The organism is Streptomyces sp. YPW6, assembly GCF_018866325.1.
Lineage (GTDB): Bacteria > Actinomycetota > Actinomycetes > Streptomycetales > Streptomycetaceae > Streptomyces.
Genome location: NZ_CP076457.1, coordinates 1,258,258 through 1,488,943, shown reverse-complemented (window position 1 = coordinate 1,488,943; position 230,686 = coordinate 1,258,258). Strand labels below are relative to the sequence as shown.

Annotated in this window: 197 protein-coding genes, 5 pseudogenes and 1 riboswitch (2 of these 203 running past the window's edge); of the genes and pseudogenes, 120 read left to right on the top strand and 82 right to left on the bottom strand. The window is 72.1% G+C overall.

Going from position 1 to position 230,686, the window contains the following annotated elements; genetic code table 11:
• The 3 genes from KME66_RS06490 to KME66_RS06480 form a co-directional block, all read left to right on the top strand.
• Positions 1-473 carry the 3' portion of a FadR/GntR family transcriptional regulator gene (locus tag KME66_RS06490; RefSeq protein WP_178379141.1) on the top strand. The gene continues 415 nt to the left of window position 1, outside the view, so 473 of the gene's 888 nt are visible here — the last part of the coding sequence; its start codon lies beyond the left edge, outside the window; its stop codon occupies positions 471-473.
• A 318-nt stretch (positions 474-791) separates the two neighbouring features.
• On the top strand, positions 792-2,339 hold the full coding sequence (locus tag KME66_RS06485; RefSeq protein WP_073228321.1) for an RNA polymerase sigma factor: 1,548 nt from the start codon (positions 792-794) through the stop codon (positions 2,337-2,339).
• A gap of 164 nt (positions 2,340-2,503) precedes the next feature.
• Complete coding sequence (locus KME66_RS06480) at positions 2,504-3,334, top strand: trypsin-like serine protease (protein WP_216319992.1); 831 nt, start codon at positions 2,504-2,506, stop codon at positions 3,332-3,334.
• A 287-nt stretch (positions 3,335-3,621) separates the two neighbouring features.
• Here the strand turns inward: KME66_RS06480 and KME66_RS06475 are convergent, their stop codons facing one another.
• Positions 3,622-3,852: a hypothetical protein gene (locus KME66_RS06475; protein ID WP_073220510.1), complete on the bottom strand. Its 231-nt coding sequence runs from the start codon at positions 3,850-3,852 to the stop codon at positions 3,622-3,624.
• 447 nt (positions 3,853-4,299) lie between these two features.
• On the opposite strand from KME66_RS06475, the gene KME66_RS06470 reads away from it, so the two are divergent.
• From KME66_RS06470 to KME66_RS06460, 3 genes are all read left to right on the top strand, one after another.
• Entirely contained in the window at positions 4,300-6,426 is a 2,127-nt protein-coding gene (locus KME66_RS06470) for a type IIA DNA topoisomerase subunit B (protein WP_073220513.1), read from the top strand.
• 209 nt (positions 6,427-6,635) lie between these two features.
• Complete coding sequence (locus KME66_RS06465) at positions 6,636-7,112, top strand: DUF485 domain-containing protein (protein WP_253208247.1); 477 nt, start codon at positions 6,636-6,638, stop codon at positions 7,110-7,112.
• Positions 7,109-8,701 (top strand): cation acetate symporter, encoded by a 1,593-nt coding sequence (locus KME66_RS06460; RefSeq protein ID WP_216319990.1) that lies wholly within the window; start codon positions 7,109-7,111, stop codon positions 8,699-8,701. Before KME66_RS06465 ends, KME66_RS06460 begins: the two co-directional genes overlap by 4 nt.
• 28 nt (positions 8,702-8,729) lie before the next feature.
• Here KME66_RS06460 and KME66_RS06455 read toward each other — a convergent pair whose 3' ends face one another.
• Positions 8,730-9,404, bottom strand: coding sequence for a response regulator (locus tag KME66_RS06455; protein ID WP_216319988.1), 675 nt, complete (start codon positions 9,402-9,404; stop codon positions 8,730-8,732).
• Positions 9,401-11,086, bottom strand: a complete 1,686-nt coding sequence (locus tag KME66_RS06450; RefSeq protein WP_216319985.1) for a sensor histidine kinase — start codon at positions 11,084-11,086, stop codon at positions 9,401-9,403. Before KME66_RS06450 ends, KME66_RS06455 begins: the two co-directional genes overlap by 4 nt.
• A gap of 245 nt (positions 11,087-11,331) precedes the next feature.
• On the opposite strand from KME66_RS06450, the gene KME66_RS06445 reads away from it, so the two are divergent.
• A complete protein-coding gene (locus KME66_RS06445) occupies positions 11,332-12,351 on the top strand; it encodes a LacI family DNA-binding transcriptional regulator (protein WP_073220522.1) in 1,020 nt (339 codons plus the stop codon).
• Between the two features lie 71 nt (positions 12,352-12,422).
• Here KME66_RS06445 and KME66_RS06440 read toward each other — a convergent pair whose 3' ends face one another.
• The gene (locus KME66_RS06440) at positions 12,423-13,676 is read right to left on the bottom strand and encodes a citrate synthase (protein ID WP_216319983.1); all 1,254 of its coding nucleotides are present in this window, start codon (positions 13,674-13,676) and stop codon (positions 12,423-12,425) included.
• A 111-nt stretch (positions 13,677-13,787) separates the two neighbouring features.
• On the opposite strand from KME66_RS06440, the gene KME66_RS06435 reads away from it, so the two are divergent.
• Together KME66_RS06435 and KME66_RS06430 are read left to right on the top strand one after the other, a co-directional pair.
• On the top strand, positions 13,788-14,942 hold the full coding sequence (locus tag KME66_RS06435) for a citrate synthase/methylcitrate synthase (protein WP_216319981.1): 1,155 nt from the start codon (positions 13,788-13,790) through the stop codon (positions 14,940-14,942).
• 23 nt (positions 14,943-14,965) lie between these two features.
• Positions 14,966-16,087: a GTP-binding protein gene (locus KME66_RS06430; protein WP_216319978.1), complete on the top strand. Its 1,122-nt coding sequence runs from the start codon at positions 14,966-14,968 to the stop codon at positions 16,085-16,087.
• A 123-nt stretch (positions 16,088-16,210) separates the two neighbouring features.
• Here KME66_RS06430 and KME66_RS06425 read toward each other — a convergent pair whose 3' ends face one another.
• Positions 16,211-18,667 carry a DNA topoisomerase (ATP-hydrolyzing) subunit A gene (locus KME66_RS06425; protein ID WP_216319974.1) on the bottom strand — a complete coding sequence of 819 codons (2,457 nt, stop codon included), beginning with the start codon at positions 18,665-18,667 and terminating at the stop codon, positions 16,211-16,213.
• Between the two features lie 303 nt (positions 18,668-18,970).
• On the opposite strand from KME66_RS06425, the gene KME66_RS06420 reads away from it, so the two are divergent.
• From KME66_RS06420 to KME66_RS06405, 4 genes are all read left to right on the top strand, one after another.
• Positions 18,971-20,335, top strand: a complete 1,365-nt coding sequence (locus tag KME66_RS06420; protein ID WP_216319971.1) for a pitrilysin family protein — start codon at positions 18,971-18,973, stop codon at positions 20,333-20,335.
• 26 nt (positions 20,336-20,361) lie between these two features.
• Positions 20,362-21,732, top strand: coding sequence for a pitrilysin family protein (locus tag KME66_RS06415; protein WP_216329119.1), 1,371 nt, complete (start codon positions 20,362-20,364; stop codon positions 21,730-21,732).
• Positions 21,733-22,049: 317 nt separating this feature from the next.
• Positions 22,050-22,217: riboswitch (cyclic di-AMP (ydaO/yuaA leader) on the top strand.
• A gap of 14 nt (positions 22,218-22,231) precedes the next feature.
• Positions 22,232-23,047 (top strand): M23 family metallopeptidase, encoded by an 816-nt coding sequence (locus tag KME66_RS06410; protein ID WP_216319968.1) that lies wholly within the window; start codon positions 22,232-22,234, stop codon positions 23,045-23,047.
• Positions 23,048-23,227: 180 nt separating this feature from the next.
• A complete protein-coding gene (locus KME66_RS06405) occupies positions 23,228-23,935 on the top strand; it encodes a GntR family transcriptional regulator (protein ID WP_216319964.1) in 708 nt (235 codons plus the stop codon).
• Positions 23,936-24,095: 160 nt separating this feature from the next.
• Here KME66_RS06405 and KME66_RS06400 read toward each other — a convergent pair whose 3' ends face one another.
• Positions 24,096-24,377, bottom strand: a complete 282-nt coding sequence (locus tag KME66_RS06400; RefSeq protein WP_007449776.1) for an HPr family phosphocarrier protein — start codon at positions 24,375-24,377, stop codon at positions 24,096-24,098.
• A gap of 96 nt (positions 24,378-24,473) precedes the next feature.
• Here KME66_RS06400 and KME66_RS06395 point away from each other — a divergent pair, with 96 nt between their 5' ends.
• The 5 genes from KME66_RS06395 (at position 24,474) to KME66_RS06375 (ending at position 30,681) form a co-directional block, all read left to right on the top strand.
• Complete coding sequence (locus KME66_RS06395; protein ID WP_216319961.1) at positions 24,474-27,578, top strand: bifunctional GNAT family N-acetyltransferase/acetate--CoA ligase family protein; 3,105 nt, start codon at positions 24,474-24,476, stop codon at positions 27,576-27,578.
• A 57-nt stretch (positions 27,579-27,635) separates the two neighbouring features.
• A complete protein-coding gene (locus KME66_RS06390) occupies positions 27,636-28,232 on the top strand; it encodes a DUF5998 family protein (RefSeq protein ID WP_073220550.1) in 597 nt (198 codons plus the stop codon).
• A complete protein-coding gene (locus KME66_RS06385; RefSeq protein ID WP_216319958.1) occupies positions 28,232-29,419 on the top strand; it encodes an alkaline phosphatase family protein in 1,188 nt (395 codons plus the stop codon). The genes KME66_RS06390 and KME66_RS06385 overlap by 1 nt, the downstream gene beginning before the upstream one ends.
• A gap of 46 nt (positions 29,420-29,465) precedes the next feature.
• Positions 29,466-30,116 carry a thymidine kinase gene (locus tag KME66_RS06380; protein WP_073220556.1) on the top strand — a complete coding sequence of 217 codons (651 nt, stop codon included), beginning with the start codon at positions 29,466-29,468 and terminating at the stop codon, positions 30,114-30,116.
• Positions 30,117-30,255: 139 nt separating this feature from the next.
• Positions 30,256-30,681 (top strand): cold shock domain-containing protein, encoded by a 426-nt coding sequence (locus tag KME66_RS06375; protein ID WP_216319953.1) that lies wholly within the window; start codon positions 30,256-30,258, stop codon positions 30,679-30,681.
• Positions 30,682-30,754: 73 nt separating this feature from the next.
• Here KME66_RS06375 and KME66_RS06370 read toward each other — a convergent pair whose 3' ends face one another.
• A complete protein-coding gene (locus KME66_RS06370) occupies positions 30,755-31,531 on the bottom strand; it encodes a VOC family protein (RefSeq protein ID WP_216319951.1) in 777 nt (258 codons plus the stop codon).
• A gap of 235 nt (positions 31,532-31,766) precedes the next feature.
• Between KME66_RS06370 and KME66_RS06365 the strand changes: the two genes are divergently transcribed.
• Positions 31,767-32,597, top strand: a complete 831-nt coding sequence (locus KME66_RS06365; RefSeq protein ID WP_216319948.1) for a sulfurtransferase — start codon at positions 31,767-31,769, stop codon at positions 32,595-32,597.
• A gap of 84 nt (positions 32,598-32,681) precedes the next feature.
• On the opposite strand, the gene sepH is transcribed toward KME66_RS06365, so the two are convergent.
• Positions 32,682-33,770 (bottom strand): septation protein SepH, encoded by a 1,089-nt coding sequence (gene sepH / locus KME66_RS06360; RefSeq protein ID WP_073221627.1) that lies wholly within the window; start codon positions 33,768-33,770, stop codon positions 32,682-32,684.
• Between the two features lie 408 nt (positions 33,771-34,178).
• On the opposite strand from sepH, the gene KME66_RS06355 reads away from it, so the two are divergent.
• Positions 34,179-35,330, top strand: a complete 1,152-nt coding sequence (locus KME66_RS06355; protein WP_253208246.1) for a hypothetical protein — start codon at positions 34,179-34,181, stop codon at positions 35,328-35,330.
• A gap of 88 nt (positions 35,331-35,418) precedes the next feature.
• On the opposite strand, the gene KME66_RS06350 is transcribed toward KME66_RS06355, so the two are convergent.
• A complete protein-coding gene (locus KME66_RS06350; protein ID WP_216319946.1) occupies positions 35,419-36,741 on the bottom strand; it encodes a D-arabinono-1,4-lactone oxidase in 1,323 nt (440 codons plus the stop codon).
• Positions 36,698-37,945, bottom strand: coding sequence for an MFS transporter (locus KME66_RS06345; protein ID WP_073220572.1), 1,248 nt, complete (start codon positions 37,943-37,945; stop codon positions 36,698-36,700). Before KME66_RS06345 ends, KME66_RS06350 begins: the two co-directional genes overlap by 44 nt.
• 196 nt (positions 37,946-38,141) lie before the next feature.
• On the opposite strand from KME66_RS06345, the gene KME66_RS06340 reads away from it, so the two are divergent.
• Positions 38,142-39,269, top strand: a complete 1,128-nt coding sequence (locus KME66_RS06340) for a ferrochelatase (RefSeq protein WP_216329115.1) — start codon at positions 38,142-38,144, stop codon at positions 39,267-39,269.
• Positions 39,270-39,326: 57 nt separating this feature from the next.
• Complete coding sequence (locus tag KME66_RS06335; protein ID WP_073220575.1) at positions 39,327-40,127, top strand: inositol monophosphatase family protein; 801 nt, start codon at positions 39,327-39,329, stop codon at positions 40,125-40,127.
• Positions 40,128-40,218: 91 nt separating this feature from the next.
• On the opposite strand, the gene KME66_RS06330 is transcribed toward KME66_RS06335, so the two are convergent.
• Entirely contained in the window at positions 40,219-40,392 is a 174-nt protein-coding gene (locus KME66_RS06330) for a hypothetical protein (protein ID WP_216319943.1), read from the bottom strand.
• 382 nt (positions 40,393-40,774) lie between these two features.
• Between KME66_RS06330 and KME66_RS06325 the strand changes: the two genes are divergently transcribed.
• The 4 genes from KME66_RS06325 (at position 40,775) to KME66_RS06310 (ending at position 44,344) form a co-directional block, all read left to right on the top strand.
• Positions 40,775-41,428, top strand: a complete 654-nt coding sequence (locus KME66_RS06325) for a response regulator transcription factor (protein ID WP_006128158.1) — start codon at positions 40,775-40,777, stop codon at positions 41,426-41,428.
• Between the two features lie 5 nt (positions 41,429-41,433).
• The gene (locus tag KME66_RS06320; RefSeq protein ID WP_216319940.1) at positions 41,434-42,666 is read left to right on the top strand and encodes a HAMP domain-containing sensor histidine kinase; all 1,233 of its coding nucleotides are present in this window, start codon (positions 41,434-41,436) and stop codon (positions 42,664-42,666) included.
• A gap of 402 nt (positions 42,667-43,068) precedes the next feature.
• On the top strand, positions 43,069-43,365 hold the full coding sequence (locus KME66_RS06315) for a DUF4193 domain-containing protein (protein ID WP_003965732.1): 297 nt from the start codon (positions 43,069-43,071) through the stop codon (positions 43,363-43,365).
• A gap of 13 nt (positions 43,366-43,378) precedes the next feature.
• Positions 43,379-44,344, top strand: coding sequence for a hypothetical protein (locus tag KME66_RS06310; RefSeq protein WP_216319938.1), 966 nt, complete (start codon positions 43,379-43,381; stop codon positions 44,342-44,344).
• An 89-nt stretch (positions 44,345-44,433) separates the two neighbouring features.
• On the opposite strand, the gene KME66_RS06305 is transcribed toward KME66_RS06310, so the two are convergent.
• The gene (locus tag KME66_RS06305; protein ID WP_073220583.1) at positions 44,434-44,892 is read right to left on the bottom strand and encodes a DUF3093 domain-containing protein; all 459 of its coding nucleotides are present in this window, start codon (positions 44,890-44,892) and stop codon (positions 44,434-44,436) included.
• Between the two features lie 58 nt (positions 44,893-44,950).
• Between KME66_RS06305 and KME66_RS06300 the strand changes: the two genes are divergently transcribed.
• The 8 genes from KME66_RS06300 to KME66_RS06265 all read left to right on the top strand — a co-directional run bounded on the left by KME66_RS06300 (position 44,951) and on the right by KME66_RS06265 (position 52,540).
• On the top strand, positions 44,951-45,535 hold the full coding sequence (locus tag KME66_RS06300) for a PaaI family thioesterase (RefSeq protein ID WP_073220585.1): 585 nt from the start codon (positions 44,951-44,953) through the stop codon (positions 45,533-45,535).
• Positions 45,532-46,062: a dUTP diphosphatase gene (gene dut, locus KME66_RS06295; RefSeq protein WP_216319935.1), complete on the top strand. Its 531-nt coding sequence runs from the start codon at positions 45,532-45,534 to the stop codon at positions 46,060-46,062. Before KME66_RS06300 ends, dut begins: the two co-directional genes overlap by 4 nt.
• Before the next feature lies 1 nt (position 46,063).
• Positions 46,064-46,837 (top strand): DUF3710 domain-containing protein, encoded by a 774-nt coding sequence (locus KME66_RS06290; protein WP_073220591.1) that lies wholly within the window; start codon positions 46,064-46,066, stop codon positions 46,835-46,837.
• 152 nt (positions 46,838-46,989) lie between these two features.
• Complete coding sequence (locus tag KME66_RS06285; RefSeq protein ID WP_216319932.1) at positions 46,990-47,724, top strand: ABC transporter ATP-binding protein; 735 nt, start codon at positions 46,990-46,992, stop codon at positions 47,722-47,724.
• Between the two features lie 182 nt (positions 47,725-47,906).
• Positions 47,907-50,453: a DUF4118 domain-containing protein gene (locus KME66_RS06280; RefSeq protein ID WP_216319928.1), complete on the top strand. Its 2,547-nt coding sequence runs from the start codon at positions 47,907-47,909 to the stop codon at positions 50,451-50,453.
• Positions 50,454-50,547: 94 nt separating this feature from the next.
• Entirely contained in the window at positions 50,548-51,243 is a 696-nt protein-coding gene (locus tag KME66_RS06275; RefSeq protein ID WP_030581286.1) for a response regulator, read from the top strand.
• A gap of 76 nt (positions 51,244-51,319) precedes the next feature.
• A complete protein-coding gene (locus tag KME66_RS06270; protein ID WP_216319925.1) occupies positions 51,320-51,745 on the top strand; it encodes an OB-fold nucleic acid binding domain-containing protein in 426 nt (141 codons plus the stop codon).
• 3 nt (positions 51,746-51,748) lie between these two features.
• Positions 51,749-52,540: a DUF3159 domain-containing protein gene (locus tag KME66_RS06265; protein ID WP_216319922.1), complete on the top strand. Its 792-nt coding sequence runs from the start codon at positions 51,749-51,751 to the stop codon at positions 52,538-52,540.
• A gap of 103 nt (positions 52,541-52,643) precedes the next feature.
• Here the strand turns inward: KME66_RS06265 and KME66_RS06260 are convergent, their stop codons facing one another.
• On the bottom strand, positions 52,644-53,327 hold the full coding sequence (locus KME66_RS06260; RefSeq protein WP_073220603.1) for a TrkA family potassium uptake protein: 684 nt from the start codon (positions 53,325-53,327) through the stop codon (positions 52,644-52,646).
• The gene (locus tag KME66_RS06255) at positions 53,327-53,995 is read right to left on the bottom strand and encodes a TrkA family potassium uptake protein (RefSeq protein WP_073220605.1); all 669 of its coding nucleotides are present in this window, start codon (positions 53,993-53,995) and stop codon (positions 53,327-53,329) included. The genes KME66_RS06260 and KME66_RS06255 overlap by 1 nt, the downstream gene beginning before the upstream one ends.
• Positions 53,996-54,315: 320 nt before the next feature.
• Here KME66_RS06255 and KME66_RS06250 point away from each other — a divergent pair, with 320 nt between their 5' ends.
• Both KME66_RS06250 and KME66_RS06245 read left to right on the top strand, forming a co-directional pair.
• On the top strand, positions 54,316-56,352 hold the full coding sequence (locus KME66_RS06250; protein ID WP_216319919.1) for an APC family permease: 2,037 nt from the start codon (positions 54,316-54,318) through the stop codon (positions 56,350-56,352).
• 123 nt (positions 56,353-56,475) lie between these two features.
• Positions 56,476-57,804: a class I SAM-dependent RNA methyltransferase gene (locus KME66_RS06245; protein WP_216319916.1), complete on the top strand. Its 1,329-nt coding sequence runs from the start codon at positions 56,476-56,478 to the stop codon at positions 57,802-57,804.
• Positions 57,805-57,992: 188 nt separating this feature from the next.
• Here the strand turns inward: KME66_RS06245 and KME66_RS06240 are convergent, their stop codons facing one another.
• The 6 genes from KME66_RS06240 to KME66_RS06215 all read right to left on the bottom strand — a co-directional run bounded on the left by KME66_RS06240 (position 57,993) and on the right by KME66_RS06215 (position 63,522).
• Positions 57,993-59,237, bottom strand: coding sequence for an IS110 family transposase (locus tag KME66_RS06240; RefSeq protein WP_216319914.1), 1,245 nt, complete (start codon positions 59,235-59,237; stop codon positions 57,993-57,995).
• 595 nt (positions 59,238-59,832) lie between these two features.
• Positions 59,833-60,489, bottom strand: a complete 657-nt coding sequence (locus KME66_RS06235; RefSeq protein WP_216319911.1) for a contact-dependent growth inhibition system immunity protein — start codon at positions 60,487-60,489, stop codon at positions 59,833-59,835.
• A 13-nt stretch (positions 60,490-60,502) separates the two neighbouring features.
• Positions 60,503-60,802: an RNase A-like domain-containing protein gene (locus KME66_RS06230; RefSeq protein ID WP_124275139.1), complete on the bottom strand. Its 300-nt coding sequence runs from the start codon at positions 60,800-60,802 to the stop codon at positions 60,503-60,505.
• Positions 60,803-60,860: 58 nt separating this feature from the next.
• A complete protein-coding gene (locus KME66_RS06225; RefSeq protein ID WP_216319909.1) occupies positions 60,861-61,421 on the bottom strand; it encodes a hypothetical protein in 561 nt (186 codons plus the stop codon).
• Positions 61,422-61,447: 26 nt separating this feature from the next.
• Positions 61,448-63,217 carry an RNase A-like domain-containing protein gene (locus tag KME66_RS06220; RefSeq protein ID WP_216319906.1) on the bottom strand — a complete coding sequence of 590 codons (1,770 nt, stop codon included), beginning with the start codon at positions 63,215-63,217 and terminating at the stop codon, positions 61,448-61,450.
• Positions 63,217-63,522 carry a WXG100 family type VII secretion target gene (locus KME66_RS06215; RefSeq protein WP_216319902.1) on the bottom strand — a complete coding sequence of 102 codons (306 nt, stop codon included), beginning with the start codon at positions 63,520-63,522 and terminating at the stop codon, positions 63,217-63,219. Before KME66_RS06215 ends, KME66_RS06220 begins: the two co-directional genes overlap by 1 nt.
• A gap of 226 nt (positions 63,523-63,748) precedes the next feature.
• Here KME66_RS06215 and KME66_RS06210 point away from each other — a divergent pair, with 226 nt between their 5' ends.
• Complete coding sequence (locus KME66_RS06210) at positions 63,749-64,135, top strand: WXG100 family type VII secretion target (protein WP_216319899.1); 387 nt, start codon at positions 63,749-63,751, stop codon at positions 64,133-64,135.
• Positions 64,136-64,307: 172 nt separating this feature from the next.
• Here KME66_RS06210 and KME66_RS06205 read toward each other — a convergent pair whose 3' ends face one another.
• Positions 64,308-67,004 (bottom strand): NACHT domain-containing NTPase, encoded by a 2,697-nt coding sequence (locus KME66_RS06205; protein ID WP_216319896.1) that lies wholly within the window; start codon positions 67,002-67,004, stop codon positions 64,308-64,310.
• A gap of 1,408 nt (positions 67,005-68,412) precedes the next feature.
• Positions 68,413-69,015: a TetR/AcrR family transcriptional regulator gene (locus tag KME66_RS06200; RefSeq protein WP_216319892.1), complete on the bottom strand. Its 603-nt coding sequence runs from the start codon at positions 69,013-69,015 to the stop codon at positions 68,413-68,415.
• Between the two features lie 157 nt (positions 69,016-69,172).
• Here KME66_RS06200 and KME66_RS06195 point away from each other — a divergent pair, with 157 nt between their 5' ends.
• Positions 69,173-69,790 (top strand): flavodoxin family protein, encoded by a 618-nt coding sequence (locus tag KME66_RS06195; RefSeq protein ID WP_216319888.1) that lies wholly within the window; start codon positions 69,173-69,175, stop codon positions 69,788-69,790.
• Positions 69,787-70,872: a nitronate monooxygenase family protein gene (locus tag KME66_RS06190; protein WP_216319885.1), complete on the top strand. Its 1,086-nt coding sequence runs from the start codon at positions 69,787-69,789 to the stop codon at positions 70,870-70,872. The genes KME66_RS06195 and KME66_RS06190 overlap by 4 nt, the downstream gene beginning before the upstream one ends.
• Here KME66_RS06190 and KME66_RS06185 read toward each other — a convergent pair.
• The 4 genes from KME66_RS06185 to KME66_RS33830 form a co-directional block, all read right to left on the bottom strand.
• Positions 70,860-71,261, bottom strand: coding sequence for a hypothetical protein (locus KME66_RS06185; RefSeq protein ID WP_216319882.1), 402 nt, complete (start codon positions 71,259-71,261; stop codon positions 70,860-70,862). The genes KME66_RS06190 and KME66_RS06185 overlap by 13 nt on opposite strands.
• Positions 71,249-71,524, bottom strand: coding sequence for a hypothetical protein (locus KME66_RS06180; RefSeq protein WP_216319879.1), 276 nt, complete (start codon positions 71,522-71,524; stop codon positions 71,249-71,251). Before KME66_RS06180 ends, KME66_RS06185 begins: the two co-directional genes overlap by 13 nt.
• Before the next feature lie 135 nt (positions 71,525-71,659).
• Positions 71,660-72,769 carry a DNA alkylation repair protein gene (locus KME66_RS06175; RefSeq protein WP_216319876.1) on the bottom strand — a complete coding sequence of 370 codons (1,110 nt, stop codon included), beginning with the start codon at positions 72,767-72,769 and terminating at the stop codon, positions 71,660-71,662.
• Between the two features lie 78 nt (positions 72,770-72,847).
• Positions 72,848-73,000, bottom strand: a complete 153-nt coding sequence (locus tag KME66_RS33830; protein ID WP_253208245.1) for a hypothetical protein — start codon at positions 72,998-73,000, stop codon at positions 72,848-72,850.
• 253 nt (positions 73,001-73,253) lie between these two features.
• On the opposite strand from KME66_RS33830, the gene KME66_RS06165 reads away from it, so the two are divergent.
• Positions 73,254-73,796, top strand: a complete 543-nt coding sequence (locus KME66_RS06165) for an ABATE domain-containing protein (protein ID WP_253208244.1) — start codon at positions 73,254-73,256, stop codon at positions 73,794-73,796.
• A gap of 325 nt (positions 73,797-74,121) precedes the next feature.
• Here KME66_RS06165 and KME66_RS06160 read toward each other — a convergent pair whose 3' ends face one another.
• Positions 74,122-74,304 carry a TetR family transcriptional regulator gene (locus tag KME66_RS06160; RefSeq protein WP_216319872.1) on the bottom strand — a complete coding sequence of 61 codons (183 nt, stop codon included), beginning with the start codon at positions 74,302-74,304 and terminating at the stop codon, positions 74,122-74,124.
• A 426-nt stretch (positions 74,305-74,730) separates the two neighbouring features.
• Here KME66_RS06160 and KME66_RS06155 point away from each other — a divergent pair, with 426 nt between their 5' ends.
• From KME66_RS06155 to KME66_RS06120, 8 genes are read left to right on the top strand one after another with little or no spacing between them, the layout of a single operon-like run.
• Positions 74,731-75,081, top strand: coding sequence for an NADH-quinone oxidoreductase subunit A (locus tag KME66_RS06155; RefSeq protein ID WP_073220659.1), 351 nt, complete (start codon positions 74,731-74,733; stop codon positions 75,079-75,081).
• Positions 75,072-76,592, top strand: a complete 1,521-nt coding sequence (locus KME66_RS06150; protein ID WP_216319869.1) for a hypothetical protein — start codon at positions 75,072-75,074, stop codon at positions 76,590-76,592. The genes KME66_RS06155 and KME66_RS06150 overlap by 10 nt, the downstream gene beginning before the upstream one ends.
• A complete protein-coding gene (locus KME66_RS06145) occupies positions 76,585-77,508 on the top strand; it encodes an NADH-quinone oxidoreductase subunit H (protein ID WP_216319866.1) in 924 nt (307 codons plus the stop codon). The genes KME66_RS06150 and KME66_RS06145 overlap by 8 nt, the downstream gene beginning before the upstream one ends.
• Before the next feature lie 14 nt (positions 77,509-77,522).
• A complete protein-coding gene (locus tag KME66_RS06140; protein WP_216319863.1) occupies positions 77,523-78,092 on the top strand; it encodes an NADH-quinone oxidoreductase subunit J in 570 nt (189 codons plus the stop codon).
• Positions 78,089-78,394, top strand: coding sequence for an NADH-quinone oxidoreductase subunit K (locus KME66_RS06135; RefSeq protein WP_073220670.1), 306 nt, complete (start codon positions 78,089-78,091; stop codon positions 78,392-78,394). Before KME66_RS06140 ends, KME66_RS06135 begins: the two co-directional genes overlap by 4 nt.
• Complete coding sequence (locus KME66_RS06130) at positions 78,391-80,340, top strand: NADH-quinone oxidoreductase subunit L (RefSeq protein ID WP_216319860.1); 1,950 nt, start codon at positions 78,391-78,393, stop codon at positions 80,338-80,340. The genes KME66_RS06135 and KME66_RS06130 overlap by 4 nt, the downstream gene beginning before the upstream one ends.
• A gap of 5 nt (positions 80,341-80,345) precedes the next feature.
• Positions 80,346-81,851 carry a NuoM family protein gene (locus tag KME66_RS06125; protein ID WP_216319857.1) on the top strand — a complete coding sequence of 502 codons (1,506 nt, stop codon included), beginning with the start codon at positions 80,346-80,348 and terminating at the stop codon, positions 81,849-81,851.
• Positions 81,848-83,269, top strand: a complete 1,422-nt coding sequence (locus KME66_RS06120; protein ID WP_216319854.1) for an NADH-quinone oxidoreductase subunit N — start codon at positions 81,848-81,850, stop codon at positions 83,267-83,269. Before KME66_RS06125 ends, KME66_RS06120 begins: the two co-directional genes overlap by 4 nt.
• Before the next feature lie 143 nt (positions 83,270-83,412).
• On the opposite strand, the gene KME66_RS06115 is transcribed toward KME66_RS06120, so the two are convergent.
• Both KME66_RS06115 and KME66_RS06110 read right to left on the bottom strand, forming a co-directional pair.
• Positions 83,413-84,555 carry an EcsC family protein gene (locus KME66_RS06115; RefSeq protein ID WP_216319851.1) on the bottom strand — a complete coding sequence of 381 codons (1,143 nt, stop codon included), beginning with the start codon at positions 84,553-84,555 and terminating at the stop codon, positions 83,413-83,415.
• Positions 84,552-84,725: a hypothetical protein gene (locus KME66_RS06110; RefSeq protein WP_216319848.1), complete on the bottom strand. Its 174-nt coding sequence runs from the start codon at positions 84,723-84,725 to the stop codon at positions 84,552-84,554. Before KME66_RS06110 ends, KME66_RS06115 begins: the two co-directional genes overlap by 4 nt.
• 400 nt (positions 84,726-85,125) lie before the next feature.
• On the opposite strand from KME66_RS06110, the gene KME66_RS06105 reads away from it, so the two are divergent.
• The 4 genes from KME66_RS06105 to KME66_RS06090 are packed head-to-tail and all read left to right on the top strand — an operon-like array spanning position 85,126 to position 93,327.
• Entirely contained in the window at positions 85,126-86,736 is a 1,611-nt protein-coding gene (locus KME66_RS06105; RefSeq protein ID WP_073220683.1) for a TIGR02677 family protein, read from the top strand.
• Positions 86,733-87,965 (top strand): TIGR02678 family protein, encoded by a 1,233-nt coding sequence (locus KME66_RS06100; RefSeq protein ID WP_216319845.1) that lies wholly within the window; start codon positions 86,733-86,735, stop codon positions 87,963-87,965. The genes KME66_RS06105 and KME66_RS06100 overlap by 4 nt, the downstream gene beginning before the upstream one ends.
• The gene (locus KME66_RS06095; protein WP_216319842.1) at positions 87,962-92,077 is read left to right on the top strand and encodes a TIGR02680 family protein; all 4,116 of its coding nucleotides are present in this window, start codon (positions 87,962-87,964) and stop codon (positions 92,075-92,077) included. The genes KME66_RS06100 and KME66_RS06095 overlap by 4 nt, the downstream gene beginning before the upstream one ends.
• Positions 92,068-93,327, top strand: a complete 1,260-nt coding sequence (locus tag KME66_RS06090; protein ID WP_216319839.1) for a TIGR02679 family protein — start codon at positions 92,068-92,070, stop codon at positions 93,325-93,327. The genes KME66_RS06095 and KME66_RS06090 overlap by 10 nt, the downstream gene beginning before the upstream one ends.
• Before the next feature lie 106 nt (positions 93,328-93,433).
• Here KME66_RS06090 and KME66_RS06085 read toward each other — a convergent pair whose 3' ends face one another.
• Positions 93,434-94,162 (bottom strand): helix-turn-helix transcriptional regulator, encoded by a 729-nt coding sequence (locus KME66_RS06085; RefSeq protein ID WP_216319836.1) that lies wholly within the window; start codon positions 94,160-94,162, stop codon positions 93,434-93,436.
• Between the two features lie 57 nt (positions 94,163-94,219).
• Here KME66_RS06085 and KME66_RS06080 point away from each other — a divergent pair, with 57 nt between their 5' ends.
• Positions 94,220-94,939 carry a flavin reductase family protein gene (locus KME66_RS06080; RefSeq protein ID WP_216319833.1) on the top strand — a complete coding sequence of 240 codons (720 nt, stop codon included), beginning with the start codon at positions 94,220-94,222 and terminating at the stop codon, positions 94,937-94,939.
• A 213-nt stretch (positions 94,940-95,152) separates the two neighbouring features.
• On the opposite strand, the gene KME66_RS06075 is transcribed toward KME66_RS06080, so the two are convergent.
• Complete coding sequence (locus KME66_RS06075) at positions 95,153-96,841, bottom strand: aldehyde dehydrogenase (NADP(+)) (RefSeq protein ID WP_253208243.1); 1,689 nt, start codon at positions 96,839-96,841, stop codon at positions 95,153-95,155.
• Between the two features lie 260 nt (positions 96,842-97,101).
• Here KME66_RS06075 and KME66_RS06070 point away from each other — a divergent pair, with 260 nt between their 5' ends.
• From KME66_RS06070 to KME66_RS06040, 7 genes and pseudogenes are all read left to right on the top strand, one after another.
• Positions 97,102-98,262 carry an FAD-binding oxidoreductase gene (locus KME66_RS06070; protein WP_216319830.1) on the top strand — a complete coding sequence of 387 codons (1,161 nt, stop codon included), beginning with the start codon at positions 97,102-97,104 and terminating at the stop codon, positions 98,260-98,262.
• 92 nt (positions 98,263-98,354) lie between these two features.
• On the top strand, positions 98,355-98,594 hold the full coding sequence (locus KME66_RS06065) for a (2Fe-2S)-binding protein (protein WP_216329112.1): 240 nt from the start codon (positions 98,355-98,357) through the stop codon (positions 98,592-98,594).
• Complete coding sequence (locus tag KME66_RS06060; protein ID WP_216319827.1) at positions 98,587-100,077, top strand: FAD-dependent oxidoreductase; 1,491 nt, start codon at positions 98,587-98,589, stop codon at positions 100,075-100,077. The genes KME66_RS06065 and KME66_RS06060 overlap by 8 nt, the downstream gene beginning before the upstream one ends.
• A gap of 9 nt (positions 100,078-100,086) precedes the next feature.
• Positions 100,087-101,001 carry a dihydrodipicolinate synthase family protein gene (locus KME66_RS06055; RefSeq protein ID WP_216319824.1) on the top strand — a complete coding sequence of 305 codons (915 nt, stop codon included), beginning with the start codon at positions 100,087-100,089 and terminating at the stop codon, positions 100,999-101,001.
• A gap of 1 nt (position 101,002) precedes the next feature.
• Positions 101,003-102,004, top strand: a complete 1,002-nt coding sequence (locus KME66_RS06050; protein WP_073220711.1) for a proline racemase family protein — start codon at positions 101,003-101,005, stop codon at positions 102,002-102,004.
• Positions 102,005-102,267: 263 nt separating this feature from the next.
• Positions 102,268-103,315 (top strand): annotated as a pseudogene (locus KME66_RS06045) (proline racemase family protein).
• Positions 103,312-104,253 (top strand): ornithine cyclodeaminase family protein, encoded by a 942-nt coding sequence (locus KME66_RS06040; protein WP_216319821.1) that lies wholly within the window; start codon positions 103,312-103,314, stop codon positions 104,251-104,253. Before KME66_RS06045 ends, KME66_RS06040 begins: the two are co-directional and overlap by 4 nt.
• A 60-nt stretch (positions 104,254-104,313) precedes the next feature.
• Here the strand turns inward: KME66_RS06040 and KME66_RS06035 are convergent, their stop codons facing one another.
• The 3 genes from KME66_RS06035 to KME66_RS06025 form a co-directional block, all read right to left on the bottom strand.
• Positions 104,314-105,024, bottom strand: a complete 711-nt coding sequence (locus KME66_RS06035; protein ID WP_216319818.1) for a GntR family transcriptional regulator — start codon at positions 105,022-105,024, stop codon at positions 104,314-104,316.
• Positions 105,025-105,193: 169 nt separating this feature from the next.
• Positions 105,194-105,610 (bottom strand): GNAT family N-acetyltransferase, encoded by a 417-nt coding sequence (locus KME66_RS06030; protein WP_216329110.1) that lies wholly within the window; start codon positions 105,608-105,610, stop codon positions 105,194-105,196.
• Positions 105,611-105,701: 91 nt separating this feature from the next.
• Positions 105,702-106,751, bottom strand: a complete 1,050-nt coding sequence (locus tag KME66_RS06025) for a helix-turn-helix transcriptional regulator (protein WP_216319815.1) — start codon at positions 106,749-106,751, stop codon at positions 105,702-105,704.
• Positions 106,752-106,943: 192 nt separating this feature from the next.
• Between KME66_RS06025 and KME66_RS06020 the strand changes: the two genes are divergently transcribed.
• A complete protein-coding gene (locus KME66_RS06020; protein ID WP_253208242.1) occupies positions 106,944-107,888 on the top strand; it encodes an NADP-dependent oxidoreductase in 945 nt (314 codons plus the stop codon).
• A 285-nt stretch (positions 107,889-108,173) separates the two neighbouring features.
• Here the strand turns inward: KME66_RS06020 and KME66_RS06015 are convergent, their stop codons facing one another.
• A complete protein-coding gene (locus KME66_RS06015; protein WP_216319812.1) occupies positions 108,174-108,764 on the bottom strand; it encodes a TetR/AcrR family transcriptional regulator in 591 nt (196 codons plus the stop codon).
• Positions 108,761-109,867: a saccharopine dehydrogenase gene (locus tag KME66_RS06010; RefSeq protein WP_216319810.1), complete on the bottom strand. Its 1,107-nt coding sequence runs from the start codon at positions 109,865-109,867 to the stop codon at positions 108,761-108,763. The genes KME66_RS06015 and KME66_RS06010 overlap by 4 nt, the downstream gene beginning before the upstream one ends.
• Positions 109,868-110,168: 301 nt before the next feature.
• Here KME66_RS06010 and KME66_RS06005 point away from each other — a divergent pair, with 301 nt between their 5' ends.
• Positions 110,169-111,581 (top strand): hypothetical protein, encoded by a 1,413-nt coding sequence (locus KME66_RS06005; RefSeq protein WP_216319807.1) that lies wholly within the window; start codon positions 110,169-110,171, stop codon positions 111,579-111,581.
• 264 nt (positions 111,582-111,845) lie between these two features.
• On the opposite strand, the gene KME66_RS06000 is transcribed toward KME66_RS06005, so the two are convergent.
• On the bottom strand, positions 111,846-112,391 hold the full coding sequence (locus KME66_RS06000; protein ID WP_216319804.1) for an ABATE domain-containing protein: 546 nt from the start codon (positions 112,389-112,391) through the stop codon (positions 111,846-111,848).
• Positions 112,392-112,496: 105 nt separating this feature from the next.
• On the opposite strand from KME66_RS06000, the gene KME66_RS05995 reads away from it, so the two are divergent.
• On the top strand, positions 112,497-112,796 hold the full coding sequence (locus KME66_RS05995; protein ID WP_216319801.1) for a hypothetical protein: 300 nt from the start codon (positions 112,497-112,499) through the stop codon (positions 112,794-112,796).
• 400 nt (positions 112,797-113,196) lie between these two features.
• On the opposite strand, the gene KME66_RS05990 is transcribed toward KME66_RS05995, so the two are convergent.
• Positions 113,197-114,657, bottom strand: a complete 1,461-nt coding sequence (locus KME66_RS05990; RefSeq protein ID WP_216319799.1) for an aminopeptidase P family protein — start codon at positions 114,655-114,657, stop codon at positions 113,197-113,199.
• 328 nt (positions 114,658-114,985) lie between these two features.
• Between KME66_RS05990 and KME66_RS05985 the strand changes: the two genes are divergently transcribed.
• The 7 genes from KME66_RS05985 (at position 114,986) to KME66_RS05955 (ending at position 124,458) form a co-directional block, all read left to right on the top strand.
• Entirely contained in the window at positions 114,986-116,632 is a 1,647-nt protein-coding gene (locus KME66_RS05985) for an ABC transporter substrate-binding protein (protein WP_216319797.1), read from the top strand.
• Between the two features lie 20 nt (positions 116,633-116,652).
• On the top strand, positions 116,653-117,624 hold the full coding sequence (locus tag KME66_RS05980) for an ABC transporter permease (protein WP_216319794.1): 972 nt from the start codon (positions 116,653-116,655) through the stop codon (positions 117,622-117,624).
• The gene (locus KME66_RS05975; RefSeq protein ID WP_216319791.1) at positions 117,621-118,607 is read left to right on the top strand and encodes an ABC transporter permease; all 987 of its coding nucleotides are present in this window, start codon (positions 117,621-117,623) and stop codon (positions 118,605-118,607) included. Before KME66_RS05980 ends, KME66_RS05975 begins: the two co-directional genes overlap by 4 nt.
• Before the next feature lie 20 nt (positions 118,608-118,627).
• Positions 118,628-119,698, top strand: a complete 1,071-nt coding sequence (locus tag KME66_RS05970; protein ID WP_216329106.1) for an ABC transporter ATP-binding protein — start codon at positions 118,628-118,630, stop codon at positions 119,696-119,698.
• Complete coding sequence (locus KME66_RS05965; protein WP_253208241.1) at positions 119,695-120,729, top strand: ABC transporter ATP-binding protein; 1,035 nt, start codon at positions 119,695-119,697, stop codon at positions 120,727-120,729. Before KME66_RS05970 ends, KME66_RS05965 begins: the two co-directional genes overlap by 4 nt.
• Positions 120,730-121,000: 271 nt before the next feature.
• Positions 121,001-123,262 carry a M9 family metallopeptidase gene (locus tag KME66_RS05960; protein ID WP_253208566.1) on the top strand — a complete coding sequence of 754 codons (2,262 nt, stop codon included), beginning with the start codon at positions 121,001-121,003 and terminating at the stop codon, positions 123,260-123,262.
• Between the two features lie 137 nt (positions 123,263-123,399).
• Positions 123,400-124,458, top strand: coding sequence for a vWA domain-containing protein (locus KME66_RS05955; RefSeq protein WP_216319788.1), 1,059 nt, complete (start codon positions 123,400-123,402; stop codon positions 124,456-124,458).
• Between the two features lie 103 nt (positions 124,459-124,561).
• Here KME66_RS05955 and KME66_RS05950 read toward each other — a convergent pair whose 3' ends face one another.
• Positions 124,562-125,209, bottom strand: coding sequence for a LysE family translocator (locus KME66_RS05950; protein ID WP_216319778.1), 648 nt, complete (start codon positions 125,207-125,209; stop codon positions 124,562-124,564).
• A 171-nt stretch (positions 125,210-125,380) separates the two neighbouring features.
• Between KME66_RS05950 and KME66_RS05945 the strand changes: the two genes are divergently transcribed.
• Entirely contained in the window at positions 125,381-126,724 is a 1,344-nt protein-coding gene (locus KME66_RS05945) for a PLP-dependent aminotransferase family protein (RefSeq protein WP_216319774.1), read from the top strand.
• Positions 126,725-126,816: 92 nt separating this feature from the next.
• Here KME66_RS05945 and KME66_RS05940 read toward each other — a convergent pair whose 3' ends face one another.
• From KME66_RS05940 to KME66_RS05930, 3 genes are all read right to left on the bottom strand, one after another.
• Positions 126,817-128,343, bottom strand: coding sequence for a cryptochrome/photolyase family protein (locus tag KME66_RS05940; protein WP_216319771.1), 1,527 nt, complete (start codon positions 128,341-128,343; stop codon positions 126,817-126,819).
• 158 nt (positions 128,344-128,501) lie between these two features.
• Positions 128,502-128,717, bottom strand: a complete 216-nt coding sequence (locus KME66_RS05935; protein ID WP_216319768.1) for a hypothetical protein — start codon at positions 128,715-128,717, stop codon at positions 128,502-128,504.
• On the bottom strand, positions 128,717-128,938 hold the full coding sequence (locus KME66_RS05930) for a hypothetical protein (RefSeq protein WP_216319765.1): 222 nt from the start codon (positions 128,936-128,938) through the stop codon (positions 128,717-128,719). Before KME66_RS05930 ends, KME66_RS05935 begins: the two co-directional genes overlap by 1 nt.
• Before the next feature lie 159 nt (positions 128,939-129,097).
• Between KME66_RS05930 and KME66_RS05925 the strand changes: the two genes are divergently transcribed.
• From KME66_RS05925 to KME66_RS05905, 5 genes are all read left to right on the top strand, one after another.
• Positions 129,098-130,063, top strand: coding sequence for a hypothetical protein (locus KME66_RS05925; protein ID WP_216319763.1), 966 nt, complete (start codon positions 129,098-129,100; stop codon positions 130,061-130,063).
• Positions 130,064-130,203: 140 nt separating this feature from the next.
• Positions 130,204-131,256, top strand: coding sequence for an iron-siderophore ABC transporter substrate-binding protein (locus KME66_RS05920; RefSeq protein ID WP_216319760.1), 1,053 nt, complete (start codon positions 130,204-130,206; stop codon positions 131,254-131,256).
• A gap of 50 nt (positions 131,257-131,306) precedes the next feature.
• Positions 131,307-132,344 carry an iron ABC transporter permease gene (locus tag KME66_RS05915; RefSeq protein ID WP_216319757.1) on the top strand — a complete coding sequence of 346 codons (1,038 nt, stop codon included), beginning with the start codon at positions 131,307-131,309 and terminating at the stop codon, positions 132,342-132,344.
• Positions 132,341-133,408, top strand: a complete 1,068-nt coding sequence (locus tag KME66_RS05910; protein ID WP_216319754.1) for an iron chelate uptake ABC transporter family permease subunit — start codon at positions 132,341-132,343, stop codon at positions 133,406-133,408. Before KME66_RS05915 ends, KME66_RS05910 begins: the two co-directional genes overlap by 4 nt.
• Before the next feature lie 227 nt (positions 133,409-133,635).
• Positions 133,636-134,181: a hypothetical protein gene (locus KME66_RS05905; protein WP_073220773.1), complete on the top strand. Its 546-nt coding sequence runs from the start codon at positions 133,636-133,638 to the stop codon at positions 134,179-134,181.
• Between the two features lie 108 nt (positions 134,182-134,289).
• On the opposite strand, the gene KME66_RS05900 is transcribed toward KME66_RS05905, so the two are convergent.
• Together KME66_RS05900 and KME66_RS05895 are read right to left on the bottom strand one after the other, a co-directional pair.
• Complete coding sequence (locus KME66_RS05900) at positions 134,290-134,958, bottom strand: DedA family protein (RefSeq protein ID WP_216319750.1); 669 nt, start codon at positions 134,956-134,958, stop codon at positions 134,290-134,292.
• A gap of 27 nt (positions 134,959-134,985) precedes the next feature.
• Positions 134,986-135,873 carry an SIS domain-containing protein gene (locus KME66_RS05895; RefSeq protein WP_216319747.1) on the bottom strand — a complete coding sequence of 296 codons (888 nt, stop codon included), beginning with the start codon at positions 135,871-135,873 and terminating at the stop codon, positions 134,986-134,988.
• A gap of 229 nt (positions 135,874-136,102) precedes the next feature.
• On the opposite strand from KME66_RS05895, the gene KME66_RS05890 reads away from it, so the two are divergent.
• From KME66_RS05890 to KME66_RS05840, 11 genes are all read left to right on the top strand, one after another.
• A complete protein-coding gene (locus KME66_RS05890) occupies positions 136,103-136,900 on the top strand; it encodes a DeoR/GlpR family DNA-binding transcription regulator (RefSeq protein WP_073220781.1) in 798 nt (265 codons plus the stop codon).
• Positions 136,901-137,128: 228 nt separating this feature from the next.
• Complete coding sequence (locus KME66_RS05885; RefSeq protein ID WP_073220783.1) at positions 137,129-137,533, top strand: cell division protein SepF; 405 nt, start codon at positions 137,129-137,131, stop codon at positions 137,531-137,533.
• Positions 137,534-137,733: 200 nt separating this feature from the next.
• Complete coding sequence (locus KME66_RS05880) at positions 137,734-138,093, top strand: nucleotide pyrophosphohydrolase (protein ID WP_073220786.1); 360 nt, start codon at positions 137,734-137,736, stop codon at positions 138,091-138,093.
• A 124-nt stretch (positions 138,094-138,217) separates the two neighbouring features.
• The gene (locus KME66_RS05875; protein WP_073220789.1) at positions 138,218-138,733 is read left to right on the top strand and encodes a DUF6099 family protein; all 516 of its coding nucleotides are present in this window, start codon (positions 138,218-138,220) and stop codon (positions 138,731-138,733) included.
• Positions 138,734-138,861: 128 nt separating this feature from the next.
• Positions 138,862-139,785 carry an LLM class F420-dependent oxidoreductase gene (locus KME66_RS05870; RefSeq protein WP_073220792.1) on the top strand — a complete coding sequence of 308 codons (924 nt, stop codon included), beginning with the start codon at positions 138,862-138,864 and terminating at the stop codon, positions 139,783-139,785.
• A 61-nt stretch (positions 139,786-139,846) separates the two neighbouring features.
• On the top strand, positions 139,847-140,833 hold the full coding sequence (mmuM, locus tag KME66_RS05865; protein WP_253208565.1) for a homocysteine S-methyltransferase: 987 nt from the start codon (positions 139,847-139,849) through the stop codon (positions 140,831-140,833).
• Positions 140,834-140,889: 56 nt separating this feature from the next.
• Complete coding sequence (locus tag KME66_RS05860) at positions 140,890-142,377, top strand: 3' terminal RNA ribose 2'-O-methyltransferase Hen1 (RefSeq protein ID WP_216319744.1); 1,488 nt, start codon at positions 140,890-140,892, stop codon at positions 142,375-142,377.
• Positions 142,374-144,974: a polynucleotide kinase-phosphatase gene (locus KME66_RS05855; protein ID WP_253208240.1), complete on the top strand. Its 2,601-nt coding sequence runs from the start codon at positions 142,374-142,376 to the stop codon at positions 144,972-144,974. The genes KME66_RS05860 and KME66_RS05855 overlap by 4 nt, the downstream gene beginning before the upstream one ends.
• An 88-nt stretch (positions 144,975-145,062) precedes the next feature.
• Entirely contained in the window at positions 145,063-146,298 is a 1,236-nt protein-coding gene (locus KME66_RS05850) for an arginine deiminase (RefSeq protein WP_216319741.1), read from the top strand.
• A gap of 114 nt (positions 146,299-146,412) precedes the next feature.
• Positions 146,413-147,417, top strand: a complete 1,005-nt coding sequence (argF, locus tag KME66_RS05845; RefSeq protein ID WP_216319739.1) for an ornithine carbamoyltransferase — start codon at positions 146,413-146,415, stop codon at positions 147,415-147,417.
• Between the two features lie 290 nt (positions 147,418-147,707).
• The gene (locus KME66_RS05840; RefSeq protein WP_216319737.1) at positions 147,708-149,195 is read left to right on the top strand and encodes an amino acid permease; all 1,488 of its coding nucleotides are present in this window, start codon (positions 147,708-147,710) and stop codon (positions 149,193-149,195) included.
• Here KME66_RS05840 and KME66_RS05835 read toward each other — a convergent pair.
• A complete protein-coding gene (locus tag KME66_RS05835) occupies positions 149,146-149,595 on the bottom strand; it encodes an ATP-binding protein (protein ID WP_073220807.1) in 450 nt (149 codons plus the stop codon). The genes KME66_RS05840 and KME66_RS05835 overlap by 50 nt on opposite strands.
• A gap of 298 nt (positions 149,596-149,893) precedes the next feature.
• Here KME66_RS05835 and KME66_RS05830 point away from each other — a divergent pair, with 298 nt between their 5' ends.
• Positions 149,894-150,721, top strand: coding sequence for an enoyl-CoA hydratase family protein (locus tag KME66_RS05830; RefSeq protein ID WP_073220811.1), 828 nt, complete (start codon positions 149,894-149,896; stop codon positions 150,719-150,721).
• Positions 150,706-153,015 carry a bifunctional salicylyl-CoA 5-hydroxylase/oxidoreductase gene (locus KME66_RS05825; RefSeq protein WP_216319735.1) on the top strand — a complete coding sequence of 770 codons (2,310 nt, stop codon included), beginning with the start codon at positions 150,706-150,708 and terminating at the stop codon, positions 153,013-153,015. The genes KME66_RS05830 and KME66_RS05825 overlap by 16 nt, the downstream gene beginning before the upstream one ends.
• On the opposite strand, the gene KME66_RS05820 is transcribed toward KME66_RS05825, so the two are convergent.
• Positions 153,002-153,442 (bottom strand): hypothetical protein, encoded by a 441-nt coding sequence (locus tag KME66_RS05820; protein WP_216319733.1) that lies wholly within the window; start codon positions 153,440-153,442, stop codon positions 153,002-153,004. The two genes, KME66_RS05825 and KME66_RS05820, sit on opposite strands and share 14 nt — an antisense overlap.
• Positions 153,439-154,269 carry a GNAT family N-acetyltransferase gene (locus KME66_RS05815; RefSeq protein ID WP_216319730.1) on the bottom strand — a complete coding sequence of 277 codons (831 nt, stop codon included), beginning with the start codon at positions 154,267-154,269 and terminating at the stop codon, positions 153,439-153,441. Before KME66_RS05815 ends, KME66_RS05820 begins: the two co-directional genes overlap by 4 nt.
• Positions 154,270-154,493: 224 nt before the next feature.
• On the opposite strand from KME66_RS05815, the gene KME66_RS05810 reads away from it, so the two are divergent.
• Positions 154,494-155,072 carry a DM13 domain-containing protein gene (locus tag KME66_RS05810; protein WP_073220817.1) on the top strand — a complete coding sequence of 193 codons (579 nt, stop codon included), beginning with the start codon at positions 154,494-154,496 and terminating at the stop codon, positions 155,070-155,072.
• 161 nt (positions 155,073-155,233) lie between these two features.
• Here KME66_RS05810 and KME66_RS05805 read toward each other — a convergent pair whose 3' ends face one another.
• A complete protein-coding gene (locus tag KME66_RS05805; protein ID WP_073220821.1) occupies positions 155,234-156,052 on the bottom strand; it encodes a PaaX family transcriptional regulator C-terminal domain-containing protein in 819 nt (272 codons plus the stop codon).
• A 9-nt stretch (positions 156,053-156,061) separates the two neighbouring features.
• Complete coding sequence (locus KME66_RS05800; protein ID WP_216319728.1) at positions 156,062-157,750, bottom strand: AMP-binding protein; 1,689 nt, start codon at positions 157,748-157,750, stop codon at positions 156,062-156,064.
• 150 nt (positions 157,751-157,900) lie between these two features.
• Here KME66_RS05800 and KME66_RS05795 point away from each other — a divergent pair, with 150 nt between their 5' ends.
• The 10 genes from KME66_RS05795 (at position 157,901) to KME66_RS05750 (ending at position 167,733) form a co-directional block, all read left to right on the top strand.
• Positions 157,901-159,202 (top strand): acyl-CoA dehydrogenase family protein, encoded by a 1,302-nt coding sequence (locus tag KME66_RS05795; protein ID WP_253208239.1) that lies wholly within the window; start codon positions 157,901-157,903, stop codon positions 159,200-159,202.
• Positions 159,199-159,600: a RidA family protein gene (locus KME66_RS05790; protein ID WP_073220826.1), complete on the top strand. Its 402-nt coding sequence runs from the start codon at positions 159,199-159,201 to the stop codon at positions 159,598-159,600. Before KME66_RS05795 ends, KME66_RS05790 begins: the two co-directional genes overlap by 4 nt.
• A 149-nt stretch (positions 159,601-159,749) precedes the next feature.
• Entirely contained in the window at positions 159,750-160,181 is a 432-nt protein-coding gene (locus tag KME66_RS05785) for a (4Fe-4S)-binding protein (protein WP_216319725.1), read from the top strand.
• Between the two features lie 247 nt (positions 160,182-160,428).
• Entirely contained in the window at positions 160,429-163,332 is a 2,904-nt protein-coding gene (locus KME66_RS05780) for a Na+/H+ antiporter subunit A (RefSeq protein ID WP_216319722.1), read from the top strand.
• Positions 163,329-163,946 (top strand): Na(+)/H(+) antiporter subunit C, encoded by a 618-nt coding sequence (locus KME66_RS05775; protein WP_216319720.1) that lies wholly within the window; start codon positions 163,329-163,331, stop codon positions 163,944-163,946. Before KME66_RS05780 ends, KME66_RS05775 begins: the two co-directional genes overlap by 4 nt.
• The gene (locus tag KME66_RS05770) at positions 163,943-165,595 is read left to right on the top strand and encodes a Na+/H+ antiporter subunit D (RefSeq protein WP_216319716.1); all 1,653 of its coding nucleotides are present in this window, start codon (positions 163,943-163,945) and stop codon (positions 165,593-165,595) included. The genes KME66_RS05775 and KME66_RS05770 overlap by 4 nt, the downstream gene beginning before the upstream one ends.
• Positions 165,592-166,221: a Na+/H+ antiporter subunit E gene (locus tag KME66_RS05765; protein ID WP_073220840.1), complete on the top strand. Its 630-nt coding sequence runs from the start codon at positions 165,592-165,594 to the stop codon at positions 166,219-166,221. The genes KME66_RS05770 and KME66_RS05765 overlap by 4 nt, the downstream gene beginning before the upstream one ends.
• A complete protein-coding gene (locus tag KME66_RS05760; RefSeq protein ID WP_073220844.1) occupies positions 166,218-166,556 on the top strand; it encodes a monovalent cation/H+ antiporter complex subunit F in 339 nt (112 codons plus the stop codon). The genes KME66_RS05765 and KME66_RS05760 overlap by 4 nt, the downstream gene beginning before the upstream one ends.
• Complete coding sequence (gene mnhG, locus KME66_RS05755; RefSeq protein ID WP_216319707.1) at positions 166,553-166,906, top strand: monovalent cation/H(+) antiporter subunit G; 354 nt, start codon at positions 166,553-166,555, stop codon at positions 166,904-166,906. The genes KME66_RS05760 and mnhG overlap by 4 nt, the downstream gene beginning before the upstream one ends.
• 89 nt (positions 166,907-166,995) lie before the next feature.
• On the top strand, positions 166,996-167,733 hold the full coding sequence (locus KME66_RS05750) for a CDP-alcohol phosphatidyltransferase family protein (protein WP_216319705.1): 738 nt from the start codon (positions 166,996-166,998) through the stop codon (positions 167,731-167,733).
• Here KME66_RS05750 and KME66_RS05745 read toward each other — a convergent pair.
• Positions 167,702-168,151 (bottom strand): adenylyltransferase/cytidyltransferase family protein, encoded by a 450-nt coding sequence (locus KME66_RS05745; RefSeq protein WP_030114750.1) that lies wholly within the window; start codon positions 168,149-168,151, stop codon positions 167,702-167,704. The genes KME66_RS05750 and KME66_RS05745 overlap by 32 nt on opposite strands.
• A 151-nt stretch (positions 168,152-168,302) precedes the next feature.
• On the opposite strand from KME66_RS05745, the gene KME66_RS05740 reads away from it, so the two are divergent.
• Genes KME66_RS05740 through KME66_RS05730 form a run of 3 tightly spaced genes read left to right on the top strand, consistent with a single transcriptional unit; the run spans position 168,303 to position 172,494 of the window.
• Positions 168,303-169,565: a glycosyltransferase gene (locus KME66_RS05740; protein WP_216319702.1), complete on the top strand. Its 1,263-nt coding sequence runs from the start codon at positions 168,303-168,305 to the stop codon at positions 169,563-169,565.
• Positions 169,562-171,253 carry a lipopolysaccharide biosynthesis protein gene (locus KME66_RS05735; RefSeq protein WP_073220856.1) on the top strand — a complete coding sequence of 564 codons (1,692 nt, stop codon included), beginning with the start codon at positions 169,562-169,564 and terminating at the stop codon, positions 171,251-171,253. The genes KME66_RS05740 and KME66_RS05735 overlap by 4 nt, the downstream gene beginning before the upstream one ends.
• Positions 171,250-172,494 (top strand): hypothetical protein, encoded by a 1,245-nt coding sequence (locus KME66_RS05730; RefSeq protein WP_216319699.1) that lies wholly within the window; start codon positions 171,250-171,252, stop codon positions 172,492-172,494. Before KME66_RS05735 ends, KME66_RS05730 begins: the two co-directional genes overlap by 4 nt.
• On the opposite strand, the gene KME66_RS05725 is transcribed toward KME66_RS05730, so the two are convergent.
• Positions 172,463-173,992, bottom strand: a complete 1,530-nt coding sequence (locus KME66_RS05725) for a hypothetical protein (RefSeq protein ID WP_216319696.1) — start codon at positions 173,990-173,992, stop codon at positions 172,463-172,465. The two genes, KME66_RS05730 and KME66_RS05725, sit on opposite strands and share 32 nt — an antisense overlap.
• A 108-nt stretch (positions 173,993-174,100) precedes the next feature.
• Here KME66_RS05725 and KME66_RS05720 point away from each other — a divergent pair, with 108 nt between their 5' ends.
• Positions 174,101-175,264 carry a glycosyltransferase gene (locus tag KME66_RS05720; protein ID WP_073220864.1) on the top strand — a complete coding sequence of 388 codons (1,164 nt, stop codon included), beginning with the start codon at positions 174,101-174,103 and terminating at the stop codon, positions 175,262-175,264.
• A gap of 9 nt (positions 175,265-175,273) precedes the next feature.
• On the opposite strand, the gene KME66_RS05715 is transcribed toward KME66_RS05720, so the two are convergent.
• The 4 genes from KME66_RS05715 to gmd all read right to left on the bottom strand — a co-directional run bounded on the left by KME66_RS05715 (position 175,274) and on the right by gmd (position 180,568).
• Positions 175,274-176,116 carry a glycosyltransferase family 2 protein gene (locus KME66_RS05715; RefSeq protein WP_216319693.1) on the bottom strand — a complete coding sequence of 281 codons (843 nt, stop codon included), beginning with the start codon at positions 176,114-176,116 and terminating at the stop codon, positions 175,274-175,276.
• The gene (locus KME66_RS05710) at positions 176,113-176,844 is read right to left on the bottom strand and encodes a hypothetical protein (RefSeq protein ID WP_216319690.1); all 732 of its coding nucleotides are present in this window, start codon (positions 176,842-176,844) and stop codon (positions 176,113-176,115) included. Before KME66_RS05710 ends, KME66_RS05715 begins: the two co-directional genes overlap by 4 nt.
• A gap of 3 nt (positions 176,845-176,847) precedes the next feature.
• The gene (locus KME66_RS05705; RefSeq protein ID WP_216319687.1) at positions 176,848-179,106 is read right to left on the bottom strand and encodes a LamG-like jellyroll fold domain-containing protein; all 2,259 of its coding nucleotides are present in this window, start codon (positions 179,104-179,106) and stop codon (positions 176,848-176,850) included.
• Between the two features lie 448 nt (positions 179,107-179,554).
• Positions 179,555-180,568: a GDP-mannose 4,6-dehydratase gene (gmd, locus tag KME66_RS05700; RefSeq protein ID WP_073221648.1), complete on the bottom strand. Its 1,014-nt coding sequence runs from the start codon at positions 180,566-180,568 to the stop codon at positions 179,555-179,557.
• A gap of 114 nt (positions 180,569-180,682) precedes the next feature.
• On the opposite strand from gmd, the gene KME66_RS05695 reads away from it, so the two are divergent.
• Positions 180,683-181,666 carry a GDP-L-fucose synthase gene (locus KME66_RS05695; RefSeq protein ID WP_216319685.1) on the top strand — a complete coding sequence of 328 codons (984 nt, stop codon included), beginning with the start codon at positions 180,683-180,685 and terminating at the stop codon, positions 181,664-181,666.
• A 78-nt stretch (positions 181,667-181,744) separates the two neighbouring features.
• On the opposite strand, the pseudogene KME66_RS05690 reads toward KME66_RS05695, so the two are convergent.
• From KME66_RS05690 to KME66_RS05620, 15 genes and pseudogenes are all read right to left on the bottom strand, one after another.
• Positions 181,745-183,320 (bottom strand): annotated as a pseudogene (locus KME66_RS05690) (sugar transferase).
• 445 nt (positions 183,321-183,765) lie between these two features.
• The gene (locus KME66_RS05685; RefSeq protein WP_216319682.1) at positions 183,766-186,384 is read right to left on the bottom strand and encodes a SpoIIE family protein phosphatase; all 2,619 of its coding nucleotides are present in this window, start codon (positions 186,382-186,384) and stop codon (positions 183,766-183,768) included.
• Between the two features lie 96 nt (positions 186,385-186,480).
• Complete coding sequence (locus KME66_RS05680) at positions 186,481-187,110, bottom strand: alpha-ketoglutarate-dependent dioxygenase AlkB (protein ID WP_216319678.1); 630 nt, start codon at positions 187,108-187,110, stop codon at positions 186,481-186,483.
• A gap of 80 nt (positions 187,111-187,190) precedes the next feature.
• The gene (locus KME66_RS05675; RefSeq protein ID WP_216319675.1) at positions 187,191-188,660 is read right to left on the bottom strand and encodes an aldehyde dehydrogenase family protein; all 1,470 of its coding nucleotides are present in this window, start codon (positions 188,658-188,660) and stop codon (positions 187,191-187,193) included.
• Between the two features lie 276 nt (positions 188,661-188,936).
• Complete coding sequence (locus tag KME66_RS05670; RefSeq protein WP_216319673.1) at positions 188,937-189,764, bottom strand: endo alpha-1,4 polygalactosaminidase; 828 nt, start codon at positions 189,762-189,764, stop codon at positions 188,937-188,939.
• A complete protein-coding gene (locus KME66_RS05665) occupies positions 189,761-190,423 on the bottom strand; it encodes a spherulation-specific family 4 protein (RefSeq protein ID WP_073220894.1) in 663 nt (220 codons plus the stop codon). The genes KME66_RS05670 and KME66_RS05665 overlap by 4 nt, the downstream gene beginning before the upstream one ends.
• On the bottom strand, positions 190,420-191,340 hold the full coding sequence (locus tag KME66_RS05660; protein ID WP_216319670.1) for an NAD(P)-dependent oxidoreductase: 921 nt from the start codon (positions 191,338-191,340) through the stop codon (positions 190,420-190,422). Before KME66_RS05660 ends, KME66_RS05665 begins: the two co-directional genes overlap by 4 nt.
• Positions 191,341-191,347: 7 nt before the next feature.
• Positions 191,348-192,061 carry a sugar phosphate nucleotidyltransferase gene (locus tag KME66_RS05655; RefSeq protein ID WP_073220900.1) on the bottom strand — a complete coding sequence of 238 codons (714 nt, stop codon included), beginning with the start codon at positions 192,059-192,061 and terminating at the stop codon, positions 191,348-191,350.
• Positions 192,062-192,092: 31 nt separating this feature from the next.
• Positions 192,093-193,094, bottom strand: a complete 1,002-nt coding sequence (locus KME66_RS05650; protein WP_216319665.1) for an SDR family NAD(P)-dependent oxidoreductase — start codon at positions 193,092-193,094, stop codon at positions 192,093-192,095.
• A 172-nt stretch (positions 193,095-193,266) separates the two neighbouring features.
• Positions 193,267-194,703, bottom strand: a complete 1,437-nt coding sequence (locus KME66_RS05645) for a hypothetical protein (RefSeq protein ID WP_216319663.1) — start codon at positions 194,701-194,703, stop codon at positions 193,267-193,269.
• Positions 194,700-196,223, bottom strand: coding sequence for a GT4 family glycosyltransferase PelF (gene pelF / locus KME66_RS05640; protein WP_073220910.1), 1,524 nt, complete (start codon positions 196,221-196,223; stop codon positions 194,700-194,702). The genes KME66_RS05645 and pelF overlap by 4 nt, the downstream gene beginning before the upstream one ends.
• A gap of 99 nt (positions 196,224-196,322) precedes the next feature.
• Positions 196,323-198,467 carry a hypothetical protein gene (locus KME66_RS05635; RefSeq protein ID WP_216319660.1) on the bottom strand — a complete coding sequence of 715 codons (2,145 nt, stop codon included), beginning with the start codon at positions 198,465-198,467 and terminating at the stop codon, positions 196,323-196,325.
• Between the two features lie 481 nt (positions 198,468-198,948).
• Positions 198,949-199,473 (bottom strand): hypothetical protein, encoded by a 525-nt coding sequence (locus KME66_RS05630; RefSeq protein ID WP_216319657.1) that lies wholly within the window; start codon positions 199,471-199,473, stop codon positions 198,949-198,951.
• A gap of 574 nt (positions 199,474-200,047) precedes the next feature.
• A complete protein-coding gene (locus tag KME66_RS05625) occupies positions 200,048-200,983 on the bottom strand; it encodes a PaaX family transcriptional regulator C-terminal domain-containing protein (protein WP_216319655.1) in 936 nt (311 codons plus the stop codon).
• Complete coding sequence (locus KME66_RS05620; protein WP_216319652.1) at positions 200,980-201,624, bottom strand: GNAT family N-acetyltransferase; 645 nt, start codon at positions 201,622-201,624, stop codon at positions 200,980-200,982. Before KME66_RS05620 ends, KME66_RS05625 begins: the two co-directional genes overlap by 4 nt.
• Positions 201,625-201,716: 92 nt before the next feature.
• Between KME66_RS05620 and KME66_RS05615 the strand changes: the two genes are divergently transcribed.
• The 4 genes and pseudogenes from KME66_RS05615 to KME66_RS05600 all read left to right on the top strand — a co-directional run bounded on the left by KME66_RS05615 (position 201,717) and on the right by KME66_RS05600 (position 206,635).
• A complete protein-coding gene (locus KME66_RS05615; protein ID WP_216319649.1) occupies positions 201,717-202,778 on the top strand; it encodes a S9 family peptidase in 1,062 nt (353 codons plus the stop codon).
• Positions 202,775-204,007: a DUF418 domain-containing protein gene (locus KME66_RS05610; protein WP_216319646.1), complete on the top strand. Its 1,233-nt coding sequence runs from the start codon at positions 202,775-202,777 to the stop codon at positions 204,005-204,007. Before KME66_RS05615 ends, KME66_RS05610 begins: the two co-directional genes overlap by 4 nt.
• A gap of 883 nt (positions 204,008-204,890) precedes the next feature.
• Positions 204,891-205,826 (top strand): annotated as a pseudogene (locus tag KME66_RS05605) (IS5 family transposase).
• Positions 205,827-206,407: 581 nt separating this feature from the next.
• Complete coding sequence (locus KME66_RS05600) at positions 206,408-206,635, top strand: hypothetical protein (RefSeq protein WP_216319642.1); 228 nt, start codon at positions 206,408-206,410, stop codon at positions 206,633-206,635.
• A 29-nt stretch (positions 206,636-206,664) separates the two neighbouring features.
• On the opposite strand, the gene KME66_RS05595 is transcribed toward KME66_RS05600, so the two are convergent.
• The 5 genes from KME66_RS05595 to KME66_RS05575 form a co-directional block, all read right to left on the bottom strand.
• Complete coding sequence (locus KME66_RS05595; protein ID WP_216319639.1) at positions 206,665-206,928, bottom strand: hypothetical protein; 264 nt, start codon at positions 206,926-206,928, stop codon at positions 206,665-206,667.
• Positions 206,929-206,992: 64 nt separating this feature from the next.
• Entirely contained in the window at positions 206,993-207,130 is a 138-nt protein-coding gene (locus KME66_RS05590; RefSeq protein WP_216319637.1) for a hypothetical protein, read from the bottom strand.
• A 42-nt stretch (positions 207,131-207,172) separates the two neighbouring features.
• The gene (locus tag KME66_RS05585; protein WP_216329809.1) at positions 207,173-207,382 is read right to left on the bottom strand and encodes a hypothetical protein; all 210 of its coding nucleotides are present in this window, start codon (positions 207,380-207,382) and stop codon (positions 207,173-207,175) included.
• A 261-nt stretch (positions 207,383-207,643) separates the two neighbouring features.
• Positions 207,644-209,173 carry a UDP-N-acetylglucosamine 1-carboxyvinyltransferase gene (locus KME66_RS05580; RefSeq protein ID WP_216319634.1) on the bottom strand — a complete coding sequence of 510 codons (1,530 nt, stop codon included), beginning with the start codon at positions 209,171-209,173 and terminating at the stop codon, positions 207,644-207,646.
• Between the two features lie 393 nt (positions 209,174-209,566).
• Positions 209,567-210,022 carry a Rid family hydrolase gene (locus KME66_RS05575; protein ID WP_216319632.1) on the bottom strand — a complete coding sequence of 152 codons (456 nt, stop codon included), beginning with the start codon at positions 210,020-210,022 and terminating at the stop codon, positions 209,567-209,569.
• 208 nt (positions 210,023-210,230) lie between these two features.
• On the opposite strand from KME66_RS05575, the gene KME66_RS05570 reads away from it, so the two are divergent.
• Together KME66_RS05570 and KME66_RS05565 are read left to right on the top strand one after the other, a co-directional pair.
• Entirely contained in the window at positions 210,231-210,665 is a 435-nt protein-coding gene (locus tag KME66_RS05570; RefSeq protein ID WP_073220939.1) for a VOC family protein, read from the top strand.
• A 32-nt stretch (positions 210,666-210,697) separates the two neighbouring features.
• Positions 210,698-211,669, top strand: coding sequence for an aminoglycoside phosphotransferase family protein (locus KME66_RS05565; protein WP_216319630.1), 972 nt, complete (start codon positions 210,698-210,700; stop codon positions 211,667-211,669).
• Positions 211,670-211,786: 117 nt separating this feature from the next.
• Here the strand turns inward: KME66_RS05565 and KME66_RS05560 are convergent, their stop codons facing one another.
• Positions 211,787-212,122: a YnfA family protein gene (locus tag KME66_RS05560; RefSeq protein WP_216319627.1), complete on the bottom strand. Its 336-nt coding sequence runs from the start codon at positions 212,120-212,122 to the stop codon at positions 211,787-211,789.
• A gap of 447 nt (positions 212,123-212,569) precedes the next feature.
• On the opposite strand from KME66_RS05560, the gene acnA reads away from it, so the two are divergent.
• Entirely contained in the window at positions 212,570-215,284 is a 2,715-nt protein-coding gene (acnA, locus tag KME66_RS05555; RefSeq protein WP_216319625.1) for an aconitate hydratase AcnA, read from the top strand.
• Between the two features lie 928 nt (positions 215,285-216,212).
• Here acnA and KME66_RS05550 read toward each other — a convergent pair.
• Together KME66_RS05550 and KME66_RS05545 are read right to left on the bottom strand one after the other, a co-directional pair.
• On the bottom strand, positions 216,213-216,503 hold the full coding sequence (locus KME66_RS05550; RefSeq protein ID WP_236726325.1) for a hypothetical protein: 291 nt from the start codon (positions 216,501-216,503) through the stop codon (positions 216,213-216,215).
• 350 nt (positions 216,504-216,853) lie between these two features.
• Positions 216,854-217,478 (bottom strand): annotated as a pseudogene (locus tag KME66_RS05545) (type III effector protein).
• Positions 217,479-217,607: 129 nt separating this feature from the next.
• Between KME66_RS05545 and KME66_RS05540 the strand changes: the two are divergent.
• The 4 genes and pseudogenes from KME66_RS05540 to KME66_RS05525 form a co-directional block, all read left to right on the top strand.
• Complete coding sequence (locus KME66_RS05540; protein ID WP_073220949.1) at positions 217,608-218,039, top strand: Hsp20/alpha crystallin family protein; 432 nt, start codon at positions 217,608-217,610, stop codon at positions 218,037-218,039.
• 104 nt (positions 218,040-218,143) lie between these two features.
• The gene (locus KME66_RS05535; RefSeq protein WP_216319622.1) at positions 218,144-218,539 is read left to right on the top strand and encodes a DUF2267 domain-containing protein; all 396 of its coding nucleotides are present in this window, start codon (positions 218,144-218,146) and stop codon (positions 218,537-218,539) included.
• Positions 218,540-218,572: 33 nt separating this feature from the next.
• Positions 218,573-219,034, top strand: a complete 462-nt coding sequence (locus tag KME66_RS05530; RefSeq protein WP_216319619.1) for a DUF2267 domain-containing protein — start codon at positions 218,573-218,575, stop codon at positions 219,032-219,034.
• A 71-nt stretch (positions 219,035-219,105) separates the two neighbouring features.
• A pseudogene (locus KME66_RS05525) lies at positions 219,106-219,594 on the top strand (cation transporter); the annotation flags it as partial.
• A 135-nt stretch (positions 219,595-219,729) separates the two neighbouring features.
• On the opposite strand, the gene KME66_RS05520 reads toward KME66_RS05525, so the two are convergent.
• Positions 219,730-220,341, bottom strand: coding sequence for a TetR/AcrR family transcriptional regulator (locus tag KME66_RS05520; protein ID WP_216319607.1), 612 nt, complete (start codon positions 220,339-220,341; stop codon positions 219,730-219,732).
• A 260-nt stretch (positions 220,342-220,601) separates the two neighbouring features.
• On the opposite strand from KME66_RS05520, the gene KME66_RS05515 reads away from it, so the two are divergent.
• Both KME66_RS05515 and KME66_RS05510 read left to right on the top strand, forming a co-directional pair.
• Positions 220,602-221,528: an NAD(P)/FAD-dependent oxidoreductase gene (locus KME66_RS05515; RefSeq protein WP_216319605.1), complete on the top strand. Its 927-nt coding sequence runs from the start codon at positions 220,602-220,604 to the stop codon at positions 221,526-221,528.
• Positions 221,529-221,553: 25 nt separating this feature from the next.
• Positions 221,554-222,231 (top strand): hypothetical protein, encoded by a 678-nt coding sequence (locus KME66_RS05510; RefSeq protein ID WP_216319603.1) that lies wholly within the window; start codon positions 221,554-221,556, stop codon positions 222,229-222,231.
• A gap of 779 nt (positions 222,232-223,010) precedes the next feature.
• Here the strand turns inward: KME66_RS05510 and KME66_RS05505 are convergent.
• Both KME66_RS05505 and KME66_RS05500 read right to left on the bottom strand, forming a co-directional pair.
• Positions 223,011-223,670, bottom strand: a complete 660-nt coding sequence (locus KME66_RS05505) for a hypothetical protein (RefSeq protein ID WP_216319601.1) — start codon at positions 223,668-223,670, stop codon at positions 223,011-223,013.
• A gap of 602 nt (positions 223,671-224,272) precedes the next feature.
• Positions 224,273-224,893 carry a hypothetical protein gene (locus KME66_RS05500; RefSeq protein WP_216319599.1) on the bottom strand — a complete coding sequence of 207 codons (621 nt, stop codon included), beginning with the start codon at positions 224,891-224,893 and terminating at the stop codon, positions 224,273-224,275.
• A gap of 98 nt (positions 224,894-224,991) precedes the next feature.
• On the opposite strand from KME66_RS05500, the gene KME66_RS05495 reads away from it, so the two are divergent.
• The gene (locus tag KME66_RS05495) at positions 224,992-225,612 is read left to right on the top strand and encodes a histidine phosphatase family protein (protein WP_216319596.1); all 621 of its coding nucleotides are present in this window, start codon (positions 224,992-224,994) and stop codon (positions 225,610-225,612) included.
• 163 nt (positions 225,613-225,775) lie between these two features.
• Here KME66_RS05495 and KME66_RS05490 read toward each other — a convergent pair whose 3' ends face one another.
• Positions 225,776-229,660 (bottom strand): GH92 family glycosyl hydrolase, encoded by a 3,885-nt coding sequence (locus KME66_RS05490; RefSeq protein ID WP_216319593.1) that lies wholly within the window; start codon positions 229,658-229,660, stop codon positions 225,776-225,778.
• 501 nt (positions 229,661-230,161) lie between these two features.
• Between KME66_RS05490 and ngcE the strand changes: the two genes are divergently transcribed.
• On the top strand, positions 230,162-230,686 hold the 5' end (the start) of the coding sequence (gene ngcE, locus KME66_RS05485; protein WP_073220983.1) for an N-acetylglucosamine/diacetylchitobiose ABC transporter substrate-binding protein. Its footprint extends 921 nt past the window's final position; 525 of the gene's 1,446 nt are visible here — the first part of the coding sequence; the start codon lies at positions 230,162-230,164; its stop codon lies off the right edge, out of view.

The following is a 230,686-nucleotide window of genomic DNA, read 5'->3' as shown; positions in this document are numbered from 1 at the left end:
CCGACATCATCGAATGGCGCGCCTTCGGGCCGCAGCGGGACGATCAGCGCCGGGAGCTGGCCGAGCTCCGCTGGACCATCGAGCCGCTCGCGGCCCGCCTCGCGGCCGGGCACGGTCGCGACGACATCCAGCAGCGACTCGCCGACATGGTCGAGATCATGGGGCACGCGATGGGGCAGGGGGACACGATCACCTTCTCCCGTGCCGACGCAGAGTTCCACGCGCTGCTCATCCAGGCCGCGGGGAACCGGATGCTCGAACACCTTTCCGGCATCGTCTCGGCCGCCCTCCATGTCTCCGGTGGTCCCGTCACCGGCTGTGACCGTCCCGGCGAGACCTCCATCGCCCACCACGCGCGGATCGCCGACGCCCTGGCGTCGGGCGACGCCGGAGCCGCCGAGGCCGCCATGCGTCAACTGCTCGTCGTCCATCCCGACGTCGAACGAGTGGTTCCGGCACCGCGCGAGCACTGACCGGGCGGCGAGCACCGGGCCCGGTGCCGCCGGGCCGCACGGGTCCGGCGGCACAATGGAGGGGGATGCGGCCTTTGGCCCCGTTCGTCGTACATGAGGTGTGACTCGGGCCACGCGGATTGGCCGTAACACTCCTCGAAGCAGCGCGATGACTTAAGAGGTGAGCGCAGCGGAAGGAATACAGCAGCCCTGGGGCGCGCTGTTTCAGTTCTGAGGCCAAGCCCGCGCCGTCGACGACATCCCCAGTCGGCGGTCGTCGGTTCCAGCCCCCTCCAGGGCAGGGCCGGAAGCCGTTTCCATCGTTCCGAGAGGTTGTTCGTGTCGGCCAGCACATCCCGTACGCTCCCGCCGGAGATCGCCGAGTCCGAATCTGTGATGGCGCTCATCGAGCGGGGAAAGGCTGATGGGCAGATCGCCGGCGATGACGTGCGTCGGGCCTTCGAGGCTGACCAGATTCCGCCAACCCAGTGGAAGAACGTTCTGCGCAGCCTCAACCAGATCCTCGAGGAAGAGGGTGTGACGCTGATGGTCAGTGCCGCGGAGTCGCCGAAGCGCGCCCGCAAGAGCGTCGCAGCGAAGAGCCCGGTCAAGCGCACCGCCACCAAGACCGTCGCGGCGAAGACCACCGTGACCAGGACCGTCGCGGCCCCCGCCGCCCCGGCGGCCGAGAGCGCGGACGCGGTGGCCGACGACGCCGTCGTGGCCGCTCCGGCGAAGAAGGCGGCGGCCAAGAAGACCGCTGCCAAGAAGACCGCAGTGAAGAAGACGGCGGCCAAGAAGACCGCCGCGAAGAAGTCCGGCAAGCAGGACGACGAGCTCCTCGACGGCGACGAGCCGGTCGAGGAGGTCAAGGCCGGCAAGGGCGAGGAAGAGGAGGGCGAGGGCGAGAACAAGGGCTTCGTCCTCTCCGACGACGACGAGGACGACGCGCCTGCCCAGCAGGTCGCCGTCGCCGGCGCCACCGCCGACCCGGTCAAGGACTACCTGAAGCAGATCGGCAAGGTCCCCCTCCTCAACGCCGAGCAGGAGGTCGAGCTCGCCAAGCGCATCGAGGCCGGTCTCTTCGCCGAGGACAAGCTGGCGAACGCCGACAAGCTCGCACCGAAGCTCAAGCGCGAGCTGGAGATCATCGCCGAGGACGGCCGTCGGGCCAAGAACCACCTCCTGGAGGCCAACCTCCGTCTGGTGGTCTCCCTGGCCAAGCGCTACACCGGCCGCGGCATGCTCTTCCTGGACCTGATCCAGGAGGGCAACCTCGGTCTGATCCGCGCGGTCGAGAAGTTCGACTACACCAAGGGCTACAAGTTCTCCACGTACGCCACCTGGTGGATCCGTCAGGCGATCACCCGCGCGATGGCGGACCAGGCCCGCACCATCCGTATCCCGGTGCACATGGTCGAGGTCATCAACAAGCTCGCGCGTGTGCAGCGCCAGATGCTCCAGGACCTGGGCCGCGAGCCCACCCCGGAGGAGCTGGCCAAGGAGCTCGACATGACCCCCGAGAAGGTCATCGAGGTCCAGAAGTACGGCCGTGAGCCGATCTCGCTGCACACCCCCCTCGGTGAGGACGGCGACAGCGAGTTCGGTGACCTGATCGAGGACTCCGAGGCGGTCGTCCCGGCGGACGCGGTCAGCTTTACGCTCCTCCAGGAGCAGCTCCACTCGGTGCTGGACACGCTCTCCGAGCGTGAGGCCGGCGTGGTCTCGATGCGCTTCGGTCTCACCGACGGTCAGCCGAAGACGCTCGACGAGATCGGCAAGGTCTACGGGGTGACGCGTGAGCGCATCCGTCAGATCGAGTCGAAGACGATGTCGAAGCTCCGGCACCCGTCGCGTTCCCAGGTGCTCCGCGACTACCTGGACTAGAGCGCGGAAGGCGGTTCGCCGAGGCGGCACGCCGAAGATCCACCGGCCGAGGGCCCGGAACCCCCCAGGGGATCCGGGCCCTCCGGCGTGTCTCCGGGGCCGGACGCGGACTGCCTGGATCACGCTGGGTGAAACGATGTGTCGCCTCAGTGTCAGGAGCCTCCATGCCCCGTCCCCTCGCCCGTGCCCTGACCGGGGCGCTCGCCCTGACCGCCGCCGCGGCCGTGCTGCCCCTCGCCGCCCCCTCCGAGGCGGTCGCGGAGAGCGTCATCGTCGGCGGACGGCCCGCCCCCGTGGCGGACAGTCCCTGGGTCGTGGCGCTGTCGAGCCGGGACCGGTTCGGAGGTGCGCGCTCCGGGCAGTTCTGCGGCGGTGTGGCCGTGGCCCCCACGAAGATCCTGACGGCTGCCCACTGTCTGAGTGACGAGGCGCTCGGCGGACCGGCGACACGGGTGAAGGACCTCCTCGTCATCGCCGGCCGGGAGCGGCTGAGCGATGCAGGCGGCCGGGAGATCCCGGTCCGGCGCATCTGGGTGAATCCGGCGTACGACCCGGTCTCCAACGCGGGCGACCTCGCGGTGCTGACCCTGTCCGGCGCCCTGCCCGAGGGCACCACTCTTCCGATGGCCAGGAGTGGGGACGCCGCCTACCGGGCCGGGACCGCCGCGGACGTCTACGGCTGGGGCGACACGACGGGCAGCGGCACCTACTCCTCCGTGCTGCGCTCCGCCCGGGTCCAGGTCCTCCCCGACGCCGACTGCGCGCGGGCCTACCCGGGCGGCCGGGAGGGTACGTACAGGGCCTCGGCGATGCTCTGTGCGGGTGAGCCCGTCGGGGGCCGGGACGCGTGCCAGGGCGACAGCGGCGGGCCGCTGGTGGCCCGTGGACGGCTCATCGGCCTGGTTTCCTGGGGCAGCGGCTGCGGGCGTCCGGGCAGCCCCGGGGTCTACACGCGGGTCTCCGCCGCCGTGGAGTGGGCCGCGGGCCGCCTCTGAGCGGCACCGGGGCGCCCCGGGCGGGCGCGGACCCGGCGCGGGCCTTACCCGGCACGCTCGGTCTCGCGGGTCTTGGACCGTCGCGCCCGCTGCGCGGCCGTGCCGCACGCGAGGCGCACGGGCGGGTGCCGGGGCCCCGCGGGAGGCCGTGCGGGCCCCGGAGAGGGCCACGCGCGGCCTCGACGGCCCCGTACCGGCCTCACAACGAGAACGGGCGGCTTCCCGGTGGGGAAGCCGCCCGTCGGCCGGTCCTGGACCGGCCCCTGGCTCGTCGTGGATGCGAGGTGTCAGTGGTCCTCGTCGGCGGTAGCCGTCTGCACGGCGGTGAGCCGATCCGTCTCATCCTGTATTTCCGCGGCGATCTTCTTGAGTTCCGGCTCGAACTTGCGTCCGTGGTGGGCGCAGAAGAGCAGTTCACCGCCGCTGATCAGAACGACGCGCAGATAGGCCTGGGCGCCGCAACGGTCACAGCGGTCTGCTGCGGTCAGCGGGCTCGCGGGGGTCAGAACAGTAGTCACGTCGCCTCTTCTCTAGCTCGACGAGCTGTCGTACCAGGGTCAACATCCAACCAGGCCGAAAACGTTCCCGCTCGTGGCTTTTCTTCGAAACTTCTTCTCGGTGTGGCTGTCTGTTGCCGGTTGGCGGCGAATGTGCCGTATGCGGAGCGCTACGGTTTCGCATTGCTTGTCTAGGGGGTGGGTCCCGCCGGCCGGCTTGCCGGTTTGTTCATGAGGACGTGCCCGGAGCCTAAATGGTTCATGCGTCGAAGGGAACGTGATGTGCACGTCACCCCGACGAATGATCGAACATCCATGCGAGCCTGGATGAGGCTCGACTAGCATGAGGATTCCCCGAGGGTGGCGTTACAACCGCTCTACCAGGCCTCTGTAGGCTCTCAGCGGCAACCGACGCCCAGCCCGATACCCACGGGGGCCCCAGATGAAATTCAGCGAGGAGCGAACCGCGTGACCGCCGAAACGTCCGTGCCGTCCACCGCGATGCTGGCCGCAGCAGGAGGCGACCGGGACAGCTCCAACTACACCGCGCGGCACCTTCTCGTCCTCGAAGGCCTCGAGGCCGTCCGCAAGCGCCCCGGCATGTACATCGGGTCCACCGACAGCCGTGGCCTGATGCACTGCCTCTGGGAGATCATCGACAACTCCGTCGACGAGGCCCTGGGCGGCTACTGCGACCAGATCGAGGTCATCCTCCACGACGACGCCTCCGTCGAGGTCCGGGACAACGGCCGAGGCATCCCGGTCGACATCGAGCCCAAGACGGGCCTCTCCGGTGTCGAGGTCGTGATGACCAAGCTGCACGCCGGAGGCAAGTTCGGCGGCGGCGCCTACGCGGCCTCGGGCGGTCTCCACGGCGTCGGCGCCTCCGTCGTCAACGCCCTCTCCGCCCGCCTGGACGTCGAGGTCGACCTGCACAGCGCGACTCACTCGGTCAGCTTCCGGCGCGGCGTCCCCGGCATCTTCACCGAGCAGGGACCGGACAGCCCCTTCGATCCGTCGGGCGGCCTCCGCAAGGGCAAGCGCATCCCCAAGACCCGTACCGGTACCCGGGTGCGGTACTGGGCGGACCGGCAGATCTTCCTCAAGGACGCCAAGCTCAACCTGGAAACGCTCCACCAGCGGGCCCGCCAGACCGCCTTCCTCGTCCCCGGCCTGACGATCATCGTCCGTGACGAGCGGGGCATCGACGGCGAGGGCAAGACGGAGGAGACGTTCCGCTTCGACGGCGGTATCAGCGAGTTCTGCGAGTACCTGGCGCAGGACAAGGCCGTCTGCGACGTCCAGCGGTTCAGTGGCAGCGGCACCTTCAAGGAGACCGTCCCGGTCCTCGACGACCGGGGCCACATGATCCCCACGGAGGTCACCCGCGAGCTCGGCGTCGACATCGCCCTGCGCTGGGGAACCGGCTACGACACCACCATCAAGTCGTTCGTGAACATCATCGCCACCCCCAAGGGCGGCACCCACGTCACCGGGTTCGAGCGTTCCCTGACCAAGACGGTGAACGAGGCGCTGCGCTCCGCCAAGGTGCTGCGGGTCGCCGAGGACGACATCGTCAAGGACGACGCCCTCGAAGGGCTCACCGCCGTCGTCACCGTGCGGCTCGCCGAGCCGCAGTTCGAGGGGCAGACCAAGGAGGTCCTCGGCACCTCGGCGGCCAACCGGATCGTCGCCAACGTCGTGGCCAAGGAGCTCAAGGCGTTCCTGACGTCGACGAAGCGGGACGCCAAGGCGCAGGCCAGGGCGGTGCTGGAGAAGGCGGTGGCCGCCGCCCGCACCCGGATCGCGGCCCGGCAGCACAAGGACGCCCAGCGCCGCAAGACCGCGCTGGAGTCCTCCTCGCTGCCCGCCAAGCTCGCCGACTGCCGCAGCGACGACGTCGACCGCAGCGAGCTGTTCATCGTCGAGGGGGACTCGGCGCTCGGCACCGCCAAGCTGGCCCGGAACAGTGAGTTCCAGGCGCTGCTGCCGATCCGGGGCAAGATCCTCAACGTCCAGAAGTCGTCCGTGTCGGACATGCTGAAGAACGCCGAGTGCGGCGCGATCATCCAGGTCATAGGAGCCGGGTCCGGGCGGACCTTCGACATCGACGCCGCCCGCTACGGCAAGGTCATCATGATGACCGACGCCGACGTCGACGGCTCCCACATCCGCACCCTGCTGCTGACCCTCTTCCAGCGCTACATGCGCCCGATGGTCGAGGCGGGGCGGGTCTTCGCCGCGGTGCCGCCGCTGCACCGGGTCGAGCTGGTCCAGCCCAAGAAGGGCCAGGACAAGTACGTCTACACCTACTCCGACAGCGAACTGCGCCAGACGCTTCTGGAGTTCCAGCGCAAGAACATCCGGATCAAGGAATCGATCCAGCGCTACAAGGGTCTCGGAGAGATGGACGCCGACCAGCTGGCCGAGACGACCATGGATCCGCGCCACCGCACGCTGCGGCGCATCAACATCGGTGACCTGGAATCCTCCGAGCAGGTCTTCGACCTGCTGATGGGCAACGAGGTCGCGCCCCGCAAGGAGTTCATCACCAGCTCCGCCGCCACCCTGGACCGCTCGCGCATCGACGCCTGACACCGCCCGTCCCGCACGGCCCCCGCCCCGGTCCCGCCGGGCGGGGGCCGCGTGTGTTTCCCGGGGCCCTGTCGGGGAAGCGCGCAGCCGTCCGGGATATCTGTCACCTGAAGGGGTGAAGTCGGGCGAAGGACGCGCCCGGGATCCGCCTGAACCGCCCATCGTTGGCCGTGTGGCCGAAAAGGTCCGCGGATCAGGGGAGTTGTTCGGTGGAGAAGGAAGCAGGGCCGGAGGCCGCGGGAGTGCGGCTCGACGACCCGTGGGACGACGTGCCGGCGCCCGGCCGGGGCGACCAGGACGGTGCGGGGAGTGCCGCGACCCTCGACGTGTCCGGTGCGGACGGGCCGGACCTCCGGCCCGTCCCGTCCGAGATCTATCTGGAAGTGCACCGCAGCGAGGCCTTCCGCGAGGTGCGCCGCCGCTACCGCCGCTTCGTGGTGCCCGCCGCCCTCGCCTTCCTGCTCTGGTATCTCGGCTACGTCGTCGCCGCGACCACCGCCCCGGCTCTGATGGCCCGCCCGGTCGCCGGAGCGGTCAACGTCGCGATGGTGGCGGGTCTCGGCCAGTTCCTCACCACGTTCCTGCTCACCTGGGCGTACGCACGGCACGCGCGGCTGCGCAGGGACCGGGCCGCGCTCGATCTGCGCTGGGACACCCAGGAGATGACGAGAGGGGCCGGACGGTGAAAGAGGACCACCAGACCCTCGCCCTGCTGCTGTTCAGCGCGTTCATCGCGGTGACGCTCTTCATCACCACCTGGGTCGGCCGCAACCGGCAGGGCTCCGCCGAGGAGTTCTACGCCGGCGGACGTCTGTTCTCTCCCATGGAGAACGGATTCGCCATCGCCGGTGACTACATGTCGGCGGCCTCCTTCCTCGGCATCTCCGGGCTGATCGCCCTCTTCGGCTACGACGGCATGCTCTACTCGGTCGGCTTCCTCGTCGCCTGGCTGGTCGTCCTGCTGCTCGTCGCCGAGCTCGTCCGCAACTGCGGTCGGTTCACCCTGGCCGACGTGGTCGCCGCACGGATGGCCGAGCGCCCGGTGCGTACGGCCGTCGGTACCTCGTCCGTCACCGTCTCCGTGCTGTATCTGGTCGCGCAGATGGTCGGAGCGGGCAGCCTGGTGGCCCTGCTGCTGGGCGGTACGAGCGACGCGGCCCGGTCCTGGACCGTGGTCGGGGTCGGCGCCCTCATGGTGATCTACGTGTCCTTCGGCGGCATGCGCGCGACCACCTGGATCCAGATCGTCAAGTCCGTCCTGCTGATGGCCGGAGCCGTCGCGCTCACCGTGCTCGTCCTGGTCCACTTCCACGGGAACGTCAACAGCCTGCTCGACACCGCAGCCGAACGCAGCGGCCACGGCAAGGACTTCCTCGCCCCCGGCCTGCGGTACGGCGGGGACTGGACCTCGCGCTTCGACTTCATCAGCCTGGGGGTGGCCCTGGTTCTCGGCACGGCCGGGCTGCCGCACATCCTGTCGCGCTTCTACACCGTGCCCACCGCCCGCGCGGCGCGCCGGTCCGTCGTCTGGTCCATCGGCCTGATCGGCAGCTTCTATCTGATGACGATCGTCCTCGGGTTCGGCGCCGCCGCGCTCGTCGGCTCCGCCGAGGTCCGCGCGTCGAACGCGGCGGGCAACACCGCGATCCCGCTGCTGGCGTTGGATCTCGGCGGCGGTGAGGGCTCCACCGGTGGAACGGTTCTCTTCGCCGTGGTCGCCGCCATCGCCTTCGCCACCATCCTGGCCGTCGTCGCGGGTATCACGCTCGCCTCTTCCGCCTCGGTCGCCCACGACCTCTATGCCTCGCTCCGCCGCCCCGGACGCAGGAAGCACAGCGAGGTCGCCGTGGCGCGTACCGCCGCCGCCGGGATCGGTGCGGTCGCGATCGGTTTCGGGCTCCTCGCCCAGGACCTCAACGTCGCCTTCCTGGTGGGCCTCGCCTTCGCCGTGGCCGCCTCGGCGAACCTCCCGGCCCTGCTCTACTCGCTGTTCTGGCGCAACTTCACCACCCGGGGTGCGGTCTGGGCGGTCTACGGCGGGCTGATCCCCGCCGTCGTCCTGGTGCTGGTCTCACCCGTCGTCTCGGGCAGCCCGACGTCGCTGTTCCCCGGCGTCGACTTCCAGGTCTTCCCCCTGGAGAACCCGGGCCTGGTCTCGATCCCGCTCGGCTTTCTGGCGGGCTGGATCGGTACGGTCACCTCGCCCGAGCCGCCCGACGAGGCCAGGCACGCCGAGGCCGAGGTGAGGGCGCTGACGGGGGCCGGGGCTGCCTGAGCGGCGCAAGGGGGCCGCGGTCGCCGGCTCAGCCCGCGGCCCAGGTGTACCGGTGTTCCGGGCGGCCCGTCTCGCCGTACCGCAGGGTCAGCCGGACCTTGCCGGTGCGCTCCAGCAGCTTCAGGTAGCGCTGGGCCGTCTGCCGGCTCATCCCCGCGCTGTCGGCGATCTCCTGCGCGGAGAGCGGGCCGTCCGCGCCGCGCAGGGCCCCTCGGACGAGCTCGGCGGTGGTGGGGGAGTGGCCCTTGGGGAGAGGCGGCTCGGCCGTGGCCCACAACGCGCCGAAGAGCCGGTCCACCTCCGCCTGCTCGGCCTCACCGCCCCCGTCGAGCGTGCGCCGCAGAGCCGCGTACGCCTCCAGCTTCGCCCGCAGGCCGGCGTACGTGAACGGCTTCACCAGGTACTGGAGCGCACCGTGCCGCATCGCGTCCTGCACGGTCGCGACGTCCCGGGCGGCGGTCACCATGATCACGTCGGCCTGGCACCCGTGGCGGCGCAGCTCCCGTACGACGGCGAGACCGTTGCGGTCGGGCAGGTAGTGGTCCAGCAGGATCAGGTCCACCGGAGCGGCCTCGACCGCCGCCAGCGCCCCGGCCGCCGAGTGGGCCTGCGCGGCCACCCGGAAGCCGGGGACCCTGGCGACGTACGCCGCGTTGATCCGCGCCACCCGCACGTCGTCGTCGACGATCAGGACCTCGATCACGACCGCTCTCCCGTCGTCACCGGATGCGTGGGATGCGGCGGCCCACCGTCCGGGGACGCTGTGGCGGGCTCCGCCAGCGCCTCCGGCAGGACGACCGTGAACACCGCGCCGCCCCCGTCCGCCCCGGACACCGTCACACTGCCTCCCTGGCGTTCCGCGAGCCTGCGCACGAGAGCGAGGCCGAGGCCGCGCTTGCCGTGCGCCGGGACGTCCTTGGTGGACCAGCCCTCCGTGAAGATCGACGCGTGCCGGTCCGGCGGGACGCCGGGGCCGCTGTCGCCCACCTCCAGGATCACCGTACGGCCCTCGGCACGCAGACCGACCTCGATCCGGGCCCCGTCCGATCCGGCCGCCGCGTCCAGGGCGTTGTCGACGAGGTTGCCCACCACCGTCACCAGCCCCCGGGGATCGACCACCCGGTCCGGCAGCAGCGTGCCGGGGGCCGGCCGCAGCGAGACACCGCGCTCGGCGGCGACCGTCGTCTTGCCGACGAGGAGAGCGGCCAGCAGCGGGTCCTGGACCTTCTCCGTGACCTGCTCGGCCGTCGCCCGGTGCACACCGACCACCTCGGTCACGAAATCCATCGCGTCCTCGTGCATCTCCAGTTCCAGCAGCCCCAGCAGGGTGTGCAGCCGGTTCGCGTGCTCGTGGTCCTGGGCGCGCAGGGCGTCGATCAGCCCCGTGGTGGAGTCGAGTTCGCGGCCCAGGTGCTCCAGCTCGGTCCGGTCGCGCAGGGTCACCACGGCTCCGCCGTCGTCCGTGGGCATCCGGTTGGCCAGCAGCACCCGGCTGCCCCGTACCGCAAGCAGGTCGTCGCCGATCACCCGCCCGGCCAGTACGTCCGTGGTCCTCCCGTCGCCCAGGACCTCCTCCAGCGGGCGGCCCGCCGCCTCCGGGCCCAGCCCCAGCAGCCGCTGCGCCTCGTCGTTCAGCAGCCGGACACGGCCGGCCCCGTCGAGGGCGACGACTCCTTCGCGGATGCCGTGCAGCATGGCCTCGCGTTCGGTCAGCAGCGCGGAGATGTCGGAGAACGCCAGGTCGTGGGTCCGCCGCTGCAACCGGCGGGAGATCAGATACGCGGCGAGCGCTCCGACGGCCAGGGCCCCGCCCGCGTACGCGAACAGCCCCGGGATCGCCGCGAGGAGCCGCGCGCGGACGCTGTCGTACGCGATCCCCACCGACACCGCGCCGATCACCTCGCCGGACGGGCCGGTCAACGGCACCTTCCCCCGTGCCGAGCGGCCGAGGGTGCCGCTGTCGATCTCCATCACCTCGCGACCGCGCAGCGCCTCACCGGGGTCGGTGGAGACGACCGCGCCGATCCGGTGGATGTCGGGATGCGACCAGCGCACCCCGCGCTGGTTCATGACGACGACGTACTCCGCGCCGGTCGCCCGCCTGATCCGCTCGGCGGCCGCCTGGACGGGGCCCCCGTCCGACGGGTCCGTGCTGCTCAGGTTCTCCACGATGTCCGGCCGGGCGGCGGTGGACTGGGCGATGGCCAGGGCGCGGCGCATCGCCTGGTCGTCCAGCTGGTCGCTGAGAGGGGCCAGGAAGAGGCCGGTGACCAGGACCGTCACGCCGGTGATGATGGCCAGCTGCATCAGCAGGACCTGGGAGAAGACCCGCTGGGGCCAGCCGAACCGGCGCGGTCCCCGGCCGGGGGGCGGTGGGGCGTTCATCGTAGAGACGGTAAGGGCCGGGCAGCCGGGGCGGAAATCCCGTCGCCCGGTCCCGGGCCGTGTGCCCGCACGGCCCGGGGGCTGCCCGTTGCGCGCACCGGCCGGAAAGTGCGGGGCGCCTGCCCCGCGCGGCCCTTGCCTCCGGCCGTCGTGTCTGTGAGCGTTTCAGCGGTGCCTCCCCGACCGGCTCGAGCACTTCACCATCAACGCAATCTGCTTGCGTTTCTTGCGCTAATCTTGCGCTCATGACGCGACGACTTGCTCAAGTGGCCCAGAAGGTGGGAGTCAGCGAGGCGACGGTCAGCCGGGTGCTGAACGGCAAGCCGGGCGTCTCCGACGCCACCAGGCAGGCCGTTCTCTCCGCGCTGGACGTCCTCGGCTACGAGCGCCCGACCCAGCTGCGCGGCGAACGGGCCCGGCTGGTCGGTCTCGTCCTTCCCGAGCTGCAGAACCCGATCTTCCCGGCCTTCGCCGAAGTGGTCGGCGGCGCGCTCGCCCAGCAGGGGCTGACGCCGGTGCTCTGCACCCAGACCAAGGGCGGCGTCTCCGAGGCCGACTACGTCGAGCTGCTCCTCCAGCAGCAGGTCTCCGGGGTGGTCTTCGCGGGCGGTCTCTATCACCAGGCCGACGCCCCGCACGACCACTACAAGGTGCTCGCCGACCGCAAGATCCCCGTCGTGCTGATCAACGCGGCCATCGAGCACCTCGGCTTCCCCGGCGTCTCCTGCGACGACTCCGTCGCCGTCGAGCAGGCCTGGCGCCACCTGGTCTCGCTCGGCCACGAGCGCATCGGCCTCGTCCTCGGGCCGTCCGACCACGTGCCCTCCCAGCGCAAGCTCGCCGCCGCCCGGGTGCTGGCCGAGGAGACCGGCACGAGCATCCCCGACGAGCGGGTGGCGCGGGCCATGTTCTCGCTGGAGGGCGGGCAGGCCGCCGCGACGCGGCTGTTGGAGCGCGGAGTCACGGGCATCATCTGCGCCAGTGACCCGCTCGCGCTGGGCGCCGTGCGCGCGGTCCGTCGCCGGGGGCTCTCGGTGCCCGACGACGTCTCGGTCGTCGGCTACGACGACTCGGCCTTCATGAACTGCACCGAGCCGCCCCTCACCACGGTCCGCCAGCCCATCGAGGCCATGGGGCGCGCCGCCGTGGAACTGCTCTCGGTGCAGATCGGCGGGCGGGCCGTGCCCTCGGACGAGCTGCTCTTCGAGCCGGAGCTGGTGGTGCGGGGGTCCACCGCCCAGCCCCCGCGCGCGAGTTCCCGGTGATCCGTAGCTGATCCGCGTCCTCGGAAGGCCCTTGGTCCGGACGCGGGGGCTCCGGCGGGTCGGAGACCTGGTCAGGGGAGCGGCTGCGGGGGCCGGGGCCCGCTGTACTGCCCGCTCGGCCGGATGCGGAGCGGGCGCTCCCCGTACTCCTCCAGCGCGTGGGCGATCCAGCCCGCCGTACGGGACACCGCGAACACGGTCTCGCCCGCGTCCGCCGCCATCCCCCGGGAGACCGACAAGGCGGCCAGGGCCAGGTCGATGTTGGCGTGCAGCGGGGCGTGCCGCGCCGTCGTGTCCACCACCTCACGGGCGGCCGCCAGCGCCTCGGCCGCCTGCGGCACGTCCGCCAGCAGCTCGAAGAGGACCGTCGCCCGGGGGTCCTCGCCCCGGTACAGCCGGTGGCCGAGGCCGGGTACCCGCCGCCCGGTCCGCAGATGGTCGGCGACGACGGGGACCGCGCTGCCCCGGTCCACCGCTTCCCGGAGCAGCCGGTGCGTCAGGCCGCTCGCCGCCCCGTGGAGCGGCCCCTCCAGTACGCCGAGGCCCGCCGAGACCACCGCGTACGGGTGGGCCCGCGCGGAGGCGGCGACCCGCGCGGCCAGGGTGGAGGCCGCCAGGTCGTGGTCGACCAGCAGTGCCAGGGCCGCGTCCAGCACGGCGAGGGAGGGGGCGTCGGCGGGCTCCGGGGTGAGCCGTGACCACAGCTCCGCCGCCAGCGGACCCCCGTCTGCCGCCGGACCGCCCAGCACGGGCAACGCGCCGACCAGCGTCGGGATCAGCCCCCGTGCGCTGTTCAGCACCGCCTCCGGCGACAGGTCGAACCGCAGTGGATCCGTGGCCGCTGCGGCCGTCACCGCCACCCGCAGCCGGTCCGTGGAACCGCTGTGCGCTGGCAGCGCCTCGACCGCCCTGCGGGCCGCCGCGAGGGTCCCGGCGGGTGCGGAGAACCGGGCACCGGGGCGCGGCTCACCCGTCCACAACCACTCGGCGACCTCCTCGTAGCCGTACTGCCGGGCCAGCTCCGTCGCATCGACCCCGCGGAAGTAGCAGCGGTCGCCCTCGATGAGCGTGATGGCGGTCCGGAAGACCAGGTCGCCTCCGGCCGGGGCCGGGTCCCGGCGCCCCGAACGCCGCGCCAGCGCCCGGACCTCCTCGGCGTCGAACGTGCTGCCCCGCCCCCCGGCGGCCCGGACGCTGCTGAGCTGGCCCCGGCTGACGTAGGCGTACACCGTCTCCGCCTTCACGCCCAGCAGCTCGGCCGCCTGCCGGGTGGTGAGCCGGGGTGCGTCGCGCCGATCGGGCTCGGGCTCTGGTTGATCCGTCATGGCAACCACCGTATCCACCTCGCTCATATATTGATTCAATCAATATTGACAGATCTTCCGTCAAGCATGGACAGTCGAATCAATGTTGCATGCACGGAGGAGAGAGCAGCCATGACCACCACCCCCGTCGCCCCCGACGTCCCCCGTGGCCTCGCCGGGGTCGTCGTCACCGACACCGCCCTCGGAGACGTCCGCGGCCGCGAAGGCTTCTACCACTACCGCCAGTACTCGGCGATCGAGCTGGCGCGAACCCGCGGCTTCGAGGACGTGTGGTACCTGATGTTCCACGGGGAACTGCCCGACCGGGCCGCGGCCGCCGACTTCGCGGCCCGCACGGCGAGCCTGCGCGCGCTTCCCGCCGACGTGACCGAGGCCCTGCCCGCCATCGCCCGCGCGAGCGCCGTCTCGGGGCCCCTCGCGGGACTGCGCACCGCCCTCTCCCTGCTCGGCGCATCGGCCGGCTTCCGCCCGGTGTACGACATCGGCGCCGGGCGCCGCCGCGAGGACGCGCTCGCCGCCTGCGCGGCCGTCCCGACGATCCTGACCGCCCTCCATCGCCTCGGTCAGGGGCTGGAGCCGGTCGCACCCCGCACGGACCTGCCGCACGCCGCGAACTACCTGTACATGCTGACCGGTTCGGAACCCGGGCCCGATCAGGTCAGGGCGGTCGAGCAGTACCTCGTCTCGACCGTCGACCACGGTTTCAACGCCTCCACCTTCACCGCCCGGGTCGTCGCCTCCACCGGAGCCGATCTCGCCGCCTGCCTGGTGGCGGCGGTCGGCGCGCTGTCCGGACCGCTGCACGGCGGAGCACCCAGCCGGGCCCTGGACACCCTGGACGCCATCGGCACCCCCGACCGGATCGACGGCTGGATCCGCGAACAGGTCCTCTCCGGTCGCCGCATCATGGGGTTCGGCCACCCCGTCTACCGCACGGAGGACCCGCGCTCCCGCATGCTCAAGTCGATCGCGCAGGGCTTCGGCGGTCCCCTCGTCGACTTCGCCGTCGAGGTGGAGACCCAGGTCGAGGCGATCCTCGCCGAACTCAAGCCGGGCCGGGAGCTGCACACCAACGTGGAGTTCTACGCCGGAGTCGTCATGGAGCTGTGCGGGCTGCCGCGCGCGATGTTCACCCCCACCTTCTGCGCGGCGCGGGTGATCGGCTGGAGCGCCAATATCCTGGAGCAGGCGGAGGACTCGAAGATCATCCGCCCGGCGGCCCGCTACGTCGGCGCACCCCCGCCGCAGCCGGTCCCGGCACCCTGACGACGTTCCCAGGAAGGCTCCCGTTGACCTCGCCCCGTACCCCGCAGATCCCGGTCGTCGTCCTGGCGGGCTTCCTCGGCTCCGGCAAGACCACGCTCCTGAACCATCTGCTCCGCAACCGGGCGGGCACCCGGATCGGCGTGATCGTCAACGACTTCGGCGCCATCGAGATCGACGCCATGACCGTCTCGGGCCAGGTCGGCTCGACGGTCTCACTGGGCAACGGCTGCCTGTGCTGCGCCGTGGACGCGAGCGAGCTCGACACCTTCCTGGAGACCCTGACCCGGCCGTCCGCCCGGCTGGACGTGATCGTCATCGAGGCGAGCGGACTGGCCGAACCCCAGGAACTCGTCCGCATGCTGCTGGCCAGCGACAACCCGCACATCCTGTACGGGGGGCTCGTCGAGGTCGTCGACGCGGCGGAGTTCGACGCCACCCGGCAGCGGCACCCCGAGCTCGACCGCCATCTGGCCGTCGCCGACCTCGTCGTCCTGAACAAGACCGACCGGGTCGGGGAGGCCGAGCGGGAGCGGCTGCTGGCGACGGTCGCGGAGCTGAGCGGCCCCGCGGCCGTGATCTCCGCCGAGCACGGCCGGATCGATCCCGAGCTGCTCTTCGACGCCGCGCTGCGGCCGGACCACGAGGAGATGGCGGGTCAGCTGAGCTTCGAGGACCTGCTGCGCCAGGAGGAGTGCGACGAGCACGAGGAGTGCGACGGGCACTCCGGTCATCTCCACGCGGCCTACGAGAGCGTCGACTTCACTGCCGATCTGCCGATGGATCCGCGCCGCTTCATGGCCTTCCTCGACTCCCGGCCCGACGGGCTCTACCGGATCAAGGGGTTCGTCGACTTCGGCGCGGGGGACCGGGACAACATCTACGCGCTGCACGCGGTCGGCCGCTTCCTGCGCTTCGCCCCCCGGCCGTGGGCGCGCGGCGAACAGCGCCTCACCCAGCTCGTCATGATCGGCGCGGGCATCGACGCCGACGCGCTGCACGAGGGGCTGGCCGCCTGCCGCGCGGAGCCGGGTCCCGACGCCCCGGACATCGAACGCGCCATGTGGGGCGTGCTCCGCTACGTACCGGAGCCCGCCCTCGACGGGGACACGGACGCCGACCCGCGGGAAGCGGCCGCGGAGGTGTGACGCCCGCCCGGCCGCTCCTCGTCCCGCGCGAACGGTCCGTGCCGTCCGCGTACGGCACGGACCCGCCGTACAGGGACGGCACGGACCCGCCGTACACGGACGGCGTCTTCCGTACGGCAGCGGTCAGTACAGCGGCGGTCCCGCGATCACGGCCACCGTCTCGAGCAGCGGCGTGCCCGAACCGTCCCGCCTCGGGTCCGGCTCCGGCAGCTTCGCCGGCGTGCCGTTCTTCTGGGCGGCCCGGGCCGGGGTGGGGCCCGCCCAGGCGAACACCAGGACGTCCTCGCCCTTCAGGAACCGCTGGCAGCGCACCCCGCCGGTCGCCCGGCCCTTGCGCGGATACTGGTCGAACGGGGTGAGCTTGGACGTCAGCACCGAATCGTCCAGCGTGCCGTGCGATCCGGCCACCGTGAACACGACCGCGTCGGCCGCCGGGTCCACCGCCGTGAACGACAGCACCTCGGCCCCGGCCGCCAGCTTCACGCCCGCCATGCCCCCGGCGGGACGGCCCTGCGGACGCACCGAAGCGGCCGGATAGCGGAGCAACTGGGCGTCGGAGGTGATGAACACCAGGTCCTCCTCGCCCGTCCGCAGCTCGCTCGCGCCCACGATGCGGTCACCGTCCTTGAGGGTGATGACCTCCAACTCGTCCTTGTTGGACGGGTAGTCCGGCACCACACGCTTCACCACGCCCTGGAGCGTGCCGATCGCGAGCCCCGGAGAGTCCTCGCCGAGGGTCGTGAGGCAGATCAGCTCCTCGTCCGCCTCCAGCGTGAGGAACTCGGAGATCTGCGCCCCGCCGGAGAGATTCGGCTCCGCGTGCGTGTCCGGCAGCTGCGGCAGGTCGATCACCGAGAGCCGCAGCAGCCGACCGGTCGAGGTGACCGCCCCGACATCGCCGCGGGCCGTCGCCGCGACCGCCGACACGATCACGTCGTGCTTGGTCCGCCGGGCGTCCTCGGAGATCTCGACCGGCTCCGCGTTCGCCGTGCGGGCCAGCAGGCCGGTCGAGGAGAGCAGCACCCGGCAGGGGTCGTCCGCCACCTCCAGCGGTACGGACGCGATCTGCGCACCGGCCGACTCCAGCAGCACCGTGCGCCGGGCCGTGCCGAACTTCTTCGCCACGGCGGCCAGCTCCGAGGAGACCAGCTTGCGCAGCTCCGCGTCCGACTCCAGGATCGCGGTCAGCGCCTCGATCTCGCCGTTCAGCTTGTCGCGCTCGCCTTCCAGCTCGATCCGGTCGAACCGGGTGAGGCGGCGCAGCGGGGTGTCCAGGATGTACTGCGTCTGGATCTCGCTCAGCGAGAAGCGCTCCATCAGGCGCTCCTTCGCCTGCGCGGAGTTGTCGCTGTCCCGGATGATCCGGATGACCTCGTCGATGTCGAGGAGCGCGACGATCAGGCCCTCGACCAGATGCAGCCGGTCGCGCCGCTTGGTGCGGCGGAACTCGCTGCGCCGGCGCACGACCTCGAAGCGGTGGTCGAGATAGACCTCCAGCAGTTCCTTGAGGCCCAGGGTGAGCGGCTGGCCGTCGACCAGCGCCACGTTGTTGATGCCGAACGACTCCTCCATCGGCGTCAGCTTGTAGAGCTGCTCCAGCACCGCTTCCGGCACGAAGCCGTTCTTCACCTCGATGACGAGGCGCAGCCCGTGCGCCCGGTCGGTGAGGTCCTTGACGTCGGCGATGCCCTGGAGCTTCTTCGCCGAGACCAGGTCCTTGATCTTGGAGATCACCTTCTCCGGGCCGACGGTGAAGGGCAGTTCGGTGACGACGAGGCCCTTGCGGCGGGCGGTCACGTTCTCCACGGAGACGGTGGCGCGGATCTTGAACGAGCCGCGGCCCGCCGTGTACGCGTCCTTGATGCCGGTCAGCCCGACGATGCGGCCGCCGGTGGGCAGGTCGGGGCCCGGGACGAAGCGCATCAGCGTCTCGACGTCCGCGCCCGGGTGCTTGATCAGATGCCGGGCGGCGGCGATGACCTCGCCCAGGTTGTGCGGGGGCATGTTGGTGGCCATGCCCACGGCGATCCCGGAGACCCCGTTGACCAGCAGATTGGGGTAGGCGGCCGGCAGGACGACCGGCTCGCGCTCCTGGCCGTCGTAGTTCGACTGGAAGTCGACGGTGTCCTCGTCGATCGCCTCGGTCATCAACGACGTGGCGTCGGCCATCCGGCACTCGGTGTACCGCATGGCGGCCGGCGGGTCGTCATTGCCGAGGGAGCCGAAGTTGCCGTGGCCGTCGACCAGGGGAAGACGCATCGAGAACGGCTGCGCCATACGGACCAGGGCGTCGTAGATCGAGGCGTCACCGTGCGGGTGCAGCTTGCCCATGACCTCGCCGACGACGCGGGCGCACTTCACGTAGCCGCGGTCCGGGCGCAGTCCCATCTCGTTCATCTGGGACACGATCCGGCGGTGCACCGGCTTCATGCCGTCGCGGGCGTCGGGCAGGGCCCTGGAGTAGATCACCGAGTACGCGTACTCGAGGAAGGAGCCCTGCATTTCGTCGACGACGTCGATGTCGAGGATCTTCTCCTCGAAGTCGTCCGGCGGCGGGGTCTTCGTGCTACGGCGGGCCATCGCGGCTGCGACTCCTTCACGGATTCTGTTCGGGCGACCTGAGCTTGTTCGGGACAACACGAGCTGCTGACGCGGTCCATTGTGGACCGCCCCACTGACAACGCCGACCTCGACCCGTCCGAAGCCCGGTCCGAAGCCGGTCCGAGGCCCCGTCCGAAGCCGCGCGGTCGGCGCGCCCGCGCCGGCACGTGCGACACCATCGACGGAAACTTCCACCGAACGGGAACTTCGCCAGGTGCCGGTGCGCTTGCTTAGAGTGGCAGGTCTGGCAGGAAGTCCAGTATCGCGATCGAAGGGACGTACATGCCCATGGGTCACACGGCCACCGCACAGGCCGGTTCCGGCGGCTTGACAGCGACCGAGCACCGCCTGGCCAACGGCCTGCGTGTGGTGCTCTCCGAGGACCATCTGACCCCGGTCGCCGCGGTCTGCCTCTGGTACGACGTCGGCTCGCGCCACGAGGTCAAGGGACGCACCGGCCTGGCTCACCTCTTCGAGCACCTGATGTTCCAGGGCTCGGGCCAGGTCCAGGGGAACGGCCACTTCGAGCTCGTCCAGGGGGCCGGCGGCTCGCTCAACGGCACGACCAGCTTCGAGCGGACCAACTACTTCGAGACCATGCCCACCCACCAGGTGGAGCTCGCCCTGTGGCTCGAAGCCGACCGGATGGGCTCCCTCCTCGCCGCGCTCGACGAGGAATCCATGGAGAACCAGCGCGACGTCGTCAAGAACGAGCGCCGCCAGCGTTACGACAACGTGCCCTACGGCACCGCGTTCGAGAAGCTGACCGCCCTCTCCTACCCCGAGGGCCACCCCTACCACCACACCCCGATCGGCTCCATGGCCGACCTGGACGCGGCCACGCTGGAGGACGCCCGCGCGTTCTTCCGTACGTACTACGCGCCCAACAACGCGGTGCTCTCCGTGGTCGGCGACATCGATCCCGAGCAGACCCTCGCCTGGATCGAGAGGTACTTCGGTTCGATCCCCTCCCACGACGGCAAGCAGCCGCCGCGCGACGGGACACTGCCCGAGATCATCGGTGAGCAGCTGCGCGAAGTGGTCCACGAGGAGGTTCCGGCGCGCGCCCTGATGGCCGCCTACCGGCTCCCGCACGACGGCACCCGCGCCTGCGACGCCGCGGACCTGGCGCTGACCGTGCTGGGCGGCGGCGAGTCCTCCCGGCTGCACAACCGCCTGGTCCGGCGCGACCGTACGGCCGTGGCGGCGGGCTTCGGCCTGCTGCGGCTCGCCGGGGCTCCCTCGCTGGGCTGGCTGGACGTCAAGACCTCCGGCGGCGTCGAGGTGGAGACGATCGAGGCCGCCGTCGACGAGGAGCTGGCCCGGTTCGCCGCCGAAGGTCCCACGCCCGGGGAAATGGAGCGGGCCCAGGCGCAGTTGGAGCGCGAATGGCTCGACCGGCTCGGCACCGTCGCCGGGCGCGCCGACGAACTGTGCCGCTACGCCGTCCTGTTCGGCGACCCGCAGCTGGCCCTGACCGCCGTGGGCCGCGTCCTGGACGTCACCGCGGAGGAGGTGCGCGCGGCGGCCGCCGCGGCCCTGCGTCCCGACAACCGGGCCGTGCTGGTCTACGAGCCCATCGAGCCGGCCGACGAGGCCGCCGAGGGCGAAGAAGGCACCGACGCGCACGAGGGGGCGGCCAAGTGAGCGACGCCGCCGTGACTGGAGTAGCCATGGAGTTCCACCCGCAGCCCACCCCCGGCACGGCCCGCCCCTGGGCCTTCCCGGCGCCCGAGCGGGGCACTCTGCCCAACGGGCTGACCGTGCTGCGCTGCCACCGCCCCGGCCAGCAGGTCGTCGCCGTGGAGATCTTCCTCGACGCGCCGCTGGAGGCCGAGCCCGAGGGCCTGGACGGCGTGGCCACGATCATGTCGCGGGCACTCTCCGAGGGCACCGACAAGCACAGCGCCGAGGAGTTCGCCGCCGAGCTGGAGCGCTGCGGAGCCACGCTCGACGCGCACGCCGACCACCCCGGCCTCCGGGTCTCCCTGGAGGTCCCGGCCTCCCGGCTGGCCAAGGCGCTCGGCCTGGTCGCCGAGGCGCTGCGGGCTCCCGCCTTCGCGGAGAGCGAGATCGAGCGCCTGGTGGGCAACCGCCTCGACGAGATCCCGCACGAGCACGCCAACCCTTCCCGGCGCGCCGCCAAGCAGCTCTCCAAGGAGCTGTTCCCGGCCACCGCCCGGATGTCCCGCCCGCGCCTGGGCACCGAGGAGACGGTCCGGCGGATCGACGCGGCCGCCGTGCGCGCCTTCTTCGAGGCCCACATCCGCCCGTCCACCGCCACCGCCGTGATCGTCGGCGACCTGACCGGCATCGACCTCGACGCCCTGCTGGCGGAGACCCTCGGCGACTGGTCCGGCAACACCGCCCAGGCCCGGCCGGTGCCGCCGATCACCGCGGACGACACCGGCCGCGTCGTCGTCGTGGACCGCCCCGGCGCGGTCCAGACACAGCTGCTGATCGGTCGCATCGGCGCCGACCGGCACGAGCGCGTGTGGCCCGCTCAGGTGCTCGGCACGTACTGCCTGGGCGGCACCCTCACCTCCCGGCTGGACCGGGTGCTGCGCGAGGAGAAGGGCTACACCTACGGTGTGCGCGCCTTCAGCCAGGTGCTGCGCTCCTCCGGCCCGGACTCGGGCGGCGCGGCGATGCTCGCGATCAGCGGCTCGGTGGACACGGAGTCCACCGGACCGGCCCTGGAGGACCTCTGGAAGGTCCTGCGGACGCTGGCCGCCGAGGGGCTGACCGACGCCGAGCGGGAGACGGCCGTGCAGAACCTGGTGGGTGTCGCCCCGCTGAAGTTCGAGACCGCCGCCTCCGTCGCGAGCACCCTGGCCGATCAGGTCGAGCAGCACCTCCCCGACGACTACCAGGCCCACCTCTACGCCCGGCTCGCCGAGACGGGCACCGTGGAGGCGACCGCCGCCGTGGTCAACGCCTTCCCGGTGGACCGCCTGGTCACGGTCCTCGTGGGGGACGCCGCGCAGATCGCCGAGCCGGTGAAGGCCCTCGGGATCGGAGAGGTGACCGTCGTCACCGGCTGACTCCCCGCCCCGCACGGCCGTCCGGGGGCGACCCGGACGAGCCCGGCGATGAGCCCGCCCGGCCCCGGTGGTGAACCCGCGCGAAGCCTGCCGTGAACCTGTGCGACCCCTGCCGTGAACAGGACCCCGACGAAAGAGTTTTCGTCGGGGTCCTGAGCTTTGGTGCGCTTGGTCCCTTTTGGTCCTCTTTGTTGGCTTGGTTGCCTGTCTGCCCTGTGGGATGTGCGACAAATCCCCTTGTCCGTTTGGTGATGGGAAGTCGCCCCGCCTAGCGTCGGCCCGGCTGTCCGTCACCCGTATGCCGCAGCCGCGGCGCCGGGCAGTCATCGCCGAGTCCCCGTCAGGCGCGAGCCTGGGGAGCCGGGGACCCACGCAGTCCCTGGGGTGAATCGGGGGCCCGTACCGCGCAACCGGCGCGGGCATCCGTAGGAGACCTTCCTGCTCCGAACCCGTCAGCTAACCCGGTAGGCGAGAAGGAAGGAAAGGAACCAGCCCCTCCATGGCGTTCACCCGTGCCACCGGGAAGCACCGTGCCCCGAGCCGCCTCACGCGCCGGAGCGTCCGGGCCGCAGGCATCGCGGCCCTGGCCACCACCGGAGTCCTCGGCTCGCTGTCCTCCCCGGCCCTCGCCGCGGACACCGAGGCCACCAAGGTCGCCGACACCGGCCTCACCCAGGCTCTGTCCCTCGACGCCGCCCTCGCCGAGCAGATCGACGCACAGGCCGACGCCCAGCAGCGGCAGGCCGACGCGGCCGCCAAGGCCAAGGCCAAGGCCGCCGCCGAGGCCCGCGAGAAGGCCGCCAAGGCCAAGGCGAAGGCCGAGGCCGAGCGCAAGGCCGAAGCCCGCGCCAAGGAGATCCGCGAGGAGAAGGCCCGTGCCGCCCGCGCCGCCGAGCGCGCCCGGCTGAACGCCTTCCACCTCCCGGTCGCCGGCTCCCACGTCACCACCGGCTACAACGCGGGCGGCTCCCTCTGGTCCTCCGGCAGCCACTCCGGCGTGGACTTCCAGGCCGCGTCCGGCAGTTCCGTCGTCGCCGTCGGCGCCGGTACCGTCGTCGAGGCCGGCTGGGGCGGTGCGTACGGCAACAACATCGTGCTCCGGATGGCGGACGGCACCTACACCCAGTACGGCCACCTCTCCTCCATCGGCGTCTCCGTCGGCCAGAGCGTCTCCTCCGGCCAGCAGATCGGCCTCTCCGGCTCCACGGGCAACTCCACCGGCCCGCACCTGCACTTCGAGGCCCGCACCACCCCCGACTACGGCTCCGACATGGACCCCGTCGCCTACCTGCGCTCCCACGGTCTGAACGTCTGACCCACCCCGCGCCACCCACCGTCCGAAGGCCCCGGCACCCGCCCGGGGCCTTCGGGCATTCCCGCGTGAAGATATCCCTCGATTCCGGCCTGCCATCGGAAATTCCAGCGGATTGTCATAGAGTCACGGAACAGACGTCGGGCGGCCGCGTTTCGCGGGGATCAAGGCGGAGGTTCGGATATGCGCATTCCCGCGCATTCGGTATGCACGGCAATCCGTGACGACATCGTCTCCGGTGTCTACGAGCGCGGCAGCCGCCTCACCGAGGAGCTGCTGGCCCGCCGCTACGGGGTCTCCCGGGTCCCGGTCCGCGAGGCGCTGCGCACACTGGAGTCCGAGGGTTTCGTGGTCACCCGCAGACATGCCGGCGCCTGTGTCGCCGAGCCCACCGCGCAGGAGGCCGCCGACCTCCTGGAGGTGCGGATGCTCCTGGAGCCGCTGGGGGCGGCCCGCGCCGCCCACCGCCGCACCGAGGCCCACCTCAAGGTGCTCCGCGGTCTGGTCAGGCTGGGCCAGGAGCGGGCCCGCCGGGGTGAGGGGGAGGATCTGCGCTCGCTGGGCGGCTGGTTCCACGAGACCCTCGCCCAGGCCTCAGGCAGTCCCGGGCTCATCGCGCTGCTCACCCAGCTCCGGCACAAGATCGCCTGGATGTACCTGGTCGAGCAGCCGGTCAGGCCGGTCGAGTCCTGGGCCGAGCGCGGTGCGATCGTGGACGCCGTGGCGCGCGGCGACGCCGAACGCGCGAGGGCGCTCACCGCCCAGCACGCGGAACGCTCCACCGCCGAGCACCGGCTCCGCCGCCCGGATCTCGCGGCGCGCCGCACCGCTCCCGTTCCTCCGGTGAGGAGTTCGCAACACGGCGTAAACACGGCGGGTGTCCGGCATTAACAGAAGCGCCGTATACAAAGAAGAGTAATTCCGAAGTGCGCTTTCGTGCTGCCCGCATTTTCGAGAAACGGCTCTTTCCCGAAAGCGAAAGAGCCGTGACCCCTTCACGAGGTCACGGCTCTCGCGCGGGTCGCATCCGGACGGACCGGAGGCGGAGGGGTCAGACGGTCTCCGGGAGCTCTTCCAGGCCCTCGGCGACCAGCTTCGCCAGCCGGTCCAGGGCGGCCTCGGCGTCGTCCGCGTCGGACGCGAGCACGATCTCCTCGCCACCCTGCGCGCCCAGGCCGAGCACGGCCAGCATGGAGGCGGCGTTCACCGGGTTGCCGTCGGCCTTGGCGATCGTCACGGGGACGCCGGAGGCCGTGGCGGCACGGACGAAGATGGAAGCGGGGCGGGCGTGCAGGCCCTCGGCCCAACCGACGTTTACGCGGCGCTCAGCCATGGTTCTGCCCTTCACATATCAACGGTTGTCTAGACCAGTCTCTCATGCGGTGCGTGGTGCTGTGCCCGGCCTCCGGTCCGGCCGTAGGCTTTGGCCATGGAGCCCACGCCGGAACAGCGTCCGCATCTCGCGTACCCCGACCACTGGGAAGCGGACGTGGTGCTCCGTGACGGGGGCACCGCACGCATCAGGCCGATCACCACGGACGACGCCGAGCGACTGGTCAGCTTCTACGAGCAGGTGTCCGACGAGTCGAAGTACTACCGCTTCTTCGCCCCGTATCCCCGCCTATCGGACCGGGACGTGCACCGCTTCACCCATCACGACTACGTCGACCGGGTGGGACTGGCCGTCACGACCGGCGGCGAGTTCATCGGGACCGTCCGCTACGACCGCATCGACGACCGGGGCCGCCCCGCCTCCGCCCCCGCCGACGAGGCCGAGGTCGCCTTCCTCGTGCAGGACGCCCACCAGGGCCGCGGGGTCGCCTCGGCGCTGCTGGAACACATCGCCGCGGTCGCCCGCGAGCGCGGCATCCGGCGCTTCGCCGCCGAGGTGCTCCCCGCCAACAACAAGATGATCAAGGTGTTCCGGGACGCCGGGTACACCCAGCGGCGCAGCTTCGAGGACGGCTCCGTCCACCTCACCCTCGACCTCGAACCCACCGAGAAGTCCCTCGCCGTCCAGCGCGGCCGCGAACAGCGCGCCGAGGCCCGCTCGGTGCAGCGCCTCCTCGCGCCCGGTTCCGTCGCGGTCATCGGCACCGGCCGCACCCCCGGTGGAGTGGGCCGCACGGTCCTGCGCAACCTCCTCGCCGCCGGCTACACCGGCCGCGCCTACGCGGTGAACCGCGCCTTCGACGAGGGCCCGGCCACGCTCGACGGGGTCCCCGCCCACCGCTCGCTCGGCGAGATCGACGAACAGATCGACCTCGCCGTCATCGCCGTCCCCGCCCACCGGGTGCCCGAAGCCGTCGCCGACTGCGGCGAACACGGCGTCCAGGGTCTGGTCGTCCTCTCCGCCGGTTACGCCGAGCGGGGCGCCGAGGGCCGCGCGCTCCAGCGCGAACTGGTCCGCCAGGCCCGCTCGTACGGCATGCGGATCATCGGCCCGAACGCCTTCGGCATCATCAACACCGCCGACACCGTCCGGCTGAACGCCTCCCTCGCCCCCGAGTCGCCCGCCCGCGGCCGGATCGGCCTGTTCACGCAGTCCGGCGCGATCGGCATCGCCCTGCTCTCCGGCCTCCACCGGCGCGGCGCGGGCCTGTCCTCGTTCATCTCGGCGGGCAACCGGGCCGACGTCTCCGGCAACGACTTCCTCCAGTACTCCTTCGAGGACCCGGACACCGACGTCGCCCTGCTCTACCTCGAATCGCTCGGCAACCCCCGCAAGTTCACCCGCCTCGCCCGCCGCACCGCCGCCGTCAAGCCCGTCGTCGTGGTCAAGGGCGCCCGGCACAGCGGCACCAACCCGCCCGGCCACGCCGTCCCGGTCAGCCGCATCCCCGACACCACGGTCTCCGCGCTGATGCGCCAGGCCGGTGTCATCCGGGTCGACACCGTGACCGAGATGGTCGACGCCGGGCTCCTGCTGGCCGGCCAGCCCCTCCCGGCCGGCCCCCGGGTCGCCATCCTCGGCAACTCGGAGTCCCTCGGTCTGCTGACGTACGACGCCTGCCTCGCCGAGGGGCTGCGCCCGCGCCCGCCGGTCGACCTCACCACCGCCGCCTCCCCGCAGGACTTCCGCGAGGCCCTGGCCGAGGCGCTGGCGGACGGGACCTGCGACGCCGTGATCGTCACCGCCATCCCGTGGGTGGGGGAGAACGGGGAGGCCGAGACCGGCGACGGCGAGGTGCTGGCCCAGGCCCTGACCGGGGCGGTGGCCGGGGGATCGGCCAAGCCGGTGGCCGTCGTCCACGTCGAGATCGGCGGCCTCGCCGAGGCCCTGGCCGCCGCGAGCAGCACGGTGGCGCCCCGTCCCCGGACCACCGCGCCCCGGACAGCATCCCCGGAACCAGCCGCGGACCGTGCCTCGACCACGACCACGACCACGACCCCGGACGGGACCGCGACCACCACCCCGGCGACGCCCGCAGCCCGGACGGGGTCCACCGCGCCCGGAACGGCGACCACCCCGGCAGCCCCCGGAACGCCGACGGCTCACCCCGCCTCTCGCCGTGCCACCGCTGTGCCGGTCCCCGGAACGGCGACCTCCACGACACCTGCCTCCGGAACGCCGACCCCCGCGACGCCCACATCCGGAACAGCGACCTCCGCAAGGCCCGCACCCGAAGCCGCAGCGCCCGAAGCTCCGCCCCGCCCCGGCCGCATCCCCGCCTACCCTGCCGCCGAACGTGCCGTGCGCGCTCTCGCCGAGGCCGTGAAGTACGCCCAGTGGCGGCGGCAGGCGGCCGTCCCCGGCAAGGTCCCCGAGTTCCTCGACGACACCATCGACGAGGCGGGCGCCGCCGCCCTGATCGAGGAGCAGCTCGTCACCGCACCCGATCCGCGCGGGCGCCCGCTCACCCACGACGAGGCCCGCGAGCTGCTCCGCCACTACGGCATCGACGTACGCCCCACCCTGCCCGCCCCCGATCCCGAGTCGGCCGTCGCCGCGGCGGCCCGGCTCGGCTACCCGGTGGCCCTCAAGACCACCGCGCCCCACCTGCGCCACCGCGCCGACCTCGGCGGGGTCCGCCTCGACGTCGCCGACGAGGAAGCGCTGCGCCGGGCGTACGGAGAGCTCACCGACCTCCTCGGCAAGCCCGCCGAACTGCTTCCCGTCGTCCAGGCGATGGCCCCGCGCGGCGTGGACACCGTCGTGCGGGCCTCCATCGACGCGGCGGCCGGGGCGATCCTCTCCTTCGGCCTCGCGGGAGCGCCCTCCGAACTGCTCGGCGACACCGCGCACCGGCTGGTCCCCGCCACCGACCGGGACGCCGCCGAGCTGATCCGGTCCATCAGGGCGGCCCCGGTGCTGTTCGGCTGGCGCGGCTCGGCCCCGGTCGACACGGCCGCGCTGGAGGAGCTGCTGCTGCGGCTGTCCCGGCTGGTCGACGACCACCCGGAAGTGGTCTCCGTCGCCCTCGAACCCGTCGTGGTCGCCCCGCAGGGACTCACCGTGCTCGGGGCGAGCGTCCGCCTCGCCCCGCCGCCCGCCCGGAGCGACGTCGGCCCCCGCCGCCTTCCGAACTACTGAGGCCGGTGGCCCCCGGGGCGTCCCCGGCAGCCACCGGCCCGCCGTAGGATGGTGCCCATGGCAAAGACCGGTACGACGACCAAGGGGCTGCGCGCGGCGATCGAGCGCAGCGGCTACTACCCGGCCCTCGTGGCCGAGGCGGTGGAGGCCGCCGTCGGCGGGGAGCCGGTCGCTTCGTACCTGGTCCACCAGGAGACCACGTTCGACTCCAACGAGGTCCGCCGCCATGCGACGGTCCTCGTCCTGACCGAGCACCGGTTCATCGTCAGCCACACCGACGAGCAGGCCGCCGACACCAGCTCCCCGACGCCGTACGCCACCACTTCCACCGAGTCGGTCAAGCTGGAGCGGATCTCCTCCGTCGTCGTCAGCCGGGTGGTGGCCAACCCGGAGAAGTACGTCCCGGGCACCCTGCCCCGCGAGGTCGTCCTGACCATCGGCTGGGGCGCGGTCTCCCGGATCGACCTGGAGCCCGCCGCCTGCGGCGACTCCAACTGCGAGGCCGACCACGGCTACACCGGCAGCTCCACCGCCGACGACCTGAGCCTGCGGGTCAGCGAGGCCGGAGACGGCCCCGACGCCGTGCGCCAGACCCTCGCCTTCGCCCAGGCGCTCTCCGAGGCCACGGCCGCCACCGCGGCGAGTGGCCGCTGATGGTTCAGCCCGCCTGGCAGGACCCGGTGCCGCTGGCCCTCGACACCGCGCCCGTACCGGAGTACGGCAGCGGCTCGCTCGCGGACCTGCTTCCGACGCTCGCCGCCGGACTGGAGGTCCCGGGCTTCACCGCCGCGATCCCCGAGCTGACCCCGGCCGACCGCAACTGCGTCTTCCTGATCGACGGCCTCGGCTGGGAGCAGATCAAGGCCCACCCGGACGAGGCGCCCTTCCTGCACTCCCTGCTCCCCACCTCGCGCGGCGGCACCGGCCGCCCGCTCACCGCCGGCTTCCCCTCCACCACCGCGACGTCCCTCGCCTCCGTCGGTACGGGGCTGCCGCCCGGCGAGCACGGCCTCCCCGGCTACACCGCGCGCAACCCCGAGACCGGCGAGCTGATGAACCAGCTCCGCTGGAAGCCGTGGACCGAGCCGAAGGTCTGGCAGCCGCACCCCACGGTCTTCCAGCTCGCCGACGCGGTGGGCGTCCACACCGCGCAGGTCTCCGCGCCGATGTTCGAGCAGACCCCCCTCACCAGGATCGCGCTCAGTGGCGGCTCCTTCCTCGGCCGGCTCTCCGGCGAGGACCGGATGGACGTCGCCGCCCAGCGCCTGGCCGCGGGCGACCGCTCGCTCGTCTACACGTACTACAGCGAGGTCGACGGCAAGGGCCACCGCTTCGGCACCGACTCCGACGCCTGGCGCGGCCAGCTGATGTACGTGGACGGGCTCGCCCGACGCCTCGCCGAGCAGCTCCCGCCGCGCTCCGCGCTCTACATCACCGCCGACCACGGCATGATCGACATCCCGTTCGACGAGCAGTCCCGGATCGACTTCGACGAGGACTGGGAGCTGGGCGCGGGCGTCGCCCTCCTCGGCGGCGAGGGCCGCGCCCGCCACGTCTACGCGGTCCCCGGCGCCCAGGCCGACGTCCTGGCCGTCTGGCGCGAGGTCCTCGGTGAGCAGTTCTGGATCGCGAGCCGGGACGAGGCGATCGCGGCCGGCTGGTTCGGCCCGGTGATCGACGAGCGGGTCCGCGGACGGATCGGCGACGTGGTCGCGGCCGCCCACGACGACGTGATCATCACGGCCTCCGTCAACGAGCCGCACGAGTCGGCGATGGCGGGCGTGCACGGCTCCCTGACCCCCGTGGAACAGCTCGTCCCGCTCCTCGAAGTACGCTCGTAACCCCCCTCCTGCCACGCAGCCCCCTCCGAAAGGTGCTCGACCTCTCATGCCCGAGCTGGTGTTCTTCTCCGGAACCATGGACTGCGGAAAGAGCACGCTGGCCCTGCAGATCGGTCACAACCGCTCGGCGCGCGGCCTCCAGGGAGTGATCTTCACCCGGGACGACCGTGCGGGGGAGGGCAAACTCTCCTCCCGGCTCGGCCTGGTGACGGACGCCGTCGAGGCCGAGGAGGCCATGGACCTGTACGCGCACATCGTGGACCGGGTCAGCAGGGGCGGCCGGGTCGACTACGTGATCGTCGACGAGGCCCAGTTCCTCGCCCCGGGCCAGATCGACCAACTGGCCCGCGTGGTCGACGATCTCAAGCTCGACGTCTTCGCCTTCGGCATCACCACGGACTTCCGGACCAAGCTGTTTCCCGGCTCCCAGCGGCTGATCGAACTGGCCGACCGCATAGAGGCCCTCCAGGTCGAGGCGCTCTGCTGGTGCGGGGCCCGCGCCACGCACAACGCCCGGACGGTCGGTGGTGCCATGGTGGTCGAGGGGGAGCAGGTCGTCGTCGGGGACGTCGACCGGCCGGCGACGGAGATCGGTTACGAGGTGCTCTGCCGCCGCCACCACCGTCGCCGGGTGACCAGTGCCGCCGCACACGTCGGCGCGCTGTCGCCGGACGTTCTGCCGGTCCCCGCCGACTGACCGGACGTCGGCCGGGCACAACCCGAACAGCCGTGCACATCGGGCTCGGTGAGCCGGGAACCGCCGTTTTCCTGCTCGCTATACTCATCGGCGATCTGGTGTGAGTGGTGGCGGTGGTGGTGGAGGTGCGCCGGTGTTGATGACGGGAAAGATTCTTCGGTTCGACGATGTCCGCGGGTACGGGTTCATCGCGCCCGACCAGGGTGACGAGGACGTGTTCATGCACGCCAACGACCTTCTCGAGGAGAAGTACCTGTACCAGGCCGGCCGGCGGGTCGAGTACTTCCTGGAGTCGGGCGACAAGGGCCCCAAGGCGGGCGAGATCCGCCTGGTGCGGCAGGCTGCCCCACCGGCGGCCCGGGGGCCCCGGGGCGGTGCGGCGGTCCAGGACGTGGCGCACGACGAGGAAGCCGACTGCGACATCCTGACCGCCCCGGACTTCCAGAGCGAGGTGACCGAGGCGCTCATCGAGGCGGACGGCACCCTGACCGCCGCGCAGGTGCAGCATGTACGGCAGCGTCTGCTCCGCCTCGCCCAGGAGCACGGTTGGGTGGACCCCTCCTGACCTTCCCACGCCTCCGGAGGGCAGGACGTCCTCCGGAGGCGGACCGGCCGATGCGGTGACCGGTCGCCGGAGGTCAGCGTTCCGGCGACCGGACGACGGTGAACACGGCACCCTCCGGGTCCGCGACCGTCGCCGGCCTGCCGCTCACCCCTTCCCGCGGCGGCTGCAGGACGCGTCCGCCCAGCTCCACCACGCGGGCCGCGGCCCGGTCGGTGTCGGCGACCTCGAAGTACGTCATCCAGTGCGGCCCCCGGTCGCGCGGCAGCGCGTGGCCGACGCCGTGGAGGGCCGCCACCGCCGCGTCGCCCAGGTGCAGCGTCTGGTAGTCGAAGTCGGCCGAGAGCACCGCCTCCGTCTCGTAGCCGAAGACCGTCTGGTAGAACTTCGCGACCATCGAGGTCTCCCGGGTCACCAGCTCGTTCCAGACGGGCGTGCCGGGTGCGCCCGCCGACGTCGTGCCGATGTGGCGCCAGCCCTGCCAGATGCCGAAGACCGCCCCGCTCGGGTCGGAGGCGATCGCCAGCCGCCCGGCGTCCCCCGCGTCCAGCGGGCCGACCGCGACCGTCCCGCCGCAGGAGCGGATGGCCTCCGCCGTGGCGTCGGCGTCGTCCGTGGCGAGGTAGGTGGTCCAGGCGATGGGCAGATGCCGGTCGGGCGGCAGCTGGCCGATGCCCGCGACCTCCTCGCCGTGCAGCAGCCCGCGGACGTAGGGGCCCAGTTGGTCGGGGCCCGGCCGGAACTCCCAGTCGAACAGGGCCCCGTAGAACTCCTGGGTCGCGGTCAGGCCGTGCACGATCAGACTCACCCAGCAAGGTGTTCCGGGCGTGCGCCGGGCGGGAGCCTCGGTCATCGTCTTCTCTCTCCTCGGACCGTTGTGGTGGCCGTGCGGGGGAACGGGACAGCGACGCGGTCCCGGGTCAGGACGTGGTCGGCGGACCCCGTGCAGATGCTTGCACCCCCGGCGCGGGAGGCGCACCGGCCGCGCCGCGTCGTCCGGGTTCTCGGCGGAGGGCGGCCGGATTCCCGCCGGCCGTCCTGTCCGATGCCGTTACGGGTGCCGCCCCCGCTGCGCGAGGATGGCACCCATGAAGCCCATCATCACCGCATCCGAATGCGCGAGCGAGTCGGCCGGGACGCGGCCCCCCGTACTCCTGGACGTCCGCTGGCAGCTCGGCGGCCCGAACGGCCGCCCGGCCTACGAGGCCGGCCACCTGCCCGGCGCGGTCTTCGTCGACCTCGACACGGAGCTGGCCGGACCGGCGGGCGACGGCGGCCGCCACCCCCTCCCGGATCCGGAGGCCTTCGGCGCCGTGATGCGCCGGGCCGGGGTCGGCCAGGACACCCCCGTGGTGGTGTACGACGGCGGGAAGGGCTGGGCCGCGGCCCGCGCCTGGTGGCTGCTGCGCTGGACCGGGCACAGCGACGTGCGGGTCCTGGACGGCGGGCTCGCCGCGTGGACCGGTGACCTCAGCACGGAGATCCCCCGGCCCGCCGAGGGCGATTTCCGGCCGAAACCGGGTGCCCTGCCCACCCTGGACGCGGAGAGCGCGGCGGCCTTCGCCCGGTCGGGTCTGCTCCTGGACGCACGGGCGGCCGAGCGGTACCGGGGAGATGTGGAGCCGATCGACCGCGTGGGCGGCCATATCCCCGGGGCCGTCTCCGCGCCCACCACGCAGAACGTCGACGGGGACGGCCGCTACCTTCCGGCCGAACGACTGGCCGCGCGGTTCGCGGGCCTGGGCGCGAAGGCCGGCGCCGAAGGCGTGGGCGTCTACTGCGGATCCGGGGTATCCGGCGCGCACGAGGTGCTGGCCCTGGAGATCGCCGGCTTCACCGGTGTCCTCTACCCGGGCTCCTGGTCCGAGTGGTCCTCGGACCCCTCCCGGCCGGTCGCCACGGGGCCCGAGCCGCAGTAATCCCGCGGCGCCGGGCGACGACGAAGGAGCGGGGGCCGTACGCGATCGCGTACGGCCCCCGCTCCCACCGGTGGTCATCCCCGGTCAGTCCTGCTTCTTGCGCCGGGTGCCGAAGACGATCTCGTCCCAGCTCGGCACGGCGGCCCGGCGGCCCGGCCGGACTCCGTCCGCCTCCGCCTGACGGTCCGTCGTCCCGGTCAGCCGGTCGCGATGACCGGCGACCGCCCGGGGCATCAGCACATCCGCGTACGCGGACCCCGCCCCGGCCGCCGAAGCGGCGGCGGCCGGCGACTCGTCCGCCTCCGCCTCCTCCGCCGGTTCCAGCGCGGCCGGCTCGGGCTGTACGGGCCGCTCCGGCACGACCATGTCGCCCCGGAAGCTCGGCACCGCCTCCAGCAGGCTGGTCAGCGAGTCACGCTCACCGGCCGACGCGCTGCTCACGTACTCCTCGGGCTCGGCGACCGGCGTCGCCCGCTCGATCTGCCGGTCCAGCGGGCGCTCGCGCTCGGCCTGCCGGTCCAGACTCCGGTCCAGCGGACGGTCGCGCGGCAGGCGGGCGATCCGGGGCACGAACGGGAAGCTGGGCTCCGGCGCTGCGACGTCGTCGGTCTCGCCGATCAGCGAGCGTGCCTCGTCGTCCAGCGCCTGGACCAGCCGCCTGGGCGGGTCGTACGTCCAGCTCGCCGAGTGCGGTTCGCCCGCGACCCGGTAGACGAGCAGGACTTCCCAGGTGCCGTCGTCACGGCGCCACGAGTCCCACTGGACGGTTTCCTTGTCGGCGCCGCGCAGCAGGAGCCGCTCCTGCACCGCCTCGCCGAGCTGGGGGCCGGTGTTCTCGCCGGGACGGCGCACAGGAGTCTTCCGGGCCCGCTCCGCCATGAAAGCGCGCTCCGCGAGCACGGGGCCCTCGAAGCGGCGTACACGGTCGACGGGGATGCCCGCGAACTGAGCGACCTCCTCCGCGGAGGCACCGGCCCGTATGCGGGCCTGGATGTCGCGGGGACGGAGGTGGCTCTCCACCTCGATCTCGATCTGGCCGAGCCGGGCGCGGTCGTTGCGCACGGCGGCGCGCAGCCGCTCATCGATCGGAAGCGTGTACTCCGTGCTGTCCGCAGCCTTGAGCACCAGTCGTGTGCCGTCGTTGGAGACGGCCACGACACGCAGTTCGGGCATGGGGACCTCCCGGGTGGTGCCTGCCGACGTCACGTGCGTCGCTGCTTCCGCTAGTCGAGTGTGACCTGCCCGGGTGCAGCCTGCCACAACCTTGCCAAATTGCCCGGCGTGTCGGGCGCTCGCCCTGGTTCGCCCACCTAGGGTGCCGCCGTCGGCTCCTCCGGTGGCTGCGGCTTCCCACGTCGGAGTCCGCCCCAGGGCTCGTCACAGTACTCCATTCGGGCCACCGGGGTGGACCGGCGCGCCGCCGAAGTTCTCGCGGAGTGCGGGAGTTGAAGTACCCAGTTCTCGGCGAAATGCCCTCGATGCGTGTCGTGCTTCACACAATCACCGGAAACGGAACTATCCACTTCGCTCATTTGTCCCTTCCTGTTGCAGAGTGGGAGAGATGTCAAGCAGGGGCTGGTAATGGTTCAGAAGCCGGAAAGTGACGCAGAACCCAAGGAGAAGCGCATAGATCTGAGCCTCCCGCAGGTCGCCGGGAGCGCCGTGGCGGCCGTCGCGGCAGCGGTGCTGGCCTCGCAGTTGGGCGTGTACGGCACCATCGCCGGCGCGGGAGTGATGAGCGTCGTCGCCACCTGCGGCGGCTCGGTCTTCCAGCACTTCTTCCGCCGCACCGGCGAGCAGATCCGCGAGGTGACGGTTCAGGTGACCCACCCGGAGGGCCGCCAGGTGACCGTGCGCACCAAGGAGACGACGCCCGCCGGGCGAAGAGCCGCCGCCCGGCGGACTGAACCGGACCCGGTGGAGGAGCCGCCGGCGGGCGACGCCACCACGGTGCTGCCCACGGTCGGCCCGGGCACGGTCCCGGAGGTGGTCCCGGACGCGGAGAGCACGCAGCTCCTGAGGCCGCTCGACGCGGACCGGACACAGCTGCTGCGTCTCGGCGACGAGCGGACCCGGATGCTCCGCGTCCCGCCGGCCGGAGGCCCCGGAGCCGACGCGGACCGTACCCAGCTGCTGCCGCGCGCCGACGACCGTACGCAGATGCTCCCGGCGGCCGGAGCAGATCCGGCCGCCGTTCCCGACGACGCCTTCGGCGAGGGGGTCACCCACGGCACCCGGCTGCGCGGCTGGAAGCGCCCGGCGCTCGCCGCCGCCGCGGTCTTCGCGGTCTCGATGGCCGGGATCACCGCGTTCGAGGTGCTCTCGGGCAACGACCTCAGCGGCGGCCAGGGCACCACCCTCGGCTCCGTGGTCCGCGGCGGCGACCGGGGCTCCGGCCCCGCTGGCCCCACCCCCTCCGGGGACACCGGCCAGGGCGGGGGAGCGGACGAGCAGGCTCCGACTCCCGGCGACGGCACCGGATCCGCTCCTGCCACGGACGGCGGCGACGGCGGCGCGAGCCCGGACCCGGGTACCGGTACGGGCGGTGAGAACCCGACCACCGAGCCCAGCCCGACCCCCACGCCCTCCGGATCCGCCGGTGAGCCCACCCCCGACCCGACCGGGCCCACTCCCTCGGACCCCGGAGACACCGGCGACGGGGAACCCCCGGCCGGCACGGACGCCGGCCCCGGAGCGGGCGAACAGGGCCCGCCCGGCGCCGACGCCGAGTGACCTGCGTACGCACGCGAACCCCTCGGCCCCGGTCCCCCGCTCGCTCGCGGGGGACCGGGGCCGAGGGCACACCGGACGCGGTCCGGACTCAGTCGCCGAGCACGCGCCGCAGATAGTCGTTGCCGAACATCCGGTCCGGGTCCAGCCGGTCGCGCAGGGCGGTGAACTCACCGAAGCGCGGGTAGACCCCGGACAGGTAGGCCGCGTCCCGCGTGTGGATCTTGCCCCAGTGCGGCCGGCCCGCGTGCGCCGTCATGATCCGCTCGACCGCGGTGAAGTACGAGCGGTGGGGCGTGCCCTTGTAGAGGTGCACCGCGATGTACGCGCTGTCCCGGCCGGACGCGGTCGACAGGGCCATGTCGTCGGCCGGAGCGGTGCGCACTTCGACCGGGAAGCTGATCTTCAGCGGTGACCGCTCGACCATGGCCTTCAGCTCCCGCAGCACCGTCACCGCCTGCTCGCGCGGAACGGCGTACTCCATCTCCACGAACCGCACCCGGCGCGGGCTGGTGAACACCTTGTACGGGATGTCGGTGTACGTACGCGCCGACAGCGCCCGGCTGGAGAGCCTGGCGATCGAGGGGATCGTCGCCGGGACCGCGCGGCCGAGCGAGCAGGCCACCTGGAAGACCCCGTTGGACAGCAGCTCGTCCTCGATCCAGCCGCTGACCCGGCCGGGCGGGGCGGCCGGACCGGCGCTGCGGTTGTTGCGCTTGGTGTTGCAGTTCCCGGTGTGCGGGAACCAGTAGAACTCGAAGTGCTCGTTCTCGGCCACGAGCTGAGCGAAGTCCGCCGTCACCCGGTCGAAGGCCATGGGCTCCTCGCGGGCCGTCAGCAGGAAGACCGGCTCCACGGCGAGGGTGACGGCGGTGATCACCCCGAGGGCGCCGATCCCGACCCGGGCCGCGGCGAAGACCTCGGGGTTCTCCTCGGCCGAGCAGACCAGCACCGTGCCGTCGGCGGTGACCAGCTCCAGCGCCCTGATCTGGGCGGATATCGAGGCCGATTCGCGGCCCGTGCCGTGCGTACCGGTGGAGGTCGCCCCGGCGATCGTCTGCTCCATGATGTCGCCCATGTTCGTGAGCGACAGGCCCTCCCGGGCGAGCGCGGTGTTCAGCCGCTTGAGCGGAGTGCCCGCCTCCACCGTCACGGTCATCGCCTCCCGGTCGATGTCCCGGATCCCGGTGAGCAGATCGGGGCGTATCAGCACCCCGTCGGTGGCGGCCGCCGCCGTGAAGGAGTGGCCGGAACCCACCGGCTTCACCTTCAGCCCGTCCGCGTGCGCCCGGCGCAGCACGTCCGCGAGCTCGTCCACGGACGCCGGCGACTCGGTGCGGGCGGGTCGGGCGGTGACGGTGCCCGCCCAGTTACGCCACGCGCTCGTCGTGGTCCGTGCGTAGGTGTCGGTCATCTTCCCCGCGCCCTCCCGTCGCAGCCGGCCCGGCCAGCCGGCGATATCCCAGGAACGCCACCGCCGCCGCGAGCGCTCCCGCCACGGCGGGCACCGCGTACCCCGCCTTCGCCCCGGCGGCGTCGACCGCCCAGCCGGCGGCCGAGGAGCCGAGCGCCACTCCGACCGCGAGCCCGGTACTGGTCCAGGTCATGCCCTCGGTCAGCTTGGTGCGCGGTACGTGCGCTTCGACGAGGGCCATCGTGGTGACCATCGTCGGTGCGATGGCGAGGCCCGCGACAAAGAGCGCCACGGCCAGCAACGGAAGGTTCCCGGCCAGTAGGAGGGGGATCATACTCACGGCCATCGCGCAGACACCCACCAGCCACCTGGTCGCGGGGTTCCCCTTCAGGTGCAGCAGCCCGAACACGGCCCCCGCCAGACACGAGCCGAGCGCGTAGACGGCCAGCACGAGCGAGGCCGCGGCCTGGTGACCGCGCTCCTCGGCGAAGGCCACGGTCACCACGTCCACGCCGCCGAAGATCGCGCCCGTCGCCACGAAGGTGGCCACCAGGACCTGGAGCCCGCGCGAACGCAGCGCCGAGCCCCCGGTGTGCGGCGACCTCGGGTGCGGCACCGGCTCGGTCGCGCGCTGCGCGGTCAGCCAGAAGACGCCGGCCAGCAGGAAGGCGGCGGCGATCAGCGGTCCGGCCTCCGGGAACCACGCGGTGGACAGACCGATGGAGATGATCGGGCCGAAGATGAAGCACACCTCGTCGACGATCGACTCCCACGCGTACGCGGTGTGCAGATCCCGGCCGGAGCCCCGGTAGATCTCCGCCCAGCGGGACCGGACCATCGAGCCCACGCTCGGCACACAGCCCGCGCCCACCGAGAAGACGAAGAGCGTCCACTCCGGCGCGCCCTGCTGGGCGCAGATGAGCAGCCCCGCCACCGACGCCACCGCGACCAGCGTGACCGGCCGCAGCACCCGGCGCTGCCCGTAGCGGTCGACCAGCCGGGATACCTGGGGGCCGCAGACCGCCGCCGACATCGCCAGGGTGGCCGACAGCGCCCCGGCCAGCCCGTAGCGGCCGGTGAGCTGGGAGATCATCGTGACGACGCCGATGCCCATCATGGACAGCGGCATCCGGCCGAGGAAGCCTGCGGCGGAGAACCCCTTGGTCCCGGGGGCGGAGAAGATGGCGCGGTAGGGGCTGGGCAAGGGGTACTCCGGTCATGCCTGTCAGGCGTATAGCTGGGTCATACAGCTTACGGGCGGCCGGGGGCTCGGAACGCCGAATTCCGGGCGGACCGAGCAGTGGCTCCGGCGGGTTCGCCATCGGCCGTTCCCCGCTTTCCCGACGGACCGTCGGATGTCGGTTGCCGCCCTGTCGGAGGCGGGTGGCAGGATCGACGGCATGTCCGATCTGCGCGATCCCGCTCCCTACGACGCCCTGCTGCTGCTCTCCTTCGGCGGCCCCGAAGGCCCGGACGACGTGGTCCCGTTCCTGGCGAACGTGACCCGCGGCCGCGGCATCCCCGAGGAACGCCTCAAGGAGGTCGGCAAGCACTACTTCCTGTTCGGCGGGGTCAGCCCGATCAACGCGCAGAACCGCGCCCTGCTGGACGCGCTGCGCAAGGACTTCGCCGACCACGGCGTCGACCTCCCGGTCTACTGGGGCAACCGCAACTGGGCCCCCTACCTGACCGACGTCCTGCGCGAGATGACCACCGACGGCCACCGCCGGATCGCCGTCCTCGCCACCAGCGCCTACGCCTCCTACTCGGGCTGCCGCCAGTACCGCGAGAACCTCGCCGAGTCACTCGCCGCCCTTCAGGCCGAAGGCCTCGACGTACCCCGGGTCGACAAGCTCCGCCACTACTTCAACCACCCCGGCTTCGTGGAGCCCATGGTGGACGGGGTGCTCGCCTCGCTCGCCGGCCTCCCCGAGGACGTCCGCGCCGGCGCGCACATCGCGTTCACCACCCACTCCATCCCGACCTCCGCCGCCGACGCCTCGGGCCCCGTGGAGACGCACGGCGAGGGCGGCGCGTACGTGGCCGAGCACCTCGACGTGGCACGGCTGATCATCGAGGCGGTACGCGCCCGGACCGGCGTCGAGCACCCCTGGCAGCTCGTCTACCAGTCCCGCAGCGGCGCTCCGCACATCCCCTGGCTGGAGCCCGACATCTGCGACCACCTGGAGACCCTGCACGGCCAGGGCGCCCCCGCGGTCGTGATGGCGCCCATCGGCTTCGTCTCGGACCACATGGAAGTCCTCTACGACCTCGACACCGAGGCCGCCGCGAAGGCCGCCGAGCTCGGCCTGCCGGTCCGCCGCTCCGCCACCGTGGGCGACGACCCCCGCTTCGCCGCCGCCGTACGGGACCTGCTCCTGGAGCGTGCCGCGAGCGAACGCGGCCGGGCGGTCGAGCGCTGCGCGCTGGGGTCGCTGGGCCCCTCCCACGACCTCTGCCCCGTCGGCTGCTGCCCTGCCAGGGCCCCGAAACCCGCCGCAGCCGGCGCCGACAGCCCGTACGCGTAGCCCGTACGACCGCTCGTACGCCCACCTGACCGTGCGCACCGATCACCTGGGAGCACCGTGACCGACCCCGCCCTGTCCGAACTGCTCGACCTCGCTCGCGAAGCCGCCCGCCGCGCCGGAGCGCTGCTGCGCGACGGCCGCCCCGCCGACCTGGGGGTGGCCGCGACCAAGTCCAGCCCCATCGACGTGGTCACCGAGATGGACATCGCCGCCGAGAAGCTGATCACCGGCTACCTCACCGACTTCCGCCCCGACGACGGCTTTCTCGGCGAGGAGGGCGCCAGCTCCCCGGGCTCCACCGGCATCCGCTGGGTCATCGACCCGCTCGACGGCACGGTGAACTACCTCTACGGCCTGCCGACCTGGGCCGTCTCCATCGCCGCCGAGCGGGACGGCGAGCGGGTCGTGGGCGTCGTCGAGGCCCCGATGCGCAGGGAGACGTACCACGCTGTTCTCGGCGCAGGTGCGTTCGCGAACGGCGAAGCGCTGCGCTGCCGGCCCTCGGCTCCCCTGGACCAGGCCCTCGTCTCGACCGGCTTCAACTACGTCGCCCACGTCCGTGCCCACCAGGCGGACGTCGCCCAGCGGCTGATCCCCAGGCTCCGCGACATCCGGCGCGGCGGTTCGGCCGCCGTCGACCTCTGCGACGTGGCGGCGGGCCGCCTCGACGGCTACTACGAGCGCGGGCTGCACCCCTGGGACCTGGCGGCGGGCGACCTCATCGCCCGGGAGGCGGGCGCGCTGACCGGCGGCCGCCCGGGGCGGCCGGCCGACGGGGACCTGACGGTGGCCGCGACCCCCGGAGTCTTCGAGCCGCTGCAGGCCGCGCTCGACGAGCTGGGCGCCTGGCACGACTGACCCGACGCCCCTGGCGGGCCCTGAGACGCGACGGCACAGCACAGGGCCCCGGAAAAGCCTGGACAGCTTCCGGGGCCCTGTGGCGTACGGCTCAGGCGCTGGTGGCGCCGATCTGCACGCCGTGCTCGGCGGCGAGGCGGTGCAGATCGTCCAGCTCGCCCTGCTCGACCTCCGCGAGGAAGTCGTCGCCGTCCTCGCGCGCCCGCGTGAGGTCGGACTCGGTCGTCTTGATGCGTTGCAGCAGACCTGCGGTGAAAGCGTCCATGATGCGCCCCCTCATCGTGGGTCGGTGGCACGGGGGTGTGCCCGGGATACCCCCGGCCGAGGAGCCGGAGGAGCGGGTGATCGCGCCGCCGCTCCGGAGGAAAAAGGGGCGGACCGTGGCAGGCCACGGGACAGGCGTGATCGCGGGTGTGAAGCCCTCTTCCCCATGCCGCAGCTCAGAGAAACCTCAACTGGCCCGGAAAACCGCCGCTTTCCCGGCGGCGGTCCGCGGGAGGGCCCCGCCCACCGCCGCCTTACCGCCGGTTTACGTGGGTTGAGGGCAGGATGGAGGTACACGGTCGGCCCGGCTGCCCGTGTCCGAGCGGCCCTGCGCGGGCCGCTCGCTCTGTGAACCGACGAAGGACCGAAGGAAGGACTGCGCCGTGCGCGTACTCGTCGTCGAGGACGAGCAGCTGCTCGCCGATGCGGTGGCCACCGGACTGCGCCGGGAGGCCATGGCCGTCGACGTCGTCTACGACGGTGCCGCGGCCCTGGAGCGCATCGGGGTCAACGACTACGACGTCGTGGTGCTGGACCGGGACCTCCCGGTGGTGCACGGGGACGACGTCTGCCGCAAGATCGTCGAACTCGGCATGCCCACCCGGGTGCTCATGCTCACCGCATCCGGCGACGTCAGCGACCGGGTCGAGGGCCTGGAGCTGGGCGCCGACGACTATCTGCCCAAGCCCTTCGCCTTCAGCGAGCTGACCGCCCGGGTGCGCGCGCTGGGCCGCCGTACGACGGTGGCGCTGCCGCCCGTGCTGGAGCGCGCCGGCATCAAGCTCGACCCGAACCGCCGTGAGGTCTTCCGCGACGAGGTGGAGATCCAGCTCGCACCGAAGGAGTTCGCGGTGCTGGAGGTGCTGATGCGGAGCGAGGGCGCGGTCGTCTCGGCGGAACAGCTGCTGGAGAAGGCCTGGGACGAGAACACCGACCCCTTCACCAACGTGGTGCGGGTCACGGTCATGACGCTCCGCCGCAAGCTCGGCGAGCCGCCCGTCATCGTCACCGTGCCGGGCTCCGGATACCGGATCTGAGGACCATGGCCACCACACCGGAGCCGCCCGCGGCGCCACCGAAGCCCACCTGGGAGCCCAAGCAGGCGGCCCCCCCGTACCCCTGGCTGCGACCGACCATCCGGATACGGCTCACGCTGCTGTACGGCGGGATGTTCCTGATCGCGGGCATCGTGCTGCTGTCGATCATCTACATGCTGGCCGCGCAGGCGCTCCATGTCGGCAGCGAGCTGCCGTTCGAGATCGTCAGCGGCAAGGTCACCAGCGAGATCTGCAGCCTGCCCACGAACGCCAGTCCGGAGGCCTTCAACGCCGCGATGAACGCCTGCGTCAACAACCAGCGCAAGGCGGCCCTGGACACCCTGCTCAACCGTTCGCTCCTCGCCCTGCTCGGTCTCAGCGTCATCGCCTTCGCCTTCGGCTACGCCATGGCCGGACGCGTCCTGTCCCCGCTCGGCCGGATCACCCGGACGGCGCGCCGGGTGGCGGGCACCGACCTCACCCGGCGGATCGAGCTGGACGGCCCGGACGACGAGCTGAAGGAGCTGGCGGACACCTTCGACGACATGCTGGACCGGCTGGAGCGGGCTTTCACCGCACAGCAGCGGTTCGTCGGCAACGCCTCGCACGAACTGCGCACCCCGCTGGCGATCAACCGCACCCTGCTGGAGGTCCACCTCTCCGATCCAGGGGCCCCGCCGGAGCTCCATCAGCTCGGCAAGACCCTCCTGGCCACCAACGAGCGCAGTGAGCAGCTGGTCGAGGGCCTGCTGCTGCTGGCCCGCAGCGACAACCAGATCGTCGAGCGCAAACCGGTCGACCTCGCGGAGGTCGCCGAGCGGGCCATCGACCAGACCCGGGCGGAGGCGCTGGCCGGCCGGGTCGAGATCCGCGGCGAGCGGGCATCGGCCACGGTGCAGGGCAACGGGGTCCTGCTGGAGCGGATCGCCCTGAACCTCGTGCAGAACGCCGTGCGCTACAACGTGCCCGAGGACGGCTGGGTGGAGGTCACCACCGAGGTGCGGGACGGACAGGCCCTGCTGGTCGTCTCGAACACCGGCCCGGTGGTCCCGGCGTACGAGATCGACAACCTCTTCGAGCCCTTCAGAAGGCTGCGTACGGAGCGCACGGGCAGCGACAAGGGGGTCGGGCTCGGCCTGTCGATCGCACGATCCGTCGCGCGGGCCCACGGAGGCCGTATCATCGCGGAGCCCCGCGAGGGCGGAGGGCTCGTGATGCGTGTCACTCTGCCGGTCTGAGGGGTGCCCGATATGACTCTGCACCGAATCTCCATGTTCGCTTTGGGCGGAATTTTCAGGACCCGCTCCTGGGCGAGTCGTGTGTGATCGATCACAGGGTCGACTTTCCGGTCCTCCACGCTCCGTGATCACGACCCTGCCGGAAAGTCGGTAATCGTCCGGGTTTTCGGGGATCATTATCACGGGAAGTACACGGGGTGGCGCCCGTGAACTGCGCAGTCGGGACCGTGTACGGTCCCCATCGCCACCCAAGCCGAGCCTCGCCGAGGCGGCCGGTTGGGTGTCGATTGAGTAACAGGCCTTGATGTGAGGCAAAATCTCCGCCTCAGGTCGGGCACAAGTCCGGCCTCTCACGCGTTACGTGCGCTGAGACACCTAGACACCCAAGAGGGGGAGAGCGACATGGCAACGGATTACGACACCCCACGCAAGACCGACGACGATGTGGACCAGGACAGCCTCGAAGAGCTCAAGGCGCGTCGGAGCGACAAGACGGCCTCCGCCGTCGACGTCGACGAGTTCGACGCGGCCGAGGGCCTCGAACTGCCCGGCGCGGACCTCTCCAACGAGGAGCTGGCCGTCCGGGTGCTGCCCAAGCAGGCCGACGAGTTCACCTGCATGAGCTGCTTCCTGGTGCACCACCGCAGCCAGCTGGCCCGCGAGAAGAACGGTCAGCCCATCTGCCGCGACTGCGACTGAGGCTGAGTCGGCCGTGGCAGGCGAGACACCGTTCCGGAAGCGGCGCCCCTGGCGTCGGCACGGCCGGCCGGCCCAGCAGCAGGACGGTACCGGCGGCACAGGCCCGGCAGAAGGCGGTCACGCGTCTGCCGAGCGGTCCGCCGCCCCGCCGGACCACTCCGGCGGTTCCGACGACGAGCGAGGCCGTCCGGCCTCGCTCGAAGTGGCCGGGGCGGCAGCACTGCCGGACCCGACCGCGCGGCGGGACGAGCAGGACCGGGCGGAGCCCATGACCGGGGGCCGCCTGAACGCAGTGAAACGGGGCGTACGCAAGAGCGGGGAGAGCGCGAAGGTCCTGGCCGCCCAGCTGGCCGACCGCATCATCGACACGGCTCCGCGCGTGCCGGTGCGCGACCTCGCCACCCTGCGCAGGCAGTTCCCCGGGCTCGGCCCCGAGGAGCTGGCCGACAAGCTGGTCACGGGAGCCTGCCGGGGCACCGCGACCGTCGGCGCCGGCATCGGCGCCGCCGCGATGATGCCCGTACCGCCCGCGATGCTCGCCGAGCTGGCCGCGGAGGTGACCGGCGTCGCCGCGATCGAGATGAAGCTCGTCGCCGAGCTCCACGAGGTCTACGGCCGCCGCCCCCCGGGCAACCTCGGCCAGCGCAGTACCGCGTATCTGACGTCGTGGACCGAGGAGCGCGGCATCGACGTCACCCGGCCCACCACGCTCAACGCCGCCCTGGGCGGCCAGATGAAGCGTGAGCTGCGCCAGCAGATCATGAAGCGCATGGCGCGCAATCTGCCCAACCTGATCCCGTTCATGATCGGCGCCGCCGTCGGCGCCACGATGAACCGCCGCGACACCCGCAAGCTCGCCGACCGGGTCAGGGACGACCTGCGCAGGGACCAGATCCCCTGGGACCGGCTGCCCGCGCTGCCGCCGCTGGAGCAGCCGCTGAACCCGGCCGAGCTGCCCAAGGAGATCGAGGGGCACTGAGCGCCCCCGGGCCGCTCCGGCGAACGCACCGTCCCGGTGCACCCGACGAACGCGGCCGCGAGACGCCCCCGGCCGCTCCGGCGAACGGCTCAGGCGGCCGGTACGGCCCCCAGCGCCGCCGCCAGGCCCCGCGGGTCCCGGGTGGAGAGATAGATGTACGGAGTCGGGTCCTCGGGGTCCGTGACCTCCACCCGCACCGCCGTCTCCACATAGCCGCGCAGCAGCATGAACGCACGGGCGTCCGCCTTGTGCGTTCGCCAGGCCCGCGCCTCCTCGGCGTCCAGCACCTCGGGCTCACCGAGCGCCGACAGCGGGATCCGGGCTTCACCGGCGACCAGGGCCCCCGCCACCACCCGGATCCGGGCCGAGCCGTAACCGCTCACCACGAGCGCCGCCGCGGCCGCCCCGCCGACCAGCCCCGCGATCATCGGCAGGGTGCCCAGCGGCAGCAGCATCAGGGCACAGGCGACACCGACCCCGAAGGCGATGAACCACCAGGAACGGGGCGCGGTGAGACGTTCGTCGAAGGGCGGAGCGGAAGGCTGCATGGCACCAAGCTTGGCACGGCGCGCCCCGCACACGGCCGCGCGGGTAAGGTCTGCGCCTGTGAGTGGAACATCAGCAGCTCTGACACCCCCGGCCGACGCCGTCGCGCCGGTCCGGCACCCCGACGCGCCCGCCCCCGGCGAGCTTCTCGGGGCGCACTACGAACACTGCTTCGGCTGCGGCGGGGGACAGCCGCACGGACTGCACCTGATGGCGCGGGCCGGTGAAGGCGTGAGCGTCACCGCCGAGTTCACCGTGCAGCCCGCCCACCAGGGCGCCCCCGGCCTGGCCCACGGCGGCGTGCTCGCCACGGCACTGGACGAGACCCTCGGCTCGCTGAACTGGCTGCTGCGCACGATCGCGGTGACCGGACGGCTGGAGACCGACTACGTCCGCCCCGTCCCCGTGGACACCGTGCTGCACCTCGACGCCCGGATCACCGCCGTGCACGGGCGGAAGATCTACTCCACCGCCACCGGCCGGATCGGCGGCCCGGAAGGCCCCGTCGCGGTCCGGGCCGACGCCCTGTTCATCGAGGTCAAGGTCGACCACTTCATCGACAACGGGCGGCCCGCCGAGATCCGGGCGGCCATGTCCGACCCCGACCAGGTCCGGCGCGCCCGCGCCTTCGAGGTGAACCCGTGACCCGTGGTCCCGTCGACGTACTCATCCGCCTGACCGACCCGGACGTGCCGATTCCGGCGTACGGGCACCCGGGCGACGCCGGGGCCGACCTGGTGACCACCGAGGCCGCCGAGCTCGCCCCCGGCGAGCGCGCGGTGCTGCCCACCGGGGTCGCGATCGCCCTGCCCGACGGGTACGCCGCGTTCGTGCACCCGCGCTCCGGCCTCGCAGCCCGCTGCGGAGTGGCCCTCGTGAATGCCCCAGGGACGGTTGATGCCGGGTACCGTGGGGAGATCAAGGTGATCGTGGTCAACCTCGATCCACGCGAGAGCGTGCGATTCGAGCGGTTCGACCGGATTGCCCAACTGGTTGTCCAGCAGGTCGAGAAGGTGCGCTTCCACGAGGTGGCGGAACTTCCCGGCTCGGCGCGGGCCGAAGGGGGCTTCGGGTCCACCGGCGGCCACGCGTCGGTGGACGGCGCCGAGGGCCAGATCACCCGCGGTGGGAACAGCTACGCTTCGGTCGTATCCGACCGGGAAGGACAGTGACGTGTTCGGACGTCGCAAGAAGAGTGGTTCCGCCGAGGACGCGGCGGACGAGGTGCGCGAGGCCGAGCAGGTCGCCGACGAGTCAGGCGCATCCGACGAGGCCGGCACCGGCACGCGTCGGATGAATCTTCCGCCGGCGCCCCGGCCGGACGGACCCTGGGACAGCTCCGAGGTGTCCCAGCCCGGCGAGGGCCGGGTCGACCTGGGCGGCATCTTCGTCCCCGGGGTCGAGGGCATGGAACTGCGCGTCGAGGTGGCCGGGGACGCGATCGTCGCCGCCACCGTGGTGCTGCGCGACAGCGCGATCCAGCTGCAGGCCTTCGCAGCCCCCAAGAAGGAGGGCATCTGGGGCGAGGTCCGCGACGAGATCGCCTCGGGCATCACCCAGCAGGGCGGCGTTATCGACGAGGTCGAGGGACCGCTGGGCTGGGAGCTGCGCGCGCAGGTCCCCGTACAGCTCCCGGACGGCACGGGCGGGGTGCAGCTCGTACGCTTCGTCGGCGTCGACGGCCCCCGCTGGTTCCTGCGCGGAGTGATCTCCGGCCAGGGCGCCGTCCAGCCGGAGGCCGCCGGACTGCTGGAGACGATCTTCCGGGACACCGTGGTCGTCCGCGGCGAGGGACCGATGGCCCCCCGCGACCCGATCGTCCTCAAGCTCCCCAACGACGCCCAGATGGTGCCCGAGGGCGTGCAGCAGGAGGACCAGGAGAGCTCCAGGTTCTCCGGCGGCATGGGCCAGCTCCAGCGCGGCCCCGAGATCACCGAGGTCCGCTAGCGGACCCCGCACCGGCCGGTGGGCCGCATCCCTTCCCGGGGTGCGGCCCACCGGCCGTCGTCCGTACCGGCCCCCGGCCGTTGCCCGGCCGTGTGCCGTACACACATACTTGGCGGGCGACGACGCGGGCCGCATGACGACGGGGGAGCAGCATGACCGAGAGCACCAGCGGGCAGTCCGGCACGGCCCTCGCCGAGGACCCGGCCCGCGGCGTGATGGTCACGGTCGAGGACCTGCACCGCTCGTACGGGAGCGGAGCGGCGGCCGTGCACGCCCTGCGCGGAGTCTCGTTCCGGATCCCGCGCGGCGAACTGGTCGCGCTCAAGGGCCGCTCCGGCTCCGGCAAGACCACTCTGCTCAACCTGGTCGGCGGCCTGGACACCCCCGACAGCGGCCGGATCACCGTCGACGGCACCGAACTGGCGGGCCTCGGCGAGAAGGGCCTGCTGGAGCTGCGCCGCGAGCGGGTCGGTTTCATCTTCCAGTCCTTCGGCCTCATCCCGATCCTGACCGCGGCCGAGAACGTCGGCGTACCGCTGCGGCTGCGCAGGGCCGACCCCGACGAGCGCGACGAGCGGGTCGCCCTGCTGCTGTCCCTCGTCGGCCTCGCCGACCACGCGGAGCAGCGCCCCGGGGAGCTCTCCGGAGGCCAACAGCAGCGCGTCGCCATCGCCCGCGCCCTCGCCAACCGCCCCGCCCTCCTGATCGCCGACGAGCCCACCGGGCAGCTCGACGCCGAGACCGGGCTCGCCGTGATGGAACTCCTCCGCGCGGTCGTCCGCAGCGAGAACGTCACCGTCCTCGTCGCCACCCACGACCCCCAGCTGCTGGGCCTCGCCGACCGGGTCCTGGAGCTCAGCGACGGACACATCGTCGAGGAGTCCTGAGTCCCCGGCCCCGCTCCCCGGGCCCTCCCGGCGGGCATCAGAGTTCCGTCAATACGCCCCTCACCTGCACTCCCGGGACCGAACCACGGCCCGCGGCGGAGTAGCGTCGACGGCGGCAGCCGCACCGGGCGCGCCACCGGCCCCGGACACGACACGGCCGGACGGAAGAAGACAATGGGGCCATGGGACGCGGGACACTCCGGATCTACCTGGGCGCGGCACCGGGCGTCGGCAAGACGTACGCGATGCTCTCGGAGGCGCACCGCCGGGTCGAGCGCGGCACCGACTGCGTGGTGGCCTTCGTCGAGCACCACGCCCGGCCGCGGACCGAGGTGCTGCTGCACGGTCTCGAGCAGGTCCGGCGCAGCGAGATCGGCTACCGCGGCGCCGTCTTCACCGAGATGGACGTCGACGCCGTCCTGGAACGCGCTCCGGCCGTGGCCCTGGTCGACGAGCTGGCCCACACCAACGTCCCCGGCTCCCGCAACGCCAAGCGCTGGCAGGACGTGGAAGAGCTGCTGAAGGCCGGGATCGACGTCATATCCACGGTCAACATCCAGCACCTGGAGTCGCTCGGCGACGTCGTCGAGTCGATCACCGGCGTCCGGCAGCGCGAGACCGTCCCCGACGAGGTGGTCCGCCGCGCCGACCAGATCGAGCTGGTCGACATGTCGCCCCAGGCGCTCCGCCGCCGGATGGCACACGGCAACATCTACCAGCCCGACAAGATGGACGCCGCCCTCTCGAACTACTTCCGCCCCGGCAACCTCACCGCCCTGCGCGAGCTGGCCCTGCTGTGGACCGCCGACCGGGCCGACGAGTACCTCCAGCAGTACCGGGGCGAGCACAACATCCGCACCACCTGGCAGGCGCGCGAGCGCATCGTCGTCGGGCTCACCGGCGGGCCCGAGGGCCGCACCCTCATCCGCCGTGCCTCCCGGATGGCCGCCAAGGGCTCGGGCAGCGAGATCCTCGCCGTCTACATCGCCCGCAGCGACGGACTGACCTCCGCCTCCCCGAAGGAGCTGACCTTCCAGCGGACCCTGGTCGAGGACCTCGGCGGCACCTTCCACCACGTCATCGGCGACGACATACCGGCCGCCCTGCTGGAGTTCGCCCGCGGCGTCAACGCCACGCAGATCGTGCTGGGCTCCAGCCGCCGCAAGACCTGGCAGTACATCTACGGCCCCGGGGTCGGCGCGACCGTCGCCCGCGAGTCGGGACCCGACCTCGACGTCCACATCGTCACCCACGAGGAGGTCGCCAAGGGCCGCGGCCTGCCCATCGCCAGAGGCGCCCGGCTCGGCCGCGCCCGGATCATCTGGGGCTGGCTCGTCGGCGTCGTCGGCCCCCTCCTGCTCGCGGTCTTCCTGCGCTCCATGGAGGACGCCCCGGGCCTCGCCAACGACGTCCTGCTGTTCCTCTCCCTGACGGTGGCCGCCGCCCTGCTCGGCGGGCTGAGACCGGCGCTGGCCTCGGCGGCCGTGGGATGCCTGGTGCTGAACTACTGGTTCACCCCGCCGACGCACACCCTGACCGTCCAGGACCCGGAGAACCTCGTCGCCATCGTGATCTTCTTCGCCGTGGCGGTGGCGGTCTCCTCCGTGGTCGACCTCGCGGCCCGGCGCACCCACCAGGCCGCCCGGCTGCGCGCCGAGTCGGAGATCCTCTCCTTCCTCGCCGGCAGCGTGCTGCGGGGCGAGACCGCCCTGGACGCCCTGCTGGAGCGGGTCCGCGAGACCTTCGCCATGGAGTCCGTCGCCCTGCTGGAGCGCAGCAGCGACGTGGAGCCGTGGACCCGAGCGGGCTCCGTCGGACCGGCCCCGGTCACCCGCCCCGACGACGCCGACGTGGACATGCCGGTCGGCGACCATCTGGCCCTCGCGCTCTCCGGCCGGGTGCTGCCCGCCGAGGACCGCCGGGTGCTCGGCGCGTTCGCCGCCCAGGCCGCCGTCGTCCTCGACCGCCAGCGCCTGGTCGGGGCGGCCGAGGAGGCCCGCAGACTCGCCGAGGGCAACCGGATCAGGACCGCCCTGCTCGCCGCCGTCAGCCACGACCTGCGCACCCCGCTGGCCGCCATCAAGGCCGCCGTCAGCTCGCTCCGCTCCGACGACGTCGCCTGGTCCGACGAGGACGAGGCGGAGCTGCTGGAAGGCATCGAGGACGGCGCGGACCGGCTGGACCACCTCGTCGGCAACCTGCTGGACATGTCCCGCCTCCAGACGGGCACCGTGACCCCCCTGATCCGCGAGATCGACCTCGACGAGGTGGTTCCCATGGCGCTCGGCGGCGTCCCCGAGGGCAGCGTCGACCTCGACATCCCCGAGACGCTGCCGATGGTCGCCGTCGACCCCGGACTCCTGGAGCGGGTCGTCGCCAACGTCGTCGAGAACGCCGTCAAGTACCACCACCCGGGCCGGGAGCCCGTCGCCGTGGCCGCCAGCGCGCTCGGCGACCGGGTCGAGCTGCGGGTGGTGGACCGGGGCCGCGGCGTCCCCGACGAGGCCAAGGAACGCATCTTCGAGCCCTTCCAGCGGTACGGGGACGCCCCCCGCGGCGCCGGCGTGGGGCTCGGCCTCGCCGTCTCCCGGGGCTTCGCCGAGGCCATGGGCGGCACGCTGGACGCCGAGGACACCCCGGGCGGCGGCCTGACCATGGTCCTGACCCTCGCCGCGGCGCCGGGCGGGACACGGGCCGGCCCCGAGCTGCCCGCGCGGGCCACCTCGTGACCCGTCCCCGGGCGCGCCCCGCCCGCCCCGACACGCTCCCGCCCCTTCCTCGTACCCCTCTGACAAGCCCGTACAGCAGAAAGGCAGGTCCGCGATGACCAGGGTGCTTGTGGTCGACGACGAGCCGCAGATCGTCCGCGCCCTCGTGATCAACCTGAAGGCCCGCCAGTACGAGGTCGACGCCGCGCCCGACGGGGCGACCGCCCTCCAGCTCGCCGCCGCCCGCCACCCCGACGTCGTCCTCCTCGACCTCGGACTGCCCGACATGGACGGGGTCGAGGTGATCAGGGGGCTGCGCGGCTGGACCCGGGTCCCCATCCTCGTCCTCTCCGCGCGGCAGACCTCCGACGAGAAGGTGGAGGCGCTGGACGCCGGGGCCGACGACTACGTCACCAAGCCGTTCGGGATGGACGAGCTGCTGGCCCGTCTGCGGGCCTCGGTACGCCGGGCGGAACCGGTCGGCCAGGAGGGTGGCACGGAGGACGTCGCCCTCGTCGAGACCGCGGGTTTCACCGTCGACCTGGCGGCGAAGAAGGTCCACCGGGCCGGCCGCGACGTACGCCTCACCCCCACCGAATGGCACCTGCTGGAGGTCCTCGTCCGCAACGCCGGCCGGCTGGTCAGCCAGAAGCAGCTCCTCCAGGAGGTCTGGGGCCCCTCCTACGGCACCGAGACCAACTATCTGCGGGTCTACATGGCCCAGCTGCGCCGCAAGCTGGAGGCGGACCCCTCGCACCCCCGCCACTTCGTCACCGAACCGGGTATGGGGTACCGGTTCGAGCGCGACTGACCCCCCACCTGCTCACTCTTTCGAGTGGTCATCGCTGTCCTGGGTGTGCGGCGCACAGGACCGGTACGCTTCGGGTATGAGTGCTGTTCCCCGATCCGCGAAAGCCGGGAAGGCCGGGAAGGCGGAGAAGCCGTCCGGGCGCTTCCGCCGGATGCTCGACCGGCTCTCCAGCTCCCAGGAGGACCTGGAGTCCCAGGAGCTGCGGGACGACGCGCAGGCCACCGGGTGCACCCGGATCTCCGAGTGCTCCGACCGGCAGATCGTGAAGGTGGCTGGTACGTTGCGGACCGTCACCCTCCGTCCCCGGGCCGGAGTGCCCGCCCTGGAGGCGGAGCTCTTCGACGGCACCGAGCCGCTGGACGTGGTCTGGCTCGGCCGCCGGTCCATCGTCGGCATAGAGCCCGGCCGCAGGATCATCGCCTCGGGGCGGGTCGCCATGAGCCACGGCCGCCGGGTGCTGTTCAACCCCACATACGAACTCCGACCGCTCGGCAAGGAGTAGCCGGTGACGTCTCTCGACAAGCCGACGTCCGACACGGACCAGCCCCATCGCACCGACCCGCGGCACACCGGCGGGAGGCACGCCGCCCAGCAGGACGCGGAGTCGAGGGCCGTCACCGAGGCCGCCCTGTTCGAGGCCTTCGGCGGTGTGCGCGGGATGGTGGAGACAGTCCTCCCCGGGCTGCTCTTCGTCTCGATCTTCACCATCAACAAGAACCTGCAGATCTCGGCCGTCGCGGCCCTGGTCGTGTCCTTGGCCCTCGTGGTCGTCCGGCTGATCCGTCGTGACACCGTCAAGCACGCCTTCAGCGGCGTCTTCGGGGTGGCCTTCGGTGTCGTCTTCGCGATGATGACGGGCAACGCCAAGGACTTCTATCTGCCGGGCATGCTCTACACCCTGGGCCTCTCGGTCGCCTACATCGCCACCGCCGCCGCCGGGGTGCCGCTGATCGGCCTGATCCTGGGCCCGGTCTTCAAGGAGAACCTCTCCTGGCGGACCCGTAACCCGGGCCGGAAGAAGGCGTACACCAAGGCCAGCTACGCCTGGGGCTTCATCCTGCTGGCCAAGTGCGCGATCCTCTTCCCGCTCTACTGGTGGGCCGACACCACCCAGTTCGGCTGGGTCCTCATCGCGCTGAAGATCCCGCCGTTCCTGCTCGCGGTCTATCTGACCTGGATCTTCCTCGCGAAGGCGCCGCCGCCCATCGACGTCTTCGCCGAGATGGAGGCCGAGGAACAGGCCGAGAAGGAGCGCAAGGCGCAGGCCGCCGCCGCGCTCCGCAACCCGGAAGCCTGATCCGCACGCCGCACGCCGCACGCCGCACGCCGCACGCCGGACGTGAAGGGGCCCGGAACCGCTCTCGCGCGGCTCCGGGCCCTCTTCTCGCACGGTGACCGGCTCAGCCGTCGCCCTCGTCAGGGCTCCGCCGGACCGACAGCAGGTCCTCCAGCTGCTCCTCACGCGCCTGGGCGGCCACGAACAGCAGCTCGTCCCCGGGCTCCAGGGACTCCTCGGGGCTCGGCGTCAGCACCCGCTGACCCCGGATGATCGTCACCAGCGAGGTGTCCGCGGGCCAGGCCACATCCCCGACGCGGATACCGGCCAGCGCCGACTCCGGCGGCAGGGTCAGCTCCACCAGGTTGGCGTCGCCGTGGCTGAAGCGCAGCAGCCGGACCAGATCACCGACGCTCACCGCCTCCTCGACCAGGGCCGACATCAGGCGCGGCGTCGAGACGGCGACGTCCACGCCCCAGGACTCGTTGAACAGCCACTCGTTCTTAGGGTTGTTCACCCGGGCCACCACGCGCGGCACCCCGTACTCGGTCTTGGCGAGCAGCGAGACGACCAGGTTCACCTTGTCGTCCCCGGTCGCGGCGATCACCACGTTGCACCGCTGCAGCGCCGCCTCGTCCAGCGACGTGATCTCACACGCGTCCGCGAGCAGCCACTCGGCCATCGGGACCCGCTCCACCGAGATGGCGGTCGGAGCCTTGTCGATCAGCAGCACCTCGTGCCCGTTCTCCAGTAGCTCGGCGGCGATGGAACGACCCACCGCACCCGCTCCGGCAATCGACACACGCATCAGTGGCCGCCCTCCTCGGGACCCTGGGCGAAGGCTTCTTCGACCTGGGCGATCTCATCCGTACGCATCATCACGTGGACCAGGTCGCCTTCCTGGAGAACGGTCTGCGAAGTCGGCAGTATGGCCTCGCCCAACCGGGTGAGGAAGGCCACCCGGACCCCCGTCTCCTCCTGGAGCGTGCTGATCTTGTGGCCGATCCAGGACGGTGTCGTGTGCACCTCGGCGAGCTGGACACCGCCGCTCGGATCGCGCCACAGCGGCTCCGCGCCCGACGGCAGGAGCCGCCGCAGCATCTGGTCCGCCGTCCAGCGCACGGTCGCCACGGTGGGGATGCCGAGGCGCTGGTAGACCTCGGCGCGCCGGGGGTCGTAGATGCGTGCCGCGACGTTCTCGATGGAGAACATCTCGCGGGCCACCCGGGCCGCGATGATGTTGGAGTTGTCACCGCTGCTGACCGCGGCGAACGCCCCGGCGTCCTCGATCCCCGCCTCGCGGAGGGTGTCCTGGTCGAAACCGACCCCGGTGACCCGGCGACCGCCGAATCCGGACCCGAGGCGACGGAACGCCGTCGGGTCCTGGTCGATCACCGCGACGGTGTGCCCCTGCTGTTCCAGGGTCTGCGCGAGAGCGGCGCCGACGCGCCCGCAGCCCATGATGACGATGTGCACTGTGCGCCTACCCCGCCGTCCTGGTCATCCGGCTGACCTGCGAAAACACGCTGCTCACACTTCTCTCTCGGCTTGCTGGGCAAACAACGGCCCGCACCCGCGGTGCGGCCCGAGGACGAGCTTAAGGGCCGGTGGAGCCACTCCCTCATCCGAGTGTCCGCATCCTCGCGCACTCCAGTAAAGGAAAAGCAAAAAAGGGAGAGCGAGTGCAAGGATTCCGTTAAAGAATGCAGCAACGTTCTCCTCCGACCGCAGGAGATTGCGGGGCCACGTCGAATGGGTGTGCTTTTCGGCCTCGCGCTCCGCTTACGATCCTCTGCGTGTCCAAACTGACCGACCTGCCCAAACGGATCCTGATCGGCCGGGCGCTGCGCAGCGACAAGCTCGGGGAGACCCTGCTTCCCAAGCGCATCGCGCTGCCCGTCTTCGCGTCCGACCCGTTGTCCTCGGTGGCGTACGCACCCGGAGAAGTCCTCCTCGTGCTGTCCATCGCGGGTGTGTCGGCGTACCACTTCAGCCCCTGGATCGCCGTCGCGGTCGTCGTCCTGATGTTCACGGTCGTCGCCTCCTACCGGCAGAACGTCCGCGCCTACCCGAGCGGTGGCGGCGACTACGAGGTCGCGAACACCAACCTCGGCCCGAAAGCCGGACTCACCGTCGCCAGCGCCCTGCTCGTCGACTACGTCCTCACCGTCGCCGTGTCCATCTCCTCCGGCGTCGAGAACCTCGGCTCCGCGGTCCCGTTCGTCATCGAGCACAAGACGTTCTGCGCCATAGGCGCCATCGTTCTGCTCACCCTGATGAACCTGCGCGGAGTGAAGGAGTCCGGGAAGCTCTTCGCCATCCCCACCTATCTCTTCGTGGCCGGCGTCTTCCTCATGATCCTCTGGGGCGCCTTCCGCGGACTGATCCTCGGCGACACGATGCACGCCCCCACCTCCGACTTCGAGATCAAGCCGGAACGCGAGGGACTGGCCGGATTCGCGCTCGTCTTCCTCCTGCTGCGGGCCTTCTCCTCCGGCTGCGCCGCCCTCACCGGCGTCGAGGCGATCAGCAACGGCGTACCCGCGTTCCGGAAGCCGAAGAGCAAGAACGCCGCGACCACCCTCGCCCTGATGGGCCTGCTCGCCGTCACCATGTTCTGCGGCATCATCGGCCTGGCCCTGGCCACCGACGTCAAACTGGCCGAGAATCCCGCCATCGACCTGATCCGCGACGGCGTCCCGGTCGGCGCCGGCTTCACGCAGGACCCGGTCATCGCCCAGGTGGCCGAGGCGGTCTTCGGCCACGGCTCCTTCCTCTTCATGGTCCTCGCGGCCGCCACCGCCCTGGTCCTCTTCCTCGCCGCGAACACCGCGTACAACGGCTTCCCGCTGCTCGGCTCGATCCTCGCCCAGGACCGCTACCTGCCGCGCCAGCTCCACACCCGCGGCGACCGCCTGGCCTTCTCCAACGGCATCCTGCTGCTGGCGGGCGCCGCGATCCTGCTCGTCTGGATCTACGGCGCCGACTCCACGCACCTGATCCAGCTCTACATCGTCGGGGTGTTCGTCTCCTTCACCCTCAGCCAGACCGGCATGGTGCGGCACTGGAACCGCCTGCTGGCCGACGAACGGGACCGGGCCAGGCGCCGCCACATGATCCGCTCCCGCGCCATCAACGCCTTCGGCGCCTTCTTCTGCGGCGTCGTCCTGGTGATCGTCCTCGCCACCAAGTTCACCCACGGAGCCTGGGTGGCGCTGCTCGGCATGGTCATCTTCTACGGCACCATGACCGCGATCCGGAAGCACTACGACCGGGTCGCCGAGGAGATCGCCGCCGACGAGACCCCCGCCGACGAGAGCGTGCGCCCCTCCCGCGTCCACGCCATCGTCCTCGTCTCCAAGCTCCACCGCCCCACCCTGCGCGCCCTCGCCTACGCCCAGCTCATCCGCGCCGATCAGCTGGAGGCGCTCTCCATCAGCGTCGACCCGGACGAGACGAAGGCGCTGCGCGAGGACTGGGAACGTCGTGCCATCAACGTCCCCCTCAAGATCCTCGACTCGCCCTACCGCGAGGTGACCCGCCCGGTCATCGAGTACGTGAAGGGCCTGCGCCGCCAGAGCCCGCGCGACGTGATCAGCGTCTACATCCCCGAATACGTGGTCGGACACTGGTACGAGCACCTGCTGCACAACCAGAGCGCCCTCCGCCTGAAGGGCCGGCTGCTCTTCACACCCGGGGTCATGGTGACCTCCGTCCCGTACCAGCTCCAGTCTTCCGAGGCGGCGAGGAAGCGGGCCCGCAAGCGGGCGGACTGGAGTGCTCCGGGGTCGGTGCGCCGGGGGCCGGTCGAGCGGGGACACCGCAAGGGATGACCGGGCCGGACGGGGGGCGTCCCGTCCGTGGTCACCGTTCCCACGAGTCCCACGTAGACTGGTGGGCTGTTGTCCGGCAGCATGCTCGACCGCTCACCCCCTTCCTCCCTGGAGCCTCCCCTCATGCAGAACGAACCCACGTCGTCGCTGGTCGGGGAGGAGTACGAGGTCGAGGTCGGGCCCGTCGCACACGGCGGCCACTGCATCGCCCGTACCGCTGGGAACCAGGTGCTCTTCGTCCGCCACACGCTCCCCGGTGAGAAGGTCGTCGCCAAGGTGACCGACGGCGACACGGGCTCCCGCTTCCTGCGGGCCGACGCGGTACGGATCATCGAGCCGTCCAAGGACCGCGTCGAGGCGCCCTGCCCGTACGCCGGTCCCGGCATGTGCGGCGGCTGCGACTGGCAGCACGCCAAGCCGGGCGCCCAGCGGCGGCTCAAGGGCGAGGTGATCGCCGAGCAGCTGAGGCGCCTGGCGGGCCTGACCCCCGAGGAGGCCGGCTGGGACGGCACGGTCATGCCGGCCGACGGCGACAAGCTCCCGGCGGGCGAGGTTCCGGCCTGGCGTACCCGCGTCCAGTACGCCATCGACGCCGAGGGCCGCGCCGGCCTGCGCAAGCACCGCTCGCACGACGTCCAGCCGATCGACCACTGCCTGATCGCCGCGCCCGGGGTCTCCGAACTCGGCGTCGAGAAGCGCGAGTGGCCGCAGATCGCCGCGGTGGAGGCCATCACCGCCACCGGCTCGAACGACCGCCAGGTCATCCTCACTCCGAAGCCCGGCGGCCGGCTCCCCCTGGTCGAGCTGGACAAGCCGGTCTCCGTGCTCCGCGTCGACGAGCGGGACGGCGGCGTCCACCGCGTCCACGGCCGCGGCTTCGTCCGCGAACGCGCCGACGACCGCACGTACCGCGTCGGGTCCGGCGGCTTCTGGCAGGTCCACCCGCAGGCGGCCAACACCCTGGTCCGCGCGGTGATGCAGGGCCTGCTGCCCCGCAAGAACGACACGGCCCTCGACCTCTACTGCGGCGTCGGCCTCTTCGCCGGCGCCATCGGCCAGCGCCTCGGCGAGAAGGGCGCGGTCCTCGGCATCGAGTCGGGCAAGCGCGCGGTCGAGGACGCCCGCCACAACCTGAAGGACCTGGACCGGGTCCGCATCGAACACGGCAAGGTCGACCAGGTCCTGCCCCGCACCGGCATCACGGAGTGCGACCTGATCGTCCTGGACCCGCCGCGCGCGGGCGCGGGCAAGCAGGTGGTCACCCACCTGTCGGGCCTGGGCGCCCGCCGCATCGCCTACGTGGCCTGCGACCCGGCGGCCCTGGCCCGTGACCTGGCGTACTTCCGGGAGGGCGGGTACCGGGTGCGGACGCTGCGGGCGTTCGACCTGTTTCCGATGACGCATCATGTGGAGTGTGTGGCGATTCTGGAGCCGACCGAAAAGGTTCGCTGACCTGCAGTTTTCCCGGGGTTCTCAGGTGCGGCGGGATGCGTTCGACATGTTTTCCACCGGACACGACGTGGACCGCGCGGCCGTCCAGGCGCAGTGCTCTGACGCGTAAATAGGTGCAGGTCAGGGGGTTGTAGGCAGGTGTGGGTGCCCGGTGGCCGTGGTGGTCGCCGGGTGTCCGGGTTCTGCTGTCAGGCTGCGTTCTCGATCGGGTTGAGGGTGACGGTGTAGCCGAGCTGGTTGAGCTGGTTGATGGCCCGGTGGGCGGCGCGTTCGGGGTCGCGCTGGGTGAAGTAGGTGCCGCCGAGCTCGTGGTAGGGGACGTTGTCGGTGAGCATGTGCCAGATCGCGGTGATGATCGAGTGCTCGACGGCGACCAGAGCCCTGAGCGGGCCGCGCCGGGCGGTCAACCGCTTGTAACGGGCCTGCAGGTAGGTGTCCTTGGTTCTCACCGCGCCGAATGCGGCCAGGCCGAGGGCTCCTTTGAGGTAGGGGTTGCCAGGCCGGACTTTGGTGTTCTTGGTGCGGCCGGCGGACTCGTGGTGGCCGGGGCAGACCCCGGCCCAGGACGCGAGGTGCCTGGCGGAAGGGAACCGGGCCATGTCGCCGCCGGTCTCAGCGATGACCACTTCGGCAGTGGCCTGGTTGATGCCGGGGATGGTGTCGAGCAGGTCGAGGGCGCCACGAAAGGGGGCCATCGCCTCTTCGATGCGTCCCGTGAGCTGGTCGATCATGGTGGTGAGCTGGTCGTACTGGTCCAGATGCAGGCGGGCGAGGAACGCGTGGTGCTCGCGGAAGCGTCCGGTCAGGGCCTCGGTGAGTTCGGGGATCTTGTTGCGGAGCTTGCGTTTGGCCAGGTCCGCGAGGATCTGCGGGTCGCCTTCGCCTCGGATGAGGGCTTCGAGCATGGCCCGGCCGGAGACGCCCATGATGTCGGAGGCGACCGCGGACAGTTTGATGCCGGTGTCCTCCAGCAGCTTCTCCAGACGCTGGACCACACGGCCGCGTTCACGGGTGGCGGTCGTCCGGGCGCGCGTGAGGTCCCGCAGTTCACGGACCGGCTCGGGCGGCACGAACGAGGGCCTGACCAGTCCGTGGGCGCCGAGCTGGGCCAGCCAGGCCGCATCCGAGACGTCCGTCTTGCGGCCTGGCAGGTTCTTGACCTGCCGGGCGTTGACCAGGATCACGTCCAGGCCCTCGGCCAGTACGTAGTAGAAGGGCTTCCAGTAGTCCGAGGTCGCCTCGATCACCACCAGTGTCACCTGCGCGGCGAGCAGGTGTTCCCGCAGGGCGAGGACCGCGTTCGTTGTTGATCCCCACGTCGTGGTCTCGGTCGTGAAGGACCCCCGCCGCTTCGTACTCGGGGTGCGGACGCATGCCTTGGCGTCCTTCTTGCTGATGTCGAGGCCGGCGCAGCGTTCGTGCAGCACGTCCACGGCCTTGCTCCCTCCCTCACCGGACAACCGGGCACGCCGTTCCGGGAGGGCCAGGGTGAATCAGGAATTCTGACGCACGTGCTTCGCAGCAACACTCCACGGTTCCCGTGGACGGCCCCCAGCACCACGCTGACCTGCGAGCTCACCGGCATCACAGAGGCATCGGTTTCGGCCGGAACGAACCCCTCCAGCGTCCCGGACGGGCATCAGCCCACGTCAGGGCAGACAGAAGCACCTCCGGCGCGCGCCATGGGATTTACCACGCCCCCGGCGCGCACCGAAGATGCACTGGTTCGCTGACCTGAGGTCTCACCCAAGAGTGCAGGGGCGAGCGGTCCACGGCGGCTTTCGTCGGGAGTGGTGCACGACAGGCTCGACGCTCGTCTGACGCTCGGTCTTATGGTGCGTCAGGTGAGCTTCGAACCCACGGCGCGGTACGGGTCGTCGCGTCATCATGGAGGAGAGGTTTCTTGGCCGCCACGAGCCATCTGGCCGCCCGGGTGGCCAGGTTGGTGTAGCCGTCCTGGCCCGGTCGGTGCGGTCAGGGCACTGAGATGCATCCGCCTTCGGACTGCGAATCGCCCGCTCAGCCGGATCAGACACCGGAGAGCGTCGCGGCCAGCGACTGGAACCAGGCGCCGTGGGAGAACGGTTCCGGCGGGCCGACCTCCATGCCGAGTTCGGCGGCAGCCAGGGCGTAGTCCCCCTCGTCCAGGGGGAGAGCGAGCAACTCGTGCAGTTCACCCACGAGGCGGGCGACCAACTGCGGGTTTGTGGTCTGGCCGTAGTCGGCGACTGCGGCGTCGTGGCCGCGAAACTCGTCAACGATGTCCTGCGAGAACCAGCCCCCCAGTAGTTGCGCGGTCTCCGGAAAGCGCGCGTGCCACTCCCAGTGCGTCTGTGGGGACGATGGCTCCGGGACGTCGCCCTCCTCGATGCTCCTCTTCAGGTGGTCGGCCAGCACTGTCAGCCAGTCACCGATGTCCGACTGGGGCTTGCCGGTGTCCGGGATCGAGTAGAACTCACCCAGCTCCTGCCGAATGCGCCCCGGAGGATTACGGCTGTACTCGCGCAGCTGTCGCTCCGCCTCCGCGATGGCCGCAGGGCGGGTATGCCAGGTGTGACGGAGGTACGCGTCCAGGGCGCGACTGCGCCGCTCCGGGGTGTCATCGGCCGGCTGACCCAGGTACGCGCGCATGACCTGGTCCAGCTCGCCGTACCGCCGGTCGTGTTCGAGGGGCTTCATGGACATGTGCGTGCGACCCCTACAGGTAGAACGGGACGGTTGTGTGGACGACGAAGCCGAGAGGACTCGTTGCCTCGCGGCGCAGCACCACGCGCGCCGCGCGCACATCGACGGGGCCGCGCCCGGCCAGCAGGTCACCCTCCAGCTGGACCCGGCCCACGGGCTCCTCACGGGACGGCCAGGCTGCCTCGAGAGTGAGGCGGACCCGGGTGTTCTGGGCGAGCCAGCGGTGGACGGCCTGTTCGTTGGCGGTTACCACCTGTTGGGTGGCCCACTGTGCGGTCTCCCTGTCGGGGTAGGAGGCGGATCGGGTCAGCACAGGGGCGTCCTCTCTAATTGCCTCGTCAGGAGCCGAGCTCCCACGGGCGGCAAGCGGTTCAGTAGTCGGCGAAGTTCCAGAACATGCCCACCTCGGTGTCCGAGACGACGATCAGGCCGTAGTCCTCCGAGTACACGCTCAGCGGGCTGTATGCCCAGCCTGACGATGTGAAGTCGAGCGTGCCTCTCACGTGACCGGGTTTGTTGACGTTGGTGACGTAGATGGCGGAGTCTCCGTAGCGCTCGAGGAGCGTGCGCGCCATCACCCGGAGCTCCGCCTCGCTTTCGGAGAAGCGGCTCAGGTTGGACAGGGTGCAGCCGTCGTCCGTAAGGGCGAGGAGCAGGTTCTCGGCACTGTCCCGGTCGATCTCCTGGAGACGCCTCGCGATGTACTCCGACGGGTGGGCGGCGAAAGGGTAGTTGGGGCACGACTCGCGCTCCGGATTCTCAGCCGCGTCATCGAGACCGGTCCAGCCGCGGGGGTCCGGGACCCGTGCCATCAGAGCAAGGACGTCGAGAACCCAGTTCTCGTGGCGACGCGGGCCCGTGGCGTCGTACGGATACGCGTCCTCGTACAAGTGGCGTACCGCGGCTTCCCAGGACGTCTGGTCGACGGACATGTGGTGCTGGCCTTTCTCGGCTTTCGCTAGGTCTTGGAGGGCATCGACGTCATGACAGTGAAAGGAGGGTTGCGATTGCTGTCGTAGCGGATACGCGTGTCGACGCCGCTCACGTCGTACGCCTTGGCGTTCAGACCGCCCTGCTTGTATCCGGACAGCGGGTCGTTGGGGTCCACCGGCTGTTTGCTCACGCTGCGGCCGCTGGTCTCGTCACTGGGCACCTTGTCGTAGAACGACTTGACGTCGCCGTCGGAGGCCGGCGGAGGTCCCTTGATCCATGCCTCGATGGCGGCCTTGTTCCTGTTGAGATTGCGCTCGGTCAATTCCTCGGCGCGCTGGTAGTTCGGGAAGGCGGAGGAGCCGCTGGGCATCGGCTTGCCGTGGGGCCAAGCCGTTGTCGGTCCGCCTGACTGCTGGTCACGCAGGCGCTGCGCCAACTGCTCGTCCGTCTTTCCGACGTGCTTGTCCAAAGTATGGCCGTTCGCCATGTACTCGTTGGCGGCGAGATTCAGGTCGTAGTTGCCGGTCGAATCGACCTTCAGCCAGACCTTCGAGTCCTTGAATTCCTCCAGGGCCCGCGTACCGAAGCCGTGCGCACGGGCGACGCCGGCCTCGAACTTGGGGGCGCTGCGGTACGCCTCATCCAGCGGCCCTTCCAGTGCCGTCATCCGCGTGGTCAGGCCTTCCAGGATGCCGGTGTATTTGGCGACGATCCCGTTCAGCTTGGCGGTGTCGAGGTTCAGTACCGTCTTGACGTCGAACGACAGGAGCAGGCCAGCACCGCTGCCGAGGAGAGATGTGGCGGCGCCGAGCGCGCTCTTCAGGTCTTTGGGCTTGGCCAGGTCCTCGATGATGTCCTTGGCGGCTTTCCACATGGCGCGGTCGAGCTCGTCCTTGACGTCGCGGTTCAGGTCGACGGCGGCTTCCGCGTACTCGCGCAGGATGGTGGCGATGTCATCGGCCGTGTCTTTCAGTACGGCCAGGACGGGCTGACTGCCCGTGGGGACGCGTGGTGTGCCGTGGCCGGAGTTGGCGGTCTGCGCCCACTGGTAGCCGTGCTGTCGCTGCCCCCAGGCCGTTCCTCCCCACAGGGCGCTGCAGAAGGTCCGCATCGCAGCCTCCCACTCCGCCTGCTGGTGGTTGGTGATGACACCGACAGCCTGGGTGAGCTGGTCCGCCCCCAGCGACGCAGTGACGGAGACTTTCATCCAGCTGTGGCAGAGGGAGTTGAGATAGTGCTGTTCCGGATACGGGTAAACGTCTGCCACTCTGCCGACCCGGAACACGTGCTTGCACAGGGGATGGAGGAGATCCCGGACGATTTCGGGCATGCCCTCCATCAAGCCCCGCAGGATGTCGTCGCCACCGTCGTCATCGCCCCACTTGATGTCGGGGATGGAGCCAAGGTTCGGGTCTTTGTCGATGACCGCGGGCCGGGGGCGCTGCTCGGCCGTCTTCCCCGGCTTGGGGTGGGCCGCCGCGTCTGCCCTGGTGTATGCGTTGGCCGTCTCGGTGAACCCGACTGCGACACCGCCGACGCTCAGCACGGACCGGCCCCACACCTCCAGCCAGCGATTACCGATCTTCGTGTACGCCCGGGCGAACTTCTCGGCCTCGGTGCCGGCACCGCCTGCGTCGGGGTACTTGCCCAGCTCCTCGAGAAGCGTTTTGACGCCCCGTACCAGGAAGTCCTGCTGTGCGGCGACCCGACCGGAGACCGACCAGAGGTCGCTCGGCTTGACGTCGATGGTGCCGCTACCACCCGGCGGCTGGGCGGGTGAGGTAGGGCCGGCCATCAGGCACCGCCTCCCCAGCCTTCGAGTACGGACCTGTTGGCCGCGGCGTAGTTCAGGTGCCCCTTCACCACGACCTCGTGAAGCCAAGCCTGGGCCGCCTTGAGGTCGTCGGCGGAGTGGCTCCACTTGTCCAGCTCGTCGATGAACGCTTCGCGCGCCTCGCCGTCCCAGCTCAGCACGGCTTTGGCAGTCCGCCCGTACAACGTGTCCAGTCTCTTGTTGAGGACGCGGAGGATGTCCTCCAGGTCACCCGAAAGCTGTTGCAAAGTAGCGAAATTAACGGTGATGCGGTCTTCGCCCGGCACGGTACTGATCCCCCTAGAAGCAGTCACTCATGATGCTACTCATCAACTGAGCGGAGTCCGACGCGGGCACTGGGTCGCACGGCGGCCGCATGTCTGCCCAACTCGAAGCCGGACCCCTCAGTGGTAGGAGTGATAGCGGCGTGTGTGACCCTCATGCCCGTGAAGTCGTGTCCGCCTTGCTAGGGTTGGTCGGCTTGCAACACGGGTTCGAACGTGGGGGACCGACATGGGTGATGAGCCCAAACTTGCTTATACGTCGTCACAGTTGAAAAAGCTGGCAGACGATCTGGATGACATGCACGAGTATCTCGGCAAGCAGTTCAAACGTATGGACGAGATCGTTGACGGCATAGAGACTCGCTGGCAGGGCCCCACCGCCACGTCCTATCGATCGCTCCATCGCGGCGCCGCGGAGGATGCAGTTCGTATCGGGCAGACCATTCAATCTCTGGCGCAGGCCATTCGTCTCAGCGAAGGAGGCTTCACGGACCAAGAGCTCGAGACCCTTGAACGGTTCCGCAGAGTCCAGGTCGACATCGACGTAGAAGCAGCCGCAGACGCCTTGTCAACTCCGTCGAACCTGCCGCCGCGCAGTCGTCTGCAAGATCTCTGAAGCGCTGAGGGTGTCCCCTCAAACACGGACCGAGGTCCTCCCACGGTGGCGTCTGCGGACGTGATCGGCCGGATGTGACCGCTATCCAAGCCCTTCGCTTCGCGCTTGTGTTCCCGTACCGACCGCCGTCGTACCGGATGTCGAACCCCTCTGCGGGTAGGTGGTCGGCCGCTCACTCCGCGTCGTGCCGCATACGGATAACCTCCATGTACGAGGGCAGAGAGTCCCTACCGGAGACGACAACTCCCTGCGGTAGCGTGATCGTACGAAGAGGCAGCACTGACGCCAGAGGTGCCACGTCCAGGTGGGGCAGTGAGGTCTCGATGGTCAGGGAGCGAAGGTGCGGAAATTCACGCAGCCACTTCCAGGAGTCACCGATGTCCGAGGTCAGCCACAGGTGAGTGAGTGGCGCTTCGCGGCAGCCGTTGAGGAAGTCGACGGCGGTGAAATCACCGGCGATCTTGATCCAAGCCCGCCCGCCGAAACTGCTGATCGCTTGCAGCTCGGCCGGGTTGGATACCGGGAAGTAGAGGTTGTCCTGGCCGAGATGGGCGATGACCTCTTGGCCGTAGATGTTGGTGTCGAAGCGGCTCCAGGCTCGTACGAGCTCATTGCGCACCCGTAGGTCGTGGTAGCCGCGATAGCGCGCGAGCACGTCGATCGCCGCGTCGGTCGCGATACGGGTGGCAGCGAAGACCGTGAAGTACGCCTCGTTGGCGGCTTGCTCCTGTGCGGCCTTCTGCTCGTCCGATCGTTTGCCGACGACCCTCTCGTCGGTAGGCCGCTCCCTCGGTGGAGCGGCCGGCGGATGTGGAAGCAGGTCCAGTACCACCGGGCCGACCTCGATTAGCGCTCGGGCTTGATCCGCTGTGCGGGGCGGGATCAGGGCGCTTGCGCGCTGCTGCACTTCCGCCCGGACTTCGGGGTCGAGTTCTGTAGCGTGTTCCAGACACGCCGCCGCCAAGAGGTGCAGTCGGTTCATCCCGTGTGCCGTGACGTTGTCCCGCCGGATGATGCCGGTCAGAAGCCGAGTGCGCTCGGTCAGGCGGGAGTGGGCGACGGCCATCCTGATGACATCCTCCCACTGGTCCAGGTGCGCATTGGCGATGAGGAAGTCGAAGTCGAGCCCCTCCACAGCAGCCTTGGCCCCGAGGTAGTCCTGGAAGGTCCTGTGGATGAAGTCCATCGATTGAACGCTCGGTTCACGCAGCAGACCACTACGGATGAGGAGGTGTCGGTAGATCTCCTCGGCCGTGCCCTGCTCCGCCACCTTCGGCATCGTGGGCAGTGCCTGGGTAAGGAGGTTAACTGCGTCGGCGCGATCCATCTCGGAGCGGCCGTTGCGGATCATCCAGTAGGCCAGCTTCTGGATCAGCTGAATGTGGTGCGCCTCGCCGATGCGGATCGATCCCGGCTTGTACACACCGCGTTCGCGGTCGCGCCGGAAGAGAAGCATGGACAGTGCCGCGTCGTAGATCTCCTTGCGGCCTTCGGGTAGATAGCCGTGGCGGTCCTGATGAAGTGCGCAGATCAGGCCACACATCAGAGGATTGGTGGCAAGTCTGCCGAGGTCCTGCTTGACACGCACCGCGCGTAACAGCTCATGGGCGTACTGATCGCTGATACCGGCTGCCTGGTGCCAGCGGATCACGAAATCTGCGATGTTGTCCCTACTCATGGGCGCGAGATCAGCCTCGACGAAGCCGTCTCCGCTCAGCCAGTGCTCCCGGACGGCGGAAGGCCGGGACGTGACGAGCCAGCGATTTCCCGGATAGGTGCTGATCAGTTCCTGGAGCCAGCGACGAGCGTCGTTGCGGTCGTCCTCCGGAATCTCGTCGATTCCATCAATGAGGATCAGCCCGCGGCCCGCTCTCAGTACACGGTCGAACCAGCCCGCCGGCTGAAGCGCGGCGATGGGACAGTCCACCGCGGACAGAAACTCGTCGGGGGCCGGAAGCTTGGCCCCGCCCCTGGTGAGCGTGCGCAGCGGCAGCACGAACGGCACCATGCCGAAGAGGTCCAGCTGGTTCTGTCGGGTCGTGGAGACGGCCAGCCACTGTACGAGAGTGGTTTTGCCCGAGCCGGCCACGCCGCGCAGCAGGACCCGGTTGTGCGCGGCCAGTACCTGGTCGGCGGAGAGCCTGCCGGGAAGGACCCCGGTCGCGTCGCCCACTGCGTCGAGACTGAGATATGCGACGTTCAGCAGCCAGTTCTCTGGCCCTTGGGACAGATCGAGGCCGAAGATGCTCAGCTTTCCGTACTTGTCGGTGATGTAGCGCGAGTATCGCCTCTCGAAAGGGCCGTCGGCGGGGGATGGGGCCCTGGTGATGAGGGAGTCAATCTTGCGCGTCAATTCCTCTAGGCTCCGGCTCTGTTCCACGAGGGTGCGCGGGACGAATGCCGATCGCTGGGTGAAGAAGTTCAGAATGTGCAGGCACGCGGTGTTCAGCACGCTTGCATGGAGTTCGACGGCATCGGCCGACAGCCCCAGCACGGCTGTGGGACTCATTGACCTCAGATGCCGTGCCAGCCCCATGTGCCCGAGGTACACCGCCTGTACGTCATCCATATCGAGGGTGCCCATGACGCGCAGAGACGAGGCGACCGCATTGGTGACGGCTCGAACCTCGTGACTGGGTAACTGCTCCTCGCCTGTCGCCTGCACGGCGCGCGCGACCAGCTCCTCCGCTATTCTGTGCATCTCCTTGTCGGACAGGGTCCGCTGCTCGCCGCGGAAAGAGACGAGCCGGGACACGCGGACTGGCCTGTCGACAAGTTCTGCCCCGTGCACCCCGTTCAGAAAGAGCTTCCTGATCAGCGGGCTCACAACGCTGGACGCGAGGCGCGCCCCAACGACCGCGGGTTCCATCTGCTCTCCGAACGATGACGCGCGGCACCATCGGCCGCCCTGGACAGCAGGATATGGCGATTCAGTGATCAGTAGTCGCGCTCTGTGAGATTGGGTAGTGGTATCTGGCGTGAACATCGGCGAGCCGGAGCGCATCCTGGTTGACCAAGGGCCCGGTGGTGAACCGCCCCGAGCCACCCCCTGGGAATGTGGGCGGTACCGACACCGTCGCGCGTGCCCACTAGCGAGCCGACCGCAGCAGCTCCAGGCTTGTACCTTCCCGAGCCTCGACGAGAGCTGCCTCTTGTCACATAGCGCCAGGGGCGGCACGCACACGGATGGCCTGGAACGTGAGGGAGGTTGTGACGCTCGTTTGACGCTCCAGGTCCCCCGCGCAGGTTGGCGAGCTGAGAAATGGGTGTCTGACCTGGGATTTTCCGTGACTCGCCCAGGTCAACGTCTTTCCGATGACGCATCATGTGGAGTGCGTGGCGATTCTGGAGCCTGCCGACAAGAGCCGCTGGCCTGCGGCTTTGTCGAGTGTGCGGTACGTGCGTTACAGGCGGTATCTTGACGCATATCTGACGCACGTGACGCATGTTTGACGCACGGACGATGCGGTTTCTGATGGGTCGTCATGCGTGCTTGACGGACACCGGGCGGAGCTCTCGGTTGTGTGTCGTAGTCACCTTGAAGGTGCTGGGGCACCGGCTACCGAGCTGTTGGCTGTCCCTGCCCAGCCGCTTCTCGGTAGTGACGTTCTGTGACGCCAGGTGGAGTGTCCGGTGCGTGTTGTGCCAGGGGTCGTATGGGCCCCAGGCTCCGAGCGAGAGCCTGAGCTTGTCGGCTCGTGGTTCGGAGGTGTCGGGTGGTCGAGGTGCGCCGACAGCGCGTCGCCGCCCCGCCTGGAACTCGCGTACTGCTTTACGCGACCATGCCCACGATGGCCATCGTGGGCATGGTGCGGATCGCTTCTGTGCAGGTGGCTTCCCCGGGGATGTCTTGTCGGCCAGTCGCACGAGTGCTGGGATCAGCCGCCGCGAGTACGACGATTACCTGAGCGGAGCGACGCGGGCCGACGGTCTGTCACTTGAAGAACCGACCACCTTCGAGGAGCCGGTGCCGCTGACCAAAGGGCGAGCCAGTGGATCGTTCCACTCTCCGCAGAGCTGCCGGTACTTACGAAAGGTCGCTGAGGCTGCGCCGGCGACCGCGGCGGCCCTTCAGGAGGGCGCTGAACGACTTGACGTCCGCCTGGACTCAGGCCCGCAGCGCGCGGCCGCTGTGTCGACGGCAGGGTGGCGCGATGTTCCCAGCAGGAGGCACCGGCCATGGCGGCTCGCCGGGATACGCAGCGCGGGCAGCCGGTCCGCAGCCCCTGACTCTCCTGCGCGACGGGTATGGATCATCCCCTTTGTCCCGGGGCTGTCTAAGGCTTTTCGCCGCTGACGAGGAGCAGTGTGTGCGGCCAGAGAGTGTCGAGGACGGCGGGATCGTTCTTGAGTTTGGCGAACAGCACCAGCCCCTCCAGGTGGGCGATTACTGCGCGTGCGACCGACTGTTCGGCGTGCTCGCGGGGGATGCCGCCTTCGTCTGCGGCCTGGCCGAGAACGGCACCGATCAGCGCTGTCTGCTCGTCGAAGATCTCTTCCAGTCTGGCGCGAACGTCAGGTTCCTGGGTGCTGAGTTCGAGGGTGAGGTTCCCGAGCAGGCAGCCGTCGACCGTGCCGCAGGTCTCCTTCCTGTGCCGCTGGACCTGCGCCATCCCCTCCAGTAGTCGGCGGAGTCGGACCAGGGCGGTGTCCGGGCCGTCCAGCGCGAGGGCCCAGGCGCCGCGCTGGCCTTCCCAGTAGGCGTTGACCGCCTGGAGGGTGAGGTCCTGTTTCGAGGTGAAGAAGTGATAGAAGCTGCCCTTCTTGACCTCTGCCGCGGCGCAGATCTCCGCCACTCCCAGGCTGCTGTACCCCCGGTGCTGCATGAGTTCGCCGGTGGCGTCGAGGAGCCGCTCCCGTGCGGTGCTGGTACGTCCCATAGCGCAAGTATACGGTCGGTCAACTAATTCGAAGGTGCAGTGAGTGGCGCAATAGTTGACCGGTCGTCTAGTGTCTTCTCCGGAGGCGGCCCGACCCCCGCGTCCAGTTGACCGTTTGCTCCGATTCCGGGGTATACGCCACTTCATGGAGGGCTACATGTCCGTACTCATCTCTGTCGTCATCGCCTATCACAGTGGATACGGGCACACGGCCCGGCAGGCGGCGGCCGTGGCGGAGGGCGCCGCGACGGTGCCCGGCGTCTTGGCCGATCTGCGGGATGTCTCCACGCTCGACGAGGGCCTGTGGGCGGCTCTGGCGGAGGCGGAGGCGATCGTCTTCGGTTCCCCCACGTACATGGGCACCACCTCGGCCGTGTTCCAGCGCTTCGTGGAGGCCAGTGCCCCCGTCTGGGCCGCGCGCGGCTGGCAGGGCAAGCTCGCGGCCGGGTTCACCAACTCGGCGGGAGTGAACGGCAACAAGGACAACGCGCTGCTGTCGATGACGGTCCTTGCGGCGCAGCACGGAATGAACTGGGTTCCGCTTGGCCTGATGCCCGGCTGGATCTACAGCTCCGGCGGCAGCCCCGAGGACCTGAACCGGATGGGCTCGTTCGTGGGAGCCATGGCGCAGTCGCCGTCCGACCTCGGCCCGGAAGAGTCCCCTGCAGAGGCCGATCTGCGGACCGCGCGGCACCTTGGCGAGCATGTCGCCCGGACGGCGCTGCAGTTCGTGCACGGTCGCCAGGCCGCCGACGCTCTGGCGGTGACGGCATGAACGCCGGACGCCTCGGTGATCTGCTGGGCATCGCCCTTCCCGTCGTGCAGGGCCCGTTCGGCGGGGGCCTGTCCTCAGTCGCGCTGGCCGTGGCCGTGTCCGAGGGGGGAGGGCTGGGCTCCTACGGGGCGCACATCCTTGAACCGCAGGAGATCGCGGACCTCGTCGGAGAGCTGAAGGCCCGGACCAGCCGCCCGTTCGCGGTCAACCTCTGGGTCCCCCAGCAGGACGAGGCCGGACCATGGCCGGACCCTGCCGAACTGGCCCTGCACATCCGGCGGCTGCACCCGTACTACGAGGAACTCGGGCTGCCCGCGATGGCGGCCGAGGACGTCATGTCGGGACCGGACTTCGACGCCCAGGTGGACGCGCTGCTCGAAGCCGTGCCCCCGGTCATCAGCTTCGTGATGGGGATTCCGCCCCAAGAGGTGATGGACGATACCCGCCGCCGAGGCATCAAGGTGATCGGCACGGCGACCACCGTGGACGAGGGCGTCGCACTGGAGCGCGCCGGCGTCGACGCCGTCGTGGCCTCCGGCGCCGATGCCGGCGGCCACCGGGGCGCCTTCCTGCGGCCGATTCGTGAGTCGCTCGTGGGGACGTTCTCGCTCGTGCCCCAAGTCGCCGACGCCGTGAGCGTCCCCGTCATCGCAGCCGGCGGGATCGCCGACGGCCGGGGGATGGCCGCGGCGCTCGCCCTGGGCGCCGACGCCGTACAGATCGGCACCGCATTCCTCGCCACCCGCGAATCGGGGGCGAGCGGAGCCCACAGGCGGGCCCTGGGTTCCCCCGAAGCGCGCACCACCGTCCTCACGCGCCTCTTCACGGGCCGTACCGCCCGAGGAATCGTGAACCGGTTCGTCCGTGACATGACTCCGTACGAGGAGACCGTGCCCGCGTACCCCGTGCAGAGCGCACTGATGCGGTCCATCCGCCGCGAAGCCGGCACCCAGGGGCGGGAGGATCTCAGCAGCCTGTGGGCCGGCCAGGCCGCGGCACTTGCCGGCGGCGCACACGGGGCGCGGGACTACCTCAGTTTGCTCATGGACGACTTTCGGGCACGGGGAGGTCAAGGAGCCTGACAGGTCGGGTCGTCGACGACGACGGTGTTGGCGGGGACGATGACGGGCGGATCTTCGTGCCGCACCCAGCGGGTGGTGACGTATGCGCGCTTGCCGACTTCCACGCATTTGGTGGCGAGGTTGCCGAAGCCGTCGGGCATGTTGAAGACCTCGGCCGGGGTGTTCTCGCCGGCACCTCCCCGGACCAGGGGATCCGCTTCCCCTGGTTCTCCTTCGACGTGGACGTAGCAAGCGGAGAGCAGGAGTGCGAGGGCGAAGGCGACGAGGGCGCGTCGGAAGTGCCGGGTGGTCGCCCTCGCCCGGCGCGCGGGCGCCGCTTCTGCGGTGGACCTGTGCGCTGCGGGCCCGGGCGGAACGGCCGATTCCCGTGTCGCGGTCAGTTCGCGCACAAGCTGTCCGGAACGATCTCCAGGTTCGACGGGCCACCCCCGTTGGTGGTGACGTAGGCACGGAAGCCGTGGCCGACGCATTTGGTGGCGAGGTTGCCGAAGCCGTCGGGCATGTTGAAGACCTCGGCCGGGGTGTTGTCCCCCGAGCGCCCCTGGACCGGCGCGTCGCCTTTGCCGCGCTCGTCGTTGTACTGCTGGGAACAGCCGGTGACCAGGCCGATGGCCGCGATCACCGGAATCACGCGCCGAAACGCAGGGGCCATGCCGTGCATCGTCGATCCTCTCGGACAGGGAACGGGGGGATGGAGGCGGGGGTGCGGGGAGCGGGTCGGTGCCCCGGGCGGGGCGCGAGTGGTGGCGGCGCTGACGCGCCTCGCACGGAAGACCTCTGGGGGCGTTCAGCCGATGGCGGCTTCCGGGGGGATGTGGAGGGTGAAGGCGGAGGAGCCGTAGGGCCGACCGTTGATCTGGAGCTGTACGCGGTGCGCGCCGGGGTGGTGTCGGCGTGTGCTGAGTGGCCGGAGCGGGTGGCGGCGGACGCCCGAGCGGCGCTCGCCGGGGAGGAGGTCGCGGCTGGTGAGTTTGAAGACCTTGGGGGAGAGGCTGCCGTTCGCCTTTCGGTAGTGGACGACGTAGTCGATGACGAGTCGCGCGGTACGGGGCCCTGTGTTGGTCACCTCATAGTCGAAGACGAGGTCTCCGCCCAGGTGCACGTGGGCTGTGCGGACGTCGGGGCCGACGACCCGGACACGGACGTCGGGGTCGTTGCCGAGGAGGTCCAGCGCGTCACGGTCCCCGGCCTTGACGAGGGTCCGCAGGCCGTGCCGGACCAGGGCCGGTGTGGTGGGCGCGGGCTCGGCGAGCCAGCGGGCGGCGGTGGCGACGGCCGTGCCGGGGTGGTCGTGGCTGATGTCGTTGAGGTGGTTGGCCACCGAGCGCCTGACGTACTCGCTCGGGTCTCGGTACAGCGCGTCCAGGACGGGGAGGGCGGGGGCCGGGTCCGTGACGAGCGCGGTGAGCCGGGGCGCCCATGGGAGGCGCGGGCGTGTGCCCTCGCTTGCGAGGCGTCGCACGTGGGGATCGGGGTGGCCGGTCCATGCCAGGGCCGGTCGCAGGGCCCGGTGAAGGTCCTCGCGGAGGAAGGGACGTACGGCCATCTCCGCGGTGAGCCGGGGAGTGAGCGCGGCGAGCAGATCGAGACCCGGCTCGAACGCGTCGGATGCCAGAGCGTGTTCGGCGACCGCCGCGTTGACGGGGAAGGTCATCCATCCGGTGAAGTCGGGCCTGCTGAGGGCCGTGCGGACGACCTGGGCGAAGGCCGGGTGGGCGTCCGGGAGATCGGCGAGGACGGCTTCCTTCACCGTGGTGACGCGTCGGCTGAAGGAGAGGCCCTCCAGTAGGGCACCGCAACCGCGGAGGGCCCTGACCGGTGCGACGCCCGCTGCCGCCATGGCGGAGGCCAGCAGGTCCGTGGTGCGAGGGTTGATCAGTTCATCGGCCGTGGGCACGGCTCTCCCTTCTTGTACGGTTCCGGCACCTGCGGCGTGCCCGTCCCACGTGGTCGCAGGCCGCAGGTGACGGTTCGGCTACTGCTGGGTGCTGTGCAGCACTTCGGCGTGGCGCATCTCGTGCACCTCGCCGATCAGGCTGAAGATCCCGGCGGCGGCCGGGTCTCCGGGCATCTCCTCTGCCGCGCGGGCAGCGGCTTCCGGACAGGCCCAGAGGATGAGGTCGATCACGGAGCTGTCCTCGTAGCGGGCGAGGTGTGCGCCGAGGAAGTCGGACCCGTACCGCTCGCGCAGGACGGAGATCAGCCGGTTCCGGTGGGAGGCCAGCTGCTCGGGGTCGGCGCAGGCGAAGCGGACGTACTAGATGGTCATGCTCATGGGAACCCCTTCATGCCTAGAATCACGACTTTGAGTCGCCAAATCCGTGAGGAGAAGCTATCACGGTTTTGATGCTGGAAATCCGTGGGTCCGGTAAGTTGACGGTATGACCGTCAAGAACCTGCGCGAGATGCCGTGGATCGGCGAGCGGTCGGTCCTCGACCTGGCCAACACGGTCGTCGTCGGAGTCGGTCGCGCGGGCGGGGACGTCGACCTGCTGGCCGACCCGGAGCTCCTGGCGTCCTGGCGGGAGAAGGTGCTCGACCGGGAACTCGCCGACCTGCCCCGGGAGGATCTGGCGGAGCTGCGTGCCCCGGTCCGGGCCGTGCTGGAGGCGGCGGCGCGGCAGGTGCCGCTGCCGGAGCCGGCGAGGGTGCGACTCAACGTGCTGGCCGCACGGGTTCCGGTGACGTTTCGGGTCGACGGCGCAGGCCAACTCGCGGAGCAGGAGGCCGGCGGGCCGGCCGGGGGTCGGTCGCCCGGCAGGCGCTCGTGCTGGCCGCCGGGCCGGAGCAGACGTGGTTGCGGCAGTGTCCGGCGCCGAGCTGCGGGATGTTCTTCCTCGCGCGCAGGCGAGATCAGGCGTGGTGTTCGATCGGCTGCGGCAAATCGGGCGCGTGCCGCCCGTCGGGCGGGCGGCATCGACTGATCCTGCACCTGTCCCGCCGGTCGCCGGGCGCGCCACGACCGGCGCCGCGTGTTGTGGACGAGTTCGCCGACGGGCAGGGGCCCCCTTGTTCGGTTGCTCGGGGCACATGAGATCTCTCGTTTGGCATATGTCACGGACTCGCTCATCAAATACGTGACATATTCCTGCCCCCCCCCGGGGCTGCTGCCGTCCGGCTTTCCGGCAGGTAGGGGCGTACGGATGACTGAGGAGGGGGCGGCGCTCACCGGCCGGCCGGGGGTGCACGTCGTGCCGACGGGGGTGTCGGCGGCCCTGTGGACGGCGGGCGGAGGGAGTTCGGCGGCGGTCAGGTGCGTGCGTCGCGCGTCAGGATTCCGCGAGGAGCGTCAGTGCGGCCCGGGCGGCTCGTTCGAAGGCCTCCGTGCTGCACGGCGGCCTCGGTGGCCAGCTGGTTCTTGTCGCCGGGGAAGTGGTGGTAGATGGCGCCGCGGGCCGCCCCGCTCTGCGTCAGCACATCGGTGAACGGCATGCCCTGCAAGCCGCCGAGGCGGTCGTGTGGCGCCCTCGGTGCACGCAGTGCTCACCCGTCCGGAGGGGGTCCACCAACTCCCCCGCGCGGCTGACCCGCATCGGGCGCCGCAGCCGCGATGCTCGGACGGGTCGCAGGGGAAGCGGGCAGGTCATCGCCGGTTGCCGCACGGTTCTCCGGATTGCTGATGCCCCTGAGGGGTACGAGGCGGATCGGTGTGGAGCGAAGGGAGTGGCCGGAGATGGCAGGGGTCGGGGAGCCGGGTGGCGGCGGCCGACGAGCGGTCCGGCCGTACGTGCGGAGCCGACGAGCGGTCCGGCCGTACACGCGGAGTCGCGGTGCGGCCCGGCCTCACACGCTGAGCGGCGGTTCGGCAGGGCCGGTAACGCCGCCTGGGGCACGTGCCGTTGTGGTGGGTGAGGTCCAGTGAGTGGTTTCACCGCTGCGCTGTCCCTGTTGGGCGTTGCCCTGCTGGCTGTCGCCGGGGGGTACGGGGCTGCCTGGGCGTTCCGGATCTCGCGAGTCCCCCTGACAGCACAGCCGTTCCAGTCGGGCCTGGAGCCCGTCGAGCACGCGGTGAGCCGGTTCCATGTGCGCTGGTACACGGTGACGATGCTCTTCCTCGCCTTCGACATGGAGATGGTCTTCATGTACCCGTGGACGCTGGTGATCTCCGTGATGGGGCCCGGCGCGGTGATCGAGATGTTCGTCTTCCTCGCCGTCCTGCTCGTCGGCGTCGTCTACGCGTGGCGGGAGGGGGCACTGCGATGGGTCTGACAGCCGTCCTCATGCGGGCGGCTGCGGCTCGTCCACGGGTGCTGCTGGTGACCTCGCCGGGCGGGACGGCGGTGCGGCTGGCCGTCGAGGCCGAGTTGCGGTCGCGCGACTGGCCGTTGGCCCCTACGCCCGCCGGGGCCGACGTGATGGTCGTCGCGGGCCCCGACTGCCCGCGGTTGCGGTCGGCGCTGGGACGTCTGTGGCAGGACATGCCGCAGCCGCGTGCCTACGTACGGGCGACGACGGCTGATGACGTGCCCGCGTTGCTCGATGCCGGCCGCGCCTGCCTGAGCTCCCCCGACCGTCAGCGTGCCGAGGCCCGGACGCCCGGCTGTGAGGACGAGGACCCGTCCGGCCGTGACGACGAGCATCGGGAAGGCTGTGAGGGCGAGCACCGGGAAGAGGGACAAGCGGAGTCGGGCCACGGTAGGAGCGGCGGCGGTCCCCGGGACCAGGTGCACCGCGAAAGCGGCTCCGGGGACCTCGGCTCCGGGGACCTCGGCCCCGGCGGGGAGCACCGGAGTGGTGGCGCGGACCACGAGGGCCATGAGGACCACGAGGTCAGCCCTGGCGGGGACCGCCGAAGCGGCGGCGCGGACCACGAGGGTCACCACGGCGGCCCTGGCGGGGAGCGACGGAATACCGATGCGGACCACGATGGCCACGAAGGCCACCAAGGCCACGGAGGCCACCACGGCCACCACGGAAGCGGGGACATGGAGATGCCGGGCGGTGTGCCGATGGCCGAGCCGGGTGAGGACCGTGACGGTCTGACGCTGGACCGGCTGCATCTGCCGCTGGGGCCGGTCCTGGCCGACTGGCCCGCCGGGCTGGTCGTCCGTGTGGTGCTGCAGGGGGATGTGATCCAGCAGGCCGACCTCGGCGAACTGCCCGCCGGACGCGTGACCGATCCCTTCTGGGCCCGACCGTGGATCCTGGCTTCGGCAGGCGAGCCGGTGGCCGTGGGGGAGGCCGTCCGGCGGCGGGCGGCGGCGCGGCTGGACAGTCTGGGCAGGCTGCTGTCGGTGGCGGGCTGGCCCGCCGAAGCGGTGACGTCCCGGCGCCTGCGCGACGACCTGCTGGAGGAGGCGCCCTCCTCGGTGGTCCTGTCCCGGGCGGAGCGCTTTGCCCGGCGGGTCGGGCGGTCGCGGACCCTGTACTGGCTGACGCGCGGCATCGGCCCGGTGAGCACCGCCGACGCGCGGGCCGCGGGCGTGAGCGGACCGGCTGCCCGCGCGGGCGGGGACGTGCCGGCCCGTTACCGGCAGTGGCTCACCGAAGTTCTCGACGACGTACGGGCGTTGGACAGTACGGCCCCTCTCGATCCGGTGGCGTGGGAGAGTCCCCGGGGACGGTGGGACGCCGAGCGGCCGCCGTCGGCGGCCCTGGCGGGGCTGCTTCCCGGGCTGCTGGTGGGGGCCGAGCTGGGCGCGGCGCGTCTCGTCGTCGCCAGTCTCGACCCGGACCCTGACGAACTGTCCGCTCCCTCGTTGGAGGCGGCCCGTGGTTGAGGCGGGCACGTGGTGGACGGTACTGGCCGCCCCGGCCGTGCTGATCGGCCTCGCGGTGCTGGCGGTGGCCGGCAACGCCGTGCTGGACGCCCGCGGTGCGGGTCGGCCGGTCACCCCGGGTGCCGCGGTGCGGCCGCTGCTCGCCGTGGGGCAGGCGCTGGTGGCGCAGCCGCGTCGGCTGCCCGCGCCGGACCGGCTGCTGTGGCGGGCCGGGGTGATCACCGTGCCGGTGGCCGCGCTGCTGTCCACGCTGGTCATCCCCTTCGGCAACCGGGTCGTCGCCGACCTGTCGGTCGGCGTGGTGTGGTTCAACGCCATGGAGGTGCTGACCTGGGCCGGACTGTGGCTGGCGGGCTGGGGGCCCAACGCGGCGTTCTCCCTCATCGGCGGCTACCGCTTCCTCGCCCAGGGCCTGGCCTACGAGCTGCCGCTGATGTTCGCACTGATCTCGGCCGCCGCCGGTGCCCAGTCGCTGCGGGTCACGGACATCGCCGCTGCCCAGCACGGCCTCTGGTACGCGGTGTGGATGCCCTTCGCCTTCGTCGTCCATCTGGCCGGTGTGCTCGCCTTCAGCTTCCTGGGCCCCTTCGCCTACCCGGCAGGCCGTGACATCGCCGACGGTGTGCTGGGGGAGACGACCGGGATGGACCGGCTGCTGCTCCGGGCCGGGCGGTGGCTGTGGCTGGCGTCCGGGTCGGCCATGGCGGTGCCGCTCTTCCTGGGCGGTGGCGCCGGGCCGGGACTGCCCGCCTGGGCCTGGTCGCTGGTCAAGACGCTGCTGGTCCTGGGGCTGCTGGTGTGGGTGATGCGACGGCTGCCGATGATCCGCGCCGACCGGTATGTGGAGCTGGCCTGGGTGGTGCTCCTCCCCTCGGCCGTCGTCCAGACGCTGGTACCGGCGCTCGTCCATCTCTAGGAAGGGAATGCGCCATGGGTACGACGGGCACGGTGCTGCTCTGGACGCTGGGTCCGGCGGCCCTGGTCTCCGGCGTTCTGGTGTTCGCGGTGAACTCGATGGCCCGGGCCACCTTCGCCCTGCTGGTGTCGCTGGTCTGCGCGGGCGGCGTGGTGACCGTGCTGGGGCTGCCCTATCTGGGCGTGGTGATCGTGCTGATGATGGTCATGGAGATGGTGATCATGGCTGTTTTCATGATCGCTTACATGATGAACCCGGCCGGCCTGATGCCGATGTCGATGCTGCACAACCAGCGCGGTGCGGTGGCCGTCAGCGGCGCCGCCTTCGCCGCTCTGGTCGCCGGGATCTTCCTGGTGCCCTGGCCGGACCGCACCGGCGCCCGGCCGGAGGACACCACCTTCCAGCTCGGCATGGCCCTGATGGAAGAGCAGATGCTGACCATGGTCACCCTCGGGTTCGTGCTGCTGGCAACCATGGTCGGCGCCACGGTGCTCGCCACCCGGCGGGGGCGCTACGACCGCTTCGGCGACAACCTGGATCAGCGTCCCCCGAGGGACCCGGCCGGTGGGGGAGTGGGCCGGTGACGTTCGAACTCCTCCTGGTGCTCGCCGCGGGCCTGTTCTGCACCGGGCTGTTCGGCGCGCTCTCCCAGCAGTCCATCGTCATGATCATGATGGGCATCGAGCTGATGATCGGCGGGATCATCGTCGCCGCCGCCGACTTCTGGCACTTCCTCGCGCCGGCTTCGGCGGGCGGCCAGGTGGTGATCGTGGCAGCCGTGGTGGCGATGGCCGTGGAGATGGCCATGGGATTCGCCGTGACGACGGCCATCTACCGCGCCCGCCAGGTCGACATGACCGACGCGGCCGAGGAGTTGAAGGGATGAACGGCTTGGCCTGGCTGCTGATCGCTCTTCCCCTGTGCGGCGGAGTGGCCCTCGCGCTGGCGGGACCCCGCTGTCGGCGCGCGGTCCCCGCCTTCGGGGTGGCGGTGGCCGCGGCGACGCTGGGCCTGGCTGTCGCGGCCGCGGTGAGCCGGCCGGCCGTGAGCGCGCCCCTGTTCGCCGGGATGCGGGCGGGGCTCGCGGTGGACGGGCTGTCCGCGGTGATGGTGGTCACCGTCGCTGCCGTCACGACGGCCGTCCTCGCCTTCGCCGTGGGCGAGGTCGCCGCTGACGAGAACCGGGGCCGCTTCTTCGGGCTGATGCTGGTCTTCGCCGGTGCGATGCTCGTCACCGTCACGGCGACCACCCTGCCGCTGCTGCTGATGGGCTGGGAGGTGATGGGGGCCACCAGTTGGGCCCTGATCGGTTCCTGGTGGTGGCAGCCCGAACGGGCGGAGGCCGCCGATACCGCGTTTCTCACCACCCGCGCGGCCGACCTCGGCCTCTATCTGGCCGCCGGCGCCGCCCTGCCCGCCGGCGTCGGCTCGCTGCGCCTGGACGCCCTGTCGCACGCGAGTTCCCCCTGGCTGCACCTGATCACGGCGGGCATCGTCCTGGCCGCCCTGGGCAAGTCCGCCCAACTACCCTTCTCCTTCTGGCTGTCGCGGGCCATGCAGGGCCCGAGCCCGGTCTCGGCGCTGCTGCACTCGGCGACGATGGTCGCGGCCGGCGCCTACCTCCTGCTGCGGCTGAACCCGCTGCTGGCCGCGACGGGCTGGGCCGGTCCGCTGGTCGCCTGGACCGGCGCCCTCACCGCGCTGGCCCTGGGGGTGGTCGCCGTGGCACAGACCGATCTCAAGCAACTCCTCGCAGCGTCCACCTCCGCACAGGTCGGCTTCATGGTGCTGGCCGCCGGCAGCGGCGGAGTCGCCGCCGGTACCACCCAGCTGGTCGCGCACGCCGCCACGAAGTCGGCCCTCTTCCTGGCCGCGGGCGCCTGGCTGACGGCGCTGGGCACCAAGCTGCTGCCCGCTCTGCGCGGCGCGGCCCGCTCCTACCCGTTGGTCGGCGCGGCTTTCACCGTCGGCGCGCTCACCCTCGCCGGTCTGCCGCCGCTGTCGCTGTGGGCGGCCAAGGACGAGGTTCTCGCCGCCGCCCGGACGGAGGGACCGGGGCTCTACGCCGTCGGACTGGCGGCCGCCGCCGTGGCGGCCGTCTACAGCGTCAAAGCCGTCTGGTACGTCACCCGGCCCCTGCCCGAGAACCCGGCGGCCGGATACGACACCGAGGGGCACGGCACCCGGCGTACCGCGCCCACGACGCCCCCGCCCCTGCTCGCGCTGACCCTCGCCGCGGCCGCCGCGGGCGTACTGGCCCTGCCCGGTCCCGCGTCCTGGCTGAAACGTCTGGTCGGTGCCGCGGGGGAGCCGGGCCCCCAGCCGTGGGAACTGGGCCTGTCCGCGGCTGTCGCCCTCTCCGCCGCGGGCCTGGCGTGGTGGCGCGCGTCCCGCCCGGCGCTCGCGACGGGCGGCGCCGCGCGGTGGGCGGAGGGCTGGCTGCACCTGGAGCGGGCCGTGCAGGCCGCCGTGGTCCGTCCCGTACGGGGCCTGGCCCGGGCGCTGGCCGTCTTCGACGACCGCGTCGTCGACGGCGCCGTACGACAGGCGGCGCGCGGCGGCCTCGCGGTGGCCCGCCTGGCCCGCCGCTCGGACGACGAGGTCGTCGACGGCGCCGTTCGCGGGACCGCTCGCGCCTCTCTCGCCGCCGCCCGGCTCGCCGGCCGTGTGGACGACGCCGGCATCGACTCCGCGGTCCGCGCGGTCGCCTCGGGCGCCCGGAGCATGGGCCGATGGGCACGTCGCCCGCAGACCGGACTGCTCCACCAGTACTACGCCCAGGCCGCCGTCGGCTTCGCCGTCCTGGTCCTGATCATCCTGTTGGTGAGGTAACCCCTGTGCTGAGTGTCGTCACCTTCCTGCCGCTGCTGGTCTGCGCGGCGCTGCTGTTCCTGCCCCGCACCCTCCCCGACCGGGTGTACCTCTGGACCTGGATCGCCACCGCCGCCGCGGATCTCGCCCTGGTCGTCGTCGTGTGGGCGGGCTTCGACACCGGCGGCGGAATGCAGTACGAACAGCGGGTGCGCTGGATCCCCAGTGCCGGCGTCGGCTACCACGTGGGTGTCGACGGCCTGTCCCTGCCCCTGGTCGCGCTGACCTGCCTGCTGTTCCTCGCCGTCGCCGTGTACTCGCTGCGCGAGTCGAGACGGGTCCGCTCCTACGTCTGCCTGTTCCTGTTCCTGCAGACCGTCAGCACCGGGCTGTTCGTCGCCCTCGACCTGATCCTGTTCTTCGTCTTCTTCGACCTGTCGATCGTCGGCATGTTCTTCGTCATCGCGGGGTGGGGGCACGGCGAACGTGCCCGCGCCGCGGCGCTGAAGTTCTTCCTGTACACCTTCGTCGGCTCCCTCGCCCTGCTGCTCGGCTTCATCGGCCTGTACCTGGCGGCCGACCCGCACACCTTTGACATCACCGACCTCACCCGTACCAACCCGCTCGCCGGAAGCGGTCTGTACGCCGGCCTGGTGCTGCTGGCGATCGGGGTGGGCCTGGCGGTCAAGACCCCGACGGTGCCGTTCCACACCTGGCTGCCGCCCGCCCACACCGACGCTCCCGCCGCCGGTTCGGCGATCCTGGCCGGCGTCCTGCTCAAGATGGGGACCTACGGCATCGTCCGTATCGCCATGCCCCTCCTGCCCGGCAGCTGGCGCCGGTACGCCCTGGCCATCGTGGTGGTCGGCGTCGTGTCCGTGGTGTACGGGGCCCTGGTCGCGCTGGCGCAGACCGACTTCAAGCGCATGATCGCCTACACCTCCGTGAACCACATGGGCTACATCGTCCTCGCCGTCGGCGCCGCCGGAACCCTGGTCGGCACCGACGCCCAGGCCCGTTCCCTCGCCGTCACCGGCGCGGTCACCCAGATGGTCAGTCACGGCCTCATCACCGGAGCCCTGTTCCTCCTCACCGGCGTGCTGTACGACCGCGGCGGAACCAACGCGATGGACGCCTACTCCGGCCTGGCCGACCGCATCCCGCGTTTCGCGGCGGTCACCACCGTCGCCGCGTTCGCCGGCTTCGGCATCCCCGGCTTCTCCGGCTTCATCGCCGAGTTCCAGATCTTCACCGGCTCCCTCGCCTCCCGGCCGGCCGCCACCGCCGTCGCCGTGACCGGCATCCTCATCACCGCGGCCCTGTTCCTGACCGCGCTGCGGCGCATGCTCCTCGGCGCCCCACGTCTGCCCGGGACCATTCCCACCGGTGGTGTCGCCGACCTGCACCGCCACGAGGCGCTGCCCACCGTCGCCCTGCTCGCCCTCGCCCTGGTCATCGGCATCCTGCCCCGCTGGCTCCTCGACGTCATCGAACCGGCCAGCAGCACCTTGACGGGCCTGGTCGCCAGGTGAACGAGGACCTCACCGCACTGATCCCCGAACTCGCTCTGCTGGGCGCCGCCGTCATCGGTCTGCTCGCCGGCTCCTGGCTGCCCCGCCGCCGCCAGTGGGTGATCGCCGTCCTGGCAGCCGCCGCATGTGCCGCCGGTCTGGTGGCCACCGCCGTCACGGAGGCCACCACCCGCGAGCAGACCGTCTTCTCCCACGCTTTCGCCGTCGACACCGCGACCTTCGTCGGCCGCCTCGTCGTCCTGGCCGCCCTGCTGCTCGTCATCGGCATGTCCGTGGAGTCGGCGCGGAGCCACAGACGCGAGAGCGAGTACTGGGTGCTCCTGCTGATGACCGGCGCCGGCACCCTCGCCCTGATCGGCGCGAACGACCTGCTGATGCTCTTCGCCGCCTACCTGCTCGCGAGCATCCCCGCCTACGCGCTCGCCGGCTTCGCCAAGGACGCTCCTGGTACCGAGGCCGCTCTCAAGTACTACTTGATGGGGGCGCTGCTCGGCACCGTCCTGCTCGCCGGAACCGCGCTCCTCTACGCCGCCGGCCACGCCACCCTCTACCGCGACCTGAAGGCCGCCCTGCCGGCAGCCCCTTATGGCCTGGTCGCCGTCGGCCTCGTCGCCGTCCTCGCCGGCCTGCTCTTCAAGTCGGGCGCGGTGCCCGCCCACTTCTGGGTGCCCGACGTCACCGACGGCGCCCCCACTCCCGTCGCCGCCTACGTCACCACCCTCCCGAAGATCGGCGGTCTGATCGCCGGCTACCGGCTGCTCCACCAGGCCCTGCCCGGCAGCGACGTCAACTGGCCGCTGCTGCTGGCGATTCTGGCCGCCGCCACCATGACGCTGGGAAACCTCGCGGCCTTCTTCCAGACCTCGGTCAAACGCCTGCTCGCCTACTCCACCATCGGTCAGGTCGGCTACCTGCTGATGGCCCTCGTCGTCGCCACCCGCAGCGATCTGGCGCAGCAGAGCCTGCTGTTCTACCTGGCCGCCTACGCCGTCACCAACCTCGGTGCGTTCGCCGTCGTCACCCAACTGCCCCGGGCCCGCACCCTCGACGACTACCGGGGCCTCGCCCGCCGCCGCCCCGGCCTCGCCGCGGTCCTCCTCGTCTGCCTCCTCGGTCTGGTCGGCACCCCGCCCACCGGCGTCTTCCTCGGGAAACTGGAGATCTTCTCCGCGACCATCGACGGCGGCTACACCTGGCTGGCGGCCCTCGCCGTGGCCAATACCGTCGCCTCGCTCTTCTACTACCTGCGCTGGCTCGCACCCCTGTTCACCACCGACGACGTCGCGCCCGCCGCGACCCAGGCCCTCCAGGGACGCTGGGCCGCCGCAACCGCCTACGCCGCGGCCGCCCTCTCCGTGGCCCTCGGCATCGCCGGACAGGCCGTCCTCACGCTCGCCGACGGGCCGCTGGTGCCGTGACGTTCGCGACTCCCCGCACCGCGAAACCGTGAGGCCCAGGCCGGCGGCGTGTCGGACGATGCGCGCCATGGGCCGCGCAGTGGGGCCGAGCCGGGTCGTCCCAGCGGTCGCGTCGTCATGGACGTCCCCGCCGGGACACGGGGTCAGCGCAGGTCGGGCCCGCCTGCCACGACGATCTCACCGAGCAGGCTGATCTCCTCGTCGGCGTCGTCCGGGACGTCCGAGTCGGGGTCGGCGAACCAGCCGGCCGCCTCCTCGTCGGCCAGGTGCGGGTACTTCTCCAGGAGGAACCGCCGCCGGTACGCTGTGTCCGCGGCGTCGACGACCCCCTCCAGAGTGGTCCAGTTGAAGGCGGTTCCCAGGGCGATCCCGAAGGCGGGTACGGCCTTGCCGAGTCCGTCCTTGGTGAGGCGGAAGCCGAAGGCCTTCGCGAACTGCTGGGAGACCTTGGTGACCAGCGACTCGTTGAGGACTTCCCACGTCTTTCCGCGGAACAGCGCCTGGGTGAGCCGCGAGATGTCGGACATCGCGGCGTTCTTCGCGGTGGCCGAGCTCGCTGTTCCCACGTTGACGACCGACATCACGAAGAGCTTCTCGGCGGGCGCTTCGGGGTCGTACCCGTAGAACAGCGATACCTGGCCCACGGCGCGGGAGGCCAGTCCGAGGACGGCTGCGGTGTCGGCGACGAAAGCGCCCGCGATCGCACCGCCCGAAGGCGCCGCCGCCGCCCCGGCGGAGGCGGCGATGGCCAGTTGTCCGCCGGAGATCATCAGCCCCGCGGTCGCCCCGGAGACCGCTGCGGCGGCCGGGAAGTACCAGTTCGCCGCCTTTCCGCGTACCGCGTCGACCTGCTGGAGGTCGAGTCGGCGCACGTCGGGCAGTGACTCGACCTCGTGCCCGTGCTTCTGGTGGCGGGCGACCACCCGCTGGGGAGAGAGCCCCGCCCGCGCGGCGCGCCCCACCGTCTTCCGCAGGGACTGCACAGCCGCGCCGCTCCAGTCCGGCAGGGACTCAGCGGCTCCACGAGCCCCGGCGCCGATCTTCCGAGCACCCTCGGCCGCGAACTTCTGTCCACGTGATACCGCCGATCTGGCGCGTGGGTGGTTGTCGAGCTGCTGTGACGCGCGCTTGCCGAGTTCCGCTACGCCGTTGCCCACCGCTTCGCCGGCGTTCCGCATCGTTCGTGACAGGGGGCGCCCCTGGAACTCCTTGACGGCGTGCCACGCCTCGATCTCGTACGGCGAGGGAGACCGATCGGGTTGCTGCGGGCCCTGCGGGTTGCTCATGGTCGGTAGCGCTCCTGTCTCCGGGACATGCGGTCGGGCGAGGTGACGGGACCGGCCGCAGGGTCGTCCTCGGCGAGCACGAGCCACGCATCCACCTCGGCGCGGAGTTGTGCGCCCCGGAGCTCGCGCCGGCGGAACGGCACGCGCTGGTCACGAGCCAGGGGCGTCATGTCGTAGGCACTGTAAGTGAGTTCGAGGGTGCCGGGCGGGAGGAATGCGGGATTGCGGTGCGCTCCTCGGCCGTCCGGTGTGCGCGGCGCCGGCCTGGCGGCAGCCCGTGGTCGTCCCCGGCCGCATCGCCGAGTCTCCCGGCGACCGCTCGTTTAGGGATCCGGCGGCGGGACAGCCGGTCTTCGAGGAGGTGGCGCGGAAAGGCTTCTGTGACCGGTGTCCGGCAGGGGGCCGGTTCGGGCGGGTCGCCCATGTCCTGGCCGGATGCAGTCGGTAGAGGTCTGAGTCATGGCTTTTCTCCAGCTTCATCCTCTTCGTGAGAAGGTCACGACGGGATGAATCAGCCAGGTAAGTCGGTCTCTTTCCGCGCTCGCCGTGCCCCGGGGACAATGGCGAGCGATGACTGTCAGCGCCCCCGTCTCCTCCAACCGGCCGCTCCCCGAGCCGTCGGGCTTCGGCCCCTTCGCTCACCTCAACGTGCCGAACACCCTGCTCTACCGCCACGTGATGCGGGTGTTCCTGACGGCCAAGGAACGGTTCGCGGTCCACCTGCGGCCCGAGGACGTGCACGCCGCACTGCCGGCGGACATCCGTCCCGCCGAGCCGGACGCCGTCGTCGGCGCGCTCGACAAGCTCGTCGGCTGGGGGAATCTGCGGGCGGATCCCGACACCGCCCGTGTGACCGCGGTCGAAGACTTCTACCGGAAGCGGTTCATCTACCAGCTCACGCGGGAAGGGGAGGCGGCCGAGGAGGCGTTGTCCGGCTATGACGAGGCGCTCGGGCGGCGTGGCGCCCTTCAGGCCGTTGCCCTGCACGACATCGTCACCCAGCTTCGCGCCCTTCTCGTCCTGGCCGCCCAGGAGGAGCCGGATCCGGCCAAGACACATCTGGCGCTCGATGCGCTGGCCAGCCGATTCGCCGCGCTCGCCGACAACGCCCGGGCCTTCATGGGGTCGCTCCAGCAGACCATCGACCTGCACGAGGTCGAGGAGGCGGTCTTCCTCGCGTACAAGGACCGGCTCATCCAGTACCTGGAGCGGTTCATCCAGGACCTGATCACGCTGGGCGGGCGGATCGCGCGGCTGATCCTGGAGTTGGAGGAGGACGGGACGGTGGAGCCGCTCCTCCGGGCGGCCGCCGGTCGGGAAGCCGCTGATGCCTCGCCGGAGGAGGCCGCGAACGCGGAGCGGGAGATGTACGAGCGGTGGGCCGCCCGTTGGTCGGGGCTCGGCGCCTGGTTCATCAGCAGGGACGGGCGCGAGTCGCAGGCCAGACTCCTGCGCGGCCGGGCACTCGGCGCGATTCCCCAGCTCCTCGCCGTCGTACGCTCGCTGAACGAGCGCCGGTCCGGGCGCTCCGACCGGTCGGCCGACTTCCGTACGCTGGCGCGCTGGTTCGCCGAGGCGCCCGACGACGACGCCCGGCACCGGCTGTGGCGGGCCGCGTTCGGCCTCTATCCGGCCCGGCACCTCAGCGTCGACGCCGACACCCTCGCTGCCCGCGCGGCGCGGCCCGTACCGCCCGCCACCCCCTGGGCCGAGGCCGAGCCGTTGCGCATCAGCCCGCAGCTGCGCCGCACCGGCAGCTACGAGCGGCGCGGTAAGCCCCGCAAGGTGGAGGACCGGGAGGAGCGGCGGCGCCTGCTCGCCGAGACCGCCGTCAAGCAGGCCGCAGACGTGGCCGCCGCCCGCGCCCGGCTCGTCACCCACGGTGTCACGCGCCTGTCCGGTCTCGGCGAGCTCGACCCCGCCTCCTTCGGGCAGTTCCTCCAACTGCTCGGGGACGCCCTGGCCACATGGCGGCCCGGCATGAGCGACACCACGGCCACCAGCAACGACGGCTCCATGGAGATCAGGCTCACCGCACTCGCCGACGGCACGACCGCCGAGGTCCGCACCCCCGTCGGAGTCTTCAGCGGCCCGGACCACCTCATCGAGATCGTCGACCTCATGGCCGGTGACGACCCGGCAGCCGGAGACGGCCTCACGGACGGAGAACCGGGCCGATGACCACACCCCTCGCCGAGGTGCTGGTCGGCCAGCACGCCGCCGAGCTGCGCAAGGCGGCCCGCGCCCTGCTCAAGCAGCCACTCCTGCTCGCGCGTGGCCGGTACGCCGACGAGTTCCGCCTCGCCCGCCGGCACGCGTCGGAACTCCGGGAGTGGTTCGACCGCAACACCGGCTGGGCCCTCCAGGTGGACACCGAAGCCGCCCGGCTGCACAAGAGCCCCGGCGTCCTCACCGACCCCACCCACCCCGCGCGGAACACGGCCCGCGGTGCTGCCCCCTTCACCCGCCGCCGCTACGTCCTGCTCTGCCTCGCGCTCGCCGCCCTCGAACGCGGCGAGGCCCAGATCGCCCTCGGGCGTCTCGCCGACCATATCGTCCTCGACGCAGCCGACCCCCGACTCGTCGCGACGGGCATCGAGTTCGCCCTGGAACACCGCGACGAGCGCCTCGATCTCGCCGCCGTCGTACGGCTGCTGCTCGACCTCGGCGTGCTGCGCCGGGTCGCGGGCGACGAAGAGGCCTACGTCAGCGGGCTCGGCGACGTCCTGTACGACGTCGAACGCCGGGTCCTCGCCGGTCTCCTGGCCTCCCGCCGCGGCCCCTCCACCGTCCACGCCGCAGCCTTCGACGACCGGCTCGCCGAACTCGTCGCCGAAACCGCCCTGGACAGCGACGAGCTGCGCTTCCGTGCGATGCGCCGCTCACTCACCCGCAGACTCCTGGACGACCCGGTGCTCTACTACGCCGACCTGAGCGACGCCGAACTCGGCTACCTCACCCGGCAGCGCGGCTTCCTCACGGCCCGGATCAGCGAGCTGACCGGACTGGTCGCCGAGGTACGGGCCGAGGGGATCGCCATGGTCGACCCCGAGGACGACCTCACCGACCTCCGCATGCCCGAACAGGGCACCTACGGTCACGTCACCCTGCTGCTCGCCGAGCACCTGGCCGCGGCGGACGGCCCCGTCGATCCCGACGCGCTTGCCCTCCGGGTTCGTGAACTCGCATCCCAGCACGGCGGATTCTGGTCCAAGTCAGCCCGGGAGCCGGGCATGGAGACCGACCTCGTCGAACAGGCCGTCGACCGGCTCGCCGCGCTCGGCCTGGTCTCCCGTACACCCCGCGCGGTCGTGGTGCGCCCCGCCCTCGCCCGGTACGCGGTCGGCGAGACCGTCGTACGCGAAACCGGCTCCGCCCCCGTGCCTCCGTCGCGAAAGGCCTCCCCGTGACCCGCCTCCCCACCCCGCGACGCACCCGCTGGCAGCCTCTGCGCGTCGGGCTCGTCGACCTGTTCCACTACGACGTGGACGAGTTCCACTTCCGGGACGGGCGCCTGTTGCTGCGCGGCAACAACGGCACCGGCAAGTCCAAGGTGCTCGCCCTGACCCTGCCGTTCCTGCTCGACGGTGACCTCAGCCCGCGTCGTGTCGAACCCGACGGCGACCCCGGCAAGCGGATGGAGTGGAACCTGCTCCTCGGCGGCGAGCACCCGCACTCCGAACGGCTCGGATACACCTGGATCGAGTTCGGCAGGCTCGACGACACGACCGGCGAGCAGCACTTCCGTACGCTGCTGTGCGGACTCAAGGCCGTCAGCGGACGGGGTATCGCCCGGCATTGGTTCGCCGTGACCCGCCGGCGCGTCGACCACGGGTCCAGCGAACGCACCGAGGAGACCTTCCGGCTGCTCGACGCCACCGGCACAGCCCTGTCCCGGGACCGCCTGGCCGAAGCCGTCGCCGGGCACGGCATGGTGTACGACCAGGCCAAGGGGTACCGCAGGGCGGTCGACGAAGCGCTCTTCGGCCTCGGAGAGCAACGGTACGCCGCCCTCGTCGACCTGCTCATCCAACTGCGCCAGCCTCAGCTCTCGAAGCGGCCCAGCGAAGCCGCCCTCTCCCGCGCCCTCACCGAGGCTCTGCCGCCCCTGGACCAGGCCGTCATCGCCGACGTGGCCGAGGCGTTCCGCTCCCTGGACGAGGAGAAGGACGAGCTGGCGTCCGCGTCCGCCGCCGAACGGGCCGCATCCGCCTTCCTGGAGCACTACAGGCGGTACGCCCGGATCGCCAGCCGGCGCCGAGCCCGGCTTCCGCGCACCGAACACTCCCGCTACGAGCGCGTGCAGCGGGATCTGGCCGAGGACCACGAGCGCCGGACCCGCGCCGAGGAGGAGCGAGCGGCGGCCGAAGAGGAGATCGGCTCGCTGGCCGAGACCGGGGAACGTCTGAGGGCCCAGGAGACGGCGCTGCGCGAGGCCCCCGAGATGCGCGACGCCCGGGACCTGGAACATGCCGCCGAGGCCGTGACGCGAACCCGGCAGGCGGCTGACCGGGCGCGGGAGGACCGGGAGCGGGCGGACGCCCTCCACACCAAGGCGCTCGGGCGGCTCGGCGCCGCCGACAACCGGCTGCGCACCGCGCGTGCTCTGGCCGAAGACGCCATCGCCCACACCCGGGAACAGGCGGCCGCCGGGCACGTCGCCCTGCCGGCGGCCGGCCTGCTGTCCGAGCCCGCATCGCGGCGGGCGGTCGAGGAAGCCACGGACCGCGCCCGGCGGGCCCTCGACCACGTCGAGGGCCGCCTCGAAGCGTCCGAGCAGGCCGCCGCCGCACACCGCCGGGCGGCGGGCCGTCTCGACGAGGCGGACACCGACCTCACGCTGGCCGCCGAGACGCACGGCGAGGCGGAGGAGAACGCGGCGCGGGTGGGCCGGGCCCTCCTGGACGACGTACGCGAGCGCGCCCGAGCCTGGAAGGAGCTGGCCTACTCCGACGAGACGGGTCTCCTGGACGAACTCCAGGAGTGGACCCGCCGACTCGACGGCCCCTACCCGGCGCGGCTTTGGGCCACCCGGGCGCACACCGCCCGCTCGGCGGACCTCGCCGGCCAGGCGGCCGACGCCGCCCGCGCGACCACGGAACTGGCGGAGCGCATCGCGAAGGCCCGTCACGAGCTCGCCGCGCTGGAAGCCGGCACCGGACGCGGGCCCCAGCCCCCGCCGACCCGCACCCCCGGCCTGCGGGAAACGCTGCCCGGCGCGCCGCTCTGGCGCCTGGTCGACTTCCGTCACGCCGTGCGCGCAGCGGACCGTGCCGGTCTCGAAGCGGCGCTCGAAGCCTCCGGTCTCCTCGACGCCTGGGTGCTGCCCGACGGCTCCGCCCTCGCCGTGGACGGGCACGACCTGCTGCTCTCCCCGTCGAACGGACCGGTGAGCGGATCCTCGCTGGCAGACGTGCTGTGTCCGGCCGTGGACGACGGCGACGGACAGGCCGCCGCCGTGGACGGGACGACGGTGACCCGGCTTCTCGCCGCCGTCGGCCTCGACGGCGGGGGAGGAGCCGCGACATGGGTGGCACCCGACGGGCGCTTTCGGGTGGGTGCGCTCACCGGTACGTGGGCCAAGCCCGCCGCTCTGTACATCGGCGAAGGCGCGCGCGAGGCGGCGCGCCGGGCCCGTGTCGCCGCGCTCGGCATCGAACTCGCCTCCCTGGGCGAGGAGTCGGAGCGTCTCACGGCCCGGTCCGAGGCGATCGCGGCACGACGCCGCACACTCGACGCCGAACTCTCCGAGGTCCCCGACGAGTCGTCGCTCACCCGGGCGCACGCGCGCGTGAGCGCCGCCGCCGAGACCGTACGCACGGCTCGTGCCCGGTACGAAGGGCGTGCCACCGAGGCCACCGAGGCGGCTGAGCGCGCCGAGCGGGCCGCCGTCGAACTGGCGGAGGCCGCCGCTGATCTGGGACTGCCCGCCGACCGGGCCGCACTCGTCGTCGTGCGTCACGCCCTCGGCTCGCTCGCCACCGCGCTGGCGGCTCTCTGGCCCGCGCTGCGCGAACAAGGCGAGGCCGTACGGCAGGTGGACGACGAGCGCGCCGAAGCGGCCGAGGCGGAGCAGCGGGTCGTCGACCTCGCCCAGCGGGCCGGAGAGGCGGCACGTGAGGCGGCGGCGGCCGACCAGCGGCACCGGACCCTGCGCTCCACCGTCGGCGCCGCTGTCGCCGAACTGCAACGGCGTCTCGCCGAGACCGCCGAGGCACAGCGGATCTGTGACGCCGACCAGCAGAGGGCCCGGCAGCGGCACGCCCGGGCGGACCGGGAGGCGAGCCGGGCAGAGGGGCGGATCGAGCAACTGGAGAAGGACCTCGCCGAAGCCGTCGACGCCCGCGCGGAGGCGATCGCCGCACTCCAGCGCTTCACGGCCACCGGTCTGGTCGCGGTCGCCCTGCCCGAGGCCACTGTCCCCGCCTCGGAGGAGGGGCACTGGGCCGCGACCCCGGCCATCGTGTTCGCCCGCGCCGTCGAGTCCGCCCTGTCGTCCGTCGACGACACGGATGCCGCCTGGGAACGCGTCCAGCGCCGGCTCAGCGAGGAACTCAAGACCCTGCAGGACATTCTGTCCCGGCACGGGCACAGCGCGTCCGCCCGCATGGTCGAGGACGGCATGGTCGTCGACATCGTCTACCAGGGCCGCGAGCGTGCCGTACCCGAACTCGCCGAAGCGCTCGCCACGGAGGTCGGTGAGCTCACCCGCATCCTGTCCGCGCACGAGCGGGAGATCCTCGAAACCCACCTGATCACCGAAGTCGCCGGCACTCTTCAGGAACTCATCAGCGCCTCCGAACGGCAGGTGCGGGACATGAACACCGAACTGGAGGACCGCCCCACTTCCACGGGCATGAGACTGCGACTGGTGTGGCGGGCCTCCCGCAAGGCCCCGTCCGGACTGGCCCAGGCCCGTGAGAGGCTCCGCCAGTCCGCGGACGCCTGGACTCTGGAGGACCGCGCGGCGGTCGGCGAGTTCCTGCAGGCCCAGATCGCCCGTCAGCAGTCCGACGACGGATCGGGCAGCTGGCTCGAGCACCTCACCGCCGCGCTCGACTACCGCTCCTGGCACGAATTCGGCGTCGAACGCCACCAGCACGGCCGCTGGGTACCGGCCACCGGACCCGCCTCCGGTGGCGAACGTGTCCTCGCCCTGTCCGTACCGCTGTTCGCCGCAGCCTCCTCCCACTACGCCAGCGCGGGCAGCCCGCACGCACCCCGCCTGGTCACCCTGGACGAGGCGTTCGCCGGCGTGGACGACGACTCCCGCGCCAAGTGCCTCGGCCTCCTGAGTGCTTTCGACCTCGATGTGGTGATGACCAGCGAACGGGAGTGGGCCTGCTACCCGCAGGTGCCCGGCATCGCCATCGCCCAGCTGTCCCGCATCGACGAGGTGGCCGCGGTCCTCGTCACCCGGTGGGAGTGGGACGGCACGCGACGGCGGCGCCGTGAGGACCCCGTACGGTACGCGCCCCAGGACGCGCCCGGCCTGGAGGAGCCGGAGCCGCTGTGGAGCTGACCCACGGGCCCGGGGCCGGCACCGAGGCGGTCGACAGCCCGCGGCTCGCCAGGCTGCTCGGCACACCGGACCTCGCCTGGCTCGTCGAACGAGCGCGCCGACGACTGGCGGCCGACCAGCCCCTGACCGGTTCCGTGACCCTGGCCGATCCCACCGCGGCCCAGCGAGCGGCGGCGGAGCGGCTGCTCGCCCGGGCCCCCGGTGGAGGCAGGTCCCTGACCGTACGGCTGGAAGCGGTCGACGCCGTACTGCGCCGTTCGGGTGCGAGCCCGGCCGGCCTCGCCGCCGCGGTCGCCGCGCTCACCGGGCCGGTCACCTCGCTCGCCCAAGCCCACCACGAGGTGGAGGACGCCTGGAAGCGGGCGCACACGCCGCTCGACGAGCTTGCGGCCACGGTGCCCGCGCTCGCGGAGTGGGCGGCGCGGATACGCGCCGAAGGCCTGGCGCGGCGTCTGGGGCGGACTCCGGACGTCACGTTCGGCCTCCTCACCGGGGTGTGTACCGCCCTGCGTGAACTCCCCGCCAGCCCGGTCGTCTCGCTCCCCGCCTTCGCCGCCCGGGTTCTCGGCCGGGCTCACGCCCTGGACGACGGCACACCGCTGGCCACCCTCACCCTGTCCGGGGCTCGCGCGCTGACGGGATTCCGCGACGGCCGGGGCGCCGAGTGGCGACGGGACGCCTGGGCCTCGGTGGGACTGCTGCGCGACGAACTGTCCTCGACCGTCCTGACCCTGAACCTGCGCGGCACCCCGGCCCTGGAACGCCTGGCCGAGGACGGCGAACCCTGCGTGCTCACCCTGCGCCAGCTCACCCGCAGGCCTCCGGCCGCCGCTGCTCCCACGGTGCGGATCTGCGAGAACCCGACCGTGCTCGCGGCAGCGGCCGACACGCTCGGCCCCGCCTGCCCGCCGCTGGTCTGCCTCCAGGGCCAGCCTTCGGCCGCCGCCCTCACACTGCTCCGGGGGCTGCACGACCACGGGGCAACCCTGTACTACCACGGCGATTTCGACTGGGGCGGGCTCCGGATCGCCGGCTTCCTGCGCCGCCGGGTGCCGTGGCGGCCGTGGCGCTACACGGCCGCGGACTACCGTGCCGCCGTCCTCCGCAGCACCACGCCACCGCTGTCCCCGCTCGTCCGTACCCCGGCGGAGACCCCCTGGGAGCCCGCACTCGCTGAGGCAGTCGCCGAACTGGGCGTCCGCGTCGAGGAGGAGAGGGAACTGGAACTGCTGTTGTCCGATCTCGCGTGAGCGCGGTGGGCGTCGGCCGGGCGTGGGCAGTCGGAAGACTGTCCGTCTTCGGGCGGGCCGCCACCGGGCGGCAGGCCACAGCCCGCTTCGCGCCGCGCAGCGTCACTCACTTCTGTGCCAGGAGTTCATCGGACAGCCCGAGATGCCGGCGGAGTGCCTGTCGGCCGAGGGCGGTGACGGCAACGGCGCGCGTGGTCCCGACCGGGGTGATCCAGCCCGTGCCGAACGCGTGACGGCACAGCGCGGCACCGACGGCGCCGGCCAGGTGGGGGCGGCGTTCGGTCCAGTCCAGGCAGGGCCGCACCGACGGCCGGCGTGTGCCGGTCGGGACGGTGATGCCGAGATCTTCGAGCCAGGCCGCTCCGGCGCTGGTCAGCCCGAGTCCGTGCCTCAGGTCCAGCAGCCCCCGCTCCAGCATCGCGTCGGTGATGGCGACCCCGACGGTCCCGGCCAGGTGGTCGTAGCAGGTGCGGGCGTGGGCGAGGGCCTGTCGGCGGCCGGCCGCCGACAGGGAACGAGGTGCCGGGGTGCGCTCGGGCGCCATCGCGGCGAGACTTTCGACCAGCTCGGCGACGTGCGGACCGGCCAGCCGTACGTAGCGGTGGCGGCCCTGCCGTTCCTCGGCCAGCAGGTTTCCGCGGACGAGCGCGTGCAGGTGCTCGGTCGCGGTCGAGGGCGCCACTCCCGCGTGACGTGCCAACTCCGTCGCCGTCCAGGCCCGGCCGTCGAGCAGGGCCAGACAGAAGCCCGCCCGCGTACCGTCGGCCAGAAGCTTCGCCACGGTGGCCAGGCCGGGACCGGTTCCAGGTGTGCGCTGCACGTCCATACGGCCCATTGTCCCCCGGGGACACTTCGGCCCCGGCCGAATCGACCGGACCCTAGGCTCCCCGCCATGAACACGGCACCTCCCAGCATCCTGCCCGCGCAGCAGACAGCCGCCACCCACCTGGAGATCGAGCCGAGCGTCCTGTATTTCGGGACGCCCGTGGTGCTCCTGTCGACAGAGAATCAGGACGGCTCGTTCAACCTCGCCCCGATATCCTCCGCCTGGGCCCTCGGGCGGACGGTGGTGATCGGGCTGGGCCGTGAGGGGCAGACCGCGTACAACCTCGGCAGCCGCCCCGACCTGGTCATCAGCCTGCCGGCCCCCGCCCAGTGGCCGGCGGTGGAGCGGCTGGCGCCGCTGACCGGCCGGCACCCCGTGCCCGCTTCCAAGCCCCAGGGCTGCCGCTTCGAGCCGGACAAGTTCGCCGCGGCCGGTCTGACCGGCGAACCGTCCCAGGTGGTCCGGCCGCCGCGGGTGGCCGGATGCCCGATCCAGCTGGAGGCCCGCGCCGAGCGGGTGCGGCCGGATGCTTCCGGGGACTTCGTCATCGTCGAGGCCGTCGTGCGCAAGGTGCACGCCGACTCCCGCATCGTCGTTCCGGGCACCGACCACATCGACCCCGCCGCCTGGAGCCCCCTCATCTACAACTTCCGCCACTACTTCGGACTCGGCCCGGAACTCGGCCACTCCTACCGCACCCGGACCCCCCGCACCGGCGAGGGGTCCGCTGCGGAGGCTGCACTCGCCGGCCCAGCGCGGTCGTGCATCCCGGGCGCAGCCCCCTGAAGGGCGCGGACGAGGAGATCGCGCCCTCGCGTACGCCCGGCCGCGCCCGCCATCAGATGCCGGAACAGGGACTCGACCAGGTCGAAGCCGACGACGTCCTTCCCGCCCCGAGCGGGTCCCGGAGGAGCGCCACGCCCTGCTGAGCGGTCTCGGCGCCGCGCCTCCGGCCGCTGAGCGGCGGCCGGAGGCGTACGGCCCCGGTCCGGCCCGAGGTCACGGCCTCGACGTGAGGGCGGGCCCCGGGTCCCGGGGGTGCGGGGCGGTGCCGTCACGCAGTTCGGCGGGCAGGAGGGCGTCGGGGAACGACTGGTAGCAGACCGGCCGGAGCCAGCGTTCGACGGCGAGCGTGCCGACGCTCGTCGCCGCGGGGGAGCTCGTCGCGGGCCACGGCCCTCCGTGCACCATCGCGTGGCAGACCTCCACGCCGGTGGGCCAGCCGCCCCACAGGACCCGGCCCGCCCGCTCCTCCAGTACCGGAAGCAGTTGCAGGGCCGTCGTCCGGTCGGTGTCCGCACCGTGCAGGGTGGCGGTGAGCTGGCCCTCCAACCCCTCCAGCAGGCCCAGGAGTTCCTCCGTGCCGGACCAGCGTACGACGAGCCCAGCGGCCCCGAAGACCTCGCCCGTGAGGCCCTCGTCCGCCCCGTACACGGCCGCGTCGCACGTCAGGACCACGGGAGCCGGTGCGTACGGGCCGGGCCCGGCCGTGCCCCGGGCCGCCTCCCGCACACCGGGGACGGCCGCCCACCGCCGTACGCCCTCGGTGTACGCCCGGGCGATGTCCGGGGTGAGCATGACCTGGCCCTCCGCCGTCCTCAGGGTCCGGGCCACCGCGGCGAGGAAGGCGTCGCCCGCCGGTCCGGCCGGCAGCAGGAGCAGGCCGGGGTTCGTGCAGAACTGCCCCGCCCCGCCGGTCAGCGACGCCACGTAGCCCTCGGCGGCCGGTTCCGGTTCGGCGAGCGCCCCGTCGAGCACGATCACGGGGTTGACCGCGGACATCTCGGCGTGGACCGGGACGGGCACGGGACGGGCCCGCCCGGCGGCGACCAGGGCCAGCCCCCCGGCCCTCGACCCGGTGAATCCCACCGCGGCGATGCGCGGGTCCTCGACGAGGGCGAGGCCCACCTCGTGTCCCCGGCCCACCACCAGCGAGAACACCCCGGCCGGTACGCGGGTGCGCGCGGCGGCCGCCGTGACGGCGCGGGCCACCGCCTCGCCGGTGCCCGGGTGGGCCGGATGAGCCTTGACCACCACGGGGCAGCCGGCGGCCAGCGCGGAGGCGGTGTCGCCGCCCGCGACCGAGAACGCCAGGGGGAAGTTGCTCGCACCGAACACGGCCACCGGACCGAGAGGGACCCGTCGCAGCCGGACGTCTGTGCCCGAGGGCCCGGAGTCGATCCGGACGCCGAGAGCCGATCCGCTCCTGACGAGATCGGCGAAGAGGCGCAACTGGCGGCAGGTGCGGTCCCGTTCGCCGGTCAGCCGGGCCGGCGTGAGTCCGGTCTCGCGGGCCGCGAGCTCCAGCAGGGCGTCGCCGAGCGCCTCGATCTCCTCCGCGCAGGCGTCGAGGAAGGCCGCCCGCCGCTCGGGCGGCAGGGTGCGGAAGGCGCGGGCGTCCGCCGCGGCGAGCCGGGCCGCCTCGGCGACCTGTTCCGTCGAGGCGTCCCGGTACGGAGGGCCGAACGGTTCGCCGGTCGCGGCGGCCAGCGCGTGCCAGGGGGCGCCCGTGCCGGTGACCTCGCGGCCGGCCAGGAGCGACTGCCCGGTCAGCGGTGCATGTCCGGTGAGGGGTGACTGTCCGGTCAGGGGCGTCGACCGGGCGGTCAGGGGTGATTGTCCGGTCAGGGGTGCCGACTGGCCGGTCGGTGGGGTGTGTTCGGCGGGCGGGTTCTCGGTCGGGCTCACGGTGAGGTGTCTCCCTGTGTGCGCCGGTGGCGGCGCACCGTCGTCGGGTGCTGGGTGCTGGGTGCTGGGTGCTGGGTGCCGGGGGTGGGGTCGCGGTTGTCCGGGGGCGGGTGTCGCGTGTCCGGGGCGTCCGGGGGCCGGCGCGCCGGGGAAAGTCACCCCTGCGGTGGCGTTGTCCTCCGGTCGTCCGGATGTATAGCCTAAGCAATGGCATGTGACATTGCACTAGTGGGCGGTCGTGCGGACGCCGAGGAGTGGTCATGGAAGTCGTCATCGTCGGCGCGGGCATTGTGGGCGCCGCGTGCGCGTTTCACGCCGCCCGCGCCGGTCTCGGCGTCACGGTGCTCGACCGTGGTCCGGTCGGCGCGGGCACCACCAGCCGGGGGGAGGGGAACATCCTGCTCTCCGACAAGGAGCCCGGCCCGGAGCTGGAGCTGGCCCGGCTCAGCCGTGACCTCTGGGACGAGGCGAGCGAGGAACTGGGCCCGCGATCCGTGGAGTTCGAGAACAAGGGCGGGCTGGTCGTCGCGAGCACCCCCGAAGGCCTCGCCGCCCTGCACACCTTCGCCGCACGCCAGGAGGCGGCCGGTGTCCGTACCGAACGCGTCGACCGGGCGGACGAGTTCGAACCGCACATCGCGCGCGGTCTTCCCGGCGGTGTCCACTACCCGCAGGACGCCCAGGTGCAGCCCGTCCTCGCCGCGGCCGCACTGCTGCGGGCCGCCGTCCGGAGCGGCGCCCGGGTCCACAGCGGCGAGGCCGTCGCCGCCGTCACGGGAACCGGCGGGCGGATCACCGGAGTCCGCACGGCCGACGGTTCGGTACTGGCCGCCGACGCCGTGGTCAACGCGGCCGGGACGTGGGGCGGCGAGGTCGGCCGCCGCCTCGGCGCCCCCGTCGGGATCCTGCCGCGCCGGGGCTTCGTCCTCGTCACCGAACCGCTGCCGCCGATGATCCGGCACAAGGTCTACTCCGCCGACTACGTCGCGGGCGTCGCCTCCAGCGACGCGGGCCTGGAGACCTCGTGCGTCGTCGAGGGCACCCGGGCCGGCACCGTCCTGATCGGCGCCAGCCGTGAACGCGTCGGCTTCGACACCGCGATGAACCCGGCCGTGGTGGCCCTGCTCGCCGCGCAGGCGTGCCGCCTCTTCCCGTTCCTGCGCGACGTCCATCTGATCCGCGCCTACCGGGGGTTCAGGCCGTACTGCCCCGACCACCTGCCGGTCGTCGGCCCGGACCCCCGGGTCCCCGGCGTCCTCCACGCGTGCGGCCACGAGGGCGCGGGCATCGGCCTCGCCCCCGGCACCGGCGCCCTGATCACCGCCCAGTTGCTCGGCCGCCCGTGGCGCGGTGCCGATCCGGCCGCCCACACCGGCCTCCTGCCCGACCGATTCCTCACGACCGGAGGTGTGCCGAAGTGACCCGAGCGGCCGCGGAGACCCACGGACCCACCGAACCCGCCGACACCGAACCCGCCGTCACCGAACCCGCCGACACCGAACCCGCCGTCACCGTGGACGGCGAACCCCTGGCGTTCGTCCCGGGACAGACTCTGGCCGCCGCGCTCGTCGCCTCGGGCCGGGGCGCCTGGCGGACCACCCGGGGCGGGCAGCGGCCCCGGGGCGTCTTCTGCGGGATCGGCGTCTGCTACGACTGCCTGGTCACCGTCGACGGGCGGCGCGGGCAGCGCGCCTGCCTGGTGCGGGCCCGCGCGGGCATGGCCGTCACGACGGGGGAGGGCGACGATGCCTGAGCCCCGGCACCCCGGCGACCGCGCCGCGCCGCGGCAGCCCCACGACCTCGTGGTGGTGGGCGCGGGACCGGCCGGCATGGCCGCCGCCGCCACCTCCCTGGACGGCGGGCTCCGGGTCGCCCTGGTCGACTCGGGCCCCGCTCCGGGCGGTCAGTTCTGGCGTCACCCGCCGGACCACGCGCGCGACGCCGTCCCCACCGAGGACCTCCACCACGACCTGCGCACCTACCGGGCCCTGCGCGCCGCCCTGGCCGCTCACGAGCGCACCGGACGGCTCACCCTCCTGCTCGACCACCACGTCTGGACCACGGCCGCGGCGGCGGACGGCTTCACCGTCCACGCCGTGGACCGGGGCAGCCCGCCCGAGGAGCGGGCCGTCGTGCTGCGCGCGCCGGCCCTGCTGGTGGCGACCGGCGCCTACGACCGCCAACTCCCCTTCCCCGGCTGGGACCTGCCCGGGGTGCTCACCGCCGGCGGGCTCCAGGCGCTGCTCAAGGGCGGGGGAGTGGTGGCCGGCCGGCGCGTGGTCCTCGGCGGCACCGGCCCCTTCCTGCTGCCCGTCGCCGCCGCCCTCGCCGCACGCGGCGCGGAGGTCGTCGCGGTGTGCGAGGCGGCGGCGCCCTCGGCCTGGCTGCGCCACCCCGCGCCTCTGTTGCGCCATCCCGCCAAGTGGGCCGAAGCCGTCGGCTACGCGGGGGTGCTCGCCCGGCACCGGATCCCGTTCCGCACCCGTACCGGCATCGTCGGCGCCGAAGGAGAGGGGCGGGTCGCCGTCGTACGCACCGCGTCCCTGGACGCCGACGGGGCACCGCTCCCGGGGACCGAGCGGCGGATCGAGGCCGACACCGTGGGCGTCGGCTGGGGCTTCGTCCCCCAGCTCGACCTGCTGCTTCCGCTCGGCTGCGACCTCGCCGACGCGGGCGACGGCACCGTGGCCGCCGCCGTCGACGCCGGACAGCGCACCACCGTTCCGGGCCTCTACGCGGCGGGCGAGACCTGCGGGGTGGGCGGGGCGGCGCTCGCGCTGAGCGAGGGGCGCGTGGCGGCCGTCTCCGTGCTCACCGACCTCCGCGCGCCGGGCCGGCCGGGCGTTCGGCCCCTGGCCGCGGAGCGCCGGGCGGTGGCCCGGCACCGCGCCTTCGCCCGCGCTCTGGCCGAGGCGCACCCCGTGCCGCGGGACTGGCCTGCCTGGCTGACCGACGACACCACGGTCTGCCGCTGCGAGGAGGTCACCGCCGGTGCGGTCCGCGCCGCCCGCACCGACGGTCCGGCCCCCGACCACCGGCAGGTCAAACAGCTGACCAGGGCGGGTATGGGCTGGTGCCAGGGCCGGATGTGCGGGCCCGCCGTGCACTGCCTCGTCGCCGCCCGCGCCGAGCCCTACACCCCCGCCGAACGGCTGATCGCGACCCCCGTCACCCTGGGCGCGCTCGCCGATTCCGGCGGGTCCCCCGCCGACGGCACCCCGTCCCAACCCATCTGAGGAGTTCCCATGGACAGCGTCGACCCCACGGCCCCCACCCGTATGCCCTGGCACGGTGTCATCGTCGCGACGAGCCTCCCCTTCGGCCGGGATCTCGCCGTCGACCACGGCGCCTACGGGGACAACGTCGCCTGGCTCGCCGAACAGGGCCTGCACGGCGTGGCCCCCAACGGGTCGCTGGGCGAGTACCAGACCCTCACGTACGAGGAGCGCGACCGCGTCGTCGAGACCGCCGTCGCCCACGCCCCCGAGGGCTTCACCGTGATGCCGGGCGTCGGCGCGTACGGCGCGGTCGAGGCCCGGCGGCACGCGCTCTTCGCCAAGGACGCCGGCTGCCGGGCCGTCATGTGCCTGCCGCCCAACGCCTACCGGGCCGACGACCGCGCCGTCCTGGAGCACTACGCGATGGTGGCCTCCGCCGGTCTGCCCGTCACCGCCTACAACAACCCCATCGACACCAAGGTCGACCTGCGCCCCGAACTGCTGGCCAAGCTGCACGCCGAGGGGTTCATCGTGGGCGTGAAGGAGTTCTCCGGGGACGTCCGGCGGTGCTACGCCATCAACGAACTCGCCCCCGGGCTCGACCTGATCATCGGCACCGACGACACCCTCCTCGAAGTCGCCGTCGCCGGGGCCAAGGGCTGGGTCGCCGGGTACCCCCAGGTCTTCCCGCGCGCCTGCCTCGACCTGTACGAGGCCGCGCTGGCCGGCGACCTCACCAGCGCCCTCCCCCTCTACCGCCGGCTCCACTCCGTACTGCGCTGGGACAGCAGGACCGAGTTCGTCCAGGCGATCAAGCTCGGCCAGGACATGATCGGCCGGACCGGCGGCGTGTGCCGGCCGCCCCGCCAGGCCCTGGACCCTGAGACCGAGGCGGTCGTACGTTCCGCGACCCAGGCCCTCATCGACGCGGGGGTGAACTGACGTGCGTTCCAGGGTCTGTTACCACGCGGTCGACTCGCACACCGAGGGCATGCCGACCCGGGTGATCACCGGCGGGGTGGGCGTTCTGCCGGGCGCGACCATGGCGGAGCGGCGGCAGCGGTTCATGGCCGAACGGGACGGGCTGCGCACCCTGCTGATGTGCGAGCCGCGTGGCCACGCGTCCATGTCCGGCGCGATCCTCCAGCCCCCGACCCGGCCGGACGCCGACTTCGGCGTGCTGTTCATCGAGGTCTCCGGCTGCCTGCCGATGTGCGGCCACGGCACCATCGGCGTGGCGACGGTCCTGGTGGAGACTGGCATGGTCGAGGCGGTCGAGCCGCAGACCCTCATCCGCCTCGACACGCCCGCCGGTCTCGTCACGGCACGGGTCGCCGTGCGCGACGGCCGGGCGGAGTCCGTCACCCTGGAGAACGTCCCCTCCTACAGCCACGCGCTGGACCAGGTCGTCGAGGTGGCGGGGTTCGGCCCGGTCCGTTACGACATGGCGTACGGCGGCAACTTCTACGCGATCGTGCGCACCGAGGACCTCGGCATCCCCTTCGACCGGGCGGAGAAGGGCCGGCTGCTCGACGCGGGCCTGGCCGTCATGCGGGCGGTCAACGAGCAGAACCCGGTGGTCCACCCGGAGAACCCCGCCATCGACGTCTGCCACCACGTCTATCTGGAGGCCCCCGGCTCCACCGCCGAGCACTCGCGGCACGCCATGGCCATCCACCCGGGCTGGTTCGACCGCTCGCCCTGCGGGACGGGGACCAGTGCCCGGATGGCCCAGCTGCACGCGCGCGGACTCCTGAAGACCGGGCAGGACTTCGTCAACGAGTCCTTCATCGGCTCCCGCTTCACCGGGCGCATCCTGGACGAGGGCACCGTCGGCGGCCGGCCCGCCGTCCTGCCCTCCGTCACCGGCCGTGCCTGGATCACCGGGACGGCGCAGTATCTGCTGGACCCGGCCGACCCCTACCCGGAGGGATTCACCGTATGACCGCCGCCGGGCACACCGAGTCGATGGACGCCCCCGATCCGTGCGCCGGACCGACGGGAACCACTCGTCCGCACTCCGGGCCGAGGGAAGACACCCGCCCGTACACCGGGCCGAGGGAAGACACCCGCCCGCACTCCGGGCCGAGGGAAGACACCCGCCCGTACACCGGGCCGAGGGAATCCACCCGCCCGTGTGCCGCGCAGACGGGAACCGCCCTTCCCCGCACCGGACCGACAGGAGCCTCCCGCCCGTACACCGGACCGATCGAGACGGCCGACTGGCACACGGGCGGGGAGCCCTTCCGGATCGTGCCCGTGTCCCCGCCGGCCGTGACCGGGCCGGGGCTCACGGTCGCCGAGCGCCGTACGGCCGCCGTCGCCGACGCCGAAGCACAGTGGACCCGGGCCCTGTTGTGCGGGGAGCCGCGTGGCCACGCCGACATGTACGGGGCCTTCCTGGTCCCGCCCGACGACGCCGGGGCCCATCTCGGCGCCCTCTTCTGGCACACGGACGGCTTCTCCACGGCCTGCGGCCACGGCACGATCGCCCTGGGCGCCTGGGCGCCTGGGCGCCTGGGCGGTCGCCACCGGCCGCGTCCCGGCGCCGGCCGACGGCACGGCGGACGTCGTCGTCGACGTCCCCTCCGGCCGGGTGACGGCGAGCGTGCGCACGGCGGGCGGGAGGGTCGCGGACGTGACCTTCGTCAACGTCCCCGGCCACGTCCACGCACGCGGTGTCGAGGTGGAAACCTCGTACGGGACCCTCACCGTCGACATCGCCTTCGGCGGCGCCATGTACGCGGTTCTCCCCGTGGCCGCTCTCGGCACCGGCCCGCGGGTCCGGCCGGGGGACGTCACCGCGCTCATCGCGGCCGGACGCGAGATCCGCGACGCGCTGAACGCCGCCGACGCCGCCCAGCACCCCGACGACCCGCGGCTGTCCGGCGTCTACGGGACCGTGTTCACCGAGGAGGCAGGCTCCCCGGTCGAACGGCCCGACGGCACCCGGCAACTGCACCACCGCAACGTCACGGTGTTCGCGGACGGCCAGGTCGACCGCTCCCCGTGCGGTTCGGGCACCGCGGCCCGGGTGGCGCTCCTGGCCGGCTCCGGGGAACTCCGCCTCGGTGACGAGCTGCGGCACGAGTCGGTGGTGGGCTCCGTCTTCCGTGCCCGCATCGAGCGGCTCACCACGGTGCGCGGCCGTCCCGCGGTCGTTCCCGCCGTGACGGGCACCGCGTACGCCACCGGGACCGGCCGCTTCATCGTCGATCCGGACGACACCCTCGTACCCGGGTTCGTGCTGCGATGACCGCGACGCTCGACGCGGCGGACGTGGCCGCGCTCGGCCCGGCCGCCGCCGTGGCAGCGGTCCGGGAGGCGCTGGCCGGGGGGCTCGACCCGGACGGCGGCGTACCGAGGGCGGTCGTGCCACTGGCTCACGGTCAGGGGCTGCTCATGCCCGCGGAGTACGGCGGCTGGTTCGGAGTGAAGGTCGCCACCGTCGCACCCGGCAACCCCGGGCGCGGGCTGCGGCGGATCAACGCCACGTATCTGCTGCACGACAGCGCGACGCTGACGCCGGTGGCCCTCCTGGACGGGGTGGCGCTGACGTCCCTGCGCACCCCGGCGGTCTCGGTCGCGGCCTGTCGGGAGCGGCTGCGGGCGCTCGCCGGCCGGCCGGGTGAACTGCGCCTGGTGGTCTTCGGCGCGGGCCCCCAGGGGGAGGGGCACGTCGCCGCCGTCCGGGCGCACGCCCCGGTCGGTGACGTCACGGTCGTCACCCGGCGCGGCGGGCCCGTGCCCGGCTGGGCGGACCGCCATCCGGCCGCGGGCGACGAGGCGGTGGCGGCCGCGGTGCGGCGCGCCCACGTCGTCGTCACGGCGACGTCCGCGCGCGAACCGGTGCTCGACGGGCGGCTGTTGTCCGACGAGTCGGTGGTACTGGCGGTCGGCTCGCACGAACCGGACGCGCGGGAGCTCGACGGCGCGCTGATGCGACGCGCGACGGTGCTGGTGGAGAGCCGGGAGACCGCCCTCCGTGAGGCGGGCGACGTGGTGCTGGCGATCCGTGAGGGCGCGCTCGACCCGGACCGGCTGGTCACCCTGGCGGACCTGGCGGCCGGCCGGGCAGCCGTCCCGGCCGGCCGGCCACTGGTGGTGAAGACGTGCGGTATGGGCTGGCAGGACCTGGTGGTGGCTGTCGCGGCCCACCGGCGGAAGCAGTCAACGCCGCTTCCGGGGCGGTGAGGTGGGCGGGACTCGGCTGCCGGGAGCGGCAACACGCGCCGCCCCCGGCCGGCTCGTGTGTCAGCGCGCGCCGAGCTTGCGGGACGGCGCCGCGCGTTCGGCCTCGCGCTTCCGGGCCGCCCACAGGGTCCGTACATGCGCGAGATGGCGGCGCATGTGTTCCTCGGCGGCCTCCGCGTCGCCCTCGATCATGATGTCCAGGAGTGCGGTGTGCTCCCGCGCCGAACCCACCAGCGTCCCTTCCTGGGACAGGTCGGTGAGTCCGTACAGCCGGGAGCGCTTGCGCAGATCGGCCACCGTCTCGACGAGGCGCGCGTTCCCCGCGAGGGCGAGCAGGTCGAGATGGAAGCGGCGGTCCGACTCCAGGTAGCCGATCAGGTCGCCCCGCTGTGCGGCGGCCACGATCTCCTCGGCCACCGGGCGCACCGCCTCCAGCTGCTCGCGGGAAGCGGTGCGGGTCACCCGGCCGATGGTGGGGATCTCGATGAGCGCGCGGATCTCGGTGTACTCGTCCAGGTCGCGCTCGGAGAGCTCGGTGACCCGGAAGCCCTTGTTGCGCACCGCCTCGACCAGGCCCTCCCGGGCCAGATCCAGCATGGCCTCCCGTACGGGTGTGGCCGAGACGCCGTACTCGGCGGCCAGGGTGGGCGCCGAGTAGATCACGCCGGGCTGGAGTTCCCCCGCTATCAGCGCGGCCCGCAGGGCGTTGGCCACCTGGTCGCGCAGATGTTCCTGCACCGAGATGAGTTTGCGGGACTTCAGCTCACTCATGCGTTCCCCTTCAGATATGTCACCGCACTATACAATGTCACGTTGCGCGGTGTATTCGCGCTCGCCCGCGGGCTCCGGCCCGCGCCGGTCGCGGAGTGCTCGGACGCCCGCCCTGATCGCGGCAAGCGGTGACCGTTCGGCGCCCGCCCGCCCATGGTCCGGGCCGGTGTCACACGGTGCGGTACATGCCGATCGAGGCCGGGGCCGTGGGTCGGAAGTCGAACTTCTCGTACAGGAACCGGGCGTCCCCGTCGGCGATCAGCGAGACGTAGGCCCCGGCGGGTGCTCGCCGCTCCAGTTCGCCCGTCAACTCCGCCATGATGCGTCGGCCCAGCCCGCGGCCCTGGTGTTCCGGAGTGACGCAGATGTCGACGATCTGGAGGAAGCAGCCGCCGTCTCCGATGATCCGGCCCATCCCGACCGGCTCGTCCCCGCACAGCACCGTCACGCCGTGCCAGGTGTTGGGCAGCCCCGCTTCGGCCGCCGCCGTGCTCATCGCGCTCAGTCCCGAAGTCACCCGCAGTCGGCGATAGGTCTCCACGGGAGGAGGGCCGGGACGCAGGGTGTAAGGGTCATCATTGCTCATCACCTGCTACATCCTACGGAGGGGGTCATCGCGGGGCAACGGTGGAAAGCGCACGACCTACCGGACACTCGCCCGGCCGAACGGCCGCCTCTCAGCCGCGCTCGGCCACCACGCTCGACTCAGCAGACCCGACAGACCCGACCGGCCTGACCGGCTCGTCCACCGTGCCGGGCGGAACGCGGTGCCGCTGCGTCCGTTCCTCCGGCCCGTTCGTCCCGACCGTCCCGACCGTTCCGTTCGTCCCGACCGGGTCCGCCGCCGTCCAGCTGCCGAGCAGGCGCAGTGCGGCGTCCGCTCGCGGGTCCGGGGCCGTGAAGACGACCAGATGGCAACCCTCGTCGCCGGGCAGCGCGAGCGTCTCGTACGCGAGGTCCAGCTCCCCCACGACCGGATGCCGGAACCTCTTCGTGCCGAACGTCTTGTCCCGCACTTCCTGCTCCGACCACATCGACCGGAACTCCTCGCTCCGGCCGCTCAGCCGGGCGACGACCTCGGCCAGCCGGGGGTCCCGGGGGCGGCGGCCGCCGGACAGGCGCAGGAACCCGACGGTCTGACGGGCCACTTCCTCCCACCGCGGGTACATCCGACGGGCGGTGGGGTCCAGGAACACCTGGAGCGCGAGGTTCCATCGCGCCGGCGCCTCGCGGCCCGGGTGCGCGAGCAGGGACCGGGCCAGGCCGTTGGCGTCGAGGACGTCCATCGCGGGACCGAGAACGTAGGCCGGGACGGCGCCCACCGCTGCCAGCAGGCGCTTCAAGCCGTCCCGCGTGCCCGCACCGCCTGCGCCCGCACCGTGCTCGCCGTTCTCGTCCGTACCGCGCTCACCGCCGGGTGGGGCAGTGCGGTGAGCGGTCCGGCCGTCACGGCCTCGGTGCGCGAGGTCGTGCAGATGGGCGCGCTCGGTCGGGTCGAGCAGCAGTACCCGCGCCAGGGCGTCCAGGACGGCGTCCGAGGGGTTGCGTGCGCGCCCCTGTTCCAGGCGCGTGTAGTAGACGGCGCTCACTCCGGCGAGGTCGGCGACCTCCTCGCGGCGCAGCCCCGGGACCCTGCGCCGGTCGAGGACGGTGATCCCGGCCGACCGCGGTGTGACGCGGGAGCGCCGCACCGCGAGGTAACGGCCCAGTTCGTTCTGCGACTTCATGAGCGCCAGTATGCGCGGCGGTCGTCTCAGTCGGCCTGTCCCTGCCAGTACCCCCCGAGGGCCGTGCCTGGTACTCGGCGGGTACTGGCTGCGCGGGGACGTGGCGCCGAGGGTGGTGCTCAGGTGCCATCGCACCCCACCGCACCGCCCGGCGGGGCGGCGCACGTCATGCCACACGACAGGAGTCCCCTGATGCAGGCCATGGTCTTTTCCCGGTACGGCGACGAGAGCGTCCTGGAGCTCACACGGCGGCCGGACCCGGTTCCCGGGGACGGAGATGTCCTGGTGGAGGTCCGGGCGGCCGGTGTGAACCCCGTGGACTGGAAGCACCGTGAGGGGGCGGTGCGCAACGACCGGCCCTTCCCCCAGGGCATCGGGTGGGACGTGGCGGGGGTCGTGCGGGCCACCGTGCCCGGCGGACCGGCGGTCGGTGAGGCCGTGTACGGGATGCTCCCGCTGCCGTACGGCGGTGCCTACCAGGAGCTGGCGGTCCTGCCCGCCTCCGCCGTGGCGCCGAAGCCGGCGACCCTCACGTTCGCGGAGGCCGCCGCCGTGCCCCTCGCCGCGCTCACGGCCTGGCAGGCGCTGGAGGCGGCCGGCGCCGCCGCCGGGCTGCGCGTCCTGGTCCATGCGGGCGCCGGCGGCGTCGGGCACTTCGCCGTGCAGCTCGCCCGGCACCTCGGAGCGCATGTCACGGCCACCGCTTCCGCCCGCAACCTGGAGTTCCTGGACCGGCTCGGCGTCCACGCACCCGTCGACCGGGCGGGGGCGGATCTGGCCGCCGCGGGTCCGTTCGACATCGTTCTGGACACCGTCGGCGGCCCGACCCAGCACGCCGCCTGGCCGCTGCTGCGTCCCGGGGGCACCCTCATCACCCTCCCGGAACCGGTGGACGAGGCGCACCGCCTGCCCGGGATCACCGCCCGCCGGGTGGTGGTGGCTCCGGACGGCGAGGCCCTGCGCAGGATCGGCGCGCTCATCGACACCGGCTCGCTGCACGTCGAAGTCCAGGCCGTCCTTCCCCTGGCGGAGGCGGCGCAGGCACACCGCGTCAGCGAGCGGGGGCGGGTGAGGGGAAAGCTGGTCCTCGCCCTCCCGGGTGCCGCCCCGATGGGCGCCGGGCGGCACGACGGGTGACGGTGGTCGCGCCCGGGGGCCGGTGAGGCAGGGGCCGGCGAGTACCGGCAGGCTCATGGATGCCGGAGCAGGAAGCGGACGACGGCCCGGTTGACGTCGGCCGCTTCCTGCTCCGCCGGGTAGTGGCCGGACCGGTCGAAGACGAGCCCGGTTGACGTCGGTGGTCAGGCGCGGCGATACCGGCCGCTTCGAGCGCCGGGACCAAGTGCCGCCAGTGTGCCGTGGTGACCGGCCAGCCGTGCAGCAGCACCGCTGTCCCGGCTCGGCCCTGCGCTGTCCGTGTCCTCATCCGTCCACCCCCGTGAGGACGGCGTGGAGGGTGCGACGCAGGCGGGCGTCGGTCGCGGTGCTCCGCCGCCCGGCCACGCCCGAGCGGAACAGGGCGGCTCCTTCCATGAGCATGACGAACACCTCGGCCCTCTGCCGGGCGTCATCCCTGGGCGCGCCCGCGCCTTGCCGGTCGAGGAGTTCCGTCACATGGGCCGCGTAGCGGTCGTAGAAGTCCCGGACGGCCTCCGCGGCCTCTCCGTCGTGTGCGGCCATCACCCACACTTCCGTGAACAGCCGTACCAGGGCCTGGTCGTCGTGATCGGCGAGGACCCCGTCGAGCAGGGCGGTGATGCCGTCACCGTCCGGCGGTGCGGCGAGCCGGGCGACCCGTTCCAGCGAGGTGTCGAGGATGCGGGAGAGAAGCGCGGTCAGCAGGGCGGAGCGCGAGGGGAAGTAGTACTGGAGGTGTCCCAGCCGCACACCCGCCGCGTCGGCGACCGCGCGCAGGGTGAGTTCGGAGCCTCCGGACGACGCGAGGATGTGTTCGGCGGCGTCGAGGAGGGCTTCGCGCCGCTGCTTGCCCTTCGGGGTCGGAACGGCGCTCACGCGGCGACCCCTCCGGGCCTGGGCTGCTCCCGGTCGTCGAGGGCGACCTCGACGCCCAGGTCCGCGAGCGCTTCGAGGGCCTGGCCGGGGGCGGGGTGCTGCTCCGGGAACACCGCTCCGCCAGGCGCGGGCCGGCCGTCCGTCCCGAGGACGCGGCGCAGCCCGAGAACGGCGCCGGCCGCGGTCATATGGTGCTGGCCGCGTGCATCGGTGACCGTCGCGGTGCGGGTCTTCCCGCCGTGGGAGACGTCGACGCGCATCCGGGCCGTGCCGCCCTCGCCGGGTGCGTACAGCACGGCCCGGCGCAGCGGCGTCCAGCGCTCCCCCGAACCCCAGGTGAAGAAGCCCGCCCGCCGCAGGGCGAACAGGGCGCGCGTCGTGGCCGGCGAGGAGAACCCGAGGCGGGTGACCGCGGTCGTGGTGCCCAGCGTCAGGGGAAGGGTGAACTGTTCCGGTGTGTCGATACGGGCGACCCGTACGGGCGTACCGCCGATCTCCACGGTCTCCGCCCCCGTCAGCGGCGCCACCAGGCGGCGGGTCCCGTCCTCGACCACCTCGAACCTCGTGCCCAGCCGGTCCATGAACTCCACGGAATCCGCCCCGGCGCGGTCGGCCGTGTCCCAGCACACCGCGATCTCGACCCGCTCCGCGCCACCGAGGTCCGCCGCCAGGGCTGCGGCGACCAGACTGCTGACCCCGCCCATCCAGGCCGAGGACAGCAGCACCGGGGACTCCGGCCGGAGCGGCACGGTCAGGGCGGCCGCACGATGCAGCCTGCTGGTCCACCGCGTGATGTCCACGTACGGGACGCCGCCGGCCGCCGCGGCGCGCAGCACCCGGTCGTCGGGGTCGTTCACCGAGCTGATCACGGCCCGGACGGCCGCCCGGAACGGCGCGGGTCCGGCCAGGTCCCAGGTGCGGGCCTCGCCCCCCAGTTCGGCCGCCAGGGCGTGGCCGCGGTCGGCGGAGCGCCCGGTGAGCAGGACCGGGGCGTCGGCGGAGACCATCCGGGCGATCTCCGACCCGACGGTGCCGTATCCGCCGGTGATCAGGACCGGGCCGGACGGATCGAGGCGTACCTCGTCTGCGGGAAGTCGTTTCATGGAACTCAATATAGGTCATGCGACCTAGGAATGTGCGACGGCCTCCGGGGGCCGGGCGGAAAGGGCGGGGAAAGGGGTGGAGGGGCTCAGCGGGAGGGTGCGTCTGACGGCGGAGCGGTCGGGCGCCGAACCGGACGTCCCGGTCGGGCCCCGGCGCCGGGGCCGATGCGACTCGGGTAGCAGTCCCGCCGGTCGCCGTACGCCCCAAGTCGCATTCTTCCGGGGCCTCTTGGTTGACGCGCAGGGGCGGCCGCCGCGCCAACGATGAACATCCACCGATCCGAAGATCACTGGAGTCCGCATGTCCCTGTGGGAGATCCTGGCCGTGCTCTGCGCCGCCGCACTGGCCCTGACCCGTTGGCTTCCGGCCCGGGTGAGGCGCCGCGCGTCACTCGTCGCCGCCGCGGCGGTGATCGCCACGACGGCGGTGGTGCTGGCCCTGGGGGCGCGCTGGCGGATGGTGCCCGTCCTCGCCGGCGCCGGAGTCGTGCTCCTTCTCGTCGTGGTGGCGCTGCTGCGGCAGCGTGCCGGGCGTCCGGTCCGGCGGCTGTCGTGGTGGATGGCCCTGCCGGGCACGGCTGCCGTGCTCGCGGTGATCGCCGCCGGCCCGCTGGCCGCCTGGGCGCTGCCGACACCGGTGTTCCCCGAGCCCGCCGGCCGGTTCGCGGTCGGCACCACCGTGATGGAGTGGTCCGACCCCGAGCGCCCGGAGACCTTCACCGCCGCCCCCGACGACCGCCGCACCGTACCGGTCCAGCTGTGGTACCCGGCGCGGCCGGACCGGGCGGACGGGCAGCCGTCCTACAACGGCGCCCGTACGCCGCAGGAGGCGGCGGAGGTCCAGAACGCCCTGGCCGACTCCTTCGGCATACCCCGCTTCCTGGTCTCCGACGTGGCGCGGGCCCGCACCGCTGCCGTGTTCGACGCCCCGGTCGCCCCGGGGGCCGGACGGTTCCCGGTGATCGTGTTCTCTCCGGGGCTGTCGGGAGTGCGTACGTCCAACACCGTGCTGGCGCAGGAATGGGCCAGCCGCGGCTACGTTGTGGCGACTCTGGACCACCCGTACGACGCGGCCCTCACCTTCGTCGACGGCCGCCCCGTCCGCAGCCGCAACAAGGAGACCGTCACCGAGGACAGGCGGAAGGAGGCGCGGTACGTCAAGGACAACGTCGACCTGCGCGCGGCCGACTTCGGGTTCGTCCTCGACCAACTGGAACGACTCGACCGGGGGGAGATCGCGGGGCCGCTGGCCGGGCGCCTGGACACGCGGCGGGCCGCGGCGGTCGGGCACTCCCGCGGGGGCGCGGCCGCGCTGGCCGCGGCCCGGGATTCCCGCTACCGGGCGGTCGTGAACATCGACGGCGGCCTGCGGGACGCGGGGGTGCGGCCGTTCGGTCAGCCGGCCCTCGCCATCACCAGCCCGGTCTCCGTGGAGGAGAACGCCGATTACGTTCCCGACCTCGACCGCGTCCTGGGGCGCGGTGAGGAGACGAACTACCGCCTCGACATCCCCGGCACCGGGCACCTCTCGTTCACCGACGCCGCCCTCTACTTCCCGCCCCTGCCCTCCCTCGTCGGCACGGTCGGACGCTCCGAAGGGCTGCGCGTCACCGCGGACGCCACCACCGCGTTCCTGGACTCCGCGCTCCGCGGGCGTGCGAGTGGTCTGCCCGGTCTGCTTCGCGCATACGGCGACCTCACCGTCTACGAGTAGGTCCGCCCCGACCCCGATCTGATCCCGATCAGACAGCAGTCACCCTGAGGGCTGCGCGCTGTTGTCACGCATTTAGTCAGCCAAAAGCATTGATGAATCTTGCTATGGGGCCATATGTGGCTCGTGCGGCTCGTGCGGCTCGTGCGGCTCGGCAAGGGGGGCCGCGCGGCGCCGCGCGCCCCCCTTCGCCTCGTCGGCGGTGAGCTGCGCGGCGCGTGACGGCGGGAGAGGTGCGCGCCGGTCCGCGTGACGGCGGGCGGGGCGTCAGTCCGCGCGCCGCCCGCCGCGCCGGGCGGCGCGCGCCCGGTTGCCGCAGCCGATCGAGCACCACGCCTGGTCCCGCCTGCGCGCGAGGAAGAACATCCCGCAGCTCGGTGCCGGGCAGCACCGCAGCCGCGCCTGCTCCGGCCCGGCGGCCAGGACGAGCGCCTGCCGGGCGACCGCGGCGGCGGCCGGCCCGCCGGCCTCCTCCTCCGCGAGGCGGCCGGCGTCGTCCACCCGGAAGGTCACCGGGGCCCGCGCGGCCAGCGCGTTGAGGCGCGCCCTGGCGGGCCCCGGCAGCGGAGCCTGCCGCGCCGCCGCGTCCAGAACCCCCCTGACCGGGGCGCGCAGCTCCGTCAGGTCCTGTGCGGGCAGGTCGGCGAGCTCCCGGTCGCACGCCTTCTCCCGCCAGCACGCGAGCAGCCCGGAGTCGGTCAGCAGGTCGATGTCCGCCCCCGCCGGTCCGGCACCGACGACGACGGTGTTGGCCAGGTCCAGGACCGGCTGCTCGCCGATCCACGGCATCGCGCGCACGTTCTTGAGGGACATGTCGCCAACCTACCGGACACACGGATTCCCTGCCGCGAATCCGTGATAGCTTTCATCACGGATTTGGCAATCTGAATCCGTGAAACGACGAGTGAAGGAGCTTGCATGAGCACGACTGTCGAGTACGTCCGTTTCGCCTGCGCCGACCCCGACCGACTCGCCGCCCACCGCGACACGCTGATCTCGCTCCTGCGGGAGCGGTACGGAAGCGACTTCGTCGGCGCGCACCTCGCCCGGTGCGAGGACGGCTCGCTCCTCGACCTGATCCTGTGGGCCTCCCCGGAGGCCGCCGAGCGCGCTGCGCGTGAGATGCCCGGCGATCCCGCCGCTGCCGGGTTCTTCGGCCTGATCGGCGAGGTCCACGAGATGCGGCACGCCGAGATACTGCACAGCGCCCAGCAGTGACCGGCCGGCGCCGGCGCCGCACTCGACCGCTCCGGGCGAGTGTGCGGCCGGCGCCGCTTTCGTCCCCGCCCCGATCCGCCGGGGTCTTCCGCCGTCGCCGGGATCGAGGAGGGGGGGCGGCGGTCTCGACGAACAGGCCGTCATGGCCCCGGGGTCCGGGGTCCGGGGCCCTCGGCTCGCGACGCCACCCCCGGGTCACCCCCTGACTGCGGGGCGCCGGCGCCGGACCCGGGATGCGTGGACCGGCGCCCCGCCCCGCTGCCCGGCCCACCTCCGAACGGCCGCCGTCCCTCGCCGCGGCCGCGTGGCCCCGCCGCGGCAGCATGGTCGCCGCCCCCGCAGCCCCGCCGCGTGGTCGCCGCCCCCCCGCCGGGGCGCGCATGGTCGCCGCCCCTCGCCGTCAGCCGTCCAGGAGGCGGGCCATCCACTCCTCGACGCCGCCGACCGTACGGGGCAGCGCCCCCGAGAGGAGTTGCGCGCCGTCGGCGGTGATCACGAGGTCGTCCTCGATGCGCACGCCCATGCCGCGCAGTTCGGGCGGCAGTGTCTCGTCGTCGGGCTGGAGGTAGAGCCCGGGTTCGACGGTGAGGACGTGGCCCTCCTCCAGGACGCCGTCGAGGTAGGTCTCCGCGCGGGCCCGGGCGCAGTCGTGCACGTCGATGCCGAGCATGTGCCCGCTGCTGCACAGGGTGTAGCGGCGGTGCAGACCGCTGTCGTCGGCGAGCGCCTCCTCGGGCGTGACCGGCAGGACGCCCCAGGCGTGCAGCCCTTCGGCGATGACGCGCATGGCCTCCCGGTGGAAGTCCCGGAAGCGGGCGCCGGGCCGCAGGGTGGCGATGGCGGCCTCCTGCGCGGCCAGGACCAGTTCGTAGACGTCGCGTTGGGCCGGTGAGAAGCGGCCCGAGAGGGGGAGGGTGCGGGTGATGTCCGCGGTGTAGAGGGTGTCGGTCTCCACTCCCGCGTCGAGCAGGAGGAGTTGGGACGGCGACAGCGGGCCGTCGTTGCGGATCCAGTGCAGGACGCAGGCGTGCGCACCCGCCGCCGCGATGGTCTCGTAGCCCGTCCCGTTGCCCTCGGTCCGGGCGCGCAGGTTGAACACGCCCTCGATCCGGCGCTCCCCGCGCGGATGGCGCAGGGCGTCGGGAAGAGCGCGCACCACGTCCTCGAAGCCCGACGTGGTGTGGTCGACGGCCAGTTGGAGCTGACCCACCTCCCACGGGTCCTTGCGCAACCGGAGTTCGGCGAGAGTGGCGTCCAGCTCCGCGCCCCCCGTCGGGGTGTGGGACCGCTCGGGCAGCAGGCCGTCGACCTGGAGGTCGACGCCGGCGAGCAGGCGGGTCGGCGGCTGCGGACCGGCGAGCAGCCCCGGCAGCTCGTCCAGGTGGGCGCAGCGCAGCCCGGTCAGCGCCGCCGTCTCGTCCAGGTCGGGCCGGCGGCCGACCCAGAACTCGCCGTAGCGGCGGTCGCGGTAGAACCCGCTGGTGTCGCGCGGGGAGCGGGGGCGGATGTGGAGCACCGCCTCGTGGCCGTCGGGGCCGGACGGTTCGAGGACCAGGACGTGGTCGGGCTGTTCCTCGCCGGTCAGTCCGGTCAGCCAGGCGTAGGCGCTGTGCGGGCGGAAGCGGTGATCGGTGTCGTTCGAGCGGACCTTGAGCGTTCCGGCGGGTATGACCAGCCGCTCGCCGGGAAAGCGCGCCGACAGCCGCTGTCGCCGGCCGGGCAGCAGTGTGTGGCCGGGCACCCGTGTGCCGGCGGGCAGGGGGGAGGGGGCCCAGCCGGTGGCCATGAAGGCGTCCAGGGCGTCCGGGACCGGCAGATCGTGGCTGCCCGTGTGCGGTGGGACCGGGGGCATGGAGGTCATGGGGCTCCTTCGGAGGGTGTGCCGGGGAGTGCCAAGGCGGTCGGGCCGGGGGCCGGTGGGCCCGCCCTGCGGGACACGTTTCGGTAACGGGACGGCAGACTCCTTGGCTGTGCAATTTCACATTACTATGTTACGGGTCACATCGTGTGGCGCTGGAGCACATCCCGGCCCGCGTCCGCCTCGCGTTCCGCACACACTCGCCCTCCGGGCCGCCCGCCGCCCGGAGCACCACGTCCGCCCCGGACCGTTCCTCTTCCTTCCGCCGCCGGCCCGCGCGCCGCCGGCGGCGCCCCTTCCCGGACCGATGTCCCGTATCGAGGAGTGCCCCATGTCCCGTCGCAGCCGTGCGCTGTCCGTATCCCTGAGCACCTCGCTGGCCCTGGCCCTGCTGGGCGCCTGCTCCCCGCAGGGAGGTGACGACCGCGGCCCGCGAGCGCGCCGCCCCGGTGTGGCGACCGGCACCGTCATCGGCGGTACGCCGGAGCGCGGCGGCACCCTGACGGTGCTGTCCAACCAGGACTTCGCCCACCTGGACCCGGCCCGCAACTGGGTCATGCCGACCATGGACTTCGGCACCCGGCTGATCTACCGCACCCTGACCACCTTCCGGGCCGCGCCCGGCCGGAAGGGCAGCGAGGTCGTCCCCGATCTCGCGACCGACCTCGGCAGCTCCTCCGACGGCGGCCGCACCTGGACCTTCACCCTGAAGCCCGGCCTGGTCTACGAGGACGGCACCCCGATCCGGTCCCGCGACATCAAGTACAACGTCGAGCGCTCCTTCGCCCCGGACCTCGCCGGCGGCCCCGACTACGCCCAGCGCTATCTGGCCGGCGCCGAGGGATACACCGGACCACTGGACGGCGAGCACCTCGACTCGATCCGCACCCCCGACGACCGGACCATCGTCTTCTCGCTGCGCAGGCCCGTCGCGGAGTTCTCCTCCACGGTCACGCTGCCCACCTTCTCGCCCGTGCCCGCGTCCCGGGAGAAGGGCGTCCAGTACGACCTGCGGCCCTTCTCCTCCGGGCCGTACCGCATCGAGAGCTACGCCCGAGGCAAGAAGCTGGTGCTCGGCCGCAACCCCCACTGGGACGCGGCGACCGACCCGGTGCGCAAGGCGTACCCCGACCGCATCGTGGTGATCCAGGGGCTCAAGGGCGGCCAGATCGACGACCGGATCATCGCGAGCACGGGCGCCGACGCCTCCGCCGTAGCATGGTCCGACCTGCAGCCCGCCAGCGTCGCCAAGGTCCTGCCGAGGCCGGAGGTCCGGCAGCGGCTCTCCGCCGAGCGCACCGGCTGCACCGACATGCTCGCGCTGAACACCTCCCGGGCGCCCTTCGACGACCCGAAGCTCCGTCAGGCGATGCGGTACGCCGTCGACAAGCAGGCCCAGGTCACCGCCAACGGCGGGCCCGCACTCAACGACATCGCCACCGCCTATCTGCCGCCGTCCCTCACCGGCGGCCGCGCCGCCGATCCGGTCCACACCGGGCCGGCCACCGGGGACGTGCAGAGGGCCGGGAAGCTCCTCGCCGAAGCGGGCAGGGGCGACGGCTTCGACACGACGATCTACTACGACACCATCGGCGATACCGCGGCCGCTCCCGACATGGCCATCAGCGGCTGGTGCCCGGACTACCCGTCCGCCGCCACCTTCCTGCCGTTCGTCTTCGACGGCCGCACCATCAAGGCCAAGGGCAACCAGGGCAACGTCTCCCAGTTCCGCGACAAGGCCGTGGAGCGCCGCATGGACGAGATCGCCGCGATGCCCGACGCGACCGCCGCCGCGCAGGCGTGGAACGCGCTCGACCAGGAGATCCAGCGCAAGGCCCCGGCGATCGAGCTGCTCTGGGAGCGCAAGCCGCTGCTCGTCGGCGACAACGTCGCCGGAGCCTTCGGACACCCCTCCTGGACCGGTCAGTTCGACTTCGCGGTGATCGGTCTGAAGGACCCGTCCCGGAGCCGGGGCTGAGAGGGCGGGGACGTACTCCCATGCGTATCGCCGACGCCCCGGACACCGGACCGGGCGGCGCCCCGGCTCCCGGCGGAGACGGAGCACCCGCCCTGCCCGCCACCGGCCGCCGGACCACCTGGCGCCGCCTGTGGGGCGACCCCGGCAGCCGGGCCGCCCTGACCGCCGCCGCCCTGCTGGTCCTGATCGCCCTCACCGCGCCGCTGCTCAGCCGACTGGGCGGCTGGTCGCCCACCGCCTTCGACGCGAACGCCGTCGACCCCTACCTCGGCGGCCTGCCCCGCGGCGCCCTCGGCGGCATCAGCGCCGAGCACTGGCTCGGCGTCGAGCCCGTCACCGGCCGCGACCTGTTCGCCCGCGTCGTCCACGGTGCCCAGGTCTCCCTGCTGATCGCCTTCGCCGCCACCGCGATCGTCGTCGTCACCGGCACCGCCGCGGGCATCGCCGCCGGCTACTTCGGCGGCCGCGTCGACACCGTACTGAGCCGGCTGATGGACCTCACCATGTCCTTCCCCTCGCTCATCTTCATGATCGCGATGATGTCGGTGGCCCAGGACGTCAACCGGGTCGTGCTGATGACCGTCGTCATCGGCGTCTTCGGCTGGCCCGGCATCGCCCGCGTGGTGCGCGCCGAGGCACTCTCCCTGCGCCACCGCGAATTCGTCGAGGCCGCCCGCGCCTGCGGAAGCGGCCCCTGGCGGATCCTCACCCGGGAGGTGCTGCCCAGCGTCTCCGGGCCCGTCATCGCGTACACCACCCTGCTGATCCCCGGAATGATCAGCACCGAGGCCGCCCTCAGCTTCCTCGGGGTGGGTGTGCGTCCGCCCACCCCCTCCTGGGGCCAGATGATCGCCGAGGCCGTCGCGTACTACGAGACGGACCCCCTGTACTTCGTCGTCCCCAGCGTCTTCCTCTTCGTCGCCGTGCTCGCCTTCACGGTCCTCGGCGACGCCCTGCGCGACATCCTCGACCCCCAGGGAGGCCGGCCGTGATCGCCTACCTGGCCCGCCGGCTGCTCGGCGTCGCCGGCGTCCTGTTCGCCATCTGCGCCGTCACCTTCGTCATCTTCCACGTGCTGCCCGCCGACCCCGCCGCCGCGGCCTGCGGCAAGACGTGCAGCCCCGAACGGCTGGCGGAGGTACGCCACTTCATGGGGCTCGACCAGCCGCTGTGGCGTCAGTTCGGCGACTACCTCATCGGCATCTTCGCGGGCCGAGAGCTGGGCAGCGGCCCCCACGCGATCCCGTGCGGCTTCCCCTGCCTCGGCTACTCCTACGAGAACGCCCTGCCGGTGTGGGACCTGCTGACGGACCGGCTGCCGGTCTCCGTGTCGCTGGCGTTCGGCGCCGCCTGTCTGTGGCTGGTACTGGGAGTGGGCGCCGGCGTGACCGCGGCCCTGCGCAAGGGCGGACCGCTCGACCGCACCCTGATGGTCGGCGCGGTCGCCACCGCCTCGCTGCCCGTCTACTTCACCGCGGTGATGCTCCTGTACGGGCTGGTCCGGCTGACCGGGCTGCTGCCCTATCCGTCCTACGTCCCCCTCACCGACGACCCGCCGTCCTGGGCGGCCAACCTGTTGCTGCCCTGGGTGGCCCTCGCTCTGCTCTATGCCGCCATGTACGCCCGGCAGAGCCGCAGTTCGATGATCGAGACGATGGAGCAGCCCTACATCCGGACCGCTCGTGCCAAGGGCCTGCCCGCCCGGACCGTCGTGGTCAAGCACGGACTGCGCTCCGCCTTGACGCCCGTGCTCACGCTCTTCGGCATGGACCTCGGCGCGCTGCTGGCCGGGGCGGTCATCACCGAGTCCATCTTCGGCATCCCCGGGGTGGGCCGGCTCTTCTACGACGCCCTGCAACGCTCCGACCAGCCCGTCGTCCTCGGCGTCACGCTGCTCGCGGCCTTCTTCATCGTGGCGGCCAACGTCGTCATCGATCTGCTGTACGCCGTCGTCGACCCGAGGGTGAGGAACTGACCGTGCCGCCCACCACCACCGTGCCGCCCGGCTCCAGCACCGCGCCGGACCACCCCCTGCTGCGCGTCGAGGACCTGCGGGTCGCCTTCGACACCCCGGCCGGAGCCGTCCAGGCCGTCGACGGGGTCTCCTTCACCGTGGCGGCCGGCCGCACCCTGGGGCTGGTCGGCGAGTCCGGCTCCGGCAAGTCGGTCACCTCCCTCGCCGTGATGGGCCTGCACCGCCGGGCCCGGGTGAGCGGATCGGTCACCCTCGCCGGACAGGAACTCATCGGCCTGACCGACCGCCGGCTCGGCCGGCTGCGCGGACGCCGGATGGCGATGGTCTTCCAGGACCCGCTGTCCGCGCTGCATCCCGCGTACACGGTCGGCGAACAGATCGCGGAGGCCCACCGCCACCACTTCGGCAGTGCCCGGCGCGTCGCCCGCAGACGGGCCGTGGAGATGCTCGGCGAGGTCGGCATCCCCGAACCGGCCCGCCGGGCGGGGGAGTACCCGCACCAGTTCTCCGGGGGCATGCGGCAGCGCGCCGTGATCGCCATGGCACTGTCCTGCGAACCCGACCTGCTCGTCGCCGACGAACCGACCACCGCGCTCGACGTCACCGTCCAGGCCCAGATCCTCGAACTGATCGCCCGCCTCCAGCAGGACCGCCGACTGGGCGTCCTGATGATCACTCACGATCTGGGGGTGGTGGCGCGCGTCGCCCACGAGGTGCTCGTCATGTACGGCGGACGTGCCGCCGAACAGGCCCCGGTGGACGCGTTGTTCGAGAGCCCCGCCCACCCCTACACCCGCGGCCTCCTGGACTCGCTGCCCCGCCTGGACGACCCCGACGACGCACCCCTGCGCGCCATCCCGGGCTCCCCGCCGTCACCGGCCGAGCCGCGGACCGGCTGCCCCTTCGTCCCGCGCTGCCCCCGGGCCGCCGCCGCCACCGCCCCGGAGCGGGCCCGTTGCGCGGGGGAGAGCCCCCGGCCCCGGGGCGTACCCGGCGACGGCCGGCTGGTCGCCTGCCACCTGCCCCTGCCGGCCGCCCCGCACCCCGGTCCGCCCGGCGGCGCCCCCGTACCGCCCGAGGAGGCCCGATGAATGCCCCGCACTCCAACTGCTCTCCCTCGCCGATCCGTTCGTCCGGGATCGGCGGGGCGCCGCCCCTGCTGTCCGTACGCGGGCTGGTGAAGACGTTCCCCGGCCGCCGCGTCCTGGGCCGTGCCGCCGCGCCCGTCCGCGCGGTGGACGGCGTCGATCTGGAGCTCGCCGCGGGGGAGACCCTCGGCCTGGTCGGGGAGTCGGGCTGCGGCAAGTCGACGACGGGCCGGATGCTGGTCCGGCTGCTGGAACCCACGTCCGGGACCGTCGAGTTCGAGGGGCGCGACATCACCCACCTGTCCCCGCGCGCGCTACGGCCCGTCCGGCGGCGGCTCCAGATCATCTTCCAGGATCCCCACGCCTCCCTGAACCCGCGGCGGACCGTCGCCCGGATCATCGCCGAACCCCTGTTGGTGCAGGGAGCCACCGCCCCGGCCGCCCGGGAGCGGGCCGCCGAACTGCTCGACCTGGTGGGCCTGCGCGCGGAGCACCTCGACCGGCACCCGTACCAGTTCTCCGGCGGGCAGGCCCAGCGGATCGGCATCGCCCGCGCCCTGGCGACCGGCCCCCGCCTGATCGTCGCCGACGAGCCGGTCTCCGCGCTCGACGTGTCCGTACAGGCTCAGGTCGTCCATCTGATGGGCCGTCTGGGGGCGGAGCTGGGGGTGTCGTTCCTCTTCATCGCCCACGACCTGTCCGTCGTGAAGCGGGTGTGCGACCGGGTGGCGGTGATGTACCTGGGCCGCGTCGTCGAGATCGGCGACAAGCGTGAGCTGTACGACGAACCCGCGCACCCCTATACGCGGGCGCTGCTGTCGGCGGTTCCGCTGCCCGATCCGGCGGCCGAGCGCCGCCGCGAGCGGATTCTCCTGCTGGGCGACCCGCCGAGCCCCGCCGCACCGCCCAGCGGCTGCGGCTTCCACCCGCGCTGCCCCAAGGCACAGGCGGTCTGCCGCACCGAGCGGCCGTTGCTCCGTGTCGTGGGCTCGGGCGCGCGCACCGCCGCGTGCCATTTCCCCGAGACGGGCTGAAGGGGCAGCGGATTTCCGGCCACGGGTCTTCCTTGTGATGTGTGACCTGTGCCATGGTACATGTCACAGGTCGTGGACATGCCGAGTTCGGGCGTCGACCCCACTCGCCCGGCCGACAGCACGGCATGACGCCATCCCCGAGCCGCGCCCTGGTCATCCCATCGGTCACGCGAACGCGTGCCCCGATCCCTCATGGGAGGAAAACAACGTGAGAACCACACTCGTCCGCCGAGGTGTGGGTGCCGTTCTGCCGCTGGCTCTGGCCGGGGCGATGGGCGTCGCGCTGCTCGCGCAGCCGGCCCAGGCGCAGCCGGACTCCCCTTCGGCCGCCACGGCATCGAACGCGTCGCAACCGGTCCGCCCCGCCGGACCGGCCGACCCCGCGCCGCAGGCGCAGCAGTCCTCCGCACCGGACACCGGTCACCGGGCCGAGGGGCGGCTATCGGTGTCCCAGCTCCCCCCGCTGAGCGCCGACAAGTCCGCCCTCAGGGAGGCGTACGGCGACCAGGAAGCCCCGAAGCGGCAGGACACCGTCCGGAAGCCCTCGGCCCAGGCGGCCGCCGCGTGCGACCCGGCCGACTTCACCGGCCGCACCGGCGCCGAACTGGTACGCCGGATCAAGGCGTCCACCCCCGACTGCGTGAACACGCTGTTCGGTCTCACCGGCAACGACGCCCGACTGGCCTTCCGTGAGGCCCAGATGGCCACGGTGGCGTACGCGCTGCGCGACAACTCCGCCTACTACCCGGGCGACGGGAGCACCGGCACCCCGCAGCTCGTGCTCTACCTCCGGGCCGGGTACTACGTGCAGTGGTACAACCCGGACGCCGTCGGCCCGTACGGCAGCGCCCTGCGGACCGCCATCCGCTCAGGTCTCGACAGCTTCTTCGCGAGCCCCCGGTCGCGCGACGTCACCGACGAGAACGGCGAAACGCTGTCCGAGGCGGTCATCCTGATCGACAGCGCCCAGGAGAACGCCCGCTATCTGCACGTCGTCAAGCGGATGCTGGCGGCCTACGACTCCTCCTGGAACGACTTCTCACGGATGCTCGCCGCGGTCAACGGCGTGTACACGGTGACCTTCCGGGGCCACCAGGTGCCGGAGTTCGTCAGCGCCGTCGAGGCGGACCCGGCCGTCCTCGACTCCCTGCACCGCTTCGCCGCCGACCACCTGTCGCTGCTGGGCGGCGACCACGCGTACCTGACCTCCAACGCGGGACGGGAGCTCGGCCGCTTCCTCCAGCACCCGAGCCTGCGGGCCGAGGCCCGGCCCCTGGTCACCGACCTGCTCGGCCGGAGCTCCATCACCGGCCGCACCGCCCCGCTCTGGGTGGGCACTGCCGAGATGGCCGACTACTACGACCGCTCCAACTGCTCGGCCTACGGCGTCTGCGACCTCCAGGAGCGCCTCAAGCGGGAGGTCCTGCCGGTCCGTCACACCTGCAGCCCCTCCATCCGCATCCTCGCCCAGCAGATGACGTCCGCCGAACTGAGCGCGTCCTGCACCAGCCTCATCGAGCAGGACGCCTTCTTCCACCGGATCGCCAAGGATGACGGTCCGGTCGCCGACGACCGCAACACCAGCATCGAGGTGATCGCCTACGACTCCAGCGCCGACTACCAGACGTACGCCGGCGCGATGTACGGGATCGACACCAACAACGGCGGCATGTACCTGGAGGGCGACCCCTCCGCCGAGGGCAACCAGCCCCGCTTCATCGCCTACGAGGCGGAGTGGCTGCGGCCCGACTTCCACATCTGGAACCTGAACCACGAGTACACGCACTACCTCGACGGCCGCTTCACCATGTACGGCGACTTCACGGAGAACATGAGCACCCCCACCGTCTGGTGGGTGGAGGGCTTCGCGGAGTACATCTCCTACCACTACCGGGGCGAGCCCTACACCGCGGCGATGACCGAGGCCGGCAAGGGCACCTACGCCCTGAGCACCCTCTTCGGCACCGACTACAGCCACGGCACCACGCGGGTGTACCGCTGGGGCTACCTCGCCGTGCGCTACATGCTGGAGAAGCACCCCGCCGACATGGACACGGTGCTCGGCCACTACCGCACCGGCCGGTGGGCGGCCGCCCGGACCCACCTCACCAGCACCATCGGCACCCGGTACGACAGCGACTTCCGGACCTGGCTGGCGGGGTGCGCGGCCGGTGACTGCGGCGACGGCTCCACCACCCCCGTCTCCGAGTGCACCGACCCCGACACCCGTGTCCTGGGCGAGAACTGCCGGCGCAGCGGCCTGACCGCCACCACCGGCAACTACGCCTACCACTACCTCTACATACCGGCCGGCACCGAACAGCTGAAGATCACCGTCAGCGGCGGCACCGGCGACGCGGACCTCTACTACAGCGGCACCGGCTGGGCCACCACCGCCTCCCACACCAGCCGCGACACCGGTCCGGGCAACACCCACACCCTGACCGTCACCGACCCGCCCGCCGGCGCCAACTACATCAGCCTGCACGCGGCGAGCACCTTCGCCGGAGCCACGCTCACGACCGCCTACTGATCCGCCCACCGCACCCTCCGGCCGGGGCCGGGCGCCACGCGCGCCCGGCCCCGCTGTCAGTGCCTCCCCATAGAGTCGAAGACGTCGCCCGGGGAACCCCCGGGGGGTTCGGGGAACACCGGAGAGGGAGCACAGCCATGTCCGCCAACAGGATCCAGCACAAGGTGAATCACGTCGCTCTGGTCGTGGACGCCTCCGGTTCGATGTACCAGCACCAGCACCAGCTGATCCGCGTCGTCGACGAGTTCGTGGCGGGGCTGAAGGCCGAGTCGGACAGCCTCGGCCACGAGACCCGGATCAGCCTCTACTCCTTCGACCACCGGGTGGAGAACCTGGTCTGGGACATGGATGTGAAGCACCTCCCGTCGATGCGCGGGCTGTACAAGGTGAACAACGGCGCCACGGCTCTGATCGAGGCCTCGCTGAAGTCCCTGGACGACCTGGACCACATCTGGGAGGAGTACGGAGAGCACAGCTTCCTCCAGATCGTGGTGACGGACGGCGAGGAGAACGCCTCCGGCGGCGACCGCCGCCACGACGGCGACATGACCATCCTCGGCCCCTGGCTCGACCGGATCACCGCGAAGATGAGCGGGCTCCCGGGGCACTGGACCTCCGCGATCCTCGTGCCGAACTCCCTGGCCAAGCGCACCGCGCAGAACTACGGCTTCCCGGCGGGCAACATCGCGATCTGGGACGCGGACTCCCAGAAGGGCGTCGAGGACGCGATCGGCACCGTGCGCGCCGCCGCCACCAGCTTCCTGCGCGGCCGCGAACAGGGCGTGCGCGGCACGAAGAACCTGTTCGCCGTCGGCCAGGACATATCCGTGGACGACGTGCGGGCCACCCTCGAACCGGTCCCCGCCGACAAGTACCGGCTGCTGAAGGTCGACCAGGAGACGGAGATCCGCGCCTTCGTCGACTCGCACCCGGGCGTCACCTACGAACGCGGTTCCTGCTACTACCAGTTGGGATCCCGCGTCCAGGTGCAGCCCGACAAGGAGGTCATCGTCGTCGAGAAGGACACCGACCGCGCCTACGCGGGCGAGGCGGCGCGCAACCTCCTGTTCGGCGCCGGAGTGCGCGGGACCGTCTCGGTGAAGGCGGGCAACAACCCCAAGCTGGAGGTGTACGTCCAGAGCCGTTCGGTGAACCGGAAGCTCAAGGCCGATACGCGCCTGCTCATCATGCTCTGAGCTCCGGAGCGTCCCCGGCCCCGGGGCACTCCCCGGCCCCGGGCGGACCTCTCGCAGCGGGCGGGACTGCGGCGGCGGACGGTCGCCCGCCCGGGACGGTCGTTCAGCCCGAGGCCGCGGGCGCCGAGGTGTCCGTCGCGACCGACACGGCGAGCAGGCCCAGAGCGGTCCCCATCAGACAGCGCTGGGCGCGGAGCCAGGAAGGGCGCCGGGCGAGGAAGACGGCGATGCTGCCCGCCGCGAGGACGATGCCCAGGTTGACGGTGAGGGCCACCACGATCTGGACCGATCCCAGCAGAAAGCCCTGGAGGAGCACGTCTCCCGCCTCCAGGCTGATGAACTGCGGGATGAGGGAGAGGTACATGATGGCGATCTTCGGATTGAGCAGGTTCGTCATCAGACCCATGCCGAACAGCCTGCGCGCGGAGTCGTGCGGCATCTCCCTGGGCGCGAAGACCGGGACGCCCCCGGGCCTCAGGGCGGTCCAGGCCAGATAGGCCAGGTAGCCGGCCCCGGCCAGTTTCACCGCCACGTAGAGCTCGGGCACTGCGAGGAAGACCGCCGACAGACCGAGATTCGTGGCCACCAGATAGACCAGGAAGCCCACGGCCACACCGCCGAGGGAGACCACCCCCGCGCGTCGCCCCTGGGTGATGCTCCGGGAGACGAGATAGATCATGTTCGGACCCGGGGTGAGCACCATGCCCAGGGCGATCATGGCGACGCCCAGCACCCCGCTCGGCTCAACCATGTCCGCCCACCGCTCCGTTCACGGGGGAGCCGGACGGCCCGGCCCCCTGCGCGCCGACCGCATCGCTCGGTGCAATCGGAGTCTAGGTTCGCCTTTCGCGTCGGTTCAATAGCGGACATTGCACTCGGTGCAATGCTGTGCTTCGATGCAGCCGACCGAGGAGGTGAAGCCGTGCGGGACTTCCGCTCCGTCGCGGACACCGTGGCGGAGGAGATCGTGTCCGGTCGGCTCGGACCGGGGGAACGCCTGCCTCCGCAGCGGGAGTTCGCCCGGCGCCACGCGATCGCCAACTCCACCGCCGTCCGTGTCTACCAGGAGCTCGCCCGCCGCGGCCTCACCGTCGGCCAGGTCGGGCGCGGCACGTTCGTCGCGGCCGCGCCCGGTGCTCCCGTCCCGGCCCCGGCCCTCTCCGAGCCCGCCGCCCACCGGGTCGACCTGGAGCTCAACCACCCCGTCGCCCCCGAACAGGCCGGGCTGCTCGCCGAGGGCCTGGAGAAGCTGGTGCGCTCCGACGACCTGGAGTCGGTGCTCCGCCCGGTCGGACCCGCCGGGACGCCAGCCGCCCGCGAGGCAGCCGCCGATCTCCTCGTACGCGCCGGTGAGCGGCCCGATCCGGCACGTGTCCTGTTCGCCGGGAACGGCCGGCAAGCCCTCTCCGCCGCTGTCGCCGCACTGACCCGGCCCGGCGCCCGGCTGGGCGTCGAGGAGTACACCTATCCGGTGCTCAAGGCCGTCGCCGCCCGGCTCGGCGTCACCCTCGTACCGCTGGCCATGGACGAGGACGGGCTGATCCCGGAGGCGGTGGAGGAGGCGCACCGCGCCGAACCGCTGCACGCCGTCTACGTCCAGCCGGTCCTGCACAACCCGCTGTCGCTCACCATGCCCGCGCGGCGCCTCGACCACCTCGCCGACGTGCTGCTGACCTCGGGGATCCACGCGGTCGAGGACGCTGTCTGGGCGTTCCTCCGGAACGACCTGCCGTCCCTCGCCTCGCGGGCCCCTGGGCGCACCGTCCTCGTCGACAGCCTCTCCAAACGGCTCTCCCCCGGCCTGTCCCTCGGGTTCGCCGTGGTCCCCGCCGCACTGGAGGACCGGGTCACGGCGGCCGTGCGCTCCGGTGGGTGGACGCTCATGCGGTTTCCCCTGGAAGCGATGGTGCGGTGGCAGGAGGACGGTGTCGTCGCCGCGCTCGTACGGGCCAAACAGCGGGAGGCCGGTGCGCGGCAGGAGATCGCGCGACGCTGCCTCGGCGGCTTCCGCACCCGCAGCGACCCGTCCTCCTACCACCTCTGGTGGGAGCTGCCCGCACCCTGGCGCTCCGACACGTTCGTCGCCGCCGCCGCGCGGCACTCCATCGCGGTGACCCCGGCCGCGGCGTTCGCCGCAGGCCGCTTCCGCGGCCCGCACGCGGTCCGCCTGGGGCTGGCGTCACCCACCCAGGAGGTGCTCGCCCGGACCCTGTCGACCCTCGCCTCGCTCGCCCGGTCCGCTCCGGACGATTTCGCCGAGGACTGAGACCGCGGGCCCCAAAACCGGCCCCGGGCAGGTGCCCGGCCGTTCGTGCCGGCGTACGGGCGCACGCCGCGTCGCCGGGGCCGCCCGTCTGCTCAGGGCGCCTTGTCGCCGCGCTCCGCGACCTCGTTCAGCAGCCCGTCGAGGTCCTTCAGCCGGTCCAGGCCCTTGACCGCCCTGGCCATCCGGTGGTTGGCGCTCAGGGACTCGCGGTGCCGGTGCAGGAAGGCCCAGTAGCCCGCCGTGTACGGGCAGGCGTGCTCGCCGGTGCGGTCGGTGGGACGGTAGGCGCAGGGCCCGCAGAGATCGCTCATCTTCTTGATGTAGGCGCCACCGGAGGTGTACGGCTTGGTCGTCATCCGGCCGTCGTCCGCGTACTGCGACATGCCGACGACATTGGGCAGCATCACCCAGTCGTAGCCGTCGACGAAGCACCGGTGGAACCAGTCGGTCACGGCGGCCGGGTCCCAGCCGTCCTGGAGGGCCCGGCTGCCCAGCACCATCAGCCGCGGGATGTGGTGGGTCCAACCGGTGTCGCGGACCTGGGCCAGCACGGTGGACAGGCAGCTCGCGGTGACGGCGTCGGCGTCCAGGTCGAGGAACCAGTCGGGCAGCGGAGCCCGGTGGCGCAGCGCGTTGCGGTGCCGGTACTCCTCGCCGAAGTGCCAGTACAGCTGCCACACGTACTCCCGCCAGCCGGCGATCTGCCGGACGAAGCCCTCGACGCTGTTGAGCGGCGCTTCGCCCGCGCGCCACGCCTGCTCGGCCCGGTCGACGCACTCGGCGGGGTCCAGGAGCCCCAGGTTGAGCGGGACGGACAGCAGGCTGTGGCTCATCACGGGATCGGCCGCGAGCATGGCGTCCTCGTACTGTCCGAAGTCGGCGAGGCGGTGGGAGACGAAGCGCCGCAGAGCGGCCAGCGCCTCCCGGCGGGTGACGGGGAACCGGCGGGGGCCGTCGCGACCGACGAACGTGACCTCCCCGTCCCGCTCCCAGCGGTCGAGATCCGCGCGCACCTCGTCATCGATCTCGTCCTCGTGCGGGCGGTAGGGCGCGGGGACGTCCAGGGTCTGCGCGCCCCGGGGCGGCGGCTCGCGGTTGTCGTGGTCGAGGTTCCACGTTCCGCCGGCCGGCGCGTCACCGTCCATGAGCAGCTCGTGCTCCCGGCGCACCCACCGGTAGAACCCCTCCATCCGCAGCCGGTCGCCCCCGTGCTTCTCCGCCCATGCCCCGAACTCCTCCTGGGCCAGGAGGAATCCCCGGGCCGGAAGCACGTCGATGCCGTCCCGGGCGGTCACGAAGTCCAGCGCGGCACGTGAGGTCGGGTGGCAGACCGTCAGACGTCCGCCCTCGCCGCCCCCGTCGCCGAAACCAGCCTCCGCCAGTCCTTCGGCGTAGGTCCCGGCCCGGACATAGCGGACCCGGTCGCCCAGTTCGGCCGCCCGGTGCCGCATCGCGGAGAGGACGAGGTGGGCCTTGGCCCGGTGGAAGCGGCGCCGGCGCAGGACGGACCGGGCCTCGATCATCAGCAGCGGGGCGTGGGCGTCCGGGCCGCCGTGGCGCGGGTCCAGGAAGTGGGGGCCGAGCTGGTCCCCGAAGAGCCAGTGGGTGCGTGGTGCCATGAGGTGCCTCTGTCCTGCCGTGGGAGGTCCCGCCCCCGCCACGCCAGGGAGCGCGAGGACGCCTCCTGCGACGCTAGGGAGGGCGGGGACGGCTCCCGCGACGCCACGCCGGGCGGGGTCAAGGCCGCACGTTTGCCGACGGGTTCGGCGACGCCGGCTCAGGCCGCCGCCGCGCCCGTCGGCCGCTGTCCCGTGTACCGGAGCACGGTGGAGGCGGTCACGATGAGCGCGCCGGTCAGCAGGAAGACCACCCGGATCCGTCGAGCGGTACGAAGCCGTCGGAGGCGGTCACCGCGCCCCCGGCCGCACACGGCGTGGACCGCCACGACGGTCAGGGCCGTCATCAGCAGTGGCGTCAGTGGCGTCAGTGGCATCAGTGCCGTCGGTCCGAACCGGAGCCCGGCCTCCCGTGAGGGTGGGCCCGGAAGTCCCGTCCCTCGCTGCGCAACTGCTGGGCCCGCAGCCGGGCCGCCTGCTCGATCAGCAGCCCGTCCGCGTTCTCGGTGGCCCCGCGACGTCCGCGGCGGACCAGCACCACCGCGCACCACGCGGACACCCCGCCGATCCCTGCCAGCAGTGAGACGTACGCCCCCATGACCCCTGCTTCCCCCCTGCTTCGGTCGTACCGGTGAGCACCATGGTCCAGCTTCCCTTGCCCGCCCGACAAGATCGCCCCAGGTTGACTTCATACCCCCTGGGGGTATCTTGGGGGTCGAGTGGCCGCGCTCCGGCGGCCTCGACGAGGGAGTGGGTCATGCAGACCGGTCTCAAGATCACGGCTTTCGCCGCAGGACTCGCGGCGGCCTTCGGGTCGGCGTACGCGGTGGGGGGCGCGCTGGACCCCGTCGCCGCGCCGAAGAAGCCGTCCCATCAGGAGGGCCGGGAGGTGCACGGCGGGAAGGGGCTCCCGGCGGCCGAGGAGGGCGTGGGGGAGGCGGCCGAGCTTCCCGGCGGCCTCCAGGTCTCGCAGGAAGGTTTCACCCTCGATCTCGACACCCCGCGCATCGAGGCGGGCGAGCCGGCCGAACTGCGCTTCGCCGTCGTGGACGAGGGCGCCTCCCGCAACGTGACCGCGTTCCGTCGCGAGCACGGCGAGGAGCTGCACCTGGTCGTGGCGTCGAACGACCTCGTCACCTACCGGCACCTGCACCCCGAGCGCGCCGCCGACGGCACCTGGTCCGCCCCCGTCGAACTCCCCGAGGCCGGCGGCTACCGGGTCTTCGCCGACTTCACCCCGGACGGGAAGGGCGCCGAGGGGGTCGTCCTCGGCGCGGACCTCGCCGTATCCGGCGACGCGCGCCCCGAGTCCCTGCCGAACGCCGAGCGGACGGTGAGGGTCGACGGGTACGAGATCACGCTCGACGGGGCGCTCCGCCCGGGGGCGGACAGCGAACTGAAGCTGGAGGTCGAGAAGGACGGCCGGCCGGTCACCGACCTCCAGCCCCACCTCGGCGCGTACGGCCATCTCGTCGCGCTGCGCGCCGGGGATCTGGCGTACCTCCACGTCCACCCGAACGGCGAACCGGGCGACGGGCGTACGGAGTCCGGTCCCGAGGTCTCCTTCACCGCGACGGCGCCGAGCAAGGGGGCCTACCGGCTCTTCCTCGACTTCCGGCACGAAGGGAAGGTCCGTACGGCCGCCTTCACCGTGCACGCCGGGAGCGAGGCCGGCGGAGTCCCTGCGCCCGGGGGCGGGGAGTCCGACGGCCACGACCACTGAGCGGCGTCCGCCCGACTCGCTTCCCGCTCCCCGGATGGCGGCCCCCGTCGGCCGGTGATGAGGGGGGTGTGTTTGAGCCACCGACCACTCTGGCTTAGGCTTGCCTAACCTTCATTGCTCGGCCAACCTGAGGACCCTTCATGCTCGGCTTCACCCGCGTGCGCCGCCACACCCTCGCCGCCACGGCCACCACCGTCGCTCTCGCCGTCGCCCTGGTCGGCTGCTCCTCGGACGGCGACGGCGAGGAGAAGGACGGGGCGAAGGACTCGGCGAAGAGCGGCGGCGCCTTCCCCGTCTCGATCAAGAGCTCGCTCGGCACCGCGAAGATCGAGGAGAAGCCCGAACGCATCGTCACCCTCGGCCAGGGCTCCGCCGAGACCGCGATAGCCCTCGGTGAGACCCCCGTCGGCATCGAGAGCTACCCGTGGGGCAGCGACAAGTCCGGCTACCTGCCGTGGATCAACGAGGCGGTCAAGAAGTCCGGCGACGAACTCCCCCAGCAGTTCACGGGCGGCGAGGAGATCGACTTCGAAGCCATCACCGAGCTGGAGCCGGACGTCATCCTCGCCCCCTGGTCGGGCATCACGCAGAAGCAGTACGACGTCCTCAAGGACATCGCCCCCACGGTCGCCTACCCCGACCAGGCGTGGAGCACCGACTGGGACCAGCAGATCGACATCATCGGCAAGGCGCTCGGCCGCACCGAGGACACGAACGGTCTCAAGACGAAGATCGAGAAGCAGCTCGCCGACGCCGCGGCCACCCGGCCGAACTACAAGGACGTCACCTTCTCGTACATCTACAACTCCGGCCCCGGCACCCTCGGCGTCTTCAAGCCCGAGGAGCAGCGCGTCAAGATGGTCTCCTCGCTCGGCCTGAAGGTCGACCCGGTCGTCAACGGCTTCAAGGAGACCCCCGGCACCGACTCGGCCCTCATCGGCCTGGAGAACGCCGAGAAGCTCAAGGACAGCGACGTGATCTTCACGTTCTACACGGACGCGAAGAACCGCGAGGAGATCGAGGGCCAGAAGCTGTACGGCCAGATTCCCGCGATCAAGAAGGGCGCCGTCGTCGCGAGCAACGACAACTCCTTCGTCACCGCCTCCTCGATCATCAACCCGCTGACCGTGCCGTGGACGATCGACCGCTACCTGCCGCTCATCGACAAGGCCGTCGAGACCGCCGGCAAGTAACCCCGGCCGGGTATCCGGACCGCCGAGCCCCCAAGGCACACTCCACTCCCATGGCAACCACCACGGTCGCACCCCCGAGCGGTGCGGGTACCTCGCGTACCCGCGCCGCTCGGTCGGCGTTCCTCCTGCTCCTCGGCCTGGCCGCGCTGGCGCTCGCGCTCTGCGCCAGCGTCATGTTCGGCAGTCGTTCCACGTCGTTCGGCGACGTCCTCGACGTCCTGCGCGGCACCGCCGACCCCAACATCACGACCATCATCGAGAGCCGCTACCCCCGCACCGCCCTCGGCGTCCTCGCCGGGGTCTGCCTCGCGGTCGCGGGCACCCTCATGCAAGGCGTCTCGCGCAACCCGCTGGCCGAACCGGGCCTCCTCGGCATCAACGCCGGCGCCTCCGCGAGCATCGTCGCGGCGACCGCCTGGCTCGGGGCCTCCGGGGCCACCGACACCATGTGGTGGGCGCTGCCCGGAGCACTGGTCGCGGGCGTCCTGGTCCATGTCATCGGCTCCGCCGGTACGGGGACGAGCGTGGTGCGCCTGGTGCTCGCCGGGGCGGTGCTCACCGCCGTCCTGATGGCGTTCATCCAGGCGGTGACCCTCAGCAAACCGCAGGTCTTCGACAGCTACCGCTACTGGGTCGTCGGAGCCCTGGGCGGCCGGGACTTCGACGTCTTCTGGTCCGTCCTGCCCTTCGCGGCCGCCGGCTTCCTCCTCGCCCTCGCCCTCGGCCCCGGCCTCAACGCCCTGGCCCTCGGCGACGCCACCGCCGTCGCCCTCGGCTCGCACCCCGGACGCACGAGGGGCGGCGGGCTGCTCGCCGCCACCCTGCTCAGCGCCGCCGCGACCGCAGCCGTCGGGCCGATCGCCTTCGTCGGCCTTGCCGTCCCGCACGTCGTACGGGCCCTGGTCGGCGTCGACTTCCGCGCCCAGATCCTCTTCTCCGCCCTGATGGGCCCCACCCTGCTGCTCCTCGCGGACGTGGTGGGCCGGGTCGTCATGCGGCCCACCGAACTCATGGTCGGCGTCGTCACCGCCTTCATCGGCGCACCCGCGCTGCTCATCGCCGTACGCAGGATGCGGGGCACCTCGTGACCGTCACCGACCGCACCGCCCCCGCCCGCAAGGCGTCCCGGGCCCGTCTGACCATCGGCAGCACCGTGGCGATACCCGTGCGCCGGGCCTCGGTGGCCGCGGGCGCCGGCGTCCTCGTCCTCCTCCTCGCGGCCGCCGTCGCGACCCTGGCCTGGGGGCGCCTCGGCATCGACCTCGCCGACCTGCCCGCCGCCCTCGTCGGGAACGCCGAAGGCAAGGACCGGTTCGTCTTCAACCGGCTGCGCGGGCCCCGCCTCACCGTCGCCATCGGCGTCGGCGCGGCGCTCGGCCTGTCCGGCGCCCTGTTCCAGTCCGTCACCCGCAACCCGCTCGGCAGCCCGGACGTCATCGGGCTCTCCGCCGGGGCCGGCGCGGGCGCCGCGTTCTGCGCGCTGATGTTCCCCGACACGGTCCCGGTCCCCGTCGGCGCGCTCATCGGCGCCCTTGCCGCCATGGCACTCGTGTACGTCTCCACCGGCACCGGCTTCCGCAACCCCGCCCGGCTCGTCATCGCGGGCATCGGGGTCGCCGCGATGAGCACGGCCGTCACCCAGTACGTCGTCTACGCCCTGGAACGGGACAAGGCATCCGTTCTCACCGCGTACGTCAACGGGAGCCTGACCGCGCGCTCCTGGACCGACGCCACCACCGTCTGGCTGGTCCTGCTCGTCGCCACCCTGCCGGCCGCTCTCATCTCCCGGCGGCTCGACATCGGCGAGATGGGCGACGACATCGCCGAGGGGCTGGGCTCCGAGCCGAAGAAGGCCAAGACGCTCGCCGTGTTCCTGGCCATCGCCCTGTCGGCCGCCGCCGTCAGCGTCTCGGGCCCCATCGCCTTCATCGCCCTGACCGCACCTCAGATCGCCCGGCGCCTCACCCGCGGCTCCGGCCCGCACCTGCTGCTCTCCGCCCTCACCGGCGGTCTGCTGCTGGTTCTCGCGGACCTGTGCTCCCAGCAGCTGCCGCTCTTCGACGACCTGCCGGTCGGGATCTACACCATGGCGATCGGCGGTGTCTACCTGGGCTATCTGCTGATACGGGAGTGGCGCAGGGGCGGGCTCTGAAGGACGGGCACCACCAGGGCGCGGCCGGCCGGGGCCGGGCGTACCCCGGCCCTCGGACAGCGAGGGGGCCGGGGTGAACGCCGGCATGCCGTCACGAGGTGAACCCTGAACGCCCTCACGTCGTCAACGGGTCGAGCTCCGTGGCGCCCCGTGATTTCCGGCGGCCTTCGGCCGACCGGAGCAGCGGCGACTGGTCACGTACAGGTTCGTCGACCATACTGCCCGCCGTGGAGCAGAGCATAGATTCGAACAAGAAGCCCGAGTTCGCCGCAGGCACCGACCCGGCGTTCATCCCCCTGCCCGGACTGGCGGCGCCCGCCGGAACCCGCGAGCCGGAACCGGAAGCGGAGTCCCCCGCCGGTGCGAAGGCGGCGGAGATCCGCGACGACGAGGCCGAAGCGCCAGCCGCGGAGGGCGAGGCCGACCAGGAACCGGAAGCGGCGGACGAGGCCGCGGCGGTCGACGGCGAGACGGAGGCTGACGCCGGTGCCGAGGACGGCCCCGTCTTCGAGGTCAGCGACCGCCGTGGTTCGATCCGGGTGGCCCGGGAAGGCGTCCGGTTCCGGCTGGACGACCAGGAGGCCGAGTTCGGCTGGGACGAGATCGCGGCGGTGGAGACCACTCCGGCCCGCTTCGGCCGCAGGTTCACGGTGACCGTCCACCTGTCGAGCCGCCGCTGGTTCAACGCCGAGGTCGAGGCGGCCAACCGCGGCGAGCTGAAGAGCTGGCCCGCCGAGCTGGACAAGGCCTTGGACGCCTACTTCGAGGAGTGACGCCCGTCGGGCAGCGGAGCGGTCGGGCGCGGGACACCCCCGGAGGGTGTCCCGTCGGCCGGGCGGGCCGGACCGGCGCGTCCGGGCCGCCCCGCCCCCTCCGCGGTGTCAGGGCTTCCCGCGTCCGCGGCCCCTCACCCGCAGCGTGACGTAGGCGGCCAGGGCGACCAGGGCCAGCCCCAGGACGACCTTGGACGCGACGCCGACGTACGACCCGACGACGTCCCACCGGTCACCCAGCCCGTATCCGGCCATCACGAGCACCGTGTTCCAGACCAGGCTGCCCGCCGTCGTCAGCCCGACGAACACCGGGAACGGCATGCGCTCCACACCCGCGGGCACCGAGATCAGGCTCCGGAACACCGGCACCATCCGGCCCAGCAGCACCGCCTTGGTGCCGTGCCGGGCGAACCACGCCTCCGTCCGCACCAGGTCGGAGGCCTTGACCAGCGGCAGCTTGGCCCACCAGACGTGCATCCGCTCGCGGCCGAACACGGCGCCGACGGCGTACAGGGCCCCCGCGCCCACGACCGAGCCGAGCGTCGTCCAGAACAACGCCGAGGCGATGCTGAGCACGCCCTGCGAGGCGGCGAACCCGGTCAGCGGTAGGATGACCTCGCTCGGCAGGGGCGGGAACACGTTCTCCAGCGCGATGGCCGCGCCCGCGCCGGGCCCGCCGAACGTCTCGACCAGACCGGCGGCCCAGCCGGCGATACCTCCCTGCGGCTCCGAGGCCGCCGCCAGCCGGTGGGCCGCCGCGGCCAGGGTCAGGTGCATGCCTCCATGGTCCCGCAGCCCCCCGCCTCAGGCCCCGTCGAGAACCACCGAGCGGCTCAGATGGCGCGGCAGATCGGGATCGAGCCCCCGGGCCGCCGCACGGGCGAGCGCGAGGCGCTGAACGCGGACGAGATCGGCCAGCGGGTCGAGGGAGCCGTTCACCCACCGGGCTCCCGTGGCGCGCACCTGCCCCGGCAGGCCCTCGGGGGCCTCGCCGAACATCCAGGTCGTGGTGCCGGTGGTGGAGATGCTGATGGGGCCGTGGCGGTACTCCATCGCGGGATACGACTCCGTCCAGGACAGCGACGCCTCCTTCATCTTCAGCGCCGCCTCGTGGGCCAGACCGACCGTCCACCCCCGGCCGAGGAAGGAGAACTGGGTGCTCCGCAGCAGGTCGTCGGGGAGCGGCTCGGCGAGGGCGGCCTCCGCGTCCGCGACGACCGTGTCGGAGTGCAGCCCGAGGCGGGCCCGCAGCAGGGTGAGGGCGGTCGTGGCGAAACGGGTCTGCACGACGGACCGCTCGTCGGCGAAGTCCAGCACGACGAGGGCGTCCGCCGCCGCTCTGACCGGGGTGTCCGGATCCGCCGTCACGGCCACGGTGCGGGTGGTGCCGCGCAGCCGGTTCAGCAGGTCCAGCACCTCGGTCGTGGTCCCCGAGCGGGTCAGCGCGACGACCCGATCGTAGCCGCGTCCGAAGGGGAACTCGGAGGCGGCGAAGGCGTCCGACTCGCCCTGGCCCGCCCCTTCGCGGAGCCCGGCGTAGGCCTGCGCCATGTAGAAGGAGGTGCCGCAGCCGACGACCGCGACGCGCTCGCCCGCCACGGGCAGGGCGGTGGCCCCGGGGCCACCGGCCAGGGCGGCGGCGCGCCGCCAGCAGGCGGGCTGACTGGCTGTCTCGGTCTCGGCATACGACACGTCTGCACTCCACGGGAACGAGGTGGACCACGGGATGGGGCTGAGCGGGGCCGATCACCCCGCGTGTAGAATTCTGCACGTTACATGCAGTTATCGAGCAAAAACAAGCAAGGTGCAGGTGGGGTGGAGGGCTCCCGGCGCGCCCTGTGCGACGCTTGCGGCGGTCCGGCCCCCGGCGACCGCGTTCCCGCGAAACGCGGGGCCCGCGCCGGACGGTGAGGAGACGCTCTTGTCCAGGGACGCCCGGTGGGACGCGCTGCTGGAACTGGTCGGCAAGCACGGCAGGGTGGATGTCGAGGAGGCGGCGACGGCGCTCGACGTCTCGGCCGCGACCATCCGCCGCGACCTGGACCAGCTGGCCGAACAGCACCTGCTGACCCGCACCAGGGGCGGTGCGGTCGCGCACGGGGTCTCCTACGAACTGGCGCTCCGCTACAAGACGGGCCGCCACGCGCCGGAGAAGCAGGCCATCGGCCGTGCGGTGTCCGGCCTGGTGGCGGTCGGCGAGGTCGTCGGCCTGACCGGCGGGACGACCGTGACCGAGGTGGCCAGGGCGCTGGCGGTACGCCCGGACATCGTGGGCGAGACGGCGGTGGCGGGCGGCCAGCCGACGCTGACCGTGGTGACGAACGCCCTGAACATCGCGAGCGAGCTGGCGATCCGCCCGCAGATCAAGATGGTGGTGACGGGCGGTGTCGCGCGCCCCCAGTCGTACGAGCTGACCGGTCCGCTCGCCGTCGGCGTGATGAACGAGATCACGCTGGACGTGGCCGTTCTCGGGGTGAACGCCATCGACATCGAACGCGGCGCGTACGTGCACCACGAGGGCGAGGCGAGCGTCAACAGGCTGCTCGCGGAACGGGCGCAACGGGTGGTGGTGGCGGCCGACTCGTCGAAGATCGGCAAGCGGGCCTTCGCGCGCGTCTGCGACCTGGGCCTCGTCGACGTCCTGGTCACCGACTCCCGCGTCGGGGCGGAGGCGCGGGAGCGGTTCGCCGAGGCGGGGGTCCAGGTCATCGCCGTCTGAGGGGTCGGCGGTCACGAACGGGTTCCCGGCGGCCGAGAACGTGTTCCCGGTGGCCGAGAACCGGTTCCCGGTGGTCATGAACCGATGTCCGCCGGATATCGGATGCGACACGGAGGCGGACTCGGCCGTGTCGTTGGTAAGCCGAACGGGTGAGGGGCGAGAGGATTGCCCGATGAACAGTGAGTGCAGCCGGTGCCCATCCGACCGGTTCGACGACGGGGTGAACCTGTGAGCAGGTACGACAGGTACGACAGATACGACGCCACCGACGAGCAGTGGGAGGGACTCGCGCAGGTCGTACCCCTGCGCGGCCGTGACGAGTGGCCGTCCCGGATCGACCACCGCACCGTCCCCGACGAGCGTGCCGCCGAACAGCGCCGCCTCGTCGTCCTGCGGGTCCAGGTCTTCGCGGATGCCCGGGAGGTCGCCGAGTACCTCGTCGCCCAGGTGCCGGTGCTGCTCGACCTGACGGCGGCGGAATCGGACGTGGCGAAGCGGATTCTCGACTTCAGCAGCGGTGTGGTCTTCGGTCTCGGCAGCGGTATGCACCGGGTCGACCGCAACGTCTTCCTGCTCGCACCCGTCGGCATGGAGGTCGAGGGGGTCACGCCCGCCGGCCTCGCCCAGTCGTAGGGGCCGGACCCCGGGGGCGGCGGCCCGTGCGGACCGCCGCCCCGCCTGCGTCCTGAGCGGGGAGGGCGGGCGTGCGGGAGGGGTGCCCAGCGCGCGGGAGGGGTGTTCCGTACGTTGGGGGGGCGTGCCCGGTACGTGCGGAGGGGCGTGCCCTGCAGGTGCGGGAGGCGCTGTCGGTGGCCGGTGATAGACCTGGTGCCGTGACGGACATCGACGTGGCAGAACTCCAGCGCCGGCTGGCCGCCTTCGCGGCCGCGCGGGACTGGGGGCAGTACCACACCCCGAAGAACCTGGCCGCCGCGCTCAGCGTCGAGGCCGCCGAACTGCTGGAGATCTTCCAGTGGCTGACGCCCGAACAGTCGGCCGGGGTCATGGAGGACCCCGAATCCGCCCACCGGGTCGCCGACGAGGTGGCGGACGTGCTCGCCTATCTCCTTCAGTTCTGCGAGGTGTTGGGCATCGATCCGACGGCGGCACTGGCGGCCAAGCTGGAACGGAACGAGAAACGCTTCCCTCTGCCGGGGGCCACTGAACCCCCAGATCGTCACTCTTCGGAGTGATCGAGTTATCCACATTCGACTTCGTGTCCACAGATTTCCGATTTCCTCTGGCCTTACGGTGCTGTCTACCTCACTGTGGGTAATGAATGAGGTGAGCGGGTTTTCGTACGGACGGGGGAGACAGATGGAAGCGGAGCGACTCATCGAGGTGGGTCGGCGGGCTCTGGCCGACAGCCGGGGCGCGCTGGACGTCATGGCGGAGGCCTGGCAGGCGCAGGCGCTCGCACGGGCGGTGGGCGGCCGGCTGGCGCTGTGCGGGCCGATGGAATTACGGAGCGAGGCGCGGGCGCTGGGCGAGATCGGCGTCGGATGCTCGGCGTTGGACCATCCCGCGGTGATCTCCGGAGGTGCCAGGGCCGCCCAGTTGTCGGGGATCGGCGAGATCAGGCCGGCCCTGGCAGGGCTCGCGCTGCTGCTCGGCGAGGCCGGGATCGCGCTGGTCGGGGTGGCCTGCGACACGGGGGAGGACGGGCTGTACTGGCAGTGCATCGAGGCCATGGACGCGGCGGACGAATCACTGGACCGTGTGCACGGGATGCTGAGACGCCTGGCGGAGAGGGAGCGGGATCCGGAGCGGGCGAGGGAGCGTGACGGCCCGTACGGCATACGAGGCCCCGCACCGTCGGCGGCGGGGCCCTGAGCGGGGCACCGACAGGGGGCACCGACCGGGGGCGCTGCGAGAGCAGACGGTCGGCTCCGACGAGAGAGGCACGGGCTCCCGGGGGAGGCGAGGGCCGGGCGGCGGCCTCGGGGAGGCAGGATGGAGGCATGGATCTTCGCATCTTCACCGAGCCCCAGCAGGGGGCCGACTACGACACCTTGCTCACCGTCGCCAAGGCCACGGAGGACCTCGGCTTCGACGCCTTCTACCGCTCCGACCACTATCTCCGCATGGGCTCCGGCGACGGACTGCCCGGACCGACGGACGCCTGGATCACTCTGGCCGGACTGGCGCGCGAGACCCGGCGGATCCGGCTCGGCACGCTGATGACGGCCGGCACGTTCCGCCTGCCGGGGGTGCTCGCCATCCAGGTGGCCCAGGTCGACCAGATGTCAGGCGGCCGGATCGAACTGGGACTGGGCGCGGGCTGGTTCGAGGAGGAGCACAAGGCCTACGGGATCCCGTTCCCCAAGGAGAAGTTCGGTCGCCTGGAGGAGCAGCTCGCGATCGTCACCGGGCTGTGGGCCACGGAGGTCGGCAAGACCTTCAGCTACGACGGGACCTTCTACCAGCTCACCGACTCGCCCGCGCTGCCCAAGCCCGCCCAGGCCAAGGTGCCCGTCCTGATCGGCGGTCACGGGGCGACGCGCACCCCCCGCCTCGCCGCGCAGTACGCGGACGAGTTCAACATCCCGTTCGCCTCGCTGGAGGACAGCGAGAAGCAGTTCGGCCGGGTCCGGGCCGCCGCGCAGGCGCACGGGCGCTCGCCGGACGACCTCGTGTACTCCAACGCGCTGATCGTCTGCACCGGCAAGGACGACGCCGAGGTCGCCCGGCGCGCGGCGGCCATCGGCCGGGACGTGGAAGAGCTCAAGGCGAACGGTCTGGCCGGTTCGCCCGCCGAGGTGGTCGACAAGATCGGCCGCTACGGGGCGATCGGCTCGTCGAGGATCTACCTCCAGATCCTCGACCTGGACGACCTGGACCATCTGGAACTGATCTCCTCGCAGATCCAGTCCCAGCTGACCTGACCTGACCTGACCTGACCTGACCTGAAGCGGCCTGACCCGACCCGAGGAGGCAGAGGTGGCCGTGAGCACGGGCGGTACGCTCGCCGACGCGCTGGACGCCGGGCCCGTCCTGCTGGACGGCGGGCTGTCCAACCAGCTGGAGGCACAGGGCTGTGACCTGTCCGACGCGCTGTGGTCGGCCCGGCTGCTGGCCGACGCGCCCGAACAGGTCGAGGCCGCCCACCTCGCCTATCTCCGGGCCGGGGCACGGGTGCTCATCACGGCCAGCTATCAGGCCACGTTCGAAGGATTCGGGAGATACGGGCTCGACCGGGCCGGGACCGAGGCACTGCTCGCCCGCAGCGTGAAGCTGGCCCGGAGTGCCGCCGACGCGGTGCGCCGGGCCGGCCCCGGCCGGGAGACCTGGGTCGCCGCGTCCGTCGGACCGTACGGGGCGATGCTCGCGGACGGCAGCGAGTACCGGGGGCGTTACGGGCTGAGCGTCCGGGAGCTGGAGCGGTTCCACCGCCCCCGGGTGGCGGCACTGGCGGCTGCCGGGCCCGACGTCCTGGCGCTGGAGACGGTGCCGGACCTGGACGAGGCGGAGGCCATGGTCCGGGTGGCCGAGGAGACCGGACTGCCGTACTGGCTCTCCTACAGCGTGGCGGGCGGGCGGACCCGGGCCGGGCAGCCGCTGGAGGAGGCGTTCGCGGTGGCGGCCGGCCGGGAGTCCGTCCTCGCGGTCGGCGTCAACTGCTGCGACCCGGACGAGGTGCGGGAGGCGGTGGAGCAGGCCGTGGCGGTCACGGGCAGGCCCGCCGTGGTCTACCCGAACAGTGGTGAGGGCTGGGACGCCGGGGCGCGTGAGTGGACCGGGCGCGGCACGTTCGACCCGGGCAGGGTGCGGTCCTGGACGCGGGCCGGCGCGAGGCTCGTCGGAGGCTGCTGCCGCGTGGGGCCGTACCTCGTGGCCGAGCTGGGCGGGCGGCTGGAGGACCTGGAGGCCGAGTCGGCCGGGCACCTGGAGCATCTGGAGGCGGCGCAGAAGCCCAAGGGGCCTGCGCAGTAGCCGAGCGGGGCGAAAATGCCTGGTGGGGACGGGGGGTGAGGATCATACTCGGACAGGTGTTCCTGACAATCGGTACGACCGGCACCCAAGAGCGCCCCGCCACTGATCTGGGCTTCCTGCTGCACAAGCACCCTGACAAGGCGCAGGCGTTCTCCACCTCGCACGGCTCCGCGCACGTCTTCTACCCCGAGGCGTCCGCCGAGCGCTGCACGGCCGCACTCCTGCTGGAGGTGGATCCGGTGGCGCTCGTGCGGCGCGGCAAGGGCAAGGGCCGGGGAGGCGCGCCCGACGCGGCGCTCGCGCAGTACGTCAACGACCGCCCCTATGCCGCGTCCTCGCTGTTGTCGGTCGCCCTCGCCGCCGTGTTCAAGTCCGCGCTCGGCGGGGTCTGCCGCGCCATGCCCGAGCGGGCGGCGAGTCCGCTGCCGCTGCGGATCGAGGTGCCCGCCCTGCCCGCCCGGGGCGGCGCCGAGCTGGTGCACCGGCTGTTCGCGCCGCTCGGCTGGGAGCGGGTCGAGGCCACGCCCGTACCGCTGGACGAGCAGTTCCCCGCATGGGGCGACTCGCGCTACGTACGGCTGGTGCTGGAAGGCGAGTTGCGGCTCGCCGACGCGCTGCGGCAGCTCTATGTCCTGCTGCCGGTGCTCGACGACGCCAAGCACTACTGGGTCGCACCCGACGAGGTGGACAAGCTGCTGCGGGCCGGGGAGGGCTGGCTGGCCGACCACCCCGAGCGGCCGCTGATCACCCGGCGCTACCTGGCCCACCGCTGGGGGCTCACCCGTCAGGCGGACCAGGCCCTGGAGCTGGTCCGGCTCGCCGAGTCGGACGACCTCGACGTGGACAGCGTCGACAACGCGGTGGACGAGAGCACCGACACCGAGGAGAAGCCGGTCCCGCTCGCCGTGCACCGGAGGACCGCGATCCTCGACGCGCTGCGCGCCGCCGGGGCGAGCCGTGTGCTCGACCTCGGCTGCGGCCAGGGGCAGTTGGTGCAGGCGCTCCTCAAGGACGCGCGCTTCACCGAGATCGTGGGCGTGGACGTCTCGATGCGCGCCCTCACCATCGCCTCGCGGCGACTCAAGCTGGACCGGATGGGCGAACGCCAGGCCGACCGGGTCACACTGCGGCAGGGCTCGCTGACCTACACGGACAAGCGGCTGGCCGGCTATGACGCCGCCGTGCTCAGCGAGGTCGTCGAGCATCTGGACCTGCCCCGGCTGCCGGCCCTGGAGTACGCGGTGTTCGGTGCCGCGCGCCCCGGGACGGTCCTCGTGACCACGCCGAACGTCGAGTACAACGTCCGCTGGGAGACCCTCCCGGCCGGGCACGCCCGGCACGGGGACCACCGCTTCGAGTGGACCCGGGCCGAATTCCGGGACTGGGCCGGGCAGGTGGCCGAACGGCACGGATACACCGTCCGGTACGTGCCGGTCGGGCCGGACGACCCCGAGGTGGGGCCGCCGACCCAGATGGCCGTGTTCACCCGGGCCACCGAGACCGGTACGACGACCGGGAAGACGAAGGAGGCGGAAGCCGCATGAACAGCACCGACGCCGGCGCGGCAAGCGCCGACGGCATCAGCACCGCCCCGGCGGCCGGCCGCGCCGCCCGCGAGCTGCCGGTGACCGACCTCTCCCTCGTCGTCCTCATCGGCGCCAGCGGATCGGGCAAGTCCACCTTCGCCCGCAAGCACTTCAAGCCGACCGAGATCGTCTCCTCGGACGTCTGCCGGGGCCTGGTCGCCGACGACGAGAACGACCAGAGCGCCAGCCGCGACGCCTTCGACGTGCTGCACTACATCGCGGGCAAGCGCCTGGAGGCCGGGCGGCTCACCGTCGTCGACGCCACCAGCGTCCAGTCCGAGAGCCGCAGGCAGCTCGTCCAGCTGGCCAGGAAGTACGACGTCCTGCCCATCGCCATCGTCCTCGACCTCCCCGAGGAGGTCTGCGCCGCCCGCAACGCGGCCCGCCCGGACCGTGCCTCCATGCCCCGCCATGTCATCCAGCGGCACCGCCGTGAGCTGCGGCGCTCGCTGCGCGGCCTGGAGCGCGAGGGCTTCCGCAAGGTGCACATCCTGCGCACCGAGGAGGAGACCGAGAGCGCCCGTGTGGTCCTGGAGCGCCGCTACAACGACCTGCGCCACCTCACCGGCCCGTTCGACATCATCGGGGACATCCACGGCTGCAGCTCCGAGCTGGAGACCCTGCTCGGCAAGCTCGGTTACGCGGACGGCGTCCACCCCGGGGGCCGCACGGCCGTGTTCGTCGGCGACCTCGTGGACCGGGGCCCCGACAGCCCCGGTGTCTTGCGCCGCGTGATGTCCATGGTGGCGTCGGGCAACGCCCTGTGCGTCCCCGGCAACCACGAGAACAAGCTCGGCCGCTACCTCGCGGGCCGCAAGGTCCAGCTCACCCACGGCCTCGCCGAGACCGTCGAGCAGTTGGAGCGCGAGGACGCCGAGCACCCCGAGTTCCGGGGGCAGGTGCGCAGGTTCATCGACTCCCTCGTCAGCCACTACGTCCTGGACGACGGCAAGCTGGTGGTCTGTCACGCCGGGCTGCCCGAGAAGTACCACGGCCGCACCTCCGGCCGGGTCCGCTCGCACGCGCTGTACGGGGACACCACCGGTGAGACCGACGAGTTCGGCCTGCCCGTGCGCTACCCGTGGGCCGAGGAGTACCGGGGCCGCGCCACCGTGGTCTACGGCCACACCCCCGTCCCCACGACCTCCTGGATCAACAACACCATCTGCCTGGACACCGGCGCCGTCTTCGGCGGGAGGATGACCGCGCTGCGCTGGCCCGAGCGCGAACTCGTCGACGTCCCCGCCGAGAAGGTCTGGTACGAGCCCGTCAAGCCGCTGGTCACCGAGGCGCCCGGAGGCCGGGAGGGCCGGCCCCTGGACATCGCCGACGTCCAGGGCCGCCGCGTCGTGGAGACCCGGTACCTGGGGCGCGTCGCCGTGCGCGAGGAGAACGCCGCCGCCGCGCTCGAAGTCATGAGCCGGTTCGCCGTCGACCCGCAGCTCCTCGCCTACCTGCCGCCCACCATGGCCCCCACCGCCACCTCCCGCGAGGACGGCTTCCTGGAGCACCCCGCCGAGGCGTTCGCGCAGTACGCGGCCGACGGCGTCGAGCGGGTCGTGTGCGAGGAGAAGCACATGGGCTCCCGGGCCGTCGTCCTGCTCTGCAAGGACGCCGAGGCGGCGACCGCCCGGTTCGGCACGGCGGGCCCCACCGGCGCGCTGTACACCCGCACCGGCCGCCCCTTCCTGGACGACCCGGCCCTGACCGAGGAGATCCTGGCCCGGCTCCGCAGTGCCGTCACCGCCGCCGGGCTCTGGGCGGAGTGGGACACCGACTGGGTGCTCCTGGACGCCGAGCTGATGCCGTGGTCGCTGAAGGCCGGCGGGCTGCTCCGTTCGCAGTACGCCGCCGTCGGTGCCGCGTCCGGCGCCGTCTTCCCGCCGGCCGTCGCCGCCCTGGAGCAGGCGGCCGCCCGGGGCATCGAGGTGGCGGGCCTCGCCGGGCACCAGCGGGCCCGCGCGCAGGACGCCGCCGCCTTCACCGAGGCGTACCGGCGCTACTGCTGGCCCACCGAGGGCCTGGACGGGGTGCGCCTGGCCCCCTTCCAGATCCTCGCCGTCCAGGGCCGCTCCCTCGCCGCCGTCCCGCACGACGAGCAGCTGGCCTGGCTGGACCGGCTCGTCGAGCACGACCCGACCGGCCTGCTCCAGGTCACCCGCCGGCTCGTCGTCGACACCGGCGACGAGGCCTCGGTCCGCGCGGGTGCGGACTGGTGGCTGGAGATGACCGGACGGGGTGGCGAGGGCATGGTCGTCAAGCCGCTCGGCGCCCTCGTCCGGGACGCCAGGGGCCGCCTCGTCCAGCCCGGCATCAAGGTGCGGGGCCGGGAGTACCTCCGCATCATCTACGGCCCCGAGTACACCCGCCCGGAGAATCTGGAGCGCCTGCGCTCCCGCTTCCTCGGCCACAAGCGCTCGCTCGCCCTGCGGGAGTACGCGCTGGGTCTGGAGGCGCTGGACCGGCTGGCGGAGGGCGAGCCGCTGTGGCGGATCCACGAGGCGGTGTTCGCCGTCCTGGCCCTGGAGTCGGAGCCGGTGGACCCCCGGCTCTGAGCCCGGGGGTGTCCGGCCGGGCACCCCCGGGACCAACCGGTAGGCGATTCGCCGGGTGAACGGCGCTCCGCGTGGTGAGGATGAAGGCATGGGATTCCATGTCGACTCCGAAGCCGGGCGGCTGCGCCGCGTCATACTCCACCGCCCCGATCTGGAGCTGAAGCGGCTCACCCCCAGGAACAAGGACGCGCTCCTGTTCGACGACGTCCTGTGGGTGCGCCGCGCCCGGGAGGAGCACGACGGGTTCGCCGACGTCCTGCGCGACCGGGGAGTCGCCGTGCACCTCTTCGGCGATCTGCTGCGCGAGTCGCTCGACATCCCGGTCGCGCGGCGCCTCGTGCTCGACCGGGTCTTCGACGAGAAGGAGTACGGCCCGCTCGCCACCGAGCATCTGCGGGCCGCCTTCGAGCAGTTGTCCGCGGCGGAGCTGGCGGAGGCGCTGGTCGGCGGCATGACCAAACGGGAGTTCCTGGAGCGGCACAGCGAGCCGATCTCCGTCCGCTTCCACGTGATGGACCTGGACGACTTCCTCCTCGGCCCGCTGCCCAACCACCTCTTCACCCGGGACACGTCCGCCTGGATCTACGACGGGGTGTCCATCAACGCCATGCGCTGGCCCGCCCGGCAGCGGGAGACCGTCCACTTCGAGGCGATCTACCGCCACCACCCGCTCTTCACCGGCTCGGAGGCGGGCGTCTTCCACCACTGGTCACAGGGGCAGGACGACTATCCCTCCACCATCGAGGGCGGGGACGTCCTGGTCATCGGGCAGGGGGCGGTCCTGATCGGGATGAGCGAGCGCACCACCCCGCAGGCGGTGGAGATGCTGGCCCGCGGCCTCTTCGACGCCGGTTCGGCACGCACGATCGTGGCGCTCGACATGCCGAAGGCCCGCGCGTTCATGCACCTGGACACGGTGATGACGATGGTCGACGGCGACACGTTCACCCAGTACGCCGGTCTCGGCATGCTCCGCTCGTACACCATCGAGCCCGGCAGCGGGCCCCGCGAGCTGAAGGTCACCGACCATCCGCCCGAGCACATGCACCGCGCGATCGCCGCCGCCCTCGGCCTCGACACGATCCGGGTGCTCACCGCCACCCAGGACGTGCACGCCGCCGAGCGCGAGCAGTGGGACGACGGCTGCAACGTGCTCGCGGTCGAGCCCGGTGTCGTCGTCGCGTACGAGCGCAACGCCACGACCAACACCCATCTGCGCAAGCAGGGGATCGAGGTGATCGAGATCCGGGGCAGCGAGCTGGGCCGCGGGCGGGGCGGACCGCGCTGTATGAGCTGCCCGGTGGAGCGGGACCCCGTGGCATGAGCGGCCGACGGAACGCGCACCGACACCCCTGTATAGAGATGCGAGGCATCGTATAGACTTCCAGCCCTGCCGCGCGCAGCGCGCCGATCCCCGCCCGACCCAGGAGCAGTCATCATGGCCATAGACCTCACCGGCCGCCACTTCCTCAAGGAGCTGGACTTCACCTCCGAGGAGTTCCTCGGGCTGGTCGCGCTGGCCGCCGAGCTCAAGGCGGCCAAGAAGGCCGGGGCCGAGGTCCAGCGGCTGCGCGGGAAGAACATCGCGCTGATCTTCGAGAAGACCTCCACCCGTACGCGCTGCGCGTTCGAGGTCGCCGCCGCCGACCAGGGCGCCTTCACCACCTACCTCGACCCCGCGGGCTCCCAGATGGGCCACAAGGAGTCCGTGAAGGACACCGCCCGGGTGCTCGGCCGGATGTTCGACGGGATCGAGTACCGGGGCGACAGCCAGGAGGCCGTCGAGGAACTGGCCGCGCACGGCGGTGTGCCGGTCTTCAACGGGCTCACCGACGACTGGCACCCCACCCAGATGCTCGCCGACGTCCTCACCATGACCGAGTGCCGCGAGGGCCCCCTCGCGGGGACGGCCTTCGCCTATCTCGGCGACGCCCGCTTCAACATGGGCAACTCCTACCTGATCACCGGCGCCCTGCTCGGCCTGGACGTCCGGATCGTCGCCCCCGAGGCGTACTGGCCCGACGAGGCGGTCGTGGCGCAGGCCCGCAAGCTCGCGGAGGTCAGCGGTGCGACCATCACCCTCACCGGCGACGTGGCCGAGGGCGTGGCGGGCGCCGACTTCGTCGCCACCGACGTCTGGGTCTCCATGGGGGAGCCCAAGGAGGTCTGGGCCGAGCGCATCGCCGCCCTCGGGCCCTACGCCGTGACGATGGACGTCCTGCGGGCCACCGGCAATCCGGACGTGAAGTTCCTGCACTGCCTGCCGGCCTTCCACGACCTCGGCACCCGGATCGGCCGGGACGTCCACGCCCGGTACGGGCTGACCGAGCTGGAGGTCAGCGACGAGGTCTTCGAGTCGCCGCACTCCGTCGTCTTCGACCAGGCGGAGAACCGGATGCACACCATCAAGGCCGTGCTGGTGGCGACGCTCGCCGGGAAGTAGCTCCGTCCGCGAGGCCGCCCCGCACGAACGACCCGCGAGGCCGCCCCGCACGAACGACCCGCGCGGATGCCGCGCACGAACGACCCGAGCGGACGCCCGGTACGGGTACGGGGCAGGGGTTCGCATGCTCATACACCTGATTGGGTGAACATGCGTGCTGGTGGCTACGATGACGGCTCTTGGTGGGGTTCGGACCCGGGGGAGACCCCTCGCGGGGACCAAACCCCCAGGGCGTGTCCGGCGCACGGACCGTCCCCCCCACTGCACCACCAGAGATGAGAACGTCCCGCATGAGCACCGGTCTGCCGCGATCCGGCACCCCGAAGCCCGCTGGCCCCCACCCGTCGGGCCTGCGCCGCAAGAGCCCCGAGCAGCTGATCGCCGAATCCGGCGGCGACCTGGAGGGCCACGGCCTCCGGCGCACGATGGGCCTCTTCCAGCTCGTCTGCTTCGGAGTCGGCGCGATCGTCGGCACCGGCATCTTCGTCGGGCTCTCCGACAGCGTCGCCGAGGCCGGCCCCGCCGTCGTGATCTCGTTCGTCCTGGCGGCGATCACCTGCATCTTCACCGCCCTGTCCTTCGCGGAGCTGGGCAGCGCCATCCCGGTCTCCGGAAGCTCCTACTCCTTCGCGTACGCGGCGCTCGGCGAGCGCACCGCCTTCCTCGTCGGCTGGTGCCTCCTGCTGGAGTACGGCGTCTCGGTCTCCGCCGTCGCGGTGGGCTGGAGCCAGTACGTCAACGAGCTGCTGGACAGCCTGTTCGGCCGGCAGCTGCCCGCCGTCCTGTCCTCCGGGCCCGCTGACGGCGGTGTGGTCAACCTGCCCGCGGTCGTCGTGATCGCCATGGCCGCCACTCTGCTGGTGCGCGGCGTCCGGGAGAGCGCCACCGCCACCGCCGCCATGGCCGTCCTCAAGATCGGCATCCTGGTCGCCTTCTGCGCGGTGGCGTTCAGCGCGTTCCAGGACGACAACCTCATGCCGTTCGCCACCCACGGGCTCGGCGGGATCACCGCGGGCGCGTCGCTCGCGTTCTTCTCCTACATCGGCTTCGACGCCATCACCACCGCCGGCGAAGAGGTCAAGAACCCGCGGCGCAACATCCCGATCGCCATCCTGATCTGCATCGGCGTCGTCACCCTGCTCTACTGCGCCGTGGCGCTCTCCGCCATCGGCGCGATCGGCTCGGACGACGTGGCGAACAAGAGCGCCGCTCTCTCGATCGCCGTCGACGAGGTCACCGGCTCCTCGGTGGGCGGCGGCATCGTCGCCTTCGGCGCGGTCGTCGCCATCGCCTCCGTGGTGCTCGCCGTGATGTACGGGCAGACCCGCATCCTGATGTCGATGTCCCGCGACGGACTCGTTCCGCGCGTCTTCGAACGGGTCTCGCCCACGACCCGCACTCCGGTCGCCAACACCTGGATCGTCGCCTGCGTCTTCGCGGTCCCGGCCGCCTTCGTCCCGCTCGACGTCGTCGTGAACCTGACGACCATCGGCACGCTCGCCACGATGGTCGCCGTCAATGCCGCGGTGGTGGTGCTCCGCCGCCGCAACCCCGAACTGAAGCGGACCTTCCGGGTCCCGCTCTACCCGGTCAGCCCGCTGCTGGGCGTCGCCTTCTGCCTGTATCTGATGTACGGGACCGGCTGGACGACCTGGCTCCAGTTCGCGGTCTTCCTGGCCGTCGGCTCGCTGCTCTACGCGGGCTACAGCCGCAAGCACTCCCGGCTGGTCAGCTCCCCGGTGACGGACCCGGCTGTGCCGGTATCGCCGGAAGCGTGAACCAGACGGCCTTGCCGTGCTCCGTGGTGCGGTGACCGCACGCGGAGCTGAGGGTCCGGATCAGCAGCAGGCCGCGGCCGTGCTCCTGCCAGGGATCGACCTCGTAGCCCGGCTGCGGCCGGGACAGGTCGCCCGGCGGGGCGGGGTCGCGGTCGTGCACCTCGACCTGGCAGCCGGTGGGCAGCAGCTCCACGACCAGCTCGATGGGCTCGCCGCCCAGGGTGTGCTCCACCGCGTTGGCCACCAGCTCGGCGGTCAGCAGTTCGGCGGTGTCGCTGTCGGCCGGGGCGTCGATGTCCGACAGGGCCGTACGGATGAGAGCCCGGGCGATCGGCACGGCCGCGGTGGAGTGCGGCAGGGCGATGCGCCAGGAGGCGGGAACGGGGACATCGGGCGGCACGGCAGGGTTTCCGTTCGGGAGCGGGTCTACCTGAAGTGGGAGGTCTCGGTCCTCGGGCAGGCGTCTTCTCCGGTTCACGTCGTACTCATGGCGAGACTTCCTGGTTTCAACCTTACGAACCGCTCCGGCCCGGCCATAGGGGCGGTCGGCCGGAGCAAAGGGGACTTTCGCCCACAACAGTCTCATGGATGCAGTATTGCGACCTCGTGACGGAGGTCACGCATGAGTGATAACTTCGGATGCGGAACGCGACCCGCGCACGGCCGGCACCAGCCCGATCGCTGAAGGGGACCCCTCCATGAGCCCGTTTCCCAGCTCGGCCCCGAGCACCGAGGAATGGCGTCATCTCCGGCTGACCCGGGACGACGGTGTGGCAACCGTCACATTCTCCCGCCCCGAAAAACTCAACGCGCTCACCTTCGGCGCGTACGCCGATCTGCGCGACCTCCTCGCCGAGCTCTCCCGGGAGCGCTCCGTGCGCGCCCTCGTCCTCGCGGGGGAGGGGCGCGGCTTCTGCTCCGGCGGTGACGTCGACGAGATCATCGGTGCCACCCTGGCCATGGACACCGCGCAGCTCCTGGACTTCAACCGGATGACCGGGCAGGTCGTCCGGGCCCTGCGGGAGTGCCCCTTCCCCGTCGTGGCCGCCCTCCACGGGGTCGCGGCGGGCGCCGGAGCCGTCCTGGCGCTGGCCGCCGACTTCCGGGTCGCCGACCCCTCGGCCCGTTTCGCCTTCCTTTTCACCCGGGTCGGCCTCTCCGGCGGCGACATGGGCGCGGCCTACCTGCTGCCCCGGGTCGTCGGCCTCGGCCACGCCACCCGGCTCCTGATGCTCGGCGACGCCGTCCGCGCCCCCGAGGCGGAGCGGATCGGCCTGATCAGCGAGCTGGCCGAGGAGGGAAAGGCCGACGAACGCGCCGCCGAGCTGGCCCGCCGCCTCGCCGACGGACCCGCCCTCGCGCTCGCCCAGACCAAGGCCCTGCTCACCGCCGAGCTGGACATGCCGCTCGCCGCCTCCGTCGAGCTGGACGCCAGCACCCAGGCCCTCCTGATGCACGGCGAGGACTACGCCGAGTTCCACGCCGCCTTCACCGAGAAGCGCCCCCCGAAGTGGCAGGGGCGGTAGCCGTGGCGGGCAGCGGCACGTCCGTCCGGCGCATCGCGGTCATCGGCGGCGGCCCCGGCGGGCTCTACGCAGCGTCCCTGCTCAAACGGCTCGACCCGGACCGCGAGATCACCGTCTTCGAGCGCAACGCCCCCGACGACACCTTCGGCTTCGGCGTCGTCCTCTCCGACGAGACCCTCGGCGGCATCGAGCACGCCGATCCCGAGGTCTACCGCGCCCTGAGCCGCGAGTTCGTCCGCTGGGACACCATCGACATCGTCCACCGCGGCCGCACCCACACCTCCGGCGGCCACGGCTTCGCCGCCCTCGGCCGCCGCCGGCTCCTGGAGGTTCTGCACGAGCGCTGCGCCGGCCTCGGTGTCGACCTCCGCTTCCGCACTCCGGCCCCGCCCGCCGCCGAACTCGCCGCCCACCACGACCTGGTCATCGCGGCCGACGGGGTGCACAGCGCCACCCGCGCGGCACACGCCGACGTGTTCGGCCCGAGCGTCACCGAACACCGCAACCGCTACATCTGGCTCGCCGCCGACTTCGCCCTCGACGCCTTCCGCTTCGAGATCGCCGAAACGCCTCACGGCGTCATGCAGTTGCACGGCTACCCGTACGCCGCCGACGCCTCCACCGTCATCGTGGAGATGCGCGAGGAGGTGTGGCGCTCCGCCGGGCTCGACACCTGCGACCCGGCCGAATCCGCCACCCGCTGCGCCAAGTTCTTCACCGAGGCCCTGGACGGCCGCCCCCTGCGCGGCAACCGTTCCTCCTGGCTCGCCTTCCGTACGGTCACCAACTCCCTCTGGTCCCAGGGCAACACCGTGCTCATCGGCGACGCGGCCCACACCGCCCACTTCTCCATCGGCTCCGGCACCAAGCTCGCCGTCGAGGACGCACTCGCACTCGCCGCCTGCATCGAGGAACAGCCCGACCTGCCCTCCGCGTTGACGGCGTACGAGGCCGAGCGCCGCCCGGTCGTCGCCTCGACCCAGCGTGCGGCGGCGGCCAGTCTCCGCTGGTTCGAGGAGCTGGCCCACTACGTCGACCAGCCGCCCCGGCGCTTCGCGTTCAACCTGCTCACCCGCAGCCGCCGGGTCACCCACGACAACCTCCGGCTGCGCGACGCCTCGTTCACCGCCGCCGTCGAGGAGGAGTTCGGCTGCCCGCCGGGCACCCCGCCGATGTTCACCCCCTACCGGCTGCGTGGCCTGGAGCTGCGCAACCGCGTCGTCGTCTCGCCCATGGACATGTACTCCGCCACCGACGGACTCCCCGGCGACTTCCACCTCGTCCACCTCGGGGCCCGCGCCCTCGGCGGCGCCGGACTGACCATGACCGAGATGGTCTGCGTCAGCCCCGAGGGCCGCATCACCCCCGGCTGCACGGGCCTGTGGAACGACGAACAGGCCCTGGCCTGGCGGCGGATCACCGACTTCGTCCACACCTCGGCCCCCGGCGCCGCCATCGGCGTCCAGCTCGGCCACTCCGGCCGCAAGGGCTCCACCAAGCTCATGTGGGAGGGCATCGACCAGCCCCTGGACAGCGGCAACTGGCCGCTGACCGCCGCCTCCCCCCTCCCGTACGCCCCCGGCGTCAGCCAGGTCCCGGCCGAGCTGGGCGAGGCCGGACTCGACGCCGTACGCGAGCAGTTCGTCACCGCCGCCCGGCGCGCCGCGAGCAGCGGCTTCGACCTCCTCGAACTGCACTGCGCCCACGGCTATCTGCTGTCCGGCTTCCTCTCCCCGCTCACCAACCACCGCACCGACGCCTACGGCGGATCCCTGGTCGGCCGCCTGCGCTTCCCCCTCGAAGTCTTCGACGCCGTGCGGGAGGTCTGGCCGCGGGAGAGGCCGATGACCGTGCGGATCTCCGCCACCGACTGGGCCGAGGGCGGCACCGACGCCGAGGGCGCCGTCACGATCGCCCGTGCCTTCGCGGAGCACGGGGCCGACGCCATCGACGTCTCCACCGGCCAGGTCGTGCCCGGGGAGCGTCCCGAGTACGGCCGCTCCTACCAGACCCCGTACGCCGACCGGATCCGCAACACCGTGGACGTCCCCGTCATCGCGGTCGGCGCGATCTCCTCGTGGGACGACGTCAACTCCCTGCTCCTGGCGGGCCGCGCCGACCTCTGCGCCCTGGCCCGCCCCCACCTGTACGACCCGCACTGGACCCTCCACGCCGCGGCCGAACAGGGCTACACGGGACCGGGCGCGCCCTGGCCCCTCCCGTACGCCGCGGGCAGCCGCACCCCGCCCACCGGCCGCACGGACGGGCCGAAGCCCCGGCTCACCCTGGGGTGACCAGGCACGCGTGGCAGAGGCACGGCGTGGGGTGCGGTGTGCGGTAGTGGGTGTCGCGGTACCCGGCGGCGAGCCGCTCCAGCAGTCCGGCCAGCTCTTCGGCCTCCTCCCGGGACCGCGGGCGCACCCCGATCGCTTCGGCCCGTCGCCGCAGGGCCGGCGCGTACGCCAACTTCGCCCGGAAGGTGTGCAGATGGCGCGAGCCCGTGTCCACGGTGATCCAACGACCGGTGCGGGCCCGCCCGATGGTGGTCACCTGCTCGTGCCCCATGCCCGGATAGGTGTCGACGACGTACACCTTCGCCCCGCCCCGGTACGACTTCGTCCCCGGCCGCAACTCCTGGCCGCCGTCCCCGTACCGCCGCCACCGCACCACGTTCGCCGCCACGAGCCACATCGGCTCCGCCCCCGAGGACTCGACCGTCACGTGTCCCTCCTCAACCGCACCCGGTCCGCCACCGGCTCATAGCCGATGCGCAGATACACGCCGTTGCTCGTCGGGTTGGCCAGGTCAGTGAAGAGCAGGACCTCCGCCGCGCCCTCCGCCAGGGCGGCCCGCGAGGACGCGGCCGTCACGGCGGCCCCGTACCCCCGGTCACGGAAATCCGGCGGGGTGTACACCAGCGTCACCCGCACCGTGCCCGCCGGCAGCCGGGTGCGCCCCGCCAGGGCCACCGGGGTGCCGCCGTTCTCCCAGAGGGTGAGCGACCCGCGTTCCGTGCCCTCGTCCACCAGCCACTCGGCCGAGGACCTGGACTGCCCGGTCGCGTCCGCGAACCCCCGCACCCAGGCCACCAGCAGCCCCCGGTCGGCCCGCGTCGCCGCCCTGGCCCGGCCCTCCGGCGCGGGGGAGGGCGGCCGCAGCGTGCCCAGCCGGTACAGCCGCTGCTCCTGCACGGTCCGGCAGCCCGGCAGCCGGGCGGCCAGCAGCGCCGCGATGTCCCGGTCCGCGTTGACCTCGTCCAGGTCGGGACCCGCGCCCAGCGCCTCCACCAGCGGCCCCACCGCCTCCGGGGCCACGGCGGTCAGCAGCGCGGCATGCGGCGGAGTGCGGACCAGGGTCCCGGCCACCGTCCCGTCCGCGCCGCGCCACCAGCCGAGGACCGGATCGCCGTCGCCGTACGTGTGCGCGCCCGAACGCCTCAGCCGCTCGGTGACGCTCAGCACCACCGTGTGCTCCACGGGCCGCGCGCCGAGCGACGGGCCGGCCGCGGCGAGGAACACGTCGACGTCATCGGTGAAGGTCCAGGTCATGCCTCATCGTGCCCGCGGGCGGAGCCTCGTGGCACCTCGATTTCCCCGCCGTGGGATCGCAACCGCCGCGGGCACGGGTGTCCGGCTCGCCCTCATCCGGCGACGGTGCCGCCGCCGTAAGACTCTCGTCATGAGGAAGCGATCGCCTTGAGACGGCCAGGTCCGGTTGGATGGGGGTCTGGAGCCGGCCGGGGAGGCCGGCGGTGGTGAGCGGAGGAGACGGGATGGGGCGGGTGCGCGGAACGCTGACGCGGCCGGTGGTCGCGGGGGCGCTGGTGGTGGCCGTGGCGCTGGTGGGCGTGGGGCTCTACTGGTTCCAGCCGTGGAAGCTGTGGCAGGACGACACCGTTCAGGAGGCCCTGCCCGGGGCGGCGGTCGCGGAGCCCGCGGAGAGCTCGACGGACGAACCGGCGACTCCGCAGGGGACTCCCGCTCCCGAACCGGCGGAGCCGGCGACCGTGGCCACCGGCGAGCTGATCAGCCACGAGCACGCCACGTCCGGCACGGTGAAGCTGCTGCGGCTCGGCGACGGCTCGCACGTCGTGAGGCTGGAGAACCTCGACACCAGCAACGGCCCGGATCTCCGGGTGTGGCTCACCGACGCACCGGTGAAGGAGGGCCGGGCCGGATGGTCCGTCTTCGACGACGGGCTGTACCAGAACCTCGGCAAGCTGAAGGGCAACAAGGGGTCCCACAACTACCGGCTGCCCGCCGATCTCGACCCGGCGGCCTTCACCAGCGTCAGCATCTGGTGCGACCGGTTCGACGTCTCCTTCGGCGCCGCCGAGCTGGCCCGCGTCTGACGGCCGGCGGGCTGGTCGGCCCCGTGCGCAGCCCTGCGCACGGGGCCGACACCGGCCCGCGCCGCCGCCTTTCGGGGCTGCCGCCGCGGGCCGCCCGCCGCGGTGGCGGCGAGGGCGCCGGTTCCGCGGGGACGGGCGCCGCGCGGAGGAGCGCCGCGCCCTCACCCCCGGACGAACAGCTCTCCGGCGTCCCGCAGCCGCTCGTGCAGTCGGCCGAACACCTCCGCCGACCGGCTGCCCGGCCAGTCGGCGGGCAGCAGCTCGGTGGGCAGACCCGGGTCCGCGTAGGGAAGTTGCCGCCAGGAGTCCAGCGCCAGCAGATAGTCCCGGTAGGCGGTCTGCGGGCGGGGCGGGCCGTCGGCCCCGGACGCCTCCCAGTCCCGCAGCACCGGCTCGTGCAGCTCCAGGAAGTCGTGGTGCAGCCGCGCCACCGTGTCCAGGTCCCACCACCGGGCGACCGCCTCGCGGGTGGCCGCGAAGCCCAGGTGCTCACCCCGGAACAGATCGACGTACGGGTCGAGTTCGAGCCGCTCCAGGGTGTGCCGGGTCTCCTCGTACAGCCCGCCGGGAGCGATCCACACTCCGGGCGCGGCCGTGCCGAAGCCGAGCCGGGCCAGCCGGGAGCGCAGCACATGGCGCTTGCTGCGTTCCGCCTCGGGCACGGAGAACACCGCGAGCACCCAGCCGTCGGCCAGGCTCGGCGCGGGGTGCCGGTAGATCCGCCGGTCCCCGTCGTCCAGCAGCTGCCGGGCGTCGGGCGACAGCGCGTAGCCCGCCGAGCCGTCGCCCGCCCGCGCGGCCACCAGCAGCCCGCGCCGCTTCAGCCGCGAGACGCACGAGCGGACGGAGGGTGCGTCGACGCCCACGGCGTGCAGCAGGCGGATCAGCTCGGACACCGCGAACGGCGCACCGTCCGCCGGACGGCCGTAGGCGCCGTAGAGCGTGATGATCAGGGAGCGGGGGGTGCGCAGCTCGGCCACGTGATCACTCTAGGGGGTGTCCTCCCGGAGCAGGAACCGCTGGAGTTTGCCGGTCGCGGTGCGGGGGAGCGAGCTGTGGAACACGAAGACGCGCGGGCACTTGTGCGGGGCCAGGCCGGCCTTCATATGGGCGCGCAGCGAGTCCGGCGTCTGCTCCGAGCCCTCGGTCAGCACCACGTGCGCCACCACGATCTCGCCGCGCAGTTCGTCCGGCCGGCCCACCACGGCGGCCTCGGCGACCTCCGGATGGCGCAGCAGGGCGTCCTCCACCTCGGGGCCCGCGATGTTGTAGCCGGAGGAGATGATCATGTCGTCGGCGCGGGCCACGTAGCGGAAGTAGCCGTCGGGTTCGCGGACGAAGGTGTCGCCGGTCAGATTCCAGCCGTGCCGGACGTACTCCGTCTGGCGCGGGTCGGCGAGATAGCGGCAGCCGACCGGGCCGCGTACGGCCAGCAGGCCCGGCTCGCCGTCCGGCAGCTCCTCCCCGTGCTCGTCCACCACCCGGGCCTGCCAGCCGGGCACGGGCACGCCCGTCGTCCCCGGCCGGATCGCGTCGTCGGCGGCGGAGATGAAGATGTGCAGCAGTTCGGTGGCCCCGATGCCGTTGATGATCCGCAGCCCGGTGGCCTCGTACCAGGCCCGCCAGGTCGCCTCCGGCAGGTTCTCCCCGGCCGACACGCAGCGGCGCAGCGCGGACAGGTCGTGGCCGTCCAGCTGGCCGAGCATCGTGCGGTAGGCCGTCGGCGCGGTGAACAGCACCGAGACCCGGTGCCGGACCAGCGCGGGCAGCAGATGCTGCGGGCCCGCCTGTTCCAGCAGCAGCGTCGAGGCCCCGGCCCGCAGCGGGAAGACCAGCAGCCCGCCCAGACCGAAGGTGAAGCCCAGGGGCGGACTGCCCGCGAACACGTCGTCGGGCGAGGGGCGCAGCACCTGGCGGGAGAAGGTGTCGGCGATGGCCAGGAGGTCCCGGTGCAGATGCATGCACCCCTTGGGGCGTCCGGTGGTTCCCGAGGTGAATGCGATGAGCGCGACCTCGTCGGCGGCCGTGTCCACAGCCCGGTACGGACCCGCCTTGGCCTCCGCCAGCCGGGTGAGGTCGCCGGGCCCGTCCCCGCCGAACAGGGTGATCCGCAGCCCGTCCACGTCCGCCTTCGCCAGGTCCTCCACGGAGCGGGCGTCGCACAGGGCGTGGCCGATGCGCGCGAGCGAGCAGATGGTGGCCAGTTCCGCGGCGCGCGCCTGGGCCAGGACGGTGACGGCGACCGCGCCCGCCTTCATGACGGCGAGCCAGCAGGCGGCCAGCCAGGGGGTGGTGGGCCCGCGCAGGAGCACCCGGTTGCCCGGCACCACCCCCAGGTCCTCCGTCAGGACGTGGGCGATGCGGTCCACGGTCTCCCGCAGTTCGCCGTAGCTCCAGACGCCGCCGTCGCCGGAGCGCAGGGCGGGACGGCCGGGGCCGTACTCCTCTACGGTGCGGTCCAGCAGCTCGTGCCCGCAGTTCAGCCGGTCGGGGTAACGCGGCGCGGGATCCTCCAGGAGGATTTCCGGCCACTGCTCCGGCGGTGGGAGGTGGTCGCGCGCGAAGGTGTCCCGGTGGGCGCCGGCGGTGCGCCCGGTCGGCTCGTGAGGCGCGCCGGGGACGCGTACGGACGCGTCTGCGGCGGCTGTGGGCGTGTTCGGCGAGGAATTCGGCTCCATGAAGGATCGCCCCCTTGTCGCCTCTGGAGCGTATCGTTTGGGTGACGGTAGTCAACGGTCCGCGATAAGCCATGGCGTGCGATGCGATGCGACGAGATGCCACCCGACGCGACGGGGCACGCGACACGACGCGACAAGAGAGGCGCCGCCATGACGGCATTCTCCCTCGAACCGGAACAGACCGCCTGGTGCGAGGAGCTCCGCACGCTCGCCGCACAGGAACTGCGCCCGCTGGCGGAGAAGGGGGAGCCCGGACGGGTCAACCGTCCCCTGCTGGCCGCCCTCGGCGAGCGGGGCCTCCTCGGCCGGATGCTGGGCTCCGGCGCGCTGGACCTGTGCCTGCTGCGGGAGTCGCTGGCCCGGGGCTGCACCGAGGCCGAGACCGCGCTCGCCCTCCAGGGCCTCGGCACCACCCCCGTCGTCCAGGCGGGCACCCCCGCCCACCGCGAACGCTGGCTCCCCGAGGTCCGGGCCGGGCGCGCCGTCGCCGCGTTCGCGCTGAGCGAGCCGGGCGCGGGCTCCGACGCCGCGGCCCTCGGCCTGACCGCCGAGCCCACCCCGGCGGGCTGGGCGCTGAGCGGCGAGAAGTGCTGGATCTCCAACGCCCCCGAGGCCGACTTCGCCGTGGTCTTCGCCCGGACCACCCCCGGCGCCGGGTCCCGGGGCATCACCGCGTTCCTCGTCCCGTCCGACCGCCCCGGGCTCACCGGCTCCGCCCTCGACATGCTCTCCCCGCACCCGATCGGCACCCTGGAGTTCGACGGCGTACCGGTCACCGCCGACGACGTCCTCGGCGAACCCGACCGCGGCTTCCGGGTCGCCATGAACACCCTCAACCTCTTCCGGCCCAGCGTCGGGGCCTTCGCCGTCGGGATGGCCCGCGCCGCCCTCGACGCGACCCTGGACCACACCGCCCACCGCACCGCCTTCGGCGGCCCGCTGAGCGACCTCCAGGCCGTCTCGCACCAGGTCGCGGAGATGGCCACCCGCACCGAGGCCGCCCGGCTGCTGGTGTACGCGGCGGCAGCGGCGTACGACGCGGGGGAGGGCGGGGTGCCGCGCCGCGCCGCGATGGCCAAGCTGTACGCCACCGAGACCGCCCAGTACGTCGTCGACGCCGCCGTCCAGCTGCACGGCGCCCGCGCCCTGCGCCGGGGCCATCTCCTCGAACACCTCTACCGCGAGGTCCGCGCGCCGCGCATCTACGAGGGCGCGAGCGAGGTGCAGCGCACCATCATCGCCAAGGAGCTGTACGCGCACGCCGCCGAGCGCCCCGAACCGTCCCCCGCCCCGGGGGTCGCCGTTCCGCCGTCCTCCGTTCCGTCGTCCCCCGCTCCGGAATCCGCCGTCCCGTCGCCCCCTTCCCTCTCGTCCCCCGTTCCGTCGACCCCCGACCCGGAATCCGCCGCCCGGCAGTCGTCCGAGCCCTCGTTCCAGGAGCCGCCCGCATGAGTCCGTCCCACCGGATCAACCCGGCCGAACTCTCCCCGCCCACCGGTTTCAGCCATGCGGTCGTCGCGACCGGCGGGCACCTGGTCTTCCTCGCCGGGCAGACCGCCCTCGACCCGGAGGGCAAGGTCGTCGGGGCCACCCTGCCCGAGCAGTTCACGCTCGCGCTCGGCAATCTGCTCACCGCTCTCCACGCGGCCGGCGGCGCCCCCGCCGACCTCGCCCGGGTCACCGTCTACGCCACGGACGTGGACGACTACCGCTCCCACTCCGCCGAGCTGGGCCGGATCTGGCGCAGGCTCGCGGGGCGCGACTACCCGGCCATGGCCGTCATCGGGGTCGCCCGGCTCTGGGACGAACAGGCGATGGTCGAGATCGACGGGGTCGCGGTTCTCCCGTGAGGCCCCGGCCCACCCTCCCCTCACGCTCCGGCGCCCGCCCCGGAAGGTCGCGGCTCTGCGGACGGACCGCGGCCGCCGAGTAGCGGAGGCGGGGCGCCGGAGCGAGGCTGAAGGGGTCCGGATGCCGAGCCGACCAGGGAGAGTCAGCGGTGACCAGCCAGCCGCCCCCACGCCCCGCCGCCAAGTCCTACGACGGCGAGGGCATCGTCGTCGGCTTCGACTCCCACCGCTGCCTGCACGCCGCCGAATGCGTCCGCAGACTCCCGGCCGTCTTCGACGTCGGCCGCCGCCCCTGGGCCCAGCCCGACAACGCCCCCGCCGACGAGGTCGCGGAGGTCATCCGCCGCTGCCCGAGCGGCGCCCTCCAGTACCGCCGCACCGACGGCATGCCCGACGAGGTCCCGGACGTCCCCACCCACGTGTCGCTCCACGCCGACGGCGTCCTGCACCTGCGGGGGGACCTCGAAGTCGCCACCCCGTCCGGCCCCCGCCGCGAGACCCGGGTGATGCTCTGCGGCTGCGGCGCCACCGCCGCCACACCGTACTGCGACCACAGCGGGCCCTGCGCCGGGCACGGATGAGAGCGGCGGCGCCACCCCTCGCGCGCCGGGCCTGAGCGAGGCGGCCCCGCGCGCGGCGGGCCGAGCCTGAACACGGTGCTCCGAGCCCGAGCGCCGCGCGCCGAGCCCGAGCGCCGCGCGCCGAGCCCCGAACGCAGCGGGCCGGACCGTGCGCGGCGCGCCGGTCGGGTGAATGGCTTCCGGGGATATATCTGTATTTAGTGCTCTTGATGCCGGATGTCCCACAGCTCGACCCGGACCCCCCGCTGTGATCGCGCTCATCGTCGCCCACTTCGCGCTGGCGGCCTGCGCGGGCCCGCTGATGCACCGGCTCGGCAGGGCGGGCTTCGTCGTGCTGGCGCTTCCCCCGGTGGCCGCCACCGTCTGGGCGTTCACCCGCTGGAACACCGCCGCGTCCGGCGGCGCGGACACCTGGACCTGGGAGTGGATCCCCGACTACGGGGTCACCCTCGATCTGCGGCTGGACGCGCTGGCGGAGCTGATGGTGCTGCTCGCCGCCGGGGTCGGGGCGCTCGTCCTGCTCTACTGCGCCTCCTACTTCACCGACGACACCCCGCTACTGGGCCGGTTCGCCGGGAACCTCCTCGCCTTCGCCGGGGCGATGCTCGCCCTCGTCCTCGCCGACGACCTGATCACGCTCTATGTGTTCTGGGAGCTGACCACGGTCTTCTCCTACCTGCTGATCGGCCACGGCAGCGAACACCGCCACAGCCGCCGCTCCGCCCTCCAGGCGCTCGTCGTCACCACGCTCGGCGGCCTCGCCATGCTCGTCGGCTTCCTGATCCTCGGTCAGGCCGCGGGCACCTACCGGATCTCCGCGATCGTCGCCGACCCGCCCGAGACGACCCTCGCCGTGTCCGTCGCCGTGGTCCTCGTCCTGTGCGGGGCCCTCTCGAAGTCCGCCATCTGGCCGTTCTCCATGTGGCTGCCGAACGCCATGGCCGCGCCGACCCCCGTCAGCGCCTATCTGCACGCCGCCGCGATGGTCAAGGCCGGCGTCTACCTGGTCGCCCGGCTCGCCCCGGCCTTCGCCGACGTCCCCGTCTGGAAACCCGTCGTCCTCGTCCTCGGCGGCGCGACCATGCTCCTGGGCGGCTGGCGGGCGCTGCGCCTGAACGACCTCAAGCTCGTCCTCGCCTACGGGACCGTCAGCCAGCTCGGCTTCCTCACCCTGCTCGCCGGGACCGGCAACCGCGACGCCGCGCTCGCCGCCGTCGCGATGATCCTCGCCCATGCCCTCTTCAAAGCCCCGCTGTTCCTCGTCACCGGCATCATCGACCAGGCGACCGGCACGCGTGACCTGCGAAAACTCTCCGGCCTCGGGCGTTCGGCACCGTACGTCGCGGGGGTCGCGGGGCTGTCCGCCGCCTCGATGGCCGCCCTGCCGCCACTGCTGGGATTCGCCACGAAGGAGGCCGCGTTCGAGGCGCTGCTGCACGGTTCGGCCGCCGAGCGGTGGGCCCTGGCCGTCGTCGTCGCGGGCTCCGCGCTGACCACGGCGTACACCCTGCGGTTCGTCTGGGGCGCGTTCGCCCGCAAGCGCGGCGTCCCCGACACCCCCGTCCACCGGACCGGGTGGGCCTTCCTCGCCCCGCCCGCCCTGCTCGCCGCACTCGGCCTGGTCCTCGGCCCCGGTGCCGACTGGACGGACCGGCTGCTGGGCGCGTACGCCGACACGTTCCCGGCCGAGCCGGACCCGTACCACCTCGCCCTCTGGCACGGGTTCGGGACCGCGCTGCTCCTGTCGGCCGTCGCCTGGGCCGCGGGCACCGTGCTCTTCCTCGGTCGTACCCGGGTCGCCCGGATCTCCCGGCGGATCGCCTGGCCCACCGCCGACAGCGTCTTCGGCCATCTGCTGCTCGGGCAGGAACGTCTCGCCCTCCAGGTCACCGGCTTCATCCAGCGCGGCTCCCTCTCCGTCTATCTCGCCACCACGCTGCTCGTCATGCTCGGCGGGCAGCTCGCCGTCCTCGTGGTCGACACCCCCTGGGACGGAGCCGTGCACCCCCGGCTCTGGGACAACCCGCTCCAGGGCGCCGTCGCCGCCCTCACCTGCGCCGCCGCCCTGCTCTGCCTCACGGTCCGGCGGCGCATGAAGGGCGTCGTCCTGGCCGGACTCACCGGCTACGGAACCGCGCTGCTCTTCGTCGTCCAGGGAGCACCCGACCTGGCGCTCACCCAGTTCTGCATGGAGACCGTCGCGATGATCGTCTTCGTGCTGGTGCTCCGCCGGATGCCCGTCCACTTCCAGGAGACCGTGAGCACCTGGCGGCGGGCCGCCCGTATCCCCGTGGCGCTCGCGGCGGCCGCGACCGTCGGCGTCGGGATGTGGGTCGCCGCCGCCGCGCGCACCGCCGAACCCGCCGGCACCGCCATGGTCCAGGAAGTCGCCGATCACGGCCTCAAGGACGTCGTGGCGACCATCCTCGTCGACCTGCGGGCCTGGGACACGATGGGGGAGTCCGCCGTGCTCGCCGCCGCCGCGATCGGCGTCACCAGCCTCATCTACCTGCACCGCCGCAGCGAAGGCTCCATGGCCCAGGAGGAGTTGCAGGGCCGCACCGCCTGGTCCCTGACCGCCCACCACTCCTCCCGGCTGCCGCGGGGTGACGACGCGGCCCCCGAGCGCGGCTGGCTGGCCGCCGGGGCCACCCTCGCCCCCGAACACCGCTCGGTCGTCTTCGAGGTGGTGGCCCGGCTGCTGTTCCACCCGATCCTGGTGCTCTCGGTCTACCTGCTGTTCTGCGCCGAGTCGCTGCCCGGCGGCGGATTCGTGGCCGGGCTCGTCGCCGGGGTCGCCCTGATCACCCGCTACCTCGCGGGCGGCCGGTTCGAACTCGCCGAGGCGGCCCCCCTGCAACCCGGTCTCTTCACCGGCCTCGGACTCTTCGTCTCCACCGGGGTGGCCCTCCTCGGTCTCGGCGAGGGAACCGTCCTGCACGCCTTCACGTACTACGGACACCTGCCGGTCTTCGGCGACTACCACCTGAGCACCTCGGTCCTCTTCGACTTCGGCGTCTACCTGCTGGTCCTCGGCGTCGTCCTGGACATCGTGCGGGCCCTCGGCGCCAAGGTGGACAGGCAGATCGAACGGGCCGCGGGCGCCCTCACCCCCGACGGCGGACCCGAAGCGGGAGGGCCCCTGAGATGATCGTCAGCGCCTCGCTCATCGCCACCGCCGTCGTCCTCTGCGCCGTCGGCGGCATCCTCATGCTCACCCGTCCGCTCACCCGGATCCTGCTCGGCGCCGTCATCCTCGGCAACGGCATCAACCTGCTGGTGCTCTCCTCGACCGGCCGGGCCGGTGCCGCACCCCTGCTGTACGGGGTGTCCCTGAGCCGGATCACCGACCCGCTGCCCCAGGCGATCGCCCTGACCGCCATCGTCATCACCCTGGCCACCACCGCGTTCCTGCTGGCCATGGCCTACCGCAGCCACCAGATCACCGGCACCGACGAGGTCCACGACGACCTGGAGGACCGGCGCATCGTCCTGCGCGCCGAAGTGCTCTCCGAGCGCGCCCAGTTGCGCGAGGAGTTCCGCTCGGGCGCCGAACCCACCGCCGAGGAGCGCGAACGCTACCGCGAGGAGCGCCGCCGGCTCCGCGACCGCCTCCGCGCCGACCGGGCCCGCCAGGCCCGGGGCCGCGACGCCTCCGGCAACCTCTGGAACGACGTGCTGGGCGCGGACCCGGAGGACTACGCCCGCGACGGCGACACCAAGGCGGACGACCGCTACCCCCGTGACCGAGGAGCCGACGGATGAACGCGCTCGTCCCGCTGCCGGTGCTGCTGCCCCTGTGCGCCACCGGACTCAGCCTCGCCTTCGGCACCCGGCTGGGGCGCTTCCAGCGCTTCATCAGCGTCGCCGTGCTCACCGCCGTCACCGCGCTCTCGGCGGTCCTCATGGTCGCCGCAGACCGGCAGGGCCCGCTCTCCGTCCACCTCGGCGACTTCGCCCCGCCGCTCGGCATCACCCTGGTCGCCGACCGGCTCTCCGGGCTGATGCTCACGGTCTCCTCGGCCGTCACCCTCTGCGTGCTCGTCTACTCCCTCGGCCAGGGCATGACCGACCGGGACAAGGAGACCCCGCTCGCCGTCTTCCACCCCGCCTATCTGATCCTCGTGGCCGGGGTCTCCTGCACCTTCCTCGCGGGCGACCTCGTCAACCTCTACGTCGGCTTCGAGATCATGCTGGTCGCCAGCTTCGTCCTGCTCACCCTCGGCGGCACCGGACCCCGCATGCGGGCCGGCTCCACCTACGTGATCATCTCGCTGTTCTCCTCGATGCTCTTCCTCACCGCCATCGCCATGACCTACGCGGCCACCGGCACCGCGAACTTCGCCCAGCTCGCCGGGCGGCTGGCCGAACTCCCCGTCGGCGTACAGACCCTGATCCAGGCCCTGCTGCTGACCGTCTTCGCCATCAAGGCCGCCGTCTTCCCGCTCGCCGCCTGGCTCCCCGACTCCTACCCCACCGCCCCGGCCCCCGTGACCGCCGTCTTCGCCGGACTCCTCACCAAGGTCGGCGTCTACTGCATGCTGCGCACCGAGACCCTGCTCTTCCCCGGCAACCGCATCGGCGACCTCCTGATGGCCATCGCGCTCGCCTCCATGGTCATCGGCATCCTCGGCGCGGTCGCCCAGACCGACCTCAAGCGGCTGCTCTCCTTCACGCTGATCAGCCACATCGGCTACATGGTCTTCGGGATCGGACTCGCCACCCGCGAGGCGTACGGCGGGGCCATCGTGTACGTCGCCCACCACATCACCGTCCAGACGACGCTGTTCCTCGTCACCGGGCTCATCGAACGCCGCGGCGGCACCACGGAGCTGACCCGGCTCGGCGGTCTGGCCAGGGCCGCGCCGATGCTCGCCGCGCTGTTCTTCGTGCCCGCGATGAACCTCGCAGGGATCCCCCCGCTCTCGGGCTTCATCGGCAAGCTCGGGCTGATGCGCGCGGGCGTCGCCGACGGCGGCGCCTGGGCCTGGGTGCTGGTCGCCGGATCGGCGGCCACCAGCCTGCTCACGCTGTACGTGGTCGCCAAGGTCTGGAACCTCGCCTTCTGGCGCGCCGCCCCGCCCGGCCAGGCCGCCGCGGGCACCGTCCTGGAGTCCGGAGACGTCAGCGACGACGACAGCGACCCGGGCCCGGACGGCGTGTTCGGGACCGGTGACGAGGGCATCGGAACCATGCCCCCGCCCGCCGGACGCGCCTCCGCGGCGACCCTGCACGAGCGGGCCGTCACCACCACCAGCCGACTGCCCCACCCCATGGTCGCGGCCACCGCGGCCACCATCGCGCTCGGGCTCGCCTTCACCGTGTTCGCCGACCCGCTCACCGCCTACACCGACCGCACGGCCGCCGAACTCCTCGAACGGGCCCCCTACGTCCAGGAGGTGCTGGGCCGGTGAAACGCGTTCTGGGCCTCTCCTTCCGCAACGCCGATCTGCCGCCCCTGAGCTTCGAGTTCGGCACCCGGCGGCGGCGGGTCCTCGATCTTCCGCTGATCGTCTGGCTCACCGTCATCTGGGTGCTGCTGTGGTCCACCCTCACCTGGGCCAACGTTCTCACCGGCCTGGTCGTCTCGGTCGCCGTCTGTATCGCCTTCCCGCTGCCCCGGGTCGATCTCGGACTGCGTCTCCACCCCTGGGGCATCGTGTGCCTGGCGGGCTACCTCTTCCACGACATGTACACCTCGGGGGTGAAGGTCACCCGGCAGACCTTCTCCGGGCTGCCGCACCGGGCGGCCGTCATCGGCGTCCCCCTGCGCTGCCGCAGCGACCTGATGCTCGCCGCCACCGCCGTCGCCGTCTCCAACGTCCCCGGCGGCTCCATCATCGAGGTGCGCCGGGCGACGGCCACTCTCTTCCTGCACGTCCTGGACGCCGACCGGCCCGAAGAGCTCGAAGCCGCCCGCCGCAAGGTGTGGCGGATGGAGGAGCTGACCGTACGGGCCTTCGGCACCCGTGACGAGATCGCCCGGGTCGCCGAACCCCCGCCACCGCCCCAGCTCGCCGCCGGGAGGCCCGCACCGTGACCGCACCCGAACGGGTCGACCAGGCCCTGCTCACCAGCGCCGTCGTCCTGGTACTCATCGCCGGGGGACTGCTGCTCGCCCGGATCTGGCGTGGCCCCTCCATGCTGGACCGGGCGATCTCGCTGGATGTCTGCGCCGCCCTGATCATCGCCGGTCTGGCCGCCAAGTCGGCCTTCGCCCGTGACTCGTTCTACTTCCCGATCATGCTGGTGCTGGCCTTCCTCGGCTTCACCGGCTCGGTGGGGATCGCCCGGTTCATCGCCGTGCGCGACCGGCCCCGCGACCCGGCCGGCTCCCCTCCGCACTCCGACGACGCCCGGGAGGGCCCGCGGTGAACCTCTGGCTCCAGATCGTCGACACGGCCGGCGCCGTCCTGCTCCTGACCGGCGCCGCGACCTGCCTGCTCGGAGTGATCGGCATGCTCCGGCTGCCCGACGTCCTCTCCCGCAGCCACTCCGCCACCAAGCCGCAGACCCTCGGCATGATCCTGGTGCTGGCCGGGGTCGCGCTGCGGCTGCGCAGCGGCATGGACCTGGCGACCCTCGGCCTCATCGCCTTCTTCCAGATGCTCACCGGTCCGGTCGCCTCGCACCTGGTGGCCCGCTCCGCGTACCGCACCGGCCAGGTCGACCACAGCGAGCTGCTCTTCGACGAGCTCGACGAGCAGCTCACCGACGGGAAGTGAGCGGCTTCTCACAGCCCGCCCCCGCCAAACACCCCACGGCCCCGGGCCCGCGTGCCATGATGCGGGCACTGCCGGACGCTGGGGGGCGTATGGGAAGCACGGGCACCGTGCTGCGCGAACTGCGCGGCGCACAGAAGAGCGCCAAGGGCGTCTCGCTCTACTCGCGGTACGTGAACCGGCCCGCCGGCCGCGTGCTCGCGGCCGGGTCCTATCGGGCTGGACTGACACCCAATCACGTCACGCTGATCAGCGCGCTGTTCACCTACGGCGCGCTGGCGGCCGTCGCGCTCGCCGAACCGTCCTGGACCCTCGCCGTCCTGGTCTGGGCGGCCCTCGCGATCGGGTTCGCCTTCGACTCCGCCGACGGGCAGCTCGCCCGGCTCACCGGCCGGGGCGGGCCCGACGGGGAATGGCTGGACCATGTCGTGGACTGCGGCAAGCTGGTGCTCGTCCACACCGCGGTCCTGATCTCCTTCTACCGCTTCGGTGAACTGCCTGCGGATGCCTGGCTGTTGCTTCCGCTCGGCTTCCAGCTGGCCGCCGTGGTCACCTTCTGTGCGGGGTTGCTGCGCGAACACCTCGGCAAGGCGGCGGCGAGCGCCCGGGGCCCGTCCTGGGCGACGACACCGGCGGCGCCCGTCTCCCGGGTGCGGGCCGTCGCCCTGCTGCCCGCCGACTACGGGGTGTTCTGCCTGGTCTTCCTGCTGCTCGGCGCACCCGGCGCCTTCCGCGCCGGGTACGCCGCGCTCGCAGTCGTGCACACGCTCTTCCTGGCGGCCTTCCTCGCCAAGTGGTTCAGGGAGCTGAGAGCGCTCCGGGCCGGCTGACGAGGACGTCCAGCGCCCGGCGCAGCTGGGTGCTGGACGTGTGCACGGTGTACGGGAAGTAGACGACCTCCACGCCCACTTCGGCGAAGTCGCGCTCCAGCTTCAGCCCCTTCTCGGTGCCCCGCCAGTCGTCCCCCTTGAAGATCACGTCGAACCGGACCTGCTGCCAGGTCTCGACCTTGTCCGGCACGGTCTCCACGAACGCGGCGTCCACGAAGCGCACGCTGCGGACGATCTCCAGGCGTTCGCGGAGCGGGATCACCGGCGTATGGCCCTTGGCCAGCGCGGCCATCTCGTCCGACACGACCCCCGCGACCAGGTAGTCGCACTGACTGCGGGCATGCCGCAGAATGTTGAGGTGCCCGACGTGGAACAGGTCGTACACCCCGGGTGCGTAACCCACCCTGTGCTGCACCATCCGTATCTCTCCCCCCACGGTGAACGTGATCCGGTGATGTGCCAACGACCTTACTGTGAAGAACACTTGTGCAGGCCGTGAACGGATAAGCTCGGCGCGGGCTGTTCCTCGCCGGGAACAGCGGCTGCCGTGGGGGGAAGGCGATCGTCCGATGTCCGAAGCTGCAAGGCCCGGCCCGCTCCGGGGCCGCCGACTTCTGCTGGTCTCGACCAACTACGCGCCGGAACTCACCGGCATAGGCCCCTACGCCACCCAACTGGCCGAGCACTGGGCCGCGTCCGGCGCCCGTGTCCGGGCGCTCACCGGCATGCCGCACTACCCCTCCTGGCGACTGGAGGAGAGCTACCGGGGCGTGTGGCGGACGGTGGAGATACGCGGCGGCGTCGGCGTCCACCGCCGCCGCCACTATGTGCCGCCCCGTCAGACTGCTGTGAAACGCGCAGCGTTCGAAGCCAGCATTCTCGCCACCGGGCTGATCGCACCGCCGCCCGGCCGCCCCGACGTCGTGATCTCCCAGATGCCCAGCCTCGCCGGCGGGGTCATCGGGGCCCGCCTCGCCCGGCGCCACCGCGTGCCCTACCTCCCCGTCGTCCAGGACCTGATGGGCGCCGCCGCCGCGCAGAGCGGCATCCGGGGCGGGGGCAGGGCCGCCGCGGCCGCCGCGGCCGCCGAACGGTACGCCCTGCGCGGAGCGGCCCTCGTCGGCGTCATCCACGAGAGCTTCGTCCCCGGGGTCCAGGCCCTCGGCGTCGACCCCGGCCGCATCCGGGTCGTCCCCAACTGGACCCATGTGCAGGGCCCCACCGGAGACCGGGCCGCCACCCGGGCCAGGCTCGGCTGGCCCGACGGCGTCCCGGTGATCCTGCACTCCGGCAACATGGGCCTCAAGCAGGGCCTGGAGGTCCTGGTGGACACCGCCCGCCTCGCCCCCGGCGTCCGCGTCGTCCTGATGGGCGACGGCAACCAGCGCGACGCCCTGCGCGCCCGTGCCGAGGGGCTCGCCAACGTGGAGTTCCTGGAGCCCGCGGGGGCCGACGAGTTCACCGACGTGCTGGCCGCCGCCGACGTGCTCGCGGTGACCCAGCGCGCCTCGGTCCTCGACATGAGCGTCCCCTCCAAGCTCACCTCCTACTTCACCTCCGGCCGCCCCGTGATCGCCTCCGTCGCCGACGAGGGCGGCACCGCCGACGAGGTCCGCCGTTCCGGCGCCGGAGTCCTCGTCGCCCCCGAGGACCCGGCCGCCCTGCGGGACGCCGTACAGAAGCTCGCCGCCGACCCGCCCGCCGCCGACGCCCTCGGGGCCGAGGGGCCGCGGTACGTCGCACGCCGGCTGAGCCGGGAGGCGGGGCTCGCCCGCTTCGACGACCTGCTCGCCGAGGTCCTGCGGGACGGACAGGACAGTGGCCGCCGATGACACCTGCGAACCGGGTCCTGGACGACCACGACGAGCCCGCGCTCCTGCGCGACCAGTTCCGTCAACTCCTGCGCTACCGGGCCCTGCTGGCCGTCGGCGTCGTCGTCGGACTGCTCGGCGGCGCCTACCTCGCCCTCGGCGGCGAGAAGACGTACTCCGCGACCGGCGAGGTCCAGGTCCGCTCCGCCATCGCCGACCCCTTCGCCGCGGGAGCCACCGCGGACAAGGGCATCAACATCGGCTCCGAGCGCCAGACCGCCGCCGGCGACACCGTCGGCACCCTGGCCGCGGGCACCCTGCTCAAGCAGGGCGACGACGTCACCGCCCGCGAACTGCTCGCCGGACTCCAGGTCACCAACCCGCCCAACACCCTCATCCTCCGCTTCGCCTACACCGGCGCCACCCCCGAGCAGTCCCGGGTCCGCGCCGAAGCCCTCGCAGGCGCCTATCTGGCCCACCGCAAGGCGCGCACCGAGGAGAGCATCGAGAACATGGCGGACGGCTACCGCGCCCAGCTGAAGCCGCTGGAGGAGAAGCGCGATCTGCTGGAGAGGCAGATCGGTGCGGGCGCGGCCGACGACGTCACCAGCGCCCGCGCCAACATCATCGTCGCCATCTCGGAGCTGACCCGGAAGATCTCCGAGCTGAAGGCCCTGGACACCACCCCCGGCTACCTCAACAAGAAGCCGGTCGCCCCGACCTCGCCCACCGGCGCGGGCCTGCCCCTGCTGCTCGGCCTCGGCGGTGTCGTCGGCCTGGCACTGGGGCTGCTGCTGTCCTGGGTACGGCTCGTCTTCGACCCCGCCGTACGCTCCGACCGCGAACTGGTCCGCTCGCTGGGCGCGCCGCTGCTGGGCACCCTGCCCCGGGAACGCTCCGCCGGGGGCGGGCTGCTCGCCATCGGCCGCACCGGCTCCCGGCTCGCCGAGGAGTACCGCGCGGTCGCCTTCCGGCTCGCCTACGACCCCGCGTTCGCCGCGAGCCGCCGCCTGCTGGTCACCGCCCCGCGCGGGGACAACGCGGAGGGCGCCGCCGCTGCCGCCAACCTCGCCGCCGCCTTCGCCGAGATGGGCCGGGACGTGCTGCTCGTCGAGGCCGACCTGCGCACCCCGGCCCTCGCCCGCGAGCTGGGCTCCGCCGCCCACGAGTCGCGTTCGCCGCGCTGGGCCGCCGACGAGGGCGACGGCAGCTGGCCCACCGGCACCCGCTCGGGCGTGGACGTCCCCGGCTCCGGGGCCTTCACCCTGATCCCCGGCACCGTCGTGGACAACGTCCCGCGCGCCCTCACCTCCCCGCCCGTCGGCCGCATCGTCGGCGAGGCCGACAGCCCGGGAACGGTCGTCATCGTGCTCGCCCCGCCCGTCCTCGCCTACGCCGACGCGGTCGCCCTCGTCGACCGGGTCACCGGCGTCATGATCGTGTGCGATCCGCGCGAGGTGCACCGCAGCGACCTGGAGCGCATCCGCGAGATCATCAGCGCCTCCGGCGGCTCCGTTCTCGGGGCCCTGCTCCACCCGCCCCGGGGCCGGCTGCGCCGCGCCGACCGCCGCCCGAAGTCCGCCCGCCGCCGCTCCGGAGGCTCCGGACCCACCGCCCCCACCCCCGGGCCGGACACGCCCGAGACCGCCAAAGACCCCACCGAGACCCTCGGCCTGCGCTCCCTGACCCTGCCGGCGTCCCGCCGGTGAGAGCCCGCACCGCCGTCCTCTGCTCGGTCGCGGACCAGGGCGTGGCGGCGCTCACCAACATCCTGGTGCTGGTGGCCGCCGCCCGGCTCTCCACCCTCGCCGACTTCGCCCGCTTCTCCGCGGTCTACCTGGTCTTCACGGTGCTGCTCGGCGTCTCGGGGGCGTACACCGGGCAGCCTCTGGTCCTCCGGCGCGGCGCGGGGGAGGAGACCCGGGGCGCCTGCCGGTCCGCCGTGGCCTTCACGGTGCTCGCCGCCACCGTGCTGGGGGCCGCGACGGCCGTCGTGTGCGCCCTCCTTGCGGGCGACACCGCCCGTGCCCTGCTGATGCTGGGCCTCGTCCTGCCGGTGGTGCTGGGACAGGACGCCGTCCGGTACGCCTTCTCCACCCTTCAGCAGCCCCATCTCGCGCTGTTCTCGGACCTGTTGCGGCTGGGCAGTGTGCTCGGAGCCCTCTCCGTACAGGACTACGGGGCGTCTCCGGCCCGGCTGATCGCCGTCTGGGGCCTGTCCGCCCTGCCCGCGTTCCTGCTCTCCGCCGCGCTGCTCCACCGCGCCACCGCCGGGGCCCCGCTGCGACTGCGCCCGATGCTGCGGCGAGGTCACCTCGGACAGCGCTTCACCGTGGAGTTCGGCGTCGGCAACGCGACCGGCCAGCTGGCCGTGCTCGGACTCGGCGCGGTCGGCAACCCCCTCCTGGTCGGCGCGCTGCGGGGGGCGACCACCCTGTTCGGGCCGCTCAACGTGCTGTTCACCTCCGCCACGTCCTTCGGCCCGCCGATCCTCGGCCGCATCGGCGACGAACGCCGCCGGATCCGGGCCACCGCCGCGCTCGCCGCCGTCCTCGCGGGGACGGCCGCCCTCTGGGCCACCGCGCTCGCCCTGCTGCCCGACACCGCCGGACGCCGTCTCCTGGGCGACACCTGGCCGGTGGCCGCGGCCCTGCTCCCGGCGACCGGCAGCCAGTACGCGGCGATGGCCGTGGGCACCTGCGGTCTGCTCGCCCTGCGCATGCTCGACCCGCGCACCACGCTCGCCATCCAGGTCGTCTTCTCGCTCACCGCCGTGGCGTTCCTCGCGGGCGGCTACGTCGTCGGGGGCGTCCCGGGCGCGGCCTGGGGGCTGTTCCTGGGCTCGCTCGGCAAGGCCACCGCCACCTGGATCAGAGTGGCCCGGCTGCGTCGCCGCCCCCCGGCCCGGGGCAAGGACGTCAGCGCCGACGTCCTGCCCGCCGCTCCCTGAACGTCGCGATCGCGGCCAGACACAGCGCGGCGATGGCCAGCTTCCCCGCGGCCTGCAGGAGCGGACCGCGCAGCAGGATGAAGGTGTAGCCGGCGATCAGCGGCGCGGCGATGGCCAGCACGCTCCCCGGCCCCGGCCCCGCCCGGGTCACGGCCAGGGCGTAGCGGCGGTCGGTGCGGGCCGACACGTAGCCGATCAGCGCCATCCCGCCGGCCGTACCGGCCGCACCGAGGTCGACCCAGAACTCCGTCCACAGCGGGGCCGAGAGGTTGGTCATCCGCAGCCCCATCCACTGCCCGACCCGGACCCCCGTGTCCTCCGGCTTCCCGCTCCACACCGCACGCGGCACGAAGAACAGCGCGGAACCGGCCAGTTGACGGCCGTAGGTGTGGCCCCGGGTGTCGACCCACGAGATGGTGTTGGCGAACATCACCATCTGGTCGTAGTCCTTGGTCACCAGCGGATCGAAGACCGAGGCCGACTGCACGGACCGCTGGCTCCCCTCCTCGTAACGGAACCTGTCCGCGTACGGGAAGAGCACCAGCGCCCCCACCACGCCCGCCGTCAGCACCGTCCGGTAGACCGCGGCGCTGCTGGGGAACGCGGCGAACACGAACGCCACCACCACCGTCAGGAACCAGTAACGGGCGTTGGAGACAGGGTTGTTCACCAGCAGGTTCAGTGCCACCAGCGCCACCCACACCAGCACCGTCGACGGCCGGCGGCGGGCCCGGTGGGAGGTGGCCAGGCGGCGGGTGTAGAAGAGCAGCGCCAGCAGCGCCGGGACCTGTCCGAAGCCCTTGAGGAACGCCGAGCCCACATGGGACCCCTCGGTCACCACCCCGCTCGCCGCGACGGTCTCGTTGATCTCCTGCCGGCTGGCGAAGAAGACCGCGGGTCCGCCCAGCTTCAGCACGTAGAAGGCGCTCGCCGTGAACGCCAGCAGCACCAGCAGCCGCAGCCGCAGCGGATGAGCGACCGCCGGCCCGCTGCCCGCACCCCGCGCGGAGGGCGTACGGCGGCGCAGCGGGCGCCGGGAGGCCAGCAGCGCCCCCAGGTCGTAGGCGGCGCACCCCACCAGCACCATCGCGACGGCCGTGACCAGGTCCTGGCGCGGCCCCACCATCGGCGTCGGCGTCTGCCCGATGACCACCTGGGCGAACGGCGCCACACCCATCGCGATGTACACGAACATCCAGAAGACGCCCTGCAGCAGCCGACGCCGGGTGGAGAGGATCATCGTCGAGAGCCGGGCCCCCGCGTAGCAGGTCAGCACCAGCTGGAGCCAGTACGCGGTGTCCCGGACCCCGCTGCCGGGCTGGGCGGCGATCACCGCGGGCAGGAAGCAGACCAGGCCCAGGATGAGCGGTACGGACAGCGCCCGGGACAGCATCGACCAGGCGATCGGACGCTCCTGGGGGCCATCGGGAACCCCGGGACCCCGGCCGACAGCCGTGGGAGGGTCCTGCGGCTGCGCCGACGTGTGCACCGACGTCATGCGCCCCCCCGGGATCAGTGAACCACTGAACACTCTAACGAATCGGCCCACGTGCGTAAGGCCGATGGCTACGCTGTGAACACGTAGCCACAGTCGAGGGGAACTCTGGTGAAAATCCTGCACGTTGTCACGCTCCACACCCCGGACCACGCCTTCGGCGGTCCGACGCGCGTGGCGTTCAACCTCTCCAAGGTCCAGCGTGCGCACGGCGACGACGCGCGCGTCATGGCGCTCGGTGACGGCTTCCCCGACGGCGAACTGCCCGCCCGGGTGGAGGGGGTTCCGGTCCATCTCTTCCAGGCACGGCACCTCCTGCCGATGTTCGAGGTCAGCGGCATCACCTCCGCCGCTCTGCTGAACACCGCCCGCCGCATGATGCGCGGCGCCGACCTCGTCCACGTCCATCTGATGCGGGACCTCGTGACCCTGCCCGCGGCGCTCCTCGCGCTCGCGACCCGTACGCCCCTGGTCGTCCAGACCCACGGCATGATCGACCCCACCGAGAAGAGGGTCGCCCAGCTCACCGACCTGCTCGGGGTCCGCAGAGTGCTCCGCGAGGCGGACGCCGTGCTGCACCTGACCGAGATGGAGCGGCTCGACGTGAACGCCGTCGCCGCCCCCGTCCCGCTCACCCGTACCGTGCGCCTGGTCAACGGGGTCCGCCCGCAGGAGCGCAAGCCCGCCCGTGAGCCCGGCCGCCCGCCCACCGTGCTGTATCTGGCCCGGATCCAGGAGCGCAAGCGGCCGGAGGACTTCGTCGCCGCGATGCCGCACGTCCTCGCCCGTCACCCGGACGCCCGCTTCGTGCTGGCCGGTCCCGACACCGGCGCCCTGGCCGGTACGCTCGCACTCGCCCGCGAGCTCGGGGTGGCTCAATCCCTGCACCACGTGGGCCCGTTGGAGCACGACGAGGTGCTGGCCGCCGACCGTGAGGCCGACGTGTACGTGCTGCCCGCGATCGAGGAGCCGTTCCCGGTCTCGGTCCTGGAGGCGATGTCGGTCGGCACCCCGGTCGTCATCACCCGCACCTGCGGACAGGCCCCGGACGTGGCGGGCGCGGGGTCGGGCCGGGTCATCGACAGCCGGGTCGGCGAGGACGCGGCGAACGCCCGCAAGGTCGCCGACGCGATCCTGGAGCTGCTGGAGCCGGAGGCGGCCGAGCAGGCGGGCAAGGCCGCCTGGGAGCTGGTGAACGAGCAGTTCACCATCGAGGCCGTCACCGCCACCCTCCGGCGGACCTACGAGGACGTGGTCCGCCGGAGGCGAGGGTGAGCGGGCGGCTCATCGACGGGCGGGCTTCTCCCGCGACTTGAGCGCGATCTGCCAGCGGTAGAAGCTCATCGCCAGGGCGAAGTCGAAGCCCGCACGGCCGTCCAGGAATCCCCGCTTGTAGAGATACATGTAGGCGAACGAGACCACCGGTTTGAACGGCGCCTTGTGGAACAACTGCCCCTGGCGCGACTTGACCTGGCGCACCTGCTCCTTCACCTGGGGGTGGTGCTCCAGCCAGGCCTCCCAGTCCGAGTAGCGGTTGTGCCGCTCGAACCAGGCGGTCACCGGGTCGAGGTCCTGGTGCTCGATGGGGTGGGTGAGGGTGCCCGCGCTCGCCGCGACCGGCTGGTAGTGGCCCTCCACCTCACCGATCCCCGGCGCGTCCAGGTCCCCGACCTCCGGGTAGTGGCAGCGGGTCCGGTCGGTCAACGACCGCTTGCGGATGGTGTATCCGTGCCGCAGCCGCTTCCCGGAGAACCAGTAGCCGAGCGGTATGTCGTACGCGGCGGGCTTCGGCGCGTCCGGGTTCCGGAAGGCGGCGCGCAGCTCGGCCAGCAGCCCGGGGCTGAGCCGCTCGTCGCCGTCGAGCAGCAGGATCCAGTCCAGGTCGGTGCGGACGTTCTCCAGGCACCACTGCTTCTTGCGCGGGTGGCCGCCGTCCCAGGTGTAGGTGACCACCTCGGCCCCGCACTCCTCGGCGATCTTCACGGTGTCGTCGGTGCTGTGGGAGTCCACCACGACGACCGCCTCGAAGTGGCCGAGCACCGATCTCACCGCCTCCGCGATGTTGAGCCCTTCGTTCTTCGTGGGGATCGCCACGGCTATCGGGAGTTTCTGCGTACCTGCGGTCATCCCTCGCCTCCTTCGGGCAGCCAGGCGTAGCAGCCTGTGGACGTGAACGTAACTGCGGAATCGGGGATGGTGATCTTCCGGGACTTCCCGGTGCCGGAGGCGCCGGAGGCCAGCTCCTTGCCGCCCGCCCCTTCGATCCGCCAGGAGCAGTCCGTGGTGGGCGAGGCCGAGCGGTACCCGCCCGGCCGGAGCTTCTTCCCGGAGTGCTTGCCGTCCGGGTAGCCGTACGCCGCCTCGTCGACCAGGTCCTGGTGCTGCGTGCAGAGCCCGGCCACGGCGTCCTTCGCGTCGGGGATCTCGCCCGTCACGATCGCGCCGACCGCGGTGTCCCGGTCGGCCTTGACGAGGTAGCGCAGCTTGTCGCAGGTCTCCTGGCCGGTCTGGAGCACCGCCGCCGGGTCCATCCCCTTCGGCACCCGGTCCTTCAGGTACTCCTTCTGCTTCCTGGTGAACGTCCCCGTGGCCGGGGTGATCTCGTCGGCGGGCGTCTTCGGGCCCTCGGCCGTGGCGGCCGGAGCGGACCCCCCGGAGGCCTCCGGCTCCTCGGAGGGCGGTGTGGCGGGGTCGGTGGCCGCGGTGGTGGACGGGCCGGGGGCGGCGGGCCCGGAGGCCGCGGGGCGCTGGGCGCCCGCGGCCTCCGGGTCGTTCCCGTCCGCGGACGAGCCGCAGGCGGCCAGCGCCGCCGCCGTCAGGACGACGGCGGCGCAGGCCAGGAACGTGTTTCTCATCGCTCAGCCGTTCCTCAGGGCGTAGTGCGCGCTGATCGTGGACCCGCTCAGCGCGGTCGGGTAGATGGCCGTCTCGTCGATCTGCCCTTCGAAGAAGTTGCTGGTGGGGCGGCTCGGCCAGCCGGACAGGTTGTCCCCGCCGACCCGCCAGTATCCGTCGTAGTCCTGGTTGCCGGAGACCAGGATGTTCGAGGCGCGCAGCTGACCGTCGACGTACAGCGACATGCCCTGCCCGAACGGGCCCTGGGTGGCGACGACATGGTGCCACTGGCCGTCGTTGTACGCCCCCGAGGTGGTGATGGTGCGGGTGCCGCCGCTCTGGACGCCGAACACCAGCCGCCCGTCGTTGCGCATGTAGATGTGCTTGTCGCGCCGGCTGCTGTTCTGCTGGGTCAGATTGCCGAAGCCGATGATCCGCCCGCCCCTGGAGGTGGTGGTCTTGATCCAGGTCTCGATGGTGTACCGGTCCGGCTGCGGGTGCCGGCGGTTGCTGTAGATGTACTCGTTGGAGCCGTTGAGGCCGATCGCGGTCGAGGGGCCGGCCACCGCCGCCGGGGTCTGCCGGTAGGCGGGCCCGTTGCGCATGAAGCCGTTGTCGAGGTTGCCGCTGCTGTCGTGCGCGAAGGTGGAGACGCCCTCGTCGTAGCGCCAGTAGAGGCTCGCCCCGTCGGCCCTGACCCGGGCCGGGTAGGCCTCCGTCGTGCTCGCCACGGTGGCGGACTGGGACGGGGACTTGGAGCTGGTGTTGGTGCCGTCGCTCGCGGTGATCCGGTACGAGTGGGTCTCGCCCGGGGCTACGTCGGTGTCCGTCCAGGTCAGCTGCGGACGGTCCCAGAAGACCGAGTAGCCGGTCGTCGTGTGGATGGGGGTGTTCGAGCCGTCCTTGTAGATCCGGTAGGTCAGCTCACCGTCGTCGGTGTCGAAGCTCGTCTGCCAGTTCACGTCGATCTGGCCGGGGGTGAGGGTGGAGAGGCTGACGTTGGGCACCCAGGGAGTCCCCGTGTCCGGACCGTCCGCGAACCGGGTCAGCCCCTGCTGGGGTCGGGAGTTGACGGTGGTGAACTCGCCGCCCACCCACAGGTAGTCATGCCCGCCGCTGCCCGTCCGGGTCATCACGCGCGGCCCGACCGGCTCCCCGATCCCGTCGTTGGTGTCCGGGAACCAGGGCAGCAGCTTCGGGTCGTCGACCGACTGGGCCAGCAGATGCTTGCGCGGCTGGTCGGGGAAGGCGCCCATGCTGGAGCAGTCGTGGGCGTGGCTGCCGCTGTACAGCACCCCGGAGTGCACCAGCACGGCCTGGGTCGCGCCGAGGCAGGTGTCCCGCCAGCGCTGCTCGAAGTCGCTGAGGTCGAGCGCGATGCGGCCGTCGAACACGCCGCCGCCGGTCCCCTCGTTGGCGGTGTAGAAGCCGGTCGCGTCGGTGGTGATGTCCTGGACCGTGGAGTTGTTGTGGATGAACCCCGAGTAGGACTTGGTGAGCTGGCCGGTGGTGGCGTCGACGACGGCGAGGGCGTGGGTGTTCGTGCCGTTGATCCGGAAGAAGTCCCCGCCGAGCAGTACGTTCTGTCCGTCCGGGGTCACCTCGACGGCCCGTGCGACCTCGTCGGCGTCGGCCGTGAAGGGCAGGAGTGAGGCGTCCGTCGTGACGGCGGCGAAGTGGCTCCTGGTCTGGCCGCCGACCGTGGTGAAGTCGCCCGCGAGGTAGACCGTGTCGTCGGTGGCGGCGAGCCCCCGCACGGTCGCCGAGACCCCGATCTTGAAGGTGTTGCTGACGGTGCAGCTCGCGGTGTCGATCGCCGCGAAGTTGCTCACGCCCTCACCGTTCACCGCGCCGAACCGGCCGCCCGCGTACAGCGTCTCGCCGTCCGGGGAGAGGGCGAGGGCCCGCACGGTCGCGGTCCCCGAGGAGACGGTGAAGGACAGCGAGCAGTCGGTGGGCGCCCCGGTCGCCGCGTCGAACGCGGCGAAGTTCACCGCGGACTGTTCGCTCGTGCCGGGGGCCGCGCTCGGGGGCCGCAGGGTGGAGAAGGTGCCGCCCGCGTAGACGACGCCGTCGCCGGCGGCCATCGACCAGACGATGCCGTTGGTCTGCCAGGTGGAGAGGTCGTCCGCGGTGATGGCGACCGGTGGTGTCAGCGCCGTCGCCCCCGAGGCCCCGACCGTGGTCGCGGTCAGGGCTCCGGCCAGCAGGCCGAGAGCGGCGGACACGGCCCGCACACGGCCGCGCCCTCCGCTTCCGCGCCCCGTACTTCCGTTCATCATTCAGCTCCGAAGGTGAGATTCGCGCTGCGGCCCGAGGACCGCGGATCCTGCCTCGCCCGGCCGACGGTGCGTCCCGTCGATGGCCGGTGCGAGTGGGGAGGCGGGGCCGGAGCCCCGCCCGTGGCCGGCGCCCAGAGCCCCACCGAGCGGTCGGTGGGGATCGGCGGTGGCGCCGGTGATCATCCCGGGCCCGGGCGCGACGAGCGCCGGCCGGGAGTCAGGGGTGGCCGCCGGCCCGGTGCGGGCGACGGCGGCCGCACGGTGCGGCCGGCCCGGTAAGGGACGGCGAACCGGGGCGGACCGGACCGGCCCGGCCACCGGGAGCGGCGTCCGTCCAGGTGAGGCGTGCGACCCGCCCCGCCCGGACGCCGGGCGGGCCGCCTCGCCGGTCCGGACGCACGGCGGCCCTGCGCCGCCGCCGGACCACGGGCGCGGCGGCCCCGCGCCGTCACCGGTCCACCCGGACGGCGGCTCCGGACAGCTGGTCGGCGAGGCGGCGGATGTCGGCGTCGACCATGATCCGGGCCAGCTCCCGGGACTTCACCTCGGGCTTCCAGCCCAGCAGCTCCTCGGCCTTCGAGGCGTCACCGATCAACGCGTCGACCTCGCTGGGGCGTTCGTACTTCGGGTCGTAGCGCACGTGCTCGCGCCAGTCGAGGCCCGCGTGCTCGAAGGCGTACTCCAGGAACTCCCGGACGCTGACGCCCTCGCCGGTGGCGATCACGAAGTCGTCGGGGGTGTCGCACTGGAGCATCCGCCACATGGCGTCGACGTACTCCGGCGCGTACCCCCAGTCGCGCACCGCGTCCAGATTGCCCAGGTGCAGCCGGTCCTGGAGCCCCGCCTTGATCCGGGCGACGCCCCGGGTGATCTTCCGGGTCACGAAGGTCTCTCCCCGGCGCGGCGACTCGTGGTTGAACAGGATCCCGTTCACCGCGAACATGTCGTACGCCTCGCGGTAGTTGACCGTGGCCCAGTAGGAGTAGACCTTCGCCACGCTGTACGGGCTGCGCGGGTGGAACGGGGTCTTCTCGTTCTGCGGGGGAGGGCTGGCGCCGAACATCTCGGAGGACGACGCCTGGTAGATCCGGGTCTGGATCCCACTGGCCCGGACCGCCTCCAGCAGGCGGATGGTGCCGAGCCCGGTGACGTCACCGGTGTACAGCGGGGCGTCGAAGGACACCCGCACATGCGACTGCGCGCCCAGGTTGTAGACCTCGTCGGGCTGGATGTCGCGCAGCAGGTTCACCAGCGCCACCCCGTCGGCCAGGTCCGCGTGATGCAGGACGAAGGAGCGCTCCGGCTCCTCGGGACCCTGGTATATGTGGTCGATCCGCTCGGTGTTGAAGCTTGAGGAACGGCGTATGAGCCCGTGCACCGTGTATCCCTTGTCGAGCAACAACTCGGCCAGATACGAACCGTCCTGGCCGGTCACTCCGGTGATGAGCGCGGTCTTCGCCACGATTCCCCCTTCTCTGCTGATCGCCTCGGCGGCGATGTTCACCGATATTCCGGAATTGGAGCGTTCTGCGGCAAAGCATCACCGCAGTCCCTTTCTGCTGGCACAATCCGAGCCATGACGACCGAACTCCCCGTCCCGTCCCAGGAATCCGCCCGTTCCCTACTGCGGCCCGGCTCCCGCATATTCGTCGCGGGACACCGCGGCCTGGTCGGCTCGGCGGTGGCCCGCCGCCTCGCCGACGACGGCCACGAGGTGCTCACCCGCGGCCGCGACCTCCTCGACCTGCGCGACGCCGCGCGGACCGAGACGTATCTGAAGGAGGTCCGCCCGGACGCCGTGGTGCTGGCCGCCGCCAAGGTGGGCGGGATCATGGCCAACAGCACGTATCCGGTGCAGTTCCTGGAGGACAACCTCCGCATCCAGCTCAGCGTGATCGCCGGGGCGCACGCGGCCGGGATCCAGCGGCTGCTCTTCCTCGGCTCGTCGTGCATCTACCCCCGGCTCGCGCCCCAGCCGATCCGCGAGGAGTCGCTGCTCACCGGAGAGCTGGAGCCCACCAACGAGGCCTACGCCCTCGCCAAGATCGCGGGAATCGTCCAGACCCAGTCCTACCGGCGGCAGTACGGCGCCTCCTACATCAGTGCCATGCCCACCAATCTCTACGGCGCCGGCGACAACTTCGACCTGGAGACCTCGCACGTCCTGCCCGCGCTGATCCGCCGCTTCCACGAGGCGCGCCGGGACGGGGCCCCCGAGATCACCCTGTGGGGATCCGGCTCGCCGCGCCGCGAGTTCCTCCACGTCGACGACCTCGCCGCCGCCTGCGTGACCCTGCTGGAGGCCTACGACGGAGACGAACCCGTCAACATCGGCTGCGGCGAGGACCTCACCATCCGTGAACTGGCTGAGACCGTAGCGGAGGTGACGGAGTATCAAGGACGCATCGCCTGGGACACCTCGAAGCCCGACGGGACCCCCCGCAAGCTGCTCGACGTGACCCGCCTGAGCGCCCTCGGCTTCACACCGAAGATTCCGCTGCGCGACGGCATCGCCCGCACCTACGCCTGGTGGCTCGGGCAACTCCCGCCCGGACAGTGACCGTCGGCCGCCGCCGGGGGAGCTCTCCCGGCGGCGCACCGGGCGTGCCGCTGAGTCCATCGGCCCGCCCGCCGCCATTCAGTACGCCCCGCGGCCGTCGGTGACGGCGCGCACGGTGCGGGCGAGGAGTCCCATGTCGGCGGCGACCGACCAGTTGTCCACGTACCAGAGATCCAGCGAGACCGTCTCCTGCCAGCTGAGGTCGGAACGCCCGCTCACCTGCCACAGGCCCGTGAGCCCCGGCTTCACCGCGAGCCTCCGGTGCTCCCGCTCGTCGTAACGGGACGCCTCCTCCGGCAACGGCGGACGCGGCCCCACCAACGACATATGCCCCAGCAACACATTGACCAGCTGGGGGAGTTCGTCGATCGACGTACGCCGCAGCATCCGGCCGACGGGGGTTACCCGCGGGTCGCTGCGCATCTTGAACAACGGTCCGTCGACCTCGTTGACCACGGCGAGCTGTGGCTTGAGCTGCTCCGCGTCGGCCACCATCGTGCGGAACTTCCACATGGTGAACGGCCGGTTGTGCTGCCCCTGCCGCACCTGCCGGTGGAAGACCGGCCCCCGCGAGGACAGCCGGACGCTCAGCGCCACCGCCAGCAGCAGCGGTGCCAGGGCCAGCAGCCCGAACAGGGCGCCCGTACGGTCCAGCACGTTCTTGGCCACCGCCTGCGGCCCCCCGCGCAGCGGTGGTGCGACATGCAGCAGGGTGAGCCCGGCCGCGGTGGCGGGACGCACCCGCTCGGCCGCCACGCCGGACAGCTCGGAGAGCACGGACAGCGCGACGCCCCGGTCGTGCAGCCCCCAGCCGAGCCGGCGCAGCCGGTCGCCGGTCAACTGGGGCCCGGGAGCCACCAGCACCAGGTCCGCCGCATGGGAGCGGACCCCGCCGAGCACCGTCGGCACGTCGTCGTCGGCCGGGCAGGACGCGAGGTGCCCCGGCACCTGCACCCCGTCGAGATCCAGCCGGGCGGCGCCCACCGGGATGGCGGCGACCAGGGTGTAGTCGTGATCCGTACGGGAGGTGAGCAGCCCGGCCGCCCGGTCCACGCCCGCCGCCTCACCGACCAGCAGCACCCGCCGGTTCCGGTCCGCCCGCCGGGCGGAACGCGGCCAGCGCCGCAGCCCCGCCACCGCGGCGGCTACCAGCAGGCCCGGCGCGACGGCCACGACGGCCGTGGCGGGTCCACCGGGCTGCCCGCCGCCGTGTGCAGCACGGCCAGCAGGCCGATGAGCACGAGCCAGTCGCCGACCGCCCCGAGCGCGCCGACCGCCCCGCGTGCGTCGTTCGCACCGCCGGGCTCGCCGCGCAGCCCGTCGGTGTACCGTCCCCGGGCGCCGCGCAGTCCGGCCCACAGCAGCCCCGCGACCGCGGCGGCCGCCGCCGGGCGGGGCTGGTCCCCGCACGCAGCAGCAGCCAGGCCGGACCGGTCAGGCCCAGCAGGTCGGTCAGGGCCGCGAGGACGGCGCCGCCGGCGGCCTTCCGCCGGACCGGCACCGGGCCGGCCGGGTCGCGCTGAGCGGTCGGGGCCCTCCAGAGTTGTTCCAGGGCCGCTGTGCGGTTCCGGGAGGCGGCGGTGCGAGGGCGCGGTGCGCCCCGGAGCCCCACCGGTCCGGATAGGTCGGTATCAGGTATCTCGACATGCCCCATGAGCCCCCCAGCTACAGTTGCACCCCCACAAACGGGACGCATCCGCCGATCCCATGGACAGACGGATGCGCCTTCGCCCGGTGCACGATATCCACACACGTGGCATTTCGCTGGAGTTCTCGTGAAGTTCAGACGGTCGGCCCGGACGCCTCCGGTCGGCTGGAACTGTCCGATGTCGCTTGGCAGTCAAGGATACTGACGGGGCGACAGCTGAGTAAGCGCTTGTGCCCGGCGGTGCCGGGGGAGTGGTTCGCCGCGGGGCCGGCCCGGCCGCTCTCCGGCCTTCGGCACGTCCGGCCAGGGAGTTCGCCCGCCTCCCGTGCGGCCTCGCGGGTGAGCGGGGCCGCTGCGACGCCTGCGGTGCGCCCTCCGGGCGCCCCCTGGCTGGCGGGTGGACCCGCCACCCGGGCGTCAACACGTCTTGTTGCCGGGAGAGTTACCGACATCACAGTGGTCCGGGCGGCTGCCCGGCCGGCTCGTCCGGCGGCAGCGCCTGCTCGGTCCAGATCGTCTTCCCGGTCGGGGTGTACCGGGTGCCCCACCGCTGGACGAGCTGGGCCACGATGAACAGGCCGCGCCCGCCCTCGTCGTCCTCCGCGCTGTGCCGCAGGTGGGGGGAGGTGTGCCCGGTGTCCGCGACCTCGCACACCAGGGTCCGGTCCCGGATGAGTCGCAGCCCCAGCGGACCGCCCGCGTACCGGACCGCGTTGGTGACCAGTTCGCTGACGACGAGCTGGGTCGTGAACACCAGCTCCTCCAGCCCCCAGGCTTCCAGTTGCCCGGTGGCCAGCTCACGGGCGCGGCCCACCGACACCGGCTCCGCGCTCAGCTCCCAGTCGGCGACCCGCTCGGGGTCGAGCTCACGGGTGCGGACCAGGAGCAGGGCCGTGTCGTCGGCGCTCGTGCCGTCGGGAACCAGCTCGGCCACCGCCCGGTCGCACAGCTCCTCCAGCGACGCGGACCGGTCGCCGAGCACCCGGCCCAGCAGGTCGAGGCCGTGGCCGATGTCGTGGTCCCGGGCCTCCACCAGGCCGTCGGTGAACAGGGCCAGCAGGCTGCCCACCGGCAGCTCGAACTCCATCGACTCGAACGGCAGGCCGCCGAGGCCCAGCGGCGGGCCGGCGGGCAGGTCCGGGAACGACACCCGGCCCCCGGGGTCGACGATCGCCGGTGGCAGATGACCGGCCCGGGCCATGACGCAACGCCGGGAGACCGGGTCGTAGACCGCGTACAGGCAGGTCGCCCCGGTGGTCACGTCATACGTCTCGACGGCCCCGTCGTACGCGTCCGGCGGCTCCTCCGCGGGCTGCCCCACGAGGTCGTCCAGCCGGGTCAGCAGTTCGTCGGGGGCCATGTCGAGCTGTGCGAAGGCCCGTACGGAGGTGCGGAGCCGTCCCATGGTGGCGGCCGCCTGGAGGCCGTGCCCGACGACGTCCCCCACGACGAGGCCGACCCGGGTCCCGGACAGCGGGATCACGTCGAACCAGTCCCCGCCGACGCCGGTCACGTCGTCGGCGGGCAGATAGCGGTGGGCGGTCCGGATCGCGGACCGGGGCGGCAGGTGGTGGGGCAGCAGCTGCCGCTGGAGGGCGAGGGACGCGGTGCGCTCGCGGGTGTAGCGGCGCGCGTTGTCGATGCTGACCGCGGCCCGGGCCGCCAGCTCGTCGGCCAGGGCGACCTCGCCGTTGTCGAACGTGGTCGCCCGGTCGGGGGCGAGTGGCCGGCCCGCGGCGTCCGGGCCCGTGCCGCGGTCGAAGGTGACGAGCCCGAGCATGCCGCCCCCGGCCCGCAGCGGCACGACCAGGGTGCCCTCGTCGAGCACGAGCCCGCCGGAGGACAGGCTGCGGTGCTGAGGGCATCCGGGCGGGTAGACGACCGGCGGATACGGCTGCGGGGCGTCGCCGGTGTCGGCGGCGCGCGGTCCGCCCTCCGGCCCTCCGGGGCCCGGCGGGACGGCATCGGGGTCCCCCGGTTCCGGCGGATTGACGTCCGGGGTCCCAGGATCCGGGAGGGCCGGGTCCGGGGTGGCGACGCCCGGTTCCGAGCGGTCCGCGACCCGGAGCAGCGCCATGTCCGCCGCGCTGCCCACCGCCGCCGTCTCCCCGGTCACGGCGGCCCGCGTGACGTCGACCCGTACGGTCGCGGCGAAGTCCGGCACGGCCACCTCGGCGATCTCCTCGGCGGTGGTGGCCACGTCCAGGGCGGTGCCGATCCTGCGGCCGGCCTCGACGAGGAGGGTCAGCCGCTCCTGGACCCGGTAGCGGTCGGTGATGTCGAAGGCGTCCTCGCACACGCCGAACACGTGCCCGTGGGCGTCCTCCAGCCGGTAGTAGGCGCAGGACCACAGGTGGTCCCTGCCCGGGTCGCTGGGCGGCTGCCCCCGGAAGTTCAGGTCGAGGACCGGCTCGCCGGTGTCGATCACCTGGTGCATCACGCCGTCGAGGGTCGGCGGATAGCCCGGGGAGATGAAGGAGCCGCTGGAGTACAGCTCGTCGGCCCGCATCCCGCGGAACGCGGCCAGCGGTTGTCCGATCTCCCGCTCGTAGGCGGTGTTGCACCAGGTCAGCCGCAGATCGGTGTCGTAGATCGCCAGCCCGACGGGTGACTGGGTGGCCAGCCCCTGGAGCAGGGCGAGCCGTGACTCCCAGTGCCGCAGTTCCCCCGTTTCGGCCGCCACCAGGATCCGGTCCGGTACTCCGGGGCCCCGCTCCGCCGCCCCGCCCGGCAGGGGGCACGTCGCCGTCGCCACCAGCAGCTCCCGGCCGTCCCGGGCGTGGGCCACGTGGATCTCGTTGCCGACGAGGGACGGCGGGCCGATGCCGGTGACGGCCGTCGCGGCTTCCTCGGCCGTCGCGGCCGGGGGAGTGCCGCCGACCGGGTGCACCGAGAGGAACGCGCTGAGCGGCCGGCCCAGGGCCTCTGCGGGCCCGTAGCCGAGGAGCTCGGCCGCCGCGGGACTCCAGCCGATGACGGTGCTCTCGGCGTCCAGAACCACCGTGGCGGCCCTGGTGACGTCCAGGGGCCCACGGAAATCGGCGCTGTCCGCCGTGCTCGCCGCGCTCACGGCGCGGCCCCGGCCCGGTTCATTACTCTCAGAATCCGCCCTGCCCGGGACCCGCACAACCGCGGTGCCCCGCGGCGGTGCCCCGCGGAGCCGGGGTCAGCGCACCCCGTCGGGCCGGAACTGCACGCTCACGCGCGGCCCGACGGCCCGTGCGGTCTTCGGGATCGCGTGCTCCCAGGTGCGCTGGCAACTGCCGCCCATCACGATCAGATCCCCATGGCCGAGCTGCCTGCGGACGGGGGCGGGGCCGGGGCGGCGCGGCCGCAGCGCCAAGTGCCGGGGCGCTCCCAGCGAGAGGATCGCGACCAGGGTGTCCTCGCGGCTTCCCCGTCCGAGGGTGTCCCCGTGCCAGGCGACCCCGTCCCGTCCGTCGCGGTAGAAGCAGAGCCCCGCCGTGGTGAACGGTTCGCCCAGCTCGGCCGCGTAGTGCTCGCCGAGCTCGCTGCGGGCGGCCTCCAGGGCCGGATGGGGCAGGGGGTCGTGTCGGCCGAAGAACGCCAGCAGCCGGGGGACCGCCACGACCCGCTCGTACATCACACGCCGCTCCGCCCGCCAGGCCACGTCGCGCACCAGCGTCTCGAACAGCGTGTCCGCTCCCCGGAGCCACTGCGGCAGGACGTCGATCCACGCCCCGTGGCCGAGATCGGTTCGCCGCACTCCGCTCAGGGGACGGGTACCGACCTCGGCCTCCTGGTCGAAAAGCGAGCTTTGCAGGTGTACGGCCATGGGGGAGAGCGTAACGCTATTCGAGCAGGTGTGCGAATAACGTTACGGAGACGGAGAGGGAGAGGGGGCCGAGCTTCACCTCACTCGAACCACCGCTGAGGGGTCGCCGCGGCATTGCGCCAGATGTGCTTGGCCTCCTGGTACTCGGCGAGCCCCGCGGGGCCCAACTCGCGGCCGAATCCGGACTGCTTCATGCCGCCCCACTCCGCCTGCGGTACGTAGGGATGGAAGTCGTTGATCCACACCGTGCCCACCCGCAGCCGCGACGCCACCCGGTGGGCCCGCCCGCCGTCCCGCGTCCAGACCGCGCCCGCCAGCCCGTACACGGTGTCGTTGGCCAGCCGGACCGCGTCGTCCTCGTCCCGGAAGCGCTCGACGGTGAGCACCGGTCCGAACGACTCGTCCCGCACCACGGACATCGAGGTGGCGCACTCGTCCAGCACGGTGGGCGGATAGTAGAAGCCGTCCGCCAGCGCCGGGTCGTCGGGCCGCGCCCCGCCGCAGCGCAGGACCGCACCCTCGGCGATGCCCTCCGCCACGTACGCCTCGACCTTGTCGCGGTGCGCGGCGGAGATCAGCGGCCCGCTGCGGGCGTCCTCGTCGAACGGCCCGCCGAGCTTGATCCGGCCCGCCCGTGCCACCAGCTCGTCCACGAACCGGTCGTGCAGCTCGTCCTGCACGAGGAGCCGCGCTCCGGCGGAGCAGACCTGCCCCGAGTGCAGGAACACCGCCATCAGCGCGTAGTCGACGGCGGTGTCGAAGTCGGCGTCGGCGAAGACGATGTTGGGATTCTTGCCGCCCAGTTCCAGGGCGACCTTCTTCACGGTGGGCGCGGCGGCCGCCATGATGCGCCGCCCGGTCACGAGCCCCCCGGTGAACGACACGAGATCGACCCGGGGGTCCTCGGTCAGCGGCGCCCCCACCACATCTCCCGCCCCGAGGAGCAGGTTGGCGACCCCGTCCGGCAGCCCGGCCTCGGCCAGCAGCCGCATGAGCAGGACGGCGGTGTGCGGGGTCAGCTCGCTCGGTTTGAGGACGAAGGTGTTGCCGGCCCCCAGCGCCGGGGCGACCTTCCAGGCGGTCTGGAGCAGTGGGTAGTTCCACGGCGTGATGAGCGCGCACACCCCGACGGGTTCGTGCACGATCCGGCTGTCGACGTCCGCGAGCCCGGTGTCGACGACCCGCCCCGCGTCCCCGGACGCGACGAGGCTGCCGAAGTACCGGAAGCAGTTGGCGATGTCGTCCATGTCGTAGGCGCTCTCGACGAGCCGCTTGCCCGTGTCCAGCGACTCGGCCCGTGCGAAGACGTCCTTGTCCCGTTCCAGCAGCTCCGCCACCCGCAGCAGGAGCCGCCCCCGCTCGGCGGCGGGCGTCCCCGGCCAGGGCCCGCGGTCGAAGGCGGACCGGGCGGCGGCGACTGCGGCCTCGGCGTCCCGCGGCCCGCCCTCGTCCACGGTGGCGACCAGCGTGCCGTCGGCCGGGCAGCGGATCTCCCGCTGCTGCCCCTCGGCGGCAGCCGTCCACTGGCCATCGATGAACAGCTCCGGCATGGGCTCCTCCTGTACGGGGCCGGGACGGGCGCCCCGCCGGGCGCGGGTCACGGCGCCGGCCGGCTCCCTGAGCGACGATGTCAGCACAGACGGTAGGAGCGGCGGGGCGGGTGTGCACGACGGGCGCGGCCGAACGGGGCAGGGTGCGCCGGGCCGGCCGGCCACGATCCCGGCCGGCCGAGAGGGTGTCTCACCGCGGGAGGTGGAGTCGGGGCTCGGGCCGGGGGACTCCCCGACGGGGCCCGGCCCGGCCCGGACCCGCCCCGCACAGGCCCCTCAGCATGCCCTGCGCCAGGTCCCCAGCTCCCACTTCTTCCGCATGGAGGAGAGGCCCAGCTTGCGGGACTCGGGGCAGAAGCGGCCGTTGGGCTCGGTGTACTCGACGTGGAAGACGGCCTTGCCCGCCTCGATGAACGGCTTCAGCCTCGCGCACTCGCCGTACTCCGCGCACTGCTCGTTGACCGCGAAGTCGAAGACCCCCACCAGCTGCGGGATCTGCGCCAGGTCGTTCTTGAGGCCCACGGCCAGGCCGCGTTCGTGGGCGATCTCGGCGATCATCCGGTTGTAGCGCAGCTGGTCCCGCGCGGTGAGCGGGAAGCCCGTGTCGTCGTTGTACCCCTCCATGAGGTCGGGCTCGACCGCGTCGAACCCCTTCCGCCGGCACATGTCGAACCGCCGTTCCATGATCGGCCGGAGTACGGAGACGCGCCGGATGTCGAGCCAGCGCTCTCCGTCCCAGCCGTTCGGCCCGCCCAGCACCGAGCGGGGGAAGGCGTCCTTGTCGGGCCGGTAGTCCTCCCACGCGCCGACGTTGATGTAGCAGATCACCTTGCGGCCGGCGCGGTGGAGCCGGGCGACGTCCTCGGCGTCGTTCTCGAAGCCGTCGATGTCGTAGACCGGCACGTCGGCCGCCGTGGCGTCGACCTTCCCGTCCAGCTGCCACTGCCAGGCCAGCCCCGGACGGGGCTGCCACCGGCTCTTGCCCGGCCCGCCCGACGGCGTGTCCCGGCCGCCGCCCGTGCCGGTGCAACCGGACAGGAGGACGGCCAGAGCGACCGTCAGCACGGCCGGCAGGGTGGCCCACGGCCAGGTCCGGCGCCTCATCGTTCCGCTCCCGACAGCACTGGCGTCAGCCGGGACCACGGGTTGGGCGGCTTCCCGGTGACCGGGCCCGACACCGCGGCGCCACGCTCGTGGGCGGCGCGCACGGCCACTTCGGCCAGCGCCCCGGGGACGCCGTACACCAGGTGGCAGAAGCGGTCGGGCGCCCAGCGCGTCGTCCAGTCGGGTCTGCTGAACGCCGAGACGTAGGTGGACCAGGGGCCCTCGAACGTGACGAGGAGGTCCGCGATCCCGGCGTAGCCGGGAGCCGGGTGCACACCCGGGTTCAGGACCACGGGCGACGCGCCCTGCCGGCGGAGCGCGCGGACCAGCTTCCGGTAGGCGGGCAGTGCGTCCCCGGCAGCGCTCACCCGGTCCAGGAAGCAGCCGTCGGTGGCGTACCACTCCCGGTGCCGGGCGGCATCGGCGGTGACATCCGCGGCCCGCCGGGTGCCGTAGTCGGTGTCCACATAGCCCAGCACACGGGCTCCCGCTCCGCGCAGCGCGCCCGCCGCGGCGACGAAGGCGGGATCGGCGGCCCCGCCGGGCCCGTCCGCGGGATTGAGCACGACCGCGTAGGTACGGTCGGCCGCCTCGATGAGCCGGTGCCAGGCAGCCGGGTCAACGGCCGGGTGGACGTACAGCGGGATCAGCAGGCTCACGATGACGGTTCGCCTTCCGCACACGGGACCGGCCGGCGGGCGCCGGCGGACCACAGTGCCGTCAGAGACTCCCGGAGTGCGTACGAGGGACGCCAGCCCAGGGCCGTCCCGGCGGCGGAGATGTCGGAGCACTGCCAGGACACCTGCCCGGAGCGGGCGGAGCCGGCGCCCTGCTCCTCGATGCGTCCGCCGAAGCCCGCGATCCCGGCGAGTGTGTGCACCAGCTCCCGCACCGGCACGGCGCGGCCCCCGCCGATGTTGAGCACACGCGGCAACGGCCCGGGCGCCGTCACCGCCTGTTCCGCCGCCCGCGCCACGTCACGGGCGTCGACGAAGTCGCGGTACGCCGACAGGTCCCCGAGCCGGAGCACCGTGTCCGCGCCCGCGTCGCGCAGGAGCCGGGCGACCCGGCCGGGCAGTCCGCCGGGAGGCGCCCCCGGCCCCACCGGGTTGCCGACCCGCAGGACGAGTGCGTCCAGAGCCGACGCCGTCACGATCGCCGTGCCCGCCAGCTTGGTGGCCCCGTAGGCGCCGAGCGGGCGGGTGGCCGCCGACTCCGTGGCCGGAGTCCTGCCGGTCCCCGGGCCGTACTCGGCGGCCGAACCGAGGTGGACCAGCCGGGCCGAGGGGCAGGCCAGTTCCATGGCCTCGCACAGCACGGCGGGTCCCCGGGTGTTGGTCTCCGCCAGTGTCACCGGGTTCCCGCCGGTCGCACCGGCGCAGTTGACCACGGCGTCCGGCGTCGCGGCCGCCAGGGCCTCCGCGAGCCGGCCGGCGGAGTCGGTGGCGAGGTCGGCGGGAACATCGGAGGCGGCGGACCGCCCCCCGGTGAGGACCCGCGTGCCGTGGAGAGCACCGAGCCGCTCGGCGACGTGGGCCCCCAGGTATCCGGTGGAACCAAGGACGAGAATGCGCATACGGCGCTCAGGCTCCCTTGAGGAGAAGGGACTTGCGGACGGTGAACTCCGCGTTGGCCCGGTCGTAGTCGTCGGGACGGCCGATGTCCAGCCAGTAGCCGTCGAAGTCGTAGGCGTGCGGCGGTTTCCCGGACCGCAGCAGGTCCAGGACCAACTCGTCGAAGCCCAGCGGCAGGCCGGCGGCGTACCCGTCGAGGGTGGCCCGGGTCAGCCCGTACACACCCATGGAGACGCGGTAGTCCATGCTTGGCTTCTCCGTGAAGCCGACGACCTTACTGGCGTCGGTCGTCAGGACGCCGAAGTCGATGCGGACCTGACGCGCGTACGTGGCGATGGTCAGGGGCGCACCTGAACTCTCGTGGCTGCGGAGGACGTCGGCGTAGTCGAGGTCGGTGAGGATGTCCCCGTTCATCACCAGGAAGTGCTCCGGCAGCCGTTCCCGCATCGTCAGGAGCGGTCCCATGGTCCCCAGCGGGGACTCCTCGGTGGAGTAGTCGACTCTCAGGCCCCACTGGGAGCCGTCGCCGACATAGGCCCGGATGATCTCGCCGAGATGGCCGATGGCGATGGTGCAGCCGGTGAAGCCGGCCGAGGCGAGCTGGCGCAGGACGATCTCGAGGATGGCGTGCTGGTCTCCGATGGGTACCAGCGGCTTGGGCAGGGCCGTGGTGTAGGGCCGCAGGCGGACACCCTTGCCACCGGCCATGATCACTGCGTACATGGTCTTCCCCCTTGCTCGACGTACCGGATGGTCAGATGTTGTAGATGCCGGTCTTGTAGCGGGCGAGGTTGCCCGGATCGCCGAAGAACTCCACCGTCTGCGCGAGGCCCTCCTCCAGGCTGTGCGCCGGGCTCCAGCCGGTCGCGGCGCGCAGTCGCCCGGCATCCGCGACCAGGCGCATGACCTCGGAGTTCGCGGGCCGCAGCCGCTGGGCGTCCTCGCGGACGTCGAGCGCGGTGTCCATCACCTTGCCGATGAGGGTCACCAGGTCGCCGACGGAGATCTCGCCGCCGGTGCCCGCGTTGAAGGTACGTCCCACGACCTGCTCGGCGGGCGCGGCGCCGACCGCAAGGAAGGCCTGCGCGGTGTCCTTGACGAACGTGAAGTCCCGGGTGGGACGCAGGTCGCCGAGGGTGATGGTCCGCTCTCCCGCCGCGACCTGGCCGATGACGGTGGGGATCACGGCCCGCATGGACTGCCGCGGCCCGAAGGTGTTGAACGGCCGCAGTGTCACCACCGGGGTGTCGAAGCTGGCGTGGTAGCTGTCGGCGAGCCGGTCGCCGCCCGCCTTCGAAGCCGCATAAGGAGACTGGGTGTTGATCGGGTGGTCCTCGGTGATCGGCACGGTCTGCGCGGTGCCGTAGGTCTCGCTGGTGGAGGTGTGCACCAGCCGCGGAGTGCCGGCGGCCCGTACCGCCTCCAGCACGTTCAGCGTTCCGGTGACGTTGGTGTCCACGTAGCTGTGGGGCGCCCGGTAGGAGTACGGGATGGCGATGAGCGCGGCCAAGTGGTAGACGGTGTCGGCCCCTTCGACGAGATGGCGGACCGACCCCGGGTCGCGGACATCGCCGAGGACGATCTCGACCTGGTCGAGGACGGCGGGGGAGAGGGTCTCCAGCCAGCCGTACGAGGAGAAGGAGTTGTACTGCGCCATGGCCCTCACCCGGTGCCCGGCGGCGACGAGCGCCTCGGTGAGGTGGGAGCCGATGAAGCCCTCGGCTCCGGTGACGGCGGCGAGTGGTGGGGCGTTCACGGTGGTTTCCTTTCGCTGGTTGCTGGTTGCTGGTTGCTGGTTGCTGGTTGCTGGTTGGTGATGGGCGATGGGTCTCGGCTGGACGGTGGCGGCGGGCGGCTCGCGGTGGCGGTCCGTGGCGGCGGGGGACCGGATGGCGGCCTGTGGCGTGTGCGCGGCCGGTGGATCCCTGTCAGCCGTGGGCGGACGGCCGGCCGAGCTGCCGCAGGGTCACCGCCGTGAGAACGAGGACGGCGGCCCCGCAGCTCAGCGGCAGCGCCGCGGAGCCCGGCGGGCCTCCGGTCAGCATCGCCGCGCCGGAGAACGCCGCCGCGCTCAGACACACGGCGGCCGGCGGCCAGGCGGTGCCGAACGCCTGAAGCAGCAGGGAGACCCACAGCGTCGCGGCGAGCAGCAGCAGGGTGGCGGGGGCTGCGTCCACGAGCAGCGCCGCCGGAGCCAGCGGGCCGAGGTACACCAGCAGGCAGCCGGCGAGAACGGCCGCGGAGCGGGCCCGGAATCCGCCGAGCGTCCTCGTGGACCGCAGGGCCGCCACCGACAGCCCGCGGTAGCGGTACAGCAGCCACTCGGCCGGCCCCATGCTGAGGGTCAGGACGATCACGGCCCAGGGCTGCTCCCGGCCCGCCAGGAACACGAGTGATCCGGCGGCCAGTCCGAAAAGGCCGTACGGCAGGGACGGCCACAGATGCGGACGCGTGGCACCGGCCGCGGCCGGTACCGCGCGCGTGGCGCGCAGAGCCCAGGCGGCCGCGGCGACGGCGCCGAGGAGCGACAGCAGCGGCGCCCCGACGCGGAGCACGTTCCCCGGTTCCCACCACAGCAGCGCCGTCCCGCAGGCGGTGACCGGTACGAGGACCGCCAGCAGGAGGCGTTCGCGGCCCAGCACCAGCAGGACCCCGGCCGCCGCGAGGTAGAGCGACTGCGCCGTCACGGCCACGGCCGTCGCGGCCGATCCCGAGAGAGCGACGCCCGCGGCGGTCGCCGCGGCAGCGCCCAGGGGCGCTCCCTTCGCCAGGGTGCGTCCCGCCTCCAGCCGCCCGGCCGCCAGGCGCAGATAGGCGCGATGGCCCAGGGCCTGGTTCCAGGCCCACGAGATCAGCCCGGCCACCACCAGGGCCCGCACCACGCCATCAGGAGGCAGATGCCGCCCGGCGAGCGCGTACGCGAGGCCGGGCAGCGCGAACAGCAGCCCGCGCATGGCGCAGCGCACGTGGTCGGGCCGCCAGGGGTCGGCGGGGCGGGGCGGCTCGGGGAACGTCCGCGGCACGCGCCGGTACAGCGCCGTCGCCAGCGAGAACAGGTCGGCGTGCCCGTACTTCTCCCGGATCACGTCGCCGGTGAGACCCTCGGACTCCAGCAGCGCGGCGACCTCGTAGGGGTGGACCGCCGGCGCGATGCGGTCCGCGAGTGCGGCGGCCAGCTCGTCCACCGCCTCGGCCCGTGCCCCGTGGCCGGGCAGCTCCGCGACAGGCGGGCGCGGGCCGGCGATCCGCAGCGCCATCGTGCGCTCGTCGACGAGGCGCAGGGCGAGCGTACGGTCGTCGACGAGGCGCAGGGCCAGGGTGTCCTGTTCCGCGCCGCCCGGTTCCAGCGACATGGGTCCGCTCATCCGGCCGCGCTCCTCACCGGTGGCCTGCCCACCGTCGTCAGCAGCTGTTCCTCGACGGCCGGGGGCGCTTGCAGGCCGCCGGACCCGGACAGTTCCCGGTAGATGGAACGGAAGGTGTCGATGGTCTGCCGGAGGGTGAACTGCTCGATCACCCTGAGCCGGGCCTCCTCGCCCATCCGGTGGCGCCGCCCGGCGTCGGCGAGCAGCTCCAGCGCCGCGGCGGCCATCGCTGCGGGGTCGCGGGGCGGCACGACGAGACCGGTGTTCCCGACTGCCTCCCGGACACCGCCCACATCCGTGGAGACGGTCGCCCGCCCGCAGGACATCGCTTCGATCAGAGTGAAGGGGAAGCCCTCGCTGATGCTGGAGAGCATGACGACGCTTCCCGCCGCGTACGCGTCCCTGATGTCCTCGACCCTGCCCTCGAAGGTGACCGCGGCGGCCTGGCCCAGCTCCGCGGCCAGGGCCTCGCACCGGTCCCGGTAGGCCTCCCCGCCGCGCGGCGTACCGCCGAAGAGCCGCAGCCGCGCCTCCGGTATCCGCTCCCGTACGCGTGCGAAGGCGCGGATCAGGGTCTCCAGATCCTTGATCGGGTCGACACGACCGGCCCAGCTGAGCACCGGAGCGTCGGGTTCCGGTCCTGCGGGCGGGAACGCGGCGGGGTCCACGCCGTTGTAGACCGTCCGGATCGCCTCGGGCGCGGCGCCCCCGTGCTCCTCCCAGAGCCGGTTGTAGCGGTTGCCCGGGGTGATCAGGGCGGCCCGCCGGTAGGTCTCCTCCGCCAGCAGCCGGAAGAAGCCCAGCAGGAGCGCCTTCACCGGCCACCGGTAGGGGGCGGTGCGGTATCCGAGGTAGCGCTCGCGCAGGTACACGCCGTGCTCGGTGAGGAGCAGCGGCACACCGTGCCGTTCCAGCGCCGCGAGGCCCGGCAGGACCGCCACGCCACCGCTGACCGCGTGCGCCACTCCGGTCTCCGGGGACGGTGCGGCCAGCGGCCGCAGGGCGTGCTCCAGCAGCGTGGTCGCGGTCACCGCGTCCTGCAGGGTCGGCCGGGCCTCGCGGACCGCGAGGCCCGGCCGGTTCCAGAGGGCGGTCAGGATGCCGATGGCTCGGTCTCCGCGCAGGAAGGGGCTGAGCCCGCCGTCCTCGGCGGCCCGTGCCAGCGCGTACAGGGCCGGGCCGAAACCGTCCTCCGCGCGCGGGTCGAGCAGCCCGGTCACGAACTGCTCGTAGGACTCGGCGAGCCGCCGGTGGTGCTGCCCCCGCGGTGCCCGCCCCTCGGGGGTGGGTCCCCACATGGGGACGGAGACGATGCGGCCGACGTTGGCGGGGACGTCCCAGACGACCGGCTCGCGGCCGGTCCCGGTGACGGCGACCACGTCGAACGCGATGTCCGGCATGCCGGTGACGAGTTGGTCGCACCAGACGCTCACACCGCCATGACTGTGCGGGTAGGTGCCTTCGGTGAGCAGGGTGACGCGCGACGTGCCGGAGTGTCGCACGCCGTGGGGAAAGTACATCGATCTGCTCCACGGCCGGAAAGTGAGGTGGTCGGGCCCGGCGGTCGCGGGCCCGTCCCGGCCGCCGCACCGGCGACCGGGACAGGAGGCGTACGTCTGTCAGCGCTCCGCGCCGTAGGGGACCTGTTCCTCGACGCCGGAAGGCACTTCGGTCCGCGGCGCGGCGTTCGTCGGGGCGAGGGTGGGGGCGGGTGTCCCGGACCCGTCCCCCTCGGCCGCCGTACCCGCCGACACGGGCAGGTCCAGGGTGTAGGGCAGGCCCTCGGCAAAGGCCCAGCCGGAGACCGCACCCGCGTAGGGAGCCCCGAAGCCGGTGGAGTCGTGCCGGGTGCCGGTGGGCATCGTGGCCGTGATCGCCACGCCCTCGGGCGCCCGCACGGTCACACTGTCGCCGATCCGGTAGGCGGTGACCTGGCCCGCGTCGAGGGCGGCTCGCCAGGCTGCCCGGCGCTGCATCTCGACCCCGATGTCCTTCATGCGGAGATTCACCACGGGGGTGTCGGCGGCGAACAGCTCGTCGTAGCCGCCGAGTACGCCGTCGAGCACCGGATAGGCGATGCGGTCCTCGGCGAGGTTCGACTGGTGGATGAAGTGGGGCTTGGGGTCGTTGGCGAGGACGTGCCCCAGGGCGATCCGGGTCTCCAGCGGGACGATGTGCTCGGCGTAGCCGGTGGCGGTGTCCAGCGGCGCGGCCAGGCAGGTGGAGGTGGCGGGGTTGTCCTCGCAGATCCCGCTGCCGCCCTGGGCGCGGGCGGTGTAGATCCAGTTGTACTCGTCGACCTGTTCGGCTTCCCGGCCGGCGTTGTAGAAGATGTTCATCGGGTAGCGGGAGACGGTCGTGGCCGTTCCGACCCGGCGCTGCACGGGGTCGCGGGAGTTGTCCGAGCCCAGCCAGCGGATGCCCGTGTCGGTGAGGGCGGGCCCCAGATGGGGGTTGTCCTCCGGCTGCTGCGGGGTCACCTTCAGACCGGAGTGCTCGCCGGTGACCAACTCGTCCCGGCTGAGCGGGAGTCCGGCCGCCACGCCCCACGCCTCGTTGGTCGCGATCTCGTCGGCGATGTCGTTCCGGCTGACCCACCGGGTGGACCCGTCCGGGTTCGTCGCGCACTTCCACGGCACCACGCTGGTGTCCTGTACGCACCCCAGGAAGGCGTGGGTGTACGTGTGGTTGATCCAGCGGAACCGGCCCCGGTCGGCGACGAGTTTGTCGGCGAGGGGGTCCTGACCGCCGTGGTCCTCGCGGTGGTCGACGGTGCCGGAGGCGTTGTAGGCGAAGTCGAGGGTGAAGTCCCGGTCGTCCTGCCAGGCGGTGGCGCGGTCGACGTCGGCCGGGACCATGCGGATCGGGTTCGGGGTGCCTTCGCCCGGCTGGCAGTCCACGTCGCCGGGCGTGCAGTTGAGCTCGGTGTCCCAGCGGTCGTCGGCGGCCAGGACGTCGTCGACGTGGACCGCGAAGTAGTTGCGGTCGGCGCCGAGGTGCACCCCGCCGGTCATCCACGCCACGATGCCCCGGGCCAGCAGCCGGTACTGCTGCTGGTAGCGGTTGTAGACGAAGGTGACGACGAGCTCGCGCCGACCGTCGTGCCGGTACTCACCCACCAGGGAGCCCATCGTCGGTCTCCCCGGAATGGCGGCCTGGACGTAGGGGGTGAAGTCCGCGCCCGCCACCGGCGTCGAGAGGTAGGCGTAGGACTCGTTCACGGTGGGGGAGTTGTCCTCGAAGGGGACAGTGCCCTCCAGATATCCGAAGGGCCCGGCCTTGCCGGCCTGCGTCACCTCGGCGCGCACTCCGTCGACGCTACCGGCGTAGCCCGTGCCGACCGCCGCGTTGAGCCCCACCTGCGGACGCGCGTAGGTGTAGGCGTCGACCTGGGGAATCGCGTACGTCTGCTCGTAGGCCACGATGGCCGCCATCTCGGCGGAGCCCGTCGGAAACGGGTTGTCGTTGGGCAGGACGACGGCCTGGTACTTCGCGCGCGGCCGGCCGTCGACGGTGTCGGCGAGGAAGCCGGCGTCGATCACGGGCCGGCCGGTGTCCTCCAGATCGACCTCGGTGTACGGGGTCCCGGCGCTCTCCAGTTCGGCGGCGATGGCGTCGGTGGACGGCCCCCCGTCGCTCACGACGAGCACGCGCAGATCGACGCGCGGTGCCGGATCGTCCGCCTGGGCGGAGGCCGTGGGTAACCCGACCGTCGCCAGCAGCGTGCCCACAACGAGTGCGGTGGTGCGAATGGTCCGCTTCATGCGGTGGAATCCCTCCCCGGGGCAGGGGAGATCGGGCTCCTGTCGGAGCCTGCCCCACCCCATGACCACGCCACCCCTCTGCGGCGGCGGTCGTTGGCGTTTCCGTCGAGACACATGGTGGGGGCGATGTGGAGTTATTGTGTGACTGTCGGGAAACTTGACGGAAAATCATGCGTGGCCATCAGGACGGCAAGGTGACCGCCCGTAGCGGTCGCGGGGCTCCCGAACCCGGGGCCGGGAGCACCTCGCAGGCCTCTGTGCTGCTGCGGAAGGCGACCGGCGGAACGCGGACCGCTGGACCACCCCGGCGGGGGAAGACTGCTGGGCCTGGCCGAAAACCCGGTCGGTGGGCAGGCGTATCACGTCACGTTGAGGCCGACGCGCCGACGGCGGCCGGCGTGGAGCAGGGCCGGCCGCCGCCTTCGTCCGTGGAGCCCCGTTCAACGCGGGTGAGCGCTCCGCGGGACGCGTACGGGGGCGGTCAGGCGCACAGGACGCGGGTTTCGGGTGTGAAGACCGGGCCGCCGCTCAGGCTGGTGCTGTCGCTGAACTCCGCGTAGAAGTACGAGTAGAAGCCGATGTTGCCGTTGCAGCCGGAGTCGGCGGCGACCTGCAGGGTCAGAGTGACGGTACGGCTCTGGCCGGGCGGGATGGTGGTGCCGTAGTTGCCGCCGAGGTTCGCCGGCCCGGTGCCGGAACAGGGGACGGCTCCGGTCTCCGTGGCCAGACTGCAGCCGGTGAAGCTGTACTTGAGGTCGGGGCGCTGGGTGGTCAGCCAGGTGGGGTCGATGGACTGGTAGATGAACCAGATGTCGTACGTCTGGTTGTTCTTCATCGTCATCGACAGGTTCACCGTGCCGCCGGGCGTGGTGGTGGCGGCGTCGGTGGTGAACGACAGCTCGGCCGGCTGCGGTGCGGCGGCGGCCGAGGGCGCCAGGCCGAAGACCGCGAGGGCGAGGGCGATGAATGCGGCGAGACCGAGGCGTCTCGGGCGAGTGAGTCTCATGACCCGGGAGCGTAGGCACGGCCCACGGGCACCGTCAGCACCCCGATGCGCACCGAGCCCGCGGTGCGGCTGAAAGAGGTCGTACGGTGAAGGTCTTGTGCCCCTGCCTTCACATGAGGCTGTGAAGAGGCGTTCCCGCACCATAACGCCATGGTGTGATGTGGGCACGGAGAGTCGTCGCGTGCCGCCCTCGCGGGCGCTGGAGCTGCGCGGTCAATGGCGGATTCCGGGGGCCCGAGACCCGCGCCGCGGCGTGCGCCGGCGCCCGGTGCCCGGTTCCGGTCCTCACCCGGTTCCCTCACCGGACGGACCGTGTCCATCGAGTGTTGTCCCGGCGTCCGGGAGCTGTTCCCCGTACCGGGACCGCACCTTGCCGCGCACCGTGGGCGACGACGCTGGGGGGCGCGGCCTCGTTCCCGTCCCGTCACGACGGGGCCCCGCATCCGACGGTGACCGCACCACGCGCAGCGCCCCGTGTCCCGGACCCGCGACACGGGGCGCTGGGTGCGGCTCCCCCGGGGCGGGGCAGCCGCCCGGCCGAACGACGTCAGCCGGCTTCCGCACCCCCACCGGCTCAGCTCGCTCCCCGTTCGGGCCTCGGGGGAGCGTCGGGCTCGGGCGGCCGGACAGCGTGGTCGTAGAGGCTGAACAGCCGTAGCCGGTCCGCGGCTTCGTCCTCCTCCGTCGCGAGGGCGTCCCAGCACCGTGCCGCCAGGGCGCGGGCGCGGGCGCCGGGCCAGGGCTGGGGGAGCAGCTCGGCGGGGAGCAGCGGGTCGGGCGCCATCGCGGTGGTGAAGGCCGATGCCAGTTCGACGGCGTACGTCAGCCGTTCGGTCGGGGTGGGCGGGGCGGCGGGGCCGGACAGCCTGGCCAGACGGTCCTCGGCGAGCGCCGCGAGCGCTTCGTGGCGCTCCGCGATCGCCGGCAGCGGCCACAGCAGCGCGGCCAGCCGGACGGGGTCGCTCTCCTCGCCCACGCGCAGATCCCGGCTGGTCAGCCGGGTGAGGGAGGGGAGGACGCCGAGGTGGCGGGCGTGGGCCTCGGCGATGTCGGCGACGTCGTTGGCGCAGACGTAGAGGCCGCCCTGGAGGGGGGCCGCACCGAGATGGAGCAGGGTGTCGCGCAGGGTGTCGCGGGCCTGCCGGGCGCTCTCGGGGATGGCGAAGGCGAACAGGTGCCAGGTTCCGTTCCAGGGGGCGAGCCCCTGGTCCTGCCGGTAGGCGTGGCGTACGTACTCGACGTCCGGTGCGATGGAGCCGGTCGCGTCGGTGGTGGCGTGCAGCCGGGCCCTGCGCCCACGGCCCTCCTGGGTGAACCGCCCCTCGGCGACCAGCCGTTTGACGCACAGCCGGACCTGCTGGTCGGTCATGCCGATCGCCTCGGCGACGGAGTACAGCTCGTCCGCGTGCACGGTGCCGTCCTCGCGGACGAGGGCGAACACGAGGGTCCGGGTGCTGATCGCGGGCGGCGCGGGCTCCGTCTCCGGGGTGCCCGCGGGCGTGCTCGTCATCGCTGCTGCTCCAAGCTGTCACCGGGTGTGCCGTCGTCCGTGCGGTCCGGAAGGGCGCGATGCATGGTAGTCACGGCGCCGAACCCCATGAGGCCCCTGAGGTACGGGGTCTGCTCGGTGCGTTCGGCGGTGAAGCCGTGCCGCTCGTACAGGGCGCGGGCACGCGGGTTGACGTCGATGACGTCCAGGCGGATCCGCGAGCAGCCGTGTTCGGCGGCGACGGCCGCGATCTCGGTCAGCAGCATGCTGCCGATCCCCGTGCCGCGGTGGGCGGGGTCGACGGCGATGCCGTCCATGACCAGTTCCCCCCGCTCCGGAGTCCGTTCGAGCAGGGCCAGCACGGCGAGCCGGGGCAGGCCCCGGAAGAGCCCGTAGGCGGTGAGCACGTCGCGTACGCCGCCGCCGGTCAGGCCGCGGCCGCCGAGCCGGTAGCCGGCCACGCCCACGACGCGGTCCCCGCCGGCGGCGAGGGCGACGACGGCGCGGTCGTGGTGGAGATGGCCGGCGATGAAGGCGCGTCCGCGGTCCGGCGGGCCCAGGGCGGACCCGAGCTTGCGCCCGAACGCCTCCCAGTACAGCGCGGCGACCTGGTGTCCGGCGTGGCGGGGAACGCCCCGCCGGACGACGACTGCTGAGTCCATGATGCCCTCCTGGCTCTTTGCGTACAAGCATAGTACGGTCGTATCAGAAACGAGCGTTTGAGATTCGATAGTTCTACGTCTTTGGGGGGAACATGGCGGCAAAGGGCGGCATCCGCGGGCGCCGGGTGGTGCGGGCCGTGCTCGCGATACTGGCCGCGGTCGCGGTGACAGCGGCGTGCCTGGGCGGGCTGGTGATCTGGCAGCACACCTACGACCTGCGCGAGCAGCCGGTGACGGTGCGAGGGGACGGCCGGACCCTGCAGGGCGTCCTGGCCCTGCCCGAGACGGGGAAGGGTCCGTTCCCCCTCGTGGTCGTCGTGCACGGCGACGGCCCCGTCGACGCCACGCACGACACCTTCTACCGGCCGATCTGGGAGTCCTTCGCCCGTGCCGGCTACGCCTCGCTGTCCTGGAACAAGCCGGGCGTGGGCGGAGCCCCGGGGAACTGGCTCGACCAGTCCATGGACGACCGGGCCGCGGAAGCCCTCGACGCCATCGCCTGGGCCCGCCGGCACCCGGACATCGACGGCGGCCGGATCGGCCTGTGGGGCGCCAGTCAGGCCGGCTGGGTGCTGCCCAAGATCGCCGCCCAGGACCCCGGCATCCGCTTCGCCATCGCCGTCTCACCTGCCGTCAACTGGCAGCGGCAGGGCCGCTACAACCTCCTCGCCGAACTCCGCCGCGACGGCGCGTCCGAGGCCGAGACCGCCGCCGCCCTGCGCCGACGCGAGACCGGTCTGGAACTGCTGGGGCGTGGCGCGTCCTACGAGGAGTACGTACGCGCCGTCGGCGACCCGCAGGGCATGACGGCCGCCCGCTGGCGGTTCGCCGCCCGGAACTACACCGCCGACGCGACCGCCGACCTGCCCGCCCTGCGCGGCGTACCCGTCCTGCTCGCACTCGCCGGACACGACGTGAACGTGGACACCGCCGAGACCGAGGCCACCTACCGCCGGCTCCTGCCCGAGCCCGCGCTGCGCGTCGCCCATTATCCGGACGCCGCCCACAGCCTGGTCGAACACGACGTGCAGAACTCCTCGCTCCGGCTCACCCTGACCGCGCTGTGCGCACCGAGGGCGCTCTTCGCCGACGGGTTCCTGGACGACCAGCGGCGGTTCCTGGCCGCCCTCGACGACCGGGGAGAGCGGCGATGACCGTACGGCCCACGACCGGCGCCCCGACAGGGCCGCCGCCCGGGACCCCCGTTCCGGACCGCCTCCTGGACGTCGACGCCCTGCGCGGCTTCGCCCTCTGGGGCATCCTCATGGTCAACATCACCTTCATGGCCTCGGCGCACCGCGGCACCGGAGTCGAGGACCCGGCCTTCGGCTCCGCGCTCGACACCGCTGTCCGCCTCACGATCCAGGCCTTCTTCGAGGCCAAGTTCTACCTGCTGTTCTCCTTCCTCTTCGGCTACAGCTTCACCCTCCAGCTGGCCTCCGCGGACCGCGGCGGCGCCGCCTTCGTCCCCCGCTTCCTGCGGCGCTGCGCCGGACTGCTGGTCCTGGGGCTCTGCCACGCCGTCCTCCTCTTCCCCGGCGACATCCTCAGCACGTACGCGGTGCTCGGCCTCGTTCTGCTCGCCGTGCACCGGATCCGGCCGCGAACCGCGGTACGCGCCGCGGTCGTCCTGACGGTCCTGACGGCGGCCTGCTACCTGCTGCTGGCCTGGGCGCTCGCCGCCACCGGGGGCGGCGGCATCGACACCGCCGCCGTCACCGAGCAGGGCCGCCAGGCCACCGAGGCGCTCCGCGGCGACCCCGCGTCGGTGATCGGAGCCCATCTGCGCCAACTGCCGGACGTCGCCTTCATGCTGGCCTTCTTCCAGGCGCCCGCGGCCTTCTCCGCCTTTCTGCTGGGTCTGGCGGCAGGCAAGAAGGGGGTGCTGAGTGACGTCTCCCGACACGCTCCGCTCCTGCGCCGCCTGCAGTGGGCGGGGTTCACGGCCGGCACCGCCGGCGGGCTGCTCTGGGCGCACGCCGGCCATGGGTACTCCGGTACGGCGTACCAGCTTGTCGCGGTGGCTGTGGACATGCTGACCGCACCGCTGCTGGCCGCCGCCTACGCGGCCACGGTGCTGCGGATACTGGCGCGCCCCCGGGGCCGACGCGCGGCGGCGGCCCTCGCCCCGGCCGGCCGGATGGCCCTGACCAACTACCTCGGCCAGTCACTGGTCCTGGCCCTCGTCTTCACCGGATACGGCACCGCCCTGGTGGGGCGGGTCCCTCCGGCTCTCGTCGCGCTGACCGCTCTGGCCCTGTTCGCCCTCCAACTGGTCCTCAGCCGCTGGTGGCTGGCCCGCCACCCCTACGGCCCCGTGGAGTGGGCGCTGCGTACGCTCACCCTGGCCCGGCGCCCACGCTGGAAGGGCGGCAGCGTATGACGGCAGGCCCGTGGCCAGCGGCTCAGGTGGGGCGAAGGGGTCCTCACGGAGCCGGCCACCGTCGGAGCCGCCATCGACAGGGGCCGACCGGCGCTGCCTGGTGCCGAGGGCGCCACGGGCGCCTCGTCACTGTCAAGACGCTACGCGGCGCGATCGTAGGAAGTGGGTTCTTCGGGCGAGCAGGGGCCGGCCTCCCCGTCCTTGCCGCACGCGCCCTTGCGGGACAGCTTCTTCTGCAAGGCCCGGAGGAGGGCCCACGCAGTGAACAGAGCGGCGGTCAAACCCCAGCTGAGGGCCCACCAGGCGGTGCCCGTATCGCGTAGGGCCTCGGCTGCGGTCAGGGCCATCGCGGTCGCGTGGGCCCAGCACAGGGTGATCCCGGCCCGGCGGGTAGCACGGTCGATTCTCCGGAAGCCCGGTCTTGCTCCGGGCGCGTGCTGCTCCATGGTTCCCCCGACTCGTCATGCGCTTCTTCGCCCGACCATGACTGTTCAGGCGTTCTAATGCGCGGAATGGCGGAATCCGGAGCTGACTTTCAGCCCGGTTTCGTTGACGCCAAAACAGTTTCCATGGGGCAATGGAGGCTTCGATGTCGCGTGAAGTCGGCTTGTTCTCGATCATGGGTGTGGCAGCGTGGCAGCGTGCGGGCTCCCGGCGACCGTCTCTCCGGCCGCCGCGTGTGCGTATCCCGAGGGAGGGCGTTGAGGAAAGGAATGAAGGCCTCCGCGAGCCTGACGTCCCCGAAGGCGACCCGGAGATGCCGCCGCGCCCCTCCCCTGCAACGTGGCCAGACCACAGCCCTTGCTGCCCCATGGTCGGGTCACCTAGGCACTGTTTCTCGGATCTCCTGACGTGGGTGGGGTGTTGGGGCCAGGCTGGCTGTATGGGCCGTGGGGATCTGACGAATGCGGAGTGGGATCGGCTGGAGTCGTTCCTACCTCCTGGTGGTGTGCGTGGTGGTCGATGGAGCGACCACCGCCGGGTGATCAACGGGGTTCTCTACCGGGTGCGGACCGGTGTGCAGTGGCGGGATCTGCCGGAGCGGTTCGGGCCGTGGGAGACGGCGCTACAAACGGCATCGCCGCTGGTCGGCCGATGGGACCTGGCAGATGCTGCTGTCCCGTGTTCAGGCAGCTGAGGATGCCGAGGGCAGGATCGACTGGGACGTGTCGGTGGACTCAACAGCAGTACGAGCCCACCAGCACGCCGCCGGCGCGAAAAGGCTCCTTCGGCCGCTGTTCCTCAAGAAAGGGGGGGGCGGGCAGGGGGCGAACCAGGTCGGTCCGGTACTGCGGAAACTGGCCGCCCGCCTGGAGGAGGTGGTCGGATCGGCGAACGCCTGGGACGTTCCCGCGGCGGATTCACCACCAAGATCCACCTCGTCGCCGACGGGCGATGCCGACCCCTCGCCCTCGTCCTGACACCCGGACACTGCGGTGATGGACCCCAGCTCGAGCGGGTCCTGGGACAGGTATCGGTGCCCCGAACCGGAGTCGGCCGGCCTCGCACCCGGCCCGACCGTGTCCTTGCGGACAAGGCATACACGTCCCGCAGAAACCGCCGCTACCTGAGACGACGCGGCATCCCGCACACGATCCCCGAACGCCTCGACCAGCAGGGACACCGCAAGAACCGAGGCTCCCGAGGCGGTCGACCCACCGGCTTCGACAGCGAGCGCTACAAGAAACGCAGCACCGTCGAACGCACCATCAACCGCCTCAAAGGCTTCGGGGCCGTCGCCACCCGCTACGACAAACGCGCCTACATCCACCTCGGCATCGTCACACGCGCAGCCCTCGCCATCTGGCTCAGAACATGATCCGGGAAACAGTGCCTAGACGGGTGGGTACTTTTCCACTTCGTCCACGGCCGCGAAGTCACCACGAAATGGCGGTCAGTTCCCGGAGAAGCTCGACCCGAAGACGTTCCCACACAGCCTGGGGCTCCATCCCACGCAGGGGCACCGCCAGCCCCCACTCACCGGAGTTGCGGTGGTACATGATGTGCTTCGCGGCGCTGCCGCCCTTGATACCACCCAGGGACTGGGTGCCGTACTCCATGAGCCGGCAGTGCGTCATCCTGGGCCCTGGATTGCTCCAGGCTCAGTGGGTAGCGCTCCAGGGACAGCATGGGCCACTCCTCCAGGAGGAATTGGGCCAGCACCTGCTTGCGCTCCTGCTCCGTGCCGGCTTCGTCCTTGGCGGCTGTGCTCCGGTCGAACCGGGCCGCTGCTTCCCATACCCCCACACCGGCGGTCATGAGGGTCATGATGCTGGAATGGCGATGGCCGCAGGGGGTGTAGGGCGTTTCGGGGCCTGCGTGACGGCGTCCGCCGCACCGGCCGGCAGGAGCCCCGCCGTCGCGTGCCATGCTGTGGCGGTCTCTTCAAGGGAGGGTGACATGACAGAGAAGCCCCTGACACATAAGCAGGCGCTTGCTGCTGTGATCCAGGCGCTGGGTGGCAGCTGGGACACGGAACGCGCCGTACTGGCCCTACGGGTCGCCGGATATCGGCCGACGGACGAAGAAGCCGCGGGCAAGGAAGCCCGCCGCAACCTGCGCGAGCTCGCCGACGACGGTCTGATCGTGAGGCCGGAGTCGGGTCAGGCCGTCTACCGCCTGACGTAACCGTCACCGCGGCGCTCCGACGCCCACCGTCAAGAGGCGGCAGGCTCCTGGAAGCCGTTCGCTTCGATGTGGGCGATGGCTGACGGGTGGGTTGTTAGCCACTCGCCGCACACTCGCCAGTGATGGACGCTGCCGTCGCGGAACTCCGTGCGCACTTCCGCGACGAGCTTGTTGTCGCACTCGCCGCTCGTGGCCATGGAACAGATGACCTTGCCGTGCTGCTCGAACGCTGGAATGTACGGGTGGATCGACAGGATCGGAGAGCGCATCTCCCGCGCTGCTGAGTGAGACATGGCGCGGAGAGTATCAACGCGGCTTCGCCGACTCCTTACGTTCCGTGAAATACCCGGTCGGCGGTCACGACTCGCCTTCCTCCCGCAGCTCGTCGATGAGCGGGTGGACGGAGAAGCCGGACGCGCGACCGCCGGGGTCCGCGTCGTACTCGGCCTTCAGAACCTGGACGGCTGATTCCGGGGTCTTGACCAGGTTGCGCAACAGGCCGGCGATGCGGGTGGCCGGTTTGGTAAAGCCTCTGAGTCAGCGGCCCGAGGGGTAGTGCCAGATGTCGTAGACGCTCTTGGCGTCCGCGACGCCGTCCATCTCAGCGGCGTACTTAATGACGGAGACCCTGTCCTCGTAGTTTTCGTAGGCCGCAGGCCCGTTACGAAACAGCACCGGTATGTCGAAGCTGTCGGCGTAGGTGAGTGGCGGCTTGTCGGGGACGTGCGCGGGGATCGTCGGCGTCATGGGGCAACCCTGGCACGAGCCTCGACGCCCTGGGACGAACGCTGCGAGGTTGCTTCGGTGACGACTCTGCGTGAAGGCTGACGGCTGCTCAGGTTGGCCTGACGCATCGTCGACTGGCCGAGATCATCTTGCACATGTGTTGCGCAAGGCGCTGAAAAACAACAGTGATCAGTGACGGGCTGTGGAGGCGAGTATTCGCAGCTCAGATGGCATGCCGCGGTGCTGTGCCCCCTGAGCTCAAGGGGCACAACACCCTGCCCGTCAGATGTCCCGGAAGATCTCGATCTGCGCGCCCACCGAGTTGAGCCGCTCCGCCAGCTCCTCGTAACCGCGGTTGATCACATAGACGTTGCGGAGTACGGAGGTGCCTTCGGCCGCCATCATCGCCAGCAGGACCACCACGGCGGGCCGCAGGGCGGGCGGGCACATCATCTCGGCGGCGCGCCAGCGGGTGGGGCCTTCGACCAGGACCCGGTGGGGGTCGAGGAGTTGCAGGCGACCACCCAGGCGGTTGAGGTCGGTGAGGTAGATCGCGCGGTTGTCGTAGACCCAGTCGTGGATCAGGGTCTGGCCGTGCGCCGCGGCGGCGATCGCCGCGAAGAACGGGACGTTGTCGATGTTGAGGCCGGGGAACGGCATCGGGTGGATCTTGTCGATCGGGGCCTCCAGCTTGGAGGGCCGCACCGTCAGGTCCACCAGGCGGGTGCGGGCGTTGTCGGCCGCGTACTCCGGGGTGCGGTCGCAGTCGACGCCCATCTCCTCCAGGACGGCGAGCTCGATCTCCAGGAACTCGATCGGGACCCGGCGGATGGTGAGTTCGGACTCGGTCACCACCGCGGCGGCCAGCAGGCTCATCGCCTCGACCGGGTCCTCCGACGGGGAGTAGTCCACGTCCACGTCGATCTGCGGGACCCCGTGCACGGTGAGCGTCGTCGTGCCGACCCCGTCGACCCGTACGCCCAGGGCCTCCAGGAAGAAGCACAGGTCCTGGACCATGTAGTTGGACGAGGCGTTGCGGATGACGGTCGTGCCGTCGTGGCGGGCGGCGGCCAGCAGGGCGTTCTCGGTCACCGTGTCGCCGCGCTCGGTCAGCACGATCGGGCGGTCCGGGGCGACCGCGCGGTCGACCTGGGCGTGGTACAGCCCTTCGGTGGCGGCGATCTCCAGGCCGAAGCGGCGCAGTGCGATCATGTGCGGCTCGATCGTGCGGGTGCCCAGGTCGCAGCCGCCCGCGTACGGCAGGGTGAACTGCTCGGTGCGGTGCAGCAGCGGGCCCAGGAACATGATGATCGAGCGGGTCCGGCGCGCGGCGTCGGCGTCGATCGCCGCCAGGTCCAGCTGCGCGGGCGGCACGATCTCCAGGTCTACGCCGTCGTTGACCCAGCGGGTGCGCACCCCGATGGAGTTCAGCACCTCCAGGAGCCGGAACACCTCCTCGATCCGGGCCACCCGGCGCAGGACCGTACGCCCCTGGTTGAGGAGTGAGGCGCACAGCAGCGCCACGCAGGCGTTCTTGCTGGTCTTGACGTCGATGGCCCCGGAGAGGCGGCGGCCGCCGACGACCCGCAGATGCATGGGGCCGGCGTACCCGAGGGACACGATCTCGCTGTCCAGGGCCTCACCGATGCGGGCGATCATCTCAAGACTGATGTTCTGATTGCCGCGCTCGATGCGGTTGACGGCACTCTGGCTGGTGCCGAGAGCCTCGGCCAACTGCGTCTGTGTCCAGCCCCGATGCTGACGGGCGTCACGGATGAGCTTGCCGATACGTACGAGGTAGTCGTCTGACATGACGGCAGGCTATCTCAGATATGAGATGAGAATGCTGTGGGGGTGTGCCGTTCGAGTGACAGGTGCGTACCGGCCCCGCGGGGCCGGGTCTCCCCATCGTCGCCCGCGCGGGACGCCATGGCGCGGCCGGCGCGTCCGTACGGGGAGTCGGGTCCGGGGCCCATCCGCGACGGGGCGGGGCCTGGTGCCTGCGCCCGTCCTGCCCGGCCGCGCTCGGGGGAGCGGGGCGCGCGCGGACGGCGAAGCCGTCGGGAACGGGGCGAGAGTAACGGTGATGACCGAGGTGGACGGGGCGCCGGACGGTCCCCACGCCGACCGTCCGCCTGCACGGCGGCGGCTTGGGCGTCGCCCTCTCACCCGGCTCCGGGCGAGAGAGCGACGGGTCTCACCTCGTCAGGGCGCCGACGGAGGGCAGACCGGCCCTTCGGGCTCCCGCTCGTCCAGGACGGCGGCCACTGCTTCGATCTCGACGAGCTGGTCGTCGTAACCGAGCACGGTGACGCCCATCAGGGTGCTGGGTACGTCGTGGTCGCCGAACGCGTCCCGGACCACCTCCCAGGCGGACACGAGATCCTGCTGCCGGGCGGACGCCACGAGGACTCTGGTGCTGATGACGTCCTCGATCGAGGCGCCGGCGTCGGCGAGCGCGGTCCGCAGGTTCGCCACGGCCCGGGCCGCCTGGCCGGCGAAGTCCCCGACGGCCACGGTGTTGCCGTGCTCGTCCAGTGGACACGAACCGGCGAGGAAGATCAGCCGGGACCCGGCGGGCGCCGTGGCCGCGTAGGCGTACTCGGCGACGGCGGAAAGGGAGCGGGAGCGGATCAGCGAAACGGCGCTGGTGCGGGGCACGATGGAAGTATCTCCGGGGTGGTCGGGGCGTCGGGCACGGGGTAGGTGCGGGTGTGATCTTTTCAGGGCCTTCCGGTGATTTCATCTCTTTTTCCAGGCGGTCCGCACGGCGCCTCGCGAGGTGACCGGGGTGACCGGGATGCCAGGGGTGACCGGGGCGACGGGAAAACCGCGTGCCCGGCGCGGGGCACGCCCCTACGGTGGTCCCATGTCGTCGATCAGGCAGGTCCAGGTCACTTTTGACTGCGCGTCACCCATGCGCGTCGCCCGTTTCTGGTGCGAGGTGTTGGGGTACGTCGTACCGCCGCCGCCCGAGGGGTTCGCCACGTGGGACGCCTATGACCTGTCCCTGCCGCCGGAGAAGCGGGACGCTGGGTTCGTCTGCCAGGACCCCACGGGGGTGGGCCCGCGGATGTACTTCCAGCGCGTTCCCGAGGCCAAGGTCGTCAAGAACCGGGTGCATCTGTGCGTGCGGGTCGGCACGGGGCTCGTGGGGGAGGAGCGCCTCGCCGCACTGGAGGCCGAGTGCGCGCGGCTTCTGCCGCTCGGTGCGCAGCGCGTACGTCTGCTCCTCGCCGATGAGGAGAACGAGTCCTGCCTGGTGATGCAGGACATCGAGGGCAACGAATTCTGCCTCGACTGACCGGTGGGGTGGCACCGGTACCGTTGCCCGGCATGAGCGACTCCGCCGCCGCCGGGATCGAGATCACGGCGGACCTCGTCCGCGACCTGCTCCGGGAGCAGCATCCGGACCTCGCCGAACTGCCCGTCCGCGAGGTCGCGGGCGGCTGGGACAACCAGCAGTGGCGCCTCGGTGACGAACTGGCCGTACGCCTGCCGCGTACGGAGCGGGCTCCGGAACTCCAGCGCAAGGAGTGCCGCTGGCTGCCCCACCTCGCTCCGCGCCTGCCGATCCCCGTACCGCGCCCGGTGCGGGTGGGGAAGCCGTCCGCACGCTTCCCCAAGCGGTGGACGGTCATGACGTGGGTCCCCGGCGAGCCGCTGGACCGCACCTCGATCAGCCGTGCCGACCACGCGGCGGACACCCTGGCGGACTTCCTGAGGGCGCTCCACGTGGCGGCGCCCGCCGAGGCGCCGGGCGTGGTGGACCGAGGCGCTCACCCGGGCGCGTACACCGAAGGCTTCGACCGTCTGATCCGGTCGGTCGCCCTCGGCGTCAAGGCCGACGAGGTCCGGGCCGACGAGGTCAGGGCCGACGGCGTGAGGGCCGACGGCGTGAGGGCCGACGAGGTCCGGGCTGTCTGGGACGACGCGGTCGCCGCCCCCGCGTGGGAAGGTCCGCCGGTCTGGGTGCACGGCGACCTCCACCCCGCGAACGTCGTCGTGTCGGGCGGGACGCTCTCGGGGGTGATCGACTTCGGGGACCTGTTCGCCGGGGATCCGGCGTGGGACCTCGCGGCCGCCTGGGTCGTCCTCCCCGAAGGCGCCGCCACACGGTTCTTCGACGCGTACGCGCACGCCGACGGCGCGACGATCCGGCGCGCCCGTGGACTGGCCGCGCTGAAAAGCCTCTTCCTCATGCTCATGGGCCACAACGGGGAGCGGGGGCTCCCCGGCGGCAAGCCGTCCTGGGGGCCGGCGGGCCGGGCGGCACTCGGTCGCGCGCTGAGCGACGGCGGCCGGTAGGCCGATCGTCGACGCCCGACGCCCGACGCCCGACGCCCGACGCCCGACGCCCGACGCCCGACGCCCGACGCCCGACGCCCGCAGGCCGCGTCGGCGGAAGTGGGGCACGGTCCGGCTTCAGTGGCCGCGCGGCGCGTACATGATCAGGGCCATGCCCGCCAGGCAGACCAGGGCTCCGACGACGTCGAAGCGGTCCGGGCGGTAGCCGTCGGCGACCATGCCCCAGGCGATCGACCCGGCGACGAACACGCCACCGTACGCCGCCAGGATGCGGCCGAAGTTGCCGTCGCTCTGGAAGGTGGCGACCACGCCGTACAGGCCGAGGGCGACGACGCCGGCCCCGACCCATACCCAGCCCCGGTGCTCCCGCAGGCCCTGCCAGACCAGCCAGGCGCCCCCGATCTCGAACAGCGCGGCGACGACGAACAGGGCGATGGAGCGGCTGACGAGCACGGTGGAGGGCTTTCTGGTGGGACGGATGGACGGGCCGGCGGGGAGTGGGGGCGGGACGCCGGCCGGTCGAGCCGGAGTGATCCGTGAGCCCCGGGCCCCGCCCCCGGTCCAGGAAACCGCACTCCGGATCGCACCGCCGGTCCGGTCCGGCCGTGTGCCCAGGTGGGCCGAGGGTCCGGTGCAGGGCGGAAGTCAGGTGCTCCGCGTCGAGCGGTCCGTGTGTCGGCGCGGTCACGGGGCACCTGGGCATGACCGGGCGGCGGCTATGTACTAGAGTTATCTCGACATCGAGATATCTGCCGAGGCGCACCACAGCCGCCGCCCAGTAAGGGTTACCTAACTAAGCCTTACCTTAGCGGATGGCCGGGGCCGTAGGTGGCAACAAGCGGCGCCGGCTGCCAATGAGGCGCGGCGCGGTAGACGCGCACATTGAAGAAGGAGACTGTCGTGTCGGCGAACAGCTTCGACGCCCGCAGCACGCTGCGCGTGGGCGACGAGTCGTACGAGATCTTCAGGCTGGACAAGGTAGAGGGCTCCGCGCGCCTCCCGTACAGCCTGAAGGTCCTGCTGGAGAACCTGCTCCGTACCGAGGACGGCGCGAACATCACCGCCGACCACATCCGGGCCATCGGCGGCTGGGACTCCCAGGCGCAGCCCAGCCAGGAGATCCAGTTCACGCCGGCCCGCGTGATCATGCAGGACTTCACCGGCGTCCCCTGCGTCGTGGACCTCGCCACCATGCGCGAGGCTGTCAAGGAGCTGGGCGGCGACCCGGCGAAGATCAACCCGCTGGCCCCGGCCGAGCTGGTCATCGACCACTCCGTCATCGCCGACAAGTTCGGCACGAAGGACGCCTTCGGCCAGAACGTCGAGCTGGAGTACGGCCGCAACAAGGAGCGCTACCAGTTCCTGCGCTGGGGCCAGACCGCCTTCGACGAGTTCAAGGTCGTCCCCCCGGGTACCGGCATCGTCCACCAGGTGAACATCGAGCACCTGGCCCGCACCGTCATGGTCCGGGGTGGCCAGGCGTACCCCGACACTCTCGTCGGCACCGACTCGCACACCACCATGGTCAACGGCCTCGGCGTGCTCGGCTGGGGCGTCGGCGGCATCGAGGCCGAGGCCGCCATGCTCGGCCAGCCGGTCTCCATGCTCATCCCGCGTGTCGTCGGCTTCAAGCTGACCGGTGAGCTGAAGCCCGGCACCACCGCCACCGACCTCGTGCTGACCATCACCGAGATGCTCCGCAAGCACGGCGTCGTCGGCAAGTTCGTCGAGTTCTACGGTGAGGGCGTCGCCGCCACCTCGCTCGCCAACCGCGCCACCATCGGCAACATGTCGCCGGAGTTCGGCTCCACCGCCGCGATCTTCCCGATCGACGGCGAGACGCTGAACTACCTGCGCCTGACCGGCCGCTCCGAGCAGCAGGTCGCCCTCGTCGAGGCGTACGCCAAGGAGCAGGGTCTCTGGCTGGACCCGCAGGCCGAGCCCGACTTCTCCGAGAAGCTGGAGCTCGACCTCGCCACGGTCGTCCCCTCCATCGCCGGCCCCAAGCGCCCGCAGGACCGCATCGTCCTCGCCAACGCCGCGCAGCAGTTCGCCCAGGACGTCCGCAACTACGTCTCCGACGACGAGGAAGCGGGCAAGGAGTCCTTCCCGGCCTCCGACGCCCCGGCGTTCTCCAACGGCGTCCCGTCGAAGCCGACCACCGTGACGGCCCCCGACGGCTCCACGTACGAGATCGACCACGGCGCCGTCACCGTCGCCGCGATCACCTCCTGCACCAACACCTCGAACCCCTACGTCATGGTCGCCGCCGCGCTTGTGGCGAAGAAGGCGGTCGAGAAGGGCCTGACCCGCAAGCCGTGGGTCAAGACCACCCTCGCCCCGGGCTCGAAGGTCGTCACCGACTACTTCGACAAGGCGGGTCTGACCCCGTACCTCGACAAGGTCGGCTTCAACCTCGTCGGCTACGGCTGCACCACCTGCATCGGCAACTCCGGCCCGCTGCCGGAGGAGGTCTCCAAGGCCGTCAACGACAACGACCTCGCGGTCACGTCGGTCCTCTCCGGCAACCGCAACTTCGAGGGCCGCATCAACCCCGACGTCAAGATGAACTACCTGGCGTCCCCGCCGCTGGTCGTCGCGTACGCCATCGCCGGTTCGATGAAGGTCGACATCACCAAGGACGCCCTGGGCGCCGACCAGGACGGCAAGCCGGTCTTCCTGGCCGACATCTGGCCGACCGAGGCCGAGGTCAACGACGTCGTGGCGAATGCCATCGGCGAGGACATGTTCAACAAGTCCTACCAGGACGTCTTCGCGGGCGACGCCCAGTGGCAGGCGCTCCCCATCCCGACCGGCAACACCTTCGAGTGGGACGCCGAGTCCACCTACGTGCGCAAGCCCCCGTACTTCGAGGGCATGGCGATGGAGCCGGCCCCGGTCGAGGACATCACCGGCGCCCGCGTCCTGGCCAAGCTGGGCGACTCGGTCACCACCGACCACATCTCCCCGGCCGGCGCCATCAAGGCCGACACCCCGGCCGGCAAGTACCTCACGGAGCACGGCATCGAGCGCCGTGACTTCAACTCCTACGGCTCGCGCCGCGGTAACCACGAGGTCATGATCCGCGGCACGTTCGCCAACATCCGCCTGCGCAACCAGATCGCGCCGGGCACCGAGGGCGGCTACACCCGCGACTTCACCCAGGCCGACGGCCCGGTGTCGTTCATCTACGACGCCTCGCAGAACTACCAGGCCGCCGGCACCCCGCTCGCGATCCTCGCGGGCAAGGAGTACGGCTCCGGCTCGTCCCGCGACTGGGCCGCCAAGGGCACCGCGCTCCTCGGCGTCAAGGCCGTCATCGCCGAGTCCTACGAGCGCATCCACCGCTCGAACCTCATCGGCATGGGCGTCCTCCCGCTCCAGTTCCCCGAGGGCCAGAACGCCGAGACCCTGGGTCTCACCGGCGAGGAGGCCTTCTCCTTCACCGGTGTCACCGAGCTGAACAACGGCACCACCCCCCGTACGGTCAAGGTCACCACCGACACCGGTGTGGAGTTCGACGCGGTCGTCCGCATCGACACCCCCGGCGAGGCCGACTACTACCGCAACGGCGGCATCCTGCACTACGTGCTTCGCGAGCTTGTCGGTAGTTGAGCTGATGTGAACGAGCGCCCTGCCCCTGCATCTCGCGCAGAGGGCGGGCGCTCGCGCTCGACGGGGCGAAAGGTGCGCGGGCGATCATGAACGCACGTGACCTGTTCCCTGGGTGGAGCTGAGCATCCTGCGACGACGAAGAACCCCGCACCTGGTACCAGGTGCGGGGTTCTTCTCTCCTTGCGAGCGTGTGGCGAACGAGCGCCACGGGGCGATGTGCTGCAACTGCGTGTCGTAGCAATCGCTCAGCCGCGCTGGGAGGCCCGCATGCTGGTGCGCGGCTCCTCACGGACGGCCTTCGTGCCGGAAGAGCTGTCGCGGCGGCTGGGCGGGCCCGAAGTCCTGGCCGCCACCGGCGCTTTCCACGCGGTGCACCCGCTCCGGGCGGGCGGGGTGGTGGCTCCCAGACGAGCCGGACGCCCGCCGAGTACGCGGACGAGGTCCTCCGCGGAGTCTTCGAGGCCCTGCGTCCGTGCCTTCCCCCCGGGCACTCCCCGGTTCGAACCGACCCACCTCGACCTGCGTTACGTCCCGGAGGACGCGGCCCGCCCGGCGCGCTGGCCGGAGTCGCCGGACGCGAACCCGCCGCGCCCTCAGTCGATTCACCTGCTGTCGCAGGCGGCCGGTTGTGTGCCAGGCCATGAGGTCAACAAGCGGCGGGCAGTTCGCGACGCCGCTCAGGCCCCTCACCCATCACGATCTCCCGGTGCTCGTACCGGGAGACGGGGACAACCGGAGAGGGAGGCATCGAGAGAAGGAGAGGGACCGGCACCCCTCTTGGCTCTACGCGTCAGATGGCGACGACCCGTGCGGGTGGCCGATACGCCAGAACGCGCGAGAAGGTGCACCGGCTTGCCTTCGAGGCGGCAGACAGCGGCAGGCGGCGGCAGTCAACTGGCCTGGAGGCCAGCAGGCGTTGCCAGCGATGTCAGGCCCCCAGGGCACCGGCGAGGAAGATCGGGTAGAGCACGCTCAGAGCTCCCGCGGCGAGGCCGATTGCGCACTGACCCCGGTTGAGCCTGCGGGCCAGGCCGAGGAGTCCAAAGGTGACGGCGAGGCTTCCGAACAGAAATGGGATCGCCATTCCGATGAAGCCTGCGAACACCGCGGCAATCACAGCGACGGTGCCAAGGACGACGGAGACCGGCCCATAGAGAGTTGCGGGGCTGTCGGCGGATTCGGTGGTCATGTCGGGTTCCTCGCTGTCGAGCTCCAGCATGCAGGGACAGACCCTGCATGAGCCACGATGCCATTCTCCTGACGAGCCAACAGGTCTGCCCCACGGGTAGGGTCGCCTGTGAGATCAAGCTCACTCTCGGCTTCGAGGCTGCCGGCTTCTCGGTTTCCCGATTTCCGCAGGCTCCTCCCCTTCCTCGGATTCCTCGGCAGTTTCCTGCTGCCCCTCCGGCGGGCAGTCGGCCTGCCGGGCTATGTCGTCAGATCCGGTCGGCTCTTCGGCTCGTGGGCCGGGTCCTTGTCGCGGAACCTGACCGGCGGGACGTCTGACGGCTTGCGTTGCTGCTGTGCGTGCCGGCTGCGGGGGCGGGCATCGAGTCGTCCGGGGCGGGGTCATCGCGGACCGGTGAGGTGGTCGAGCCGGCCGGCGAGGTCGGGGTGGGCGGCCGCGAGGTGGGGGCGGGTGGCGGTCAGGGGCGACGAGGTCGGCGGGGTCGTCGTGGCCGAGGGCTGTGTGGAGGGCGTCGAGGCTGCGTCGGGCCGCGGTGGGCAGGTCGGTGAGGGTGGTGATCTGTGCGGCGAGGCGGCGCAGGTCGGCGGCGTTGTGGCGGGCCCGGGTGGCGGTGGCGCGTTCGGCCGCGCGGGCTTGGCGGGTTGCGGTGACGCGTTGTTCACCGGTGGTGCCGGCGGCGCCGGGGCGGCCGCGCAGGTAGCGGCGTTCGGCGGCCTGCCGGCTGGCGACGCCGAGTGGAGCGGCGAGGTCGGCCCAGCTGGCACCGGCGTCGCGGGCGGTTTCGATCAGGCCGTTCTCCCAGCCTGCGAGCTGTTCGCGTACCTGCCGCAGCAGCATGAGGGAGGCCAGCGCCTGTTCGGCGCCGGGACCGTCGGTATCGGGGCGGTCGTGCTGGGCGTCGCGCAGCGTGTCGTCGATCGCGGCGAGTGCCGCCGCGGCGGCGAGGAAGGACGCCGGGCTGTGAGTGTCGGTGGGGGGCGTGGGCGGCTGGTCGGATGCGTTCACGGGCACCTCCTTTCAAGGTGTCATCACCTGGACGACATCATGTTTGTCATCCATTGGATGACATGGTACAACGGTGTCAGTGCAGCGCATTGGCAGCAACTGCCTGATACCACTGGAGGTGTTCTCACGATGTTGATGCGCACTGACCCCTTCCGTGAGCTGGACCGTGTGGCGCAGCAGCTGATGGGCCCGGGCACCTGGTCGAAGCCGTCGGTGATGCCGATGGACGCCTACCGCGAGGGCGACGAGTACGTGGTGGCCTTCGACATCCCCGGGGTGACCGCGGACGCGCTCGACATCGACGTCGAGCGGAACATGCTGACCGTCAAGGCCGAGCGTCGGCCGGCAGTGAAGGCCGACGACGTGAAGATGGAGCTGTCCGAGCGGCCGCTGGGGGTCTTCTCCCGCCAGATCGTGCTCGCCGACACCCTGGACACCGAGCGCATCCAGGCCGACTACGACGCCGGTGTGCTCACCCTGCGGATCCCGATCGCCGAGCGGGCCAAGCCCCGCAAGATCTCCGTCGGTGTCGGCTCCGGCCGCAGGGAGATCTCCGGCTGAGACCGGCCGGACAGGTGCGGAGGACGGGCACCTGATCTCCCCCTCGCCCCGCCCTCCGCACCCCTACGGGCATCCGAGCGAAACACGAAGGGGTGGCGGCCGAGATGACTCTGCGACGCGAAGCGTTCCTCGACCACGTCAAGGAACGCGGTGAGTACGGCACTGTGGAGGAAGCCGAGCGGGCGGCCCGTGTGGTGCTCGCCCTGCTCGGCGCCCACCTGGTCGGCGAGGTCCGTGCCCAGCTCGCGGCACGCCTGCCGGAGGAGTTCGCCCTGATCCTGCTCAACCCGCTTGAGAGCGCCGAGCCGCTGCCACCGGAGCGGTTCCTGCGGGCCACCGCGGCCTGGATCGAGGGCGCCACCGAGCACACAGCGACCTGGGACGTCAGCGCCGTCCTCTCAACGGTCGCCGACACGGCCGACGATGGCCTGCTGGGCCAGATCCTGCTCCAGCTCCCCACCGGCTACGACCTCCTCTTCGGCCGCCCCCAGCCCACCTGACCATCCCGGCTCCTCTGAAAGGCATGCACCGCAGTGATCACCGACGTACGCATACCGCTCGAGCACCAGCAGCCGTACTCGACGGCCTACGAACAGATGCTGGAGAAGGTCCGCTACGAAGGGGCCTACCCCACCCGTGAGAGAGCGGAAGAGGCCGTCCGCCTGGTCCTGGCGGGGCTGGGACGCCAGCTGACCGGCGACGAACGCGTCGACCTCGCCGCCTGTCTGCCCCCTGAGGCCGCCCGCGCACTGACCACCCAGATCCCCGACATACAACCCCTGACCGGATGGGCCTTCGTCAAAGACCTTGCTGCCCGCACCGGCGCCTCCCTGGCCACCACCCGCTGGGACACCGGCTCCGTCCTCACCACCGTCAACACCTACGCCGGCCCCGAACTCACCACCCGCATCCTGAAGCAACTCCCCACCGGCTACGCCCTGCTGTTCGGCCAGGCCGAACTCACCGCCGGCGCGGACCACCGCACGAGGTCCTGACAGCCGCAACGGCGACCACTCCTTCGGGAGACCGGGCCACGGCGCCGACCGGCCCTCTCGGCAACGGGGGGCAGTTCTCCGCCCATGACCACGCCGTCCGCGAGGCCCGCGAGCAGCGCACCCTGCGGATCATCGCCGTCTCCTTCTTCGCGCTCGCCGCGTACGTCAGCGTCGACGCCGTCCGCGCGCTGACCGGCACCGGCGAGGCCGACCGGTCGATCCCCGGCATCGCCATCGCCGCTCTCTCGCTCGCGATCATGCCGTTCCTGTCCGCTGCCCCGCGCAGGGCCGGCCGCGAACTCGGCTCCGCCTCCGCGGTTGCCGACTCCAAGCAGACCCTGCTGTGTACGTACCTGTCGGACGTGCTTTTGGCCGGCCTGGTCCTCAACGCCGCACTCGGCTGGTCCTGGGCCGATCCGATCGCCGCTCTGATCGTCGCCGCCATCGCCGTCAAGGAAGGCCGCGACTCCTGGCGAGGCAAAGGCTGCTGCGCGCCCGCCTCACCTCCACCGGAGTGCCGGCCCGAACGGTATGCACCGCGGCCTCACCGACCCGGATGACCGCGCCGGATTCCGTCGGGGCGCGGACCCGGCACCCGGCCTGTGGTCCTCTGCCGCATCAGGTTCCGTACACCCGGCAGGCACAGGCTCGGCCCGCGTCGCAGCACGGAGCGTGACGGCATTCACCGGAGGCGATCAGGGGGCTGGGTCGGCCGGTGGGTGAGCGGCGACGACGCGGCGGAAGAGGGTTTGGACGGCGGTGGTGATGTCGGTGTCTGTCTGGGTGTGGTGGCAGGGGCCGGTGTAGGCGTGGCTGAGGAAGTCGGCGGTGAGTTCGGGGTCGGGGACGTCGAACTCACCTGCCGCGTGGCCTTGGGTGAGGAGGGTGACGAGCAGGTCGCGGGCGGCGGTCATGGGTTCCTCGCCAACGGCGCCGCCGGGTTCATGGAAGAGCCGGTGGTAGAGCTCGTGGTGGTCCTGTTCCGCGGCGACCCAGGCGGCGACGAGGCCGTCGAGGCGTTCGGTCCAGGTCAGCCCTGGCTGCTTCAGGAGGGCGGCCGGCTCCTGGAGCATGCGGTCCCACATCTCGGCCTGGAGGGCGGCCAGGAGTTCCTGTTTGGAGTCGAAGTAGAGGTAGACCGTGCCCTTGGCGACCCCGGCGCGGGCGGCGACCTTGCTGACGGTCAGCGCCTCATAGCCGTCCTCCAGGAGCAGGGCGGCGGTGGCGTCGAGTATCTGGCGGCGGCGGACGCCCGGGGGCTGGAAGCGGCCGGTGGGCTGGGCGGGGACGGACTGGTCCGCGGGCACGGTCCCTCCTGCGTCGTCAGGTGACTGACCGGTGGTCGGTCAGCCGGTGCCCTCCAGGGTGTCATGCGGCCAACCCACGCGAAATCCGGGTACGAGGCGACCCCGCGTCCGTGGATGTGGTTGCTGCCCCGCGTCTCGCAGGCGTGTCCGGTGGTGTGCGTCACATGTCCTCCTGCGGGAATGGGATCGAGCGAATGACCGTTGGTCAGTAGTATGACCGTCGGTCATTCGATTCCGTCACGCCCCCTCGGAGGCAACCCATGGATCGCACCGCCCAGTACGACACCGTGATCATCGGCGGCGGCCCCGCAGGCCTGACCGCTGCGCTGACCCTGACCCGCTACCGCCATCGCACCCTGGTCGTCGAGTCCCCCGCCTCGCCCCGCAACGCCGCCTCGCGCGGCGTGCACGGCCTGATCGGCCTGGAGGGCGCCACCCCCGGCGAGCTGCGCTCCCGCGCCTGGGAGGAGCTGGACCGCTACGGCCTGGCCACGCGGCTCGACGCCGCCGTCGGCGAGATCACCCCGTTGCCCGGCGACGGTTTCACCGTGCGCGCGGACGACGGGACCAGTGCCTGGGCCCGGAACGTCATCCTGGCTACCGGTGTCATCGACCAGCACCCCGACGGTGTGGAGGGCTTCGCCGCGTGCTGGGGCCGCACGGTGATCCACTGCCCCTTCTGCATCGGTGAGGAGAACGCCGACCGCACCTGGGCCCTGGTCTCAGACGATCCTGACTACCTCGGCCTGGCCGCCACCGCCTTCCGCGCCTGGACCGGCGACGCCATCGCCATCGCCCCGCTGTCACTGCCCGGCGCCGACGGCCTGCGCCGCAGCCTGCGCGAGCAGGGCGGCGACCTCGTCCAGGGCCAGATCGTCCGCCTGCACCACACCGACGGCGACCTGCACACCGTCGAGCTGGCCGACGGCACCCTCCTGAAGCGCCAGACCCTGCTGTGGCCGCAGCCGCAGCGGCAGGTCCCGCTCATCGAACGCCTGGCCAAGGACCACGGCCTCGCCCTCGACGACGACGGCTACGTCACCGTGGACGACAGCCGTCAGACCAGCATCCCCGGCCTCTATGCCGCGGGCGACCTCACGGGCAGGACCTGGGAACAGGGAGTCGTCCCCGCCGTCGCCGCCGGAGCCGCCGCAGCCGACGCCATCCACTTCGCCCACCTGGCCTGACGACCCCGACCCACCGGAGCCCCCCGTGCCCGAGCAGGACTTCACCGACTACATCGACCGCATCGGCGACCGCACCGCCCTCTACCAGGCCGTCGCCTCCCACACCGGAGCTCGCCGCGTCCTCTACCCCGGCAGCTACCTCGACCTCGTCCCCTCCAACGTCTGGCCCGACGTCACCTACCTCGACGCCGACGCCCGCGCCCGAAAGGCCTTCCAGGGCCCCGACGCCGCCACGCTCGCCACCCGGCACAAGCACTACGCCGAACAGCCCCGCATCGCGTTCGTTCCCGGCGACTACACCCGCACCCTCGCAGAACTACCTGCGGCCGAGTGGGATCTGGTGATCTCCCTGTACGCGGGCCCCGTCTCCGAACACGTCCCCCGCTGCCTGCGCCCCGCAGGCTGGCTCCTGGCCAACAACAGCCACGCCGACGCCGGCCTCGCTCACCTCGACCCCCGCTACCGGCTCGCCGCCGTCCTTCACCGCCGCTCCGGCCGCTACCGCCTCACCACCGACGACCTCGACCGCTACCTGCAGCCCAAACGCCCGCCCCACCCCACCCGCGAACAACTCCACGCCACCGGCAGGGGCACCGCCTATACCCACCCGGCCCCCGCCTACCTCTTCCGCCTCGACCCCCTACACGCGAACGGTAGACCCGGCCCGGAATCCCACCGGAACCCGGCAGGCCGACACCCCTGACCGAGCCTGTACGTGCCAGGTGCCCGGGCGGGGCGAGCAACGACCCCGCCCGGGCGACCGGCACGTTCACCTCACCCGCTCATAATGCGTGGCTGGGCCGACAGTTCGTGGCTGTGAATGAGATCTTGTGCCGGCTGGAGGAGCTGTTGTTCCCGTCGATCGCGGACGTCGCGGTGCTGTCGGTAGGCGTGAACATCGCGATAGTGCGTGTTGCTGTGCGGTGCACCGCAGCTGGTGCCTCGTGCCCGGGTTGTAGGGCATGGTCAGCCAAGGCGCACGGCTCCTACCTGCGATTTTCCCGATGATGTTCCGAGCGCGGGACGAAGCATGATTCTCCAGGTGCGGGTCCGCCGGTTCACCTGCAGGAACGGTGAGCTGCCGGACAGCCCCCTTCATGAAAGCGCGAGGCCAGGGCGATGATTCCGAGGGAGACGGCCACGCCTGACAGCGGACCTGCCTCGAAGTCCGTGGAGAAACCTGCCACAAGGAGTCCGGCTGCCACGGCCCCGAGAATGAGGGTGAGGGACCAGGAAAGGATCTTCCGAGAGACCGGACGCAGAGTCTCGTCGGAATTCTTGCGTGACATGAGGAATACGTTCTCCCTGATCTTGATGGAGGTCCGGTGAGAACGGATGGGGTGGCGGCGTATGCGCCTGCCTCCATCCCATGCCGGAGCCAACAGCCAACAGGTCTCCGGCGCTGCCCATCTGGGCGATGAACCGCCGACCGAACCCGTCCCTCCGCCACGTGCGGCGGAGGGACGGGGCTTGGGGGGCCTGCTACTCGGGGCGGATGAGCTCCGTGACGAAGCGCCTGTCGTGGTCGCTGCCCAGGTAAATCTCGCCGTACCCGGCAGCCGGCCACACGGCCTGGCCGTCGATCCATGGCACGGTCACAGAGCGGTACGTCGCATCCCCGCACAGCGTGGCCTCGCCAACCGGTGCCGGGAGGTCCCGGAACCGGTGCCGGATCGGCCCGTACCGCAAGGACAGCGTCCCGATCGGCTCGGCTTCCTCGCCACCGGTGAGCGGGAAGAAGACCAGCCAAGGGGCTTCCGAGGTGTAGCTGTGCAACATCAGGTACCGCACCGTCTGCCCAGGCTCCCGGCGCGCGACCCTGGCCATGCGCCACGTACGCCTCGCGCCGAACAGGAAGATCCCTGTCCACACCAGCGTGATCACCGGCAGGAGGACGATCCAGAAGGGTGCCTTGTCCGGATACCGAAGCACGGTGTCCACAGCGAAGGCGCTCATCGCGAGTACGCCGAGGTAAGGCAACGTGTGCAGCGACCTGTGCAGTCCGCGCACCCGCCACCACGCGACCCGCCGGACGTCCGCCTCCGGGCGCAGGGTCGGTTTCTCCAGCCCCCGGTACACGGCCTGACTGATGGCGGCCTCAGCCATCTCCCGATAGCAGACCGGAGCGACGTCGTCCGTCATGTGTTCTTCCTGCCTCATGTCAGCAGTAGCTTGGGCCGGTGACGGACGGTATGGCGCAGGTCGCGATGCCCACGCCGCCTCCGATTCCCAGCTCCGGGCCCCGAACGAACGGGTCACGGCGTGGCGCTGCGTGTCTGCCTCTTCCCGCTGCGTGGCGGCTGCGGGGCATGATCTCGACGATGCGTCCCGAGCGTGTGCCCACCCCCCAGGCCGCTCCGAAAGCGGCCCCACCGGCGAGACCGAGGGCACCGTACCGGATGTTTCCGGCGAACTGCTCCCCAGCGTGGTCCAGCCCGTGCGTCTTCAGGTCTGCCAGTGCCTTGGCGGTGATCACCACGGCGGCGGCCAGGGCGCAGTTCCCGAGTGAGACGAAGCAGGCCGCGAAGGCGGCGACATCGGCGATGGTCCGCCAGTCGTCACCGACCCATTGGCCGAAGCCGGAGTCCCGACGGCGACGACGAGCCGGGCGAGGAAGCGGCACATGACCTTCTGATCAGCCAGATCCGCCGCCGCGCGGTGGACGGCACACGCGAGGGCCGCGCCCCGGGACTCCCGGGGCGCGGCCCTCGCGCCGCTCCCGGGGCCGTGGTTCCGGGCCCGCCTCAGTCCGTGGACTCCGACGGAGTGCGCCAGATGTCGCTGATCCGGCAGGTCGTGCCCTGCGGCACCTCACCGAGGCCCTGCGCTTTCCTCACCGCGGTCCCGCCGGGCTCCAGGGCGACCACTCCCGCCCCGCCTTCCGCGACCTTGACACCCTCCGCGTCGAGGAATTCGAGCATGATCGTGTAACTCGACGTCGTGGACGATCCGTTCACGACCTTCACCTTCGCCGACTGCCAGCCGGTCCGCGGATTGCGCGTGCACGCGGTGATCGTGACGTCCTTCTCGACGCCGGCTTCGGGCGAGAGGCCCCCCGGGCCCGCCTCGTACGGCTCCTCCTCGTACGGCTCTCCGTCGTACGGTTCCGAGTAGGGCGCCCGGGAGCGCGGCGGCAGCGCGATGGAGTCCTCGACCGCGTCCATCGCGTTGTAGACGAGTGTCACCACCGCTCCGGCCACGACGAGCCCGCCGACGACGGCGAGCGTCACGATCAGCCCCGTGCGCTGCTTCCGCGGCGGCCCCGCGGGCGCGGCCCACGGCGAGGGATGTGCCGGAGCCCGGTGCTCGGGCTCGGGCTCCGGCTGCGGCTGTTCGGGCGGCGGAGGCGGAAAGTTGTCGGACATACGGTCCCCCCACGGGAAAGTGATCAGCTGAGGGGCATACCGTACGTGGCTCTGCCGGCCTCACCCGCACCACCTGTACAGAAAGCGAACGGAGCACCATGGGCGAGCTGATCCTCATCCGGCACGGCGAGACCGAATGGTCCCGTTCCGGGCAGCACACGAGCTGGACCGACCTCCCGCTCACCGGCGTCGGGGAGCGCCAGGCCCGCGCCCTCGTCCCGCTGCTGGCCGACCGCACCATCGGGCTCACCCTCGTCAGCCCCTCGATCCGGGCCCGCCGCACCGCCGAACTGGCCGGGCTCCCCGCGCCCCGGGTCACCCCCGAGCTGCGGGAGTGGGACTACGGCGGCTACGAGGGCGTCACCACCCGGGAGATCCGCCGCACCCGCCCCTTCTGGAACCTGTGGACCGACGGCGTCGACCCCGGTTCCGACGAGCATCCCGGCGAGAGCCCCGCCCAGATCGGGCAGCGGGCCGACCAGGTCCTCGCGGGCGTCCGGTCGGCCGCCGAGGAGGTCGGGGACGAGGAGGACATCGCGCTCGTCGCGCACTCGCACTTCCTGCGCGTCCTCACCGCCCGCTACCTCGGCCTGACCCCGGCCGAGGGGCGGCTCTTCCAGCTCGCCACCGGCGCCGTCTCCCGGCTCGGCATCGAACACGGCCGACCGGTCGTCGCCGCGCTCAACGTGGCCCTGCCCGAGAGCCTCCAGCCGGAGTGAGCCCGGCCCGGCTCCGCCCGCACCGGAGCATCCGGCGCGGCCGGCACCTCCGGCTGCACCGGTCTCGCCGGGCCGCGGCTGTCAGGGCCGCCACCACCGGCACGCCGACGGCCGGCACCCCGGCCTTCCGGGGTACCGGCCGCCCGCGCTCACCGCGTGCCCGTCAGGAGAGCAGCTCCACCTCCGCGAGCGTCGCCGAACCCGTCAGCACCAGCCGGTACTGCGTGTACGAGCCGGGCTTCGCCACCGAGAAGACCCGGGTCTGCCTGTCCCAGGCGAACGACTGGCCCAAGCGGCGGTCGACGTCCTTCCACTTCTTCCCGTCCGCCGAACCCTGGAGCGTCCACCCCTGCGGGGCCTTGTCCGCCGCCGCCGAGGTCAGCGTGTACTGGACGCCCTTCGTGGCCGAGGACACCGGCAGCTCCACCGACTCCACCGTCGCCGAGGTGGCGGAGGTGTCGTCGAACAGCGCGCCGTCACCCTTCAGCGCGTCGCCCCGGGGCGTCGGGACCCGGTCGTCCTTCTGCACCGAGACCGGGGCCGCGTCCTTGCCCGTGCCCCAGGCCGACGGCTCCGGGCCCATGGCGAACTCCAGCGTGCCGCCCCTGGCCAGCACGTCGTGGGGGAGTGCCGTGGAGGTCCACTTCTTGCCGTTGACCTTCACGCCCTGCACGTAGATGTTCCGGTCGCTGTTCTTCGGGGCCTTCACGACCAGCTTGCGGCCGTTGTCCATGCGGACGGTGGCCTTCTTGAAGAGCGGCGAGCCGATCGCGTACTCCCCGCTGCCCATCACCAGCGGGTAGAAGCCGAGCGAGGAGAAGAGGAACCAGGCCGACTGCTCGCCGTTGTCCTCGTCGCCGTGGATGCCCTGCCCGATCTCGCTGCCGACGTACAGCCGGCCCAGGACCTCGCGGACCTTCTCCTGCGTCTTGTACGGCTGCGAGGCCGCGTTGTACATGTACGTGGCATGGTGGGCGACCTGGTTGCTGTGGCCGTACTGGCCCATCCGCACATCACGCGCCTCGGTCATCTCGTGGATGACTCCGCCGTAGCTGCCGGTGAACTCCGGGCCCGCCGTCTCCGGCGTCGAGAAGTACGTGTCCAGCTTCTCGCCCAGGCCCGCGCGGCCGCCGTACAGGTTGGCCAGGCCCCGGCTGTCCTGCGGGGCGGTGAAGGCGTAGCCCCAGCCGTTGGTCTCGGTGTAGTCGTAGCCCCAGACGCGCGGGTCGTAGCTGTCCGAGGGGAGGCGCCAGTCGCCGTTCGGCTTCCTGCCCTGGAAGAACCCGGCCTTGTCGTCGAAGAGCTTGACGTACTTCTGCGCCCGGTTCATGAAGTACTCGGACTCTTCCTTGTACCGCGCCTTCTTCGTCTTCCTGTACAGCTCCTGGCCCATGCGGGCGATGCCGTAGTCGTTGACGTAACCCTCCAGGGACCAGGACAGGCCTTCGTGGGTGGCGGTGTCGGCGTAACCGGTGAAGACCGAGGTCTCCAGCCCCTTGCGGCCGACGCCCGAGGACGGCGGGGCCACGGTGGCGTTCTTGAGCGCCGCGTCGTAGGCCGCCTCGGCGTCGAACTTCACGCCCTTGACGTACGCGTCGGCGAACGCCACGTCCGAGCTGGTGCCGGTCATCAGGTCCGCGTAGCCGGGGGAGGACCAGCGCGAGGTCCAGCCGCCGTCCTTGTAGTGCTGCACGAAGCCGTCCACCAGCTTTCCGGCCTTCTTCGGGGAGAAGAAGGAGTAGGCGGGCCACGTCGTGCGGTAGGTGTCCCAGAAGCCGTTGTTGACGTACACCTCGCCGTCGACGATCTTCGCGCCGGTCCGCGTCGGGGTGTTCTCGCCGGTCGCCTTCGAGAAGGGGCTGGCGTACCTGTTCTTGCCCTCCACCTTCTCGTGGCCGGAGTTCGGGTAGAGGTAGAGCCGGTAGAGGCTGGAGTAGAGCGTGGTCAGCTGGTCGGCGTTCGCGCCCTCGACCTCGACCGCCCCCAGGACGTCGTCCCAGGCGCGCTGCGCCGTGCGCTGCACGCGCTCGAACGAGGTGGACTCCGGGATCTCCATGGCCAGGTTCCGCTTCGCCTGGTCGACGCCGATCAGCGAGGTGGCCAGGCGGAGGCCGACGGTGCGGTCCTTGCCCGCGTCGAAGCGGAAGAAGCCGGTGACGTCGTCGCCCCCGCCGCCCTTCAGCTTCCCGCTGTCGGTGACCGGCGCGTCGAAGACGCCGTACACGAACATCCGGGTCGCTCCGGTGGACAGGCCGCTCCTGACGTCCGTGTAACCGGAGAAGGAGCTGGTCTTCGGGTCCAGCGTGATGCCGCCGGCGTTCGAGACGTTGTCGAAGACCAGGCTGGCGTCCTCGCCCGGATAGGTGAACCGCATCCGGGCCGCGTGGTCGGCCGGCGTCATCTCGGCCTTCAGGCCGTTCTCGAACGTGACGCCGTAGTAGTGCGGCTTCGCCGTCTCGTTCTCGTGCCGGAACGGCAGCGCGCGGGCGGTCCGGGACGCGTCCGGGGTGCCGCTCGCCGCCGACGGCATCACCTGGAACGTCTGCCGGTCACCCATCCACGGGCTCGGCTCATGGCTCGCCCCGAAGGCCTGGAGCGTGGGGAGGTTGTCCGCGTTGTTGCCCCGCTGGTAGTCGTACAGCCAGCTCAGCGAACCGGCGTTGGTCACCGGCGTCCAGAAGTTGAAGCCGTGCGGGAGTGCCGTGGCCGGAATGTTGTTGCCGCGCGAGAAGCCGCCGCTGGAGTTGGTGCCCCGGGTGGTCAGCGCGTAGTCCGACAGATGCGCCTTGCGCTTCTCCGGCTTCTTCGGGGCGATCGTGATGTCGTCGATCCAGCCCTGGAACTTCGCCTTCCCCTTGGGGGAGTCGTACGCCACCAGGATCCGGTCGACCGTCTTGCCCGCGGCGACCGTGCCGATCCGGGCGGCGACCTTGTTCCACTGGTTGACGTAGAGGCGCTTGGCGTCCGCCTGGCCCTGCGGGGTCAGCAGCCCGCCGTGGCTGTCGGTCGCCCTGAGCTCGCTCAGGTACGTGCCGTCGGTGAAGGCGAGATCCACCGCGACGTGGGTGGCCGGATAGTTCAGGTCCGTCTCGCTCATCTGCGGATGGACGAGGTAGGACAGCTCGGTGTCCTTGGTGACGGCCGTGTTCACGTCGAAGATCTTGTTGTACGAGTAGGCGCGTCCGTCCGGCGTGTGCGTGCCCGCGTAACGCAGTGCCCTCTTTCCGGTGAATCCCGCGCCCGCCTTCGCGGTGGGGGAGCCGGAGGGACCGCGGTCGGGCCGGCTGCGCATCTCCTCGGGTACCGGGTCGGAGGTGTCACCGTTCGAGAACTGAACGTCGGCGAGCTGGAGCGTGTCCGAGGCGCCGTTGTTCCTGGTGATCTCCAGCCGGAAGTGCCGGTACGCGGTGTCGCTCGCGAAGTCGTACGTCTTCGTCTCGTGCCGCCGGGCGAAGGACTCGCCGGTGCGGGTGTCGAGGCCGGTCCACTTCTCGCCGTCCGCCGAGCCCTGGAGCGTCCAGTCCTTCGGGTCGCGCTCGGCGTGGTCGTTGGCCGAAGTGAGGGCGTACGTCACGACCTTGACCGGTTCGTCCAGATCGAACTCGACCCAGCCGGTCTTCGCGAAGGTCAGCCACTTGGAGGCCGGCTCGACATCGACGAGGTTCTCCTTGACCTCGCCGCCGGCGGTGTTCTCGGCGCTCGCGCGCACCTGGGTCACCCGGTCGGTGACGTTGCCCGGGATGCCCGAGGAGAAGCCCCCGTCGACCCCGGAGGACCGCTTCTCGCCGTCGGGCCCCTCCTCGACGGTGTCGCGCCAGTCCGGCTGCCTCTCGTCCGCCTCGAAGGAGGTGGAGAACGTCCGGTCGCCGGGCGGCTTCCGGTCCGGCGGGGCGGGCTGCGCCGAGGCGGCCGCTGGGGCGATCACCACCAGCGCGAGGGAGGCCGCCAGGGCGGCTGCTGTGCGGGTCCGTCTCCGGCGGGAGGCCGGGCGGGGGACCGCGTGAGGGGCTGTGTCGGAGCCGTGGTTGAGGCCGCGTGGTGGCTGCATGCCGAGCCGTTCCTCCCCGGAAGAATGCCTGGACAACGTTGTCATGGCGGGATGCAAGGTCCAGTAGGGAGCCAAGTGACAGGACGTGTCAAGGGTGTTGCCGCAGGGTCCGTCGGCGAATCGGCCGGAATGGGGAAATAGCCGCCGCCGGCGGAGGGGGCCGGGTGCCGAGGTATCCGTGAGGTCTCAACTCGGGAAAGACTGCCGCCCAAAGCTGCTTTCGATCTTGCTCAGTTGGCGACAAGTGGACTATACCTGTCGGCATCTGCACAGCCGTCTCATACGGATGTGCGCGGGGGAACAGGAACGTCGCGAGGACGCCGGAGGCATCCTCGCTGTACGGTCTCCCGGCATCCCCACGGCACCGGCCCGTCCGGTCCATCTGTACATCCGTATGACCCAAGCGCAACTGACCGCGGTGGCGGGGCCCTTCGCCCTAGGCGAATTCTCGACGGGTGACCGGCACACCGCCTGAGTCCTGGAGAAGGCGAGGACTTGAGCATGGGATCCACCTCCGCCCACAACAATGAGGGCCTTGGCCGTCGCGATCTGATCAAGCGTTCTGCCGCACTCGGCCTGATCGCTGTTCCGACGATGAGCTTCCTGTCCGCCTGCGCGAGCGGCGACAGCGGCAGCGACGACAAGGTCGAAAAGGGCGAAAAGAGCGACAAGAACCCGCTGGCCGTCAACGGCAGCGCCCCGCTGGAGATCGTCATCTTCGACGGCGGCTTCGGCACCAAGTACGCCGAGGACGCCAAGGCCGTCTACGAGAAGACCTACCCCGAGGCGAAGGTCAAGTTCTCGGCCACGCAGAAGATCCAGTCGGTTCTTCAGCCGCGATTCAACGGTGGCACCCCGCCGGACCTGATCGACAACTCCGGTGCCCAGCAGATGGACATGGGCGTCCTGGTCGGCAAGAAGCAGCTCACCGACCTGACCCCGCTCCTCGACGCCCCCTCCATCGACGACCCCGCCAAGACGGTCCGCGACACCCTGCGGCCCGGCATCGTCCAGATGGGCCAGTTC

Bases quoted from the DNA above. Each gene is read 5' to 3' on its own strand.
- KME66_RS06480 (WP_216319992.1), top strand. From the start codon at position 2,504: ATGCCCCGTCCCCTCGCCCGTGCCCTGACCGGGGCGCTCGCCCTGACC.
- KME66_RS06450 (WP_216319985.1), bottom strand. From the start codon at position 11,086: ATGAACGCCCCACCGCCCCCCGGCCGGGGACCGCGCCGGTTCGGCTGG.
- KME66_RS06445 (WP_073220522.1), top strand. From the start codon at position 11,332: ATGACGCGACGACTTGCTCAAGTGGCCCAGAAGGTGGGAGTCAGCGAG.
- KME66_RS06440 (WP_216319983.1), bottom strand. From the start codon at position 13,676: ATGACGGATCAACCAGAGCCCGAGCCCGATCGGCGCGACGCACCCCGG.
- KME66_RS06435 (WP_216319981.1), top strand. From the start codon at position 13,788: ATGACCACCACCCCCGTCGCCCCCGACGTCCCCCGTGGCCTCGCCGGG.
- KME66_RS06425 (WP_216319974.1), bottom strand. From the start codon at position 18,667: ATGGCCCGCCGTAGCACGAAGACCCCGCCGCCGGACGACTTCGAGGAG.
- KME66_RS06420 (WP_216319971.1), top strand. From the start codon at position 18,971: ATGCCCATGGGTCACACGGCCACCGCACAGGCCGGTTCCGGCGGCTTG.
- KME66_RS06415 (WP_216329119.1), top strand. From the start codon at position 20,362: ATGGAGTTCCACCCGCAGCCCACCCCCGGCACGGCCCGCCCCTGGGCC.
- KME66_RS06410 (WP_216319968.1), top strand. From the start codon at position 22,232: ATGGCGTTCACCCGTGCCACCGGGAAGCACCGTGCCCCGAGCCGCCTC.
- KME66_RS06405 (WP_216319964.1), top strand. From the start codon at position 23,228: ATGCGCATTCCCGCGCATTCGGTATGCACGGCAATCCGTGACGACATC.
- KME66_RS06400 (WP_007449776.1), bottom strand. From the start codon at position 24,377: ATGGCTGAGCGCCGCGTAAACGTCGGTTGGGCCGAGGGCCTGCACGCC.
- KME66_RS06395 (WP_216319961.1), top strand. From the start codon at position 24,474: ATGGAGCCCACGCCGGAACAGCGTCCGCATCTCGCGTACCCCGACCAC.
- KME66_RS06390 (WP_073220550.1), top strand. From the start codon at position 27,636: ATGGCAAAGACCGGTACGACGACCAAGGGGCTGCGCGCGGCGATCGAG.
- KME66_RS06385 (WP_216319958.1), top strand. From the start codon at position 28,232: ATGGTTCAGCCCGCCTGGCAGGACCCGGTGCCGCTGGCCCTCGACACC.
- KME66_RS06380 (WP_073220556.1), top strand. From the start codon at position 29,466: ATGCCCGAGCTGGTGTTCTTCTCCGGAACCATGGACTGCGGAAAGAGC.
- KME66_RS06375 (WP_216319953.1), top strand. From the start codon at position 30,256: ATGACGGGAAAGATTCTTCGGTTCGACGATGTCCGCGGGTACGGGTTC.
- KME66_RS06370 (WP_216319951.1), bottom strand. From the start codon at position 31,531: ATGACCGAGGCTCCCGCCCGGCGCACGCCCGGAACACCTTGCTGGGTG.
- KME66_RS06365 (WP_216319948.1), top strand. From the start codon at position 31,767: ATGAAGCCCATCATCACCGCATCCGAATGCGCGAGCGAGTCGGCCGGG.
- sepH (WP_073221627.1), bottom strand. From the start codon at position 33,770: ATGCCCGAACTGCGTGTCGTGGCCGTCTCCAACGACGGCACACGACTG.
- KME66_RS06355 (WP_253208246.1), top strand. From the start codon at position 34,179: ATGGTTCAGAAGCCGGAAAGTGACGCAGAACCCAAGGAGAAGCGCATA.
- KME66_RS06350 (WP_216319946.1), bottom strand. From the start codon at position 36,741: ATGACCGACACCTACGCACGGACCACGACGAGCGCGTGGCGTAACTGG.
- KME66_RS06340 (WP_216329115.1), top strand. From the start codon at position 38,142: ATGTCCGATCTGCGCGATCCCGCTCCCTACGACGCCCTGCTGCTGCTC.
- KME66_RS06330 (WP_216319943.1), bottom strand. From the start codon at position 40,392: ATGGACGCTTTCACCGCAGGTCTGCTGCAACGCATCAAGACGACCGAG.
- KME66_RS06320 (WP_216319940.1), top strand. From the start codon at position 41,434: ATGGCCACCACACCGGAGCCGCCCGCGGCGCCACCGAAGCCCACCTGG.
- KME66_RS06315 (WP_003965732.1), top strand. From the start codon at position 43,069: ATGGCAACGGATTACGACACCCCACGCAAGACCGACGACGATGTGGAC.
- KME66_RS06305 (WP_073220583.1), bottom strand. From the start codon at position 44,892: ATGCAGCCTTCCGCTCCGCCCTTCGACGAACGTCTCACCGCGCCCCGT.
- KME66_RS06285 (WP_216319932.1), top strand. From the start codon at position 46,990: ATGACCGAGAGCACCAGCGGGCAGTCCGGCACGGCCCTCGCCGAGGAC.
- KME66_RS06280 (WP_216319928.1), top strand. From the start codon at position 47,907: ATGGGACGCGGGACACTCCGGATCTACCTGGGCGCGGCACCGGGCGTC.
- KME66_RS06275 (WP_030581286.1), top strand. From the start codon at position 50,548: ATGACCAGGGTGCTTGTGGTCGACGACGAGCCGCAGATCGTCCGCGCC.
- KME66_RS06270 (WP_216319925.1), top strand. From the start codon at position 51,320: ATGAGTGCTGTTCCCCGATCCGCGAAAGCCGGGAAGGCCGGGAAGGCG.
- KME66_RS06260 (WP_073220603.1), bottom strand. From the start codon at position 53,327: ATGCGTGTGTCGATTGCCGGAGCGGGTGCGGTGGGTCGTTCCATCGCC.
- KME66_RS06245 (WP_216319916.1), top strand. From the start codon at position 56,476: ATGCAGAACGAACCCACGTCGTCGCTGGTCGGGGAGGAGTACGAGGTC.
- KME66_RS06235 (WP_216319911.1), bottom strand. From the start codon at position 60,489: ATGTCCATGAAGCCCCTCGAACACGACCGGCGGTACGGCGAGCTGGAC.
- KME66_RS06225 (WP_216319909.1), bottom strand. From the start codon at position 61,421: ATGTCCGTCGACCAGACGTCCTGGGAAGCCGCGGTACGCCACTTGTAC.
- KME66_RS06220 (WP_216319906.1), bottom strand. From the start codon at position 63,217: ATGGCCGGCCCTACCTCACCCGCCCAGCCGCCGGGTGGTAGCGGCACC.
- KME66_RS06210 (WP_216319899.1), top strand. From the start codon at position 63,749: ATGGGTGATGAGCCCAAACTTGCTTATACGTCGTCACAGTTGAAAAAG.
- KME66_RS06205 (WP_216319896.1), bottom strand. From the start codon at position 67,004: ATGGAACCCGCGGTCGTTGGGGCGCGCCTCGCGTCCAGCGTTGTGAGC.
- KME66_RS06200 (WP_216319892.1), bottom strand. From the start codon at position 69,015: ATGGGACGTACCAGCACCGCACGGGAGCGGCTCCTCGACGCCACCGGC.
- KME66_RS06195 (WP_216319888.1), top strand. From the start codon at position 69,173: ATGTCCGTACTCATCTCTGTCGTCATCGCCTATCACAGTGGATACGGG.
- KME66_RS06190 (WP_216319885.1), top strand. From the start codon at position 69,787: ATGAACGCCGGACGCCTCGGTGATCTGCTGGGCATCGCCCTTCCCGTC.
- KME66_RS06180 (WP_216319879.1), bottom strand. From the start codon at position 71,524: ATGGCCCCTGCGTTTCGGCGCGTGATTCCGGTGATCGCGGCCATCGGC.
- KME66_RS06165 (WP_253208244.1), top strand. From the start codon at position 73,254: ATGACCGTCAAGAACCTGCGCGAGATGCCGTGGATCGGCGAGCGGTCG.
- KME66_RS06160 (WP_216319872.1), bottom strand. From the start codon at position 74,304: ATGCCGTTCACCGATGTGCTGACGCAGAGCGGGGCGGCCCGCGGCGCC.
- KME66_RS06150 (WP_216319869.1), top strand. From the start codon at position 75,072: ATGGGTCTGACAGCCGTCCTCATGCGGGCGGCTGCGGCTCGTCCACGG.
- KME66_RS06140 (WP_216319863.1), top strand. From the start codon at position 77,523: ATGGGTACGACGGGCACGGTGCTGCTCTGGACGCTGGGTCCGGCGGCC.
- KME66_RS06130 (WP_216319860.1), top strand. From the start codon at position 78,391: ATGAACGGCTTGGCCTGGCTGCTGATCGCTCTTCCCCTGTGCGGCGGA.
- KME66_RS06115 (WP_216319851.1), bottom strand. From the start codon at position 84,555: ATGAGCAACCCGCAGGGCCCGCAGCAACCCGATCGGTCTCCCTCGCCG.
- KME66_RS06110 (WP_216319848.1), bottom strand. From the start codon at position 84,725: ATGACGCCCCTGGCTCGTGACCAGCGCGTGCCGTTCCGCCGGCGCGAG.
- KME66_RS06105 (WP_073220683.1), top strand. From the start codon at position 85,126: ATGACTGTCAGCGCCCCCGTCTCCTCCAACCGGCCGCTCCCCGAGCCG.
- KME66_RS06100 (WP_216319845.1), top strand. From the start codon at position 86,733: ATGACCACACCCCTCGCCGAGGTGCTGGTCGGCCAGCACGCCGCCGAG.
- KME66_RS06085 (WP_216319836.1), bottom strand. From the start codon at position 94,162: ATGGGCCGTATGGACGTGCAGCGCACACCTGGAACCGGTCCCGGCCTG.
- KME66_RS06080 (WP_216319833.1), top strand. From the start codon at position 94,220: ATGAACACGGCACCTCCCAGCATCCTGCCCGCGCAGCAGACAGCCGCC.
- KME66_RS06070 (WP_216319830.1), top strand. From the start codon at position 97,102: ATGGAAGTCGTCATCGTCGGCGCGGGCATTGTGGGCGCCGCGTGCGCG.
- KME66_RS06060 (WP_216319827.1), top strand. From the start codon at position 98,587: ATGCCTGAGCCCCGGCACCCCGGCGACCGCGCCGCGCCGCGGCAGCCC.
- KME66_RS06055 (WP_216319824.1), top strand. From the start codon at position 100,087: ATGGACAGCGTCGACCCCACGGCCCCCACCCGTATGCCCTGGCACGGT.
- KME66_RS06040 (WP_216319821.1), top strand. From the start codon at position 103,312: ATGACCGCGACGCTCGACGCGGCGGACGTGGCCGCGCTCGGCCCGGCC.
- KME66_RS06035 (WP_216319818.1), bottom strand. From the start codon at position 105,024: ATGAGTGAGCTGAAGTCCCGCAAACTCATCTCGGTGCAGGAACATCTG.
- KME66_RS06030 (WP_216329110.1), bottom strand. From the start codon at position 105,610: ATGAGCAATGATGACCCTTACACCCTGCGTCCCGGCCCTCCTCCCGTG.
- KME66_RS06025 (WP_216319815.1), bottom strand. From the start codon at position 106,751: ATGAAGTCGCAGAACGAACTGGGCCGTTACCTCGCGGTGCGGCGCTCC.
- KME66_RS06020 (WP_253208242.1), top strand. From the start codon at position 106,944: ATGCAGGCCATGGTCTTTTCCCGGTACGGCGACGAGAGCGTCCTGGAG.
- KME66_RS06010 (WP_216319810.1), bottom strand. From the start codon at position 109,867: ATGAAACGACTTCCCGCAGACGAGGTACGCCTCGATCCGTCCGGCCCG.
- KME66_RS06005 (WP_216319807.1), top strand. From the start codon at position 110,169: ATGTCCCTGTGGGAGATCCTGGCCGTGCTCTGCGCCGCCGCACTGGCC.
- KME66_RS06000 (WP_216319804.1), bottom strand. From the start codon at position 112,391: ATGTCCCTCAAGAACGTGCGCGCGATGCCGTGGATCGGCGAGCAGCCG.
- KME66_RS05995 (WP_216319801.1), top strand. From the start codon at position 112,497: ATGAGCACGACTGTCGAGTACGTCCGTTTCGCCTGCGCCGACCCCGAC.
- KME66_RS05990 (WP_216319799.1), bottom strand. From the start codon at position 114,657: ATGACCTCCATGCCCCCGGTCCCACCGCACACGGGCAGCCACGATCTG.
- KME66_RS05985 (WP_216319797.1), top strand. From the start codon at position 114,986: ATGTCCCGTCGCAGCCGTGCGCTGTCCGTATCCCTGAGCACCTCGCTG.
- KME66_RS05980 (WP_216319794.1), top strand. From the start codon at position 116,653: ATGCGTATCGCCGACGCCCCGGACACCGGACCGGGCGGCGCCCCGGCT.
- KME66_RS05965 (WP_253208241.1), top strand. From the start codon at position 119,695: ATGAATGCCCCGCACTCCAACTGCTCTCCCTCGCCGATCCGTTCGTCC.
- KME66_RS05960 (WP_253208566.1), top strand. From the start codon at position 121,001: ATGGGCGTCGCGCTGCTCGCGCAGCCGGCCCAGGCGCAGCCGGACTCC.
- KME66_RS05955 (WP_216319788.1), top strand. From the start codon at position 123,400: ATGTCCGCCAACAGGATCCAGCACAAGGTGAATCACGTCGCTCTGGTC.
- KME66_RS05950 (WP_216319778.1), bottom strand. From the start codon at position 125,209: ATGGTTGAGCCGAGCGGGGTGCTGGGCGTCGCCATGATCGCCCTGGGC.
- KME66_RS05940 (WP_216319771.1), bottom strand. From the start codon at position 128,343: ATGGCACCACGCACCCACTGGCTCTTCGGGGACCAGCTCGGCCCCCAC.
- KME66_RS05935 (WP_216319768.1), bottom strand. From the start codon at position 128,717: ATGCCACTGACGCCACTGACGCCACTGCTGATGACGGCCCTGACCGTC.
- KME66_RS05930 (WP_216319765.1), bottom strand. From the start codon at position 128,938: ATGGGGGCGTACGTCTCACTGCTGGCAGGGATCGGCGGGGTGTCCGCG.
- KME66_RS05925 (WP_216319763.1), top strand. From the start codon at position 129,098: ATGCAGACCGGTCTCAAGATCACGGCTTTCGCCGCAGGACTCGCGGCG.
- KME66_RS05920 (WP_216319760.1), top strand. From the start codon at position 130,204: ATGCTCGGCTTCACCCGCGTGCGCCGCCACACCCTCGCCGCCACGGCC.
- KME66_RS05915 (WP_216319757.1), top strand. From the start codon at position 131,307: ATGGCAACCACCACGGTCGCACCCCCGAGCGGTGCGGGTACCTCGCGT.
- KME66_RS05900 (WP_216319750.1), bottom strand. From the start codon at position 134,958: ATGCACCTGACCCTGGCCGCGGCGGCCCACCGGCTGGCGGCGGCCTCG.
- KME66_RS05875 (WP_073220789.1), top strand. From the start codon at position 138,218: ATGGAAGCGGAGCGACTCATCGAGGTGGGTCGGCGGGCTCTGGCCGAC.
- KME66_RS05870 (WP_073220792.1), top strand. From the start codon at position 138,862: ATGGATCTTCGCATCTTCACCGAGCCCCAGCAGGGGGCCGACTACGAC.
- KME66_RS05855 (WP_253208240.1), top strand. From the start codon at position 142,374: ATGAACAGCACCGACGCCGGCGCGGCAAGCGCCGACGGCATCAGCACC.
- KME66_RS05850 (WP_216319741.1), top strand. From the start codon at position 145,063: ATGGGATTCCATGTCGACTCCGAAGCCGGGCGGCTGCGCCGCGTCATA.
- argF (WP_216319739.1), top strand. From the start codon at position 146,413: ATGGCCATAGACCTCACCGGCCGCCACTTCCTCAAGGAGCTGGACTTC.
- KME66_RS05840 (WP_216319737.1), top strand. From the start codon at position 147,708: ATGAGCACCGGTCTGCCGCGATCCGGCACCCCGAAGCCCGCTGGCCCC.
- KME66_RS05830 (WP_073220811.1), top strand. From the start codon at position 149,894: ATGAGCCCGTTTCCCAGCTCGGCCCCGAGCACCGAGGAATGGCGTCAT.
- KME66_RS05815 (WP_216319730.1), bottom strand. From the start codon at position 154,269: ATGACCTGGACCTTCACCGATGACGTCGACGTGTTCCTCGCCGCGGCC.
- KME66_RS05810 (WP_073220817.1), top strand. From the start codon at position 154,494: ATGGGGCGGGTGCGCGGAACGCTGACGCGGCCGGTGGTCGCGGGGGCG.
- KME66_RS05800 (WP_216319728.1), bottom strand. From the start codon at position 157,750: ATGGAGCCGAATTCCTCGCCGAACACGCCCACAGCCGCCGCAGACGCG.
- KME66_RS05795 (WP_253208239.1), top strand. From the start codon at position 157,901: ATGACGGCATTCTCCCTCGAACCGGAACAGACCGCCTGGTGCGAGGAG.
- KME66_RS05790 (WP_073220826.1), top strand. From the start codon at position 159,199: ATGAGTCCGTCCCACCGGATCAACCCGGCCGAACTCTCCCCGCCCACC.
- KME66_RS05775 (WP_216319720.1), top strand. From the start codon at position 163,329: ATGATCGTCAGCGCCTCGCTCATCGCCACCGCCGTCGTCCTCTGCGCC.
- KME66_RS05770 (WP_216319716.1), top strand. From the start codon at position 163,943: ATGAACGCGCTCGTCCCGCTGCCGGTGCTGCTGCCCCTGTGCGCCACC.
- KME66_RS05750 (WP_216319705.1), top strand. From the start codon at position 166,996: ATGGGAAGCACGGGCACCGTGCTGCGCGAACTGCGCGGCGCACAGAAG.
- KME66_RS05745 (WP_030114750.1), bottom strand. From the start codon at position 168,151: ATGGTGCAGCACAGGGTGGGTTACGCACCCGGGGTGTACGACCTGTTC.
- KME66_RS05740 (WP_216319702.1), top strand. From the start codon at position 168,303: ATGTCCGAAGCTGCAAGGCCCGGCCCGCTCCGGGGCCGCCGACTTCTG.
- KME66_RS05735 (WP_073220856.1), top strand. From the start codon at position 169,562: ATGACACCTGCGAACCGGGTCCTGGACGACCACGACGAGCCCGCGCTC.
- KME66_RS05725 (WP_216319696.1), bottom strand. From the start codon at position 173,992: ATGACGTCGGTGCACACGTCGGCGCAGCCGCAGGACCCTCCCACGGCT.
- KME66_RS05715 (WP_216319693.1), bottom strand. From the start codon at position 176,116: ATGACCGCAGGTACGCAGAAACTCCCGATAGCCGTGGCGATCCCCACG.
- KME66_RS05710 (WP_216319690.1), bottom strand. From the start codon at position 176,844: ATGAGAAACACGTTCCTGGCCTGCGCCGCCGTCGTCCTGACGGCGGCG.
- KME66_RS05705 (WP_216319687.1), bottom strand. From the start codon at position 179,106: ATGATGAACGGAAGTACGGGGCGCGGAAGCGGAGGGCGCGGCCGTGTG.
- KME66_RS05695 (WP_216319685.1), top strand. From the start codon at position 180,683: ATGACGACCGAACTCCCCGTCCCGTCCCAGGAATCCGCCCGTTCCCTA.
- KME66_RS05680 (WP_216319678.1), bottom strand. From the start codon at position 187,110: ATGGCCGTACACCTGCAAAGCTCGCTTTTCGACCAGGAGGCCGAGGTC.
- KME66_RS05675 (WP_216319675.1), bottom strand. From the start codon at position 188,660: ATGCCGGAGCTGTTCATCGATGGCCAGTGGACGGCTGCCGCCGAGGGG.
- KME66_RS05670 (WP_216319673.1), bottom strand. From the start codon at position 189,764: ATGAGGCGCCGGACCTGGCCGTGGGCCACCCTGCCGGCCGTGCTGACG.
- KME66_RS05660 (WP_216319670.1), bottom strand. From the start codon at position 191,340: ATGCGCATTCTCGTCCTTGGTTCCACCGGATACCTGGGGGCCCACGTC.
- KME66_RS05655 (WP_073220900.1), bottom strand. From the start codon at position 192,061: ATGTACGCAGTGATCATGGCCGGTGGCAAGGGTGTCCGCCTGCGGCCC.
- KME66_RS05645 (WP_216319663.1), bottom strand. From the start codon at position 194,703: ATGAGCGGACCCATGTCGCTGGAACCGGGCGGCGCGGAACAGGACACC.
- pelF (WP_073220910.1), bottom strand. From the start codon at position 196,223: ATGTACTTTCCCCACGGCGTGCGACACTCCGGCACGTCGCGCGTCACC.
- KME66_RS05635 (WP_216319660.1), bottom strand. From the start codon at position 198,467: ATGAAGCGGACCATTCGCACCACCGCACTCGTTGTGGGCACGCTGCTG.
- KME66_RS05630 (WP_216319657.1), bottom strand. From the start codon at position 199,473: ATGAGACTCACTCGCCCGAGACGCCTCGGTCTCGCCGCATTCATCGCC.
- KME66_RS05625 (WP_216319655.1), bottom strand. From the start codon at position 200,983: ATGACGAGCACGCCCGCGGGCACCCCGGAGACGGAGCCCGCGCCGCCC.
- KME66_RS05620 (WP_216319652.1), bottom strand. From the start codon at position 201,624: ATGGACTCAGCAGTCGTCGTCCGGCGGGGCGTTCCCCGCCACGCCGGA.
- KME66_RS05615 (WP_216319649.1), top strand. From the start codon at position 201,717: ATGGCGGCAAAGGGCGGCATCCGCGGGCGCCGGGTGGTGCGGGCCGTG.
- KME66_RS05610 (WP_216319646.1), top strand. From the start codon at position 202,775: ATGACCGTACGGCCCACGACCGGCGCCCCGACAGGGCCGCCGCCCGGG.
- KME66_RS05600 (WP_216319642.1), top strand. From the start codon at position 206,408: ATGACAGAGAAGCCCCTGACACATAAGCAGGCGCTTGCTGCTGTGATC.
- KME66_RS05595 (WP_216319639.1), bottom strand. From the start codon at position 206,928: ATGTCTCACTCAGCAGCGCGGGAGATGCGCTCTCCGATCCTGTCGATC.
- KME66_RS05585 (WP_216329809.1), bottom strand. From the start codon at position 207,382: ATGACGCCGACGATCCCCGCGCACGTCCCCGACAAGCCGCCACTCACC.
- KME66_RS05580 (WP_216319634.1), bottom strand. From the start codon at position 209,173: ATGTCAGACGACTACCTCGTACGTATCGGCAAGCTCATCCGTGACGCC.
- KME66_RS05570 (WP_073220939.1), top strand. From the start codon at position 210,231: ATGTCGTCGATCAGGCAGGTCCAGGTCACTTTTGACTGCGCGTCACCC.
- KME66_RS05565 (WP_216319630.1), top strand. From the start codon at position 210,698: ATGAGCGACTCCGCCGCCGCCGGGATCGAGATCACGGCGGACCTCGTC.
- KME66_RS05550 (WP_236726325.1), bottom strand. From the start codon at position 216,503: ATGCTGGAGCTCGACAGCGAGGAACCCGACATGACCACCGAATCCGCC.
- KME66_RS05540 (WP_073220949.1), top strand. From the start codon at position 217,608: ATGTTGATGCGCACTGACCCCTTCCGTGAGCTGGACCGTGTGGCGCAG.
- KME66_RS05535 (WP_216319622.1), top strand. From the start codon at position 218,144: ATGACTCTGCGACGCGAAGCGTTCCTCGACCACGTCAAGGAACGCGGT.
- KME66_RS05515 (WP_216319605.1), top strand. From the start codon at position 220,602: ATGGATCGCACCGCCCAGTACGACACCGTGATCATCGGCGGCGGCCCC.
- KME66_RS05505 (WP_216319601.1), bottom strand. From the start codon at position 223,670: ATGACGGACGACGTCGCTCCGGTCTGCTATCGGGAGATGGCTGAGGCC.
- KME66_RS05500 (WP_216319599.1), bottom strand. From the start codon at position 224,893: ATGTCCGACAACTTTCCGCCTCCGCCGCCCGAACAGCCGCAGCCGGAG.
- KME66_RS05495 (WP_216319596.1), top strand. From the start codon at position 224,992: ATGGGCGAGCTGATCCTCATCCGGCACGGCGAGACCGAATGGTCCCGT.
- KME66_RS05490 (WP_216319593.1), bottom strand. From the start codon at position 229,660: ATGCAGCCACCACGCGGCCTCAACCACGGCTCCGACACAGCCCCTCAC.